The sequence below is a fragment of the Amycolatopsis sp. NPDC004747 genome (assembly GCF_053601335.1).
This window is the reverse complement of record NZ_JBSGBQ010000018.1, coordinates 55,083-219,257: the sequence shown is the minus strand read 5'-3', so window position 1 is coordinate 219,257 and position 164,175 is coordinate 55,083. Positions and strand designations below refer to the sequence as shown.

General features: G+C 71.8%; 154 protein-coding genes and 1 tRNA gene (1 of these 155 cut by a window edge). 69 read left to right on the top strand and 86 right to left on the bottom strand.

The features are described from left to right. Positions 1-395: 395 nt before the first annotated feature. The 3 genes from ACWEGE_RS28440 to dnaE form a co-directional block, all read right to left on the bottom strand. The gene (locus tag ACWEGE_RS28440; RefSeq protein WP_449663501.1) at positions 396-1,577 is read right to left on the bottom strand and encodes a low temperature requirement protein A; all 1,182 of its coding nucleotides are present in this window, start codon (positions 1,575-1,577) and stop codon (positions 396-398) included. Between the two features lie 426 nt (positions 1,578-2,003). Then, on the bottom strand, positions 2,004-3,473 hold the full coding sequence (locus tag ACWEGE_RS28435; RefSeq protein WP_449663500.1) for an MFS transporter: 1,470 nt from the start codon (positions 3,471-3,473) through the stop codon (positions 2,004-2,006). A gap of 67 nt (positions 3,474-3,540) precedes the next feature. Further along, positions 3,541-7,128: a DNA polymerase III subunit alpha gene (dnaE, locus tag ACWEGE_RS28430; protein WP_449663499.1), complete on the bottom strand. Its 3,588-nt coding sequence runs from the start codon at positions 7,126-7,128 to the stop codon at positions 3,541-3,543. 366 nt (positions 7,129-7,494) lie between these two features. Here dnaE and ACWEGE_RS28425 point away from each other — a divergent pair, with 366 nt between their 5' ends. Genes ACWEGE_RS28425 through ACWEGE_RS28405 form a run of 5 tightly spaced genes read left to right on the top strand, consistent with a single transcriptional unit; the run spans position 7,495 to position 13,538 of the window. Beyond that, positions 7,495-8,142 carry a FadR/GntR family transcriptional regulator gene (locus ACWEGE_RS28425; protein WP_449663509.1) on the top strand — a complete coding sequence of 216 codons (648 nt, stop codon included), beginning with the start codon at positions 7,495-7,497 and terminating at the stop codon, positions 8,140-8,142. Beyond that, on the top strand, positions 8,139-9,569 hold the full coding sequence (locus ACWEGE_RS28420; RefSeq protein ID WP_449663498.1) for an amino acid permease: 1,431 nt from the start codon (positions 8,139-8,141) through the stop codon (positions 9,567-9,569). The genes ACWEGE_RS28425 and ACWEGE_RS28420 overlap by 4 nt, the downstream gene beginning before the upstream one ends. Beyond that, the gene (locus tag ACWEGE_RS28415; RefSeq protein WP_449663497.1) at positions 9,566-10,483 is read left to right on the top strand and encodes an asparaginase; all 918 of its coding nucleotides are present in this window, start codon (positions 9,566-9,568) and stop codon (positions 10,481-10,483) included. The genes ACWEGE_RS28420 and ACWEGE_RS28415 overlap by 4 nt, the downstream gene beginning before the upstream one ends. Continuing rightward, positions 10,480-11,871, top strand: coding sequence for an aspartate ammonia-lyase (gene aspA / locus ACWEGE_RS28410; protein ID WP_449663496.1), 1,392 nt, complete (start codon positions 10,480-10,482; stop codon positions 11,869-11,871). The genes ACWEGE_RS28415 and aspA overlap by 4 nt, the downstream gene beginning before the upstream one ends. 50 nt (positions 11,872-11,921) lie before the next feature. Next, complete coding sequence (locus ACWEGE_RS28405) at positions 11,922-13,538, top strand: CocE/NonD family hydrolase (RefSeq protein ID WP_449663495.1); 1,617 nt, start codon at positions 11,922-11,924, stop codon at positions 13,536-13,538. Between the two features lie 211 nt (positions 13,539-13,749). Here the strand turns inward: ACWEGE_RS28405 and ACWEGE_RS28400 are convergent, their stop codons facing one another. The 4 genes from ACWEGE_RS28400 to ACWEGE_RS28385 form a co-directional block, all read right to left on the bottom strand. Continuing rightward, positions 13,750-14,559, bottom strand: a complete 810-nt coding sequence (locus ACWEGE_RS28400; protein ID WP_449663494.1) for a hypothetical protein — start codon at positions 14,557-14,559, stop codon at positions 13,750-13,752. Further along, positions 14,556-15,182: an RNA polymerase sigma factor gene (locus ACWEGE_RS28395; protein WP_449663493.1), complete on the bottom strand. Its 627-nt coding sequence runs from the start codon at positions 15,180-15,182 to the stop codon at positions 14,556-14,558. Before ACWEGE_RS28395 ends, ACWEGE_RS28400 begins: the two co-directional genes overlap by 4 nt. A gap of 146 nt (positions 15,183-15,328) precedes the next feature. Further along, positions 15,329-16,081 (bottom strand): metallophosphoesterase, encoded by a 753-nt coding sequence (locus tag ACWEGE_RS28390; RefSeq protein ID WP_449663492.1) that lies wholly within the window; start codon positions 16,079-16,081, stop codon positions 15,329-15,331. After that, the gene (locus tag ACWEGE_RS28385) at positions 16,078-16,704 is read right to left on the bottom strand and encodes a GntR family transcriptional regulator (RefSeq protein ID WP_449663491.1); all 627 of its coding nucleotides are present in this window, start codon (positions 16,702-16,704) and stop codon (positions 16,078-16,080) included. The genes ACWEGE_RS28390 and ACWEGE_RS28385 overlap by 4 nt, the downstream gene beginning before the upstream one ends. A 46-nt stretch (positions 16,705-16,750) precedes the next feature. Between ACWEGE_RS28385 and ACWEGE_RS28380 the strand changes: the two genes are divergently transcribed. Continuing rightward, positions 16,751-17,920 (top strand): aminotransferase class V-fold PLP-dependent enzyme, encoded by a 1,170-nt coding sequence (locus ACWEGE_RS28380; protein WP_449663490.1) that lies wholly within the window; start codon positions 16,751-16,753, stop codon positions 17,918-17,920. Between the two features lie 6 nt (positions 17,921-17,926). Here the strand turns inward: ACWEGE_RS28380 and ACWEGE_RS28375 are convergent, their stop codons facing one another. From ACWEGE_RS28375 to ACWEGE_RS28365, 3 genes are all read right to left on the bottom strand, one after another. Beyond that, the gene (locus ACWEGE_RS28375; RefSeq protein WP_449663489.1) at positions 17,927-19,396 is read right to left on the bottom strand and encodes an alpha/beta fold hydrolase; all 1,470 of its coding nucleotides are present in this window, start codon (positions 19,394-19,396) and stop codon (positions 17,927-17,929) included. A 74-nt stretch (positions 19,397-19,470) separates the two neighbouring features. Continuing rightward, on the bottom strand, positions 19,471-20,421 hold the full coding sequence (locus ACWEGE_RS28370) for an SDR family NAD(P)-dependent oxidoreductase (protein ID WP_449663488.1): 951 nt from the start codon (positions 20,419-20,421) through the stop codon (positions 19,471-19,473). 40 nt (positions 20,422-20,461) lie between these two features. Further along, the gene (locus ACWEGE_RS28365) at positions 20,462-21,598 is read right to left on the bottom strand and encodes an acyl-CoA dehydrogenase family protein (RefSeq protein WP_449663487.1); all 1,137 of its coding nucleotides are present in this window, start codon (positions 21,596-21,598) and stop codon (positions 20,462-20,464) included. A gap of 61 nt (positions 21,599-21,659) precedes the next feature. On the opposite strand from ACWEGE_RS28365, the gene ACWEGE_RS28360 reads away from it, so the two are divergent. Continuing rightward, positions 21,660-22,076, top strand: a complete 417-nt coding sequence (locus tag ACWEGE_RS28360; protein ID WP_449663486.1) for a cupin domain-containing protein — start codon at positions 21,660-21,662, stop codon at positions 22,074-22,076. Between the two features lie 26 nt (positions 22,077-22,102). Continuing rightward, positions 22,103-22,471 carry a hypothetical protein gene (locus tag ACWEGE_RS28355; RefSeq protein ID WP_449663485.1) on the top strand — a complete coding sequence of 123 codons (369 nt, stop codon included), beginning with the start codon at positions 22,103-22,105 and terminating at the stop codon, positions 22,469-22,471. 8 nt (positions 22,472-22,479) lie between these two features. On the opposite strand, the gene ACWEGE_RS28350 is transcribed toward ACWEGE_RS28355, so the two are convergent. Then, entirely contained in the window at positions 22,480-22,944 is a 465-nt protein-coding gene (locus ACWEGE_RS28350) for a MarR family winged helix-turn-helix transcriptional regulator (protein WP_449663484.1), read from the bottom strand. Between the two features lie 125 nt (positions 22,945-23,069). On the opposite strand from ACWEGE_RS28350, the gene ACWEGE_RS28345 reads away from it, so the two are divergent. Continuing rightward, positions 23,070-23,564, top strand: coding sequence for a carboxymuconolactone decarboxylase family protein (locus tag ACWEGE_RS28345; RefSeq protein ID WP_449663508.1), 495 nt, complete (start codon positions 23,070-23,072; stop codon positions 23,562-23,564). 272 nt (positions 23,565-23,836) lie between these two features. Beyond that, positions 23,837-25,282, top strand: coding sequence for an MFS transporter (locus ACWEGE_RS28340; RefSeq protein WP_449663483.1), 1,446 nt, complete (start codon positions 23,837-23,839; stop codon positions 25,280-25,282). 181 nt (positions 25,283-25,463) lie between these two features. Here the strand turns inward: ACWEGE_RS28340 and ACWEGE_RS28335 are convergent. From ACWEGE_RS28335 to ACWEGE_RS28325, 3 genes are all read right to left on the bottom strand, one after another. Beyond that, positions 25,464-25,535: transfer RNA gene (locus ACWEGE_RS28335), tRNA-Val, on the bottom strand. A 41-nt stretch (positions 25,536-25,576) separates the two neighbouring features. After that, positions 25,577-26,038 (bottom strand): peroxiredoxin, encoded by a 462-nt coding sequence (locus ACWEGE_RS28330; RefSeq protein WP_449663482.1) that lies wholly within the window; start codon positions 26,036-26,038, stop codon positions 25,577-25,579. Positions 26,039-26,111: 73 nt separating this feature from the next. Next, entirely contained in the window at positions 26,112-26,543 is a 432-nt protein-coding gene (locus ACWEGE_RS28325; protein WP_003084504.1) for a DUF3052 domain-containing protein, read from the bottom strand. A 416-nt stretch (positions 26,544-26,959) separates the two neighbouring features. Here ACWEGE_RS28325 and aceE point away from each other — a divergent pair, with 416 nt between their 5' ends. Further along, positions 26,960-29,755, top strand: a complete 2,796-nt coding sequence (gene aceE, locus ACWEGE_RS28320) for a pyruvate dehydrogenase (acetyl-transferring), homodimeric type (protein ID WP_449663481.1) — start codon at positions 26,960-26,962, stop codon at positions 29,753-29,755. A gap of 88 nt (positions 29,756-29,843) precedes the next feature. Beyond that, complete coding sequence (locus ACWEGE_RS28315; protein ID WP_449663507.1) at positions 29,844-31,055, top strand: alpha-hydroxy acid oxidase; 1,212 nt, start codon at positions 29,844-29,846, stop codon at positions 31,053-31,055. Here ACWEGE_RS28315 and ACWEGE_RS28310 read toward each other — a convergent pair. Next, positions 31,052-31,795 (bottom strand): SDR family oxidoreductase, encoded by a 744-nt coding sequence (locus tag ACWEGE_RS28310; RefSeq protein WP_449663480.1) that lies wholly within the window; start codon positions 31,793-31,795, stop codon positions 31,052-31,054. The genes ACWEGE_RS28315 and ACWEGE_RS28310 overlap by 4 nt on opposite strands. An 83-nt stretch (positions 31,796-31,878) precedes the next feature. Between ACWEGE_RS28310 and ACWEGE_RS28305 the strand changes: the two genes are divergently transcribed. Both ACWEGE_RS28305 and ACWEGE_RS28300 read left to right on the top strand, forming a co-directional pair. Then, a complete protein-coding gene (locus tag ACWEGE_RS28305; protein ID WP_449663479.1) occupies positions 31,879-32,472 on the top strand; it encodes a TetR/AcrR family transcriptional regulator in 594 nt (197 codons plus the stop codon). A gap of 110 nt (positions 32,473-32,582) precedes the next feature. Further along, on the top strand, positions 32,583-34,193 hold the full coding sequence (locus ACWEGE_RS28300; protein ID WP_449663478.1) for an L-lactate permease: 1,611 nt from the start codon (positions 32,583-32,585) through the stop codon (positions 34,191-34,193). Here ACWEGE_RS28300 and ACWEGE_RS28295 read toward each other — a convergent pair. From ACWEGE_RS28295 to ACWEGE_RS28280, 4 genes are all read right to left on the bottom strand, one after another. Continuing rightward, positions 34,174-34,809: a nicotinamide mononucleotide transporter family protein gene (locus tag ACWEGE_RS28295; RefSeq protein WP_449663477.1), complete on the bottom strand. Its 636-nt coding sequence runs from the start codon at positions 34,807-34,809 to the stop codon at positions 34,174-34,176. The two genes, ACWEGE_RS28300 and ACWEGE_RS28295, sit on opposite strands and share 20 nt — an antisense overlap. 433 nt (positions 34,810-35,242) lie before the next feature. Next, positions 35,243-36,019, bottom strand: coding sequence for a mechanosensitive ion channel family protein (locus ACWEGE_RS28290; RefSeq protein WP_449663476.1), 777 nt, complete (start codon positions 36,017-36,019; stop codon positions 35,243-35,245). Between the two features lie 236 nt (positions 36,020-36,255). Then, the gene (locus ACWEGE_RS28285; protein WP_449663506.1) at positions 36,256-37,449 is read right to left on the bottom strand and encodes an ABC transporter permease; all 1,194 of its coding nucleotides are present in this window, start codon (positions 37,447-37,449) and stop codon (positions 36,256-36,258) included. Positions 37,450-37,472: 23 nt separating this feature from the next. Continuing rightward, positions 37,473-38,381: an ABC transporter ATP-binding protein gene (locus ACWEGE_RS28280; protein ID WP_449663475.1), complete on the bottom strand. Its 909-nt coding sequence runs from the start codon at positions 38,379-38,381 to the stop codon at positions 37,473-37,475. A gap of 118 nt (positions 38,382-38,499) precedes the next feature. Between ACWEGE_RS28280 and ACWEGE_RS28275 the strand changes: the two genes are divergently transcribed. From ACWEGE_RS28275 to ACWEGE_RS28255, 5 genes are all read left to right on the top strand, one after another. After that, positions 38,500-39,714: a PucR family transcriptional regulator gene (locus ACWEGE_RS28275; RefSeq protein WP_449663474.1), complete on the top strand. Its 1,215-nt coding sequence runs from the start codon at positions 38,500-38,502 to the stop codon at positions 39,712-39,714. A gap of 193 nt (positions 39,715-39,907) precedes the next feature. Beyond that, a complete protein-coding gene (locus ACWEGE_RS28270; RefSeq protein WP_449663473.1) occupies positions 39,908-40,831 on the top strand; it encodes an ACP S-malonyltransferase in 924 nt (307 codons plus the stop codon). Beyond that, positions 40,828-41,811, top strand: coding sequence for a beta-ketoacyl-ACP synthase III (locus ACWEGE_RS28265; RefSeq protein ID WP_449663472.1), 984 nt, complete (start codon positions 40,828-40,830; stop codon positions 41,809-41,811). The genes ACWEGE_RS28270 and ACWEGE_RS28265 overlap by 4 nt, the downstream gene beginning before the upstream one ends. 74 nt (positions 41,812-41,885) lie before the next feature. Then, positions 41,886-42,131 (top strand): acyl carrier protein, encoded by a 246-nt coding sequence (locus ACWEGE_RS28260; protein ID WP_004559006.1) that lies wholly within the window; start codon positions 41,886-41,888, stop codon positions 42,129-42,131. Positions 42,132-42,159: 28 nt separating this feature from the next. Beyond that, entirely contained in the window at positions 42,160-43,410 is a 1,251-nt protein-coding gene (locus ACWEGE_RS28255; protein ID WP_449663471.1) for a beta-ketoacyl-[acyl-carrier-protein] synthase family protein, read from the top strand. Between the two features lie 58 nt (positions 43,411-43,468). Here ACWEGE_RS28255 and ACWEGE_RS28250 read toward each other — a convergent pair whose 3' ends face one another. Together ACWEGE_RS28250 and ACWEGE_RS28245 are read right to left on the bottom strand one after the other, a co-directional pair. Beyond that, positions 43,469-44,065 carry a hypothetical protein gene (locus ACWEGE_RS28250; RefSeq protein ID WP_449663470.1) on the bottom strand — a complete coding sequence of 199 codons (597 nt, stop codon included), beginning with the start codon at positions 44,063-44,065 and terminating at the stop codon, positions 43,469-43,471. Between the two features lie 32 nt (positions 44,066-44,097). Beyond that, positions 44,098-44,601 (bottom strand): DUF3145 domain-containing protein, encoded by a 504-nt coding sequence (locus ACWEGE_RS28245; protein WP_026469134.1) that lies wholly within the window; start codon positions 44,599-44,601, stop codon positions 44,098-44,100. 270 nt (positions 44,602-44,871) lie between these two features. Between ACWEGE_RS28245 and ACWEGE_RS28240 the strand changes: the two genes are divergently transcribed. Beyond that, positions 44,872-47,022, top strand: coding sequence for a hypothetical protein (locus ACWEGE_RS28240; RefSeq protein WP_449663469.1), 2,151 nt, complete (start codon positions 44,872-44,874; stop codon positions 47,020-47,022). Between the two features lie 3 nt (positions 47,023-47,025). Here ACWEGE_RS28240 and ACWEGE_RS28235 read toward each other — a convergent pair whose 3' ends face one another. Next, positions 47,026-48,414, bottom strand: a complete 1,389-nt coding sequence (locus ACWEGE_RS28235; RefSeq protein WP_449663468.1) for a dihydrolipoyl dehydrogenase family protein — start codon at positions 48,412-48,414, stop codon at positions 47,026-47,028. A gap of 142 nt (positions 48,415-48,556) precedes the next feature. Between ACWEGE_RS28235 and ACWEGE_RS28230 the strand changes: the two genes are divergently transcribed. Continuing rightward, entirely contained in the window at positions 48,557-49,021 is a 465-nt protein-coding gene (locus ACWEGE_RS28230; RefSeq protein WP_449663467.1) for an Lsr2 dimerization domain-containing protein, read from the top strand. 16 nt (positions 49,022-49,037) lie between these two features. Here ACWEGE_RS28230 and ACWEGE_RS28225 read toward each other — a convergent pair whose 3' ends face one another. The 5 genes from ACWEGE_RS28225 to ACWEGE_RS28205 all read right to left on the bottom strand — a co-directional run bounded on the left by ACWEGE_RS28225 (position 49,038) and on the right by ACWEGE_RS28205 (position 53,354). After that, positions 49,038-49,769 (bottom strand): lipoate--protein ligase family protein, encoded by a 732-nt coding sequence (locus tag ACWEGE_RS28225; RefSeq protein ID WP_449663466.1) that lies wholly within the window; start codon positions 49,767-49,769, stop codon positions 49,038-49,040. Continuing rightward, the gene (locus ACWEGE_RS28220) at positions 49,766-51,154 is read right to left on the bottom strand and encodes an NAD(P)(+) transhydrogenase (Re/Si-specific) subunit beta (RefSeq protein WP_449663465.1); all 1,389 of its coding nucleotides are present in this window, start codon (positions 51,152-51,154) and stop codon (positions 49,766-49,768) included. Before ACWEGE_RS28220 ends, ACWEGE_RS28225 begins: the two co-directional genes overlap by 4 nt. Then, a complete protein-coding gene (locus ACWEGE_RS28215; RefSeq protein ID WP_013223978.1) occupies positions 51,151-51,453 on the bottom strand; it encodes an NAD(P) transhydrogenase subunit alpha in 303 nt (100 codons plus the stop codon). Before ACWEGE_RS28215 ends, ACWEGE_RS28220 begins: the two co-directional genes overlap by 4 nt. 5 nt (positions 51,454-51,458) lie before the next feature. Continuing rightward, the gene (locus ACWEGE_RS28210; protein WP_449663464.1) at positions 51,459-52,571 is read right to left on the bottom strand and encodes a Re/Si-specific NAD(P)(+) transhydrogenase subunit alpha; all 1,113 of its coding nucleotides are present in this window, start codon (positions 52,569-52,571) and stop codon (positions 51,459-51,461) included. Between the two features lie 123 nt (positions 52,572-52,694). Next, positions 52,695-53,354 carry a TetR family transcriptional regulator gene (locus ACWEGE_RS28205; RefSeq protein ID WP_449663463.1) on the bottom strand — a complete coding sequence of 220 codons (660 nt, stop codon included), beginning with the start codon at positions 53,352-53,354 and terminating at the stop codon, positions 52,695-52,697. A 94-nt stretch (positions 53,355-53,448) separates the two neighbouring features. On the opposite strand from ACWEGE_RS28205, the gene ACWEGE_RS28200 reads away from it, so the two are divergent. The 6 genes from ACWEGE_RS28200 (at position 53,449) to ACWEGE_RS28175 (ending at position 58,475) form a co-directional block, all read left to right on the top strand. Next, entirely contained in the window at positions 53,449-54,516 is a 1,068-nt protein-coding gene (locus tag ACWEGE_RS28200; RefSeq protein ID WP_449663462.1) for a ferredoxin reductase, read from the top strand. A gap of 11 nt (positions 54,517-54,527) precedes the next feature. Further along, the gene (locus ACWEGE_RS28195; RefSeq protein ID WP_449663461.1) at positions 54,528-55,634 is read left to right on the top strand and encodes a fatty acid desaturase family protein; all 1,107 of its coding nucleotides are present in this window, start codon (positions 54,528-54,530) and stop codon (positions 55,632-55,634) included. Between the two features lie 7 nt (positions 55,635-55,641). Further along, positions 55,642-55,842, top strand: a complete 201-nt coding sequence (locus ACWEGE_RS28190; RefSeq protein ID WP_449663460.1) for a hypothetical protein — start codon at positions 55,642-55,644, stop codon at positions 55,840-55,842. A gap of 289 nt (positions 55,843-56,131) precedes the next feature. Beyond that, the gene (locus ACWEGE_RS28185) at positions 56,132-57,394 is read left to right on the top strand and encodes a sensor histidine kinase (protein WP_449663459.1); all 1,263 of its coding nucleotides are present in this window, start codon (positions 56,132-56,134) and stop codon (positions 57,392-57,394) included. Positions 57,395-57,403: 9 nt separating this feature from the next. Continuing rightward, positions 57,404-58,048 (top strand): response regulator, encoded by a 645-nt coding sequence (locus tag ACWEGE_RS28180; RefSeq protein WP_449663458.1) that lies wholly within the window; start codon positions 57,404-57,406, stop codon positions 58,046-58,048. A 16-nt stretch (positions 58,049-58,064) separates the two neighbouring features. Continuing rightward, positions 58,065-58,475: a secondary thiamine-phosphate synthase enzyme YjbQ gene (locus ACWEGE_RS28175; RefSeq protein ID WP_449663457.1), complete on the top strand. Its 411-nt coding sequence runs from the start codon at positions 58,065-58,067 to the stop codon at positions 58,473-58,475. Here the strand turns inward: ACWEGE_RS28175 and ACWEGE_RS28170 are convergent. After that, positions 58,413-59,405 (bottom strand): ABC transporter permease, encoded by a 993-nt coding sequence (locus ACWEGE_RS28170; protein WP_449663456.1) that lies wholly within the window; start codon positions 59,403-59,405, stop codon positions 58,413-58,415. The genes ACWEGE_RS28175 and ACWEGE_RS28170 overlap by 63 nt on opposite strands. A gap of 159 nt (positions 59,406-59,564) precedes the next feature. Here ACWEGE_RS28170 and ACWEGE_RS28165 point away from each other — a divergent pair, with 159 nt between their 5' ends. Further along, positions 59,565-60,260, top strand: a complete 696-nt coding sequence (locus ACWEGE_RS28165) for an HAD family hydrolase (RefSeq protein WP_449663455.1) — start codon at positions 59,565-59,567, stop codon at positions 60,258-60,260. Between the two features lie 158 nt (positions 60,261-60,418). Here the strand turns inward: ACWEGE_RS28165 and ACWEGE_RS28160 are convergent, their stop codons facing one another. Next, complete coding sequence (locus ACWEGE_RS28160) at positions 60,419-60,694, bottom strand: hypothetical protein (RefSeq protein ID WP_449663454.1); 276 nt, start codon at positions 60,692-60,694, stop codon at positions 60,419-60,421. On the opposite strand from ACWEGE_RS28160, the gene ACWEGE_RS28155 reads away from it, so the two are divergent. From ACWEGE_RS28155 to ACWEGE_RS28145, 3 genes are all read left to right on the top strand, one after another. After that, positions 60,669-63,518, top strand: a complete 2,850-nt coding sequence (locus tag ACWEGE_RS28155) for an RHS repeat-associated core domain-containing protein (protein WP_449663453.1) — start codon at positions 60,669-60,671, stop codon at positions 63,516-63,518. The genes ACWEGE_RS28160 and ACWEGE_RS28155 overlap by 26 nt on opposite strands. 33 nt (positions 63,519-63,551) lie before the next feature. Next, positions 63,552-63,728, top strand: coding sequence for a hypothetical protein (locus tag ACWEGE_RS28150; protein ID WP_449663452.1), 177 nt, complete (start codon positions 63,552-63,554; stop codon positions 63,726-63,728). Between the two features lie 220 nt (positions 63,729-63,948). Next, entirely contained in the window at positions 63,949-66,075 is a 2,127-nt protein-coding gene (locus tag ACWEGE_RS28145) for a bifunctional lysylphosphatidylglycerol flippase/synthetase MprF (protein ID WP_449663451.1), read from the top strand. On the opposite strand, the gene ACWEGE_RS28140 is transcribed toward ACWEGE_RS28145, so the two are convergent. Next, the gene (locus ACWEGE_RS28140) at positions 66,053-66,730 is read right to left on the bottom strand and encodes a hypothetical protein (protein ID WP_449663450.1); all 678 of its coding nucleotides are present in this window, start codon (positions 66,728-66,730) and stop codon (positions 66,053-66,055) included. The genes ACWEGE_RS28145 and ACWEGE_RS28140 overlap by 23 nt on opposite strands. 131 nt (positions 66,731-66,861) lie before the next feature. On the opposite strand from ACWEGE_RS28140, the gene ACWEGE_RS28135 reads away from it, so the two are divergent. Together ACWEGE_RS28135 and ACWEGE_RS28130 are read left to right on the top strand one after the other, a co-directional pair. After that, entirely contained in the window at positions 66,862-67,506 is a 645-nt protein-coding gene (locus ACWEGE_RS28135) for a TetR/AcrR family transcriptional regulator (protein WP_449663449.1), read from the top strand. Further along, entirely contained in the window at positions 67,503-67,901 is a 399-nt protein-coding gene (locus ACWEGE_RS28130; RefSeq protein ID WP_449663448.1) for a PPOX class F420-dependent oxidoreductase, read from the top strand. Before ACWEGE_RS28135 ends, ACWEGE_RS28130 begins: the two co-directional genes overlap by 4 nt. A 61-nt stretch (positions 67,902-67,962) precedes the next feature. Here ACWEGE_RS28130 and ACWEGE_RS28125 read toward each other — a convergent pair whose 3' ends face one another. Together ACWEGE_RS28125 and ACWEGE_RS28120 are read right to left on the bottom strand one after the other, a co-directional pair. Then, the gene (locus ACWEGE_RS28125) at positions 67,963-68,814 is read right to left on the bottom strand and encodes a hypothetical protein (protein ID WP_449663447.1); all 852 of its coding nucleotides are present in this window, start codon (positions 68,812-68,814) and stop codon (positions 67,963-67,965) included. Position 68,815: 1 nt separating this feature from the next. Next, the gene (locus tag ACWEGE_RS28120; protein ID WP_449663446.1) at positions 68,816-70,564 is read right to left on the bottom strand and encodes a proline--tRNA ligase; all 1,749 of its coding nucleotides are present in this window, start codon (positions 70,562-70,564) and stop codon (positions 68,816-68,818) included. 124 nt (positions 70,565-70,688) lie between these two features. Between ACWEGE_RS28120 and ACWEGE_RS28115 the strand changes: the two genes are divergently transcribed. Beyond that, positions 70,689-71,042 (top strand): VOC family protein, encoded by a 354-nt coding sequence (locus tag ACWEGE_RS28115; protein WP_449663445.1) that lies wholly within the window; start codon positions 70,689-70,691, stop codon positions 71,040-71,042. Between the two features lie 497 nt (positions 71,043-71,539). Here the strand turns inward: ACWEGE_RS28115 and ACWEGE_RS28110 are convergent, their stop codons facing one another. Next, positions 71,540-72,802: a glycosyltransferase 87 family protein gene (locus ACWEGE_RS28110; protein WP_449663444.1), complete on the bottom strand. Its 1,263-nt coding sequence runs from the start codon at positions 72,800-72,802 to the stop codon at positions 71,540-71,542. A gap of 252 nt (positions 72,803-73,054) precedes the next feature. Between ACWEGE_RS28110 and ACWEGE_RS28105 the strand changes: the two genes are divergently transcribed. Beyond that, entirely contained in the window at positions 73,055-73,957 is a 903-nt protein-coding gene (locus ACWEGE_RS28105) for a 2-hydroxyacid dehydrogenase (protein ID WP_449663443.1), read from the top strand. Here ACWEGE_RS28105 and ACWEGE_RS28100 read toward each other — a convergent pair. The 3 genes from ACWEGE_RS28100 to ACWEGE_RS28090 are packed head-to-tail and all read right to left on the bottom strand — an operon-like array spanning position 73,938 to position 75,967. Beyond that, the gene (locus ACWEGE_RS28100; protein ID WP_449663505.1) at positions 73,938-74,105 is read right to left on the bottom strand and encodes a DUF397 domain-containing protein; all 168 of its coding nucleotides are present in this window, start codon (positions 74,103-74,105) and stop codon (positions 73,938-73,940) included. The genes ACWEGE_RS28105 and ACWEGE_RS28100 overlap by 20 nt on opposite strands. A 19-nt stretch (positions 74,106-74,124) precedes the next feature. Next, the gene (locus ACWEGE_RS28095; RefSeq protein ID WP_449663442.1) at positions 74,125-74,958 is read right to left on the bottom strand and encodes a helix-turn-helix domain-containing protein; all 834 of its coding nucleotides are present in this window, start codon (positions 74,956-74,958) and stop codon (positions 74,125-74,127) included. 55 nt (positions 74,959-75,013) lie between these two features. Beyond that, a complete protein-coding gene (locus ACWEGE_RS28090) occupies positions 75,014-75,967 on the bottom strand; it encodes a GNAT family N-acetyltransferase (RefSeq protein ID WP_449663441.1) in 954 nt (317 codons plus the stop codon). A 55-nt stretch (positions 75,968-76,022) separates the two neighbouring features. Between ACWEGE_RS28090 and yaaA the strand changes: the two genes are divergently transcribed. Then, a complete protein-coding gene (gene yaaA / locus ACWEGE_RS28085; protein WP_449663440.1) occupies positions 76,023-76,769 on the top strand; it encodes a peroxide stress protein YaaA in 747 nt (248 codons plus the stop codon). A gap of 7 nt (positions 76,770-76,776) precedes the next feature. On the opposite strand, the gene ACWEGE_RS28080 is transcribed toward yaaA, so the two are convergent. Beyond that, a complete protein-coding gene (locus ACWEGE_RS28080; RefSeq protein ID WP_449663439.1) occupies positions 76,777-77,850 on the bottom strand; it encodes an NAD(P)/FAD-dependent oxidoreductase in 1,074 nt (357 codons plus the stop codon). Positions 77,851-77,933: 83 nt separating this feature from the next. On the opposite strand from ACWEGE_RS28080, the gene ACWEGE_RS28075 reads away from it, so the two are divergent. After that, positions 77,934-78,488, top strand: a complete 555-nt coding sequence (locus ACWEGE_RS28075) for a suppressor of fused domain protein (protein WP_449663438.1) — start codon at positions 77,934-77,936, stop codon at positions 78,486-78,488. Here the strand turns inward: ACWEGE_RS28075 and ACWEGE_RS28070 are convergent. The 3 genes from ACWEGE_RS28070 to ACWEGE_RS28060 form a co-directional block, all read right to left on the bottom strand. Beyond that, positions 78,458-79,009: a TetR/AcrR family transcriptional regulator gene (locus tag ACWEGE_RS28070; RefSeq protein ID WP_449663437.1), complete on the bottom strand. Its 552-nt coding sequence runs from the start codon at positions 79,007-79,009 to the stop codon at positions 78,458-78,460. The genes ACWEGE_RS28075 and ACWEGE_RS28070 overlap by 31 nt on opposite strands. Next, positions 79,009-79,812 (bottom strand): class I SAM-dependent methyltransferase, encoded by an 804-nt coding sequence (locus ACWEGE_RS28065; protein WP_449663436.1) that lies wholly within the window; start codon positions 79,810-79,812, stop codon positions 79,009-79,011. The genes ACWEGE_RS28070 and ACWEGE_RS28065 overlap by 1 nt, the downstream gene beginning before the upstream one ends. Before the next feature lie 127 nt (positions 79,813-79,939). Beyond that, positions 79,940-81,472 (bottom strand): phytoene desaturase family protein, encoded by a 1,533-nt coding sequence (locus ACWEGE_RS28060; protein WP_449663435.1) that lies wholly within the window; start codon positions 81,470-81,472, stop codon positions 79,940-79,942. A 289-nt stretch (positions 81,473-81,761) separates the two neighbouring features. On the opposite strand from ACWEGE_RS28060, the gene ACWEGE_RS28055 reads away from it, so the two are divergent. From ACWEGE_RS28055 to ACWEGE_RS28045, 3 genes are all read left to right on the top strand, one after another. Then, the gene (locus ACWEGE_RS28055; RefSeq protein WP_449663434.1) at positions 81,762-82,721 is read left to right on the top strand and encodes an RIO1 family regulatory kinase/ATPase domain-containing protein; all 960 of its coding nucleotides are present in this window, start codon (positions 81,762-81,764) and stop codon (positions 82,719-82,721) included. A gap of 323 nt (positions 82,722-83,044) precedes the next feature. After that, entirely contained in the window at positions 83,045-84,631 is a 1,587-nt protein-coding gene (locus tag ACWEGE_RS28050) for a DEAD/DEAH box helicase (RefSeq protein ID WP_449663433.1), read from the top strand. A 99-nt stretch (positions 84,632-84,730) separates the two neighbouring features. Beyond that, positions 84,731-85,906, top strand: a complete 1,176-nt coding sequence (locus tag ACWEGE_RS28045) for an 8-amino-7-oxononanoate synthase (RefSeq protein WP_449663432.1) — start codon at positions 84,731-84,733, stop codon at positions 85,904-85,906. Between the two features lie 207 nt (positions 85,907-86,113). Here the strand turns inward: ACWEGE_RS28045 and ACWEGE_RS28040 are convergent, their stop codons facing one another. After that, entirely contained in the window at positions 86,114-86,542 is a 429-nt protein-coding gene (locus ACWEGE_RS28040; protein WP_449663431.1) for a GNAT family N-acetyltransferase, read from the bottom strand. A gap of 17 nt (positions 86,543-86,559) precedes the next feature. Beyond that, positions 86,560-87,375, bottom strand: coding sequence for a S1 family peptidase (locus tag ACWEGE_RS28035; protein ID WP_449663430.1), 816 nt, complete (start codon positions 87,373-87,375; stop codon positions 86,560-86,562). Positions 87,376-87,859: 484 nt separating this feature from the next. On the opposite strand from ACWEGE_RS28035, the gene ACWEGE_RS28030 reads away from it, so the two are divergent. Next, a complete protein-coding gene (locus ACWEGE_RS28030; protein WP_449663429.1) occupies positions 87,860-88,399 on the top strand; it encodes a M15 family metallopeptidase in 540 nt (179 codons plus the stop codon). A gap of 97 nt (positions 88,400-88,496) precedes the next feature. Next, positions 88,497-89,891 carry a mycothione reductase gene (locus ACWEGE_RS28025; RefSeq protein WP_449663428.1) on the top strand — a complete coding sequence of 465 codons (1,395 nt, stop codon included), beginning with the start codon at positions 88,497-88,499 and terminating at the stop codon, positions 89,889-89,891. Positions 89,892-89,928: 37 nt separating this feature from the next. Here ACWEGE_RS28025 and ACWEGE_RS28020 read toward each other — a convergent pair whose 3' ends face one another. The 3 genes from ACWEGE_RS28020 to ACWEGE_RS28010 all read right to left on the bottom strand — a co-directional run bounded on the left by ACWEGE_RS28020 (position 89,929) and on the right by ACWEGE_RS28010 (position 93,704). Next, positions 89,929-91,455, bottom strand: coding sequence for a proprotein convertase P-domain-containing protein (locus tag ACWEGE_RS28020; protein ID WP_449663427.1), 1,527 nt, complete (start codon positions 91,453-91,455; stop codon positions 89,929-89,931). A gap of 79 nt (positions 91,456-91,534) precedes the next feature. Further along, positions 91,535-92,434 carry an XRE family transcriptional regulator gene (locus tag ACWEGE_RS28015; protein WP_449663426.1) on the bottom strand — a complete coding sequence of 300 codons (900 nt, stop codon included), beginning with the start codon at positions 92,432-92,434 and terminating at the stop codon, positions 91,535-91,537. A gap of 52 nt (positions 92,435-92,486) precedes the next feature. Further along, entirely contained in the window at positions 92,487-93,704 is a 1,218-nt protein-coding gene (locus ACWEGE_RS28010) for a CynX/NimT family MFS transporter (protein ID WP_449663425.1), read from the bottom strand. A 48-nt stretch (positions 93,705-93,752) separates the two neighbouring features. Between ACWEGE_RS28010 and ACWEGE_RS28005 the strand changes: the two genes are divergently transcribed. From ACWEGE_RS28005 to ACWEGE_RS27985, 5 genes are all read left to right on the top strand, one after another. After that, positions 93,753-94,436: a FadR/GntR family transcriptional regulator gene (locus ACWEGE_RS28005; RefSeq protein WP_449663424.1), complete on the top strand. Its 684-nt coding sequence runs from the start codon at positions 93,753-93,755 to the stop codon at positions 94,434-94,436. Between the two features lie 80 nt (positions 94,437-94,516). Further along, a complete protein-coding gene (locus ACWEGE_RS28000; RefSeq protein WP_449663423.1) occupies positions 94,517-95,008 on the top strand; it encodes a hypothetical protein in 492 nt (163 codons plus the stop codon). A 55-nt stretch (positions 95,009-95,063) separates the two neighbouring features. After that, the gene (locus ACWEGE_RS27995; RefSeq protein WP_449663422.1) at positions 95,064-95,906 is read left to right on the top strand and encodes a DUF4097 family beta strand repeat-containing protein; all 843 of its coding nucleotides are present in this window, start codon (positions 95,064-95,066) and stop codon (positions 95,904-95,906) included. A gap of 26 nt (positions 95,907-95,932) precedes the next feature. Further along, the gene (locus ACWEGE_RS27990) at positions 95,933-96,889 is read left to right on the top strand and encodes an ATP-binding cassette domain-containing protein (protein ID WP_449663421.1); all 957 of its coding nucleotides are present in this window, start codon (positions 95,933-95,935) and stop codon (positions 96,887-96,889) included. Beyond that, a complete protein-coding gene (locus ACWEGE_RS27985) occupies positions 96,889-97,692 on the top strand; it encodes an ABC transporter permease (RefSeq protein ID WP_449663420.1) in 804 nt (267 codons plus the stop codon). Before ACWEGE_RS27990 ends, ACWEGE_RS27985 begins: the two co-directional genes overlap by 1 nt. Before the next feature lies 1 nt (position 97,693). Here the strand turns inward: ACWEGE_RS27985 and map are convergent, their stop codons facing one another. From map to ACWEGE_RS27960, 5 genes are all read right to left on the bottom strand, one after another. Next, a complete protein-coding gene (gene map / locus ACWEGE_RS27980; protein WP_449663419.1) occupies positions 97,694-98,551 on the bottom strand; it encodes a type I methionyl aminopeptidase in 858 nt (285 codons plus the stop codon). A 23-nt stretch (positions 98,552-98,574) separates the two neighbouring features. Then, on the bottom strand, positions 98,575-100,365 hold the full coding sequence (locus tag ACWEGE_RS27975; RefSeq protein ID WP_449663418.1) for a penicillin-binding transpeptidase domain-containing protein: 1,791 nt from the start codon (positions 100,363-100,365) through the stop codon (positions 98,575-98,577). A gap of 62 nt (positions 100,366-100,427) precedes the next feature. Further along, positions 100,428-101,282: a GNAT family N-acetyltransferase gene (locus tag ACWEGE_RS27970; protein ID WP_449663417.1), complete on the bottom strand. Its 855-nt coding sequence runs from the start codon at positions 101,280-101,282 to the stop codon at positions 100,428-100,430. Between the two features lie 113 nt (positions 101,283-101,395). Beyond that, entirely contained in the window at positions 101,396-101,788 is a 393-nt protein-coding gene (locus ACWEGE_RS27965; protein ID WP_449663416.1) for a VOC family protein, read from the bottom strand. Between the two features lie 4 nt (positions 101,789-101,792). Beyond that, positions 101,793-102,587, bottom strand: coding sequence for a helix-turn-helix domain-containing protein (locus tag ACWEGE_RS27960; protein ID WP_449663415.1), 795 nt, complete (start codon positions 102,585-102,587; stop codon positions 101,793-101,795). A 91-nt stretch (positions 102,588-102,678) separates the two neighbouring features. On the opposite strand from ACWEGE_RS27960, the gene ACWEGE_RS27955 reads away from it, so the two are divergent. Further along, positions 102,679-102,933, top strand: coding sequence for a hypothetical protein (locus tag ACWEGE_RS27955; RefSeq protein ID WP_003057586.1), 255 nt, complete (start codon positions 102,679-102,681; stop codon positions 102,931-102,933). 54 nt (positions 102,934-102,987) lie between these two features. On the opposite strand, the gene ispG is transcribed toward ACWEGE_RS27955, so the two are convergent. The 3 genes from ispG to dxr form a co-directional block, all read right to left on the bottom strand. Beyond that, positions 102,988-104,139, bottom strand: a complete 1,152-nt coding sequence (gene ispG / locus ACWEGE_RS27950; protein WP_364251045.1) for a flavodoxin-dependent (E)-4-hydroxy-3-methylbut-2-enyl-diphosphate synthase — start codon at positions 104,137-104,139, stop codon at positions 102,988-102,990. 112 nt (positions 104,140-104,251) lie between these two features. Next, on the bottom strand, positions 104,252-105,484 hold the full coding sequence (locus tag ACWEGE_RS27945; protein WP_449663414.1) for a M50 family metallopeptidase: 1,233 nt from the start codon (positions 105,482-105,484) through the stop codon (positions 104,252-104,254). A 3-nt stretch (positions 105,485-105,487) separates the two neighbouring features. Further along, entirely contained in the window at positions 105,488-106,690 is a 1,203-nt protein-coding gene (gene dxr / locus ACWEGE_RS27940; protein ID WP_449663413.1) for a 1-deoxy-D-xylulose-5-phosphate reductoisomerase, read from the bottom strand. A gap of 94 nt (positions 106,691-106,784) precedes the next feature. Between dxr and ACWEGE_RS27935 the strand changes: the two genes are divergently transcribed. Beyond that, positions 106,785-107,042: a DUF2631 domain-containing protein gene (locus ACWEGE_RS27935; RefSeq protein WP_013223923.1), complete on the top strand. Its 258-nt coding sequence runs from the start codon at positions 106,785-106,787 to the stop codon at positions 107,040-107,042. A gap of 25 nt (positions 107,043-107,067) precedes the next feature. Beyond that, positions 107,068-107,727: a peptidylprolyl isomerase gene (locus tag ACWEGE_RS27930; RefSeq protein ID WP_449663412.1), complete on the top strand. Its 660-nt coding sequence runs from the start codon at positions 107,068-107,070 to the stop codon at positions 107,725-107,727. Between the two features lies 1 nt (position 107,728). On the opposite strand, the gene ACWEGE_RS27925 is transcribed toward ACWEGE_RS27930, so the two are convergent. The 3 genes from ACWEGE_RS27925 to pdxR form a co-directional block, all read right to left on the bottom strand. After that, positions 107,729-109,930 carry an nSTAND3 domain-containing NTPase gene (locus ACWEGE_RS27925; protein ID WP_449663411.1) on the bottom strand — a complete coding sequence of 734 codons (2,202 nt, stop codon included), beginning with the start codon at positions 109,928-109,930 and terminating at the stop codon, positions 107,729-107,731. A 74-nt stretch (positions 109,931-110,004) separates the two neighbouring features. Beyond that, on the bottom strand, positions 110,005-111,774 hold the full coding sequence (locus ACWEGE_RS27920) for an MFS transporter (RefSeq protein ID WP_449663410.1): 1,770 nt from the start codon (positions 111,772-111,774) through the stop codon (positions 110,005-110,007). A 366-nt stretch (positions 111,775-112,140) separates the two neighbouring features. Beyond that, positions 112,141-113,595, bottom strand: coding sequence for a MocR-like pyridoxine biosynthesis transcription factor PdxR (gene pdxR, locus ACWEGE_RS27915; RefSeq protein ID WP_449663409.1), 1,455 nt, complete (start codon positions 113,593-113,595; stop codon positions 112,141-112,143). A 28-nt stretch (positions 113,596-113,623) separates the two neighbouring features. On the opposite strand from pdxR, the gene ACWEGE_RS27910 reads away from it, so the two are divergent. Further along, positions 113,624-114,406 (top strand): class I SAM-dependent methyltransferase, encoded by a 783-nt coding sequence (locus ACWEGE_RS27910; RefSeq protein WP_449663408.1) that lies wholly within the window; start codon positions 113,624-113,626, stop codon positions 114,404-114,406. 88 nt (positions 114,407-114,494) lie between these two features. Here ACWEGE_RS27910 and ACWEGE_RS27905 read toward each other — a convergent pair whose 3' ends face one another. Both ACWEGE_RS27905 and ACWEGE_RS27900 read right to left on the bottom strand, forming a co-directional pair. Further along, positions 114,495-117,740: a tetratricopeptide repeat protein gene (locus ACWEGE_RS27905; protein ID WP_449663407.1), complete on the bottom strand. Its 3,246-nt coding sequence runs from the start codon at positions 117,738-117,740 to the stop codon at positions 114,495-114,497. Between the two features lie 239 nt (positions 117,741-117,979). Beyond that, positions 117,980-118,708 carry an alpha/beta fold hydrolase gene (locus ACWEGE_RS27900; protein ID WP_449663406.1) on the bottom strand — a complete coding sequence of 243 codons (729 nt, stop codon included), beginning with the start codon at positions 118,706-118,708 and terminating at the stop codon, positions 117,980-117,982. Between the two features lie 46 nt (positions 118,709-118,754). Here ACWEGE_RS27900 and ACWEGE_RS27895 point away from each other — a divergent pair, with 46 nt between their 5' ends. The 3 genes from ACWEGE_RS27895 to ACWEGE_RS27885 all read left to right on the top strand — a co-directional run bounded on the left by ACWEGE_RS27895 (position 118,755) and on the right by ACWEGE_RS27885 (position 121,725). Continuing rightward, on the top strand, positions 118,755-120,002 hold the full coding sequence (locus tag ACWEGE_RS27895) for a cytochrome P450 (protein ID WP_449663405.1): 1,248 nt from the start codon (positions 118,755-118,757) through the stop codon (positions 120,000-120,002). After that, positions 120,002-120,895, top strand: a complete 894-nt coding sequence (locus ACWEGE_RS27890; protein ID WP_449663404.1) for a LysR family transcriptional regulator — start codon at positions 120,002-120,004, stop codon at positions 120,893-120,895. The genes ACWEGE_RS27895 and ACWEGE_RS27890 overlap by 1 nt, the downstream gene beginning before the upstream one ends. A gap of 83 nt (positions 120,896-120,978) precedes the next feature. Continuing rightward, positions 120,979-121,725 (top strand): SDR family NAD(P)-dependent oxidoreductase, encoded by a 747-nt coding sequence (locus tag ACWEGE_RS27885; RefSeq protein WP_449663403.1) that lies wholly within the window; start codon positions 120,979-120,981, stop codon positions 121,723-121,725. Between the two features lie 103 nt (positions 121,726-121,828). Here ACWEGE_RS27885 and ACWEGE_RS27880 read toward each other — a convergent pair whose 3' ends face one another. After that, the gene (locus ACWEGE_RS27880) at positions 121,829-122,608 is read right to left on the bottom strand and encodes a DUF1295 domain-containing protein (protein WP_449663402.1); all 780 of its coding nucleotides are present in this window, start codon (positions 122,606-122,608) and stop codon (positions 121,829-121,831) included. Positions 122,609-122,638: 30 nt separating this feature from the next. On the opposite strand from ACWEGE_RS27880, the gene ACWEGE_RS27875 reads away from it, so the two are divergent. Beyond that, positions 122,639-123,850, top strand: a complete 1,212-nt coding sequence (locus ACWEGE_RS27875; RefSeq protein ID WP_449663401.1) for a threonine synthase — start codon at positions 122,639-122,641, stop codon at positions 123,848-123,850. Here ACWEGE_RS27875 and ACWEGE_RS27870 read toward each other — a convergent pair. Next, a complete protein-coding gene (locus ACWEGE_RS27870; RefSeq protein WP_449663400.1) occupies positions 123,847-124,200 on the bottom strand; it encodes an arsenate reductase family protein in 354 nt (117 codons plus the stop codon). The two genes, ACWEGE_RS27875 and ACWEGE_RS27870, sit on opposite strands and share 4 nt — an antisense overlap. 53 nt (positions 124,201-124,253) lie before the next feature. Here ACWEGE_RS27870 and ACWEGE_RS27865 point away from each other — a divergent pair, with 53 nt between their 5' ends. Both ACWEGE_RS27865 and ACWEGE_RS27860 read left to right on the top strand, forming a co-directional pair. Then, positions 124,254-124,847 (top strand): TetR/AcrR family transcriptional regulator, encoded by a 594-nt coding sequence (locus ACWEGE_RS27865; protein ID WP_449663399.1) that lies wholly within the window; start codon positions 124,254-124,256, stop codon positions 124,845-124,847. Further along, entirely contained in the window at positions 124,844-125,464 is a 621-nt protein-coding gene (locus ACWEGE_RS27860) for an enoyl-CoA hydratase/isomerase family protein (RefSeq protein WP_449663398.1), read from the top strand. Before ACWEGE_RS27865 ends, ACWEGE_RS27860 begins: the two co-directional genes overlap by 4 nt. A 410-nt stretch (positions 125,465-125,874) precedes the next feature. Here the strand turns inward: ACWEGE_RS27860 and ACWEGE_RS27855 are convergent, their stop codons facing one another. The 4 genes from ACWEGE_RS27855 to ACWEGE_RS27840 all read right to left on the bottom strand — a co-directional run bounded on the left by ACWEGE_RS27855 (position 125,875) and on the right by ACWEGE_RS27840 (position 128,795). Continuing rightward, positions 125,875-127,119, bottom strand: a complete 1,245-nt coding sequence (locus tag ACWEGE_RS27855) for an RNA polymerase sigma factor (protein WP_449663397.1) — start codon at positions 127,117-127,119, stop codon at positions 125,875-125,877. A 5-nt stretch (positions 127,120-127,124) separates the two neighbouring features. Then, entirely contained in the window at positions 127,125-127,475 is a 351-nt protein-coding gene (locus ACWEGE_RS27850; protein ID WP_449663396.1) for a YciI family protein, read from the bottom strand. 74 nt (positions 127,476-127,549) lie between these two features. Further along, a complete protein-coding gene (locus ACWEGE_RS27845; RefSeq protein WP_449663395.1) occupies positions 127,550-128,374 on the bottom strand; it encodes an NAD(P)H-binding protein in 825 nt (274 codons plus the stop codon). Positions 128,375-128,423: 49 nt separating this feature from the next. Next, a complete protein-coding gene (locus ACWEGE_RS27840) occupies positions 128,424-128,795 on the bottom strand; it encodes a YciI family protein (protein WP_449663394.1) in 372 nt (123 codons plus the stop codon). Between the two features lie 162 nt (positions 128,796-128,957). Between ACWEGE_RS27840 and ACWEGE_RS27835 the strand changes: the two genes are divergently transcribed. Together ACWEGE_RS27835 and ACWEGE_RS27830 are read left to right on the top strand one after the other, a co-directional pair. Continuing rightward, entirely contained in the window at positions 128,958-130,040 is a 1,083-nt protein-coding gene (locus tag ACWEGE_RS27835; RefSeq protein ID WP_449663393.1) for a WD40/YVTN/BNR-like repeat-containing protein, read from the top strand. A gap of 3 nt (positions 130,041-130,043) precedes the next feature. Continuing rightward, positions 130,044-130,328: a ubiquitin-like small modifier protein 1 gene (locus tag ACWEGE_RS27830; protein ID WP_449663392.1), complete on the top strand. Its 285-nt coding sequence runs from the start codon at positions 130,044-130,046 to the stop codon at positions 130,326-130,328. On the opposite strand, the gene ACWEGE_RS27825 is transcribed toward ACWEGE_RS27830, so the two are convergent. Beyond that, positions 130,303-131,691, bottom strand: coding sequence for an MFS transporter (locus ACWEGE_RS27825; protein ID WP_449663391.1), 1,389 nt, complete (start codon positions 131,689-131,691; stop codon positions 130,303-130,305). The genes ACWEGE_RS27830 and ACWEGE_RS27825 overlap by 26 nt on opposite strands. Before the next feature lie 24 nt (positions 131,692-131,715). On the opposite strand from ACWEGE_RS27825, the gene ACWEGE_RS27820 reads away from it, so the two are divergent. Continuing rightward, complete coding sequence (locus tag ACWEGE_RS27820; RefSeq protein ID WP_449663390.1) at positions 131,716-132,147, top strand: MerR family transcriptional regulator; 432 nt, start codon at positions 131,716-131,718, stop codon at positions 132,145-132,147. 52 nt (positions 132,148-132,199) lie between these two features. After that, entirely contained in the window at positions 132,200-133,828 is a 1,629-nt protein-coding gene (locus ACWEGE_RS27815) for a DUF2079 domain-containing protein (RefSeq protein ID WP_449663389.1), read from the top strand. A 4-nt stretch (positions 133,829-133,832) separates the two neighbouring features. Here the strand turns inward: ACWEGE_RS27815 and ACWEGE_RS27810 are convergent, their stop codons facing one another. Continuing rightward, the gene (locus ACWEGE_RS27810) at positions 133,833-134,906 is read right to left on the bottom strand and encodes a serine hydrolase domain-containing protein (protein ID WP_449663388.1); all 1,074 of its coding nucleotides are present in this window, start codon (positions 134,904-134,906) and stop codon (positions 133,833-133,835) included. Positions 134,907-135,058: 152 nt separating this feature from the next. Between ACWEGE_RS27810 and ACWEGE_RS27805 the strand changes: the two genes are divergently transcribed. The 3 genes from ACWEGE_RS27805 (at position 135,059) to ACWEGE_RS27795 (ending at position 138,969) form a co-directional block, all read left to right on the top strand. Beyond that, a complete protein-coding gene (locus ACWEGE_RS27805; protein WP_449663387.1) occupies positions 135,059-137,284 on the top strand; it encodes a molybdopterin-containing oxidoreductase family protein in 2,226 nt (741 codons plus the stop codon). A 90-nt stretch (positions 137,285-137,374) separates the two neighbouring features. Further along, a complete protein-coding gene (locus tag ACWEGE_RS27800; RefSeq protein ID WP_449663386.1) occupies positions 137,375-137,890 on the top strand; it encodes an ImmA/IrrE family metallo-endopeptidase in 516 nt (171 codons plus the stop codon). Further along, positions 137,887-138,969, top strand: a complete 1,083-nt coding sequence (locus ACWEGE_RS27795; RefSeq protein WP_449663385.1) for an MAB_1171c family putative transporter — start codon at positions 137,887-137,889, stop codon at positions 138,967-138,969. The genes ACWEGE_RS27800 and ACWEGE_RS27795 overlap by 4 nt, the downstream gene beginning before the upstream one ends. A gap of 32 nt (positions 138,970-139,001) precedes the next feature. Here ACWEGE_RS27795 and ACWEGE_RS27790 read toward each other — a convergent pair whose 3' ends face one another. Then, positions 139,002-139,160, bottom strand: a complete 159-nt coding sequence (locus tag ACWEGE_RS27790) for a hypothetical protein (RefSeq protein WP_449663384.1) — start codon at positions 139,158-139,160, stop codon at positions 139,002-139,004. A 284-nt stretch (positions 139,161-139,444) separates the two neighbouring features. Here ACWEGE_RS27790 and ACWEGE_RS27785 point away from each other — a divergent pair, with 284 nt between their 5' ends. Then, positions 139,445-141,649: an ATP-binding protein gene (locus tag ACWEGE_RS27785; protein WP_449663383.1), complete on the top strand. Its 2,205-nt coding sequence runs from the start codon at positions 139,445-139,447 to the stop codon at positions 141,647-141,649. 15 nt (positions 141,650-141,664) lie between these two features. Here the strand turns inward: ACWEGE_RS27785 and ACWEGE_RS27780 are convergent, their stop codons facing one another. Both ACWEGE_RS27780 and rlmN read right to left on the bottom strand, forming a co-directional pair. Further along, a complete protein-coding gene (locus ACWEGE_RS27780) occupies positions 141,665-141,931 on the bottom strand; it encodes a hypothetical protein (RefSeq protein WP_208630194.1) in 267 nt (88 codons plus the stop codon). Positions 141,932-141,962: 31 nt separating this feature from the next. Next, a complete protein-coding gene (rlmN, locus tag ACWEGE_RS27775) occupies positions 141,963-143,069 on the bottom strand; it encodes a 23S rRNA (adenine(2503)-C(2))-methyltransferase RlmN (protein WP_449663382.1) in 1,107 nt (368 codons plus the stop codon). Positions 143,070-143,217: 148 nt separating this feature from the next. Between rlmN and ACWEGE_RS27770 the strand changes: the two genes are divergently transcribed. Continuing rightward, positions 143,218-143,790: a hypothetical protein gene (locus tag ACWEGE_RS27770; protein WP_449663381.1), complete on the top strand. Its 573-nt coding sequence runs from the start codon at positions 143,218-143,220 to the stop codon at positions 143,788-143,790. Here ACWEGE_RS27770 and ACWEGE_RS27765 read toward each other — a convergent pair. From ACWEGE_RS27765 to ACWEGE_RS27740, 6 genes are all read right to left on the bottom strand, one after another. Then, on the bottom strand, positions 143,783-146,077 hold the full coding sequence (locus ACWEGE_RS27765; RefSeq protein WP_449663380.1) for a transketolase-like TK C-terminal-containing protein: 2,295 nt from the start codon (positions 146,075-146,077) through the stop codon (positions 143,783-143,785). The two genes, ACWEGE_RS27770 and ACWEGE_RS27765, sit on opposite strands and share 8 nt — an antisense overlap. A 107-nt stretch (positions 146,078-146,184) precedes the next feature. Continuing rightward, on the bottom strand, positions 146,185-146,670 hold the full coding sequence (locus tag ACWEGE_RS27760; RefSeq protein ID WP_449663379.1) for an Lrp/AsnC family transcriptional regulator: 486 nt from the start codon (positions 146,668-146,670) through the stop codon (positions 146,185-146,187). Positions 146,671-146,683: 13 nt separating this feature from the next. After that, entirely contained in the window at positions 146,684-147,691 is a 1,008-nt protein-coding gene (locus ACWEGE_RS27755; protein WP_449663378.1) for an ABC transporter substrate-binding protein, read from the bottom strand. Then, positions 147,681-148,499, bottom strand: a complete 819-nt coding sequence (locus tag ACWEGE_RS27750) for an ABC transporter ATP-binding protein (protein ID WP_449663377.1) — start codon at positions 148,497-148,499, stop codon at positions 147,681-147,683. The genes ACWEGE_RS27755 and ACWEGE_RS27750 overlap by 11 nt, the downstream gene beginning before the upstream one ends. Positions 148,500-148,507: 8 nt before the next feature. Then, positions 148,508-149,533 (bottom strand): FecCD family ABC transporter permease, encoded by a 1,026-nt coding sequence (locus ACWEGE_RS27745; protein WP_449663376.1) that lies wholly within the window; start codon positions 149,531-149,533, stop codon positions 148,508-148,510. After that, entirely contained in the window at positions 149,530-150,537 is a 1,008-nt protein-coding gene (locus ACWEGE_RS27740; RefSeq protein WP_449663375.1) for a FecCD family ABC transporter permease, read from the bottom strand. The genes ACWEGE_RS27745 and ACWEGE_RS27740 overlap by 4 nt, the downstream gene beginning before the upstream one ends. Before the next feature lie 162 nt (positions 150,538-150,699). Here ACWEGE_RS27740 and ACWEGE_RS27735 point away from each other — a divergent pair, with 162 nt between their 5' ends. Then, on the top strand, positions 150,700-151,317 hold the full coding sequence (locus ACWEGE_RS27735; RefSeq protein WP_449663374.1) for a PadR family transcriptional regulator: 618 nt from the start codon (positions 150,700-150,702) through the stop codon (positions 151,315-151,317). On the opposite strand, the gene ACWEGE_RS27730 is transcribed toward ACWEGE_RS27735, so the two are convergent. Continuing rightward, a complete protein-coding gene (locus ACWEGE_RS27730) occupies positions 151,260-152,066 on the bottom strand; it encodes a class I SAM-dependent methyltransferase (protein WP_449663504.1) in 807 nt (268 codons plus the stop codon). The genes ACWEGE_RS27735 and ACWEGE_RS27730 overlap by 58 nt on opposite strands. A gap of 114 nt (positions 152,067-152,180) precedes the next feature. Here ACWEGE_RS27730 and ACWEGE_RS27725 point away from each other — a divergent pair, with 114 nt between their 5' ends. Continuing rightward, positions 152,181-153,026, top strand: a complete 846-nt coding sequence (locus ACWEGE_RS27725; protein WP_449663373.1) for a VOC family protein — start codon at positions 152,181-152,183, stop codon at positions 153,024-153,026. On the opposite strand, the gene ACWEGE_RS27720 is transcribed toward ACWEGE_RS27725, so the two are convergent. From ACWEGE_RS27720 to rpsB, 5 genes are all read right to left on the bottom strand, one after another. Beyond that, positions 153,023-154,069: a phosphatidate cytidylyltransferase gene (locus ACWEGE_RS27720; protein WP_449663372.1), complete on the bottom strand. Its 1,047-nt coding sequence runs from the start codon at positions 154,067-154,069 to the stop codon at positions 153,023-153,025. The two genes, ACWEGE_RS27725 and ACWEGE_RS27720, sit on opposite strands and share 4 nt — an antisense overlap. Next, positions 154,069-154,626 carry a ribosome recycling factor gene (gene frr / locus ACWEGE_RS27715; protein WP_003065592.1) on the bottom strand — a complete coding sequence of 186 codons (558 nt, stop codon included), beginning with the start codon at positions 154,624-154,626 and terminating at the stop codon, positions 154,069-154,071. The genes ACWEGE_RS27720 and frr overlap by 1 nt, the downstream gene beginning before the upstream one ends. 48 nt (positions 154,627-154,674) lie before the next feature. Next, positions 154,675-155,418, bottom strand: a complete 744-nt coding sequence (gene pyrH, locus ACWEGE_RS27710) for a UMP kinase (RefSeq protein ID WP_013223864.1) — start codon at positions 155,416-155,418, stop codon at positions 154,675-154,677. A 154-nt stretch (positions 155,419-155,572) separates the two neighbouring features. Then, positions 155,573-156,388, bottom strand: coding sequence for a translation elongation factor Ts (gene tsf / locus ACWEGE_RS27705; protein ID WP_449663371.1), 816 nt, complete (start codon positions 156,386-156,388; stop codon positions 155,573-155,575). Positions 156,389-156,478: 90 nt separating this feature from the next. Further along, positions 156,479-157,339 (bottom strand): 30S ribosomal protein S2, encoded by an 861-nt coding sequence (gene rpsB, locus ACWEGE_RS27700; RefSeq protein ID WP_310974434.1) that lies wholly within the window; start codon positions 157,337-157,339, stop codon positions 156,479-156,481. Between the two features lie 870 nt (positions 157,340-158,209). On the opposite strand from rpsB, the gene ACWEGE_RS27695 reads away from it, so the two are divergent. Beyond that, positions 158,210-158,680, top strand: coding sequence for a M23 family metallopeptidase (locus ACWEGE_RS27695; protein ID WP_449663370.1), 471 nt, complete (start codon positions 158,210-158,212; stop codon positions 158,678-158,680). Here the strand turns inward: ACWEGE_RS27695 and ACWEGE_RS27690 are convergent, their stop codons facing one another. From ACWEGE_RS27690 to ACWEGE_RS27670, 5 genes are all read right to left on the bottom strand, one after another. Then, on the bottom strand, positions 158,681-159,529 hold the full coding sequence (locus ACWEGE_RS27690) for a FliA/WhiG family RNA polymerase sigma factor (RefSeq protein ID WP_449663369.1): 849 nt from the start codon (positions 159,527-159,529) through the stop codon (positions 158,681-158,683). A 109-nt stretch (positions 159,530-159,638) separates the two neighbouring features. Beyond that, on the bottom strand, positions 159,639-160,619 hold the full coding sequence (locus ACWEGE_RS27685; RefSeq protein ID WP_449663368.1) for a tyrosine recombinase XerC: 981 nt from the start codon (positions 160,617-160,619) through the stop codon (positions 159,639-159,641). 102 nt (positions 160,620-160,721) lie between these two features. Beyond that, on the bottom strand, positions 160,722-161,864 hold the full coding sequence (dprA, locus tag ACWEGE_RS27680) for a DNA-processing protein DprA (RefSeq protein ID WP_449663367.1): 1,143 nt from the start codon (positions 161,862-161,864) through the stop codon (positions 160,722-160,724). After that, complete coding sequence (locus tag ACWEGE_RS27675; protein ID WP_449663366.1) at positions 161,861-162,883, bottom strand: hypothetical protein; 1,023 nt, start codon at positions 162,881-162,883, stop codon at positions 161,861-161,863. The genes dprA and ACWEGE_RS27675 overlap by 4 nt, the downstream gene beginning before the upstream one ends. Continuing rightward, on the bottom strand, positions 162,880-164,175 hold the 3' portion of the coding sequence (locus tag ACWEGE_RS27670) for a YifB family Mg chelatase-like AAA ATPase (protein ID WP_449663365.1). Its footprint extends 216 nt past the window's final position; 1,296 of the gene's 1,512 nt are visible here — the last part of the coding sequence; its start codon lies beyond the right edge, outside the window; it ends in the stop codon at positions 162,880-162,882. Before ACWEGE_RS27670 ends, ACWEGE_RS27675 begins: the two co-directional genes overlap by 4 nt.

Here is a 164,175-nt window from a genome sequence, read left to right as displayed (position 1 = left end):
AGCGTTCGTCCTGAGCCAGGATCAAACTCTCCAACAATGTCTTCGAATTCAATCGAGGCAAATGTATTGCTCTCAAAGGAAACCCCGACGAGGGGTTTCATATAAGCTCTACTGGCTTAGTTCACTAGCACACTGTTGAGTTCTCAAGCAACACACTTCGGACCGCCGCGCCGCGAAGGCGCCTTGGTCTTCGGCTTTTGTTTCAAGCTTTGTTCCAGGGATACCACCCTGGTTCGGGACCACCCACTCTACCACGATCGTGGGAGCTTGGTTCGTGTTCCCGGCGGCCGCTCGGTTTCCCTGGCGACTTGGAGAACTTTACATGCCCCCGAAACCCCCTTGCACAGGGGGGTCCCTTTTTTCGCGCCAGGCCGCTGACCTGCACCGATAGGCGCTCAAGCCGGCAGCGGCGACTCGTGGGTCGCCACGACCGTCAGCACGACCAGAGCGGCCGCGAGCCCGGCGGCGATGTGGATGGGGGCCGGCGTGAAGGACGCCGCCAGGACGAGCACCGCCGTCACCGGGAACCCGATGGCGATCGGGCGGCACTCGTTGGTCGGCCCGATGTGCAGCAGCCACACGCTCAGCAGGAACACCGCGACCGGGATCGTGGTCGGCAACGCGGCCGCCGCCCCGCCGAGGTGCAGCGTCCCGGTGTCGTAGGCGACCGCCACCTCGAGGCCGGCGCCGACGGCCGCCGCCGAAGCGAAGATGAAGTAGTGGCCGTAGCCCCAGCTCATCGACGTGAACATGGTCGGGCGGCGGACGAGCCGCGCGTGGCCCGGCCGGTCGAAGTACAGCCACCACATCGAGAACACGAGCACCAGCCCGGCCGCGGCCAGCGAGATCAGCGCACCGGTGTGCCCCGGCTCCGCGGTGCCCTCCTTGATCGCGTTCGTCGCGCTGAGGATCACCTCGCCGAGGACGATCAGCGTGAACAGGCCGTACCGCTCGGCTATGTGGTGCGGGTGCCACGTCGTGCCGCCGCTGCTCTCGGCCCACACCGGCACGGCGAGCTCCACCAGCACGAGCACCACGAACCCGACGGCGCCCGCGGTCCCCGGCACCCACAGCCGCGCGATCCACAGCAGCTGGACCACCACGATCCCGGTGGCGTAGCGCAACGCGGCGGGCCGGCACTCCGGCTCCGACCGCGCCGCGCGCAGCCACTGGACCACCATCGCCAGCCGCATCAGGACGTACCCGGCGACGATCACGCGGAAGTCGCCCTCGAACGCGCTCGACACCCCGGCCGCGATGGTCAGCCCGCCGGCGATCTGCACGAGCGTGGCCAGCCGGTACGGGACGTCGTCGGTGTCGAACGCCGAGGCGAACCAGCTGAAGTTCAGCCAGCCCCACCAGATCGCGAAGAAGACCATCGCGAACGACGTGACGCCGTGCGCGGCGTGCCCTTCGGCGAGCGCGTGGTGCAGCGCGGCCGCGGCCTGGCCGACGGCGACCACGAAACACAGGTCGAAGAGCAGCTCCAGCGGCGTCGCGACGCGGTGGTGCTCACCGCGGTCGCGGGAACGCATCGGCCGGTACCAAACCCGGATCCGGGACGGCTGCTCGGTCATCGGACTCCCCGCGTCGGCCTCGGACGGACGCGATCATCCCAGCACGAGCGGGGCGCAACCGGCGGGCACGACACGGGTGAAGAAGACGGGCGGGCCCGGTTCCCCCTCCCCCGGGCCCGCCCGCCGCCGTCACGCGCCGGCGGGCACCGATGGGCAGTCCTTCCGCGAGTGCCGGACGGTCCCCCGCGGACGCCGACACCCACTGGACGGAAGGTGACCGAGTGTGTCCATTCCCTCGAACTCCGGACGCCTCGATCGCTCAAGCCGGTCACCCCATCCCCGGGTGGCCGACTCGTTGCCACTGTCGGTAGCCGAAGCCGCGCAGTGAAGGCTCCATAAGATCTACCCGGTTGCTCTCCGTAGCACCAGTGTCTATCCGCGCTCGTCACTCGGATGGAGCATCGCGAATCTGCGGAAAGTAGTGTCTCAGGTCCGGTGGACGTCGGCCGCGGACGTTTCGGCCTGCCGCGCCTCGCGTTCGTCTTCGGAGGCCCGGCGGCGGCGGGCCCGCAGCTCGGCGACGGCCAGGGCGAGCGCGCCGCACGTCAGGACGGCCGCGCACCCCAGCGCGACGGTGAGCGCCACGGGATAGCCGTGGCCGAGGACCAGGCCGAACACCGACGCGAGCACCGCGGTGCCGATCGCCGTGCCGATCCGCTGCCCGGTCTGCAGTGCGCCGCCGGCGACCCCGGCCATCCGGACCGGCACGCATTCGAGCGTCAACGTCGTGTTCGGCGAGATCACCATGCCGCCGCCGACCCCGGCGAACACCAGCGGCAGCGCGAACGCCCAGCCGGAGGCCGACGGCGGAACCAGTTCCGCGAGCAGCGCGACGGCCAGCAGCCCGACGGCGACCATGGCGAGCCCGGTGACGGTGAGCCGTCGTCCGAAGCGCGGCACCAGCCGGCCGGCGACGGCCGCCGACACCGCGGAGCCGAGCGCGAACGGCGTCACCGACAGGCCCGACTGCAGCGGCGAGTAGCCGAGGCCCTGCTGGAAGTACATCGCGAAGACCAGCCAGATCCCGGCGAACCCGCAGAAGTAGAGCGCCCCGACCGCCGCGCCGGAGGCGTAGCCGGGGGTGCCGGTGAACAGGCGGGTGTCGAGCAGCGGCGACCGCCCGCGCCGGACCACCGAACGCTCCCAGCGCACGAACGCGAACCCGAACACCGCGGCGACGATGAAGAGCCACCACAGCTGCTTGAAGCCGCCGCTGTCGGAATCGATGACGGGCAGCAGCACGCCGAGCACGGCGACCGCCAGCAGCACGATGCCGACGAAGTCGATCTCCTGCCGGATTTTGAGCTGCTTCTTCTCGCTGCGCGGCAGCAGGCGCAGCGCGAGGGAGAACGCGAGGACGCCGATCGGGACGTTGACGTAGAACACCCAGCGCCAGCCGTCCTCGGCGCCGAAGACCGCGATGATGGCGCCGCCGAGGATCGGGCCGACCGCCGTCGAGATGCCGACGACCGCGCCGAACATGCCGAACGCGCGGCCGCGCTCGGCGCCGCGGAAGAGGTCCTGGATCAGGCCGGTGTTCTGCGGGGTCAGCATGCCCGCGGCCAGGCCCTGGGCGAGGCGGGCGAGCACCAGGGTGGTCTCGTTCGGGGCGGCGCCGGCCAGCGCGCTGGTGAGGACGAAGGCGGCGAGGGCGCCGAGGAACATGTTCCGGCGGCCGAACGCGTCGCCGAGGCGGCCGCCGGTGACCAGGACCAGGCCGAACGCCAGGGCGTACCCGGAGACGACCCAGCGGATGCCGCCGCTGCTCGCGTGCAGGCCGGCCTGCATCGAGGGGAGGGCGACGTTGACGATGCTGACGTCGAGCAGGCCCATGAACCCGGCCGTGAGCGAGACGGCAAGCGCCTTCCAGCGGCGGGGGTCGGGTTCGTACGTCATCGTGTCCAGCAAACACGAAAGGCGGGATCGGCGCGCGTTGTGCGCACGGATCCCGCCTCTCGAAATGTCAGGTCGACGCGGTGATGCCCCGGATGCCCTTCAGCTCGCCGATCAGCATCGAGCTGACCTTGACCGGGTAGTCGTACAGCGCGAAGACCGTCTGGTTCTTGCCCACCAGCTTGAGGTGCACCGGGGTCTCCCCCTTGTGCGCCAGCAGCGTGGACCGCAGCTCGCTCACCACCGACTGGTCGATCTTCTCGGCCGCCGCCAGGAGCACCAGCGGTGGCTCGTCGTCGCCGCTGCCGGTGCCGACCTCGGACAGGTCGAGGGTCGCCAGGCCGCCGCCGAAGACCGACATCTTGTCTTCGCGCCAGTTGACCCGGCCCTTGACCAGGACCGCGTTGTCCTCGATCAGCTCACTCGCGAAGAGCGCGTACGACTTCGGGAAGAACAGCACCTCGAGGGAGGCGTCCATGTCCTCCACCGTGCAGATCGCCCAGGGCTCGCCCTTCTTGTTGACCCGCCGCTCGAGGGAGGTGATCAGCCCGGAGATCACGAGCTCACCTTCCTTCGGCGGGTCGTTGAGGATGCTCGCGATCGGCTTCGGGGCGTGCTTGCGCAGGATCCGCTCGGCGCCGTCCAGCGGGTGCGCCGAGACGTACAGGCCGAGCATCTCGCGCTCGTAGGCGAGCAGCTGCTTGCGCGGGTACTCCTCCTCGCCGAACTTCAGGTGCGCGAGCGGGGACGACGACGGTGCCGCCTCCCCCTCGTCGCCGCCGAAGCCGAACAGGTCGAACTGGCCCATCGCCTCCTGGCGCTTGAGCGGGACGACGGCTTCGACCGCGTCCTCGTGGACCTGGATCATCGACAGCCGGGTGTGGCCGAGCGAGTCGAAGCCGCCCGCCTTGATCAGCGACTCGATGACCCGCTTGTTGCAGGCCACGAGCTCGGACTTGTCGAGGAAGTCGGTGAAGGAGGCGTACTTGCCCTTCTCCTCGCGGGTCTTGATGATCGACTCGACGACGTTCGCGCCGACGTTGCGGACCGCACCCAGCCCGAAGCGGATGTCGTCCCCGACCGCCGCGAAGCGCAGGGCCGACTCGTTGACGTCCGGCGGGAGCACCTTGATGCCGAGCCGGCGGCACTCGGACAGGTAGACCGCCGACTTGTCCTTGTTGTCGCCGACCGACGTGAGCAGGGCGGCCATGTACTCGGCCCGGAAGTTCGCCTTGAGGTAGGCGGTCCAGTACGAGATCAGGCCGTACGCGGCCGCGTGGCTCTTGTTGAACGCGTACCCGGCGAACGGGAGGATCGTGTCCCAGAGCGCCTTGATCGCCTCTTTGGAGAACCCGCCCGGAACCAGCTCGCTGTTCCGCATGCCCTCTTCGAAGCCCTCGTACTCCTTGTCGAGGACTTCCTTCTTCTTCTTGCCCATCGCGCGGCGGAGCACGTCCGCGCGCCCCATCGTGTACCCGGCCACCTTCTGGCCGATGTGCATGATCTGCTCTTGGTACACGATCAGGCCGTACGTGTCGGCCAGGATCTCCCGCAGCGGCTCGTCGAGCTCCGGGTGGATCGGCTTGACCTTCTGCCGGTTGTTCTTGCGGTCGGCGTAGTCGTTGTGCGCGTTCATGCCCATCGGGCCGGGGCGGTAGAGCGCGCCGACCGCGACGATGTCGTCGAACACCGTGGGCTCCATGCGGCGCAGCAGGTCGCGCATGGGCCCGCCGTCCAGCTGGAACACGCCGAGCGTGTCGCCGCGGGCGAGCAGCTTGTACGTCTCGGGGTCGTCGACGCCGAGGGTGTCGAGGTCGACGTCGACCCCGCGGTTGGCCTTGATGTTGTCGATCGCGTCACCGATGACGGTGAGGTTGCGCAGGCCGAGGAAGTCCATCTTCAGCAGGCCGATGGCCTCGCACGACGGGTAGTCCCAGCCGGTGATGATCGAGCCGTCGTCGCGCTGCCAGAGCGGGATCGCGTCGGTCAGCGGGTCGCAGGACATGATGACCGCGCAGGCGTGGACGCCGGCGTTGCGGATCAGGCCTTCGAGGCCGCGGGCGGTCTCGAAGATCGTCTTGCACTCGTCGTCGGTCTCGACCAGGGCGCGGACCTCGGCGGCCTCGCCGTAGCGCTCGTGCTTCGAGTCGACGATGCCCGAGAGCGGGATGTCCTTCGCCATGATCGGCGGCGGCAGCGCCTTGGAGATCTTGTCCGCGATCGCGTACCCCGGCTGGCCGAAGTGGACGCGCGCGGAGTCCTTGATCGCCGCCTTGGTCTTGATGGTGCCGAAGGTGATGACCTGGGCGACCTTGTCCGCGCCGTACTTGTCGGTCGCGTACCGGATCATCTCGCCGCGACGGCGGTCGTCGAAGTCGATGTCGATGTCGGGCATCGAGACGCGCTCGGGGTTCAGGAACCGCTCGAACAGCAGCTTCTGCGGGATCGGGTCCAGGTTGGTGATACCGAGGACGTACGCGACCAGCGACCCGGCGGCCGAACCACGGCCGGGGCCGACCCGGATGCCGACCTTGCGGGCGTAGCTGATGAGGTCGGCGACGATGAGGAAGTAGGCCGGGAAACCCTTCCCGATGATGACGTCGAGCTCGATCTCGATGCGCTCGTTGTAGTACTCGTCCGGCACGCCGTCCGGGAAGCGCCACTTGAGGCCGCGCTTGACCTCTTCGCGCAGCCAGCCGCCCTGGTCGTAGCCCTCCGGCACCTCGAAGAACGGCAGCCGGTCCTTGTGCGAGTAGACCTCTTCGTAGGACTCGACGCGCTCGGCGATCAGCAGCGTGTTGTCGGCCGCGCCGGGGACCTCCTTGTCCCAGTACTCGCGCATGTCGGCGGCGGACTTGAGGTAGTAGCCGTTGCCGTCGAACTTGAACCGGTTCGGGTCGCTGAGCGTCTTGCCCGACTGCACGGCCAGCAGCGCGTTGTGCGTGTCGGCCTGCTCCTTGACGACGTAGTGCGAGTCGTTGGTCGCGATCGGCTTGAGGTCGAGCAGCCTGCCGACCTCCAGCAGGCCTTCGCGGACCGACCGCTCGATCGGCAGGCCGTGGTCCATCAGCTCGAGGAAGAAGTTGTCCGCGCCGAAGATGTCCTTGTAGTCGGACGCGGCCTGGATCGCCGCTTCCTTCTGGCCCAGCCGCAGCCGGGTCTGCACCTCGCCGGACGGGCAGCCGGTGGTCGCGATGATCCCCGAGTGGTTCTCGGCGATCAGCTCGCGGTCCATCCGGGGCTTGCGGTAGTAGCCCTGCATGCTGGCCAGCGAGGACAGCTTGAAGAGGTTCCGCAGGCCGGTGGCGTTCGACGCGAGCATGGTCATGTGCGTGTACGCACCGCCACCGGAGACGTCGCCGCCCTCACCGAACTCGTCCGAGCCGCGCTGGTTGGACTGGCCCCAGAACACGGGCTTCTTGTGGAACCGGCTCTCCGGGGCGATGTAGGCCTCGATGCCGATGATCGGCTTGAGGCCGTGCTTCTTCGACTGCTGGTAGAACTCGTCGCCGCCGTACATGTTGCCGTGGTCGGTCATGCCGACGGCGGGCATGCCGAGGCGCGCCGCCTCCGCGAAGAGGGGACCGATCTTCGCCGCACCGTCGAGCATCGAGTACTCGGTGTGGACGTGCAGGTGGACGAAGGAATCGTTCGACACCAGCGAAAACCTCCCCTAGGTGGATCGGACCGGCGCGCCGGGGTCTCCCACCCTAACCCGTGGCACCGACAGTCCCGACACGTGCTCGCCGGGGTCGATTCTGCTCCTCGCCGATGGTGTTCCGCCGCTGGGACACGCCCCCTCTTCGGGCGGAAACGATCACGACACGCGCCGCGGCCGGGCCGTCCCCGCGCGTGACGGAACCGGCGTCCGCGAGCCGCCGGACCCGCCCGCCGCAGGGCGTGAGCTGGGCCACAGCCGGGTCGCCTCGCGTTGACACCGGCGGCGGCGGGATCGAGCATTCCGGCCATGAACCTGTCTGACAGCCAGACAGCCGGACAAGGTGGTCCCCGCCGGGTGAGCGCCATGGAAGCCGTGCTGGCCCACCTGCGCTCCGCGATCGAACGCGGCGAGCACGCCGTCGGCGAAAAGCTCCCCTCCGAAGCCGCCCTGAGCAGGGAGTTCGAGGTCAGCCGGTCGGTCATCCGGGAAGCCCTCCGCGGGCTGCAGGCGCTCGGCATGACCGAGTCCAAGACCGGCAAGGGCACGTTCGTCACCGCGACCGGGCCGGCCGACAACCCGACCTTCGGGCCCTACTCGGCCCGCGACCTCATCGAAGTACGCCGGCACGTCGAGATCCCCGTCGCCGGGTACGCGGCCCTCCGCCGCAGCCAGGACGACCTCGACCTGCTCGCCCACCTGCTCGACCGGATGGACGCCGAGACCGACAACACCGCGTGGGTCGCCCTCGACTCGCTCTTCCACATCACCATCGCCCAGGCCTCGGGCAACCCGGTGTTCGGGAAGGTGATCGAGGAGATCCGGGACGCGCTCGCCCGTCAGTCCGCCTTCCTCAACCAGCTCGGCGACCGGCGCCGGCAGTCGAACATCGAGCACCGGGCGATCGTCAAGGCGATCGAGAGCCGCGTGGAGAGCGCCGCCGTCGCGGCCATGTCCGCGCACCTGGAGCACGTCGAAGCCACCCTCAACAGCATCGTGAACGGGGACCAGTGACCGAACAGACCCTCCCGGCCACGACCGGCACCACCGCCGACGCGGGCGACGCCGGCTACCACAAGGCCCTCAAGTCCCGGCACGTCAACATGATCGCCATCGGCGGCGCGATCGGCACCGGCCTGTTCCTCGGCGCGGGCGGCCGGCTCGCCCAGGCCGGCCCGGCGCTGGCCATCGTCTACGCCGTCTGCGGGCTCTTCGCCTTCTTCGTCGTCCGCGCGCTCGGCGAGCTGATCCTGTACCGGCCCTCCAGCGGCGCCTTCGTCTCCTACGCCCGCGAGTTCATGGGCGAAAAGGGCGCATACGTCGCCGGCTGGATGCACTTCCTCAACTGGTCGACCACCGGCATCGCCGACATCACGGCGATCGCGCTGTACGCGCACTTCTGGTCGTTCTTCTCGCCGATCCCGCAGTGGGTGCTCGCGCTGATCGCCCTCGCCGTCGTCCTGACGCTGAACATGGTGTCGGTGAAGCTGTTCGGCGAGATGGAGTTCTGGTTCGCCATCGTCAAGGTCGCCGCGCTGGTGCTGTTCATGGTGATCGGCATCTTCCTGCTGGTGACGCAGACGCCGGTCGACGGCGTCGCGGGCGGCCCGCAGCTGATCGCCGACCACGGCGGGATCTTCCCGGCCGGGCTGCTGCCGATGGTGCTGATCGTGCAGGGCGTGGTGTTCGCCTACGCCTCGGTCGAGCTGGTCGGCGTCGCCGCGGGCGAGACGCAGAACCCGGAGAAGATCATGCCGAAGGCGATCAACTCCATCATGTGGCGCATCCTCGTCTTCTACGTCGGCTCGGTCGTGCTGCTGGCGATGCTGCTGCCGTGGAGCTCCTATACGAAGGACCAGAGCCCGTTCGTCACCGTGCTCTCACACCTGGGCGTGCCGGCGGCCGACAGCGTGATGAACCTGGTCGTGCTCACCGCGGCGCTGTCCAGCCTGAACTCGGGCCTGTACTCGACCGGCCGGATCCTGCGGTCGATGGCGATGGCGGGCTCGGCGCCGAAGTTCACCGGCGTGATGAACCGCAACCACGTGCCCTACGGCGGGATCCTGCTCACCGCGGCCGTCTGCGTGCTCGGCGTCGGGCTCAACTACCTGGTGCCGAAGGAGGCCTTCGACATCGTGCTGAACTTCGCCGCGATCGGCATCCTCGCCACCTGGGCCATCATCGTGCTCTGCCACCTGCTGTTCGTGCGCAAGGCGAAGCGCGACGGCCTCGAGCGGCCGTCGTTCCGGCTGCCGTTCTCGCCCTTCACCGAGATCGCCACGCTGGTGTTCCTCGCCGCCGTCGTCGTGCTGATGGGCTTCGACGAGACCGGCCGGATCACCCTGCTCGCGCTGCCCGCCATCGCGGTCGCGCTGGTCGTGGGCTGGTTCGGCGTCCGCAAGCGGATCGACATGCGCGCGTTCGACCGGGAGGGCATGTGAGCCACGAACCCCTCGTCGAGCTGATCCGCGACGGCCTGGTCGAGGGCGTCCACCACGGCTCGGCCGTGGTGCTCGCCCCGGACGGCTCGACGCGGTTCGCCGCCGGGGACGTCGACTCCCCGATGTACCCGCGCTCGACGGCGAAGCCGCTGCAGGCCACCGCCATGGCACGGCTCGGCCTGCGCCTGTCCCCCGCCGGGTTCGCCATCGCCGCGGCCAGCCACTCCGGCGAGCCGATGCACCTCGACGCCGCCCTCGAGGTCCTCGACGGCCGCTCCCCGGACCGGCTCGGCAACCCCGCGGACTTCCCGTTCGACCCGGTCGAGCGCGACCGCTGGCTCGCCGAGGGCCGGGCGCCGAACCGGCTCGCGCACAACTGCTCCGGCAAGCACGCGGCCATGCTCGCGACCTGCGCGCTCAACGGCTGGCCCGCCGAGGGCTACCTCGACCCGGCCCACCCGCTGCAGCGCGCGATCGCCGGCACGGTCGAGGACCTGACCGGCCGGGGCATCGCCCGGGTGGCCGTCGACGGCTGCGGCGCGCCGCTGTTCGCGACGACGCTGCGCGGGCTCGCGACGGCCGTGTCGAAGATCGCGCTCGCCGCGCCCGGCACGCCGGAGCACCTGGTCGCCGACGGCATCCGGCGGCACCCGGAGCTGGTCGGCGGCAGCCGGCGGGACGTCACCGCGGTCATGCGCGCGGTGCCGGGGCTGATCGCCAAGGACGGCTTCGAGGCCGTCCAGGTCGCCGCGCTGCCGGACGGCACGGCGATCGCCTTCAAGATCGCCGACGGCGGGGACCGGGCGCGCTACCCGGTGCTGGCCGCGCTGCTCGGGCTGTGCGGGGCCGAGGTCCCGCCCGGCCCGGACAACCTGCGATTCACCGGAAACCTTTCTGTGGGGAGCACCGTATGACCACCCGCCGCGAACACGACCTGCTGGGCGACAAGGACGTCCCCGCCGGCGCGTACTGGGGCGTGCACACCGCCCGCGCCCGCGAGAACTTCCCGATCACCGGCACGACGCTCGCCGCCTACCCGCACCTGATCGAGGCGCTCGCCGCGGTCAAGGAGGCCGCGGCCCGCGCCAACGCCGAGCTGGGCCTGCTCGCCCCCGAAATCGCCGAGGCGATCGCGGGTGCCTGCCGGGAGATCCGCGAAGGCGCGCTGCACGGCGAGTTCGTCGTCGACGTCATCCAGGGCGGCGCCGGGACGTCGACCAACATGAACGCCAACGAGGTGATCGCCAACCGCGCGCTGGAGCTGCTCGGGCACGCCAAGGGCGACTACCACGTGGTGCACCCCAACGAGCACGTCAACCTCGGGCAGTCGACGAACGACGCCTACCCTACCGCGGTCAACGTCGCGACGATCCTCGCCGTGCGCGAGCTGTCGGAAGCGATGATCGTGCTGGAGAAGGCCTTCGCGGCCAAGGCCGTCGAGTTCCACGACGTGCTGAAGATGGGCCGCACGCAGCTGCAGGACGCGGTGCCGATGACGCTCGGCCAGGAGTTCGGCACCTACGCGGTGATGCTCGGCGAGGACCGGCAGCGGCTGAACGAAGCCGTCGCGCTGCTGCACGAGATCAACCTCGGCGCGACCGCGATCGGCACCGGCCTCAACGCGGCGCCGGGGTACGCCGAAGCCGCGTGCCGCCACCTGCGCGAGATCACCGGGCTGCCGGTCGTCACCGCCGCGGACCTGGTGGAGGCGACCCAGGACTGCGGCGCGTTCGTGCACCTTTCGGGCGTGCTCAAGCGGATCGCGGTGAAGCTGTCGAAGAGCTGCAACGACCTGCGGCTGCTGTCGTCCGGCCCGCGAGCCGGGCTGAACGAGATCAACCTGCCGCCGGTGCAGGCCGGGTCGTCGATCATGCCGGGCAAGATCAACCCGGTGATCCCCGAGGTGGTCAACCAGGTCGCCTTCGAGGTGATCGGCAACGACGTCACCGTCACGATGGCGGCCGAGGCCGGCCAGCTGCAGCTCAACGCGTTCGAGCCGATCATCCTGCACTCGCTCTCGGAGAGCATCACGCACCTGGGCGCGGCCTGCCGGACGCTGGCTGCGAAGTGCGTTTCCGGGATCACGGCGAACGTGGACGTCATGCGCGCCTACGTCGAGAACTCCATCGGGCTGGTGACGGCGCTCAACCCGAGCATCGGCTACGCGGCCGCGACGGAGATCGCCAAGGAGGCACTGGCGACCGGGCGGGGTGTCGCGGAGCTCGTCGTCGAGAAGGGCCTGATCCCGGCGGAAGAGCTGGCCAAGCTGCTGTTGCCGGAACGGCTCGCGCGCGCGAACTGAGGTACGGTCGGATCCGGAAGGATCGACTCCACTTCGGAAGGCGGGCGCCCGTGCTGGACCGACTTGTCGACAAGCTGCTCGGACTCCCCCGCGCCGAAGGGCCCAAGCCGGTCGTGACGCGCGACCTCGCCGTGCCGATGCCCGACGGCGTCACGCTGCTCGCCGACCGGTACGCCCCGGCCGGGACGACGTCGGCGCCGGTCGTGCTGATCCGCACCCCGTACGGCCGCAAAGGAATGCTGTCGAAGCTCTTCGGCGAGACGTTCGCGCGGCACGGGCTGCAGACAGTCATCCAGAGCACCCGCGGCTCGTTCGGCTCCGGCGGCGAGTTCCGGCCCTTCCACCTCGAGCGCGAGGACGGGCTCGCCACCGCCGAGTGGCTGCGCGCCCAGCCGTGGTGCGACGGGAACCTCGGCATGGCTGGCGCCAGCTACCTCGGGCACACGCAGTGGGCGATCGGGCCGTACCTCGACCCGCCGCTGGCCGCGATGTGCCTCGGGGTGACGGCGTCGGAGTTCGTCTCGACGTTCTACCCGGGCGGGGTGCTCGCGGCGGACAACATGGTCTCGTGGTCGGCGATGATCGGCCGTCAGGAAGAGCGCTTCGCGGCGCTGCCGAACCCGCTGCAGACGCGCCGGACCCGCCGGGCCATGGCCCACCTGCCGATCAGCGGCGCCGACGTGGCCGCGATCGGCAGGCCGGTGCAGTTCCTGCAGGACATCACCGGGCACTTCGTCCCCGAAGACGACTACTGGGCGATGTCCGACCACAGCGCCGAAGTGGCGCGCCTCGACGTCCCGGTGTCGATGGTCACCGGCTGGTACGACCTGTTCATCGGCTCGCAGCTGCGCGACTTCCGGATCCTCGCCGACGCGGGCAAGGCGCCGCGGATCACGATCGGGCCGTGGGCGCACGGCGAGCCCGCGAGCATGGGCCCGATGATCCGCGACCAGCTCGGCTTCCTGCGCGCGCACCTGCTCGGCGACCGGACGTACCTGCAGCGGTCCCCGGTCCGGCTGTTCCTCCAGGGCGCCGGGACGTGGCTGGACTTCGAGTCGTGGCCGCCGCCGTCGAAGGCGACCGACGCGCACCTGCGCCCGATCGGCGGGCTCGGCGAGGCGTTCGGGGACCCGGCGCTGCCCACGACGTTCACCTACGACCCGGCCGACCCGACGCCGGCGGTCGGCGGCCCGCTGCTCACCGGCGCGTGGAAGCAGCGCGACAACCAGGAGGTCGAGGCCCGGCCGGACGTGCTGGTGTTCACCGGCGAACCGCTGCCGTCGGACGTCGACGTCATCGGCGAGGTGTCGGCGACCGTGCACGTGCGCACCGAGCTGGGCCACGCGGACGTCTACGTCCGGCTCTGCGACGTCGACGCGGGCGGGGTCTCCCGCAACGTGACCGACGGGATCCTGCGGCTGCGCCCTTCGGACGGCGACGGCGACGTGGTCACGGCGGAGGTGACGCTCGACCCGACGGCCTACCGCTTCCGCCGCGGCCACCGGCTGCGCGTCCAGGTGGCGGGCGGCGCGTTCCCGCGGTTCGCCCGCAACCACGGAACGGACGAGCCGGTGACCTCGGCGGTGACCGGGAAGCCGAACCGCTTCGAGGTGTTCCACGACGCGGCCCGGCCGTCCCGGATCACGCTCCCGGTGTTCAGCGGCTGACGCCCGCTGCCAGACGAGTAATGCGTGACCCGGTTGGTGGGCGGGTGATGTGCCTTGAATCACGGAGCCGGGTGGTCATCCCGGAGCCTGCCCGTCCGGCGAGGACATCCTTTCTTCCCAGCCGCGGCAGCAGTGTCCTCCGCTCAGCCGCGGCAGAGCGGGTCCGACCTCCCCCGCCCCTCCGGTGGGACCGGACTTGCGCATCACTCGTCTAGGCGGTGTTCCCTTCGGCGTGGCTCTCGGTTTCGGGGGTGTGGAGCCAGCCGCGGAGCCGTTCGCCGCCGAGCTTGATGTGGACGACCTGGCTGAAGGCGTCCCGGTCGATACCGGGGTAGCCGTGCCGCACGACCGAGCGGTGCATCTCCTGCGAGACGGCCAACACGAGCGGCGCCGTCGTGTCGCGCAACTGCCGCTTCAGCTCGGGAGCGTCGACGAGCCGGCAGGCGAGGTCGAGGTCCTCACCGTAGGGCCCACGGCTGTCGTAGTGCACCTCACCGGCGTGTACGGCCACCCGCAACCGGAACGCGAGCTCCGGCCGGGCCTCGGCGTGCTTCTCGAGCAGGTCGTGCAGCGCCGGGACGACGGTCGTGAGCAGCAGGGTCTTGGGCAGCTGGTCGAACGGCCGGAGCAGGCACAGGGCACCGTCCCCGCGGTCGATGAACGGGTCGCGGTGCCTCCGGAGGACCCCGCCGATCGCGAGCGCCTCGTCGAGGAACTCGAAAAGGACGTCGCGGAGCCGGGCACGCACCGAGTTCGTCCGCATGGTCGAGTTCTCGATGTCGACCGCCATGATGGCCCGGTGCCGGGGAACGCCGGCCGGCGCCGTCATCCGAGCCGGTGGTTCCGGGGCTTCGGCGATGCGACGGCTTCCCTCGACCTCGTCGACGAGCTCGTGGATCTCCCACGGTTTGCGCGTGGCGAGCCGGCGGCGAAGGTCCTCGGCGCTAGGCCGAAGGTCGTCGGGGCGCTGCGGGACCGTGCGCGCTTCGAAGAGCCGACGGAAGTTCTCCTCGCTGGTCATTCGGCTCCCTCCGAAGAATCGCCTTGTCGTTTCCTTCGCGATACCGCTGGTGGCAACCCGGCGATGTACCCGTCGAGCGCGCCGCTCTCGCACAGCTTCTTCTTCGCCGTACGCAGCACCCAGCGCACCTGGTTCCGGCTCACGCCCATGATCCGGGCCGCCGACTCCTGATCGAGCTGGTCGACGTGACACAGCACCAAGGCCGTGCGCTCACCGGCGTCGAGTCCGCCCAGGGCGCGCAACAGGTCGATCCGCATCTCCGCGGTGACGAACGGATCCGACAGGTGGTCGTCGAGCAAGGACAGTTCCGATGGGGCGGTCAGTACCTCTTTTCCGCGACGCTCTTCGTGCCGCCAGTAGTCGGCCACTTTCTTGCCTGCTATCCCGAAGAGGATCATCGGGTGGGCTTCAGGCGGGCAGTCGGCGCGGTCGAGATAGGCGGCGAACGGCTCCAAAACCTGCCAGAACACGGCTTTGGCGTCGCAGGAGCCCGGAATGCGCCGGGATACGTAGGCGAACAGCTTGTTCAGGAGCTCGTCGTGGTGCTTGAGGAAGTGCTCGAGCGGATCGTCCCACGCCCACCTGTCCGCCCTTGGTTGCGACGAGTTGGCAGTGTCAGTCACCGACCACCCACTCGACGCTCGAGGCCTGCTCATCCGCATGGGGCATCTCGTGTCTCCTTCGGGCCGGGCGGACACCTACACCCCTTGTATCGCCCGCGGCGGCCGGTTCGGTGACTCGGAGCCGAACTTTCCCCGGATCGGCGCGGTCAGAACGGGACCACGCGGTGGTGGCTGGTCACCCGGCCGTCGTCGTGCAGGACGTGCAGCAGCAGGGCCGGCGGGCGGTCGTACTCCAGCGGGCCGCCGTCGGGCCAGCCGCTGTCCCCGCCCGGCTCGACCGGGAGCAGCGAACCCGACACCACGCCCGGTGCGATGCGCAGGGGGACGCCGGCGAACGTCGTCGAAGCGCCCGTGTGCACGTGGCCGGCCAGCAGCGCCTTCACCCTCGGGTGCCGCCCGAGCACCGCTGCCAGTCTCTCTTCGCCGGACTGGCGGATCGCGTCCACCAGCGGGACGCCGACCTCGACCGGCGGGTGGTGGAACGCCACCAACGCCGGACCGTCGCCGCCGGACAGCACGCCGTCGAGCCACGTCAGGGTCTCGTCGGCGAGGAAACCCGCGCCGCGGCCCGGGATCGTCGAGTCGCACAACGCGAACAGCACACCGCCGACCTCCCGGGCGTGGTTGATCGGGTCGCCGGACGCCGGCCGGTCGAGCAGTCCGGTGCGAAACGCCGCGCGGACGTCGTGGTTGCCCGGGCACAGCAGCACCGGCGCCGGGTGCTTCAGCAGTTCGGCGGCCCGCGCGTACTCCTCGGCCGTGCCGTGGTCGGCGATGTCGCCGGTGACGACGACCGCGTCGACCGGCAGCCCGGCGAGGTGGCCCATCACCGCCGCGACGCGGTCTTCCGCCCGGGCACCGCCGTCGAAGTGCAGGTCGCTCAGGTGCGCGATGATCATCCTTCGTCCTTCCCCAGGTACGCCAAGGCTTTCACCCAGTTGGCGACGAGCACCGCGGACGCGGTGGCCAGGTCGCCGTCGCGCAGGGCCGCGGCGATGCGGCGGTGCTCGCCGATGCTTTCCCCGGCGTGGTCGTGCCGGGCGAAGTACGCCGATTCGTAGCGCTTGAGCAGCGGCTTCGTCTGCTCGATCAGCCGCAGCAGGTGCGGGTTCGGGCAGCGCGAGAGCAGCAGCGCGTGCCACCGGTCGTCCAGTGCGGACAGGTCGCCGCCGTCGGCGAGCGTCATTTCGGCGGCGACGGCGTCGAGCGCGTCCGGCAGCCCGGCCAGCTCCAGCGGCGACGTCCAGCGCAGTGCCAGCGCTTCGAGCTCGGCCACCAGCGGGTAGAGCCGGCGCGCCTCTTCCGGGTCGAACGGCGGCACCAGGAACCCCCGGCCGGGCGCGGAAACCAGCAGGCCGCGGTCGGCGAGCCCGATCAGCGCCTCCCGCAGCGGCGTCCGGCTGACGCCGAGCTCGCGGGCCAGGTGCACCTCGTTGACGCGGGCGCCGGGCGCGAGCCGCCGGTCGAGCACGCGGGCGGTGATCTGCTCGATGAGGTCGCTGCGCAACGGGGTGCGGGCCATGCCGGGCAGTATTGCATACAATTGCCCTCTACTGTATTCAGTTTGTATGAGCTTCGACGTCGAACGCGCCCGCCTCGAGACCCCCGGGTGCGCCGAGGTGGTCCACTTCAACAACGCGGGCGCGGCGCTGCCCCCGGCGGTCGTGACCGACACCGTCGTCGGGTACCTGCGCCACGAAGCGCTGGTCGGCGGCTACGAAGCCGCCGCCGGGGCCGCGGATCGACTGGACGCGGTCTACACGTCGGTGGCTCGCCTGCTCGGCGCCGCCGTCGACGACATCGCGCTCACCGACAACGCGACCCGCTCCTGGCAGGCGGTGTTCTACGCGCTGCCGTTCGGCCCCGGCGACCGGATCCTGACCTCGCGGGCGGAGTACGCCAGCAACGCGATCGCGTTCCTGCAGGTCGCCCGGCGCACCGGCGCGGTCGTCGAAGTGGTCGGCGACGACGAGGCCGGGCAGCTGGACGTCGAGGAGCTGAAGCGGCGCGTCGACGGCGACGTCAAGCTGATCGCCGTCAGCCACGTCCCCACCCAGGGCGGCCTGGTGAACCCGGCCGAGGAGATCGGCGCGGTCGCCGAAGCGGCCGGCATCCCGTTCCTGCTGGACGCGTGCCAGTCGGCGGGCCAGCTCGACCTCGACGTCACACGCCTGAAGTGCGACGCGCTGTCCGGCACCGGCCGCAAGTACCTGCGCGGGCCGCGCGGCACCGGGTTCCTCTACGTGCACCCGCGGCTGCGCGAGCGGCTGGAGCCGGCCATGCTCGACCTGCACTCGGCGAGCTGGGAGTCGCCGGAGGAGTACGTCGTCGACCCGACGGCCAAGCGGTTCGAGGTGTGGGAACGCGACTTCGCCGCGGTGCTCGGCCTCGGCGCGGCCGTCGACTACGCCCTCGAATGGGGCCTGCCGTCGATCGAGGAGCGCGTCGCCACGCTGGCCGCGACGCTGCGAAGCCGGCTGGCCGACGCCGGCGCGCACGTGCACGACGCCGGGGCGCGCAAGTGCGGCCTGGTCACCTTCAGCGTCGAGGGCAGGGAGGCCGCGGAAATCAAGGTGCGGCTGGCCGAGGCGAACATCAACACGTCGCTGTCGACGCGCACCTCGGCGCAGTACGACTTCACCGCGCGCGCCCTGCCGGCCATGGTCCGGGCGTCGGTGCACTACTACAACACCGAAGAGGAGATCGACCTGCTGGTGCGGGAAGTGGAGAAGCTCTAGGGCGGCTCACGGGCAGCGGGTGCCGGGCGGGGGCAGCCGTCGGGTGGTGAAATAGGTGTCGGCATGGGCGATGACGCACTCGTCGCCGGTGGCGTAGAGCTCGTGACCGCCTCCGTCGTGGCGGATCGCGACGCTGCCGGGTACCGCCCGGACGGCGCGCTCGGTGGCTCCGAAGTCGACCCACGTTCCGGCGCCCAGCAAGGCGGGGAGGCCGCCGGGCAGTGGCCGCGGCGGGTTGGTCACCGGGGCCGGCCAGCCGAGGCATTCCAGCGCCCGCCAGAAACCGGTGCCGGCGCTGCCGGTGTCGGGGGCGATCCGGGCGAGCCGGGCCTGTGTCCCGGCGAGGTCGCGGTAGCCGGCGGGCCTCGGCCAGTCGAGGCAGGGCGTGAAGGGGAGGTCCCGGTCGTCGGGGCCGAAGCCGGAAGCGTCGCCGTCGCCGGCTTGCCGGATGGCGTCCGCCAACCGGCTCCAGCCCGCGGCCGGCACGGGTTGCTGCTCCGCCGCGACGATCATTTCCACCAGGTGCCACTGCAGTTGCGTGCCGTCGTAGGCGGTGCCGAACTGCGGGGCGGGGATCGGCGACCGCTCCGCGCGGGCGACCAGCGCGCGCCAGGTCCGCGCTACGTCCCGGCCGTGCAGCGCGCACGAGGTGTCCGAGGCGCACCAGGCGAAGAACCGCTGGGCCTGCCGCTCGTTGTCCCGGGCCCGCGCCCGGTCCTCCTCGTCCGGATCTCCCGCGTGGTCGAACCCGCCGTCGATCATCATCGTCCGCACCCGGCCGGGGAACAGGGTCGCGTAGGACTCACCGATGACGGACCCGTAGGAGCCCGTGTACAGGTTGACTTGCCGTTCGCCGAGGGCGCGGCGGACGGCGTCGGCGTCGCGGGCGAAGGTGGCGGAATCCAGGCTGTCGAACAGTTCCGGGTCCCGGGTGCGGCAGCCGTCGATCGCCGCGCGGTTGGCGGCCGCCAGTGCGTCGAAGCCCGCTTGGTCGCGCGGCAGCCGCGGGTACCGCTGCCCGTGCGGGACACCGGCCGGTCCGCCGCACACCGTGGGGCTGCTCAGCCCCGGATAGCCCCGCAGGTCCCAGGTGACGACGTCCATCGTGTGCCGCAGGCCCGCGAACGGCTGGAAGCCCGGGGTGAAGAGCCGGTCGCGCATGATCTCGATCTGGGTGCCGATCGGGCCGCCGTAGTTCACCAGCAGCGTGCCCTGCGCCGGGCCGTCGGCCTTCAGCCGTCCCACTTCCAGGGTGAGCCGGCGGCCGTCCGGCGCGGCCCAGTCCACCGGGACGGGGAGCTCGGCGCATTCCACGCCGTCCGGGCCGCCTCCGCCCGGGCAGGCACCCCAGACGAGCGCGGGCGTGCCCGGTGCCGGGTACGCCTGGGCACCGGCGACCGGCGGCGGCGCGAACAGCGCGACCACCCCGAGGACGGCCGTCAGCACCGCGCGGCGGCGGTTTCGTGGTCTGGTCATGGCCGCCAGGCTGCCGTGCCGCGCGGTGCGGGTACATCGGACCAGGGGATGTCATACCGTGGTCGGAGCAGCGGTCAAGCGAAGGCGTTCACGCCGGTCAGCTCGGCGGACACCGTCCAGAGGCGTTCCGCGAGCACCGGGTCGATCGCGTAGTCCTTCACGCCCGTGCGGGTGCCGTCCGCCGGCGCGGGCTCGGCGATGTCGCAGTCCTCGAGGTACACGCCGCCGAGGCCGTCGAGCTGCGCGGACGTCGCCGCCCAGACCTGGGTGGCCGCGCCCTGCTCCGGCGTCTTGAGGACACTCGCCGCGGGGCCTTCGGCCAGCATGCCCGAGTCGGCCAGCTCCTGGTCGGACAGGTGGCGCACGAGCGGCGTCAGGATCCGGCCGGGGTGCAGGGCGAACGCGCGGACACCGGCTTCGCGGGCGAGTTCGTCGAGCCGCACCGCGAAGAGGATGTTCGCGGTCTTGGCCTGGCCGTAGGCGAGCCACTTGTCGTAGCCCTGCCCGAAGTTCAGGTCGTCGAACCGCACGGGGCCGTAGTGGTGGCCGCGCGAGGACACCGAAACCACCCGGGCTCCGGTGCGGAAAGCCGGCCAGAGCCGGTTCACCAGGGCGAAGTGCCCGAGGTGGTTGGTGGCGAACTGCGCCTCCCAGCCCGGTCCGACGCGGGTCTCCGGCAGCGCCATGATCCCGGCGCTGCCGACGAAGATGTCGATTTCCCGGCCCGTGGCGAGGAACCGCTCGGCGAACGCCCGGACGCTGCCGAGGTCCCCGAGGTCGAGTTCGTCGATCTCGACGTTTTCGAAGCCCTGCAAGGCTTCTTCCGCCGTGACGCGGCGGCGGGCCGGAACGACGACGTGCGCGCCCGCGGCGACCAGTGCGCGAGTGGTCTCCAGGCCGATGCCCGAGTAGCCGCCGGTGACGACGGCGAGCTTGCCGGTCAGGTCGGTCCCGGCGACGACCTCGGCCGCCGTGGTGGCCGCGCCGAACCCCGAGCCGATCTTGTGCTGTGCGGTGGTGGTCATGCCTCCGACGCTAAGACCTGGAGCGGACTCCAGCGCAAGTTCAGCCCTTCAGCAGCTGCCGCGCGATCACGAGCTTCTGGATCTCGCTCGTGCCTTCGTAGATCCGGAACAGCCGCGCGTCGCGGTAGATGCGCTCGACCGTGACCCCGCGGACGTACCCCGTCCCGCCGTGCACCTGCACCGCCCGGTCCGCGACCCGGCCGAGCATCTCGGTGCAGAACAGCTTCGCCGACGACGGCCCGAGTTTGCGGTCCTCGCCCGAGTCGTACTTCGCCGCCGCTTCGTGGACCATCGCGCGGCCGGCCGCGAGTTCGGCGTGGGATTCCGCGAGCAGGGCCTGCACCAGCTGGTATTCGCCGATCACCCGGCCGCCCTGGCGCGCCGTCCGCGCGTACTCGACGGCTTCGGCGAGCGCCCGCTCGGCCAGGCCGACGCACAGCGCCGCGATGTGCAGGCGGCCGCGGGCGAGCGAGGCCATCGCGATGCCGAAGCCCTTGCCCTCTTCGCCGACCAGTGCGCCGGCGGACAGCTCGACGTCGTCGAAGACCACCTCCGACGTCCACGCGCCGGCCTGGCCCATCTTGGCGTCGTGCGGGCCGACGGTGACGCCGGGCGCGCCCGCGGGCACGAGGAACGCGGAAATGCCGTGGCTGCCGGTGCTTCCCGGCTCGGTGCGGGCGAAGGTGACGAACACCTCGGCGAGCGGCGCGTTGGTGATGAACCGCTTGGTGCCCGAGAGCCGGTAGCCGTCGCCGTCGCGGACCGCGCGGCTGGTCAGCCCGCCCGGGTCCGAGCCGGCCTCGGCTTCGGTGAGCGCGAACGACGCGATCGACCGCCCGGCGGCCAGCCGCGGCAGCCAGCGGGTGCGCTGCTCCGGCGTCCCGTGGTGCACGATCGCCTGGCCGGCGATGCCGTTGTTGGTGCCGAACAGGGACCGGAAGGCGGGCGTCGTCCAGCCGAGCTCGATCGCCAGCCGGACGTCTTCGGCCATGCCGAGGCCGAGCCCGCCGTACTCCTCCGGCAGCGCCCAGCCGAACAACCCGAGCTCGGCGGCCTGTTCCCGCAGTTCGGCGGGGATTTCGTCGCGTGCGTCGATCTCCGCCTCGCGCGGCACGATCTCCTTGCGCACGAACTCCCGCACCGCGCCGAGGACCTGCCCGAAAACGTCCGCGTCCATGGTCGCAAACTACCCGGAACACTGCCCCCGAGGGCACGCCCGGACGCGGTAGCTTGGGCCGATGCGCAAGCCGATCGCCGTTGTCACGGCCGCCCTCGCCGCGGCCCTGGTGCTTCCCTCGACCGCCTCCGCGACGCCCGGCAGCGGGGTCAGCGGCACGATCCTGGCCCAGAAGACCATCGGGCACACCGACTACACGCTGCGGGAGATCACCGTCCAGCCCGGTGGCTACACGGGCTGGCACTTCCACGACGGCACGCTGTACGCGTACGTCAAGGCCGGAACGCTCACGCACAACCTGGCCGACTGCAGCGTCGACGGCGTCTTCACCACCGGGCGCGCGTTCACCGAGAAGCCCGACCAGGTGCACATCGGCCGCAACCTCGGGTCGACGCCGTTGGTGCTGGAGGTCCTGTACGTGCTCCCGGCGGGCAGCCCGCTGTCGGAGGACGCCCCGGACCCCGGCTGCGGCTTCTAGCTCGCTCCCTGCTCCGCGACAGCCCGTTGCCCCCGCCGAAGCACCTGAACCGCTTCTTCGACACCGGCCGCGAACACCAGCCCCAGGACGGCACCCGGCGCGTGGCCGCCCTGCACCGAGGTGGGCGGTCCTGCGGCTACCTGTTCGTCGGCCCGGACCTGCAGCTGGAGTTCCTGCGCGCCGGCGACGACGGCACCTGGTACTACAGCGACCGCGTCGACCCCGAGGACTACGACACCGCCGCGGAACTGGCCTCCGGCGAGATCGACTGGTACGGCACGACCTACTCGGCCCGGTGGCTGCCCGGCCACGAAGCCCGGGAGATCGAGGCGTACTTCGACCGCGACCGGCCCCGCGGCTCCCGGCCGAAAGTGCGTGCCGACCCCGGTTCCTGAGCCGGGATTCAGCTCGACAACCAGCCGGCGGCGTCCAACCGGTACGCCGCCGGCCCGACCACCGCGCGCAGGTCGTTCTCCAGCGCCGCGATTCGCTCGGCGCCGACCACGCGTGCCCAGTCCGCGCGCAGCTCGTCGAAGATCTCCGCCGACTTCCTGAGCGCGTCGACGCCGTGTGCGGTAAGCCGGACGATCTTGCGGCGGGCGTCGGCCGGGTCGTCGGCGCGCTCGGCGTACCCGAGTGCCTCGAGCCGCTCCACCGTCTTGCCCGCCGCCTGCTTGGAAACGCCCAGGCGGCGGCCGATTTCCGACGCCGTCGCCCCCTGGACGCCGACGGCCTGCATGGCGAAGCCGTACGACGGCCGCACGTCGGGGTGGCCGCGGCGGGCGAGCTCGGCGTGCAGGCGGTCGATGAGCGTGCGGAAGCCGCCGAAGAGCAGGAAGGGCAGCTCGTACCCCGGCGTCTCCGTCATGAGGGGTTGCCAAACTCGACAACCAGGTTTACGGTTTCGACAACCACGTTGACGATTCTAGCTCGGGAGACACCTTGTTCGCCGATCACACCCCGGAGTCTGCACCGCCCGCCGCCCGCCCCGCGATGGTGGCCACCGCGAAGAAGTTCGGCCGCGTCCCGTCCGCCGTCGCCCGGCTGGCGACCTCACCGGAACTGCTCAACGGCTTCCTCAAGCTGAGCGCGATCTTCGAGGCCACGACACTGGCCCCCCTGGAACGCGAAGTGCTGATCATGACCGTGGCGGCGCGCAACGAGTGCCACCTCTGCGTGGCGATGCACACGGCCACGCTGATCCGCCTGTCCGCCTCACCGGAGCTGGTGGCGGCGCTGCGGGCGGAGTCCCCGCTGCCGGAGCCGCGCCTGGAGGCGCTGCGCGTCTTCGTCCACGCGGTGATGGACACACGCGGCGAGGTCCCGGCCGACGTCCTGGAAGCGTTCACCGGCGCCGGATTCACGCAGCGGAACGCGCTGGAGGTGGTGCTGGGGATCGGGACGTACACGCTGTCGACGTTCGCGAACCGGCTCACCCGCGCACCGCTGGACGACACCTTCGCCGAGCACGCCTGGCATGCGGCGTGACACCGGTCAGCGCGGCACGACGGTCGGGCCGTTCGCGTCGCCTTCGACCGGGGAACGGTAGGCCTCGGCGACGACCGCCACCGGCGTCCCGCGGCCACCGTCCTCCCCCATCGCCTCGAGCGTCTCGCTGATCCAGCCCGGGGTGACGTCCAGCAGGATGATCTTGACGTCCTCGACGCTGTCCGGCGTCGCGAACGAATTTCCCCGCCCGTGTCCGGTCCTCTACGACGGCTCCGACCTCCTGGCAAACGGACCACGGAGAAGGAGCGAGCATGGAGAAGCCGGCCGGACGGCGGGAGTGGCTGGGGCTGGCGGTGCTCGTGCTGCCCACCCTCCTCGTCGCCATGGACATGACGTCGCTGTTCCTGGCACTGCCGCAGCTGAGCGCGGATCTCGGCGCGAGCAGCACCGAACAGCTGTGGATCACCGACAGCTACGGCTTCGTCGTCGCCGGGTTCGTCATCACGATGGGCACCCTCGGCGACCGGATCGGGCGGCGGCGGTTGCTGCTGGCCGGTGGCGGGGCCTTCGGGCTGCTGTCGATCGTCGCCGCGTTTTCGACCGGGCCGGTGATGCTCATCGTCGTGCGCGGGGCGCTCGGGGTGGCCGGGGCGACGCTGATGCCCTCGACGCTCGCCCTGATCACGAACATGTTCCGCGACGAAAAGCAGCGCGGGAAGGCCATCTCCATCTGGGCCACCTGCCAGTTCGCGGGCGGCGCGGCCGGCCCGGTGTTCGCCGGCTTCCTGCTCCAGCACTTCTCGTGGGGCTCGGTGTTCCTGGTCGCCGTCCCGGCCGTCGCCGTCCTGCTCGTCGCGGGGCCGTTCCTGCTGCCCGAGTTCCGCGCACCGGCGTCCGGGCGGCTGGACCTGCCCGGGGTGGCGCTCTCGCTGGCCGCGGTGCTGCTGATCGTGTTCGGCCTCAAGCAGCTGGCCACCGGCTCGCTCGGCCTGCCGCTCGCGGCGATCGCGGCCGGGACGCTGCTGGGCGCCGGCTTCGCCCGCCGTCAGCTGACGACCGCGGCGCCGCTGCTGGACCTGCGGCTGTTCCGGAACCGCCCGTTCACCGCGGTGCTCGTCGCGCTGGTGTTCGCCGGGGTCGCGATGGCCGGGGTCGGCCTGCTGGTGACGCAGTACCTGCAGAGCGTGCTCGGCCACTCCCCGCTCGCCTCGGCGCTGCTGTTCGCCCCGATGGGCCTGGGCGTGGCGGTGGGCACGATGACCGCGCCGGCGCTGACCCGGTTCGTGACCCCGGTCACGGCGATCGCGGGCGGCCTGGTGGTGTCCGCCGCGGGCAGCCTCTCGCTGGCCGTCACCGACGGGCTCGGGCCGGTCGTGGCGGGCATCACCGTGCTGACGCTGGGCACGGGCCCCCTGTTCGCGCTGGGCATCGGGCTGGTGGTCGGCTCGGTCCCGCCGGAGCGCGCGGGCTCGGCGGCCTCGATGGCCGACACCGGCAACTACCTCGGCGGCTCACTGGGCCTGGCCCTGATCGGCCTCACCGCGGCGGCGGTGTACCACGGCGTGTTCCCGGCGGGCACCACTCTCGCCGTCGACGTCACCCGCCCGGAGCTGGCCGACCAGGCGAAGGCGGCGTTCACGACGGCGCTGAACGTGACGGGCGTGATCGCGGCGGTGCTGTTCGCCGGGCTGGCACTGCTGGTGACGACGATGCGCCGCACCGCGGCGGCCGTCTCCGAACCGGCCATGGCAGCGTGACTCCGCAGGGCCAGCCTCGCCGATGCGAACCGACATCCGAGCGAGCCCTCCGTCCCCAACGCGACCACGGCGGGGGTCCGGGGGCTTGCCCTCGGGCGGGGTCTGGGGGTTGCACCCCCGGGAGACACGACGGGGCGAGCCGGTTCGCGCGTTCCGCGAACACACCTCACCCCGAGAACCGTGGGCGCAGCAGGGTTCGAACCTGCGACCGCTCGGGTGTAAGCCGAGTGCTCTTCCGCTGAGCTATGCGCCCCGCGGCCGGCGGTCCCGCGGCAGGGACCGCCGGCCGGAAGATCAAACCAGTTCGGCCACGGCCTTCTTCCAGCCCTGCTGGTCGCGGGCCTCGCCCGGCGCGTTGACCTCGGCGAACCGGACCACACCGGTGGTGTCGATCAGGAACGTGCCGCGCACCGCCAGGCCCGCGTCCTCGTTGAACACGCCGTACGCGCGCGCCACCTCGCCGTGCGGCCAGAAGTCGGACAGCAGCGGGAACTGGTAGCCCTCCTTCTCGGCCCACGCCTTGAGCGAAAACGGCGTGTCGACCGAGACGCCGAGGACCTGGACGCCCTTGTTGTCGTAGTCCGCGAACTCGTCGCGGAGCTGGCACAGCTCGCCCGTGCAGATGCCGCTGAACGCGAACGGGTAGAAGACCAGCAGCACCGGCTTGTCACCCCGGAACGACGACAGCTGGACCGGCTGCTTGTTGTAGTCGTTGAGCGTGAAGTCAGGGGCCTCAGAACCGACCTCGACGGTCATACCAGCGTTTCCTCTCCCGAACGGACACGTGCCTGCGACGACAACCCTATCGTGTCCGCCCGGCGGGACCGGCTCAGCGCTGCTTCGACTTCGACTTCGGCGACACCAGGCGGGTGCCGATCCAGTTCGGGCCGACACTGATGTTGGCGGTCTGGGCCAGGCCGACGGCGGGCACCGCTTCGGCGATCTCACTCGGCTCGACGTGCCCGGGCTGTCCCGTCTTGGGGGTCAGCACCCAGATCACACCCGTCTCCTCCAGGGGGCCCCTGGCGTCGATGAGCGCGTCGCCCAGGTCGCCGTCGTCCTCGCGCCACCAGAGCAGCACCACGTCGATGACCTCGTCGGCGTCCTCGTCGAGGATGTCCCCGCCGATCTGCTCCTCGATCGCCGCGCGGACGTCGTCGTCGACGTCCTCGTCCCAGCCGATCTCCTGGACCACCATCTCGGGCTTGATGCCGAGCCTCTCGGCGACGCTGCTCTGATCAGCGTCTCCCGCGGCGACCACTGCTTTCACTCCTCCAACTACGACGGAGCGTGGCTTCGAAGCACCCGCGAAGGGTACGACTTCGCCACACTCGGCTACCCGGTTGCCGATAGCGAACACTGGTGAGGCTCCGCGCGCAACCGTCCACACCGGATCTTTGACAACTCGTGTCGCAGGATACGGCCCGCGACCGGGCGCCCGCGACGGCGTTTCGGGTGCCTGGCGCCCCCGGTCTGCCACCCCTGGAGGGGTCGTCCCCTAGGGTGGGGAGGAAGAAAACGCGCGCGCGATACACCGCGCGCTGGGAGTGGCTCGACCGGGTCGGCCTATGTTACCGCCAAGTAGCGGTGCGGAAGCCGGGACGGAAGACGACGATGGAGAGTCGTACACCCCCGCGTACGAGCACCACCGGCTACAACTTTTCGCAAGGAGACCCCTTGGCCCCGCAGAACGACGGCGCCTCCGGCAAGGAGACCCCGGCACGCGTACGCGTCATCCGTGACGGATTGGCGGCGCACCTGCCCGACATCGACCCGGAGGAGACCGCCGAGTGGCTGGACTCCTTCGACGAGGCCCTCGCGAGGGGCGGGCAGCAGCGAGCCAGGTACCTGATGCTGCGCATCCTCGAGCGGGCCCGGGAGCGGAACGTCGGCGTCCCGGCCCTGACCTCGACGGACTACGTCAACACCATCCCCACCGAGAACGAGCCGTGGTTCCCCGGCGACGAGGACATCGAGCGCCGCTACCGCGCCTGGATCCGCTGGAACGCGGCGATCATGGTGCACCGCGCGCAGCGCCCGGGCGTGGGTGTCGGCGGCCACATCTCGACCTACGCCTCCTCGGCCGCGCTCTACGAGGTGGGCTTCAACCACTTCTTCCGCGGCAAGGACCACTCCGGCGGCGGCGACCAGATCTACATCCAGGGCCACGCCTCCCCCGGCATCTACGCCCGCGCGTTCCTCGAGGGCCGGCTGAGCGAGTCGCAGCTCGACGGCTTCCGCCAGGAGTTCAGCCACGCCGGCGAGGGCGGCGGCCTGCCGTCGTACCCGCACCCGCGGCTGATGCCGGAGTTCTGGGAGAACCCGACGGTGTCGATGGGCCTCGGCCCGATGAACGCCATCTACCAGGCGCGGTTCAACCGCTACCTGCGCGACCGCGGCATCAAGAACACCGACGACCAGCACGTCTGGGCGTTCCTCGGCGACGGCGAGATGGACGAGGCCGAGTCCCGCGGCCTGATCCACGTCGCGGCCGGCGAGGGCCTCGACAACCTGACCTTCGTGATCAACTGCAACCTGCAGCGGCTCGACGGCCCGGTGCGCGGCAACGGCAAGATCATCCAGGAGCTGGAGTCGTACTTCCGCGGCGCCGGCTGGAACGTCATCAAGGTGATCTGGGGCCGCGAGTGGGACTCGCTGCTGCACGCCGACCGCGACGGCGCGCTGGTCAACCTGATGAACGTCACCCCGGACGGTGACTACCAGACGTACAAGGCCAACGACGGCGCCTTCGTCCGCGAGCACTTCTTCGGCCGCGACCCGCGGACGAAGGACCTGGTCAAGGACCTCTCCGACGCCGACATCTGGAACCTCAAGCGCGGCGGCCACGACTACCGCAAGGTGTACGCGGCGTACAAGTCGGCGCTGGAGCACCACGGCCAGCCGACGGTGATCCTGGCCCACACGATCAAGGGCTACGGCCTGGGCCCGGCGTTCGAGGGCCGCAACGCCACGCACCAGATGAAGAAGCTCACCCTCGACGACCTGAAGCTGTTCCGCGACTCGCAGCGGATCCCGATCAGCGACGAGGAGCTCGAGCGCAACCCGAAGCTGCCGCCGTACTACCACCCGGGCGCGAACTCGCCCGAGATCGAGTACATGATCGGCCGCCGCAAGGCGCTCGGCGGGTTCCTTCCGGAACGCCGTCCCAAGGCCGCCAAGGCGCTGGTGCTGCCGGGCGACAAGGTCTACGAGGGCATCCGGAAGGGCTCCGGCAAGCAGGAGGTCGCCACGACGATGGCGTTCGTCCGGCTGGTCCGCGAGCTGGCGAAGGACTCCGAGATCGGCAAGCGCGTCGTCCCGATCATCCCGGACGAGGCCCGCACCTTCGGCCTCGACTCGATGTTCCCGACGGCGAAGATCTACAACCCGCACGGCCAGACGTACACCTCGGTCGACGCGAGCCTGATGCTGGCCTACAAGGAGTCCGAGAAGGGCCAGCTGCTGCACGAGGGCATCAACGAGGCGGGCTCGACCGCGTCGTTCACCGCCGTCGGCACGTCGTACGCGACGCACGGCGAGCCGATGATCCCGATCTACATCTTCTACTCGATGTTCGGGTTCCAGCGCACCGGTGACGGCCTGTACGCGGCCGCCGACCAGATGGCCCGCGGGTTCGTGCTCGGCGCCACCGCCGGCCGGACCACCCTGACGGGTGAGGGTCTGCAGCACGCGGACGGGCACTCGCTGCTGCTGGCGGCGACCAACCCGGCCGCGGTGGCCTACGACCCGGCGTGGTCGTTCGAGATCGCGCACATCGTCAAGGACGGCCTGCGCCGGATGTACGGCGAGGCCGGCCCGGACGGCAACGGCGAGAACGTCTTCTACTACATGACGATCTACAACGAGCCGTACCAGCAGCCCGCCGAGCCGGAGAACCTCGACGTCGACGGCCTGCTCAAGGGCCTGTACAAGTACGCCGACGCCCCCGAGGGCGACGGCCCCGAGGTGCAGATCCTCGTCTCGGGCGTCACGATGCCGGACGCGCTGAAGGCGCAGAAGCTGCTGGCCGAGGAGTGGGGCGTGCGGGCCGCGGTGTGGTCGGCGACGTCGTGGACCGAGCTGCGGCGCGAGGCCGTCGAGATCGACCACGACAACCTGCTCTACCCGGGCAGCGAGCCGCGCGTGCCGTTCGTCACCGAGAAGCTGCAGGGCGCGAACGGGCCGGTCGTGGCGGTGTCGGACTGGATGCGCGCGGTGCCGGACCTGATCCGCCCGTACGTCCCGACCGACATGCTGACGCTGGGCACCGACGGGTTCGGCTTCTCCGACACCCGACCGGCGGCGCGGCGGAAGTTCCTGGTCGACGCCGAGTCGATCACCGTCGGGGCGCTGTCGATCCTGGCCAAGCGCGGCGAGGTCGACCAGGCGAAGGTGCTCGAAGCGGCCACGAAGTACCGGCTCGACGACATCGCGGCCGCCGGGCCGCAGACGTCGGATTCCGGGAACGCGTGAGCCCGCGGTCGGCAAAACACTGCTAGGTTCGGGGCCCGGCAGACATCCGATGTCTGCCGGGCCTCGCTGCACGTAGGGAGTGATGAAGGTGACGAAGCGCCGGTTGCCGAAGCCGAGCGAGCTGCAGCAGATCCTGCGGCCGAAGCCGATCGTGCTCAACCCGACGGACCGGCGGCTGGCGAACGCCCACACCATCGCCGACCTGCGGATGATCGCCCGCAAGCGCACCCCGCGGGCGGCGTTCGACTACACCGACGGCGCGGCCGAGCTCGAAGACAGCCTGCTGCGCGCCCGACAGGCGTACCGCCGCGTCGAATTCCACCCGAACGTGCTGCGCGGGGTGTCCGATGTGGACACCACCCGCGAAATCCTCGGCAAGACTTCGGCGCTGCCGTTCGCCTTCGCCCCCACCGGCTTCACCCGCATGATGCAGCACGAGGGCGAGCGCGCGGTGGGCCGGGTCGCCGAGCGCAACGGCATCCCGGTCGGGCTCTCGACCATGGCGACGACGTCGATCGAAGACCTCGCCGAAGCCGCGCCGGGCGCCCGCAAGTGGTTCCAGCTCTACGTCTGGCGTGACCACGGCGCCGGCGAAGATCTGATGAATCGCGCGTGGGCCGCGGGCTACGACACGCTGATGCTGACCGTGGACACCCCGGTCGGCGGCGCCCGCCTGCGCGATGTCCGCAACGGCCTGACCATCCCGCCGGCGCTCACGCTCAAGACGTTCCTCGACGGCGCGACGCACCCGGCGTGGTGGTTCAACCTGCTGACCACCGAGCCGCTCGAGTTCGCGTCGCTCAACCACTTCGGCGGCACGGTCGCGGAGCTGCTGAACAAGCTCTTCGACCCGACGCTGAACTTCGACGACCTCGACTGGGTCCGGCAGACCTGGCCGGGCAAGCTGGTGGTCAAGGGCGTGCAGAACGTCGACGACGCCCGCGACGTCGTCAAGCACGGCGCGGACGCGGTGCTGATCTCCAACCACGGCGGCCGCCAGCTCGACCGCGCCCCGACGCCGCTGGAGCTGCTCCCGGCGGTGCTGGACGAGGTCCAGGGCGAGGCGGAAGTCTGGATCGACACGGGCATCCTGTCCGGCGGCGACATCGTGGCGGCGATCGCCCGCGGCGCGAACGCGGTGCTGATCGGCCGCGCGTTCCTGTACGGCCTGATGGCCGGCGGCGAACGCGGCGTCCAGCGGTGCGTGGACATCCTGCGGACGGAGATGGTCCGCACGATGCAGCTGCTCGGCGTCCGGACCCTGAAGGACCTGACGCCGAGCCACGCCACCTTGCGTTAGACCTGCGCCTGGCCGCCGTCGACGAAGAACTCGACGCCGTTGACGAAGCTCGCCTCGTCGGTGGCCAGGAACAGCGCCGCCGCGGCGATCTCCGAGGGGTCGCCGAGGCGGCCCAGCGGGACCGCCTCCGCCATCCGCTCCACCATCGCCTGCTGCGCACCCGGTTCGGCCAGGCCGAGCAGGCCCGGGGTGAGCGTCGGCCCCGGGCTCAGGACGTTCACGCGCACGCCGCGGCCCTGCAGGTCGAGCGCCCAGGTGCGGGCGAAGTTGCGGACGGCGGCCTTCGTCGCGGCGTAGACGCTCATCCCCGGCGCCACCCGGGTCGACGTCGTCGAGCCGGTGATGATGACCGACGCCTTCTCGTTGAGCAGCGGCAGCGCCTTCTGCACGGTGAACAGCACGCCCTTGACGTTCGTGCCGAAGGTGACGTCGAACTGCTCCTCGGTGATCTCGCCGAGCGGGGCGGTGACGCCGCCGCCGGAGTTGGCCACCACGACGTCCAGGCCGCGGCCGCGTTCGGCGATCGCGCGGTACACCTCGTCCAGGTCGGCGAGGTTCGCGGAATCGGCGCGGATCGCCTGCACCGAGCCGCCGATCTCGGCGACGGCGTCGTCGAGGACCTCCTTGCGCCGCCCGGTGATGACGACGTGCGCGCCCTCCGCCGCGAACCGCTTCGCGATCCCCAGGCCGATGCCGGTCCCGGCGCCGGTCACGAGCGCGGTCTTGTTCGCCAGCTTCATGCTGTCCTCCCGAATTCTTGACTGTCTCGTCCAGAACGTACGCCGTTCTGGACGAGACAGTCAAGAATGCCTATCCTGGAGCCATGGCGAGACCCCGCGGCTTCGACGAAGGCGCGGTCCTGCGCACGGCGCGGGACCGGTTCTGGTCGACCGGCTACGCGGGCACGAAGATCGACGACATCGCCGCCGCGACCGGCCTCGGCAAAGGCAGCCTCTACGGCGCCTTCGGCGACAAGCACGCCCTCTTCGTGCGCGTCTTCGACGACCACTGCACCACCGCGGTCGAAGGCGCGCGCCGGAAGCTCGAGGGCCCCGACAGCGAGGCCTACCAGCGGCTCCGCGACTACGTCCTGGCCGACGCCGAATCCGTCGCCGCGGACGACATCCACCGGGGCTGCCTCATCGCGAAAGCCGCCGCCGAGTGCGCGGAGCACGACCCCGAGATCGCGAACCGCGCCCGCAAGGCGTTCCGCGAGCTGAACGGCCTGCTGACGACCTGCGTCGCGGGGGCCCAGCGCGCGGGTGACATCGCCGGCGGGCACGACCCGGCCCGGCTGGCCGGCCTGCTCCTGGCGACCATGCGGGGCATCGAAGCCCTCGGCAAGGGCGGCTGCGACCAAGCCGACCTGCGCGGCATCGCCGAAACCGCGCTCGCGGTGCTGCCGGTCAGCTCCTGACCGGTTGGGCCAACCGGTCTCAACTTCTTGACGGACCGCCTGGTTTGTGACGAAGATCTCGGGCACCCGCCGAAAGGCCGTTTTCGCATCGTGGAAAACGGAGGTCGCCCGTGTTCGTGCAGGATCTGACTCCGCTGGGCTCGCTGGGCCTGTCCGCGCTCGTCGCCGTGCTCCCCCTGGCCACCGTCCTCGTCCTGCTCGGCGCCGTCCGGATGCGGGCGCACCACGCCGCGCTGATCGGGTTGCTCGTCGCGCTCGTCGTCGGCGTCGCCGCGTACGGGATGCCGGTCGTGCAGGCCGTCTCCGGGGCGCTGCAGGGCGCCGCGTTCGGGTTGTGGCCGATCATGTGGATCGTCGTCAACGCGCTGTGGATCTACCGCCTCACCGTGCGGACCGGGCACTTCGACGTCCTGCGCCGCTCGTTCGGCCGGATCTCCGACGACCCGCGCATCCAGGCGCTGATCATCGCCTTCTGCTTCGGCGCGCTCATGGAGGCCCTCGCCGGGTTCGGCGCGCCGGTCGCGATCAGCGCCGTGATGCTCGTCGCCGTCGGGTTCCACCCGGTCAAGGCGGCCGTCGTCGCGCTGGTCGCCAACACCGCGCCGGTCGCCTTCGGTGCGATGGGCACCCCGGTCGTCACCCTCGCCCAGGTCACCGGGCTGCCGCTGCAGGAGGTCTCGTCGATCGTCGGGCGGCAGACGCCGCTGCTCGCGCTGGTCGTGCCGCTGCTGCTGGTGATCATCGTCGACGGCAAGCGCGGCCTGCGCGACACCTGGCTGCCCGCGCTCGTCTGCGGGGTCGCCTTCGGGCTCGTGCAGTTCCTCGCCTCGAACTTCGTGTCCCCGCAGCTGGCCGACATCGGCGCGGCGCTCGCCGGCGCGGCCGCGCTGGTCGCCCTCCCCCAGACCCGGCGCCCGGTCCCCGACGCGGTCCGGATCGGCACCGGCGGGACGGCGACCGCCGAAACGCCGCCGGAAGACTCCCGCGACGACGTCGTCAAGGCGTACCTGCCCTACCTGCTCATCATCGTGATCTTCTCGATCGCCGTGCTGCCGCCGGTGAAGCGGCTGCTGGACAAGGCGACCTGGAAGTTCCACTGGCCGGGGCTGAACGTCGCCGCCCCGAACGGGAAACCGGTGTCCGGCAACACGTTCTCGCTGCCGATCCTCAACACCGGCGGCACGCTGGTGCTGCTGGCCGGGGTCGTCACGGCGGCGCTGCTGGCGGTGCGGACGGGCGACACCGCGCGGGAGTGGCTGGCCACGGTCAAGGAGCTGCGGTTCGCGATCCTCACCGTCACCGGCGTCCTCGCGCTGGCCTACGTGATGAACCTGTCCGGCCAGACGACGACGATCGGCACGTTCATCGCCGCCGCGGGCGCCGGGCTCGCGTTCCTCTCGCCGGTACTGGGCTGGTTCGGCGTCGCCGTCTCGGGTTCGGACACCTCGGCCAACGCGCTGTTCGGTGCCCTGCAGGTGACGGCGGCGCACCAGACGGGCCTGCCGGCGGACCTGCTCGCCGCGGCGAACAGCTCCGGCGGCGTCCTCGGCAAGATGGTGTCGCCGCAGAACCTCACGATCGCCTGCGTGGCGGCGAACCTGCCCGGCGAAGAGGGGAAACTGCTGCGGAAGGTGCTGCCGTGGAGCGTCGGGCTGCTGCTGGTGATGTGCCTGATCGTGTGGGGTCAGAGCACGGCGGCGCTCAGCTGGATGCTGCCGTGACCTGCCGCCCGGCCACGCGTTCGGCCGAGCGGTTCCAGCTCCACCAGCCGTGCACGACGAGCCCGGCGAACACGATGTAGATGGCGGCGGAGAAGTACAGCCCGGACGAGATCTGCAGCGGCACGCCGATCGCGTCCACGGCCAGCCAGACCAGCCAGAACTCGACCAGCCCGAGCCCTTGCGCCCCGAACGCGACGAGGGTGCCGACGAAGATGGCGGCGTCCGGCCAGGGCGCCCAGGAGGCGTGCAGCGCGTCGAGCACCAGCGCCATCACGGTGGTGCCGACGGCGAAGGCGCCGATCATGGCGAGCCGTTCGGCGAGCCGGCCCTTGCGGACGACGACGCCGAACACGGGGTCCTGGCGGCGCGTCCAGGCCCACCAGCCGTAGACGGAGATGGCGAGGATGGCGACCTGCCGGGCGGCGAGCCCGCCGAGGTGCGCGGAGACGTAGACGGCGAACAGCAGCACGGTGGCCCCGACCTGCACGGGCCACGTCCACAGGGTGCGACGCTGCGCGAGGAACACGACGGCGAGCGCGAACACCTGCCCGGCGAGCTCCGCGATCGAAATCCACTGGCCGAGCACGGTGATCCCGTGGTGCAGCAGGAAGTCCACGTCACGCCCCTTTCGTCCTACCGCTCCCAACATGCTCCGGACGGGGTGAATTCCCTAGGGACTGTGAGGGGCGAGACATCCCGGACCGTGGGACGGCGCGGGCGGGGCGACAGTGCGCGGTACGGCGGTGCGGGGGCAGCTCACGCCTGGCCGGTCGGCGGAAGCGGTCCGGAATCCGGCGAGAATGCGGCGGCTCGCCGATACGGCAGTGCGCGGTACGGCGGCACGCCGATGCAGCTCGCGGCGGGCGCACGGTGCCGGGCCGCGGATCAGTTCACCGCGCCCTCCGCCAGGACAGCACGGGCCCGACGGCTTCACCACGGCCTCCGCCAGGACAGCACGGGCCCAGCAGCTTCACCACGCCCTCCGGCGGAACAACGGCGCGGGCCCGGCGGCTTCCCCGACCGCCGGGCCCGCGCCGCTCACCTCCCGCTCAGCCCTGCGGGCGCGGGGTGCCCACCGGCGGCGTCGGGGTGCTGTCCACGCCGACCGCCGCGCGCGGGACCGCCGGGCCGGTGCCCATCTCGCCCGTGCGCTGCGCCGGGGTCTCCAGCTGGTGCTCCATGTTCGCCAGCCAGCCGCGCCAGCGGTCCTGGGCCGGCTTGATCAGGCCGCCGCCGAAGCCGACCACGATCACGCCGCCGATCGTCGCCAGCACCGCGATCAGCACCGGGCCGGTGATCGCCGTCGCGATGTTGACCTGGCCGAGCGCCGCGATGATGCCGAACGCCATGATCAGCCAGTAGGCCGCCATCGACAGCGGCCGGGCCGCCCCGCGGCCGGACAGCGCGGACGCGACCACGTCCCGCACCACCTTCGCGATCGCCGCGGCCACCACGACGAGCACCAGCGCCACCACGATCCGCGGCAGGAACGCGATGATGTCGTTGAGCAGCTGGCTCACCGGGTTGGTCGGCCCGAACACGCCGAACGCCAGCTGCAGCGCGATCAGCAGAATGAAGTAGTAGACCAATTTGACCAGGATCCCGGTCGCGTCGATCTTCTGCTGCCCGACCTTTCCGCTCAGCCCGGTGCGCTCCACCAGTTTCCCGAAACCGGCTTTCCCGAGCACGAGCGCCAGCCCTTTCGAGACGGCTTTCGCGATCAGCCAGCCGATCAGCAGGATGATCAGGAATCCCACGAGTTTCGGGACGAACGTGGCCACCATCGCCCACGCCTGCCCGAGCCCGTCCTTCAGTTGCTCGCCCATACGGCTCCCTCCACGGATTTGCACCGGATCGTCGATCAAGTACCCATGGGCGGCAACTCGTGCGCCCCACGATCGAGTGAGACGACTGGCGCGCGAAGATCACCCGTGGCCATACTGGTTCTACCGGTGGGGACCGGGGAGACGAGGCCGTCCGGCGCAGCGTAAACCGCAAGCGCCGGGCGGCCTCGAGCATTACCGGCAAATCCGGCCCCGGCGGTACCGGGGGCCGGAGAACGTCAGGCGGCGCGCAGGGCGTCGCGGAGTTTCACTTTCGCGCCGGTGCGCATGACCGCGTTCCGGTAGATCCGCGCGGCGACCCAGATCAGCCCCGGAATCAGCAGCACCACCAGCCCCACCGACACCACGGCTTCCCAAACGGGCACCCCGCCCATCGCCAGGCGCATCGGCATCAGCGTCGGCGAGAACACCGGAATCACCGAAAGCACTTCGACGAACGTGTTGCCCGGATCCGACGGCAGCACCGAAATGCCGATCACGTACCCGACGATCACGAACATCAGCGCCGGCATCGTCGCCCCGCCGACGTCCTCCTGCCGCGAGACCAGCGCACCGAGCGCGGCGAACACGATCGAGTACATCAAGAACCCGAGCAGGTACCACACGACCAGCCAGACGACCGTGCCCACGGCCGCCGAGACCGAGATCGTCAGCACGCCCGTGGCCAGCCCGGCCACCACCCCGCCGACGCCGATCACGACCATCTGGATCAGCCCGACCGCCCCGATGCCGAGCACCTTGCCCGCCATCAGCTGCCACGGCTTGATCGTCGACAGCAGCAGCTCGACCACCCGCGAGGTCTTCTCCTCGACGACGCCCTGCGCGACGGTCTGGCCGTTCAGCAGCAGCGACATGTAGATCAGGATGCCCGCGATGATGCCGAGCACGAGCTGCTGGCCGTTGTAGTCGTACGGCTGCTCCAGCGGCGGGTCCTCGACGAACTTCGCGGACGCCATCGCGGCCTGGAACCGGGCCGGGTCGCCGCCGAGCGCGGTGACCTGCTGGTCGACCGCCAGCTGCTGGGACAGCAGCTGCAGGACCCGGCCGAGCTTGCCGTCGAGGTCCTTCTTCACCTGGACGTGCACGCTCTTGCCGTCGCCGGTGAGCAGCGCGTCGAGCGACCCGTCGGCCAGCTTCGCCCGCCCGGCGGCCTCGTCGGCGACCTGCGTGGTCTCGATCTTCTCGTCGAGGGCCTTCCCGGCCGTCTGCAGCGGCGCCGAGAAGCCGGCGGTCGCGGGGGTGAACCCGACCTTCGAGTCCGGCCCGCCGCCGCCGGCGATCAGCTTGAGCACCAGGATGCCGGCCACGATCAGCAGGAGCATGACCGCGGTGCTGATGCGGTAGGCCTTCGACTTCACCCGGGTGCCGATCTCGCGGGAGGCGACCAGGCCCACCGCCGCCGCCGGGCTCATCCGGACGTCCGGGACCACGGTACTCACGCGGCCACCTCCTCGGTGGTGACGACGGAACGGAACAGCTCGGTCAGCGACGGCTGCTCGCGGGCGAACTCGCGGACCGCCCCGGTGGCCAGCGCCGCCTTGAGCACGGCCTGGTCGTCGGCGCCCTCGCCCAGCTCGAGCTCGGTCACCGAGCCGGTCCGGCCGAGCACCGTCACCCCGGCCAGGCCGTCGGCCCACCCGTCCTCGGCGTCCGGGACGTCGACCCGCAGCCGGACCGCGCCGCCGGCGCGCAGCTCGCCGACCGTGCCGGCGGCCACCATCTGTCCATTGCGGACGATCCCGACCCGGTCGCAGAGCCGTTCCACCAGATCGAGCTGGTGGCTGGAGAACACGACCGGCACCCCCTCGGCCGCCTTCTCCTTGAGCACCTGGCTCATCACGTCGACCGCCACCGGGTCGAGGCCGGAGAACGGCTCGTCGAGCACCAGGATCCGCGGCTCGTGCACCAGCGCCGCGGCCAGCTGGACGCGCTGCTGGTTGCCGAGGGAGAGCTTCTGGACCTCGTCTTCGCGGCGGCCGGCGACGCCGAGCCGTTCGGTCCACGCGTCGGCCGACGCCCGCGCGTCGGCGGCGGGCATCCCGTGCAGCCGCGCCAGGTACGTCAGCTGCTCGGCCACCTTCATCCTCGGGTACAGGCCGCGTTCTTCGGGCATGTAACCGATGTGGCGGCGCGTTTCGTGCGTCACCGGCACGCCGTCGTAGCGGACTTCGCCGGCGTCGGCGGACAGCACGCCGAGCGCGATCCGCATCGTCGTGGTCTTGCCGGCGCCGTTGCTGCCGACGAACCCGAACAGTTCCCCCGGCCGGACGTCGAACGTCATCTCCCGCAGGGCGACCACGTCGCCGTAGCGTTTGGATATCCCGTCGATCTCTAAACCGGTCATTCCGGTTCCCCCGTTCTCGTGTGGCCCCGATCCTAGGTAGTGCGTACACGCGTCGCCTACCCTCGCGCGTTGCCGCCGGGGGCTACCAAAGTTGCGGGCACGTAGGATCGCCTCCGCCATGGATGGAACCACCGCCCCGCGCCGGGTGCCGAAGCACCACGGACTGTCCGCGAAGACGCTCCGGCGGCTGGAGCACGCGTCCGGCAGCCTGGCGAGCGCGAGCATCGCGGTGATGGAGCGGCGGCTGACCTGGTTCGCCCGCCTGCCCGCCGACCAGCGCGCGAGCGTCCTGCTGATCACCCAGGCCGGGGCCGCCGGCTTCGTCGACTGGCTGCGGGACTCCAAGGGGGCCCTGCAGCTGACGACCGAGGCGTTCCGCGACGCGCCGGCCGAGCTGTCGCGGTGGATCAGCCTGCGCCAGGCGGTCGCCATGGTGCGGCTGGCCATCGAGGTCTTCGAGGAGCAACTGCCGGAGTTCGCGGCGAACGAAACCGAACGCGCCGCGCTGATCGAGGGAATCCTGCGCTACGGCCGGGAAATCGCCTTCGCGGCGGCGAACTCCTACGCGGCCGCGGCCGAAGCGCGCGGCGCCTGGGACGCCCGGCTGGAGGCACTGGTCGTCGACGGCATCGTCCGCGGCGACGCCGAGGAGTCGGTGCTCTCGCGCGCCACGGCGCTGGGCTGGGATCCCTCCGCCGCCGCCACGGTGCTCGTCGGCAACCCGCCGTCGGAGGACCCGCCGACGGTGGTGTTCGAGGTCCGCAGCCGCGCGGCCCGCGTCGGCCGCCCGGTGCTGCTGTCGGTGCAGGGCTCCCGGCTGGTGGTCGTGGTCGGCGGCCCGACCGACGGCGGCGTGAAGGAGCGGGAGATCCTGACCCGGATGTCGGTGGCCTTCGCCGAGGGCCCGGTGGTGGCCGGCCCGACGGTGCCGACGCTGGCGGAAGCCCACCACAGCGCGACGGAGGCGTTGTCGGGGCTGCGCGCAGTGGTCGGCTGGCCGGGCGCGCCCCGGCCGGTGCGGTCGGCGGACCTGCTGCCCGAGCGCGCGCTGTCGGGCGACGCGGAGGCCGAGCGGCTGCTGGTGGACACGATCGCCCGGCCGTTGGAAGAGGCGGGCCCGACGCTGCAGCGCACGGTGGAGGCGTACCTGGAGAGCGGCGGCGTGCTGGAGACGTGCGCGAAGACGCTGTTCGTCCACCCGAACACGGTCCGCTACCGGCTGCGGAAGGCCGCGGACCTCACGGGCTGCCAGGCGACCGACCCGCGGGACGCGCTGGTGCTGCGGATCGCGCTGACCGTGGGACGGCTGGCTCGCGCTCGCGGCCTCTGGTGACAGCCCGGCTCTCAGCGCCGAGACCGTCGTCACGTGATGGACTTAACAGCGAAAGGTGATTGAACCCGACAAGGCTTCCGGGTTACGCGCGAGCTTCTGCGGCGCGTCTTTGGAGGGTTCCGACAAAGACGCCGCACAGACACTGTGAACGTCGGCATCCCGTGAAGGCACCGCCACCGTGTTGTCTTGAAGGGTGACAGCAGCAGTCCTCGCTCCCGGTCAGGGGTCCCAGGCCCCCGGTATGTTCACGCCCTGGCTCGACCTCGACGGCGCGCGCGAGCGCGTCGCCCAGTGGTCCGAGCGCGCCGGGCTCGACCTGCTCCGCCTCGGCACCGAGGCGGACGCCGACGAGATCCAGGACACCGCGATCGCGCAGCCGCTGATCGTGGCGCTGTCGCTGCTCACCTTCGAGCACCTCCAGGCCACCGCCCCGGTGGCGGCGGACGCGCCGGTCGCCGGCCACTCCGTCGGCGAGCTCGCGGCCGCCGCGATCGCCGGGGTGCTGAAGCCCGAAGACGCCGTCGCGCTCGCCGCCGTCCGCGGGGCCGAGATGGCGAAGGCGTGCGCGCTGGAACCGACGTCGATGGCCGCGGTCATGCTCGGGGACCCCGAGCAGGTCGTCGCGTGGCTCGAAGAGCAGGGCCTGACCGCGGCGAACCGCAACGGTGCCGGGCAGATCGTCGCCTCCGGTGCCGCCGACACGATCGCGAAGATCGTCGCCGAGCCCCTCGAAGGCACGAAGATCCGCGCCCTCAAGGTCGCCGGTGCGTTCCACACGCGCTACATGGCGCCCGCCGAAGAGGCGATGCGCGCCCACGCCGCCGAGCTGACCCCGGCCGACCCCACCCGCCCGCTGCTGTCCAACGCGGACGGTGCCGTCGTCACCAGCGGGGCCGAGTACCTGGCGCGGCTGGTCTCCCAGGTCACCCGCCCGGTCCGCTGGGACCTGACGATGGACGGCCTGGTCTCCCTCGGCGTCACCCGCACGATCGAACTCGCGCCCGCGGGCACCTTGACCGGTCTGGTCAAGCGGCAGCTCAAGGGCGTCGTCACCACTATCACCGCGCTGAAGACGCCGGCCGAGCTGGCGGCGCTGCGCCAGGAGGACGCCTCGTGACCGACCGACCGGCCCTGAGCCTCAACCCCGGTTCCCGCGGCAGCCGCGTGCTGGGCATCGGCAGCGCGCAGCCGGAGAAGATCGTCACCAACGACGACCTTTCGCAGATCATGGAGACCAGCGACGAGTGGATCCAGACGCGCGTCGGGATCGTCGAGCGCCGGTTCGCCGAGAAGGACGAGGAGCTCACCGACTTCGCCGTGGCTGCGGGCAAGGCCGCCCTCGAAGACGCCGGTGTCGACCCGTCCGAAGTGGACACGGTCATCCTGCCGAACTGCACCATGCGCACGCTGATCCCGAACGCGGCCGCCCAGGTGGCCGCCCGGATCGGCATCCCGGCCCCCGGCGCGTTCGACCTCAACGCCGCCTGCGCCGGGTTCTGCTACGGCCTGGGTGTCGCCTCGGACCTGATCCGGGCGGGCTCGGCGAAGAAGGTCCTGGTCATCGGCGCGGAGAAGCTCACCGACTCGGTCGACCCGACCGACCGGGCCAACGCGATCATCTTCGCCGACGGCGCGGGCGCCGCGGTGGTCGGCGCGTCCGACGAGCCGCAGATCGGCCCGGTGTCCTGGGGCAGCGCCGGCGACCTGGTCGATCTGATCTACATGCGCGACGAGAAGTACATCTACCAGGAGGGCCAGTCGGTCTTCCGGTGGGCGACCACGAAGATCGCGCCGATCGCGATGCAGGCGCTCGAGGTCGCCGGGCTCAAGCCGTCCGATGTGGACGTGCTGATCCCGCACCAGGCCAACCTGCGCATCGTCGAGGCGATCGCGAAGAAGCTGCGGGCCAACGGCGCCCGCGAAGACATGGTCGTCGCCGACGACATCAAGTACTCCGGCAACACGTCGTCGGCGTCCATCCCCCTCGCGCTGGACCACATGCGCAAGGCCGGGACGGCGAAGCCCGGCGACGTGGTGCTGGCGGTCGGGTTCGGCGCGGGCCTGTCCTACGCCGGGCAGGCGTTCATCTGCCCCTGATCACCGTTACGCTCCCCGCGGGCACTCGCCCGAGGGAAACCGACCCCCAGATGGACCGAGAAGGGAACTACCCCATGGCTGACAACGCTGAGATCCTCGCCGGCCTCGCCGAGATCGTCGAAGAGGTCGCCGGTGTGGCTCAGGACGACGTCACCGCCGAGAAGTCGTTCGTGGACGACCTGGACATCGACTCGCTGTCGATGGTCGAGATCGCCGTGCAGGCCGAGGACAAGTTCGGCGTCAAGATCCCGGACGACGAGCTCGCCAACCTGAAGACCGTGGGCGACGCGGTGAACTACGTGTCGGCCAACTCGAAGTAAGTCCTCTTCCCTCCTTGAGGAGACTCCCATGAGCAACATCGACGTCGTGATCACCGGTCTCGGCGCCACCACACCGCTCGGCGGGGACGTCACGTCCACCTGGGACGGTCTGCTGGCCGGGGCGAGCGGGGTTCGGGCGATCGAGGCCGATTGGGTCGAGGAGCTGCAGCTGCCGGTCAAGATCGGCGGTCAGCTGGCCGTCGATCCCTCGGAGGTCCTCCCGCGGGTGCAGGCCCGCCGGCTGGACCGCTGCGAGCAGGTCGCGCTGATCGCCGCCCGGCAGGCGTGGGCCGACGCCGGCTACACCGAGCCGACCGACGAGCACACCGATGTCGACCCCGACCGCCTCGGCGTGTCGATCGGCACCGGCATCGGCGGCCCGGTCACCCTGCTCACCCAGAACGACCTGTTGCACCAGCAGGGTCTCCGCAAGGTGTCGCCGCTGACCGTGCCGATGCTGATGCCGAACGGCCCGGCCGCGCACGTCGGCATCGACCTCAAGGCGCGGGCCGGGGTGCACTCCCCGGCCTCGGCCTGTGCCTCGGGCGCCGAAGGCATCGCCAGCGGCGTGGAGATGATCCGCTCCGGGCGTGCCGACGTCGTGATCGCGGGCGGCGCCGAGGCGTGCATCCACCCGATCACGCTGGCCGGGTTCGCCCAGGCCCGCACGGTCTCCACGCGCAACGACGACCCGGCGAGCGCGTCGCGGCCGTTCGACGCCAGCCGCGACGGCTTCGTCCTCGGCGAGGGCGCCGGCGTGGTCATCCTGGAGCGCGCGGACCTGGCGAAGGCCCGCGGGGCGCGCGTCTACGCGACGCTCGCCGGGCACGGCATCACCTCGGACGCCTACCACATCACGGGCAACCACCCCGAGGGCATCGGCCAGATCGCCGCCATGCGCGCGGCGATGAAGATGGCCGGGGTGACCCCGGCGGACGTCGGGCACGTGAACGCGCACGCGACGTCCACTGTGGTCGGTGACATCGGCGAGGCGGCGGCGATCCGCAACGCGATCGGGGACCACGTCGTCGTGACGGCGCCGAAGGGCTCGCTCGGCCACCTCGTCGGCGGTGCCGGCGCGGTCGAGGGGATCATCACGATCCTGGCGCTCTACCACGGCCTGGTGCCGGCCACTCGGAACCTGACCGACCTGGACCCGCGGGTGCAGCTGGACGTCGTCGCGGGCGAACCCCGCAAGGTCGAGCTGACCGCGGCGATCAGCAACTCGTTCGGGTTCGGCGGCCACAACACCGCGCTGCTGTTCACCCCGGCGGCCTGAGCCGCCTGGTACTGACCAGAAGGGGCCCGGCTCACGAGCCGGGCCCCTTCTGGCGTGTTCAGCACTTCTCGTGTTCGGGTGGTGGCCCGCCGTCGACGGCGGCGACGCGCAGGGTCTTCTCCTCGATCACCATCGGCATGACGAGCCGCCACTTGATGCAGGGCTCGCGGAAGAACGGCGGCGCGTCCTCGACGTCCTGCGTGCTGGTGAACCCGACCAGGACCCGCAGCGAGTTCCCGGTCGAGCGCTCGATCCGGTAGACGAGGGCGTCGGTGTCCTTTGTGGTGCGAACGCCCTTCAGCCAGTCGGCCCGCGGCTGGCCGGCCGCCCGCTCGTCGGTGACCACGGCGGTCCACTGCTGGTACTGCTTGGTGTTGATGGCCTCGAAGTACTTCTTCAGCAGCTTGCGGACGGCGTCGGCCTGCGGGTGCGCCCGCGCGTCGTCGGTCATCTCGACCTCGTCGTCCACCACGACCGGCGCGCCGCTGCTGGACGACGCCGGCGTCGACACCGCGCTGGAGGCGTCGTCGGCTGGCTGGTCCGGACGGCGGTAGATTTCGCGCGCGAGCAGGCCGCCGCCGACGGTCACGGACAGCACCACGACCACGACGGGCACCAGCCAGCGCTGGCGAGAGCTGGGGGCGGGGGTGGTCACGCCGGAAAGCGTACCGGCCCCCGCCGCGGGGCTCAGCCGACCTGGTGCAGCCAGGTCACCGGCGCGCCGTCGCCGGCGTGGCGGAAGGGCTCGAGCGCCTCGTCCCAGCTCGCGGCCAGGAGTTCGTCCAGCTTGTGCGCGAGGGACTCACCACCGCGGGTCATGCTGACGAGCGCGCGGAGCTGGTCCTCGCCCACCACGATGTCGCCGTTGGCGCTGGTCCGGCCGTGCCACAGGCCGAGGCCGGGCGCGAAGCAGAACCGCTCGCCGTCGACGCCCGCACTGGGCTCTTCGGTGACTTCGAACCGAATCATCGGCCACGCCTTGAGCGCCGCCGCCAGCTTGGCGCCGGTGCCCGCGGGCGCGCGCCAGCCGCACTCGGCGCGAAGCTGACCCGGACTGGCCGGCTGCGCCGTCCACTTCAGGTCAACGCGGGCACCCAGGGTGCCCGAAATGGCCCACTCGACGTGCGGACACACCGCAGACGGCGACGAGTGGACGTACACCACACCTCGGGTGCTGCCACGGGTGCTCACTGCTACCTCCGCTTGCTCGACGAGGGACGTCTTCCCCTACGCCCTACTCCGAGCTGCAGCGCGGGCCTCAGCGCGGCTCCCGAATGCCGCCTCCGATGCGTTGTAGCACATTCTGCACCCCAACCGTGCCGTTTGGCCACATGAACACCACAAGTCACCCGCCGCCCCACTTTCGGAGGGCAAGCGGCCGCGGCGCGCCCGTGTCGCGCGGATCCTTGCGCCGGGCGCGCTAGCGTGTTGACCCGGAACGACGACCAGGGAGGAAAAGCGGTGCGACTGGTGCGCCTGGAGCGGCAGCAGTCCCGGGTGGCGGACGACATCCGGGCGGCACTGGCGTCCCTGGGCCGCGGCAGCACCGTGATCGGCGGGATCGCACTGGTGGGTGTCGGCGGGGTGACCGACCGCCCGATCGAGGCGGTGGTCGTGTTGCCCCACGGCGTGATCATCGTGATCGGCGTGGACCTGCCGGACCCGGCCCTGCGCCTGGAGGCCCCGCTGGGCGGCCCCTGGAAGGCCGACGGCTGGCCCCTGGTCGCGGACGACGATTCGGTGAACCCGGCCACGGAGGCCCTGGACGTTTCCCAGGCTTGCGAACGGCAAATTGCCGAACTGGTCCCGGGCACGGCCCCGGTGGGCACGATCATCGCGGTCGGGCCGTACGTGGAGACGGTGGACCAGCCGGCGGCCGACCTGGCGGGCCCGGTCCGCGTACTGCACCCCACGCCGACGACGATGCTGGCGGCAACGGTGTCGTTGGCAACGGCCCACCGCCCGCGCTCGGTGGACCAGGCGAGGGCGCTGATCCGCGGGCTGGCACCGTCGGCCCCGGAGTTGTCGGACGAGGTCCTGCTGGGCGAGGGCTTCAGCCGGTTGACCGACGACGCACCACCGGAGTCCCTTTGGGACGATGCACCGGCAGGGCCTGGGACGCGGACGGATTCTGCCGCTGGCCCGGGCGGCTCGGGTTCTTCGGGTGGCTCGGGTGCTTCCGGTGGCACGGGTGGCTCCAATGCCTCGGGTTCTTCGGGTGCCTCCGGCGGCTCGGATGGCACAGGTGCCTCCAGTGCCACGGGTGGCTCGGGCACGGCGGGGACAACGGACTGGCGGACCGAGACCCCGGTCGAAGCCAAGCCGGAGCCCACCCCGGCCCCGGAGCCCGCGGCGGCCGAGCCGGAGCTGCCCGAGCCGGGCGAGGTTGGCGAGGCCGAGCCGACCGAGGTTCTTCAGTCGGCCACCAAGCCGGAGCCGCACAACACCGATTCCCCCGCCCGGCCGGTGTTTCCCGGTGCCGAGACCACCTCCACGCCTACCGAGACCGAGGCCACCGAGGTTCTCCCCGCCCCCGCCCAGCAGGAGCCGGCCCTCTCCAGCCGACCGGTGTTTCCCGACACCGAGGAGGCCGCGGAGCCACCCCAAGTCCCCGGTTCCACCCCATCCGGTGACCCGGAACCGCCTGAATCCCCCGCCGACGAGGCCGAGCGCACCGAAAACCTTCGCCTCCCCGCCCCGGACAGCGACCAAACCGCCGATCTCGGCCACACCGCCGAAGCCGAGCAGGCACCTGAGCACCCGGCACCGCAGCCGACCGAAGCCGAGCAAGCCGCCCAGGGTCCCATCGCGCCCGAGCGGACCGCCGAAGCCGGGCCGGAGCTCGCCGGGCCATGGCTCAACGAAGCAAAGCAAGCCGGGCCGAAACCCACCGGGCCGCAGCCGGCCGAAGCCGCGCCGCAACCAACCCAAGCCGCCGCTCAACCCCCTCTTCCCTCGCCGCAGCCGCAGCCGCCGCAGCCCTTCCCCCGCCCGCGGCCTGAGCCCGAACCCGCCGCCACACCTCGTACCGTCCGCTGGCTGCCGCTCGGCGCCGTCGGTGGGCTCGTCCTGCTCGCCGTTGCCGCCATTGCCGTGGCCACCACCGGTGATGGCACCGCCGCCGCGCCGCCCCCTCCCGCGAGCACCTCCTCCGCCGCTCCGCCCACCACTCCCGTGCGGAGCCTCGAGTTCGCCCTCCGCGCCGCCGGCGGAGACCAGCGCTGCGCCTCCCACGCCTTCGGCGACGCCCAGGCCAGCCTGCAGCAGACCAGCTGCTCCGGCGTCAAGCGCGCCAGCTACGCCGCCACCGTCGACGGCCGTGCGGGGGCCGTCACCGTCGGAATCGTCGACTTCCCCGATGCCGGCCAGGCCGCCGCGTTCAAGGCCGTCACCGACACGCCCGGTGGGGGTGGCGTCCTCGACCTCGCCACCGAGACCGGGCAGTGGGGCGCCACCCCCGTCCCGCGCTTCGAGAACGCCGCCTACGCCAGCAAGCTCGACGGCTCGTCCGTGCGGATCGTGCAGGCCGTCTGGGCGCCGGGACCGTCCACTCCGGACGATCCCGGCCTGGTCAGGGCCGCCGCGGCCGCCCTCGACCTGCCCGCGCGGTGAGCCTCAGAGCCCGTACGCCTCCAGCAGCCGCAGCCACACCTCGCTGATCGTCGGGAACGACGGCACCGCGTGCCACAGCCGGTCCAGCGGTACCTCGCCCACGATCGCGATCGTCGCCGAATGCAGCAGCTCCGAGACGTCCTGGCCGACGAACGTCACGCCCAGGAGCACGTTCCGCTCCGTGTCGACGACCATCCGGGCCTTGCCCGTGTAGCCGTCCGCGTGCAGCGACGAGCCCGCCACCGCGATGTCGATGTCGACGACGCGGTCCGCCGAGCCCGGCCGCGCGTCCGCCAGGCCGACCGCCGCCACCTCCGGGTCGGTGAACACCACCTGCGGCACCGCGTGGTGGTCGGCCGTCGCGGTGAACCGGCTCCACGGCGAAGCCGGCACCGGGGTCCCCGCGGCCAGCGCCGCCACCGTGTCGCCCGCCGCGCGGGCGCCGTACTTGCCCTGGTGGGTCAGCGGCGCCCGGCCGGTGACGTCGCCGGCCGCGAACAGCCAGCCACCGTCCACTGCGGACACGCGGCCGGTGTCGTCGGTCTCCAGCGGCTGCCCGGGCTCGATGCCGAAGCGCTCGAGCCCGGCGGTCGCCGGACGGCGGCCGGTCGCCACCAGGAACTCGTCGACGACCAGCGTCGAACCGTCCTTCAGCGTCAGCTCGGTCCCGAACTGCCCCGCGGCCACCTGCGACACACCCGATTCCGTGTGCACGAAGACGCCCGCCTCGCGCAGCCCGTGCAGGACGAGGTCGCCGGCGAACGCGGCGTTGCGCGGCAGCGGCCGCTCGCCGGTGATCACCAGGTGGACCTCCGAGCCGAGCGAAGCGAACGCCTGCGCCATCTCGACGCCGACCACGCCACCGCCGAGGACGCCGAGCCTGGCCGGCACCGAAGACGCCGACGTCGCTTCCCGCGAACCCCACGGCCGGATCGCGTCGAGCCCGGGGATCTTCGGCGTGCTGGGGACGCTGCCGGTGCACACGATCACCGCGTGCCGCGCGGTCAGCACCCGGTCGCCGCCGACGGTCACTTCCCGCTCCCCGGTGATTTCCCCGTGCCCGCGAACCGGTTCGATGCCCACGCCGCGCGCCCAGTCGACCTGCCCCGAGTCGTCGCCCTTGCCGGTGAACCAGTCACGGCGCGCGAACACCGCCGCGGGGTCGATCCGGTCGCCGACCGGCACGCCGGGCACCCGCTTGGCGGCGGCGAGCAGGTTTCCCGGCCGCAGCAACGCCTTGCTCGGGATGCAGGCCCAGTAGGAGCACTCGCCGCCGAAGCGTTCGTGCTCGACGAGGGCGACCTTCAGGCCTCCGCGGGCCGCCCGCTCGGCGGCCACCTCCCCCACCGGACCCGCGCCGATCACCACTACGTCAAAAGTCTCTCCAGCCATGGCTTCAGCGCACACCACCACGCGGGATCACGCAAGCCAACGGCTATCCTCCGTCGGGAAGCTGCAAGTTGTCGGCGGCACCGGATGCCGTCGGGCCCGGTGCGCGCGAACACATCACACGTTCGAGCACGGGAGGTTTGTCGTGGCCAAGAACACGGCTGTGCAGGTGCTGGATGATCTGACCGGCGATCCCGCGGCGGAGACCGTCGGGTTCGGGCTGGACGGCATCGACTACGACATCGACCTCTCCTTCGCCAACGCCGAGGCGCTGCGCGGGTTCCTGCAGCGCTACGCCGACGCCGGCCGCCGCACCGGTGGCCGCAAGAACCGGCCGCGGATCGTCCCCGGCGCGAAGAAGACCCCGGCGAAGGCGGCCGCCAGAACGGCCATGCCCGCGAAAGCCGTGGCCAGCAAGGCTGCGCCCGCCAAAGCGAAGGCCACCACGGCCAAGCCCGAACCGGCGAAGCCGGCTCGCGCGAAAGCCGAGCCCGCGAAGACCGAGCCCGTGAAGACCGCCACCCGCGCCAAGAAGCCCGCCGAGCCGAAGGCCACCCCCCGCGCGGCCGCGCGCAAGGTGCCGACCGTCACGTTCTCCGCGGCCGAGTAAGTCCACAGTAGACGGCTCAGGCCGCGCGCTGCGCGCCGTCGGCGTGCCAGGACGGGTAGCGGTAGCGGGTGTGCAGCAACGCCCGCTGCCGCGCCAGCTCGGCCGCCGACGGCGGGCGGGGCACGAGCGTCCCGAGCAGCTGCGACGCCGCCGCGCGCACCGCGGCCTCGACCGCCGGGAACCCGGGCCGCAGGCCGTGCTCGGCCAGCGACGCCACCGGGCTGCGGTGCGAGTCGAGCGGCCGCGGGTCCGGCGGTGCGCTGGTCAGGTAGCGGCCGACCAGGCCGGCCGACGTCTCGACCAGCAGCGTCGAGTGCGCCAGCAGGCCGGTCTTGGTGCGGAACACGGCGAAGCCGCACAGCTTCGCGTCGCCGACGAACAGCCCGCGGTCGCCGATCCGCGGCACCAGGCCGAGCTGGTCGACCGCGGCGCTCATCACCTGGCCGAGTGCCTCCAGCGGCCGGTCCGCCGGGCCGGGCAGGACCAAAGTCACGTTCAGGTTCCCGGGGTCGTGGAACACCGTGCCGCCGCCGCTGGCCCGGCGCAGCACCGGGACGCCGTCGCGGGCGCACTCCTCGACGCGCACCTCGCGCGCGATCCGCTGCCCGCGGCCCACCACGACGCAAACCGGGTTGCGCCAGAGCCACAGCACCGGTGACTCGGGCGCAACCCGGAGGAGCGCTTCGTCGAAAGCGAGGTTCTCGGCCGGATCCGTGAACGCTGCACGCACATCCGACCCGGTCGTCATAGCGCCTTGAGTTCCTCCACGATCTCGCCCACCGACGACTTGGCGTCCCCGAAGAGCATGCTGGTCTTCGGATCGTAGAACAGGTCGTTGTCGATGCCCGCGAAGCCCGAGCTCATACTGCGTTTCAAGACGATCACGGACCGGCTCTCGTTGACCTTGAGGATCGGCATCCCGTAGATCGGCGAGCTCGGGTCGGTCTGCGCGGCCGGGTTCGTGACGTCGTTCGCGCCGATCACCAGCGCGACGTCGGTCTGGGCGAACTCGGAGTTGATCTCGTCCATCTCCTTGAGCTGCTCGTACGGCACGTCGGCCTCGGCGAGCAGCACGTTCATGTGCCCCGGCATCCGGCCGGCGACCGGGTGGATCGCGTAGGCGACCTGGATGCCCTTCTTCTCCAGCAGCTTCGCCATCTCGCGAACGGTGTGCTGCGCCTGGGCCACGGCCATGCCGTACCCGGGAACCACGACGACCTTGCTCGCGTACGCCATCTGGATCGCCGTGTCGGCCGCGCTGGTGGAGCGCACCGGCCGGGCTTCCTTCGTCCCGCCGCCGGCCGCGACCGCCGGCCCGCCGCCGAAGCCGCCCGCGACGATCGCCGGGATGGACCGGTTCATCGCCTTGGCCATCAGGTTGGTCAGGATCGAACCGGACGCGCCGACGATCATGCCCGCCACGATCAGCGCGGTGTTGTCCAGCGCCAGGCCCATCGCCGCCGCCGAGAGCCCGGTGAACGCGTTGAGCAGCGAGATCACCACCGGCATGTCCGCGCCGCCGATCGGCAGCACGACGGTGAGGCCGAGGATGCCCGCCGCGACGAGCAGCCCGATGATCAGCAGCTCGCTGTCGCCGCCGGTGATGATGAGCACCGCGCAGACGACGGCGATCGCCAGGAGCAGCAAGTTGACCGGCTGCTGCAGCTTGCCGAGGGTGATCGGGCGGCCGCTGATCAGCTCCTGGAGCTTGCCGAACGCGACGTTCGAGCCCCAGAACGAGATCGAGCCGATGATCGCGGCGAACAGGGACGCGATCGAGATGTAGAGCGGCTCGTGCGCGTAGCCGTCGGTGTGGTTGAACTCGACCCAGGCGATGAGCGCGACCGCGCCGCCGCCCACGCCGTTGAACAGCGCCACCATCTGCGGCATCGCGGTCATCTTGACCTTGCGCGCCGACGGGACGCCGACGACCACGCCGATCCCGACGCCGAGCGCGATCAGCACCCAGTTGCCCATCCCGGGGGTGAGCAGGGTGGCGACGACGGCGATGCCCATGCCGGCCGCGGCGATCCAGTTGCCGCGGACCGCGGTGCGCGGGCCGGTGAGGCCCATCAGGCCGTAGATGAAGAGGGCGAACGCGACGATGTAGAGGATCGCGATGAAGTCGGTCACTTCTCGTCCTCCTCACCGGCAGCGGGTTTCTTGGCCTTGAACATCGACAGCATCCGGTCGGTGACCAGGAACCCGCCGACGACGTTGATCGTGCCGAAGGCGATCGCGATCACCAGCAGGATCTTGTTGAACACGCCGTCGACGCCGAGGCCGAGCACGACCAGCCCGCCGAGCAGCACGATGCCGTGGATGGCGTTCGTGCCGGACATCAGCGGCGTGTGCAGGGTGTTGGGCACCTTCGAGATGACGGCGAAGCCGACGAACCCGGCGAGCACCAGCACCGCCAGGTTCTGCACCAGAGGACTCACGAGGCGCTCCCTTCGCGCCCGGCCACGCAGGCACCGGCGACGATCTCGTCTTCGAAGTTCAGCTCCAGCGCGCCTTCCTTCGTCACGAGCAGCTCCAGCAGCTCGACGACGTTGCGCGCGTACAGCTCGCTGGCGTGCGAAGGCATTTCGGCGGGCAGGTTGAGCGGGGAGGAGATGGTGACGTCGTGCTCCACGACGTCCTCGCCCGGCTTGGTCAGCTCGCAGTTGCCGCCGGTCTCGCCGGCGAGGTCGACCACGACCGACCCGGCGGGCATGCCCTTGACGGCGTCCGCGGTGACCAGCGTCGGCGCCTTGCGGCCCGGGACCAGCGCGGTGGTGATCACGACGTCGAACTTCGTGATGGCTTCGGTGAGCCGCCGCTGCTGCTCCTCGCGCTCCTCCGGCGTCAGCTCGCGGGCGTAGCCGCCTTCGCCGACCGCCTCGATGCCGAGGTCCAGGAACTGCGCGCCGAGCGACTTGACCTGCTCGGCGACCTCGGGCCGGACGTCGTAGCCGGTGGTCTGCGCGCCGAGCCGTTTCGCCGTGGCGAGCGCCTGCAGGCCGGCGACGCCGGCGCCGAGCACCAGCACCTTGGCCGGCGGGACGGTGCCGGCCGCGGTGGTGAGCATCGGGAAGAACCGCGGGAGCTTCTGCGCGGCGAGCAGCACCGCGCGGTAGCCGCCGATGCTGGCCTGCGACGACAGCGCGTCCATCGCCTGCGCCCGGGAGATCCGCGGGATCGCCTCCATCGCGAAAGCGCGCAACCCCGCTTCTTCGAGCTTCGTGAGCCCCTCCGGATTGCCGCGCGGATCGAGGAAACCGACGAGCACGGCGCCCCGGCTCAGTTTCGCGACTTCCTCCGGCGACGGCGGGTTGACCTTCACGACGATCGGGGCGCCCCAAGCGTCGCCGAGCTCGGCGCCCGCCTGGGTGTACGCGTCGTCACTGAGATGGGCACCGGACCCGGCACCCGGCTCGACGACGACGCGCAGCCCGCGCTGCACGAGCCGCCCGACGAGCTTGGGCACCACGGCCACCCGCCGCTCCCCGGGGCGTGATTCGGCCACCACACCCACGGTGAGCTGCTGACTCTGTTCGCTGTCCGTCACACGACCTCCTCATCGGCGAGGCACGATCCGAGGGTTGTACCACGTCGGACCGACAGTCCCCAGTGACGTGGGTCGCAAGTCTCGCGGTTGTGCCAGAAGATACGAGCGGCCGGGAGGAAACGTTCAGCTGCTTTTCCAGTGCGGGACGCCGAGCAGGACCAGCCGTAGCCGTTTTTCCGCCGTTCCGGTGATTTTCGCGTCCTGACCTGGGCGTGCCTCCAGCAGTTCGACAATGGTCGTCAGCATCACGGAAACGATCAAGTCGGCCAGCATGTGCAGGTCTTCGGTGCTCCATTCGCGCAGCTTCGGGAACCGGGCGAGGTCGATGGCGAGATCACCGGAGAACAGGCGCAGTTCGACGCCGATCGCCTCGGCGAGCGAGCCGCCGGCGTACCGCTCGCGGGTGAGGAACCGGAAATGGTCCTCGTGCGCCCGGACGAATTGGTGCAGCGTCGCCACCGACGCGCTGATCATCCCCTGGTAGGTCTCCGGATCCGCGCGGGCGGAGCGGATCATCCCGCGCAGCGTGCGCGTCGCCTCTTCGACGAGCGCGACGCCGAGGTCGTCCATCGAGGCGAAGTGCCGGTAGAAGGCCGTCGGGACAATGCCGGCGCCCTTCGCGACCTCGCGCAGGGAGAGCGTGGCGAACGGCCGGTCGGCCAGCAGCTCGAGGGCGGTGTCCAGCAGTGCCTGGCGCGTGCGCAGTTTGCGTTCCTGGCGGCTCACCGGCGTCAGTGGTTCGGACACGGGTTCCAGAGTACGGATGTCCACCGCGTTGCTCACGTCACATCCTCTGCGTCTCGCGTTGACAGGGCGTCCACTCCTGCAGTGCACTATTGAGTGTACAGTCGTTCACTGTAACCGAGGAGGTTCGGAGATGACGGCGCTCATCCCCCGGCGGGTGCGCGGCCTCGCCTCGCTGGCCGAGGCGCTGCTGACGCCGCACGGGATGGACCGGTACCTGGAGCTCGTCGACCCGATGCTGGTCCGCCGCGAGATCCGCGGGCTGGTCACGGCGGTGCGCAAGCAGACGCCGGACACCGTCACCCTCACCGTCCGGCCCAGCCGCGCGTGGCCCGGCTTCACCGCCGGCCAGTACGTCCGCCTGCAGGTGGAGATCGACGGCGTCCGGCGCACCCGCTGCTATTCGCCGTGCGGTTCGCAGTACGACGGCGAGCTGGAGTTCACGGTCAAGGAGCAGGGCCTGGTTTCCGGGCACCTGAACCGCGCGATCGGGGTCGGCTCGGTCGTCAACCTGTCCACTCCGGACGGTGGCTTCACCCTGCCCGCGGAACGCCCGGACCGCGTGCTGCTGATCAGCGGCGGCAGCGGCGTCACGCCGGTGCTCGCCATGGCGCGCACGCTGGTCGCGGAGGACCACCCGGGCGAGATCGTGTTCCTGCACTACTCGAACGGGCCGGCCGACGCGCTGTACCGCACCGAGCTGGCCGAGCTCGCCGCCCGGCACCCCGGGCTGCGGGTCGTGCACGCCTACACCCACTCGAAGGGTGGTGACCTGGACGGGTTCTTCGCGCTTGCGCACCTGGAGCGGGTCGCGCCGTGGTTCCGGGACGCCGAGACGTTCGTCTGCGGCCCGAAGCCGCTGATGGACGCCGTCCGGGAGCAGCTGGGTGAACGCGTGCACACCGAAGAGTTCACGCCGCCGGCGTTGACCTTCGACACGGCGGACGCCGAAGGCCGGGTGCGGTTCCGCCGCAGCGGCCGGGAGTGCGCCAACTCGGGGAAGCCGTTGCTGGAGCAGGCCGAGGAAGCCGGGCTGTCGCCCGAGCACGGCTGCCGGATGGGCATCTGCTTCTCCTGCACCCAGCTGAAGACCGCCGGGCGCGTCCGCAACGCGCGCACCGGCGAGGTTTCCGGCGACGAAGACGAAGAAATCCAGCTCTGCATCTCCGTCCCGGTCGGGGACGTCGAGATCGACGCTTAGAGGAGACTGCCATGACCGGTCTGCAGGACCGCCTGACCCCGGAACAGGTCGAGGAGTTCGGCCGCGAGCTCGACGCGCTGCGGCAGCGGATCGTCGACGACCTGGGCCAGGAGGACGTCGACTACATCCACGACATCATCAAGAAGCAGCGCGGCCTGGAGGTCGCCGGGCGGGCGCTGCTGTTCGCCGGGTTCTTCCCGCCGGCGTGGCTGGCCGGCGTCGGCGCGCTGTCGCTGGCCAAGATCCTGGACAACATGGAGATCGGCCACAACGTCATGCACGGCCAGTACGACTGGACGCGCGACCCGGCGCTGAGCTCCCAGCGGTTCGAGTGGGACACGGTGGCGCCGGCGGAGAACTGGCGGCACTCGCACAACTACATCCACCACACGTACACGAACATCGTCGACAAGGACCGCGACGTCGGCTACGGCATCCTGCGGATGGACACCGCCCAGAAGTGGCACCCGTACTACCTGGGCAACCCGGTGTACGCGACGCTGCTGGCGATCTTCTTCCAATGGGGCGTGATGCTGCACGACCTCGAGGTCGAGAACGTCGTCAAGGGCACGCGGACCTGGGCGGACAACGTGCCCGTTCTGCGGAAGATCGTGCGGAAGGCGTCCCGGCAGGTCGGCAAGGACTACGTCCTGTTCCCGCTCCTGACCGGCCCGCTGGCGCCGCTGACGTTCCTCGGCAACGCGACGGCGAACCTGACCCGCAACCTGTGGGCGTTCGCGATCATCTTCTGCGGCCACTTCCCGGCGGACGTGGAGAGCTTCACCGAAGAGGAGACTTCCGAAGAATCGCGCGGCCAGTGGTACCTCCGCCAGATCCTGGGTTCGGCGAACATCACGGGCGGCCCCCTGTTCCACATCCTGAGCGGCAACCTGTCCCACCAGATCGAGCACCACCTGTTCCCGGACATCCCGGCGCGCCGCTACCCGCAGATCGCCGGCGAGGTGCGCGAGATCTGCGAGAAGTACGGGCTGCCGTACCACACGGGCCCGCTGCGCAGGCAGCTCTGGTCGGTGGCGAAGAAGATCGTGAAGCTGGCCCTGCCCACGCCCCCTTCGCCGACTACCGTGGAACCCGACCGGCAGCTCCGAGCAGCGTGAGGGTGACATGGTGGGCCAGTTCGAACGAGAGAAGGACACCCTGCAGGTGATCACCGAATCAGCGGCGACGCACGTCGGCAACATAGCGAGCATCATCACGGGAGCCATCCGCGACGTCGCCCGGGAGACGGGTGAGTGGCTCACCGACGTGATCGAGATGCGGGAAGCCGCGCAGCGGGCCCGGGAGGACGACCCGGACGCGCCGTGAGCAGCGCCTTGGACGAGTCATCCACGGGTATCACGAGTTGTGGATGACTCGTCCGACGCGGGCCGGCTCGAGTGGCGGAACTGTCGGTGCCCGCCGGTAGCGTGGAAGACGGGGGGCGCCCCCGCGGCCGGATGCTGTGCGGCGCACCGCACGGGACGTTCCCCGACGGCAGCCGACCGGCAGGCCGTCCCCGGCTGTCGAGGCCCGGCCGAACGGGGGCCTTCCCCGGGCCGCAATAGGGGGAAAACCGGATGGGCCCGCCACCCCGCCCCGGGCAACACTGAACCCCGTGACCACCCTCGAGCCACCCCACCCGCTGCGCCGCGTCTTCGGCCCCCTCGCCACGCGGGACTTCCGGGCCGAGTACCTCTGGCTCTGGCTCGCCGCCCCGCTCACCGCCTTCTCGCTGTTCAGCTTCCTCCTCGTTCTCGCGCTCGGCCTCTGGCTCACGCCCGTCCTGCTCGGCTTCCTCGTGCTCGCCGGGGCGCTCTTCTACGCCCGTGGCCTCGGCGCCGCCCACCGGAGGCTCGCGAAGGCGCTGCTCGGCGTCAGTGTTCCCGCCCCGCGGCGGCCCGAACTCAAGCCCGGCCTGTGGAGCTGGGTCAAGGCGCGCGTCGGCGATCCCGCGGGCTGGCGGGTGGCCGGCTACCTGCTGCTGCGCCTGCCGCTGAGCGTCGCCGGGCTCTTCACCGTCTTCGCCGCGACCCTCTACAGCTTCGCCGCCACCACCTACTCCTTCTTCTGGTTCCCCCTCGGCGAACGGCAGCTGCCCTTCTTCGACATCCGCGCCGAGCACTGGCCGGGCGCGCTGGCCTGGTCGGCGTCCGGGCTGGTCGTGCTGGTCGCGTTGCCGTGGGTGACGCACGGCTTCGTCGCCCTCGACCGGCTGCTGGTCGTCGGGCTGCTCGGCGAACGGGAGCTGTCCGAACGCGTCCGCGACCTCGAAGCGAGCCGCGCGACCGCGGTCGAGGACGCCGCCCTGCGGCTGCGGCGGATCGAACGCGACCTCCACGACGGCGCCCAGGCCCAGCTCGTCGCGCTGGCCATGAAGCTCGGCCTGGCCAAGGACGAACTCGCCGACGTCGACCTCCCGCAGGTCAAGGAGCTGGTCACCGCCGCGCACGCCAACGCCAAGCAGGCCCTCACCGAGCTGCGTGACCTCGCCCGCGGCATCCACCCGGCCGCACTGGACGCCGGCCTCGACGTCGCCCTCGCGACCCTCGTCGCGACGTCCGGGATCGAAGCCCGAGTAGCGGTGGACCTGCCGCGCCGCCCGCCTCCGTCACTCGAAACCATCGTCTACTTCAGCGCCGCCGAGCTGCTCACCAACGCCGCCAAGCACGGCGGGACGACACTGGTCGAAGTCACCGAAGACCGGGCCTTCCTGCGGTTGCGCGTGCGTGACAGCGGCCCCGGCGGCGCCCGGGTCGTGCCGGGCGGCGGGCTGGCCGGCGTCGCCGAACGGCTGCGGACGGTCGACGGCGAGCTGACCGTCAGCAGCCCGCCGGGCGGGCCGACCGAAGTCTCCGCGCGGGTGCCGCTGCCCCGCTAGGGTCGCGGCATGCGGATCGTCATCGCGGAGGACTCCACCATCCTGCGCCAGGGTCTCGTCGAGCTGCTGACCTTCCGCGGCCACGAGGTCGTCGCCGCGGTGAAGGACGCCGACGCCCTCCACGAAGCGGTCGACGACCACGCCCCCGACGTGTCCATTGTGGACATCCGGATGCCGCCGACGCACACCGACGAGGGCCTGCGGGCGGCGATCGCGCTGCGCCGCGAGCTCCCGGGCTGCGCGATCCTGCTGTTCTCCCAGTACGTCGAGACGAAATACGCGGCCCAGCTGCTCGCCGACCGCGCGGGCGGCGTCGGCTACCTGCTCAAGGACCGCGTCGCCGAGGTTTCGGACTTCCTCGACGCACTGCGCCGGGTCGCGGACGGCGAGACCGTCCTCGACCCCGAAGTCGTCAGCCAGCTGTTCTCGGCCACGCGCCGGACCGACGCCCTCGGCGGGCTCACCCCGCGGGAACGCGAAGTGCTCGGCCTGATGGCGGAAGGCCGGTCGAACTCCGCGATCGCGTCGGGGCTGTTCCTTTCGCCCGGCTCGGTGGAGAAGTACGTGACGTCGATCTTCGGCAAGCTCGGCCTGTCACCGTCCGAAGGGGACAACCGCCGGGTGCTCGCGGTGCTGCGCTACCTCGAATCCTGAGCCTAGGCTGGGCCGCATGTACTCCACCGAGATCGAGGTCCGCACCGGCTCCGGAGCCGTCGTCCACGACCTCACCCACGAAGCCGAGGCCTTCCTGCGCGACGCCGACGCGACCGACGGGCTGCTGCACGTCTGGGTCCCGCACGCCACCGCCGGGCTGGCCGTCCTGGAAACCGGCGCCGGCAGCGACGAGGACCTGCTGACCGCGCTCGACGAGCTCCTCCCCCGCGACGGCCGCTGGCGGCACCGGCACGGGAGCCCGGGTCACGGCCGTGACCACGTGCTCCCGGCGCTGGTGCCGCCCTACGCGACGGTCCCGGTGCTCGGCGGCGTCCTGGCACTGGGCACCTGGCAGTCGATCTGCCTAGTGGACACCAACCTCGACAACCCCGTCCGCAAGGTGCGCTTCAGCCTCCTGGCGGGCTGAGCGGGCCGGCCACAGCGTCACCACCAGGCCCGCGGCCAGCAGGGCGCCGAGCACCCACAGCGCGGTCGTCACGTCCGGCGCGTCCGGCACGCCCTGCAGCAGGCTCCGCAGGCCTTCGGTCGAGAACCGGAACGGCGTCCACGACCACAGCAGCGCGCGGTAGGCCGGGTTCAGCAGCTCCGGCACCTGGCCGGCCACCGCGGGCGCGACCAGGTACAGCGGTGCGAGGACGGCCATCGCGCGCAGGCCCAGCAGGCGCAGCAGCCCGGCCTGCAGCGCCGCGAACGCCGTGGCGGCGAGGAAGACGAAGCCGAGCACGTCCGCGGTCAACGGCAGCGACGAGTCCCACAGCGCGAAGAACCCGGCCACCACCGCCGTGATCAGCACGCCGGCCCCGGTGACCTGCAGGAACCGCGCGCCGGCCCCGACCGTCCGGCCGGTTCGCCTCGCGAGCTGCACCAAGGCGAGTCCCGCGACGAGCGCCCCGATCCAGGCCAGCGCGCTCGCGGCCAGCGGCGCGACCCGGCCCGCGAGCCCCACCGGGTGCAGCACCTCCTGCTTCGGCGGGCCGGCCAGCGCGGTCGCGGCGCCGGTCAGCGCCTGCTGCGCGACCTGGGTGCCCGCCGGGTTGACCGCGCCGGACGTCACGACGGTCGCGGACGGTCCCGGCCCGAGTTCGAGCACGCCGTAGACCTTCTTGTCTTCCAGCAGCTGCCGCGCCCCGGACGGCGGCGCGACGGTCCAGGCGAGCTGGCCGCCGCCGTGCGCGGCGATGCGCTGCGCGATCTCCGGCGGTGCGGCGACGGCGACCGGGACGCCGTCGGGCGCGACGGTGGCCTGCGCGCCGAAGGTGAGGAATCCGAGCACCACCGCCACCAGCGCGCCGGCCAGGGCGGCGACCAGGGCGAGCGCCCCTGCGGGACGGGTCATCACTGCCTCCACTTATTCGCCACTTGTTGAATTACGTCTCAAAGTACGACCCGGCCGCCCGGAAGTCAACAAGCGTTGAATAATGGGCCCGGTAGCCTCGGACTCATGGGAAAGACTGGGCGCGAAGCGCCTCCGTTGAGGGTGGCGGCGGGGGCATGGATGGAGAAGAAGCGGCTGGTGCTCTGGGACATCGACCACACGCTCGTGGACTTCTCCGAACTGGGCGCCGCTTGGTATGGGACCGCGTTCACCGCCGCGACCGGGGCGACCCTGCGCGTGCACCCGGTGTTCGGCGGCCGCACGGAACGCGCGACGACGACCGACCTGCTCACCGCGAACGGCTTCGAAGCCGCGGAAGAGACGGTCCAGGCGCTGTTCCAGGCCCTGGTGGCGGAGTCGGAGCGCCACCGGCACACGTTCGCGGAGACCGCCCGCGCGCTGCCGGGTGCGGCCGAGGCGCTGAGCGCGTTCGCCGCCGGCGGGGACGTCGTGCAGACGCTCGTCACCGGCAACCTCCCGGAGATCTCGCGGCACAAGCTCGCCCCCTTCGGCCTCGACGAGCACCTCGACCTGGAGATCGGCGGCTACGGCACGCTCTCGGTGCACCGCCCGGACCTGGTCCCGCACGCGGTCGGGCTGGCGGAGGCCAAGCACGGCACCGAATTCGGGCCCGACGCCGTGGTCGTCATCGGCGACACGCCGAACGACGTCCGGGCCGCGGTGGCCAACGGCGCGGTGTCCGTCGCCGTGGCCACCGGGCACTACTCCGCCGAGGAACTGCTGGCCGAGGGTGCGCACACCGTGCTGCCCGACCTGACCGACACCGAGGCGGTCCGGCGCGCGGTCTTCGGCTGATCGATCCGCCGACCGGAGCAATCCGCGCGGTCGGCGTTAGAACGTTCGAGTGGTCCGGACCTTCCCGGCTCGCGGCCCCGTGATCGATGGTCATAAATTCGCAAGGTCTGGCGGCAGTGTGTCGCCAGGGGGTGGGACCATCGGTTCCGAGGGGAGATTCACCTTATTATGCAACGGAAATCGTTGCGGCACTTTGTGCTGCGCACGATCACGTTATTTTCCGCCGGAGCACTGATCGCCGCGGTTCCGGCCACCGCGTCGGCCGCCCCGCGGTCCGGCCAGGGCGGTGTGCCGCTGCCGGTCTCGTGGACGCCGCCGGCGCAGGTGAACCGCACGCCGACCGGGGTCACGGCCGACCAGGTGCCGGTGAGACCGGCGCCGAGATCGGGGGCGTCGGTCCAGTCGCTGGTGTGCGACACGACCCAGTCGGGCACCCAGCCGTGGTTCGCGATGGACCGGTACGCGATCTCGGACCGCACCGAGTTGCTGGTCAACCGCTACAGCGGCAACGCGCTCATCACCGACCGGGCGCTGACAGTCAAGGGCACCGGCCTGAACCTGTCGGTCGACGCCGTCTACAACAGCGCCAACCTCACCCGGGGCGGGGTGTTCGGGACGTTCTGGACGATCTCCGGCGGCCCGGACGTCAAGCTCGTCATCTACCCCGACCCGGACCGGCGGGTCGTGTACTACGACCCGAGCGGGTACTGCGCGGAGTTCACGAAGAACGACGACGGCAGCTACACCCCGCCGGACGGCATGCACACCACGATGACCAAGCTCCCGGACGGCAAGTACGCGCTCTCGCAGGACAGCTCGGGCGAAACGAAGGTGTTCACCGGGGACGGGCGGCTGTTCTCGGAAGCCGACCGCAACGGGCACACGATCACCTACCGCTACAACGCTTCCGACGGCACGCTGGCGTCGATCACCGACACCCAGGGCCGGGTGACGACCGCCGCCTACACGGGCAGCCGCATCTCCACGATCACCGATCCGGCGGGCCTGACGGCCGGTGGCTACGGCTACGACGGCAGCGGTCACCTCACGAAGATCACCAACCGCAACGGCGACAGCATGAGCTTCGGGCTGGACGCCGACGGCCGGATCACGACGCTGACCACCACGCTGGGGCGGGTCTACACGCTGTCCTACGACGCCGGCGGCCGCGTGACCCAGGTGGCCGAGCCGAACTACGACGGCGTCGCCAGTGTCACCGGCTACGCCTACGGCTCCGGCACGACGACGGTCACCGACCCGAACGGGCACAAGAGCACCTACACCTTCGACAGCGGCGGCCGCCAGACCAAGGCCACCGACGCACTCGGGCACTCCCGGACGCAGGGCTGGTCGGCCCACGGTGACGTGAACTCCCTGACCGACGCGACCGGCAACTCGATCACCTACGACTACGACCCGCTCAACAACCTCAAGGGCGCCAAGCTCCCCACCGGCGCGTCGATGACGGCCGGCTACACCGACACCGCCCACCCCCACCTGCCCACCACGATCGCCGATTTCTCCGGCAACAAGGTCAGCAACACCTACGACAACGCGGGCAACGTCACCAAGGTGCACTCCGACGGGCTCAACGCCGACGTCGCCAAGTACACCTACACCACCGGCCTGGTCACCACCGCCACCGACGGCAACGGGCACGTCACCGGCTACGGCTACGACACCGCGGGAAACCTGACCACGCTCACCCCGCCGCTGCCGCTGAAACCGACCACCTACACCTACGACTCGCTCTCACGGGTGGCCGGCGTCACCGACGGCAACGGCGTCAAACTGGTCTACGGCTACGACAAGCTCGACCACGTCGTCTCCGTCGCCAAGGCCGACGGCACCGGGCTCGCCGCCTACACCTACGACCCGACCGGCAACCGCATCACCGCCCGCACCGCCGGGGCCGCCTTCACCAACAGCTACGAACGCCGTCTGCTCACCCGGGTCGTGCGCACCGCAGGCACCGCCGCCCAGACCGCGACCTACCACTACGACCGGGCCGGGAACGTCACCGCGGTCGACGACCCGACCGGCTGGACCTACTACGGCTACGACGCCGCCGACCGGCTGACCTCGGTCAAGGACCAGGCGAACACGACCACCACCTACGGCTACGACAACGCCGACCACCGCACCTCGGCCACCCTGCCCGGCGGCAGCACCCAGACCATCGGCCTCGACAAGTCCGGGCGCCAGACGAGCCTCACGGTCAAGAACCCGGCCGGCACGACGCTGCTGTCGACCGGCTACCGCTACACCCGTCCCGACGGCAGCGACACCGGCCAGGTGCAGTCCCGCACCGATTCCACCGGCACCGCCGACAACAGCTACGACGGCTTCGGCAGGCTCACCAAGGCCGGCACCCGCACCTACGCCTACGACAACGCCGGCAACCTCACCGCCGGCGACGGCCGCACCTACACCGTCAACGACGCCAACCAGATGACCAAGATCGACACCATCACCGTCGGCTACGACGGCGCCGGCAACCTCACCACCACCAACCCCGGTGGCGAGGCCCACTACAGCGACACCAACCAGCGGACGTCGGTCACGTCGAGTTCCGGCACGCTGTTCACCGCCGGTTACGACACCCTGGACCAGACGCAGCCCGCTTCGATCACCGAGCGGGTCGGGTCGAGCGACGTCACGCACGTTTTCACCCGCACCGCACTGGGCATTTCCCGGACCGTGGACAACGGCGCCACCACCACCTACGCCCACGACGTCGACGGCACCCTCACCGGCCTCACCGACGCCGCGGGCAAGCACCACAACGCCATCACCGACTACCAGGGCAGTGTCCTCGCCCTGGTCGACGACACCGGCGCGGTGACCGCCGGCTACACCTACACGCCCTACGGGTTCAACACCGGCATCACCGGCCCGGCGGGCTCGGCCAACCGGCTCCGCTGGCTCGGCACCTTCCAGCTCGCCGGCAGCGAGTACCTCACCGGGTACCGGCACTACAACCCCGCCTACGCCCGCTTCACCCAACCCGATCCCACCGGACAGGAGTACAACACCTACGCATACGGCCAAGGCGACCCGCTCAACCGCACCGACCCCACCGGCACGGTCTCGTCGGGGTGCGTCAAGGCCGGCGCCGCGTCGATAATCGGCTTGCTGGGGACGGCGGCCACCTACGTCACCAGCGCTGCCACCGCCGGTATCACGGCCGGCCTGGCCGTGGGGTCGACCGTCGCCACCGTGACCGCCATCAGCAACACGGTCCTCAACTGCACGTGACGAATCAGCCGGACAAGAGGAGACGCACCCACGATGAGTAAGGCGACAGGCGCGATATTCCTGCTGATCGGCGGGATGCTGCTGATCACCCTGCTCGTGTTGGCCCTGGTCTGGCGGAACGTCCCGACCATTGTCCTGGCGGGGGTGGTGGCAGTGCTCTTCGCCTACGCTGCCCTGTCTCTCAAGCGCAACTGGCGAAAGCTCGGTTAGTGCAGGTCCGCGAACCGGGCCAGCACCAGGATCGGCTCGCGGAACCGAAGGGCCGACGACCGGAGATTCCTCCACGTCGCCGGCCCTTCGGCTGCCTCGCTGACCAGCGCGCATCCTCCTGGGGTGGGGCGATCCCTCAGCCGAAAGGACGACACCCCTAGGGGAAATCTCGTTCCCTTGCCCGATGTCCGCTGTGTCGGGAACTCGACAGACTCTCCCCATGACTGAAGCAGGGGCGGCGGCCAAGCCCGCCGGAGGGGGACGCATCCGGGGCACGGTGGCGATCCTCAGGCAGCGGTTGCCGTTCACCAGCGGTGTCACGCTCGCGATGCTGGTGCTGGCCGTCGCGACCGGGGCGCTGTGGAACGCCGCCGAAGACCGCGCGGCCTACCCGTTCGTCGCCTACGGGCTGCCGTCGCTGGAGGCCGGCCGGTGGTGGACCATGCTCACCGGGCCGTTCTTCGCCGTCATCCCGTGGTACTACCTCCCGATGGTCGGCAGCTTCGCGCTCTTCGCCGGCTTCGCCGAGTGGAAGCTCGGGACGCGGCGCGCGATGGCCGTGACCATCGGCGGCCAGCTGGTCTCGGTGCTCGTCGCGACCCAGTTCCTCGCGCTGTCCCGCAACTCCGGCTGGCTGTGGGCCGAGCGGGTCGCGGGCAGCCTCGACGTCGGGTTCTCCGGCGGCGCGCTCGCCGCGATGGCGATCGCCACCGCGACGCTGCGGCCGCCATGGGCGCTGCGGCTGCGGGCCGGGCTCTGCGTGTACGCCGGGGTCGCGATCGTCTACGTCGGCACGCTCGCCGATCTCGTGCACTTCTTCGCGCTGCTGCTGGCGCTTCCGCTCGGCAAGCGCCTGGTCGGCGCGCGGCGGGCGGGCGCCCAGGCGGCGCCGAACCTGCGCGAGTGGCGGGTGCTGGCCGTGGCCGGCCTGCTGCTGCTCACCATCGCCGAAATCGTCATGTTCCTGGTGCCCGGCGACGGCCCGTTCGGCTCCGACGACGGCGTTTCGCTGTCGGCACCGGAGCTCGCGGTCCTGGTGCTGCTGGTGGTGCCGATGCTCAACGAGCTGCGCAAGGGCGGCCGCGTCGCGTGGCGCTGGGCGGTCGGGCTGTCGGCTTTCGTGACGCTGCAAGGGCTCGCCGTCGCGACGCTCATCGGCCTGGCCGACGTCTTCGGCGGCGACTACGACATGGACGGCCTGCCGCTGTTCTTCGTGGACAATCTCCTGTGGACGGTCGAGCTGGCCGTCCTGATCGCCGCGCGGCACGCTTTCCGCGTGCCATCGCGGCGCCGGCTGCGGCGGCACGCGCAGGGTCCGGGACCGGCGCTGGCCCGCAGCCTGCTGGGGCGCCACGGCGGCAGCACGCTGTCGTGGATGACGACCTGGCCGCGCAACACCTACTTCGTCCGGGCGGACGGCCGCTCGTACCTCGCCTACCGCCGCCACGCGGGGGTCGCGGTCGCCCTCGGCGACCCGATCGCCCCGGACGGCACCGCGGCGGCCACGGTCACCGAGTTCGCCGCGATGTGCGAGAACTCCGCGCTGGTGCCGTGCGTGTTCTCGGCGACCGAAGCCACCGTCGCGGCGACGCGCGAGCTGGGCTGGCAGAGCGTCCAGGTGGCCGAGGACAACGTGCTCGACCTCGACGGCCTCGAGTTCCGCGGCAAGGCGTGGCAGGACGTCCGCTCGGCGCTGAACAAGGCGGCCAAGCAGGAGATCGAGTTCCGGCTGGTCCGCCTGGCCGACCAGCCCGAGCCGATCCTGGCCCAGGTGCGGGCGCTGTCGGAGGAGTGGATGTCCGGCAAGGCGATGCCGGAGATGGGCTTCACCCTCGGCGGTCTCGACGAGGCGATGGACCCGGCGACCCGGGTCGGCCTGGCGGTCGACGCGGAGGGCACGGTCCACGGCGTGACGTCGTGGCTGCCGGTCCACACCGGCGCCGGCAAGATCGGCGGCTGGACGCTGGACATCATGCGCCGCAGCGCCCACGGCTTCCGCCCGGTGATGGAGTTCCTCATCGCCTCGGCCTGCCTGGCGTTCCGCGACGAAGGCGCCCGGTTCGTCTCGCTCTCGGGCGCTCCCCTGGCCCGCAGCGGCGACGGGTCCCCGGCGCGCCCGGTGGACCGGGCACTGGAGTCGCTGGGCCGCGTGATGGAGCCGTACTACGGATTCCGTTCCCTGCACGCGTTCAAGGCGAAGTTCCAGCCCCGGCACGTCCCGCTGTACCTGGCGTTCCGCGACGAAGCCGATCTCCCGCGCATCGGCCTGGCGCTCGGCCGCGCCTACCTGCCGGACGTCCGGCTGCGGCAGCTGGCGAAGCTGGTCAGTAGCTCTCGGGCACGCTGATCCGCTGCGGGAACCGGATCTTCCGCCGGGTGACCACGTTCTGGTCCTTCGGGATCAGCCGCCCGTCGGTCAGGCGGAGCCAGTGGCCGTTCCGCGAGTCGGTGAAGGCGAGCATCACCCCGGGCGTCATGCCCGGCCGCTGCCACTCCTCGCGGATCGGCATCCGCCACTTCCCGGGCGGCAGGATCGCGTAGAGGTATTCGTCGTCCTCGATGTCCGGCCCGCGGTGCAGCGTCGACCCGGTCATCGGCAGGTTGTGCACGAGGTCGAACGAGACGACGACGTGGTTGACCGCTTCGGCGTTCGCGTTGGAGACGACCATGTAGCCGTGGTCACCGGCGTACTCGATCCAGGCGGTGACCTTCGCGGCCTGTTCCTGCCGTTCGCGCAGGTCCCGTTCCCGCCGGTCCGCCTGCGCGATCCGGCCGTCCCGGATGGCGATCCACAGCGCCACCACGACGGCGCCGATCGTGCCGATGCCGCCGACCCACTGGCCGGAAGCGCCCCACCAGTCCGGATCCCGCGGCTCGACCAGCCAGCTCCAGGCCTTGGCCAGCAACGGTCCGAAGAGGAGCAGCACGCCGGAAATGGCCAGCACCCCGAACGCGACACCTCTGATCCGCCGGAGCCGTCTCTCCGCATCCCCACCCGTCATGGGGACACAGCCTGCCGAATTCCGGCGATCGGCGGTAGGTGCCTGCCCGGCACCGGCAGCTCGGTCGCCGACGTCCTCGACAATGGTCGATCCTTGTCAGACAGTTGTCTAGCATGGTTATACTCTCGTCTATGAGTGCAGGTGGCTCGACCCGGCGGCGTGCCCCCGCGCCGGAGGAGCGACTGGTCGATGGGGAGCGCACCCGGGCAGCGTTGCTCGAGGCGGCATTGCAGGAGTTCTCCGAAAAGGGCTTCGCCGGGGCGCGGGTACGGGACATCGCCGAGCGGGCCGGGGTCAGCAAGGACCTCATCGCCTACCACTTCGGCGGCAAGGAGGACCTGTACCGGGCGGTGCAACGCGCTTGGCTGCACCGCCGCGACGGGTTCGCCGAACCCGATCTGCCGCTGAGCGAGAGCCTGGCGCGCTACCTGCACGACGCGTTGAGCGACCCGCGGCCGATGCGGCTGCTGGCCTGGCGAGGGCTCGCCGGCGCCGGACAAGGCACGCCCGACGCGAGCACCGGCACCGACCACCCCGACGCCGACGGCCTGCGCCGCCGTCAGGAAGACGGGGAACTCCACCCCGAACTCGACCCGGCCACCCTGCAGCTCGTCCTGCTCGGCGCGGTCGCCGCCCCCGTCGTCTTCGCCGAGATCACCCACCGGCTGTTCGGTGTCCACCCCGGCGAACCCGAATTCGAGAACCGCTACCGCGACGGCCTGCAGAGGATTCTGCGCGCCCTCGGCGGACCGGAAGAACAGGAAGATCAGCGATGACGCTCACCCCGGAACACGTCGGGTACCTCACCAGCCAGACCTTGGGGCGGCTGGCCACAGTGGACCGGCATGGCGCTCCCCAGAACAACCCGGTCACCTTCCGCTACAACGCCGAACTCGGCACCATCGACATCGGCGGGCACAGCCTGGGTGCGAGTCGCAAGTTCCGCAACCTGGCCGGCAACGACCAGGTGGCCTTCGTCGTCGACGACATCGCCTCCTACCAGCCGTGGCGCGTGCGCTGCCTGGAAATCCGGGGGCGCGCGGAAACGATCACCGGCGCCGAACCGCTCCGGCCGGGATTCTCGCCCGAACTGATCCGCATCCACCCCGACCGCGTCATCGGCTTCGGCTTGGCCGGCGAGGGCGCGGCAGCACCGGAACGGGCCCGGTGAGCCTGGTTCCGCGCTCGCCGAGCTGAGCGCCGGACCGGGGTTTCCCCGACCGGTCCGGTGCTCAGCGGAAGGTGGTGGGCGGCGGAGTGGTCGTGCCGCGGTCCTTCGCCGGGACGAACCGGAAGCTGCGCACGATCCGCTCCAGGTCCTCGCGCACCGAAGGTCCCGCCCGGTCGGTGTCCGCGTACGCCACCACCACCCCCGACGCGCCCGAGCCGTCGCCGAAGCCCATCGCCACCACCAGCGCGTGCTTGGTCGCGCATCCGCCCGTGTGCGTGCCCGCCACTTCGGCGACCACGACCCGGGCCGCGACCGTGGTGCCGTCGGCCTTCGCGACCTGCGCGTTCACGCTCGTGCTCACCTGCGGTGTTCCGCCGTAGGCACCCGATGCCACGTCCGCCGCGGCCTTGCGCGCGGCCGCGTCGATGTCTTCCAGTGGTTCGGTCGCGACCCCCGCGCCGCCGGCTTCGCCGGTACCGCACGAGTCCTTGCCCAGGAACGCGCTCGTGATCAGCCTGATCCCCGCCCAGCCGTGCTGCGTGCCGGGCGCCGGCTCCCAGTTCGGCGGGACGTCGTAGGCGTACGAGCCGTCGCGACCCGCGACGGACTGCCAGCCCTCGACCACCACCGGCACCGCCGCGCGCGGCGACGGCGTCACCACGAGCGGCGCGGGTGGCGGCGAAGACGACGCCGGGTGCTGCTTGCCGACGCCGAGCGCGTTCAGCACGCCCGCGACCAGGGCGATGAACACCAGGCCGAACCACGGCGCCCGCCGCCACTTCAGCGGCTTCAGCTTCGGGCGGATGCGCTTCGGCTGAGCGCGCGGCGCGTCCGCGGGTTCGTAACCGCCAAACCCGCGAAGCGCCGCGTTGTCCTCATAGCCCGGCGTCGCATCCTCGGAACGCCGGCTCATGTCAGCTCCGGACGAGCTTGACCAGGTGCTCGACGACGGCGTCGACCGCGATCTCCTCGCGCTCGCCCGTGCGCCGGTCCTTGACCTCGACGACGCCGTTGGCCAGGCCGCGCCCGACCACCAGGATGGTCGGCACGCCGACCAGCTCGGCGTCGGCGAACTTGACGCCCGGGGTCGCCTTGCGGTCGTCGAGGATGACCTCGACGCCGGCCGCGTCCAGCTCGGCGGCGATCTTCTCGGCGCCGGCCGCGACCGTCTCGTCCTTGCCCGCGATGACGATGTGCACGTCGAACGGCGACACCACCCGCGGCCAGATCAGGCCGAGGTCGTCGTGGTTCTGCTCGGCGAGCACGCCGACCAGCCGCGAGACGCCGACGCCGTAGGACCCCATGGTGATCCGGATCGGCTTCGAGTCCGGGCCGAGCGCGTCGACCTCGAAGGCGTCGGTGTACTTGCGGCCGAGCTGGAAGATGTGCCCGATCTCGATGCCGCGCGCGGCGACCAGGGTGCCGTGCCCGTCCGGCGACGCGTCGCCTTCGCGAACCTCGGCGGCCTCGACGGTGCCGTCCGGGGTGAAGTCGCGGCCGGCCAGCAGGTCGACGACGTGGTGGTCGACCTTGTCGGCCCCGGTGACCCAGGCGGTGCCGGGGACGATCCGCGGGTCGGCGAGGTAGCGCACGCCGTTGTCCTGCAGCGCCTTCGGGCCGATGTAGCCCTTGACCAGGAACGGGTTCTTCGCGAAGTCGGCCTCGTCGAGCAGCGCGACCTCGGCCGGCTCCAGCGACGCTTCGAGGCGCTTCATGTCCACTTCGCGGTCGCCCGGGACGGCGACGCAGACGAGCTCCCACTCGTCCGAACCCGGCCGGCGCGTCTTGAGCATGACGTTCTTCAGCGTGTCCGCGGCGGTGAACGTGCGGCCCAGGTCGGCCTTGTTCAGGAAGTCGACCAGCGTTTCGATGGTCGGCGTGTTCGGCGTGTGGTGCACCTGCGCCTCGGGGCGGCCCTCGAGGGGCTGGGCGGGCGGCGCGGGCGTGACGACGGCTTCGACGTTCGCGGCGTAGCCGGACTCGGTGCTGCGGACGTAGGTGTCTTCGCCCGTCTCGGCGACCGCGAGGAACTCCTCGGACGCCGAGCCGCCCATGGCACCCGACGTCGCCTTCACGACGACGTACTCGAGGCCGAGCCGGTCGAACAGCTTCGTGTAGGCGTCGCGGTGGGCCTGGTAGGAGCGCGCGAGGCCGTCGTCGTCGAGGTCGAAGGAGTAGGAGTCCTTCATGACGAACTCGCGGCCGCGCAGGATGCCGGCGCGGGGGCGCGCTTCGTCGCGGTACTTGGTCTGGATCTGGTACAGCGTGACCGGGTAGTCGCGGTACGAGCTGTACTCGCCCTTGACGGTGAGGGCGAACAGCTCCTCGTGCGTCGGGCCGAGCAGGTAGTCGGCGCCCTTGCGGTCCTTGAGGCGGAAGAGGCCGTCGCCGTACTCGGTCCAGCGGCCGGTGGCCTCGTAGGGCTCCTTCGGCAGCAGCGCGGGGAACTGGATCTCCTGCGCGCCGATGGCGTTCATCTCCTCGCGCACGACGGCCTCGATGCGGCGCAGCACGCGCAGGCCGAGGGGCAGCCAGGAGTACCCGCCCGGGGCGACCCGGCGGACGTAGCCGGCGCGTACCAGGAGCCGGTGGCTCGGTACCTCGGCGTCCGCCGGATCCTCGCGCAACGTGCGAAGGAACAACGACGAAGTCCTGGTGATCACTGCGGGGCTCCCTGCGCCGGGCGGGTGTGAAAGTCCCGCTCAGGGTAGTCAATACCCCGGCCGTGACTCCAACGGGTTACTCGGCGGCCCGGTTTTGTCGGTGGTGCCCGCTAGCGTCGGGGGCATGGCGATCCACATGGGCATGATCACGATCGACTGCGCGGACCCGAAGGTCATGGCGGAGTTCTGGACGGCGGCACTGGGCACGGAGGTGGCGCAGGACCACGGCGAGTTCGTGGTGCTGGCACCGCCACCGGCCGGCGGGCTGAGAGTGGGGCTGCAGCGGGTACCGGAGCCGCGGGCCGGGAAGAACCGGGTGCACGTGGACTTCGGCGGCGAAGATCGCGAGGCCGAGGTGAAGCGGCTGGTGGGGCTGGGTGCGAAGGAGGTGGCGGAGCACGAGGTGCCGGGCCTGGCGTGGACGGTGCTCGCGGACCCGGAGGGCAACGAGTTCTGCGTGTCGGCGGCGGTGCACTGAGGTGGCGGCGGAGGTTCATTGAGGAGGTTCATCGAGGAGGTGCGCTGAGGGAGTGTGCTGAGGGGTCGGCGCTGGGGCCGGCGCTCCGGGCAGGCCAGGGCGGGTGCGGGGCTCGGGCATGGCGGCACCGGCACCCGAGCCGGGCAGGGCGGCCGGGCAAGCGACCCAACCACACCCGGCAACAACCGCACCCGAGCCGGACAGGCCGACCGAGCCGGCGACCCGACCACGCCGGGCGACAACGGGCACCCGAGCCGGACAAGGCGGCCGAGCCAGCGACCCAACCACACCCGGCAACAACCACACCCGAGCCGGACAGGCCGACCGAGCCAGCGACCCAACCACACCCGGCGACAACGGCACCCGAGCCGGACAAGGCCGACCGAGCCAGCGACCCAACCACACCCGGCAACACCGCCACCCACCCGGCAAGCCCGACCGGGCAGGCCGCCGGACCGAGTGACCTGGGGCGGTGGGAACGGCGCCGGGCGCGGCTGTCAGGTTCCGCCGTGCCCGGTTGGGACCGGCTCGGCGGGTCGGTGGTCTCCGGTTTCCGTCCACCCGGAGGCGTCCGGTGCGGCCGGCACCGGTTGCCCGCGCGGCAGCAGCCGGCGCGGCAGCACCGCGAACGCCAAGAGCACCAGGAAACCGGTGACCACGTAACTCTCCCCGAGCACGTGCGTCCACCACGGCGCACCCGGGCTCGCCGGGAACAGCTCCGCCGGGGCGAACACGGCCACCGCGCCGACGACGGCCAGGGCCGGCACCGCCGCCCACGGCACCCGGCCCGCCCACACCGCCGCGGCCACGAGCAGCGGGGCGAACCACACCCAGTGGTGCGTCCACGACATCGGCGAAACCAGCGTGCCGAGCGCGGCCGTCGCCAGCCAGGCGGGTACGTCGCTGCCGGCCCGCCGGAAGCGGAGGACGACCACAGCGGCGAGTGCGACCGCCGCCGCGACCAGTGCCGCCCACAGCAGCAGGGTGTCCGGCGGCGGGACCAGCCGGGCCGCGAAGCCGCGCAAGGACTGGTTGCCGGGCAGGGCGACGTTGCCGATCCGCGCCGGGTCCCACACCGCCCGCGTCCAGTAGAACGCCGACTCGTGTGGTGCCACCGCCCAGGCCAGGCCGGTGCAGGCGGCGAAGCTCGCGACGGCGACCAATGCGGGGCGGACCTGCTTGCCGAACAGGAAGAACAGCACGAACACCAGCGGCGTCAGCTTGATCCCGGCCGCGATGCCGACGAGCACGCCGCGTGGCCAGCGGGGGTTGCGGTGCAGGCAGTCGAGCGCGACGAGCCACAGCAGGAAGACGTTGACCTGGCCCCAGTAGAGCGTGTGGATCAGCGGCTCGAGCTGCAGCGCGCCGACGGTCCCGACGGCGGCGATCAGGGGCCGGTGCGGCAGCGCCGGGCGCGTCCGGGCCAGGACGAGCAGGTGGATGTGGAACAGTGCCGCGGCGGTGCCCGCGGTGAACACGAACGCGCCCAGCCGGTACCAGCCCAGCACCAGCCCGAACGGCAGCAGGGAAAACGGCGGGTACGTGTAGGTCCCCGGATGCGCCTCGGTCGAGAGCACGATGTTGTAGAGGTCTTTTCCGTCCAGCCAGGCGAGCACGCCGGCGTGGTAGATCCGGGTGTCGGAAAGGGCGGCGAGCCCCTGGTCCACCGACAGTCCGATCCGGACGGCCGTCGCGGCCGCGAGGGCCATGAGCAGCCACGGAGCAACCCGGACGAACAGACGAAACTGGGAAACGGTCACAGGCCCTCCCGACCCACCGCCGGCAACTGCGCGTGCGGCTCCGCGGACCCGCACGCACTCGATATCGTTCCGCGGCTTCGCTGCGTATCAGTTTTTTCCGCATTCGGCGAATATGGAAAATTGCCGGATTCCGAGCACGGAATTCGTGTCACACGGCAAAGGGATCGTGGGGATTCGTCGTTCGCGGCCACCTCGAGGTGACCACCGTCGCCCCACGCGGCCGCGGCGGTGCACTAGCGGTAGAAAGGCGGCATGAGTGCTCGCGTACTGCTGCCGTGGACCGACATCGACGTGCCGGAAGGGGTCGGTGTCGCCTACTACGACGGCGTCGGCGCGCCCCCGGCCGAGCTCGGCGAAGTCGAGTTCTACGTGCTGCCCTACGACCGCGGGCCGGAGCCGCCGAAGCTGATCAGGCAGCTGCCGTCGCTGCGGGTCGTGCAGTCGCTGTCGGCCGGCGTCGAAGCGCTCGTGCCGCTGCTACCCGAAGGCGTCCGGCTGGCCAACGGGCGCGGGCTGCACGACCTGAGCGTCGCCGAGCACGCGCTCGCGCTCATCCACGCGGCGCAGCGGGACCTGCCGCGCTGGTTCGCGCAGCAGGCGCGCGGCGCGTGGGTCCGTGAGCACACGCGGTCGCTGGCCGACAGCCGGGTGCTCCTGGTCGGGTACGGCTCGATCGGGCAGGCCGTCGAACGCCAGCTGGTCGCCGCCGAGGCCGTGGTGACGAGGGTGGCGAGCCGCCCGCGCCCGGCCGAAGGCGTCCACGGCGTCGCCGAGCTGCCCGCGCTGCTGCCCGAGGCCGACATCGTCGTGCTGATCCTGCCCGACACCCCGGCAACGCGGGGCCTCATCGGCGACGGCGAGCTGGCGGCGCTGCCCGACGACGCCCTGGTGATCAACGTCGGCCGCGGCACGGCGATCGACACGGACGCCCTCCTGGCGGAGACCCGCACCGGACGCCTGCGCGCGGGACTCGACGTCGTCGACCCGGAGCCACTGCCCGCAGACCATCCACTGTGGACGGTGCCGGGGGTGGTCATCACCCCGCACATCGCGGGCGGGTCGGCGTCGTTTTATCCGCGCGCGAAGAAGCTCGCGGCGGAGCAGGTGCGGAGGTACTTGGAGGGTGAGGAGCTGCTCAACCTCGTAGAGAGCTGACGGCGGCGGCCCACGCGGCACGGGAGACGGTCAGCTCGCCCCGCTCCCGGGCCTTCGTGTCCCGGATGCCGACCGAGCGATCGAGCTTCACCTCGACGCAGTTGGATTGACCGCCGCTGTAGCTCGACTTGCGCCAAACCATGTTCATCACGCCGAGGCCTCCCGGGCTATCGCGCGACCTCCCGAAGCATGGCTCGGGTGTCGTCTTCACTCAGTGCCTTGCCAGCCAACAGCTTAGCCTGTTTCCGGTAGCTTCCGACGACATCATCCTCGTTGAGGAACGCGGTGGCGTGCGAGTTCTCCAGGTGCACGATGGGCGGCAGGGAACCGAATTCGTACAGGATGAAGGATCCGTTCAGCCCAGGGTGATAGCCGATGTTCGCAGGCACGATCCGGAGCGAGATGTTCGGCCGCCTCATCATCGCCAGCAGATGATCCATCTGGTCCGACATCACCTCGGCACTGCCGATTTCTTCGCGGATCGCGATTTCGCCCACCAAAGCAGCGAGCCGGACCGGGTCCGGCCTCTGGAGAATTTCCTGCCGGTTCAACCGCGCAACCAGCCTGGCATCCGCTTGCGGCAGATCGATCTCCGAATTGGTCAGGATCGCCCGCGCATAGTCGGGTGTCTGCAGGAGGCCGGGCACGATCGCGAGCTCCCAGTTCGTGATGCGGGTGGCGGTGCGCTCGTACTCCACGATCCCGCTCAGTGCGGGCGGCAGGTCCGACGGGTTCGAATCCAGCCAGTTGTCTTCGCGGGCGTGCCTGGCCAGGCGCATCATGCGGTCATACGTCACGTCGTCGACCCGGAGCGCGCCGAGCAACCTGGCCACGTCCTCCGGCTGCGGCACCCGTTGTCCCTTTTCCCACGCCGACAACAACTGCGGCAGAATCCGGACCATCCGGGCGAGTTCGCGCAGCCCTTTTCCCCGCGCTACCCGCACTTCGCGCAGCGAAGCGGCCAATGCCCTCGAACCAGGCGAGGTGGAAGTCGGCTTCATGTCGTGATGGTACGAATGCCGTCCATTCCCCGATCGGCGGTGGGGCGTCCCATTTTCAGGACAGCACGTACACGTGCCATTCGTCGTCGACGCGGTATCCGCACCGTTCGTAAACACCCAGCGCGCGGTGCGCATTGTCGACGTCGACGTTGAGGGCGGACCGGTCGAATCCCGCGTTCTTCGCCGCCAGGAGCGTGTGCCCCAGCAACCCGGACGCCACGCCGCGGCCGCGCAGCGCCGCCCTCGTTCCCACCCAGGTGGCGTAGTGCTCGCGGATGCCCGTCGCCTCGGTTTCGGACGCGTAGTGGTGGCTCAGCACGAACGCCTGCACCTTTTCGCCGTCCAGGACGAGGAACGACAGCTCCGGCCGGAAGTCCTTCGAACCGGTGACCAGGTGGCGCCAGGCGTCGGGCTCGTAGACCGTGCTGCCCCAGTGGCCGGCGAAGGTGTCGTTGCGGGCGTCGAGCGCGGCGAGGTCGTGCTCGAAGCCGAAGGGCACCGCCTCGAAGCCGTCCGGCAGCGGGGGCTGTTCCGGCAGGTCGGCGAGGCCGACGCGCATGTTGACCATCGTCCGGCCGTGCGTGTAGCCCGCCCGGGTGAGGACGCCGGCGATCCAGCGCTCGTTCTGGTGGCTGCCGTGGTGCAGTTCGAGCGGTGCGCCCGGGAAGACGCGCTCGTGGACCTCGCGGCTCGTGCGCGCGAACCACTCGACCAGGTGAGTGCCGACGGCGTCGTCGCGGTGCTCCGGGTGCACGACCGACTGGAGCCGGATCATGTGCACGGGGTCGGCGGCGTCGCGGCGGCGGACCAGGCCGTAGCCCACGAGCTCCTCGCCCGCCCAGGCGCCGACGGTCGCGCGGGCCAGGTCGACGTTGGGGCCTTCCAGTTCCTCGCGGAGGTCGTCCGCGCTGAAGTGGTCACCCGTGCGGTCGACTGCTTCGGCCGCCGCGTACAGGCCGGCGAGGGCCGGAGCGTCGCCGAGGGTCAACGGCCGCCAGGTCAGGTCCATCCCGGCAGGCTAGGCCGGGCGGCGGCGCCTCCGCACCCCGATTTAGGCTCGGCGGGTGCTGGTGCTCCTCCCCCCATCCGAGACCAAGGCCGACGGCGGCCGCGGCGGCCCGCTCGACCTGGGCGCGCTGTCGTTCCCCGAGCTCAACCCGACGCGCGCCAAGCTCGCCGACGCACTGGCCGAGCTGGCCGCCGACGTCCCGGCCAGCATCGCGGCACTGGGCATCACCGAGCGGCAGGCGGGCGAGGTCGAGCGCAACGCGCGGCTGTGGACGTCCCCGACGATGCCGGCGCTGCGCCGCTACACCGGCGTCCTGTACGACGCGCTGGACGTGAAGAGCTTCACGAAGGCGGGCCTGGAGAAGGCCCACCGGCGGCTGGCGGTGACATCGTCGCTGTTCGGCGTGGTGTCGGCGACCGACCCGATCCCGGCGTACCGCCTCTCGGGCGGCAACTCGCTGCCGGCGCTGGGCACCGTCCGCGGGCTGTGGAAGCCGGTCCTCGAGCCGGTGCTGCAGGCGGTGGAGGGCCTGGTGGTGGACCTGCGCTCGGGAACGTACTCGGCGTTCGCAAAACTGCGCCCGGACGCGGTGACGGTCCGCGTGGTGACGGAGAACGCCCGCGGCGAGCGCGTGACGGTGAGCCACTTCAACAAGGCGTACAAGGGCCGCTTGGCCCACGTCCTGGCGGCCACCCGCGCCGAGCCGTCCACTGTGGACCAGCTGGCGAAGGTGATCACCAAGGCGGGCCTGGTGGTCGAGCGCACGGGCGAACACGCCCTGGAGCTGGTCACCGAGGGCTGACGGGGCCTCAAAACCGGTCCGGCGCGAACGGGCTCAGGTCGAAGCCCGGGTCCTCCCCCAACGCCACCGCCGCCACCAGCTTTCCCGCGAACGGCGCGTTCGTCAGCCCGCCCGCGCCGAAGCCCGTCGCCACCGCCAGGCCCGGCCTGATCAGGCCCAGCACCGGGCGCCCGTCCGGCGTGCCCGGCCGGAAGCCGACCCGGGTCTCCGCGAGCGTCGCGTCCGCCAGGCCCGGGGCCACCGCCAGCGCGTTCTCCAGCACCTCGCGCTGCCCGGCCGCCGTGACGCGGTAGTCGAAGCCCGACTCCGCCTCGCGGGTCGCCCCGGCCACCACCCGGCCGCCGCCGAAGGCCAGGAGGTAGTGGCTGGAGGCGCGGGGCAGGACCACCGGCCAGGCCGCCGTTTCCGTGTCCGGCAGGTCGAAGTGGCTGATCTGGCCGCGGTGCGGCGTCACCGGCAGGTCGATCCCCAGCGGCGCCAGCAGTTCGCGGCTCCACGCGCCGGCCGCCACCACCACGCTGTCCGCTTCGAGCGGGCCGTCCGGGCCCGCCACCGTGCCGTCCGCGCGGAAGGCGAGCTCGCCCGCGGTGAACTTCGCGCCCCGGCGTTCGGCCGCCGCCAGCAGGGCGCGGCGCAGCACGTGCCCGTCGACGCGGCCGGCGCCCGACAGGTGGACCGCGCCCAACCCGGGCGCCAGTGCCGGGAACAGCTCGCGGGCCTGCGCCGGGTCGAGGCGCCGGACCTCGCCGATCTCGGGCGCGTCGGCCGCCCGCGACGTCAGCAGCTCGTGCGCTTCCGCCAGCTCCGCGTCGTCGGCCGAGACCACCATTCCGCCGACCACCTCGAACGACGATCCTTCGAGCTCCGCGGTGAATTCCCGGTAGTACCGGCTGGCCGCCGCCGCGAGCGGGTACACCGCGTCCTCCCGGCGGGAGGCCCAGGGGCTGACGATGCCGGCGCCGGCCTCGGTCGCCGTCCCCGGGCGGGCCGCGTCCGCCACGATCACTTCCGCGCCGCGGCCCGCGAGGTGCCAGGCCGTCGCCGCGCCGCCGATTCCGCTGCCGATCACGAGCACTCGCATGCTCCCCACCCTGCCCGATCTTGCCGCGCCCGGGCCAGCGGGATAACCCACGCCGGCGCCCGCCCGGCCGTATGCTGCGCGCCATGCCGAGCCGTGCCGAGCGGTATCTCGCCCATCTCGACACCCTGACCGGGTCCGCCGCGCCCCGGCTGCAGCCCATCCCGTCGACGCAGCCCGGGCTCGACGACGTCATCGCGTTCGTCTACGCCGACGAGCCCGAGCCGCGCTACCTCACCGGCGCGACCTACGGCCTCTCCCTGGCCGACCACCCGGACTGGCACGGCGTGCGGCCGGAGCTGTGGATCAGCGTCCGCTCCGACGACCCGGTCTGGGCGCTGGCCATCGGTTACCTGGCCGAGCAGCTGCGCGGCACGTGCCCGTTCGTCTACGGCGACACGATCGACTTCGGCCAGCCGATCGCGCCGGAGTCGTCGATGACGGCGTTCGCCGTTTCGGCGCCGGCCGGTCTCGACGCGCACCAGTACACCCTGATCGACATCGGTGGCGCCCCGATCAGCATCGCGGGCTGCTACCCGGTGCACGACACCGAGCGGAAGTTCATCCGCGAGCACGGCATCGACGCGTTCTGGCAGCTGGACTGGGACCTCTACGACGTCCGCCGCGCGCCGGTGGTCTGATCCACGAGCTCGCGGACCACGGCGACGAAGGCCTCGACGTCCAAGCCGTCGTCCCAGGACGCCTGCAGCAGCAGCCCCTGGTAGACGGCGACGAGCACGCGGATCAGGGGTTCCGGGGCGACCGCCCCGAACGCCTCGAGCTGGTCGTCCACGCCTTGGCGCGCGAGGGCGCGGATCCGGGGTTCGCGGACGGTTTCGGCCCAGGCCTGCATCCCGAGGTTCCGCTGCTGCGCGGCCGCCGGATCCGCGATGGCGCGCAGCAGGCCGAGATAGGCGGCGAGCGGGTCGTCCGCGGCACCGAGCCCGGCCGAACGGTCCGTGTGCCATTCGGCGACGATCGCCAGGATCATGTCCTCCTTGCCGGTGAAGTACCGGTAGATCAGCCCGGCGGACAGGCCGGACTCCTTGACGATGTCCTGCATCGACGTGCGGTGGAAACCGTTGCGGGCGAAGCAGCCGGCCGCGGCGTCGAGGATCTGGCGGCGGCGGTTCGTCAGGTGCTCCGCGCTGACCTTGGGCATTACCGGACCACCGCCCAGGCGATCCGGTAGAAGCCCGCGGCGGGCTCGTCGCGGTGGTAGCGCTCGGCGGCTTCCTTCGCGGACAGGTCACCCTCCAGCTCCAGGCCCCGTTCGGCGAGGTAGCCGGGCACGTCGGCGGGGTGCAGGCCGAACGTCCACGGCTCGCCGACCTTCCCGACCTCCCGGTGCCAGGTGGTGTCGGCGCCGAGCGCCGAGCGGTCGACGTAGGTGAAGATGACCGTGCTGCCGCGCGCGACGATCCCGGTCAGCTCGCGGAAGGTCGCGTCGACGGCCGGCTCGGTGAGGTAGTTGGTGACGCCTTCCCAGACGACCGCGGTGCGCTTCGCGGGGAAGCCGCCGAGGGCCGCGGCGAGGCTTTCGGCGCCGAGGTCGACGGGCACGTAGCGGACGTGCGGGCGGTCGGCGATGCGCCGCCGCTTGGCCTGCTGGGTGGCCGGAAGGTCGACCTCGTAGGTGGGCGGCATCTCGGGGAGGCGGTGGGCCCGGCTGTCGTAGCCGGCGCCGAGCAGCAGCACCTGCTCCGGCCGGGCCTCGGCGAGCAGGTCGTCGATCAGCCGGGTGCGGGCGACCGCGGACGTGCGGGGGCCCTCCGGGTAGCGGTGGTCGATGACCCGGGCGATGCCCTGCCCGACGAGCGGGACCGCGGCGGCCCGCACGAGCCAGCGGTAGCGGGCGGACAGGAACCGGATGGCGTGGTCGTCGGCGAAGAGCCGGTCGCGGCGCCGGGTTTCCAGGGCGCGGAAGAAGGCGACGTGCTCGGCGGTCCGGCTGGCGGTGTGCATGCGGCCAGCATAGTGAATGAACGTTCGTTTTTCACCTGGCCACCGCGTTCGGCGCGGCCGGCCGCTCAGTTCCGGTACGCGGCCGCCGCGAGCTGCGCGAACGACCGGACCAGCGGCCCGGCGTGGATCACCCCGCGCCGAGCACCGCCATCGCCGCGTTGTGGCCGGGGATGCCGCTGACACCACCTCCTCTCGCGGCACCCGCGCCGCACAACAGGATGCGTTCGTGGGCGGTCTCGACGCCCCAGCGACCGGCCTGGGCCGGGTCTTCCGCGTACGGCCACGACAGGTCCCGGTGGAAGATGTGCCCCGCCGGCAGGCCCAGCTCGGCTTCCAGGTCCAGCGGGGTTTTGGCCTCCACGCAGGGCCTGCCGTCCGGCGCGGTCAGCAGGCAGTCCTCGATCGGCTCGGCCAGCACGCTGTCGAGCGAAGCCAGCGTTGCGCGCAACGCCGCTTCGCGGGCCTCTTCGTTGCGCCCCTCGAAGAGGCGGGCCGGCATGTGCAGGCCGAACAGGGTGAGCGTGTGCGTGCCGGCCGCGCGTTCGGCCGGGCCGAGGATCGACGGATCCGTCAACGAGTGGCAATAGATTTCGCAGGGCGGCAGCGTGGGGATCCTGCCCGCCGCCGCCTCGCGGTACGCCGCCTCCAACTGCGTGAAGGTTTCGTTGACGTGGAAGGTGCCTCCGAACGCGTCGGCCGGATCGACCTCCGGGTCGCGCAGCCTCGGCAGCCGCTTCAGCACCATGTTGACCTTCAGCTGGGCGCCTTCCGGCCGTTCCGCCGGTTCCTCCCCCAGCAGCCGCGCGAGCGTCGCCGGTGCGACGTTCGCCAGGACGTGCCCGGCCCGGACGACGAGCTCGGTTTCGGCGCGCCGGAACCGCACCTCGCCGTCCGGGTCGACCGAGAGCACTTCCGCGCCGGTCACCAGGTGCGCGCCCGCCGCGGCGGCGACCGCCGCGAGCGAACGGGTGACCGCACCCATGCCGCCGACCGGGACGTCCCAGTCGCCGGTGCCGTTGCCGATCACGTGGTAGAGCAGGCACCGGTTCTGCCGGAGGTCCTCGCCGTCCGCCGGGGCGAACGTGCCGATCAGCGCGTCGGTGAGCACCACGCCGCGCACCGTGTCGTGGCCGAACCACGACGTGAGCGCTTCGCCGATCGGCCGTTCGAACAGCAGGGACCACGCCTCGGCGTCGCCGATGCGGGCGCGGAAGTCCACTTCGGACAACAATGGCTCGGTGAGCGTCCCGAACGCGCGCCCGGCGACACGCTCGGTCAGCTCGTAGAACCGTTGCCAGGCCGAGAAGTCCGAAGTGGACCCGGTGACCGCGCGGAACGACGACGCCGTCCGGACGGCGTCGTCGTTGTCGACGAGGAGACCCGAGCCGCCCGACGGGGTGTAGGACGACATCCGGCGCCGCCGCAGCTCCACGTCGAGGCCGAGGTCGGCCACGATCTTCTTCGGCAGCAGGCTGATCAGGTACGAGTAGCGCGAAAGCCGGACGTCCACGCCCTCGAACGCGCGGAACGAGACGGCGGCGCCACCGGTCTCCTCCCGCCGTTCGAGCACGAGCACCGACCGGCCCGCCCGCGCCAGGTACGCGGCCGCCACCAGGCCGTTGTGCCCGCCGCCGACGATCACCACGTCGTAACTGTCCATCTGCCGCCTCTCTCGGTTCGGCCTGCCCGTCAATCGTGACCACGGCGGCGGGCCGAATTCAAGGAAACGTCACAAATACTCCGTTCGCGGCGACCCCGCGGAAAATCCGGTTGCGCGGCGCCCGACCGGTCCGGCACCCTGAACGCGAGCCGGCCGGGAGCCGGTGTGCGTGAGAACGGGAGGTGCCTGTCGTGATGACTGTCCGGGCCCTTTCGCGCCCTCACCCACCCGCCCCCCGAGGCTGATTCCGCGCCCGGTGGGGCATCCCTGATCGAGGAGAAACCCACCAGTGCGCCGGCACGACTTCGAAGACTTCGACCTGTTCGACGACCAGCCCACCCGCCTCCGCAAGAGCCCGCGGCGCGGACGCTTCGACGAACCCGAACCCACCCGCAGCGGACGGCTGACCGAAGCCGAACGCGTCCGCCTCGCGAAGCTGCGCGACGACGCCTACACCGAAAACCAGCTTCCCGATGGTGCCGACCGCTGGTCCACCTGGGACGACGCCGAACACGGCCCGCTCCCCCGGCCGGACTGGGTCGTCACCGAACTCGCCGCGGTCGACACCGACCTCGGCGTCCTCAAGACCGGCAAGGAGGCCGACGTCCACCTCCTGCGGCGCGGGCTGCCCGGCACGCCGGGCACGCTGCTCGCCGCGAAGCGCTACCGCAGCGACGAACACAAGCTGTTCCACCGCGACGCGGGCTACCTCGAGGGGCGGCGGATGCGCCGGTCCCGCGAGATGCGGGCGATGGCGCAGCGCAGCGCGTTCGGCCGCAACCTCATCGCCGAACAGTGGGCGGTGGCCGAGTTCGCCGCGCTGAGTCGCCTGTGGACGCTCGGCGCGCCGGTGCCCTACCCGGTGCAGCGCGAGGGCACGGAACTGCTGCTCGAGTTCCTCGGCGAGGAGGACGGCACGGCCGCGCCCCGGCTGGCCCAGGTCCGCCCGGACCCCGGCGAGCTGACGGACCTGTGGTTCCAGGCCACCGCCGCGCTCGAGCTGCTCGCCTCCGAGGGGCTCGCGCACGGCGACCTCTCGGCGTACAACCTGCTCGTGCACCGGGGCAGGCTGATGGTGATCGACCTGCCTCAGGTCGTCGACGTCGTGGCCAACCCCGGCGGCGTCGAGTTCCTGGCGCGGGACGTGCGAAACCTGGCCGGCTGGTTCCACGGCCGCGGGCTCGGCGAGCACGTCACGAACACCGGAGAACTGCTGGCCGAGCTCGTTTCGGCGGCCGGGCTCGAGTGATTCCGGGGCGGCGTCGCGGCTGTGGTGCGGAACACGCCTGCGACGCCGCCCACAACCGGTGACCTCGATGCGTAGTACCGGCTCCGCCTCGGGTACAGTGAACACAGACCGCAACCGGCGGCGTGGATGAGTTGGTGTCCGTCGCCTCCAGAGCCACCGAATGGCTCGCGGTGATCCGTAACCCAAGCGGCGCGCAGTGTCGGCAAGCGATGACACGGTGTGCCGGGTCCGTCCCTGTGAACGCCCATCGCACACCATCTTGCCCTGCCTGCGCGCGGGCAGCCCGGGCCTCCCTTGCGACGAACCACGTCCGAGAGGCATTTGTGACAGTCACGTTCAACTCCGGCCACTCCTCGACGTCCGCCCGCGCGGGCCGTCCCGACCACAAGCCGCGCCAGCGGCCTGCGGGCGGCGACATGCTGCGCGACGACGCCGTCGAGACCGTGGCCACCAAGACGTTCGCCCAGCTGGGCCTGCCGGAGCCGCTGCTCCGCGCGCTCGCCGAGGCGGGCATCAACCAGCCCTTCCCGATCCAGTCCGCGACCATCCCGGACGCGCTGGCCGGCCGCGACGTGCTGGGCCGCGCCCAGACCGGCTCCGGCAAGACCCTCGCCTTCGGCCTGGCCATGCTGGCCCGGCTCGACGGCGGCAAGGCCCGCCCGAAGCGCCCCCGCGCGCTGATCCTGGTCCCGACCCGCGAGCTGGCCATGCAGGTCGCCGACTCGCTGACCCCGCTGGCCAAGGCGCTCGGCCTGTGGTGCCGCACGGCCGTCGGCGGCATGGCCTTCGCCCGCCAGGCGGACGCGCTGTCCCGCGGCGTCGACCTGCTGATCGCCACGCCGGGCCGGCTGTCGGACCACGTCCGCCAGGGCACCGCGCACCTGGGCGACTGCAACTTCATCGCCCTCGACGAGGCCGACCAGATGGCGGACATGGGCTTCATGCCGCAGGTCCGCGAGATCCTCGATCTCACCCCGCCGGGCGGGCAGCGGCTGCTGTTCTCGGCGACGCTCGACGGTGACGTCAACCGCCTGGTCAAGCAGTACCTGACCGACCCGGTGACGCACTCGGTCGCGCCGTCGACCGCGAGCGTGACGACCATGGACCACCACGTGCTCCAGGTCTCGCACCAGGACAAGCAGGACGTCATCACGCAGATCGGCGCCCGCGACGGCCGCACGATCATGTTCGTGCGCACCAAGCACCACGTCGACCGGCTCACCGAGCGGCTGCGCGAGCAGGGCGTGCACGCGGCGGCGCTGCACGGCGGCAAGACCCAGGGCCAGCGCAACCGCGTCCTCGCCGACTTCAAGGACGGCCTCACCCCGGTGCTGGTCGCCACGGACGTCGCCGCGCGCGGCATCCACGTCGACGACATCTCGCTGGTGCTGCACGTCGACCCGGCGGCCGACCACAAGGACTACCTGCACCGCGCCGGCCGCACGGCCCGCGCCGGGGCGTCCGGTGTGGTCGTCACCCTGGCGACGCACGACCAGCGCCGGATGGTCCGCCGGCTGACCGACCGCGCCGGCGTGCGCGCGGAGTCGACGACGGTCCGCCCGGGCGACGCCGAGCTGTCCCGCATCACCGGTGCCCAGGAGCCCAGCGGCGAGCCGGTCGTCGAGCGGCGGCGCGAGAACCCGCGCCGTGGCGGCGGCGGTGGCTTCCGCGGTGACCGTGGCTTCGGCGGCGGCAGCCGGGGTGGCGAGCGCGGCGGCTTCCGCGGCGAGCGCAGCTACGGCGACCGTGACCGCGGTGGCGAGCGTGGCGGCGAGCGTGGTGGTTACCGCGGCGGCGACCGCGAAGGCCGTCCCGGCGGCTTCGGCGGCCGCGGCCGCCAGCCCCGCTCGGGCAACGGCGGTGGCTACGGCCGCCCGAGCCGTGGCCCGCGTCGCGGCTACGACAGCTGAGTTCCTCCTTCGGAAGCCCCGGACCACGCGGTCCGGGGCTTCCGGCGTTTCCAGGCCCGCTTGGCGGCACCGCGTAGCCCGGATGGGAGACTGCGGGATGTGACTACGCCGCCGACGCTCCCGCCCGAAGAGGTTTTCGACTGGCTCGACGCCGAGGCGGAGAAGCGGGCGAACGCCGGGCTCGTGCGGCAGCTGCGGCCGCGTCCCGCGCAGGCCGACGAGCTGGATCTGGCCGGCAACGACTACCTCGGGCTGGCCCGCGACAAGCGCGTCGCCGGAGCCGCCGCGGCCGCCGCGCTGCGCTGGGGCGCCGGGTCCACCGGGTCGCGGCTGGTCACCGGGTCGACCGAGCTGCACACCGAGCTGGAGCTGGAGCTCGCCCGGTTCTGCGGCGCGCAGGCGGCGCTGGTGTTCTCCTCCGGCTTCGCCGCGAACCTCGGCGCGGTGACGGCGCTGTCCGGGGCCGAGTCCGCGATCGTCACCGACAAGTACATCCACGCGTCGCTGATCGAAGGCTGCCGGCTGTCGCGGGCCGACGTCGCCGCCGTGGCGCACTCGACGCCGTCGGCGATCAAGCACGCGCTGGCGACCCGGCGCAAGCCGCGGGCGCTGGTGGTGACCGACTCGGTGTTTTCGGTCGACGGCGACCTCGCGCCGCTGGAGGAGCTGGCGGGGATCTGCCGTTCGCACAGCGCGGCACTGCTGGTGGACGACGCGCACGGCTTCGGCGTCCTCGGCGAAGGCGGCCGCGGGGCGGTGCACGCGGCCGGGCTTTCGGGCGCGCCCGACGTCGTCACGACGCTGACGCTGTCGAAGTCCCTCGGCGCCCAGGGCGGTGCGGTGGTGGGGCCGCGCCGGGTGATCAAGCACCTCGTGGACACCGCACGCAGCTTCATCTTCGACACCGCGCTGGCGCCCGCGAGCGCCGCGGCCGCGTTGGCGGCGTTGCACGCGTTGAAGGAGGAGCCGGGGCTCGCCGGGAAGGTGGTCGAGAACGCGGGCAACCTGGCGATGTCGTTGAAGGCGAACGGGTTGAAGGCGAGCCTGCCGGACGCGGCCGTGATCTCGGTGCAGGCGCCGTCCGCGGAGACGGCGGTGGCGTGGGCCGCGGCGTGCGCGGAGCAGGGCATCCGGGTGGGGTGCTTCCGGCCGCCGTCGGTGCCGGACGGGATCTCGCGGCTGCGCCTGACCGCACGGGCCGACCTCACGGAGTCCGATGTGGACCGCGCGGTGAAGGTGATCACCGCGACGGCCCCGCGCGGCGCGCTCGCCTGAGCCGTACCGGAACGGACGACACGCGTACCCAGGCGGACGACACACGTACCCAAGCGGACGACTCGCGTACCCAAGCGGACGACACGCGTACCCGGAGGGTCGGGGCGCGTGATCCGAGGCGGAACTCGCGTGATTGAAGGCGGAACTCGCGTGATTGGGCGCGTATCTCGCGTGATTGGAGGGGCATCACGCGTGATTGCGGGGGCATCAGGGGCGGCGGCGCATTTTGATGTGGGGGATTCCGTCGTCGTCGAGGTACTCCGCGCCTTCGGCGATGAAGCCGTAGCGGGCGTAGAAGCCCTGGACGTAGGTCTGGGCGTCGAGGACGTACTCGCCCGGGATCGTCAGGGCCGCCTCCATCAGGCGGGCCGCCAGGCCGGCGCCGCGGGCGTGCGCCGCCGTCACCACCCGGCCGATGCGGCGGATGCCACCCGGGTCGAGCAGGACGCGCAGGTACGCCAGGACCTGGCCGTCCTCGAACCACAGGTGACGGGTGTCGGGGAGCAGGTCGCGGCCGTCGAGCTCGGGGTACGCCGCCTTCTGCTCCACGACGAACACGTCGATGCGCAGGCGGAGGATGTCGTGCAGCTGGACCGCGGTCAGTTCCGGGCCGGTCGCGTCGTGCAGGGTCGGCATACCCCTGCTTAGCACGCTCAGCCGAGGAGGCGGGGCTTGGCCTGGGTCTTGACGTCTTCGGCGTACGTCGAGACGCGCGTGTAGACGCCCGGCCTGTTCGCCTTCGCGCAGCCGTCGCCGAAGGAGACGATGCCGATCAGCGTGTCCCCGACCACGAGCGGGCCGCCCGAGTCGCCCTGGCAGGCGTCGACGCCACCCTCGGCGTAACCCGCGCACACCATCGTCCGCTGGTCGTAGACGGAGTAGTCGGCGTGGCATTCGCTGTCCGAGACCACCGGGACCTCGGCGCTGCGCAGGTAGTCGGAGCGGGCGCCGCCGTCGGCGACGCGGCCCCAGCCGAGGACCGTCGCCTGGGTGCCCGCCGCGTACAGCCCCGCGTCGCCGCTTTCGGGCAGCTTCGCGGGCCGGTAGTCGAACTGGCCGCGGACGGTGAGCACGGCGATGTCGCCGCCCTTCGTCGGGTCGGTGTAGCCCTGGCTGACCCACACCTTCGAGACGCCGAGGACCTGGCCGTCGGCCGTGCGCTTGTCCTCGCGGCCGGCCACCACGCGGATGTCCTGCTTCGCCACCGCCTTGGCGCAGTGCGCCGCCGTGGCGACCGAAGTGGAGCTCACGATCACCGCGCCGCAGAACTGGTTGCCGCCCGCGTCGGTCAGGTACACCGCGTACGGGTGGTCCGGCAGCGAAGCCTTTTCGCCGCCCACGATCCGCGGCTGGTTGGCCGAAGCCTGGTCCGCCGCCGCCGTGCCCACCACGACCGGCACGGCGACCGCGGCGACCGCGAGGAGCGCGCCGCTCGCGAACAGCAGGGACCGGCGGGACTTCACGGACATGGGACTTCCCCTTTTCGACGCAGCACGGAGCAAAGCACTCGGCACCCGGACAACTCCGGTGCGTGAACGACGTGCGCTCAATACCCTAAGCCGAGGGGGCCCAAAACGGTGTCACTGGAACGGGTGGTCTCCGCTCCCGGAGGGCTTCTGCCAAGCTGGCCGGATGTGGCGGACGGCGGCGGCGTGGGCGGCACTGGCCCTCGTCCTGAGCGCGTGCGCACCGGACGCGGCACCGCCACCCCCGCCTGCACCAGCACCAGCGCCGGCTTCGAGGACCAGCACCGCGGCCCCACCCTCGACAACGCCGTCGGCGTCGAGCGCTCCCGCCGTCCCCTGGCAGGTGGGCGCCCGGCCGCTCCCCCGCCGCCCCGACGGGTTCGGCGAGGTCGAGCCGACGCCACCCGAACTGGTGAACCGGGCACTTCCGACAAAAGACCTGTTACCGCCGCCCGTCGGAGACGCGTACGCGTCGACGATCAGCGCCGTGCCCCCGGCCGTCCTCGCGCGCAGCACCTGGCAGCCCGCCTGCCCGGTCAAGGCCGGCGACCTCCGCTACCTGACGATGTCCTTCTGGGGTTTCGACGGCCGCGCCCACACCGGCGAGATGCTGGTCAACGCCAGTGGCGCGGCCGGGATCACGAAGGTCTTCGGGCAGCTGTTCGCCGCCCGCTTCCCGCTCGAAGAGATGCGCGTGACCGCGCCGGCCGAGCTCACCGCGCCGCCGACCGGCGACGGCAACTCGACCAGCGCGTTCGTCTGCCGCCCGGCCCGCGGGCAGACGACCTGGTCGGCGCACGCCTCCGGGCTCGCCGTGGACGTCAACCCGTTCTGCAACCCCTACACCCAGGGCGACCTCGTGCTGCCCGAGCTGGCCTCGGCGTACGTCGACCGCTCGCGCAAGCGGCCCGGCATGGTCCTGCCCGGCGACGCGACCGTGCGCGCGTTCGCGGCGATCGGGTGGAGCTGGGGCGGGAACTGGACCAGCCCGACCGACCGGATGCACTTCACCGCGACCGGCCACTGACCACGTAATACGACGTTAAGCACAACCGGGAACACCCGCTCCGGCAGCGCGGTTGGCTAGGGTGGAACGACCGGAACCGGACCCCGCGGAGGATGCAGTGCCCCACTACGACCTGGTGATCGTCGGGACGGGATCGGGGAACTCCATCCTCGGCCCCGGGTTCGCCGGCCAGAAGACGGCGATCGTCGAGAAGGGCACCTTCGGCGGCACGTGCCTGAACGTGGGCTGCATCCCGACGAAGATGTTCGTGTACGCCGCCGACGTCGCGTACACGCCTTCGCACAGCGCCAAGTACGGCGTCGACGAAGAGCTGAAGGGCGTGCGCTGGCGCGACATCCGCGACCGGATCTTCGGCCGGATCGACCCGATCGCCGAAGGCGGCGCGGAATACCGCCGCCACCACGAGGACAACAAGGACGTCGATGTCTACGAGGGCACCGCCCGCTTCACCGGCCACAAGGAGCTGACCGTCGGCTTCGCCGACGGGCGCCCCGACGAGGTGCTGACCGCCGACAAGTTCGTGCTCGCCGCGGGCGGCCGCCCGGTCATCCCGGACATCCCGGGCCTGGACGACGTCGGCTACCACACCTCCGACACCGTGATGCGGCTCGACGAGCTGCCCGGACGCATCGTCATCCTCGGCGGCGGGTACATCGCGGCCGAGTTCGCGCACGTCTTCGCCTCCTTCGGCGTGCAGGTCACGCTGGTCAACCGCTCCGGGCGGCTGCTGCGCTCGGAGGACGAGGACGTCAGCGCCCGCTTCACCGAGCTGGCCGCCGAGCGGTTCGACGTCCGCCTCGAGCGCAAGACCGTGCGGGCCCGCAAGACGGACACCGGCATCGCGCTGGACCTCGAAGGACCGCAGGGCGCCGAAACCGTCGAGGGCGACGTGCTGCTGATCGCCACCGGCCGGAAGCCGAACTCCGACCTGCTCGACGTCGCCGCCACCGGAGTGACCACAATGGACAGCGGACACGTCGTGGTCGACGACTACCAGCAGACCGCGGTCGACGGCATCTACGCCCTCGGCGACCTGTCGTCGCCGCACGAGCTCAAGCACGTCGCGAACCACGAAGCCCGCGTGGTGCAGCACAACCTGCTGCACCCGGACGAGCGGATCACCGCCGACCACCGGTTCGTGCCGCACGCGGTGTTCACGCACCCGCAGGTGGCCTCGGTCGGGCTCACCGAGCAGAAGGCGCGCGAGCTCGGCGTGTCCTATGTGGTCTCGAAGCAGGACTACGCCGGGATCGCCTACGGCTGGGCGATGGAGGACACCACGGGCTTCGCGAAGCTCCTGGCCGACCCGGCGACCGGGCAGCTGCTCGGCGCGCACATCATCGGCCCGCATGCGTCGTCGGTGATCCAGCCGCTCATCCAGGCGATGAGCTTCGGCCTCGACGCGCGGAGCATGGCCCGCGGGCAGTACTGGATCCACCCGGCGATGCCGGAGCTGGTCGAGAACGCGCTGCTCAGCCTGCCCCTGGACTGAGGCACCGCGGGCCGGGACGCACCCGGCCCGCGGCCGCTCACAGGGTGATCGACCAGCTGTCCAGGGTGCCGGTGTCGCCGGGACCGTAGTCGGTGACGCGCAGCTGCCAGCGGCCGCCGGCCGGCGAGGACGCCGGAACCGTGAACGTCCGGGTGCCGTTCCACGCCGTGCACGTGCTGCCGCCGCTGTACTTGAGCGGGTACGCCTTGCTGCCGGGGTCGAGCAGGGTGACTCCGAGGTCCTCGGCGCACGTGTGCCGCAGCGTCACCGCGACGGAAAGCGGCGTCGCCGCCTGGCCGGTCAGCGTGGACGTGACCGGGCTGAACACCTGCTGGTAGTCGCGGATCGGGTAGTCCGTGTCGTTGGTCAGCGTCCGGCCGCCCGGCGCCGGGCCACTGCCGGTCACCAGGGTGAGCTGCCACTTGTCCAGCGCCTCGGCGACCGGCTGGAAGAGCGACAGGTCACCGTCGGAGGGGTTCTGGACGCACTGCGACGGGCCGCCGTCGTGCAGGCCGGTGGCCTTGTCGCCGAGCAGCCAGCCGCCGCCGGAGTCGCCGCCGAGGGAGCACGCCGTCGTCCAGGTCAGGTCGTCGATCACCAGGCCGCCGCCGTAGTCGGCGGACTTGTGCGTGTACTTGACCTCGCCGCACTGCCAGTGCGAGGTGTTGCCGGAGTGGCAGACCCGGTCACCGACCATCGCCTCGGCCGCGCCGGACAGCGTGATCGCCGGCCGGCCCCAGGTGTTCACCGACGCCGACAGGGACCACCCGGCCTCCGTCACCGCGACGACACCCATGTCGCCTTCGCGGGCGTTGACGCTGTGCGTGCCGCCGACGTTCGACGTGCCGATCCGGTTCTGCTGTCCCGAAGCGCCGTACGCGGCCTGGTCGCGGTCGTTCGTGCAGTGGCCGGCGGTCAGGAAGTGCTTCGCGCCGGCGGAGTCGGTCACCGGGAAGCCGACCGAGCAGTTGCTCTCGCTGCCCGGCCACCACGGGTTGCCGGTCTGGATGGTGCCCGACTGCTGCCGCGGCGACGTCGTCGTCTCGGTGATCCGGACGCCGAGTTCCCGTGCGCGCGAAAGGAAGCTTTCGGTCGCGGCCGTCTTCTTCGTCCGGTCGACGTCCACGCCAACCTCGTTGGCCCGGACGTCGACACCCCAGCCGTAGACGCCGGGAACACCGGCCCCGACCAGGGCGCGGACGGCCGAAGCGGTGCGGTCGAGCTCGGCCCGGCTCCGGGTCACGACCTGGGCCGCCGCCCCCGCGGCACGAGCCTCCTCGGCCGCTTCGGGAGTCGTGACCGCGAGGGTCAGCCGACCGGTCGCGGCGTCGAACCACTCTCCCGCAGCCTGCGCCCGGACCGGCGCGGGCAGGGTCGCGGCCAGCCGGTGCGCCCGGTCCTGGGCGGTGAGCTGGTCCCGGGCCTGGCCGGTGGACAGCCCGAACGCCGCGGCGACGCCCGCCACCTCGGCGTCCGGGTGGTCCGGTGCCGCTTCGGCGGGCGCGACGCCCAGTCCCAGCGCGGCCAGCGCGGCCGCGCTCACGGCGGAAACGAATCTGCGCATTCGTGTTCTCCTCGGATCGGCGAGTGGAGTGCGCAGACGGTAAGCCGCCGGAATGCCCGCGGTGCAGATCCGCAAGTCCTTAACAGTTAACTGGCCAGTCCCACGCGAAACCGTAGCGACCGGGGCCGAAGTTCAGCGCGACCCCGTGCACGGCACCGGATTCCGGGACGACGTCGGCGGTTTCGCCGGGCTCGGCGAACCGGTGGCACACCGCCGGAACCGCCTCCGGGGAGAACCGGATTTCGAGCACGTATTCGCGGACCGGGAGCCGGAACTTCCGTTCGTAGTTCGTCGCGACCGGGTGCGGCGCGCGATTCACCAGCGTGTGTTCGGTGATGACCGTTTCGCCGCGCAGCAACGGCCTGCCGAAGAGCAGCTCGACGACGAGGAGGCCGTCTTCGGGCTTGAGCACGCTGCGGCCGGCGTGGCAGCCCCGCAGGGACCGCAGCTCCGGCAGCGGCCGGTCGTGCTCGTCGAGGTGCAGGATCACCACCCAGCGGTCCGGGCCGTCGGCCTCGGCCCGCAGCACCTGCCGCGACCGGATCTCCAGCTCCTCACGGCCCGGCCCGACCACGACGACGTCGTGCTGGCTGAGCCGGGTCAGCCGCTCGTCCCACCGCGTGTCCACATCGGACACCGCGGCGTCGATGCGCGGCCCGTCCGGCCAGAACCGGCCGATCTCGGCGGGCGCGCAGCGGCGCGACCGAGGCGGGCCGAGCAGCGCGCCCAGCGAACCGGCCGGCACCTCGAGGACGGCTTCGAGCTGCCGCAGCCCGCGAAGCGAGTCGCGCCGTTCGGGGCGGCTGCGGCCGGACTGCCAGTAGCTCAACGTCGCCGTCGTGACCGAGACGCCGCGGGTGCGCAGGTGCTCGCGGAGCCGGTCGAGGCTCAGCCCGCGGGCGCGGATGGCCGCGCGCAGGGCCGCGTCGAACGGGCCCTCGCGCAGCAACGTCCCGAGGTCCGGCACCGGCACGGCCATCCGGTGAGCTTAAGCCGCCGCAACCCGTACGAAAGGCGTTAACTGTTGAGAATCAGACGAAGCGGTGCCGCCCGGCGAGGGCGCCGAATGCCATCTGGACGCCGAGCAGGCCGAGCAGCATGGCCAGCGGCACCGTCCAGCCGCCCGCGAGGTCGTGCAGCAGGCTGAACAGGAAGGGCCCGAGCGCGGCGAACAGGTAGCCGAACCCCTGGGCCATCCCGGACAGCCGGGCGGTGTCGGCGCCGGTCCGGGCGCGCAGCGCGATCACGGTCAGCGCCAGCGAGAAGTTGCTCATCCCGAGGCCGACGAGGATGCTCCAGAGCAGCGGCGACCACGACGGCGCGAGCATCAGCCCGGCGGTCCCGGCGACGCCGAACACGCCGAGGCCCAGGATCCACGGGCTCTGCCCGCGCTGCCGGGCCGCCATCGGCGAGACGACGAGGCTGATCGGCACGGCGATCAGCGAGACCAGGCCGAACAGCAGCCCGGCCTCGTCGCGCGGCACGCCCGCGTCCATCAGCACCTGCGGGAACCAGCCCATCGCGGCGTAGGCGTAGAAGGCCTGCAGGCCGAAGAAGCCGGTGACGATCCAGGCCAGCCGGTTGCGCAGCAGCGACCGGCCGCCTTCGGCGCCTTCGGCGGGCCGCGGTGTCCGGCCGGTGCCGCGGGCTGCGAAAATCCACGCCAGCAGCGCGACGACGGCGAGGACGGCCCAGCCGCCCAGCGCCGGGCGCCAGCCACCCAGGGCGTCGCCCAGCCGCGGGGTCACCGCCGACCCGAGGGCGCCGCCGCCCTGCAGCGCGGCGGTGTAGACGCCGGTCAGCATGCCGATGCGCGCCGGGAAGGAGTCCTTGATGACGACCGGGATGAGCACGTTGATCAGGGCGATCCCGGCGGTGGCGACGAGCGTCCCGCCGAGCACCACGGCCGGTCCGTCGAGCACGCGCAGCACGAGCCCGGCGGCCAAGGCGGCCAGCGCGACCGCGATGGCGGCACCGATCCCGGCCCGGCGCGCGAGCAGCGGCGCGGCCAGCCCGGCGCCCGCGAAGCAGAGCGTCGGCAACGTCGTGAGCACCCCGGCCCAGACCACGGACGCACCCAGGTCCGCCCGCATTTCGGCGAGCATCGGGCCGACACCGGTGATGGCCGGACGCAGGTTGAGGGCGGTGAGCACCACCGCGACCGCGAGCAGCGCCCCGGCGGCGACCACGCCCGGCGTCCGGATTTCGACGGCGCCGTCCAGTTCGGGTTCACGGTGTTCGACGGGCATGTCCGTTACTATCGCATACGTAGGATGATTGGATGAAGGGATAATCCTGTGCCGCTGGCCACCACGCGCCGGACAGGCCTCGTCGACCAGGTCATCGAGCAGCTGCGGACCGCGGTCACGCAGGGCGAATGGCCGATCGGCGAACGCATCCCGACCGAAGCCGAGCTCGTCGAGCAGCTCGGCGTCGGGCGCAACACCGTCCGCGAAGCCGTCCGCGCGCTCGCGCACACCGGGCTCCTGGAGGTCCGGCAGGGCGACGGCACCTACGTGCGCGCCACGAGCGAGGTGTCCGGCGCGATCCGCCGGCTCTGCGGCTCGGAACTGCGCGAAGTCCTGCAGGTCCGGCGCACCCTGGAGGTGGAAGGTGCCCGGCTCGCGGCGGTCGAGCGGACCGGCGAAGAGGTCCAGGAGCTGTGGGAGCTGCTCGCCCGCCGGGACGTCGACCTGCGCGAAGGCCGCTGGCAGGACTTCGCCCGCACGGACGCGGAGTTCCACTGCGCGGTGGTCGCGGCCGGGCACAACCGGCTGCTGACCGAGCTCTACCGCGGGCTGACCGAGGTCATCGCGGCCAGCATCGCGACGACGTCCAGCATCGCGCCGGGCGCCGACCACGCACCGGAAATCGGCCACGAAGGGCTCGCCCAGGCCATCGCCGACCGGGACCCGGAGCGCGCGGCCGCCGAGGCCTGCGGGTTCCTCGACGAGCTCCTGGACCGCGCCGCACACTCCTGACCTGCAAGTTTCCCGGCGTCGACCCCTAAGGGTGCCATTTCAGGGTTGTCGTGGCACCACCGTGGTGCCACAGTAGTGCCATGGACCTGACGCCCTTCGTGGACAGCCTCCGCCGCGAGTTCGCGGTAGCCGCCGAGGCGGCCGGAGACGACGCTGTCGCCCTGGCCGAGCGGCTGGCCTCCCCGCTGGAGTCCGCCATCCGGCTCACCCTGCTCGACGCCCTGTCGGCCGCGGCCGACGAGATCACCCGCGACCTCGCTCCCGGTTCCGTGGAAGTCCGCCTGCGCCGGCGCGAAGCCGAGTTCGCCGTCGCGCCCCCCGCGGCACCCGAACCCGCGCCCGCCGAGGCGCCAGCTCCCCCGCCCGAGGCCGACGACGGCGCCGTCGCCCGGATCAACCTGCGGCTGCCCGACCAGCTGAAGCAGCGGGTCGAGGAAGCGGCGAGCCGCGAGAAGCTCTCCATCAACGCCTGGCTCGTCCGGGCCGCGAACACCGCGCTCGGCGCCGACGCGAGCCGTCCCACGCACCGCCGTTCCGTCTACGGCGAGAAGTACACCGGCTGGGTCCGCTGACCCGCCCGCTCTGACCGGCAAAAACACTCTCGAAGCACCCCAGGAGGGCGCAGCCATGCCATTTTTCGCCACCCCCGAGCCGATCACGGCCACGCTCGACGTCAGCATGGCCGACGTCCGGATCGTCGCCGGCGACCGCATCGAAACCACCGTCGAGGTCCGGCCGGCCGACCCGGGCGACAACGAGGACGTGAAGGCCGCCGCCAAGACCCGCGTCGAGTTCGCCGACGGCGAGCTGCTGGTCAAGGGCCCGAAGTACACCACCAAGCTGTGGGGCAAGGGCGGCGCGCTGCACGTCACGGTCGAGCTGCCGGCCGGCTCCCGCGTCAAGGCGTCGTCCGCGATGGGCGACATCCACGTCACCGGCCGTCTCGGCGACAGCCGGCTCAAGACGTCCGTGGGCAACATCCACCTCGACGAGACCTCGCGGCTGGAAGCGAACACCGCGACCGGTGACGTCTTCGTCGACCGGGCCACCGGGCACGCCGAGGTCGGCACCGGCTCCGGCGAGCTGCGGATCCGCGAGATCGACGGCACCGCGGTGCTGAAGAACTCCAACGGCGAGACCCGCGTCGGCGAGGTGACCGGCGACCTGCGCGTCAGCACGGCCAACGGCGACATCCTGGTCGATCTCGCCCACGCCGGCGTCAACGCGAAGACCGCCGCCGGCGACATCCGGCTCGGCGAGGTCATCCGCGACCGGGTCGTCCTCGAGACCGCCGTCGGCGAGATCGAGGTCGGCATCCGCGAGGGCAGCGCCGCGTGGCTCGAGCTCAACTCCCTGACCGGGTCCGTGCGCAACATGCTCACGCCGTCCGACGGGCCGGGCGGCACCACCGAGACCGTCGAGGTCAAGGCCCACACCTACACCGGCGACATCGTCGTCCGCCGGGCCTGAAACTCCACGAGAACAAGGGGAATTCCATGTCAGATGCCATCGTGGCCGAGGGATTGGTCAAGAAGTACGGGAAGGTCACCGCGCTCGACGGCATGTCGCTGCGGGTGCCGGAAGGCACGGTGCTGGGGGTGCTCGGGCCGAACGGCGCCGGGAAGACCACCACCGTCCAGATCCTCACGACGCTGCAGAAGCCGGACGCGGGCCGGGCCGTGGTCGCCGGGTTCGACGTCGTGAAGGACGCGCACGAGCTGCGCTCGCACATCGGCGCCTCGGGGCAGTACGCCGCCGTCGACCAGGAACTGACCGGGGCCGAGAACCTCGAGATGGTCGGCAGGCTGTACCACCTGGGGACCAAGCGGGCCAAGGCCCGCGGCCGGGAGCTGCTCGCCCGGTTCAGCCTCGAAGACGCGGCCGATCGCCCGGTCAAGGGCTACTCCGGCGGCATGCGGCGCCGGCTCGACCTGGCCGGCGCGCTGGTCGCCAACCCGCCGGTGCTGTTCCTCGACGAACCGACGACCGGGCTCGACCCGCGGGCCCGCACCGAGCTGTGGGACGTCATCACCGAACTGGTCGCCGGCGGCACCACGCTGCTGCTGACCACGCAGTACCTGGAAGAGGCCGACCGGCTGGCCGACAGCATCGCCGTCGTCGACCACGGCCGCGTGATCGCCCGCGGCACCGCCGACGAGCTCAAGGACCTCGTCGGCGGCGAGCGGATCGAGCTCACCGTCGGCACGCACGACGACGTCCTCGTGGCCCGGCGGGCGCTGGCCCGGCTGGCCAGCGGGGAGCCGCAGGCCGAGGCGTTCCGCCTCACCGTGCCCGTGACCCACGGCGCGAAAGCGCTTACCGAAGCACTGGCGCTGCTCGCCGCGGACGGCGTCGACGTCCGTGACGTCGGCGTCCGCCGCCCCACCCTCGACGACGTGTTCCTGTCCCTCACCGGCCACGAGACGGCCGAACCCGCGAAGGAGGCCGTGTGATGAACGCGGTGCAGATGGCCGTCACCGACGGCGTGACCGTGGCCAAGCGCAACTCGATCAAGATCGTCCGGTCGCTGGACCTGCTCGGGTCCATCGTCTTCACGCCGGTGATGTTCGTGCTGCTCTTCGGCTACGTGTTCGGCAGCGTGATCGACATCCCGGGAATGTCCTACCGCGAGTTCATGCTGCCGGGGATCTTCGTCCTCGCGGTGGCGATGGGCAGCATCGTCACCGGCTACGGCCTGACCGACGACCTGCAGAAGGGCATCATCGACCGGTTCCGCTCGCTGCCGATGTCCCCGGCCGCGGTGCTCATCGGACGGACCACGGCGGATCTGATCCTGAACGTGACGAGCCTGCTCATCATGGGCCTGGTCGGCCTGCTGGTCGGCTGGCGCATCCACACCGGCGTCTTCGAGGCACTCGGCGGCGTGCTCCTGCTGCTCGCCTTCGCCTACGCGCTGTCGTGGGTGATGGGGACGCTGGGCCTGGCCGTGCGCAAGCCCGAGGTGTTCAACAACGTCTCGAGCGTGGCGATCTTCCCGCTGACGTTCCTGGCCAACACGTTCGTCGACAGCGGCCGCCTGCCCACCCCGCTGCGGGTGATCGCGGACTGGAACCCGGTCTCGGCGATCACCCAGGCGGCACGGGAGCTGTTCGGCAACACCAGCGCGGCCATGCCGGTGCACGACGCCTGGCCGATGCAGCACGCGATCCTGGCGTCGGTGCTGTGGATCGCGCTGCTGCTGGCGATCTTCGTGCCGCTGTCGGTGCGCTGCTACAAGAAGGCGACCAGCCACTGAGCTACGGCAGCGTGAGGATCTCGCTGCCGTCGGCCGTCACCACGAGGGTGTGCTCGAACTGGGCCGTCCACTTCTTGTCCTTCGTGGTGACGGTCCAGTCGTCGGCCCAGATGTCGTAGTCGATGGTGCCCAGGGTGATCATCGGCTCGATCGTGAAGGTCATGCCCTCCTCGATGATCGTGTCGACGGAGGGCTCTTCGTAGTGCAGGACCGTCGGCGGCGTGTGGAACGCCGGGCCGACGCCGTGGCCGGTGAAGTCGCGGACCACGCCGTAGCCGAAGCGCTTGGCGTAGGACTCGATCACCCGGCCGATGACGTTCAGCTGGCGGCCCGGCCGGACCGCCTTGATCGCCCGCAGCGTCGCCTCACGGGTGCGCTCCACCAGCAGGCGGGCCTCCTCGGAGACGTCGCCGGCCAGGAAGGTCGCGTTCGTGTCGCCGTGGACGCCGCCGATGTAGGCGGTGACGTCGATGTTGCAGATGTCGCCGTCCTCGATCACCGTCGAGTCCGGGATGCCGTGGCAGATCACCTCGTTGAGCGAGGTGCAGCACGACTTCGGGAACCGGCGGTAGCCCAGCGTCGAGGGGTAGGCGTGGTGGTCGAGCAGGAACTCGTGCACGACCTTGTCGATGTCGTCCGTGGTGGCGCCCGGCTTGACGGCCTTGCCGCCCTCCTCCAGCGCCTGGGCCGCGATGCGGCTCGCCACCCGCATCGCCTCGATCACCTCGGGCGTGCGCACGCCGTTGCCGGTGTCCCGCTTCGGCGCCGGCTTGTCCACGTACTCGGGACGGGCGATGGAACTGGGGACGTCACGGCGCGGCGTCTGGACGCCGGGAACGAGCGGGGCACGAACGGACATGCCCCCACCTTACGACGGTCCGCTCAGCCGATCCCCGCCAGGAACCGGTGCGCGGCCTGCACCGCCGGTTTGGACGACCCGGCATCGGTGAGGAGCACGGCGAACGCCAGGTCACCGCGGTAGCCGACGAACCACCCGTGTGAGTGGGAGCCATCACCGAACTGAGCGGTGCCGGTCTTGCCCGCGACGTCGGGGATGTCCCGCAGCCCGGTCGCGGTACCGCTGGTGACGACCTCCCGCATCATCCCGCGCAGCGCGTCGAGGACCTCCTGCGACGGCGGGTCGCCGACGTTCTTCGTGGCCGCCGGCAGGCCCTTGACGATCGACGGCGACGGCACCTTCCCGGCCTGCACGGTGGCCGCGACCAGCGCCATGCCGAACGGGCTGACCACCACCCGGCCCTGACCGAAGCCGTTTTCCGCCCGCTGGACGGCCGAGTCGCTGGCCGGGACGTCCCCGGTGACCGTGGTCAGGCCCGGGACGACGAAATCGGCGCCGAGACCGAACGAGCGGGCGGTGTCGGTCAGCGACGGCCCCGGCAGGCCGGAGGCGAGCCGGGCGAAGGTCGTGTTGCAGGACCGTGCGAACGCCGTCTTCAGCGGCACCCGCCCCAGGTCGAAGCGGCCTTCGTTGGGGACGACGCGGTTTTCGACCGTCGTCACCCCCGGGCAGTCCACCGGGCTGCCCGCCTCGACCTCCCCCGCCGACAGCGCGGCCGCCGCCGTGACGATCTTGAACGTCGAGCCCGGCGGGTAGCGGCCGGACAGGGCCAGCGAACCCTCCTCGTCGGCGGCGTCGTTCTGGGCCACCGCGAGGATGTCCCCGCTCGAGGGCTGGATCGCGACCAGCGCGGCGGAGTACGGCTCGGTTTCGAGGGCCTTCTCGGCGGCGGCCTGGATCTTCGCGCTGAGCGTGCTGGTGACCGCGGGCGCCGGCCGCGGCGGCTCGGCCTTGAGCTCGGCGGCCTCCCCGCCGGTGACGTCGCGGGTGACGATCCGCCAGCCCGCCGCCCCGGCCAGCTGCTGTTCGACCAGCGCGCGGATGCCGGGCAGGACCTGCTGCCCCGACCCGCGCGTCACCGGCAGCAGCCGCTCCTGGCTGGCGAAGCGGACGCCGGGCAGGTCGTAGATCGCCGGCTTGACCCGCTGGTAGTCCCCGGCGCGCAGGCTGATCACCGGGTAGGCGTCGCCGGGCTTGGTCTTGGCCATCCCGTCCAGCACGGACCGGCCGGTGACCGAGGGCTCGTACCGGTGCAGCGCCCTGGCCAGCGTCCCGGCGACGGCGTTCGCGTCCCCGGCCTTCTGCGGGTCGACGACCACGCCGATCACGGTCTGCGGGCGCATCAGCGCGACGCCGTCGCGGTCGAGGACCGGCGCCGTCTCGGGCAGCTGCGGCAGCAGGCCAAGGGTCTGGCCGACGGCCAGCTGGGGGTGCACGACCGTCGGCTGCCAGTGCACCTGCCAGCCGTTCTCGGCCGCGCGCAGCTGGGCGTCGGCGCGGTAGGACCAGGTGCGGCCGTGCGGCAGGTGCCAGGTGAGCCGGTAGCCGGCGGTCACGACGTCGCCGTCCGGCTGCTTCACCTCTTCGTCGTCGACGTCGAGGGCTTCGGGGTCGAGCACCCCGCGGACCTGGCTCAGCACGGTCTTCGCGGCTTCGGGCGAGTCGGTGTTCGCCGCCGCGGCGGCGACGTCCCCGGACGCGACGGCGTCCAGGAAGGTGGAGAGGGCGTCTTCGGGACTGTCGCCCGAGCACCCGGCCGTGGTCGCGGCGACGAGCAGCAGCACCGCGAGGGCACCGTGGCGACGTGCACTCATGGCCGGATGATGTCTGGTCACCAGCGGTGCGGCCGCGTCGAAACACCGCCACGGAAGAGTGGTTAGAACAGCACCGTCGCGTACTGGCCGACCTGCTGGAACCCGATCTTGCGGTAGGCCGCGAGGGCGGGGGTGTTGAACGCGTTGACGTAGAGGCTGGCGGTGCGGCCCAGGCCGCGGACGAGCCGGTTCACGACCGCGGCGGTGCCGGCGGTGCCGAGCCCGTCGCCGCGGCGGTCGGGGTGCACCCAGACGCCCTGGATCTGCCCGACGGTGGCCGACATGGCGCCGATCTCGGCCTTGAAGACGACCTCGCCGTCCTCGAAGCGGGCGAACGCGCGGCCGGCGCCGATCAGCTCGGTGACCCGGGCGCGGTAGCTGGCCCCGCCGTCGCCGCTGCGCGGGTCGACGCCGACCTCCTCGATGAACATCGAGACGGCCGCGGGCAGGTACCGCTCGAGCTCGTCCGGCCGGACGGGCCGGACGAGCGGATCGGCGGCGACGAGCGGGGTGCTGTCCAGAGCCATCAGCGGCTGGTCGTCGCGGACCTCGCGGGCCGGGCCCCACTCGCCTTCGAGCTCGTCCCACAAGCCGAGGACCTGCTCGGCCGGGCCGACGAGCGAAGAGCAGGTGCGCTGCCGCCGCAGCGCGCGGTCGGCGAAGGAGCGCAACGCGGGCGCGTTGCCCCTGAGCGGGATGAGGTTCGGCCCGGAGAAGCACAGCCCTTGGAGCCGTCCGGCCCGGACCGGACGGCTGTCGGCGGCCCAGAGCTCACCACCGAGCCGCCACGGGTCGAGACCGGCGGCCTCGACCCGCGCGCTGACCATGCAGCTGCCCACGGGATCCGCGGCCAGAGCGGCACGGACCGCCGGATAGTCCCGATCATCGAGCAGCCGTGCACCTGCAAGCCGCAACACGGGCTCCAGGGTGCCAGATTCGACTGCTAAACGGAACGCAAGCCTCTCGACACGCTGAGATGAACAGCCGTCGCCGAGCGTTCCGGCCGGATGACCGGTGACCTGAGGTGACGTCAGGGCGCGCCGCGGTAGGTGCCGATCGTCCAGGAGTTGCCCTCCGGGTCGCGCAGGCTGAACGTGTGCGACCCGTAGTCGGTGTCGGCCGGCTCCGCCGTCACCTCCGCGCCGGCGGCCTTCACCCGCGCGTACACCTCGTCCACCTTGTCCGACACCACGTACACCGCGGAGGCGCCCGGTTTCATCGCGTCGTGGACGCCGTCCGGTGGCCGGACGCTGCCCAGCATCACCGCGCCGCCCTCGGGCCAGCGCAGTTCGGCGTGCGCGATCAGTTCGCCTTCAGGCACCACCAGCGCTTCGGTGAAGCCCAGGACGTCGACGAGGAAGCGGACCGCGGCCGGGGCGTCGTCGTACCGGAGGGCGGGCCAGACGTTCGGTTCGGGAGTCATGCCGTCAGCTTCGCGCCACCTCCGCCTCCTGGTCTTGGAGGAACGGGAGCTCCTCGGCGATCCACGTGCCCGGCGTGCAGCCCGCCAGCGCACGCCACTCGTTCGTCAGGTGCGCCTGGTCGTAGAACCCGCACTCCGCCGCCAGCGCCGCGAGGTCCGCGTGCCCGCGCCGCAGCAGGCGCCCGGCCCGCTCGAACCGCAGCACCCGCGCCGCCTGCTTCGGCGCCAGGCCCAGCTCCGCGCGGAAGCGCTCGCCCAGGTGCCGGCGGCTCCAGCCGACCTCGTCCGCCAGGTCCGCGACGCGCACCCGGCCGTCCGCACCCCGCATCCGGCGCCACGCCTCCCCCAGCTCGGGCGGCGGCGCCACCGGTTCGACGGCGCGGGCGGCCAGGACCTCGTCGAGCAGCGCGAACCGCTCGCGCCAAGGCAGCTCCCGCAACCGCTCCGGCAGCGAGCCGAGGCCGAAGTCGGCGAGGTCGGCGACCTCGCCGCTCAGCTCCGCCGCCGTGACGCCGAACAGCGTCCGCACGCCCAGCGGGTCGAGCTCCAGCTGCACGCCTTCCTGCACGCGGTCCTGCCGGATCAGCACCGCGCTCGTGTGCAGCCCGCCGACCAGCGCCTGCAGGCTCCGCCCGGCCATGCGCACCGGCCCGGCGAGGCTGATGACGAGCGTCACGTGCCGGGACGGCAGGCCGCGGTGGACGGCCAGCGTGACCTCGTCCTGCGCGTACCCGACATAGCGCGTGACCAGGGGCCGCACCACCGGGTGCGGCTCGTGAATAGCCCAGGTCACGGTCACGAATGCCAGCGTAAACGGCACCACCGACAGTTTTCGGTGGCTCGGGTCTGATAACACGGACGTGCGTCCCCACCGCGGAAGGAACCACCCGATGACGATCCAGGAGCAGGCGCAGCAGCTGGAGCTGCTCGCCGACCAGGTGCCGACCGGCATCGCGCTCGCCACCAAGAGCGACCTCGAAGACCTCCAGGCCCAGGTGCTCGGCCTGCTCGGCGAGACGTCCACGGCCACCGCGATCCAGGGCGCCATCCAGCTCGCCTCGCAGCAGATCGACGAGGTCGCGGCCGCGCTCGAGAACGTCCGCCTGCAGATCCGGGACGCCGCCCAGCACCACCTCCAGGGCTGATGACGCGCCGAAGCCCTCCTCACCGGCGGGTGGGGAGGGCTTCGGCGAACGGATTCAGCCGGCCGTGACGACCGGCGCACCCTCGCCAAGGGACTCGCCCGCCTCCTCGGCGATGCGCATGGCCTCTTCGATGAGCGTCTCGACGATGGCGTGCTCCGGCACGGTCTTGATGACCTCGCCCTTGACGAAGATCTGGCCCTTGCCGTTGCCCGACGCGACGCCGAGGTCGGCCTCGCGAGCCTCGCCCGGCCCGTTCACGACGCAGCCCATGACGGCCACGCGCAGCGGGATCTCCATGCCCTCGAGCCCGGCCGTGACCTGCTCGGCGAGCGTGTAGACGTCGACCTGCGCGCGCCCGCACGAGGGGCACGACACGATCTCCAGCTTGCGCGGCCGCAGGTTGAGCGACTGCAGGATCTGGATGCCGACCTTGACCTCTTCGACCGGCGGCGCGGACAGCGAGACGCGGATCGTGTCGCCGATGCCCTGGCGCAGCAGCGCACCGAACGCGACGGCCGACTTGATCGTGCCCTGGAACGCCGGGCCGGCCTCGGTGACGCCGAGGTGCAGCGGGTAGTCGCACTGCTCGGCCAGCAGCTCGTAGGCGCGCACCATGACCACCGGGTCGTTGTGCTTCACCGAGATCTTGATGTCGTGGAAGTCGTGCTCGGCGAACAGCGACGCCTCCCACAGCGCCGACTCGGCCAGCGCCTCGGGTGTCGCCTTGCCGTACTTGTCCATGATCCGCTTGTCGAGCGAGCCGGCGTTGACGCCGATCCGGATCGGCGTGCCGTGGTCCTTCGCGGCCTGCGCGATCTCCTTGACCTGGTCGTCGAACTTCCGGATGTTGCCCGGGTTCACGCGCACCGCGGCGCAGCCGGCCTCGATCGCGGCGAAGACGTACTTCGGCTGGAAGTGGATGTCGGCGATCACCGGGATCTGCGACTTCTTCGCGATCGCGGGCAGCGCCTCGGCGTCGTCGGCCGACGGGCAGGCCACGCGCACGATGTCGCAGCCCGCGGCGGTCAGCTCGGCGATCTGCTGCAGGGTCGCGTTGACGTCGGAGGTGAGCGTCGTCGTCATCGACTGGACGGAGATCGGGTGGTCGCTGCCGACGCCGACCGAACCCACCTGGAGCTGGCGGGTCTTGCGGCGCTCGGACAGGACGGGCGGGGGCAGGGCGGGCATACCGAGTGCGACGGTCACGGCTTCCAGGGTACCTACCCCTACTGGGGTCCCTTCACCATGTCAACCGTCACGGTGAGCAACTCGACGGCCGGAGTGAGCGGCCCTGGGCGGGCCGCCACTCCGCCGTGGGCTACTGGGTGAGCCGAATGGGGTTGACGATATCGGCCGTGACCGTGAGTAGCGTCACGGCGCCACCGATGAGCACCAGCACCATCGTGATCCCGGACAGCCTGGTGTAGTCGACCGGTCCCCCGGCCGCCTTGCCGCGCAGACCGCGGATCCAGTCGCGGACGCGCTCGTACCAGACCACCGCGATGTGGCCGCCGTCCAGCGGCAGCAGCGGCAGCAGGTTGAACACGCCGATGAAGAAGTTCAGGCTGGCCAGCAGGAAGAAGAACAGCACCCAGATGCCCTGCTCGACGGCCTCGCCGCCGATCCGGCTCGCGCCGACGACGCTGACCGGGGTGTTCGGGTCGCGCTCGCCGCCGAAGATCGCGGTGACCACGGCGGGGATGCGCTCGGGGAACTGCACGAGCCGCTGGGCGGTCTCGGCGAACATCGTGCCGGTGAAGCTGAACGTGGCGCCGATCGCGGCCACCGGGCCGTACTGCACGGTCAGCGGCTCCTGCGCCGGCGAGGCGCCGATCATGCCGACGTCCTTGACGGCGGAGCCGTTCCAGCGCTGCACCTTCGGCACGTCGACGACGAGCCAGAGCTGCTGGTCGCCGCGCTGCACCTCGAACACCGTGCGGCCGCTGGTGGCCTGCACCGCGGTGAGCATCTCCGACCAGGTCGCGACCGGCTTCCCGCCGACCGCGAGCACCTTGTCGCCGCGCTGCAGCCCGGCCGACTTCGCCGGGGTCGGCGCGCCCGGCGGGCAGGTGGGGTTCTTCGCCTGGGCCTCGGCCTCGGCCTTGGACGTGGTCGACACGGCGCAGGAGGTCGAGTCCAGGACGGGCTGGGTCGGGGCCTGGGCCGCGACGTTCGGCAGGCCCATGGTCACGGCCATCAGGTAGAGGACCACGAACCCCAGGATGAAGTGGGTGATCGACCCGGCCGACATCACGACGGTGCGCTTCCAGGTCTTGAACCGCCACATCGCGCGCGGCGCCTCGTCCGGGGTCACCTCGTCGAGCGCCGTCATGCCGGCGATGTCGCAGAACCCGCCGAGCGGGATCCACTTCAGGCCGTACTCGGTCTCCCCGCGGCGCCAGGAGAACACCGTCGGCCCGAAGCCCACGAAGTACCGGCGGACCTTCATGCCGAAGGCCTTGGCCGTGACCATGTGGCCGGCCTCGTGCAGCGCGACTGAGACGCAGATCCCCAGCGCGAAGAGCACCACACCGATGATGTAGGCGAGCACCCGCTACTTCCCCTCGATGATCGAACCGGCCCGCGCGCGAGCCCAGCGCTCGGCGGCGAGAACGTCCTCGACGTCGCGCGGTTCGCGACGCCATTCGTCGGCGGCTCCCACCACCTCGGAAACAGTGTCCACTATCGACGTGAAGCTGGTGTTCTGCGCGAGGAAGGCCGCTACGAGCTCCTCGTTCGCGGCGTTGTACACCGCGGGCAGGCAGCCGCCCGCGGCGCCGCAGTGGCGGGCCAGCTCGACCGAGGGGAACGCCTCGTTGTCCAACGGCTCGAAAGTCCAGGTCGCGGCCGTGTCCCAGGTGCACGCGGCGGCGGCGCCGGGGACGCGTTCGGGCCAGTGCAGCGCGAGCGCGATCGGCAGCCGCATGTCGGGCGGGCTGGCCTGGGCGATCGTCGAGCCGTCGGTGAAAGTCACCATCGAGTGAACGATCGACTGCGGGTGCACGGTGACGTCGATCTTCTCCGTCGGGATGTCGAAGAGCAGGGCGGCCTCGATCAGCTCCAGGCCCTTGTTGACCAGGGTGGCGGAGTTGATCGTGATGAGCGGGCCCATCGACCAGGTCGGGTGCGCCATCGCCTGCTCGACGGTGACGCCGGCCAGCTCGGCGCGCTTGCGGCCGCGGAACGGGCCGCCGGAGGCGGTGAGGACGAGCCGGGCGACTTCGCTTTCCGTCCCGGCCCGCAGCGCCTGCGCGATGGCGGAGTGCTCGGAGTCGACGGGCACGAGCTGCCCGGGCTTGGCGGCGGCCAGCACCAGCGGCCCGCCGGCGATGAGCGACTCCTTGTTCGCGAGCGCGAGGGTGGCGCCGGTGGCGAGTGCCTTGAGCGTCGGCTCGAGGCCGCGGGAGCCGGGGAGTGCGTTGAGGACGGTGTCGACGGGCACGGCGTCGATCAGCTCGGTGACGGCGTCGGAGCCGGCGAAGAGCCGCGGGAGCTTGAACTCGCCCTGGGCGTACCCCCGCTTCTGCGCCTCGGCGTACAGCGCGAGCTGGACGTCCTCGGCGGCCGTGGCCTTGGTCACGGCGACGGCTTCGACGCCGTGGGCGATCGCCTGCGCCGCGAGCGCGGCCGGATCGGCCCCACCGGCGGCGATCCCGGCCACCCGGAACAGGTGCGGGTTGCGCGCGGCGACGTCGAGGGCCTGCACGCCGATGGACCCGGTCGAGCCGAGCACGAGAACGCTTCGCGAGGTAGTCATCGCCGGTCATTGTCGCGCGGGGCGTCTCCGCGGCGCACCCGGAGGTGTGGGATCATCGGCGGGTCCGAGGTTCACGGGGTTTGAGGAGTTCATCGTGGCAGGCAAGGCGGTCGAGAAGAGGCGGCCCGAGGTCGACCCGCGCGACGAGCCGTCCGCGGCCTGGGGCTGGCACGGCTCGTTCCCGAAGGCCACCCGCATCGCCGGCTGGGTCAGCGCGATCATCCTGCTGGTGATGATCAAGGGCAACCACGAGAACAACACCGAGAACGTGTGGCTGGTGGGCCTGGCGCTGTTCCTCGTGCTCCTGCTGGTGCTGGACATCCGCAAGCAGCGCACGGCCTGGCGCAAGTAGTCGGTTTTTCGCTAACGTCCCCGGCATGAAGCTGCGCTGGGGACTGGCTCTGTTCGCTGTTCTGGGTGCCCTGGTGGTGCCCGCCGCACCGGCGTCGGCTTCGGTGCCGCTGGTCCGGTGCGAGTTCACGCCGACGCCTTCGAACCCGGCGGCCCGTCCGGTGGTGCGTCCGGCGCCCTTCGCGCTGACGCGGGGCACCGTGGACGTGACGTTCCGGTTCAACTACGGGCCGGTCACGGTCCGCCTGGACCGCGCCGGGGCGGCGCCCTGCGCGGTGCACAACATGGTTTCGCTGGTGCTGCAGCGGTTCTACGACCGGTCCCAGTGCTGGCGCCTGTCCAACTCGGCCCGCCTCGGCGTCCTCCAGTGCGGGGACATCTACGAGGTGGAGAAGGGCGGGCCGGGGTACCGGTTCCCGGACGAGGTCTCGGGAGCCGAGACGTACCCGCGCGGAACGATCGCGATGGGGAACCAGGGCCCGGGGACGAACGGCTCGGAGTTCTTCATCGTGCACTCGTTCGCGAACATCCCGGCGAACTACTCGGTGATGGGCCGGGTGATCCGGGGGATGTCGGCGATCGACCGGATGGTCGCGGACGGGATCATCCCGACCGATCCGAACGGACCACTGGACGGGGCCCCGGCGAAGCCGGTGAAGATCCAGAAGGCTTCGGTCGGCTGGTAGGTCAGTCATCCGGCGTGGACGCCAGCAGTATCCGCAGCCGCTCGATCACCGCCGAACGACTTTCCTCCACGCCACCCGCATCGCCGGTCCGGCTGGTTCGGCGAGCCTCGATCTTGCGGGCGAATGCCTCGTCGTCCCGACGGCGCTCGGCAGCCACAGCCCTTTCGGCAGCGTCCAACGGTCGCGGATCGTCGCCCGGTGCGTGCTCCTTGATGACCTTGACGGCCCAGGACAAGTCGTACCTGCTCCAGCCGGCAAAGCCTTCGCGCGCAAAACCACGGACGAGATCGCGCGCACAGCCGACAACAAAGGCTTGAAGCCGCGCGACGAGCGGACGCGGCAGCAGGTCGTACGCCAGGGCTGTGGCCAGCAGGTCGGCAAGCTCCGCGAAGGTTCCCGCCTTTCCCGGGCGCAGATCGTCCAGCTCCTCCAGGTCGCCGACCGCGTGCTCGACGAGCGGCACCGACCGCAGGCTCTCAGCGTGCGCCAGTACGTCCGTCACGTGCGCGAGCCAGCTGGTACGACCGAAGTTGTACGTCGGAGCAGGGAACCGGCTCAGGTGGTGACACGGCGCGACCAGGCATTCGAGCACCACATCCGCCATCACCTGCGCACGCTCACACAGCTTCCGGATGATCCGGCCGTCCAGCACATTCGACCCGATCACGTACAACCGGGCGAGGTGCTCCGGATCCGCCAAGCTGTCGATCAGCGCATCGAGATCACACCGGCCCCGGTGCAACCGGCCCTCGAGGTATTCAAGAACCGACGCGTTGTGCACGCCCACCCAGGGGTCTCCGGCGCCGTGGCCCCAGCTCGTCAGCAAGGCTCCGTCGAGCACCTTCAGGGCCCGGTGGAGAACCGGCAGGGCGTGCGGGGCCCCGATGGCCCGCGTGTACCGCTGCCAGACCTCGGCCAGCTCGGACACCGAAACGCCCGATTCGACGTCCAGCACCGTGAGCAGTTCGAGGACATGGAGACAGGCGTTGTCCAGCTCGTCCTCGACCACCCTCTCCCAGATCCGCTCCGGCTCGTCGAAGTTCGCCAGCATCTGTTCCGCGACCTGCGTGGCCGGAGTTCCGGAGAATCCGCTGAGACCCAGCGTCCGCTCGGCCAGCCGTGGGTTGAAGTTCTCGCTGTACACCAGCCGTGTCCAGGTATGCCGGTCTCCGAAGCGACGCTTCTCGGCGGCGGGTATCCCGGAATGGTGGACAAGGCTGTAGAGGAGCTTCGCGGCCAGATCGGCGTCGAACCCTGCCGGGTTCACGAAGTACAGGACCGGTGAAAGCTCGGCGTCCCCCAGGGAGCCGTACATTCTCTCGGCTTGCTTGAACAGGTAGTCACGGGTCGTCAGCACGAGCCGCTTCCCGGGTGTCCGCCGGACGCGTTCGATGATCTGCAGGAGGCGGCTGTCTTCGTTCTTCCCGAGCTTGTCGCCGAACGTACTCCGGCCCAGGAAATCGTCGTAGTAGAAGAACTGGGGGACGTCGTCCCGCCATGCCGCGTTGATCTCGTCGGCGTCTGGCGAAACGGCAACCAGTTCGTACCCTTGGGACCGGTACGTCGTGGCCAGCATCTTGGCGATCGTGGTCTTGCCGACGCCCGGCCCGCCGGTCACGATGCAGACGGCTTGTTCGGACAGCAGCCGCTTCGCCTCGTAAAACGCCGGAGTCGGCACGAAGGTCAGGGCACAGCCCTCGAGGTCGGCGAGCAGATCCGCGGACCGGATCAGGCTTTCCTTGCGCAGAAGCGACTGAAGCACTCCGGTGCTGCTCAGCCACAATCGGAAGTGTCGTTCGACGATCTCCGGTCGTTTACGCAGCTCCTCCACAAGCTGCTCAGCGCCGTAGAGGTCGCCTGGGCCGTTGACCTGAGGTGCGAGACCGGCGGCGAGCTTGTCCTTGGCCGCCGCTGTCAGCTCCACGCTGGTCGCGAGCAGATACCGGGCGGGATTGAGTGCCGAGATCTTCGGGCGTTCGTCCCGGAGCATCGCCCGTACCAGGCGGGCGGCAGTCCCGCGCGGCCAATGCTTGCACTGGACGATTGTCGTGCTTCCGTCGTCCGCGACATGGCGAAGATCGATCCCGCGGTCTCGTCCCTGAGGGAAGATTTCGAAGGGCAGGCCCAAGATCTGTTCGAAAAGATCGCGGCAGACCGTTTCGAAATCGTAGGGGCTCAGCCGTCCGAGGTCGAAAGCGTCCACCGGGGAAGTGTGCCAGCCGACGCGACGGGCCGGGTGTCACCCGCAGGTGACACCCGGCCCACCACCAGCCTGGATCAGCGTTCGGTCGAAGGCGACACCAGCTCGCTGGGCCCGCCGCTCGACTCCCCGGCCACCGCGGCCAGCTCCTCCCCCACCGACTCGCCGTCCGCCGGGCGGGTGTCCTTCGTCAGCAGCGACGCCACCGCGCCGATCAGGCACACCACGATCGCGAAGCCGAACGCCACCGCCAGCCCCGACTGGAACGGGCCCGAGATCAGGTTCGGGAAGAAGCTGCGGCCGGTCAGGAACGACGCCTGGTCCGGCGGCAGCGACGACAGCTGACCACCGAGGAGCTGCTGGATCGGGTTGTAGCCCAGGAACGCCGCGAACAGCACCGCCACCGCCGGGAGGTTCGCGATCTGCGCGGCCGAGGCCGCGGGGACGCCGTGTTCGGTCAGGCCCGCGCTCATCGTCGCCGGCAGGCTCGAAGACAGGCCCGCGATGATCAAGCTGAAGAAGAAGCCGATCGACAGGACCATTGCCGCGTTCTGGAAGGTCGTCATCATGCCCGCGCCCGAACCGCGGGCGTCGGCCGGCAGGCTGTTCATCACTTCGGCGCGGTTCGGCGACGAGAACATGCCCATCCCGATGCCGTTGACGAGCAGGATCGCCGCGAACGCCCAGTAGTCGAAGTTCACCGGCAGGATGATCAGCAGCAGGAACGTGATCGCCGTGATGAGCAGGCCACCCGAAGCGAGCAGGCGGCTGCCGATCCGGTCGGCGAGGATGCCCGACGTCGGCGCGGCCAGCAGGAAGCCGACCGTCATCGGGAGCATGTAGATGCCCGCCCACAGCGGTGTCTGCTCGAACGTGTAGCCGTGCTGCGGGAGCCAGATGCCCTGCAGCCAGATGATCAGGATGAACTGCAGCCCGCCGCGGCCGAGGGACGCGGTCAGGTTCGCGACGTTCCCCCAGGTGAACGACCGGATCCGGAACAGCGACAGCCGGAACAGCGGGTTGTCGACCTTCGACTCGATGACGACGAACGCGACCAGCACCGCGAGGCCGCCGATCAGGCAGCTGAGCACGAACGGGCTGCCCCAGCCGGTGGGCGACGAGCCGTACGGCTGGATGCCGTAGGTGATCCCGATCAGCACGGCGATCAGGCCGACGGCGAAGGTGATGTTGCCCCACCAGTCCATCCGCGCGTGCTTGCGGACGCCGGTGTCGTGCAGCTTGAGGTACGCCCAGATCGTGCCGATCACGCCGAACGGCACCGAGACGAGGAAGATCAGGTTCCAGTCGACCGGCGCGAGCACGCCGCCGACGACCAGGCCGAGGAACGACCCCGCGATGGCCGCGACGCCGTTCATGCCGAGCGCGAGCCCGCGCTGGTTGGCCGGGAAGGCGTCGGTGAGGATCGCCGAGGAGTTCGCCATCAGGAAGGCGCCGCCGACGCCCTGCACGATCCGCCAGCCGATCAGCCACAACGCGGCCGCGTCGCCGTCGAACCAGGTGATGGCCAGCATGATGGAGGAAACGGTGAAGACGGCGAAGCCGAGGTTGTACATCCTCGCGCGGCCGTACATGTCGCCGAGCCTGCCGAAGCTCACCACCAGCACCGCGGTGACCACGAGGAAGCCCATGATCATCCACAGCAGGTAGCTCGTGTTGGCCGGTTCCAGGGGGTTGATGCCGATGCCCTTGAAGATGTCGGGCAGCGCGATCAGCACGATCGAGGAGTTGATCGTGGCGATCAGCATGCCCAGCGTCGTGTTGGACAGCGCGATCCACTTGTACCGCGGCCCCAGTTCCGCGATCGAATACGTCCGGCGTTCCGCCACTGTGCAACCCTTCTGCTCGCAAGTCCCTTAGCTAGGCTAAGCAAGTTGCTTGCGTATGGCAACCAACAGCGGGAAATGCATGGGAGAGCATGATCACAGTCGCTTGACTGTCCTTTGAGGACTCTTTACGCGGACGGGGTGCGGCTCCGGCAGGCGGGGTGGCCGGTGACCGACATGCTCGCCGAATCACCTACCGCGCGGACCTGTGCACGACTCGAGCGTTCCAGGCCGGGCTGTGGACAACTCCGGTGCGCGGCCCGGGAACTGTCGGTGCTTGCCGGTAACGTTGAAATCGGGGGTCCCCCTCACGGCGAGGGGCTGCACAGCGAGCGGCCCACCGGGTTCACCGCGAGCGGCCCACCAGGTTCACGACAAGCGGCTCACCAACCGCCCGAGCACGGCCACCCCCTCGGCGATCTCCGTCCCCGTCCGCGCCGCATACCCCAGCACCAGCCCCGGCCGCCCCGGTCGCTGCCGGTGCCACGACAACGGCTGCACCTTCACCCCCTCCCCCAGCGCGGCCGAAGCCACCGCGACGTCGTCCACGTCGGAATCGAAAGTCACCGTCAGGTGCAGCCCGGCCGCCGCACCGTGGACCACCGCCGAGGGCAGCGAAGCCGACAACGCCCGGATCATCGCGTCCCGCCGGCGCCGATGCCGCGCGCGCACCACCCGCAGCTGCCGCTCCAGCTCGCCCGTCTCCATCAGCCGCGCCAGTACCAGCTGGGCCAGCACCGCGTTCCCCAGGTCCGCGAACCGCTTCGCGGCCACGAGATCGGCGAAGAACCGCGGCGGCGCCAGCAGCCAGCCCACCCGCAACGCCGGCGCCAGCAGCTTCGACACGCTGCCCATGTAGCACACCTCCGGCAGCATCGACCGGATCGCGGGCACCGGCGCCCGGTCGTAGCGGTGCTCGGCGTCGTAGTCGTCCTCGAGGACGATGCCGCCGTCAGCCGCCCAGCGCAGCAGGTCCCGGCGCCGCGAGCCGCCCAGGACCACGCCCGTCGGGAACTGGTGGGCCGGGGTCAGCAGCACCGCCGGGGCCTCCAGGCCGGACACCTGCACGCCGTCGTCGTCGACCGGGACCGGCGGCGTCGACAGGCCGCAGTGGTGCAGGTGCTGGCGGGCCCCCAGCGACCCCGGGTCCTCCACCGCCACCGCCGAAACGCCGTGCTGCCGCAGCACCTGCCCCAGCAGCGTCAGCGCCTGCGCCACCCCGGACACCACGATGATCTCGCCCGGGTCGACCCGGATGCCGCGGTTGCGCGCCAGCCAGCGCGACACCGCCAGCCGCATCGACGGCGCGCCGCGCGGGTCGCCGTAGCCGAAGTGGGCCGGCTCCAGCTCGTCCAGCACCGCCCGCTCCGCGCGCAGCCACGCCGCCCGCGGGAACGCCGTCAGGTCCGGGACGCCGGGCGTCAGGTCGATCCGGGCCGGCACCGCGCGGACCGCGTCGAAGACTTCCGCACCGGGCAAGGGCGTGATCACCTTCGAAGGAGAAAGGACCGGCGAAGGGGACGGCGGCAGCACCGGCGCGGCGACGATGACCGTGCCCGCCCGGCCGCGGCCCACGGCGTGGCCGTCGTCGATCAGCCGCTGGTACGCCTCGGTCACCACGCCACGGGACACGCGCAGCTCGGCCGCCAGCACCCGGGACGCGGGCAGCCGTCCGCCGACCGGGAGCCTGCCGTCGGCGACCGCGGCGCGCAGCTGCCCGGCGAGCCAGTCCGCGAGCCCGCCCGGCGGCGCCGACCGGACGTCCAGCTGGAGGAAATCCGAGCCTATGGACCCCTCGGAGGGCGTGGTTTTGGCTCTGTCCATCGGACCATTGTCGCAGCACGCTGGACTCATGGACACCGCTTACGTGCACGGATACACCCAGCCCGAAGCCCGCCGCCTCGGCGACCAGGCCGACACCCTCGCCGAGCTCCTGCACGCCGGGACGGCCTACCCCGCCGGCAGCCGCGTGCTGGAGGCCGGCTGCGGCGTCGGCGCCCAGACCGTCCACCTCGCCGCCCGCAGCCCGGACGCCCACCTGACCGCGGTCGACATCGAAGAAGCGTCGCTCGCCCGGGCGCGGAAGAAGGTGCCCGGCGTCGACTTCCGGCAGGCCGACCTGTTCGACCTCGACGGCGAGTACGACCACGTCTTCGTCTGCTTCGTCCTCGAACACCTGCCGGAGCCGGAGAAAGCCCTCGCGCACCTGAAAACCCTGCTGCGGCCGGGCGGCACGATCACGGTGATCGAAGGCGACCACGGGTCGGCCTTCTTCCACCCGCGCAGCGCGCACGCGCAGGCCGCGATCGGCTGCCTGGTCCGGCTGCAGGCCGACGCCGGCGGCGACGGGCTCATCGGGCGGCGCCTCCACCCGCTGCTGACCGGCGCCGGCTTCGACGGCGTCACCGTGGAACCGCGGACCGTCTACGCCGACGCGTCCCGGCCCGAGCTGGTCGCCGGGTTCACCCGCGACACCTTCACCGCGATGGTCGAAGGCGTCGGCGAAACCGCCGTCGCCCGCGGGCTGAGCACGCGGGACCGCTGGGACCGCGGGGTCGCGGACCTGCACCGGACCACCCGGCAGGACGGCACCTTCTGCTACACGTTCTTCAAGGCCACCGGGAGCAGGCCGTGAGGCCCCGGCCGCGGCTCGCGGGCAGCACCGACGTCGTCGACCGGGACCTCCACCGGCTCGAACACGACCTGGCCACCCGCGAACCCGATCAGCGCGAAACGCGCTCCAGGGCCATCAGGTGGTTCCGCACCCGGATCGCACCGGGCACCCACTCCCCGGCGTAACAGGCGAGCGCGCGCTCCCACTGCGAGCGCGCCGTCTCCGGGTCACCGAGTCCACAGTGGACTTCACCGAGCCCGCAGTGGGCCCGGCCCTGTTCGGGACGGCAGCCCGTTTCCTTCGCCGCGGCCAGGGCTTCCCGGTGGTAGCGCAGCGCATCCGCGGCGGCGCCGCGGGCCGAGGCCAGGCTGCCGAGGCTGTTGAGGATGCGGGACTCCACGCCGCGGTCGCCGCATTCGCGGGCCAGGCTCAGCGCTTCTTCGAGGTGCCGGGCCGCTTCCGCGTGCCGCCCCTGCGCCAGCCGCACGTCGCCCAGGTGCTTGAGCGAGATGCTGCGGTTGGGCGGGCTGCCCGTCTCCTGGGCGATTTCCAGCGCCCGCTCCAGGTGTTCCGCGGCTTCGGTGTACCGGCCTCGCGCGTGCTCGATGTCGCCGAGGATGCCCAGCGCGTACCCCTCGCTCACCCGGACACCCATCGCGCGCAGGTGCGCCAGGCCCTCCGCCACGGTCTCGGCGGCTTCGTCGTGCCTGCCCAGCGCCGACAGCGTGTCGCCCAGGTTGACCAGCGCGTAGCCCTCGCTCGTGCGGTCGGCGGTCTCGCGGGCCAGTGCGAGCGCCTCTTCGAAGTGGCCGATCGCTTCGGCGTAGCGGCCGATGCCGCGGCAGGAACAGCCCAGCACCACCAGGACCAGGCCTTCGCTGGTCCGGTCGCCGGTCTTCCTGGCCAGCGCGAGCGCTTCCGTCGAGTACCGGATCCCGTCGGCGAACCGGCCGAGCGCGCGGCACACGAGCCCCAGCGTGTTGACCGAGTGGATCTCGGTGCGCCAGTCGCCGGTCTCCCTGGCGAGCACGAGCGCCTCCTCCAGGTACCGCAGCGCCTCCGGCGACCGGCCGACCCGCCAGTGGCCCAGCGCGATCAGGATGAGCGGCTCGGCCTCGGCCGCCCGGTCACCGGTGTGCTGGGCCAGCGCGGAGGCGTGCGTGTGCAGCACCAGTGCTTCCTCGTGGTACCCGCCGACGTCGAGGTAGTGCCACAGGATGCCGGACAGCAGCCGCAGGTGACCGGCCCAGCCGTGCCGCGTCGCGTGGGCGGCGATCGCCAGGAGGTTGCGGCGCTCGGCCTCCAGCCACGCCGGCGCGTCGAGCACCTTGACGTCCGGGTCCGGCACGCGCGGCCGCAGGTGCCGTTCGTGGGGCAGGACGACGTCCATCGCCTGCCCGGCCGAGGCGACGTAGAAGTCGAACAGCCGCTGCTGGGCCTCGTGGCTCTCGGCGGGGTCCTCGGCCGCGAGCTCGGCGGCGTAGACGCGCAGCAGGTCGTGCAGCTGGACGCGGTCGTCGCCGGTCTGCTGCGCGAGGTGGGCGCGCACCAGGGCACCGGCCAGCCGCTCCGCCTCCGGCAGCGGGACGCCGGCGAGCGCGGCCAGCGCGGGCGGGGTCAGGTCGCGGCCCGGGTGCAGGCCGCAGAGCCGGAACGCACGGGCGGCGTCGGGCGCGACGTTGCGGTAGGACCAGGAGAACACCGCGCGGACGGCGGTCAGCGGGTCGCCGCCGCCGTCGAGCAGGTCGAGCCGCCGCCGCTCGTCGGCGAGTTCCTCGGCGAGCGCGGCCAGCCGCTCCCCCGGCCGGCTCAGCGCCAGCTCCGCGACCAGCCGCAGGGCCAGCGGCAGCCGGGCCGCGTACCCGATCAGCGCCGCGGCGGCCTCGGGTTCGTCGTCGACGCGCGGGCCGAGCAGCGCCCGCAGCAGGTCGCGGGCTTCGGCCTCGGTGAGCAGGTCGACGAGCACCCGCCGGGCGCCGTGCCGCGCCACCAGCCCGGGCAGCGCGTCCCGGCTGGTCACCAGGACCAGGCAGGTCGGCGAGCCCGGCAGCAGCGGGCGGACCTGCCCGACCGCGTTCGCGTTGTCCAGTACCAGCAGCATCCGCCGCCCGGTGAGCACGGTGCGGAACTTCGCCGCGCGCTCGTCCGGCTCGGCGGGGATGTCCGCGCCGTCGACGCCGAGGGCGCGCAGGAACCCGGACAGCGCGTCGCCCGGGTCCACCGGCCGGACCGTGCCGTAGCCGTGCAGGTCGAGGTAGAGCCGGCCGTCCGGGAACTCCTCGAGCGCGCGCTGCGCCCAGTGGACGGCGAGCGCGGTCTTGCCGACGCCGCCGGTGCCGGACAGCACGGCGATGCGCGCGCCGGTGTCCCCTTCGTCGCGGCGCAGCAGGGCGTCCAGCTCGGCCAGCTGGGCGGCGCGGCCGCGGAAGCCGGGAACGTCGGCGGGCAGCTGCGAGGGCACCCGGGCCGCCGGCTCCGGCGCGGCGAAGTCCTGCCGCAGCACCTGCCGCTGGGCCGCCCGCAGCTCGGGGCCGGGTTCGAGGCCGAGCTCACCGGCGAGCCGGCGGCGGACCTCGTCGAAGACGTCCAGCGCGGCGGCCTGGCGCCCGGACGCCGCGAGCGCCAGCATCAGCTTGGCGTGCGCGGACTCGTTCAGCGGTTCCTCGGCGGTCAGCACCCGCAGCTGCACCGCCGCGTCTTCGGGGTCGGCGACCCCGGCGTAGGCCAGCACGGCCTTGGCGCGCCGCATCGCCAGCGCGAGCCGGACCGGGTGCTGGCGCAGCCGTTCGACGTCGGCCAGCGCCGGGCCGCGCCAGAGTTCGAGGGCTTCCCGGTAGGCGTCTCGCGCGAGGAGGGCTTCGAAGCGCAGCAGGTCGAGCTCGTCCTCGCCGACGGCGAGGCGGTAGCCACCCTTGTCCGTGGCGATCAGGTCGGCGGGCCGCAGGGCCCGCCGCAGCCGCGCGACGTAGGTGTGGAGCAGCTCCAGGCACGACGGCGGCGCCTCGTCCCAGATGACGTCGACGAGGTCCTCACGCCGGACCGTCCGGTTCGGCTGCAGGGCCAGCAACGCCAGCAGCAGGCGCTGCTTCTCCGCGCCGATCTCCACCGGCTCGGCACCCCGCGTCACCGTCAGCGGGCCCAGGACGCCGAGCCGCACCGGCTCCGGCGGGGCTTCGGCAAGCGCTTCCCGCAGCTTGCGGGCCGTCTCGGGGCGGGGCCGCCGGACGCTGCCGAGCTCGGCGTTGCGCACCGCGCGCAGGCTCAGCCCGGCACGCTCGGCGAGCTGGACCTGGGTGAGGCCGGCGAGCACACGCCGGTCGCGCAGCCATCCGGCGAACGACAGGCCTTCGTCCACAGGCCTCCTCTCCGGCGTACCCGGGCGAACGTACCTCTCCAGCATCACGATCGTGCCGCCCGAGCTGTACCACCGATCGGCGAAGATAACCGTTTTCGCAGGTACGGACGGTGACGGCGGCGGGAAGGAGGAGTACAGCCGTTCGTCCACCACGGTTTCCTAGGCTTCTCGGGTCCGGTGGTGGCGAGGGGTCCGCGGAGCAGCCGTCGAGTGGGGTACGACGGCTGCACCCGCTCCCTTCAGACGCCGAAGCGCTCGAGCAGGGCCCGCACGGCGGCCGGGTCCTCGACGTGGGCGTTGTGCCCGAGCCCGGCGAGCGTGACGGCACCGGGATCGAGCGCCCGAAGCTGCTCCGGACGGCTCATCGGGTCGTGTTCGCCCGCGGCGAGCACCACCGGGCAGCGCGCCCCGGCCAGCAGGGCCGGCATGTCCGGTGCGCCGACACCGAACGCGGCCGGGTCCATCGCGAGGCGCCAACCTCCCTCGGTCTCGCGAAGCCCGGCCGGGTCGGTGGGCGCGATCCCGAGCAGCCCGGACACCTTCAGGTAGGCCTGCTCGGCGTCGGCCAGTGTGTCGAACACCCGGGGTGGCTTGGCCGCGAACGACGCGGCGCGGTTCAGGTCGTCCTGGCTCCATTCGACCTTCACACCGAGAGCCAGCACGCCGGCGACCTCGACGTCGTAGCGGTCCGACGCCAGTTCCAGCGCGAGCACCCCGCCGAGCGAATGCCCGGCGACGATCAGCGGCCCGCTGTCCGGCAGGGCCCGCGCGACCGCCTCGGCGAGCGTGGCGAAGCTGTAGTGCGGCAGCGGCGCCGACAGGCCGTGGCCGGGCAGGTCGGGCACCAGGACGCGGCGGTCGAGCTGGACGGCGAAGTGGTCCCAGACGGCGCCGGTCGCGCCGAGGCCGTGCAGGAGGAGGACGGCCGGTTCGCCCTTGCCGCCGGTGCGCATGTTGAGCGTGTCCATCAGCGCAGCCTCCCAAATTGTCGGTGGGCGCGGCTAGGGTCGGCCCGTGGCGATCACCGATCCGGAGACCTACGTGCGAGGGGTCCCGTACGACGAGCTGGCGCGGCTGCGGCGCGCCGGCCCGGTGGTGCGCGTCGACGATTTCTGGGCGGTCCTGGGCCATGCCGAGGTCCGGAGGGTGCTGCGCGACCCCGCGGTGTTCTCCTCGCAGCTGGGCGGGACGCAGATCCGGGACGCGGCGGATCTCGCCTACGTGCGCCGGATGATGCTGAACATGGACCCGCCGGAGCACGGCAGGCTGCGCGGGCTGCTCACGAAGGCGTTCACCCCGCGAGCGATCGCGAAGCTGACTTCGCAGATCGAGAGCTGGGCGCGGGAGCTCGTCGACGCGGTCGCCGACCGCGGCGAGTGCGACTTCGCGCAGGTGGCCGCCGACCTGCCGCTGCGCACCCTGGCCGGGGTGTTCGGCGTGCCGGAACAGGACCGGCGGCTGATGTACGACTGGAGCAACCGGGTGATCGGCTACCAGGACGCCGAGTACGCGGTGAGCGCGACGGTTTCCGCGGCCGAGGTGAGCGACCTCGCCCGGGCCGCGCTGGCCGTCCGCCCGGCGCCGGGGCCGGACGGGTCGATGCCGGACCCGCGGACGCGCGCGGGCATGCCGGATCTCTACGCGTACGCGAACGCCCTGGGCGAGTACAAGCGCGAGCACCCGGGCGAAGACGTGATGAGCAACCTGATGCGGCACGTCGGCGAAGACGGCGTCTCGCTCGCCGAGTTCGAGAACCTGTTCTGGCTGTTTTCCGTGGCGGGCAACGAAACCCTCCGCAACGGCCTGCCCGGCGGGCTGCTCGCGCTGCTCTCCCACCCCGCGGAATACCGGCGGCTGCTGGAAGACCGGTCGCTGCTGCCCACCGCGGTCGAGGAGATGCTGCGGTTCTGGACGCCGGTGATGCACTTCCGGCGCACCGCCGTTTCCGACGTCCGATTGTCCGATGTGGACATCCGGGCCGGGGAGAAGGTGGTGGTCTGGTTCTCTTCGGCCAACCGGGATCCCTCGGTGTTCCCCGACCCGGACACCTTCGACATCGGCCGGACGCCGAACGACCACCTGACCTTCGGCCACGGCCCGCACTTCTGCCTCGGCGCGCACCTCGCCCGGGTGCAGATGCGGGCGATGTTCGAGGCGGTGCTCGACCGGCTCGGCTTCGTGGAGCTCGCGGGCGAGCCGGTGCGGCTGCGGTCCAACTTCCAGAACGGCCTCAAGTCGCTGCCGATCCGGTGGGGCCGCTGATGGAGATCCGGGAACTGAAGGCGTTCGTCGCGGTCGTCGAGGCGGGCGCGATGTCGAAAGCGGCGCGGCAGCTGCACCTCAGCCAGCCGGCGCTGTCCCAGACGATCACGGCCCTGGAGCGGCGGCTCGGCGTCCGGCTGCTGGTGCGCACCAGCACCGGCGTCCAGGTCACCGACGCCGGGACGACGCTGCTCGCCGAGGCCCGCGCGGTGCTGGCGCGGCACGACCAAGCCGTCGCCGCGATGGCCCGGCACACCGCGGACGGCGGCGGCGTGCTGCGCGTCGGCATCCCCCTGGAGCTGCCGCCGGACCTGCTGCCCTCGGCGCTCGCGCGGCTGCCGGACACGCGGGTGCAGGCGCGCCACCTGTCGTCGGTGGCGCAGGTGGCCGCGCTGCGGGCGGGCGAGCTGGACGTCGGGCTGGTGCGCGAACGCCCGGCGGGGCCGGACCTGGACGCGGCGCTCGTCGTGACCGAGGACGTCGGTGTCCTGCTGGCCGCGGACGTGGCGGAGAAACTGGGCTCGCCGGTCCGGCTGGAGAAGCTGGCCGGGCTGGAGTGGTTCGCCTTCCCGCGGGCGGGCAGCCCGGCCTGGTACGACGAGCTGGCCGCGATCCTGCGCAGCCACGGCCTCGACGTCGGCCCGGACGTGCCGGAAGAGCAGCGGCTGATCGTCGAGCTCAAGATCCCGGCGGTCAGCGCGGGCGCGGCGTACGCGTTCGCGCCGCCGGAGTGGCCGTACCCGCTGCCGGACACCGTCCGCTGGGTGCCGCTGGCCGGAAACCCGATCGTCCGGCGGACCTGGGCCGTGTGGCCGGCGACGTCACGACGGCGGGACGTCGCCGAGTTCGTCGCGGCGCTGGAAGACCATCAGCGAACCGGATCGGAGGCATAAGGAGGGCCGAACCCACATCCGGAAGTCCTTCCGGGCGGTCTCGCTTGAACCCTTCGACCGAGAAACACGAAGGAGTTTGAGCGATGACTGCAGAACTGTCCGGGTCGACGGCGCTGGTGACCGGCGGGACGAGCGGGATCGGCCGGGCGACGGCGATCGCGCTGGCCGGGCTCGGCGCGCACGTGGTGCTGTCCGGCCGGGACGCCGGGCGCGGTGCCGACGTCGTCTCGACGATCCGCGCGGCGGGCGGCAAGGCCGACTTCGTCGCGGCGAACCTGACGGACGCCGCGTCGGCGCGGGCCCTCGCGGACCGGGCGCGGGAGCTGGGCGGGCCGATCGACGTGCTGGTCAACAACGCCGGGATCTTCCCGACCGGCCCGACCGCGTCGTTCGCCGAGGCGGATTTCGACACGGTCTTCGCGACGAACGTGAAGGTGCCGTTCTTCCTGGTCGCCGCGTTGGGCCCGGAAATGGCGGCCCGCGGCCACGGCGCGATCGTGAACGTGTCCACGATGGTCGCGCTGCGCGGCATGGCGGGCATGGCGGTGTACGGGGCCTCGAAGGCGGCGGTCGAGCTGATGACGAAGGCCTGGGCGGCGGAGTTCGGCCCGTCCGGCGTCCGCGTCAACGCGGTCAGCCCCGGCCCGACCCGCACGGAAGGCACCGCGGTCTTCGGCGACGGCCTGGACGAGCTGGCCGCGGCGGGCCCGGCCGGCCGCGTGGCGTCACCGGAGGAGATCGCGGCGGCGATCGCGTTCCTCGCCGCGGGCGACGCCAGCTTCGTCCAAGGCGCGGTGCTGCCGGTGGACGGAGGCCGCTTGGCGGTGTGAGGCCGCGCGGGACGGCGTCATCGCAGGAAGGTGACGCCGTCCCGGGGTCGTTCGTCCACCGTAATGGCGACACCGGTGGCGATCTGCAGCGCGGCGACGACCGTCATCCGCGGGCCGGCCACGGAACCACCGCCGACGTTCGCCGCTGGTAGTCCGCGTACTCCGGGTACCGGGACTTCGTGATGCTCTCGGTGAACCGCGTCGAGCCGACGAACAGCAGCGTCAGCAGCACCGCGCCGACGACCGTCCACTGCAGACCGCCGGCCACCACGCCGAACGCGGCGATCGCCCACCACTGCGCCTGCTCGAAGAAGAAGTTCGGGTGCCGCGAGTAGCGGAACAGCCCGGTCTGCAGGAACCGCGTCGGCGCCCGGCCCGCGTGCTTCTCGCGGTGGAACACCCACTGCTGCTGGTCGGCGACCGTCTCCCCGACCAGGAAGCCGGCGAACACCAACGCGACAACGACGTCCGCGGCCCCGAAGCCGCCGGGGTGCTCCAGTGCGGTCAGCGCCGGGAGCGTGATCAGCAGCAGGATCACGTTCTGGTACAGCGAGATGAAGAAGAAGTTGAACAGCTGGAACTGCCACGGCGCCATCCGCTCGCGCAGCACCGCCCACCGGTAGTCCTCGCCGCCGGGTGCGTAGCCGCCCTTGCGGGCGAAGTTGAACGTCAGCCGGGCACCCCACAGCGCGACCAGCGCGAACATCACGTCGAGCCGCGCGTCGGCGAACCCGGCGGCGCCCGCGAAGATCCCGGCGTAGGCCACCGGCACGATCGACCAGATCCGGTCGACCCAGGAGTACTCCCTGGTCAGCACCGACGCCAGCCAGGTGCCGAGCGTCACCCCGGCGAAGACGTACGGGCACACCCGCAGCGCGTCCATGTGCTCACTTTAGGACCTAGGATCGGCGTTGTGCCGTACTCGTTCCTCAGCCATCTCGAGTGCTCGCGAACCGGCGACCGCGTGGACGCCGACGTGGTCCAGGGCCTGTCCCCGGCCGGCGCGCCGCTGCTGGCGCGCTACGACCTCGACGGCGTCCGCGAGGCCGTGACGCCGAAGGAGATCGCCGGGCGGGAGCCGACGCTGTGGCGGTACCACGAGGTGCTGCCCGTGCGCTCGGCCGAGCATGTCGTCAGCCTCGGCGAGGGCATGACGCCGTTGCTGCGGCTGCCGCGCTACGGCCGGGAGCTGGGGCTCTCGCGCCTGTGGATGAAGGACGAAGGCCTGGTCCCGACCGGCACCTTCAAGGCGCGCGGCGCCGCGGTCGGCGTCTCGCGGGCGGCCGAGCTGGGCGTGCGCGGGATCGCGATGCCGACGAACGGCAACGCCGGCGCGGCCTGGGCGTTGTATGCGGCGCGCGCGGGGCTGTCGAGCCTGGTCGCGATGCCCGACGACGCCCCGGCGATCACCATGCGCGAGTGCGTTGCCGCCGGGGCCGAGCTGTACCGGGTGGACGGTCTCATCGGGGACGCGGGCAAGCTCGTCGCCGAGGCGGTTTCGCGGCGTTCGGGAGTTCAGGACGTCTCGACGCTGAAGGAGCCGTATCGCATCGAGGGCAAGAAGACGATGGGGTACGAGATCGCCGAGCAGTTCGGCTGGCGGCTGCCCGACGTCATCCTCTACCCCACCGGCGGCGGTGTCGGCATCATCGGGATCCACAAGGCGCTGCTGGAGATGCGGGAGCTGGGCTGGGTTTCCGGCCCGCTGCCCCGGCTCGTCGCCGTCCAGGCGACCGGGTGCGCGCCGATCGTCACGGCGTTTTCGCGCGGTGAACGGGAAAGCACCCCGTTCCCGGACGCGCGGACGGTCGCCTTCGGCATCACCGTGCCCAAGGCGCTGGGCGACTTCCTCGTGCTCGACGCGGTGTACGCGACCGGCGGCACCGCGGTCGCCGTCACCGACGACGAACTGCTTGCGGCACAACGCGAATTGGCCTCTTACGAGGGCACCTTCGTCTGTCCGGAAGGCGGAGCCTGCTTCGCCGCGCTGAGGCACCTTCGCGAGTCCGGGTGGCTCGAAGGCGGCGAAGACGTCGTCGTGCTCAACACCGGCGCCGGGATCAAGTACCCGGAAACGGTGGCACTGGACGTCCCGCTCCTGTCGACGACCGACGCGATTCCCTAAAGGACCGACCGCACGGTCTCGGGGTCGCGGGCGACGACCGCCGTGCCGTCGTCGGCCGTGATGATCGGCCGCTGGATCAGCTTCGGGTACTCCGCGAGCGCGTCGATCCAGCGGGACCGCTCCTCCGGGGTGCGGCCCCAGGTCTTGATGCCGAGTTCCTTCGCGACGGGCTCGGCGGTGCGCGTGATGTCCCACGGCTCGAGGCCGAGGCGCTTCAGGACGGCTTCGAGCTCGGCCGCCGTCGGCGGGTCCTCGAGGTAGCGGCGCACGGTGTACTCCGCGCCGGCTTCGTCCAGCATCGACACCGCGGACCGGCACTTCGAGCACGCCGGGTTGATCCAGATCTCCACGGCGGCAGCTTACCGCCCTGGTTTTGGAGCACCTGCTCTGTTATGGTCACGGCATGCCCCGCCCCCGCGTCCACGACCTCGACGCGCTCCTCGACGTCGCCGAGCGGCTCGTCGCCTCCTCGGCCGACGTGACGGTGCGCAGCCTGGCCGCGGCCGCGGGCGTCCCGAACGGGACGATCTACCACGCTTTCGGGTCACTCAGCGCGCTGCTGGCCCGGGTTTGGCTCCGCGCGGCAACAGCGTTCCTCGACCTCCAGACCTCGCTCGTGGACGAGGCTGCCTCGCCGGTCGAAGCCGTCGTCGCGGCCGCCGACACGCCCGCGGTGTTCGCCACCCTGCGTCCCGACGGCGCGCGGATGCTGCTGAAGGTGCGCGGCGACCGGCTCTTCGGGCCCGAACTGCCCGACGAGCTGGCGGACGCCCTGCACGCGGTGGACAAGCGCCTGGTCGCCTTGCTGGTCCGGCTCGCCCGGCAGCTGTGGGACCGCGGCGACGGCCTGGCGGTCGAGGTGATCACGACGTGCGTGGTCGACCTGCCGACGGCGTTCTTCCGGCGGGACATCACCGATCCCCTGGTGCGGGACAGGCTGGCCGCCGCGGTGCGGGCGGTGCTGACCGTGCCCCCTCGAGAAAAGGACCGACCGTGACCGTTTCCGTGCTCGACCTGGGTTCGGACGAGAACCGCTTCTCCCCGGACTGGCTGCAGCGCGTCCATTCCTTTTTGGACGGTGTGGAGGGCGCGCTGGTCACCACCGGGAGCGGCAAGTTCTATTCGAACGGCCTCGACCTCGAATGGCTGACGGCCCACGGCGACCAGGCGTCCGCGTACGTGGCGGAGGTGCAGGAGCTGTTCGCGAGGGTGCTGACGCTGCCGGTCCCGACGATCGCGGCGGTCAACGGCCACGCGTTCGGCGCGGGCGCGATGCTGGCGATGGCCCACGACTTCCGCGTGATGCGCGCGGACCGGGGCTATTTCTGCTTCCCGGAGGCGGACATCAACATCCCGTTCACCCCGGGGATGGCGGCGCTGATCCAGGGGAAGCTGACCCCGTCGGCGGCGATCGCGTCGATGACGACGGGGCGGCGGTTCGGCGGCCCGGAGGCCGCGGAGATCGGGCTGGTGGACGAGGTCGCGGCCGAGGGCGAGGTGGTGAAGGTGGCTTCGGAGCGGGTCCGCGAGCTGGCGGGGAAGGACCGGGGAACACTGGGCGCGATCAAGGCGACGATGTTCGCGCCGGCCGTGGCGGCGTTGCGGGCGGGGTAGGCCTCCGGCCCCCGGCATCCAGCTTACCGGCGACCACCGACGGTTTCCGGCGGCCGGCTGCGCTGATACCCACCTTCGTTTCCGACCGGGCAAATGTGGGTCGTTCCCGCCGGCTCGAGCGCTTTCCGCCGGAACTGTCGGTGGCCGGCGGTAAAATGGTCACCGGGGGCCGGAGGCCAACGCCGCCTCACCCACGTCGGCCGGAGACCAACACCACCCCGCCCCTTCCCGACCGGAGCCCAACACCACCTCACCGCTCCCCGGCCGGAGCCCAACACCACCTCACCCCTTCCCGGCCGGAGGCCAACACCGCCCCGCCCCTCCCCGGCCAGAAGCCAACACCACCTCACCCCTCCCCGGCCAGAGCCCAACACCACCCCGCCCCTCCCCGGCCGGAGACCAACCCCACCTCACCCCTCTCCGGCCAGCCGCCCCCGCAGGTGCGCCCGCTCCGGCTCGGTGCCCGCCAGCTCCAGCGCCTCCCGGTACGCCGCCGCCGCTTCCTCGCGACGGCCCAGCCGGCTCAGCAAGTCGCCGCGCGCCGCCGGGAACGGGCTGTAGCCGCGCAGCCGAGGCTCGGCCGCCAGCCCGTCCAGCAGCTCCAGCCCCGCCGCCGGGCCGTCGCGCATGGCCACCGCCACCGCGCGGTTCAGCTCCACCACCGGCGAGGGCGCCAGCCCCCGCAACACGTCGTACAACCCCACGATCTGCGGCCAGTCCGTTCCCGCCACGTCCTCGGCCTCGTCGTGCAGGGCCGCGATCGCCGCCTGGACGCCGTACAGCCCCGGTGGCCCTCCCGTCAGCGCGAAGACCACCAGCGCCGCCCCTTCGGCGATCATCGCCCGGTCCCAGCGAGCGCGGTCCTGGTCGTCGAGCAGCACCAGGTCGCCCTCCGGGCCCGTCCGGGCGTCCCGGCGGGCGTGGATCAGCAGCATCAGCGCCAGCAGACCCGCCACCTCGCGCTCGGCCGGCAGCAGCCGGCGCAGGATGCGGGCCAGGCGGATCGCCTCCTCCGCCAGGTCGAGCCGCTGCAGGTCCGGGCCCGAACTCGCCGCGTAGCCCTCGGTGAAGATCGAGTACACGACCTGCAGCACGCCCGGCAACCGGCCGGGCAGTTCGGAAGCGTCCGGCACGCGGAACGGGATCCGCAGCGTGCGGATCCGGTTCTTCGCGCGCACGATCCGCTTGCCCATGGTCGCGCTCTCCACCAGGAACGCCCGTGCCACCTCCGGCGTCGTGAGCCCGGCGAGGCAGCGCAACGTCAGCGCCGTGCGGTCCTCGGCGGGCAGCGCCGGGTGGGCGCAGGTGAAGAACAGCTGGAGCCGCTCGTCGGGCAGGCCGCCGTCGTCGGCGAGCGGGGCGGGCGCCGCGCGTTCGGCCTCGACCTGCAGCACCGCCAGCCGGGCCGCGTAGGCCTGGTCGCGGCGCAGCCGGTCGACGGCCTTGCGCCGGGCCGTCGTCATCAGCCAGGCGCCCGGCTTCGGCGGCACGCCCTCGGCCGGCCAGTGCACCAGCGCCGCCTCGATCGCCTCCGACGTCACCTCCTCGGCCAGGTCGAGGTCGCCGAACCGGCGGACGAGCGCGGCCAGCAGCAGCCCGCGCTCCTCCCGGAACACCGCCTCGAGCGTCACCCCGGCGGCCGCCCGCTCCGCCACCGCCGTCAGCCCTGGTAGCCGGCGAGCGGCCGCACCACGATCGAGCCGCCGTCGCGGGAGCCCGGGCAGCGCGCCGCCCAGTCGAGCGCGACGTCGAGATCCGGCACGTCGACGACGAAGTAGCCGCCGAGCACCTCCCGGGACTCGGCGAACGGGCCGTCGGTGACGATCCGCTCGCCGCGCTCGTCGACCCGGACCGCGGCGGCCGTGGTGAAGTCGGCGACCGAGTCGCCACCGACGTAGACCCCGGCTTCCTTGAGGGACTTGTCGAACAGCATCCAGTCCTCGGGCGTGCTGCAGCCGGTGGGCGCGCCGTCGGCGTCGAGAGCGGCGTTGATCAGCATCAGGTACTTCACGGTTCCTCCAGTGGCTCGGTTGCCGTACGCCACCACTACGAACGGCGGCCGGCCCGTTGGACAGGCCGGCCGGCTCAGCGGAAGGCGTCCGCGTGGGCCACGGCCCACTCGCCGAACGTCCGGGCCGGCCTCCGGGTCAGCTCCGGCACCGTCGGGTGCACCGTCGCCTCGTCCAAGGTGCCGTCGACGTAGAAGTTCCAGAACGCGTCGACGTACTCGCGCGGCATCGCCGCCTCGAGCTCCGCCCGCGTCTCGTCGTTCGACAGCCCGACGGGCTCCAGGTCCCGCCCCAGCACCGAACCCAGCACCGAAACCTGCTCGGCCGGCCGCATCGCCACCGGCCCGGTGAGCTCGTGGACCTGCTCTTCGTGCCCGCCGGCCAGTGCCAGTGCCGCCACCGCCGCGATGTCGGCCGGGTCGATGCACGCCACCGGGACGTCCGGGAACTGCACGCGGACCGTGTCGCCGGCGTGCAGCTGCGGCAGCCAGCGCAGGGCGTTCGACATGAACGCGCGCGGCCGCAGGAACGTCCAGTCCAGGCCCGATTCCCGCACCGCGCGCTCGGACAGCGTCATGTAGCGGGAGACCGCGTTGTCCAGGTCTTCCAGCGCCGCCGATCCGCCGGACAGCAGCACGATCCGCCGCACGCCCGCCACCCGGGCCCGGGCCAGCATGCCGGGCATGTCCTCGTAGCCGGACAGCAGGAAGACGCCTTCGACGCCCTTCAGCGCGTCCGTCAGCTCGCTCGGCGCGTTGAGGTCACCCACCGCGGCCTCGACCCCGTCCGGCAGGGTGACGTCCGGCCGGCGCACCAGCGCCCGCACCGGTGCGCCCGCCGCGGCGAGTGCCGAAACCACTTCACGGCCGACGTTGCCGGTGGCGCCGGTGACCAGGAACATCCGCCCCCCAGAGTCGTTCGTCCCGCCACCCTAGCGCCACCGGCGCTCGTCAGTCCTGCGTCGGCAGGTCCTCGAACTCCACGACCTGGCGGACCTCCACCTCGATGTCCTGGTCGAACAGCTCGACGTACCGCTTGGCGAACTCGACGGCCTCCGCCCGGTCCGCCGCGTTGATCAGCGCGAACCCGCCGATGACCTCCTTGGCTTCGGCGAAGGGCCCGTCGGTCACCCGGATCGCGGCGCCGCGCGGCTTGCGGACCAGCGAGCCCTTCTCCGTCGGGTGGACGCCCTCCGCCGTGATGAGGATGCCCTTCTCGGCGGCCTCCTGGATGAACCCGCCCATCTGCTCGATGAACTCCTGGCTGGGGTTCCACGACTTCGGGTCGTGCTCGTCGACCCGGTGCATCATGAGAAACCGCATGGTGTGCTCCCTGTGTTCGTCGGCCGGGGTCCGGTGCGTTCCCGGACGCGCTGACCGGCCTTCACCCCCGCGTCGAACGCACCGGTCCGGCGTTCGACATTTCCCCGGGGCGATTTTTCCGGCAGAGTACCTGTGACCTGCATCACCACGGAGAGGTGACCGATGTCCGTCCTGCTCGCGATCGGAACGCGCAAAGGCCTGTGGCTGGCGACCAGCACGGACGACCGGGCCACCTGGGAGGTCACCGGCCCGCACCACCCGATGACCGAGGTGTACGCGGTCGGCATCGACACGCGCCGCGAACCGCCGAGGCTGCTGGCCGGGGTCACCAGCGAGCACTACGGGCCGAGCGTGGCCACCAGCGACGACCTGGGCGCGACCTGGGCCGAACCCGACCACGCGCCGATCGCGTTCCCGGCGGACACCGGCGAGTCGCTGGCCAGGGCGTGGCAGCTCGTGCCGGGCCCGGCGAGCGAACCGGACGTCGTCTACGCCGGCACCGAACCCTCCGCCCTGTTCCGCTCCACCGACGGCGGCCGCACCTACGAGCTGGTCCGCGGCCTGTGGGACCACCCGCACCGCGAGCACTGGACGCCCGGGGGCGGCGGCAAGGCCGTCCACACCGTCCTGCCGCACCCCACCGACCCCGCCCGCGTCACCGTGGCGATGTCCACCGGCGGCGTCTACCGCACCGAGGACGGCGGCGCGTCCTGGGCGGCGAGCAACACCGGCATCAAGGCGGTCCACGTGCCCGACCCGTACCCCGAGTACGGCCAGTGCGTGCACAAGGTCGCCCGGCACCCGGCCGAGCCGGACCGCCTGTTCGCGCAGGTCCACCACGGCGTCTACCGCAGCGACGACGCCGGCGCGTCCTGGCGGTCCATCGCCGAGGGCCTGCCCAGCGACTTCGGCTTCCCGATGGTCGTCCACCCGGGCCGGCCCGAGGTGATCTACACGTTCCCGCTGGTCGCCGACGCGATGCGGTTCCCGCCGGACGGCCGGTGCCGGGTGTACCGCAGCGAGGACGCCGGCAAGTCGTGGGAGGCACTCGGACCGGGGTTGCCGGACGGCTACTGGGCCGGCGTCCTGCGGGACGCGATGTGCACCGACGACGCCGACCCGGCCGGGGTGTACTTCGGTTCGCGGACCGGTGACGTCTACGCCAGCCGCGACGACGGCGACAGCTGGCAGCTGGTCGCGGCCCACCTGCCCGACGTGCTGAGCGTCCGCGCCGCGAGGGTGTGAACCGTGCGGATCACCGTGCTGCTGCCCGGGACGCTGCGGGAGAAGGCCGGCGGCGAGTCCCGGCTGGCCGTCGAGGTCGCCGAGCCGGCCACGCTGGGCGGCCTGCTCGACGCGCTCGCCGAGCGGTACCCGGCACTGGAGCGGCGGCTGCGCGACGAACAGGCCGGGCTGCGCCGGTACGTCAACTTCTACGTCGACGGCGAGGAGTGCCGCCACCGCGGCGGCACCGCGACCGCGCTGCGCCCGGACGCCGAGGTCCAGATCATCCCGTCGGTCGCGGGAGGCTGAGCTCGTCGAACAGCGCCGCCGCCCGGTCGGCCGTCACGGCCGCCCGGCGTCCGGTGCCGAGCAGCGCGAGGACGACCAGGGCGGCCCCGAGCCCGGCGACCAGCCACCACACGCCGTGTCCCGCGCCCGACAGCGCGACGCCCAGTGTCGTGCCGGTCTGCCGTCCGGCCGACGCCAGCGACGCCGCCACCCCGGCCATCGACCCCGGCATCCCGGAGACGGCGGTGTTGGTGATCGGCGGGTTCACCGTGCCGAGGAACACGCCGAACAGCAGGAAGGTCGCGAGCACGAGGGGCAGCGGCGTCGCCGGGGCGAGCCACGCCGAGACGGCGCCGCCCGCGGCGAGCGCGACACCGGAGACGACCAGCGGCCGGCGCGGCCCGCGCGTGCCGACGAACCGCCCGGTCCGCGGCGACAGGACCAGGACGAGCACGCCGACCGGCAGCACGCACAGCCCCGCCGTCAGCGGGGTCAGGCCGCGGACGTCCTGGAGGTACTGCGTCGTCACGAAGAGGAAGACACCGAACCCGCAGAGCGCGACCAGCGCCATGACGATCGCCCCGCTGAACGACAGGCTGCGGAACAGGCGCAGTTCGAGCAGCGGATCGGTGCGGCGCGGCTCGTAGGCGAGCAGGCCCAGCACACCCAGCCCGGCCAGGGCGAGCAGGCCGAGGATCCACGGCGAGGTCCAGCCCAGCCGGTGCGACTCGATGAGGGCGGCGACGACGCTGCCGAGCACCAGCAGCACGAGGAGCTGCCCCACCGGGTCGAAGCGGCGGGCCCGCGGCGCGCGCGACTCGGGCACGAACACCGTCGTCGCGACCAGCGCGGCGGCGATGATCGGCACGTTCACCCAGAACACGGCCCGCCAGCCGAAGCCGTCGACGAGCGCGCCGCCGAGGATCGGCCCGAGCGCCAGCGCCAGGCCGGACATCGAGCCGAACACGCCGATGGCGCGGGCGCGCTCGGCGGGCGCCGGGAAGGTGGTGGCGACGATGGCCATCGCGACCGGGTTGAGCATGGTGCCGCCGGCGGCCTGGAGCGCCCGGGCGGCGATCAGCCAGCCGATGCCGGGGGCGAGGCTGCACAGCAGCGACCCGATGCCGAAGACGGCGAGCCCGCACCGGAAGACGCGTTTGCGGCCGAACCGGTCGGCGGCGGACCCGGCGAGCACGAGGAAGGCGGCCAGCACCAGCGTGTAGGCGTCGACGGTCCACTGCAGGCCGGAGACGGAAGCGCCCAGGTCACGGCGGATCGAGGGCAGCGCGACGGTGACGATGGAGATGTCCATCACCACGACGACGATGCTGGCGCAGCAGATCGCGAGCACGAGGCCGGGACGGCTTGTGGTCGGAACGTTCATGTCTTCGACGCTAGGATTTAGAGCGTGCTCGAAGTCAACCCGATCCCCGCGGAGGGGCTGACCATCGCGGACGCGGCCCGCCGCACCGGGGTCAGCGCGCACACGCTGCGCTACTACGAACGAGCGGGCCTGGTGGTGACCGACGTCGACCGCACCAGCGGCGGCCGGCGCCGCTACCGGAAGCTGGACCTCGACTGGATCAAGATCTGCACCAAGCTGCGCGCCACGGGCATGCCGATCAAGATGATCCGCCGCTACGCGGACCTCGTCGCGGCCGGCCACGGCAACGAGGCGGAACGCCTGGCGCTGCTGGAGGAACACCGCGCGGACGTGCTGACGAGGCTGGCGGAGCTGCAGGAGAACCTGAAGCTGATCGACCGCAAGATCGGCGTGTACCGAGGCCGCCTGGAGGCGGGCGACGCGGACGGGCTCTGGGCGCCGGGCCGGCCACGCTGAGCTGCGCCGCCGCTACCATTCGGCGGCGCCCACCGTTCCCGGCAGGAGACCCATGACGCAGCCAGCGCTCGCCGACGCCCTCGGACCGGACGTCACTACGCCGATCCCGGAAGCCACCGCGCGGGCGACCGGGCGGCTGCCGGCCCTCGCGTGGTGGCTCTTCGCCGCGCTGCCCGCCGGGCTCGCGCTGCTGGCCGCCGTGCGTGCGCCGCGGATGCCCGTGCTGCTCGACTACTGGCACGTCTTCGCCAAGATCACCGACGACTCCGGGAACCTGCTGCTCGGCCAGGTCTTCACCTACCACCTCGACCAGCCGTTCGTCGTGCCGTCGCTGCTCTTCTACGCCGACGCGGCGTGGTTCGGCGGCGACAACCGGGTCCTGACCGTCCTGACGGTCGCCCTGCTCGCGGTCGCCGTGCTCGCGCTGCGCACGATGCTGCCCGAACACCCCGCCCGCGGCGCGCTGACGGCCGCCGTCTCGTGGCTGCTGTTCTCCTCCCACGCCACCGAACTCTGGGTGCAGGGCACCAACGGCATCAGCTGGGTTCCCGCGGTGACGGCGTGCGCGATCGCCGTCGCGTGCGCTCACCGCGGCCGCCTGGCCGGTGCGTGCGCGGCCGCCGTCGCCGGGTGCCTGTGCTTCGGTGCCGCGCTGCCGATCTGGTTCGTGATCGCCTTCGTCGCCTGGCTGCGCGGGGAATCCCGGCTCCGGGTCGCCGTCCCGGCGGTGGCCGGCCTGGTCGTCCTCGGCGCGTGGTGGCTCACCAAGCCCGCCGGGACGCAGTCGGGCGCGACGGCCGCCTTCGACCCCGACGGACGCCTCTCCGTCGCCGCCGCGGCTGTCGGCGGGCTGTGGTCGGTCGACGTCGCCGGCGTCGCGGTCATCGCCGGCGGGCTCACGATCGCCCTGCTCGGCCTGCTGCTGCACCGGACGGTCACCGCCCGGCCGCCGTCGGAGGCAGGCTGGGCCGGCCTCGCGCTCTACGCCTTCGCGCTGGCGGCGATGCTGGCGCTGGGCCGCACGACGGCGAACGTGCCCGGCGGCAACGTCGGGCTCATCAGCCGGTACGTCCTGGTCGCCGCGCTGGCGACGATCGCGCTGACCGTGCCGGCCGTCCTGCACCGTCCACAGTGGCCACACCGCTACGTCGTCGCGGGCCTGGTCACCCTGGCGCTGCTGACGCACGCGATCGGCGGCGGCAAGGCCGACCTCGTGCGCCGCAGTTACGCGCCACTCACCCTCTCCGCCGTCGCGCTGCGCGTCGACGCCCCGGCGGCGCTGGAGGCGCTGCACATCCAGCGCGCCGCCGGCCCCGCGGCCCGCGCGCTGGGGGCCTACCCGTTCAGCAGCGCGTTCACCCTGGGCTGCCACGGTCCCGAACTCGGCGGTCACGTCGACCTGGGCACCGCCCGGCCGGTGCGCGGAGCGCTCGATGCCCCGGCCACCGACCCCGGCGCGATCATCACCGGCTGGGTGGCCCTCGACGGCCCGCAGCCGGACTGCGTCCTCGTCACCGACCAGGCCGGGACGGTGACCGGCGGCGGCAGCGCGGGCCTGCCGCTCACCGCCGGCCAGGCCGCGGCACCGGGCGCGACGGCCTGGCAGGCGACGGCGGGCGCCACGAACGGCCCCCTCGCCGTGCTCGCCGTCCGGGACGGCCTGCTCTACCGGATCGGCTGACGCCTCAGCCCAGGCCGCCGTAGGCCGCGGCCACCATGGTCATGCCGCGGCCGTCGCCCGTGATGGCGTCGAGCATCTGGTTCATCACGTAGGCGACGGTGAGGCCGGCGTCGAAGTCGTTGAACACCAGGGAACCGCCCATGCCGCCCCAGAAGCAGTTGCGGCGGCTGATGCCGTAGCCCATGCCGTACCGCATCTGGACGCCCAGCCCGTGGTCGAGACCGTGGTACTGCTCCTCCAGGGCCCGCTCGCACCCGGCCCGCGACAGCAGCCCGGCACCGCCGGAGGTGAGGACCGACTGGACAGTCGCGACCGACCGGGCGTTGCCGTAGCCGGCCCCCGAGGGGATCTCCGCGCGCCGCCACGCCGCGGTGTTCGTGTCCTCGGGCACCAACGGGGGATTGGGGGCGGCGTCGAAGAGTTCGGTGGGCGGCGGCACGGTCAGCCCGCCGGGCGGGGCGAGCGACGGCGCGACCCGGTCGTGGAGGTCGTCGGGCAGTCCGATGTGGAAGTCGGCGCCCAGCGGGCCGGCGACTTCCGCGGCGAAGAACGCCCCGATCGTCCTCCCGGTGATCCGGCGGACGACCTCGCCGAGCAGGAACCCTTGCGTCACCGCGTGATAGCAGCCGATTTCCCCGGGCGTCCAGCGCGGTTCCTGCGCGGCGAGCAGCGCGGTGACCTTGGGCGAATCGACCAGATCGGCCAGCGTGATCGGCGTGTCCCAGACGGGAAGTCCCGCGGTGTGCGAAAGCACGTGCCGCACCCGCACGTCCGCGGCACCGAACTCCGGCCAGTACCGGACGAGCGGCGCGTCGAGGTCGAGCTCGCCCCGATCCGCGAGGATCAAGGCGCACAAGGCGATCATCGTCTTGGTCGTCGACCAGACATTGGTGATCGTGTTCTCTTCCCAGGCCACGGTCCGACCGGCGTCGGCGTACCCGCCCCACAGGTCGGCCACGAGCTCGCCGCGGTGCACGACCGCGACCGAAGCACCGACGTCGTCCTTGGCCAAGGACTCCGCGAGGGCGTCGCGCACCTCGCCGAACCGCTCATCGCATGTTCCGTGCACCTGCACCATGGGAGCCGACTCAACTCCGTCTCCCCTCGCCACGCCATCGAATTAAATCGCGTGAATTCCCCACGAAATGCCCTTTATCAACTTGTAGCGCGCCGCCCAGGTACGCCGGTGCCACGATGAATGCTCCGGACGGAGGTATCGGAGGTGTCCCGATGGCGACCGAAGTGGCGACGTTCTGCCCGCTGTGCGTGTCCCGCTGCGGGGCCACCGCCACCGTCGAGGACGGGCGCCTGCTCGCCCTGCGCCCGCTGCCCGGCCACCCGACCGGGCAGGCCCTGTGCGTCAAGGGCAAGGCCGCGCCGGAGATCGTCACGCACCCCGAGCGGCTGCTGCACCCCCTGCGGCGGACCGCGCCGAAGGGCGCGGCCGACCCGGGCTGGGAACGGCTGAGCTGGGACGAGGCGCTGGCCACGGTCGCGTCGCGGCTGCGGGCGATCGCCGCGGAATCGGGACCGGAAGCCGTCGTCTTCGGCAGCGCTTCGCCGTCGACGTCGGCCATGTCCGACTCCGTCGACTGGCTGACCCGGCTCCGGCGCGCCTTCGGCAGCCCGAACCTCGTCAGCTACATGGAGCTGTGCGGCTGGGGACGGCACCTGGCCACCACCTACACCTGGGGCGAGCCGGTGCCCGGCGGCTACCTGCCCGACCTCGAGCACGCCGGCTGCATCCTCTACTGGGGGTACAACCCGTCGGTGTCCCGGCTCGCGCACGCCACCGCGACCACGGCGGCGCTGCGGCGGGGCGCGAAGCTCGTCGTGGTCGACCCGCGCCGGGCCGGTCTGGCGAGCAAGGCCGGCCACTGGCTGCGCGTCCGGCCCGGCACGGACGCCGCACTGGCACTGGCAATCACCGGTCAGATGATCGAAAACGGCTGGTACGACCGCGATTTCGTGGACCGGTGGACCAATGCGTCGTGGTCGGTCCGCACCGACACCGGCGCGCTGCTGGCGCCCGGGACGCCCCCGCCGGACGGCGTGGCGACCCGCCGGGTCTGGGACCTCATCGCCGAGCAGTGCGCCCGGTTCACCCCCGACGTCGCCGAGCGGATCACCGGCGTGCCCGCCGACCGGATCACCGCCGTGGCCCGGCTGCTGTGGGAAGCGCGCCCGGTCGCGTTCTACACCTGGAGCGGCCTCGAACAGCACAGCAACGCGACGCAGACCGTGCGCGCCATCGGCCAGCTGTACGCGCTCACCGGCTGCCTCGACGTGCCGGGCGGGAACGTCCTGTTCACGCCCGTGCCGTCGAACCCGGTCGACGGCGCGGCGCTGCTGTCCCCCGCCCAGCGGGCCAAGGCCATCGGTGTCCGCGACCGGCCGCTCGGCCCGGCGCGGTTCGAGTTCGTCACCGGCGAGGACTTCTACCGGGCGGCCCTCGACGGCGTCCCGTACCGGGCCCGGGCGCTGGTCAACTTCGGCGCCAACCTGGTGCTGGCCCACGGCGACAGCGCCCGCGGCCGGGACGCGCTCGGCGCGCTGGACTTCTTCGTGCACACGGACCTGTTCATGACCCCGACCGCGGAACAGGCCGACCTCGTGCTGCCGGCGACGAGCGCCTGGGAAGCCGAGGCGTTGCGGATCGGCTTCGAGATCGGCCAGGACGCGCAGGCCACCGTCCAGCTGCGGCGGCCGCTGGTCGCCCCGCGCGGGGAAGCCCGGCCGGACCTGCGGATCATCTTCGACCTCGCGCTCGCGCTGGGGCTGGGCGAGCACTTCTTCGACGGCGACGTCGAGGCGGCCTGGCGCCACCAGCTCGCCCCCAGTGGCCTCGGCCTCGAGCAGCTGCGGGCCACACCCGAGGGCGTCCGCCTGCCGCTGCGGACGGTCCACCGGAAGTACGAACAGCGCGGCTTCCGGACGCCGTCCGGCGTCGTCGAGCTGTACTCCGAGACGCTGCTGCGGGAGGGGTACCCGCCGCTGCCCGCCTACGACGAGCCGTCGCTCAGCCCGCTTTCCCGGCCGGACCTGGCCGCCCGGTACCCGCTGATCCTCACCTGCGCCAAGTCGCTGTTCTTCTGCGAAACCCAGCACCGCGCCATCACCAGCCTGCGCAAGTCCGCCCCCGACCCGCAGGTCGAGCTGCACCCCGACACGGCGGCGGCGCGCGGCATCACGGCCGGCGACTGGGTGCGGCTGGAGACGCCCCGCGGCAGCGTCCGCGCCCGGGCGAAGTTCAACGTCAACCTGCACCGGGACGTCGTGTGCGGCCAGCACGGCTGGTGGCAGCCCGCGGCCGGGCTGGGCGAGCCGGGCTACCCGGTCGTCGGCGACGGCAGCGCCAACCTCAACCTCGTGCTGGGCCAGGGACCGAGCGACCCGGTGAGCGGCAGTTCCCCGCTGCGGGCCTCACTCTGCGAGATCGCGCTGGAGAACGGCTAGCGGGTCCCCAGGGCGGGCGATGATCGACTGGGACGGCGTCGTCTACGGTAGGGCGGTCCGGGTGCTCCGACGGCGATGGCAAGGCGGCTGGTGAAGGAACGCGAGTTGCGGCGCCGCTGCAGGCGGCTGCTGAACGAACTGGGCATCCGGCCGCCCCTCGACGTCGTCGAGCTCTGCCGCACCGTCGGGCAGCAGCGCGGCCGCCCGATCCGGCTGCTCCCGCACCGGATCCCGGTGCCGGGACCGTTCGGCGCATGGATCGCCACCGCCCAGGCCGACTACATCGTCTACCAGCAGGACACGAGCAAGCCCCACCAGCGCCACATCATCCTGCACGAGCTGGGCCACCTGCTGGCCGGCCACGGCGCCACCGCGGAGAACCCCGAGCTGGTCGGCCGGCTGGGGCCGGGCCTGGAGCCGGAGGCGGTCCGGCGGGCCCTGCTGCGCACCTCCTACGACACCGACCACGAGCGGGAGGCCGAAACGGTGGCGACGATCATCCTGGAGTGGGCGTCGGTGCTCGACCGGGTCGCCCCGCCGTCGTCGGACCGCGGTGCCGCGCGGCGGATCGACGCCGCGCTGGACGAACGGCTGGGCTGGCTGTGAACAGCAAGATCACGCTGATCGTGGTCCAGGGCGTCATCCTGTTCCCCGCGCTGCTGTGGAAGATCTACCAGCTGACCCGCGCCCCGGGCGACGTCGCCCGCTGGATGGTCACCGCCTGCCTGGCCTGTTTCGCGGCCGCCTACCCGCTGGGCCTGCTGGCGGGCGACGTCAACCAGCCGGATCCCGGGCGGATCGTGCCGCTGCTGTTCCAGCACGTCTTCCTCTGCGGGCTGGTCTATTCCCTGGCGTGCTTCTTCCTGTTCTCGGCCATGCCGGGCTTTCGCGCCCGGCGGCGGGCCCGGCTGGAAGCGATCCCGCTCGGCGCGGCGATCCTGGTGATGGCGACGGTCACGGTGCTCATGCCGGACGTCCCGCCCGCGCAGTACCCCCGTGCCGGAGTCTCGGTGTTCTACCTCGCGGCGGACCTGTACCTCACCTACGGCATCGCGAGCGCCTGCTTTTTCGCGCGCCGCTACGCGCGCGGAGCGGCGCCCCGGCTGGCCCGCGGGCTTTCGGTGGCCTCGGTGGGCTTCGCGTTCGGCGCGGTGGGCGGCGCGACGCTGATCGCGGTGGTGCTGGTCCACTGGGCGGGCGCGGCGATCCCCTGGCTGCTGGTGCAGGCCACGGTGTTCATGGTGTTCCCGAGCGCGATCCTGCTGGTGATCGGCCTGTCGTACCCGGGCGTCGCCACCCGCCTGGCGGCGGCACGGGTGTGGTGGCAGCACCTGCGGACGTACCACCGCCTCCGTCCGTTGTGGACAAAGCTGCACGAGGCGTTCCCGGAGGACGCGCTGAGCCGCACCCCACCGGGCCGCTGGGACGCGCTGAGCGTGCTGGGCGTCCACCGCCGTTACTACCGCCGGGTGATCGAATGCCGCGACGGGCTGGTCCGCATCAGCCCGTACGTCGCCCGCGCGGAAGGCCCGTTGCCGGACCGGCTGACGGAGGCACTGCGCGCCCACGCCCGCCGCGAACCGGCCCCGGAGGAGCCGATGCCGATAGCGATCCCGGAGGGCGCAGGCCTGGACGACGACGCCCGCGAGCTGGTCGCCCTGTCGAAGTCCCTCGCGGGCGCCTGAACTCGGATAGGCAAAGGCTCCGGGCCTGACGTCTACGCGGGCGGAGAGCCGCCATTGCACCGGCCGGAGCTGTGGTGGAAAACCCGCCCGAAGTACGCGACGCAGTCCTCGGCGTACTGGCGCGTTTCGCACATGTGGGTGTGCCACACCCGGTCGACGAGGTAAGACGGCACCTCGAACCGGTCAGGCATCCCTTCGGCCTTGTGCCGCCTGAGAAACTCGCGGTACTGCCGAATCCCGGACCGGAGGTCGTCCGGCGAGAGGGGTGTACCTCCGTAGATTCGGTGGTTTACCTTGAGGGCTTCCTCGACGCTGTGCAGATCGAAATCCGGCAGTGGAGTGGCGAGACCCTCGTTCGGAGCAGCATACGCTGTTTGCATTGGTGTTCCTTAATCCATTCGGAGCAGCTTTGAATATTTGCCACGCCAATTGGCTACGGTGAACTCTTCTCCGGCGATCGCGGGATGGTGGCGAGATGCACAACCAGGGTAATACGCTGGACGGTGAACCTCAACGGGTGCAAAACACGATCACGGCGCACTCGGTCGGCACGGCGGCGCAGGTCGGTATCGTCGCCGGTGATCTGCACATCCACCCCGGCCCACCGGCTCCACCGATCCCGCGCCAGCTGCCCGCGAAACCGCGCCAGTTCGTCGGAAGGGCAGGCGAACTGGAACGCCTGGACGCCACCATGGGCGACGAACCGGATTCCGGTGCGACAGTGGTCATTTCGGCGATCGGCGGAACCGGCGGGATCGGCAAAACCTGGCTCGCCCTGCATTGGGCTCACCGGCATTTGGATTCGTTTCCGGATGGACAGTTGTACGTGAACCTGCGGGGATTCGACCCCAGCGGCGAGGCGATGTCGACAATGGGAGCGCTGCGCGGATTTCTCGACGCGCTCGGCGTCGACTCGGCCGCGATCCCCCGCGACCTCGATTCCCGGAGCGCCCTCTACCGCAGCTTGCTGGTCGGCAAGAGAATGCTGATCTTGCTGGACAACGCCGTCGACACCACTCAGGTCCGGCCGTTGCTGCCGGGCGGCGCCCCGTGCACGGTGCTGGTCACCAGCCGCAACCACCTACCCGGGCTCGTCACCGCACACGACGCGCGCCACCTCCACCTCGATGTGCTGACGACCGACGAGGCACACGCTCTGCTCGTCACCCGGCTCGGCCGCGACCGGGTCGCCGCGGACCCCGCAGCCGCCGGCGAGATGACCGCCTTCTGCGGCGGGCTCCCGCTGGCCTTGAGCATCGTCGCCGGCCGCGCCCAGGTCCTCGCGCACGTTCCTCTGTCGTCGCTGGCCGCCGAACTCCGCGAGCTGCGCCTCGACGCATTGGACGAGAACGATCCGGCGGCCAGCCTCCCCATGGCTTTGTCCTGGTCATACCGCGCGCTGACCAGCGACCTGGCCGAGGTGTTCGGGCTGCTGGGCATCGCCCCCGGCCCGGATATCGGCCTCCCGGCCGTCGCCGGCCTGACGGGGCTCGCCCCCGGCAAAGCAAAGGCGTTGCTACGAAAGCTGGAGCAGGCCTCACTGCTCGGCCAAGACGCCGGCGGCCGGTATCGAATGCACGACCTCGTCCGGCTTTATGCAGCCGAACGGGCGGCCGATGCCGTGCGTGGGCGGGACGCGGCACTGCGGCGCGTGACCGACTTCTACCTCCACACCGCCTATTCCGGCGACCGGGTCTTGGATCCACACCGGCCACCGATAACCCTCGCTCCCGCTGTGCCCGGCTGCCGGCCCCGACAACTGTCCGACGTCGCCGCAGCCCTGCAGTGGTTCAAGAGGGAACACCCCTGCCTGGTGGCCACCCAACAGCTGGCGATCCACCACGGCTGGCATGCAGCGGTGTGGCAGCTGGCCTGGGCAGCGGACACCTTCCAGCACCGGCAAGCCCACGTCGACGACCGGGTCGCCATGTGGCAGGCGAGCCTGGAAGCGGCCGGACACCTCGGTGTGCCTGCCGTCGAAGCTCTGGTCCACCGTGCCGTCGGCGACTCACGCGCTGTCCGGAACACGGACGACGAGGCGTTGGCTCACCTGCACCACGCTCTCGCCCTCGCCGGTGAAATCCACGACATCCCCGGCCAGGCCCACTGCCAGCTGGCTCTCGCCTGGGCCTGGGAGATGCGCCGTGATTTCCCGCGCGCACTGCAACACGCCGTCGACGCCGCGCGATTGTTCCGGGCTTTCGACGCACCGGTGTGGGAAGCTCGCGCACTCGCCGAGATGGGCCTGTGCCGCAGCGAAATCGGCGAACGAGAGCAGGCGCGAGCGGATTGCGAAACCGCGCTGGCCCTGCACCGGAACCACGAAGACCTCGCAGGCGAGGCCTACACGGTCGAGATCCTCGGTCACATCGCCCACCTGGACGGAGCCGACTCGCAGGCGGTGCAGCACTTCCTGCGCGCCGGTGCCCTGCATCGCGAACTCGGCAACACCTTCGTGCGGGTCAACGTACTCCACGGCCTCGGCCGCTCATACGCCGCTCTGGGGGACATCGGCAAGGCCAAGACAGCGTGGCAGGAAGCGCTCGAAATCAGTCAAGCCCAACAGCGCATCCAATGGATCGACACCATCCGGCGCCACCTCGACGGACTGACCGGACCCAGCTCTCGGGTGATCCCGGCTCACCCGAAGGCGCCTGATACCGGCCCCGGCGAACAGTGACGCCGGGACCGTTGATCAGCGGTCCAGCCAGGGAGCGAGCAGCTTCTCCAGATCAGCGTCCGAAAGCGCCCGCGGCCCACCGTGGAACTCGTGCCACCGCGAAGCATCCCGCGCCGCGTTGTACTCGACCTCGTACGCCCGCATCAGCACGTACATGAACGTCACCGAACTGAACCGCTCACCCAACAGGGTCCGCGCCTGGCGGGCCACGTCAGTGGCGCCGCACACGTCCGACAGCTTCAACGATTCCGCAGCCGGGTCCAGCAGGCTGGGCGCATACATCACGACGATTTCTCCATAACCGAAACGAAACTCAGCCTTCGGCAGCCAGCTGCCCACAGGCGGCGGCGATCTCCTGGCCGCGCGTGTCACGCACCGTGCACGCTACTCCCCCGGCGTTCACCAGCCGCACGAACTCCCGCTCCACCGGCTTCGGCGACGCATCCCACTTCGAACCCGGCGTCGGGTTCAGCGGGATCACGTTCACGTGCACCAGCTGCCCCAGGTGCTGCCGCAACCGGCGAGCCAGCAGCTCCGCCCGCCACGGCTGGTCGTTGATGTCCCGGATCAGGGCGTACTCGATCGACACCCGCCGCCCCGACGTGTCCGCGTAGTACCGCGCCGCCGACAGCACCTCGTCCACCGACCACCGGTTGTTCACCGGCACCAGCGTGTCCCGCAGCTCGTCGTCCGGCGTGTGCAACGACACCGCCAGCCGCACCTGCATCTTCTCGTCCGCCAGCTTCCGGATCGCCGGCGCCAACCCCACCGTCGACACCGTCACCGACCGCTGCCCGATCCCCAACCCACCAGGAGCCGGGTCGGTGATCCGGCGGACCGCCGCAACCACGCGCTTGTAGTTGGCCAGCGGCTCGCCCATACCCATGAAGACGATGTTGGACAGCCGTCCCGGGCCGCCCGGCATCGTGCCGTCGCGCATGACCGCCGCCGCCGAACGGACCTGGTCCACGATCTCCGCCGTCGACAGGTTGCGGTCAAGGCCGCCCTGGCCCGTCGCGCAGAACGGGCACGCCATGCCGCAGCCGGCCTGGCTCGAGATGCACAGCGTCGCGCGGTCCGGGTAGCGCATCAGGACGCTCTCCAGGAGCGTGCCGTCGTGCGCGCGCCACAGCGTCTTGCGGGTCGCGCCGTCGTCGGCCGCCAGCGCGCGGACCTCGGTCAGCAGCGTCGGCATCAGGTCCGAGACGAGCCGCTCCCGCGACGCCGCCGGGATGTCCGTCATCTCCGCCGGGTCCACCGTCAGGCGGGAGAAGTAGTGGTTCGACAGCTGCTTCGCGCGGAACGGCTTCTCCCCCAGCTCGGCGACCGCCGCCGCGCGCTCGGACACCGAGAGGTCGGCGAGGTGGCGCGGCGGCAAGCCGCGCTTGGGCGCGTCGAAGACGAGGGGAAGGGCAGTCATAACCGCTCCAGTGTCCCACGCGCCCACCCGGGCCGCCCGTGGCGCCCCCACGAGGTGTACCCCAGGTCACCGGGCCCCGGTCGGCGGCGCCGTGTCACCCACCGGGATGATCCACCGTGCAAGCGCGTCCGACGAAAGAGGTGAGCGCGTGTCCTTCCGGCACCTTGTCCTGGTGGTCGCGGTCGCCCTGGGCGTCACCGCCTGCGGCACCCCGGCCGAAACCCCGCCGCCCGCCCCGAGCGGGCCGAACGCCACCGCCGGGCCGCTGCACCTGAGCCTGCCGGCGGGCGCGACCTACACCGAGCACAGCCCGGACGGCCTGCTGGACGGCTGCATCGCCGAAGGCGCCGCGGTCTGCGAGGCGCGGGTCCTGGACCTGCGCAAGGCGGACCCCGGCGCGCCGGTCAACCCGCCGAGCACGAAACGCCCCTTCGGCTGGTACCCCGGCACGGACCTGCCGACCTGCATCACGCCCGCGTCGCCGCCCGGGAAGGCCTCGAAGGCCAAGGACAGCAAGCTCCTCGACTCCGGGTTCGCGCCGATCGGCCCCAAGAAGGCCGAGTACGGCCGCTGGCAGGTCACCTGCGAGAACTCGGCGCAGAACAACCAGGTCCGGATGTGGTGGCTGCCGACGAGCAAGGTCCTCGTCGTCCAGTACGGGTCCTTCCCCGGCTGGGACGCCAAGATGGACACCCTGCTCGCCGGCGCCACCTTCAGCTGACGACGTCGAGCGCGGCCCGGATGATCGCGTCCGTGTCGATGCCGTGGTGGCGGTAGACGTCCGCCAGCGACCCGGACTGCCCGAAGCCCGTGACGCCCAGGGCGACCGACGGCACCCGGTTGATCCCGGCGAGGAACGCCAGCGTGTGCGGGTGCCCGTCGAGCACCGTCACCAACGGGCGGGCCCGCGAGGCCGGGAACACCTGGTCCAGGATCCACGACTCGGCGCCGCCCCGGCCGGACCGCGCCTGGAGCGCCTCGAACAGCAGGCCCGGGCTGGTCACGCACACGACGTCGGCCTCCACGCCGACCTGGGCCAGCCGCTCGGCCGCGGCCAGCGTGTCCGGCACCAGCGCCCCCATCGCCGCCAGCGTGACGGCCGGCGCGGCCGCACGCCGCAGCAGGTACGCGCCCGCCACGACCTGGCGGCGACGGCGTTCGCGGGCGGCCGGGTCCGTGGGCACCGCGGCGAGGGTCTGGTCGACCGGACGCGTCGAGAGCCGGAAGTACGACGACGTCCCGCCCGGCTTGCCGAGCCGGCCGAGCGCGGCCAGCAGCGTCCACTCGGTGTCGAGCGCGAACGCCGGTTCGTAGCTGACGCAGCCGGGCTGCTCGATGCCGATCGACGGTGTGGTGATCGACTGGTGCGCGCCGCCCTCCGGGGCGAGCGTGACACCCGACGGGGTCCCGATCAGGATCGACTGCCCGCCCGCGTAGATGCCGAACGACCACGGCTCCAGCGCGCGCTCGACGAACGGGTCGTACATGACGCCGATGGGCAGCAGCGGCTCGCCCCAGCGGCTCCAGGTCGCGCCGAGCTCGCCCAGCAGGCCGACCAGGTTCGTCTCGGCGATGCCGAGCTCGACGTGCTGGCCGGTCGGCTTCTCCCGCCAGTGCATGATCGTCTCGGGGTCGTCCTCGAACCAGTCGCGGCGCTCGGTGGCCGACCAGACGCCGACCTTGTTGACCCAGCCGCCGAGGTTGGTCGTCGAGCTGACGTCCGGGCTGACCGTCACCACGCGCTTCGCCGCTTCGGGCGCTTCGCGCGTCAGGTCGAGGAGCACGCGGCCCAGCGCGGCCTGTGTCGTGGCGGTCCCGGACGGGGTACGCCCGATGTCGACCGGCAGATCCAGCGAAGGCGCCGAAGGAACGTCCGGACGGCGAAGACGCGAAGCAACTTCGGCGCACAACGCAGCTTCGGGCGTCCCGGGAGCGAAGCCTTCCCACGGCGAGGAGAGGTCCGTGCCCAGGGCCGAAGCCAGCTCTTCCATCTGCTCGACGGTCAGCAGCGACGAGTGGTTCTGCGGGTGCCCCTGCGTGGGGAGGCCGCGGCCCTTGACGGTGTAGCAGAAGATCACCGTCGGCCGGTCGTCCGCGATGGACGCGAAGACCTCGTCGAGCGAGCCGAGGTCGTGGCCGCCGAGGTTCCGGATCGCCGCGAGCAGCGTCTCGTCGTCCAGCGAGGCCACCAACGCAGCGAGGGCGGCGTTGCCCGCGGGCAGGCGGTCACGCACCTGGGCGGCGTCGCAGCGCAGGAGCCGCTGGTACTCGGGGTTCGGCATGGCGTCGATCCGGGCCCGCAGCTCGGCGCCACCGGGGCGGGTGAACAGCTCCTCCAGCAGGCGCCCGTACTTCAGCGTCAGGACCTGCCAGCCGGCCGCGTCGAACATGCCCTGCAGCCGCCCGGCCGCGATGTTCGGGACGACCCGGTCGAGCGACTGGCGGTTGAGGTCGACGATCCAGACGATCTCGCCCAGCTCGGCGACGGCCGGGTCGAGGATGGCCTCCCAGACGGCGCCTTCGTCCAGCTCGGCGTCACCGACCAGCGAGTACTGGCGGCCGGTGCCCGCATCCGAACCCCGGGTGGTCAGGTAACGACGAGCCAAGGCGCCCCAGATCGGGGCGGTCGCGCCGATGCCGACCGAGCCGGTCGAATAGTCGACGGGGTCGGGGTCCTTAGCACGGCTCGGGTAGCTCTGCAGGCCGCCGAACTCGCGCAACGTCGGCAGGTAGGCCTCGTCCAGCTCGCCGAGCAGGTAGTTGATCGCGTGGAGCACCGGGGACGCGTGCGGCTTCACCGAGACGCGGTCCTCGGGACGCAGGTGCCGGAACCACAGCGACGTCATGATCGACACCAGCGAGGCGCAGGACGCCTGGTGACCGCCGACCTTCAGCCCGGACGGGTTCGGCCGGACCCGGTTGGCCTGGTGCACGATCGCGGTGGCGAGCCACAGCACCCGCTGCTCGATCGCGGTGAGCGCCGGGGCGGTCACGGGGGCCTGGGTCATCGTCGACACCTTTCGTGCAGGAAGTGCCCACCAGGACAGCACTGGTGGACGCATCGCACAACCGATGCCGTCGAAGGTGCGCAGAATGCACACCGGACGCCGGAGGCTCAGGCCTCCGGCTGCGCAGAATGCACGCGCTCCAGCAGGGGCGCGAGGCGGTACGGGACGAGCTCGCGCATGACCAGCGAGATGTTCGTCCGCTCCACCCCGGGCGAGGCCAGGATGTGGCCGGCGATCCGGTAGAGGTCGTCGGCGTCGACGGCGACCACCTGCACCATCAGGTCGCTCGCCCCGGTCAGCCCGCACACCTCGGTGACCTCGGGGATCGCCGACAGGGACTCGCCGATCTCGGCGAGGCGCCGCTGGTCGACCTGCGCGTTGACGAACGCCCGCAGCGGGTAGCCCAGCCGCGCCGGGTCGATGCGGCGCTCGAAGGACCTGAGGACGCCGCGCTGCTCCAGCCGCACGAGCCGGGCCTGCACCGTGTTGCGGGACAGGCCCAGCCGCTCGGCCAGCGCGACCGCCGTGGCCCTCGGGTCCTCCCCCAGCGCTGCCAGCAGGCGCGCGTCGATCTCGTCGATGGTGTCCGGCACGCGCCCGATCTTCTCAGCCCAAGTACTTCTTGAGGTCGTCGAGGACCTTCATCGCCCCGATCGGGCCGAGGCCGAGGAACCAGACTTCGTCGGCCACCGGAATCGCGTGCTGCGCCTTGACCGCGCCGAGGCCCGCCCACAGCCCGCTGCTCGTCACGGCCTTCTCATCCGCGCTCGGCCCCGCGCCGTAGCTGGAGTAGAAGATCCAGTCGGCGTCGGCCTCGTCGATGCGTTCCTTGGAGATCTGCGCGGCCAGCTCGTCGATGTTCTGGTTCGCGGGCCGCTGGAGGCCGACGTCCTTGAGGATCACGCCGATGAAGGACAGGTTGCCGTAGAGCCGGATGTTGCCCGAGAGGAACCGCAGCAGCGAAATCTTCGGTGCGCCCTTGACCGCGGCCTTCACCTCGTCGGCGCGCTTCTGGTAGTCGTTCAGCAGCCCGACGGCCTTCGTCTCGTCGCCGAGCGAAGCCCCGACCAGCAGCAGGTTCTCCTTCCACGGGAACCCGGGCCGGATGCTGAACACCGTCGGCGCGATCTTCGACAGCTGCGGGTAGAGGTCGTTGGCGCGCAGCTTGCTGCCGACGATCAGGTCCGGCGTCAGCGCCGCGATCTGCTCGAGGTTGAGGTTGTTGATGTCCCCGACCGCCGGGATGCCCTTGACGCGGTCGGCGAGGTACGACGGCACGCCGCTCTGCCCGGACGTCGTCGCCATGCCGACCGGGGTGACGCCGAGCGCGAGGACGTCGTCGAGCTCGCCGCTGTCGAGGACGACGACCCGCGTGGGCTTCTTGTCGAGCTTCGTCTTGCCGAGCGCGTGGGTCACCGTGCGCGGGAAGACGCCGGGGCCGACGTCGGCGCCGAGCTTGGCCGTTTCGGCGTCCGCGGTGGAGAACAGCCGTCCGCCGGTGGCGACCTCCTGGTCGCCGACGCCGGAGCTGCTGGGCTTCGCCGGCTGGCCGCAGGCGGCGAGGAGCGTGACCGACGCCAGGACGGCGCCGAGTCGAGTCCACTTAGGACGCATCGGGGGTTCCTCCTTCTCGGGGGGTGGCCCGCCGCCTGCCGATCGGGACCACCAAGGGCGTGGCGGAGACCGGGTCTTCGATGACCCGGCAGGGCATGCCGAAGACGTCGGCGACGAGCTCGGCGGTGAGGATGTCGGCGGGCGCGCCCTCGGCGGCGATCCGGCCGTCCTTCATGGCGATCAGGTGGTCGCCGTAGCGGGCGGCCAGGTTGAGGTCGTGCAGGACGATGACGATCGTCCGGCCGTCCTCGGCGTTCAGGTCCGACAGCAGGTCGAGCACCTCGACCTGGTGGGCGATGTCGAGGAAGGTCGTGGGCTCGTCGAGCAGCAGCAGCGGCGTCCGCTGGGCGAGGGCCATGGCGATCCAGACGCGCTGGCGCTGCCCGCCGGACAGCTCGTCGACCGGGCGGGCGGCCAGCTCGACGGTGTCGGTCGCGGCCAGGGCTTTCGCGACGGCGTCGTCGTCTTCGGCGCTCCAGCGGCGGAAGACGCCCTGGTGCGGGTAGCGGCCGCGGCCGACGAGGTCGGCGACGGTGATGCCTTCCGGCGCGGTCGGCGACTGCGGGAGCAGGCCCAGCACTCCTGCGACGTCCTTGCTGCGCCACGTCGTGATGCCCTTGCCGTCGAGGTAGACCGCGCCTGCGGTCGGGGTCAGCAGCCGGGCGAGGCCGCGCAGGAGCGTCGACTTCCCGCAGGCGTTGGTCCCGACGATCATGGTGACCTTGCCGGGCGGGATCTCGACGGACAGGTCCTTGACCACGCGCAGCGGCCCGTAGCCGAGTTCGAGGTTCTCGGTGTGCAGTGTCACGGCGTTCCTCACACTCGCCCGGCACGGTTGGCCGTGGCCAGCAGCCACAGCAGGTAGGGGGCGCCGACGGCACCCGTGACGACCCCGACCGGCAGCTGTTGCCCGAGCAGGTGCTGGGCCGCGAAGTCGCCCAGCAGCACGACGAGCGCGCCGGTCAGCGCGGCGGGCAGCAGCCCGGCGCCGGCACCGCCGACGAGCCGCGTCGCGATCGGATTGGCCACGAAGGCGACGAACGCGACCGGCCCCGCGGCCGCCGTCGCGACGGCCGCGAGCGCGACGGCGGCCAGCAGGAGGGCGACGCGGCTGCGTTCGACGTGGATCCCCAGCCCGGCCGCGGTGTCGTCGCCGAGCTGCAGGCCGGTCAACGCGCGGCTCCCGACCAGCGCCACCGGCAGCAGGACGGCGAGCGCGGTCGCGAGCGGCCCGACGTGGTCCCAGCCGCGGCCGTTGAGGTTGCCGGTGAGCCACACCAGGGCCTGCTGGGCGAGGGTGACGTCGGCCCAGGTCATCAGGTACGACACGACGCTGGTCAGCACCGCGCCGACCCCGACGCCGACCAGGACCAGCCGGTAGCCGTGGACGCCGCCGCGGCGGGCGAGCAGGTAGATGGTGGCGCCGGTGAGCAGCGCGCCGGCCAGCGCCGCGGCCGAAACCACCGGGCCCGCGGCGCCGAACAGCACGATCGCGGCGACCGCGGCCGCGCTGGCGCCCTGCGTCACGCCGATGACGTCGGGACTGGCCAGCGGATTGCGCAGCAGCCGCTGGAAGAGCGCCCCGGACGTCCCGAAAGCGACGCCGACGAGGCCGCCCGTGATGGCCCGCGGCAGCCTCAGCTCCGTGACGACGTAGGCCGCGCGGCCCACGCCCCCGCCGAAGAGCAGTCCGGGCAGGTCGCCGACGGGCACCGGGAAGTCGCCCACCGCCAGGGAAAGCGCGAAGACGACCACGATCGCCGCGAGCAGGAGCGAGGACACCGCGCGAGCCCGGACGGCCCCACGCCGACGAGCGGCGGCGACCGCCTCGACGGCACTCACACCGCCACGACCTTCCGGCGTCGCACCAGGAACACGAACACGGGCGCGCCGACGAGCGCGGTGACGATCCCGACCTGGACCTCCGCCGGACGGGCGACCACGCGGCCGACGACGTCGGACACCAGCAGGAGCAGCGGCGCGAGCAGCGCCGAATACGGGAGCAGCCAGCGGTGGTCGGGTCCGGTGACCAGCCGCGCGGCGTGCGGGACGGTCAGCCCGACGAAGGCGATCGGCCCGGCGATCGCGGTCGCCGAACCGCAGAGGACGACGACGGCGAGCGCGCACACCAGCCGCGCGACGAGCACGTTCTGGCCGAGCGAGCGGGCGACGTCCTCGCCGAGCGCGAGCGCGTTGAGCTGGCGGGCCGCGACCAGCGCGAGGAGCACCCCCGCCACCACGAACGGCACGGCCTGGGTGATGGTCGCGGCGTCGCGGCCGGTCAGCGAGCCGACCTGCCAGAACCGGTACTGGTCGAACGTCGTCTGGTCGGTGAGCAGCAACGCGCTGGTCACCGAGGCCAGCGCCGCCGTCACCGCGGCGCCGGCGAGGGCGAGCTTCACCGGTGTCGCCCCGGCCCGGCCGAGGGAGCTGACGCCGTAGACGACACCGCCGGCGGCCGCGGCGCCGAGGAAGCCGAACCAGACGTACCCGCCGACGCTGGTGATGCCGAAGGTGCCGATGCCCAGGACGACGAAGAGGGCCGCGCCCGCGTTGACGCCGAGCAGTCCCGGGTCGGCCAGCGGGTTGCGGGTCGCGCCCTGGATGACGGCGCCGGAGAGGCCCAGCGCGACGCCGGCGAGCACCCCGGCGAGGGTCCGCGGGAGGCGGAGTTCGCGGACGACGAGGTGGTCGGGGTTGCCCGCGTCGAAGTGGAAGAGCGCGTCCAGCACGGTGCCCGGGCCCAGGCCGCGGGTGCCGACACCGATGCTGAGCAGCACGGCGGCGGCCACGGCCGCGGCGAGGACCAGCAGCCCGGCCGTCAGCGGGAGCGAGCGGGTCCGCACAGGTCGTTACCTTTGCTAACAGGTGGTTAGGCATGCCTAATCTAGGTCTCCGGATCTTGAAGTCTCAAGTTCCGTGAGCGAGCTCACCGGAGGCGGGTTGCCAGCCGAGCGGTTCCGATATATCGTGAACGTGTCGCAACAGTTCGAGAAAGGATTACAGACATGCGTAGGCAACGACACCCCTTCGCCCACGAACACGGGCGAGCACCCTTCGGGCCCTTCGGTGGTTTCGGCGAGTTCCCCCCGGGCTTCGGCCCCGGCGGACGCGGTCGCGGCCACGGCCCGCACCGGCGGGGTCACGGCGGACGGCGCAGCCGCCGCGGTGACGTCCGCGCCGCGATCCTGGCGCTGCTCGCCGAGCAGCCCCGGCACGGCTACGAGATCATCCGCGAGATCGCCGAGCGCTCCGGCGGCTTCTGGCGGCCGAGCCCCGGCTCGGTCTACCCGACGCTGCAGCTGCTGGCCGACGAAGGCCTGGTGATCGGCAAGGACGAGCACGGCAAGAAGCTGTTCGAGCTGACCGACGCCGGCCGCGCCGCCGCGGAAGAGCAGGACAGCACCCCGCCGTGGGAGCAGATCGCGCAGGACGTCGACCCGGTCGAGGTCGGGCTCGCGAAGGCGGGCAAGAACCTGGCCGCCGCCGTCGTGCAGATCATGCGCGCGGGCAGCGAGAGCCAGCAGGCCCGCGCGGCCGAGATCCTCAACGAGGCCCGGCGCTCGCTCTACGGCATCCTCGGCGAGGACGAGGACGAGTCCGCTTCGCCGGAGACGGCGGAGTGACCAGGCAGGACGAGGCCGGTGGGCTTCACGCGCATGTGGACGCGGTAGCCCACCGGCAACGTCAGGTCCTCGGCGCGATTCCCGTTACGCTGCAAGGACTCCGCGATCGCCTGTTCGGCGACGGGCTTGCTGAACTCGATCTTCAGCACCGCTTCGAGGTCCGCGGCGGTCGCGAAACGCCATTCGGTCGCGACGCGGCGGCAGCCGAAGCCGGCCCGGGCGAAGAACCGTTCGACGGCGCCCGGGTCGTAGTGCGGTAGGTCGGCGCGCATCCAGCGGCCGTAGGGCTCGCTGGTCACGTCGAGGTCGACGATGAGGAGCGCGCCGCCCGGCCGCAGCACCCGCTCGGCCTCCGCCAGCCCGGGCTCGCACCCGGGCCCGAAGAAGTACGCCGTGCGCGCGTGCACGACGTCGACACTCGCGCTGCGAACCGGCAGCCGCTGGGCCCGGCCCATCCGGACGTCCACGTTCGACAGTCCCTCGACGCGCTTCAGCGCGCTTCGCACCAACGGCTCGTGCGGCTCGACGCCGAGCACCGAGCGCGCGTCACGGGCGAAGCGCGGCAAGTGAAACCCGTCACCGCAGCCGACGTCCAGCACGTCCCGGCCGGTCCAGTCGTGCTCCTCCCGAAGCACCCGCCAGATCTCGCCGCCGCTGTCCTGCGCGCGGTTCTCCAGCTCGTAATCGGCCTGGTAGTACCAGATGTTGGGGCTGGGCACGACCTCCGCGCGCCGCGACGACCACCGCACCCCCGCTGCTCCTTCCGGGTCCTCGTCGCCGGGCCGTGCCCGCACGGTGGCGAATTCTTGGCGGAAAACTCACGGATCGCGCCTAGAATCCGGTGGGTATCGGGAGGAGCACCCATGGCAATCGGCCCGTCCAGTACCCCGTCCCCGGTCCCGGCCGGAATTCCGTGCTGGATCGAGCTGGCCTGCCGGGAGCAGGCCGTCGCGGAAAGATTCTACGGTGCCCTCTTCGGCTGGGAGTACACCACTCAACGGGACCCGGCGACCTCCGACGGCCGCTACGCCATCGCGGCGCTCAACACCGTCCCGGTCGGGGGTCTCTACCGCGCGGCCCAGGGCGCTCCGCTGGGGTGGGTGCCGCACATCTCGGTACCGCACACCGCGAGCGCGGCCGAGTGGGTGGAGCACCTCGGCGGGCGGATCACCCTCGGGCCGGTGGCGATCCCGGACCGCGGCACGATCATGCACGCCATCGACGCCTGCGGCGCGCCGGTGGTGTTCTGGGAGGTGCCGCCGAACTGGGAGTTCGTCACCGGCATCCCGAACACCTTCAGCGGCGCGGACCTCAACACCCACGACGGCGTCGCGGCCGATCACTTCTACACCAAGCTGTTCACCTACGGCAGCCACCAGATCGGCGACGGCGAGATGCTGGACTACGTCGAATGGCTCATCGAGCACGAGCCGGTGCTGTACCGGTACGTGATGGGCTCGGAGTACAGCCTCGACACCCCGCCGCACTGGCTCGTGTACTTCGACATCGACCCGGCCCGCGGCGTCGACGCGGTCGCGGGCGAGGCACTCATGCACGGCGGCACGGTGGTGATCCAGCCCTACGACACGCCGTTCGGCCGGATGTCGATCCTGGCGGACCCGGAGGGCGCGGTCTTCGCGGTGATCGACCACTCGCGCGTCACCGAAGGCTGGGGCCGCGCGGAGGTCGACGACCCCTACGACGACTAGACCGGCACGAACGCCGAGAGCAGCAGCCAGGACACGACGGCCGAGGGCAGCAGCGAGTCGAGGCGGTCCATGATCCCGCCGTGCCCGGGCAGCAGCGTGCCCATGTCCTTGACGCCGAGGTCGCGCTTGATCAGCGACTCGACGAGGTCGCCGAGGGTCGCGGTGAGCACGATGGCGACGCCGAAGAGCACACCCTGCCAGACGTGGCCGTCGAGCAGCAGGCTCAGCGTGAGGGCGCCGGCCACGACGCCGCCGACCAGCGAGCCGCCGAAGCCTTCCCAGGTCTTCTTCGGGCTGATGGTGGGCGCCATCGGGTGCTTGCCGCCGAGCACGCCGGCGATGTAGCCACCGGTGTCCGACGCGACGACGCCGATCAGGAACGTCAGCACCCGCCCGACGCCGTCCTCCGGCGGCACGAGCATCGCCGCGAAGGCGGCGAACAGCGGCAGGTAGGCGGCGGCGAAGGTGGACGCGCTGATGTCACGCAGGTAGCCCTTCGCCCCGCCGGGCAGCCGCCACAGCAGGCAGGCGAGCACGGTGAGGACGAACGCGGTGAGCGCGCCCTCCCGCCCGAACGGCCAGGCGAGCCAGATCATCGCCTGCCCGCCCACGAGCACCGGGATCATCGCGACCCGGATGTCGGCGACCCGGCGCAGCACCCCGGCGAATTCGAAGGTGCCGACCGCGATCGCGATCGCGATGATCCCGATGAAGAGGTAGCGGACGGTGAACAGGGAAACGATGATCGCGGCGCCGAGCAGCAGCCCGACGCCGATGGCCGCGGGCAGGTTGCGCCCGGCCTTGGAGGCCTTCTTGACGGCCTCCGGCGGCGCCGGCGTGTCCGACGCGCCCGATTCGGCACCGGCGGTCCCGGCGGCCACGCCGTTGGCCACCGGCGGTTCGGCGGCGGTCCCGGCGGCCGACAGCCGGCCGGCTTCGCTCGTTTCCGAGGTCGCCGCAGCCCCGGCCGTCCCGGGGGCACCGGCCGGTTCGTCTCCGGTCGCGTCCACCCGGTCCTCGCGTTCCTCGCTCACCTGTGCCATCAGACCTCGAGCAGCTCGGCTTCCTTGTGCTTGACCAGCTCGTCGACCTTGTGCACGTAGGTGTCGGTCAGGTTCTGCAGTTCCTTCTCCGCGCGCGCGACGTCGTCCTCACCGGCTTCGCCGTCCTTGGCGATGCGGTCGAGCTCGTCCTTGGCCTTGCGGCGGACGCTGCGGATCGATACGCGGGCGTCCTCGCCCTTGCCCTTGGCGACCTTCACCATCTCCTTGCGCCGCTCCTCGGTGAGCTGCGGGATGACGATGCGGATGACCTGGCCGTCGTTGCTCGGGTTGACCCCGAGGTCCGACTCCCGGATCGCCTTCTCGATCGCGCCGAGCTGCGACTGGTCGTACGGCTTGATGAGCGCCATGCGGGCTTCCGGCACGTTCACGCTGGCCAGCTGGTTGAGCGGGGTCGGCGAGCCGTAGTACTCGACGACGATCCGCGAGAACATCGCCGACGAAGCCCGGCCGGTGCGAACCGACTGCAGCTCGTCCTTGGCGACGGACACCGCTTTTTCCATCTTCTCCTCGGCATCGAGGAGGGTCTCGTCGATCACGGTCACTCCCGTAGTTGTGATGGGTGGCGCTTGCTGATCCCAGCAGGTCTAGGCCGGCACCCCGGCAGTGGGGGTGCTGACCAACGTGCCGATTCTTTCACCACTCACCGCGCGGGCGATGTTCCCCTCGGTGAGCAGGTTGAACACGATGATCGGCATGTTGTTGTCCATGCAGAGGCTGAACGCCGTCGCGTCGGCGACCTTGAGGTCCCGCTCCAGCACCTCGCGGTGGGTGATCTCGCGGAACATCTCGGCGGTGGGGTCGGCCTTCGGGTCCGCGGTGTAGACGCCGTCGACGGCCTTCGCCATCAGCACGGCTTCGCAGCCCAGCTCGAGCGCCCGCTGCGCGGCCGCGGTGTCGGTGGAGAAGTACGGCATGCCGACCCCGGCGCCGAAGATCACGACGCGGCCCTTCTCCAGGTGCCGCTCGGCGCGGCGCGGGATGTAGGGCTCGGCGACCTGGCCCATCGTGATGGCGGTCTGCACGCGCGTGGGCAGGCCCTCCTTCTCCAGGAAGTCCTGCAGCGCCAGGCAGTTCATCACGGTGCCCAGCATCGCCATGTAGTCGGCGCGGTCGCGGTCCATGCCGCGCTGCGACAGCTCCGCGCCCCGGAAGTAGTTGCCGCCGCCGATCACGACCGCGACCTGGACACCGGTGCGGGCGACGTCGGCGATCTGCTGCGCGACCGAGTGGACGACGTCCGGATCGACGCCGATCGAACCACCGCCGAACATCTCGCCGCCCAGTTTCAGCAGCACCCGCCGGTAGCCACCTTCGACCCGGTCACCCATCTATGTCGCCTCCTGTGTTGTTGGCCGCCTCCGCGGGAGGGAGTACGTCGGCGGGTGCCCTCGACCGTGTTTTCTCGCTGGACCCGACAGTGCCCCGTCCCCGATGGACGGAGACGGGGCACTGTGGGTGTAGAACCTACGCCCTGGCCTGAACTCAGGCCTGGCCGACCTCGAAGCGCGCGAACTTGGTCAGCGTCACGCCGGCCTCGTCGAGCAGGGCCTTGACGGTCTTCTTGTTGTCCTTGACCGACGGCTGCTCGAGCAGGACGTTGTCCTTGTAGTAGGCGTTGACCTTGCCCTCGATGATCTTCGGCATGGCCTGCTCCGGCTTGCCCTCTTCGCGGGCGGTCTGCTCGGCGATGCGGCGCTCGTTCTCGACGATCTCGGCCGGCACCTCGTCGCGGGTCAGGTACTTGGCGCGCAGCGCGGCGACCTGCATGGCGGCACCGCGGGCGGCCTCGGCGTCGTCACCGGTGAACTCGACGAGCACGCCGACGGCCGGCGGCAGGTCGGAGCCGCGGCGGTGCAGGTAGGTCGCGGTCTGGCCCTCGAAGGCCACGACGCGGCGCAGCTCGAGCTTCTCGCCGATGCGGGCGGAGAGCTCCTGGACGACCTCGTTGACGGTCTTGCCGTCGAGCTCGGCACCCTTGAGCGCCTCGACGTCGGAGGTCTTCAGGGACTTCGCGACCTCGACGATCTTCGCGGCGAGCGCCTGGAAGTCGGCGTTCTTCGCGACGAAGTCGGTCTCGGAGTCGAGCTCGATGAGGACGCCGCCGTCCCCGGTGACCAGGCCCTCGGCGGTGGCGCGCTCCGCGCGCTTGCCGACGTCCTTGGCGCCCTTGATGCGGAGGAACTCGACGGCCTTGTCGAAGTCGCCGCCGTTCTCCTCGAGGGCCTTCTTGCAGTCCATCATGCCGGCGCCGGTCATCTCACGCAGGCGCTTCACGTCGGCGGCGGTGTAGTTCGCCATTCTGGTAAATCCGTCCTTTGCAGGAAATCTGTGGGTTGCCACACCCGTGCGGCCGGGCCACGGGGGCACGGCCGCACGGGCGGTGGAGCATCAGGAGGAGGCGGTCGCCTGCTCGGTGGCGGCCTCGGTCGCGGCAGCGGCTTCGGTCGCGTCGGCGGCGGCGGTCTCGGAGCCGGCGAGCAGCTCCTTCTCCCACTCGGCCAGCGGCTCGTCGGAGGCGACGCCCGGCTCCGGCTTCGCGTCGGCGGACGCACCGTTGCGGCTGGAGCGCGCCATCAGACCGGCGGCCGCGGCCTCGGCGACGACCTTGGTGAGAAGGGCGGCCGACCGGATGGCGTCGTCGTTGCCCGGGATCGGGTAGTCGACCTCGTCCGGGTCGCAGTTGGTGTCCAGGATCGCGACGACCGGGATGTTCAGCTTCCGAGCCTCGCCGACGGCGATGTGCTCCTTCTTCGTGTCGACGATCCACACCGCGCTCGGCACCTTGGCCATGTCGCGGATACCGCCGAGGGTCTTCTCCAGCTTTTCCTTCTCGCGGGTCAGCGTCAGGATCTCGCGCTTGGTGAGGCCGGTGAAGCCACCGGTCTGCTCCTGGGCCTCGAGCTCCTTGAGGCGGAGGAGACGCTTGTGCACGGTCTGGAAGTTGGTCAGCATGCCGCCGAGCCAGCGCTGGTTGACGTAGGGCATGCCCACGCGCGCGGCCTCGTTGGCGATGGCTTCCTGAGCCTGCTTCTTGGTGCCGACGAACATGATGGTGCCGCCGTGCGCGACGGTTTCCTTGATGAACTCGTACGCACGGTCGATGTAGGTCAGCGTCTGCTGCAGGTCGATGATGTAGATGCCGTTGCGCTCGGTGAAGATGTAGCGCTTCATCTTCGGGTTCCACCGGCGGGTCTGGTGCCCGAAGTGCACGCCGCTGTCGAGCAGCTGCTTCATGGTGACGACGGCCATTGCCGGAATCACACCTCTTCTGTGTAGTGCGCGTTTCGCTTCCGCTGACGCGCTGCTCGGTTTGTCGCTCGCGGCCGGGTGGCCGTTCGCCCTGGTGCCCGTGCCGGTGTCCGGACCCAGGGAGTAGAGGACCCCCAGGGACCGCCGGACCCCGTGCGCCCGCCCGGCTGTTTCCAGACCGGGGAACGCGCACGTGCACGCGAAGTCAGCCCGCTGAAACGGACTGCGCAGAAGATTCTACCCCCTCCCACCACCCCCGCCCCCACCGGCGGCCGCTCCCCGGCACGGTTGTCCACATCGCGTCCGGTTGTCCACAGATTTGCGGCCACCTCCCCACGAGCACCCGCGGTACCGCACGCTGGAGTCATGGAGTCGATCATGCGGTTCCGGCGCTGGACGCCGGGGTGGCTCGTGGGCGCGATTGCGCTGGTCACGATGGTTTTTGGAGAGGTGGGTGCGGGCGGAGAGGCGGGTGTACGAGCGCCGGGATCGGCGGCCGGTCGAGGTGAGGTATCGGCGTCGGCGGAGCTGGGGACAGGTGCGGCCGGGGTGGGAGGGATTCAGCCTCCGCGCGCTGTGGCGGAGCCGTGGACGAGCGGCTTGGCGCCAGCCGAGCCCGCGGGTTCCCCAGCGGCAGCGCAGGCCCCCGCCGAGGTCGCGGGTTCCCCTGCGGCAGCGGCGGCGCCGGCCGAGGTCGCAGGTTCCCCAGCGGCAGCGCAGGCACCCGCCGAGGTCGCAGGTTCCCCAGCGGCAGCGCAGGCACCCGCCGAGGTCGCAGGTTCCCCAGCGGCAGCGGCGGCGCCGGCCGTGCCGTGGGCGATCGCGCTCATGGTCGCCCCGCCACCGCCATTGGCCTGGCCACCCCCACCGATGTCGCCATCAGCTGCGGCGGCCGGTCGTGCCCTCGCCGCGCGGCAATCTCGGCTCTCCTGGCCTTTGTCACCCGATCCGGTGGTCACCAAGTATTTCGACGCTCCCGAAACCCCCTTCGGCCCCGGCCATCGCGGCGTCGACCTGGCCGCCGTGCCCGGGCAGGAGGTGCTGGCCGCCGATGCGGGCGTCGTCGTCTTCGTCGGTTCCGTGGGCGGGCGGCCCGTGCTCTCCGTCGACCACGACGGTGGGCTGCGGACCACCTACGAGCCCGTCCTGCCGAAAGTGGCCGTGGGCGAACAGGTCTACCGGGGCCAGGTGCTCGGCACCGTCGTCGCCGGGCACCCTGGCTGCTCGGTGGCGGCATGCCTGCACTGGGGCGTGCGGCGGGGCGAGGAGTACGTCGATCCCCTCGCGTTGACCGGCGAGGTCGGCGAGTACCGGCTCAAGCCGTGGGGAGGTGATCGGTGATCAGGTGCCGGTCTGCTCGACCAGCTTGGCGCGCAGCCGCATGACCGCCCGCGTGTGCAGCTGGCTGACCCGCGACTCCGTGACCCCGAGGACCTTGCCGATCTCGGCGAGGGTCAGGCTCTCGAAGTAGTAGAGGCTGACCACGATCTTGTCCCGCTCGGTGAGCTGCGCGATCGCCTGGGCGAGCTGGCGGCGGTTGTCCTGGTCGACCAGCACCGCGACCGGGTCGACGGCGTCGTCGTCGGGCAGCGTGTCGACCAGCGAGCCGCTGTCCTTGCCCGCGGCCACCAGGTCTTCCAGCGCGACGACGCTGGTGAGCTGCAGCTGGCCGTAGAAGTCGCGCAGGTCGTCGAGGCCGATGCCGAGCTCGGTGGCGAGCTCCGCGTCGGTCGGGGTGCGGTGCAGGCGCGCGCCGAGGCGCTCCATCGCGCGCTCGGCCTCCTTGGCCTTGCTGCGGACCGCCCGGGGCACCCAGTCCTGCGACCGGAGGTCGTCGAGGATCGCGCCGCGGATGCGCTGCATCGCGTAGGTCTCGAAGCGCAGGCCGCGCTCCGGGTCGAACTTCTCGATCGCGTCGACGAGCCCGAAGATGCCCGACTGCACGAGGTCACCGACGTCGATGTGGGTGGGCAGCCCGGTACCGACCCGGCCGGCGACGTACTTGACCAGCGGGGCGTAGTGCAGCACGAGCCGATCGCGTGACGCCTGGTCCGGGCTGTCGGCGAACTGCTGCCACAGAGCCGCGATGCCGGCGTCGACGTCGTAGCCGGCCCGGGTCTCCGCGGGCGCGGCAGCCTCACCGTGAGTGGTCACTCCGGCGGCTTCGGTCACGTGCGGGCCTGCGGTCATTGCACAGTCGTTCTCGGCATGCGGCTCAGTGTCGTCTCCGTGCTCGTGCGGATGCGCGTGCGCCGCCGGACCTGCTGGTGACGACCCCGGCGAGCCTCCCCCGGCCGCCTCAGGCCCTGGGGTGCGCTCGGTCATGGATCGCTTTCAACCGGTCGACGGTCACATGAGTGTAGAGCTGCGTCGTGGCAAGCGTAGCGTGACCAAGCAGTTCCTGAACGCTCCTGAGATCGGCACCCCCTTCGAGCAGATGCGTCGCGGCGGAATGCCGGAGCCCGTGAGGCCCCATGTCGACCGCTCCGGGCACCGCCGAGACGGCGTCGTGCACCACGCGCCGCACCGCGCGCGGGTCGACGCGTTTGCCCCGGACACCGAGGAAAAGCGCGGGCTCGGCGCTCTCACCACCGCTTTCGGCGATGATCTTCGGCCGTCCCTCGTCGATCCAGTCCGCGAGCGCCTCCGCCGCCGGAACGCCGAACGGGACGACGCGTTCCTTGCCGCCCTTCCCCAGCACCGTCACGACACGACGGGAGAAGTCGGCCCCGCCGACGTCCAGCCCGCACAACTCGGACACGCGGATGCCGGTGGCGTAGAGCAGCTCGACGATCGCGCGATCACGCAGGGCGACCGGATCGCGTTGCGCCGCGCCGGCGGCCGACGCCTGCATGACCTCCCCCGCCTGCCCGGCGCGCAGCACCCCGGGCAGGGTGCGGTGCGCCCGCGGCGCCGCGAGCCGCCCACCCGGGTCGGTGGCGAGGACGCCGGTCCGGTGCGCCCAGGCGGTGAACGTCCGCGCCGACGCGGCCCGCCGCGCGAGCGTCGTCCGGCTCGCCCCACCGGACTGCTGGGCGGCGAGCCACGCCCGCAGCTGAGCGAGGTCCAGTTCCGCGACCCCACCGCCCCCGTCCACGACGAACCCGAGCAGCGCCACCGCATCCCCGACGTACGCCCGGACAGTGTGCGCGGACAGGCCGCGTTCGAGCCCGAGGTGCCGTTCGTAGGCGGTGACGACGGCCCGCACGGGCTCGGGCAACGCGGCCCGCAGCGCGCGCAGGTCGGGACGGCGAGCCCGTCCGGAGCGTGGTGGCGGCATGATGTCACGCTGCGCGAACAACCGCCTTCGGTCAAGGATCGCCACGCGCCCCCACCGGACCGGCCGAACGCCGTCGACGATTTCGCCCGGATTTCGTCGTGCTCACGCGCTTTCCTTCCGTCGTCGCCAGCCGGATTCCCCGCGGACGGCGAATCCGTCGATTTCCAGTTCGGGCAGCAGTGCCCGCACCCGCCGCACCGGGAGCCCGGACTCGGCCGCGACCTCGGCCTCGGACCGGTCGGCGCGCACGGCCAGCGCCTCGAAGGCGCGCAACGCCTCGGGCCCCAGCCGGTCGGTGCGCCGTTTAGGCCGGCCCGAGACGGTGTTCTCGGCGATGCCGAATCGTCCGACGGTTTCGAGGACTTCGTCGACGGTCGAGACCAGCGTCGCCTTGGCGTCGCGGATCAGTTCGTGACAGCCGACGGACATCCCCGACGACACCGGGCCGGGCAGGGCCATCACCACCTTGCCGAAGGCACCGGCAGTGCCGGCGGTGTTGCGGGCGCCGCTGCGCCGCCCCGCCTCGACGACCAAGGTGCCCTCGGTGAGGGCGGCGATGAGCCGGTTGCGGACGAGGAAGCGGTGCCGCGCCGGCTGGGTGCCGGGCGGGTACTCGCTGACGACCGCGCCACCGGACTGGACGATCCGGGTCAGCAGCGCGGTGTGTCCCGCCGGATAGCCGTAATCGACAGCACATCCCAGCACGGCGACGGTGACCCCCTCGGCGGCGAGGGCGCCGCGATGCGCAGCCCCGTCGATGCCGTACGCGGCACCGGAGAACACGGGCACGCCGCGGCCGGCCAGCCCGAAGGCGAACTCGGCGGCGTGGTGTTCGCCGTAGTCGGTCGCGGCTCGAGCGCCGACGACGGCCACGGCCCGATCGGCGGCGGTACCGAGCGCAACTTCCCCGGCAACCCACAAAGCCAAGGGCGGCACGGCTTCGGCCACCCCACGCCGGGCGGCGAGGTCCAAGGCGAGCAGCGGCCAGGCGGGCCACTCGTCGTCCTCGGGCACGACCAGGCGAGCACCGGCCGCGGCGGCGCGGGTGAAGTCCTGGTTGACGAGGTCGTAGCCCCGTCGCGCCTCGGTCACCTTGAGCACTTCGGCCGGGCAATCGCCACGCCGAACCCGCGCGGCCGCCGCTATCGGCCCGTGCTCGGCAGCGAACGCGACGAGGGCCGGCGCCGGGGGCTCGGCCACCCGCAGGAGGTACGCGCGGGCTCGCCGCAGTTCGTCGGCGCTCATGCCGCCACCTGCTCGGGAGCGGCCGCCCTGGGCACCCGCCCACGCCCACCGGACGACGCAACGCCGGCCGACGCCGGCAGTGGCCCGGCCGCCCACTCCTGGAAAGCCTGATCGAGTTCGGAGCCGACGGCGGCGATCGGCGCCGACGCGGACACTGGCCCGCGCTCGAAGGCGAGCGGCGGCAACACACCCACCGAGCCAGGCTCGACACCGACGACAACCACCACAGACAACGGGAACCCGCCGAACAGGCCATGTTCGACAACGACAGCAACCACCGCAGGCAACGTGGCGACCGAGCGGCGCTCAACGACGACGGCAGCCACCGCAGGCAGTGACGCGCCCACCGAGCCGCACCAAACAACGACGGCGACCACTGCGGGAGCCAGTGGCTCAGCCACCGGCAGCGGAGTCGCACGAGCCTGCCGCGGTTCGTTCACGGTCAGGCCGCCGCCCGCTTCTGGACCGTCGCAATCGGCACCTGCCCGCCGGCGGCGACCCAATGCCGGGCCGACGCGAATGGCTCGGCCGGCCTGCTCGTGGACAACCGCCAGCCCGTGCGCAGCGACGAAGTGGGCCGCAGCGCGTGCTTGTGGGCCCGACCGCCTACGCAGGTGCGCTTGAATCCGCCACGGCTCGCCCGCGCCGCCACCCGCCCGGAGAACCGACTGCACGCGCGCGGCAGCCAAGGCATCCACAGCGGGGGTCGGCAACTCGGCCACTTGCGCCACGACGGTCACCATCGATTTCGGGGAGTGTCGGGAGAAAGGGGCAACCAGGGCGGGCACCACGAAGGCGGACGGCTGCTGCGCGACCGCCGTCTGCGCTCGGGTAGGCGAGAGCCCACGCCCGGCAGCCGGCGCCACGAATGCTGCTGCCGGAGGCGCGGACGACACCGCCGTCCGCTCGTGGATCGGCGGGAACCCATGCCCGGCGACCGACGCCATGAAGGCCGGCGCCGGGGGCTTGGGCGAGTGCTGCAGCGGGGCGTGAGGATGCCGGCGCTTGGTGGGGCTCATGCTGCCACCCGCTCTCGGAAGGCCAGGGCCGAGCCGACCTGGTCGGGGCCTGGGCGGGGCTCGCCGTCCAGGTCGGCGAGTGTCCAGGCGATTCGCAAGCAGCGGTCGGCGCCTCGGCCGCTCAATGCGCCGCGGCTCATTGCCCGGTCCAGGAGGGCCGTTGCGTCGAGTGGGAGGGCGAACTCGCGGCGGAGGGCCGGGCCGGGGACCTCCGAGTTCGACAGCCAGCCGTGTTCGCTCCAGCGTCGGGCTGCTCGCTCGCGGGCTGCGAACACCCGCTGGCGCACCGCTTCCGAGGGCTCCGCCGCGCCCGCGTCGTGCGCGCTGATTGCGCTCAAGGGGCGCAACCGGACCCTCAGGTCGACGCGGTCGAGCAGGGGTCCGGAAAGCTTGGCGAGGTAGCGGCGGCGGGCGCTCGGCGAACACACGCAGTCCGCGTCCTTCGGCGGTGCGCACGCACACGGGTTGGTCGCGAGGACCAGCTGGAACCGCGCCGGGTACGTGATCGAGCCCTTGACCCGGGAAATGCGGACCTCGCCCTCCTCGAGGACGGTCCGGAGCGATTCGAGGCACTGGCCGCCGAACTCGCAGACCTCGTCGAGGAACAGGACGCCGCGGTGGGCCCGGCTGATCGCGCCCGGCGCGGCGATGCCGCTGCCTCCCCCGATCAGGGCCGGCACGGAAATCGAATAGTGCGGAGCCACGAACGGCGGGACGGTGACCAGCGGCGACGACTTCGACAGCGAGCCGTCGACCGAGTGGACCGCGGTGACCTCCAACGACTCCTCCGGCGTCAGCTGCGGGAGGAGGCCGGGCAGCCGCTTCGCCAGCATCGTCTTGCCCACTCCGGGCGGACCGGTGAGGAGGAGGTGGTGGCCGCCCGCGGCGGCGACCTCCAGCGCCCAGCGCGCCTCCGGCTGGCCGACGACGTCCGCGAGGTCCGGCACGTCCGGCGGGGTCACCGGGCCGGGCGGCTCCGGGTGGGCCAGCTCGGCTTCGCGGTTCAGCCACGCCACGAAGTCACGCAGGTGCGGCGCGCCCGCGACTTCGATGCCGTCCACGAGTGCGGCCTCGACGAGGGAGTCCGTCGGCACGACAGCTCGCCCATAGCCGGCCGCCCGGGCCGCCAGCAGACCCGGGAGGATGCCGCGGACCGCGCGGATCCGGCCGTCCAGGGCGAGTTCGCCGAGCAGCACCGTGCCGAGCAGCCGGGTGGCCGGGACCGCCCCCGATGCCGCGAGCACCGCCGCCGCGATGCCCAGGTCGAAGGCGGAACCCATCTTGGGCAGGTT

Bases quoted from the DNA above. Each gene is read 5' to 3' on its own strand.
- ACWEGE_RS27845 (WP_449663395.1), bottom strand. From the start codon at position 128,374: ATGTTCCTGGTCACCGGCGCCACCGGCAACGTCGGCCGTGAAGTGGTT.
- ACWEGE_RS28070 (WP_449663437.1), bottom strand. From the start codon at position 79,009: ATGCCCAAGGTCAGCGCGGAGCACCTGACGAACCGCCGCCGCCAGATC.
- ACWEGE_RS28150 (WP_449663452.1), top strand. From the start codon at position 63,552: ATGAGTAAGGCGACAGGCGCGATATTCCTGCTGATCGGCGGGATGCTG.
- ACWEGE_RS27825 (WP_449663391.1), bottom strand. From the start codon at position 131,691: ATGAACGTTCCGACCACAAGCCGTCCCGGCCTCGTGCTCGCGATCTGC.
- ACWEGE_RS27885 (WP_449663403.1), top strand. From the start codon at position 120,979: ATGACTGCAGAACTGTCCGGGTCGACGGCGCTGGTGACCGGCGGGACG.
- ACWEGE_RS28360 (WP_449663486.1), top strand. From the start codon at position 21,660: ATGCGCAAGCCGATCGCCGTTGTCACGGCCGCCCTCGCCGCGGCCCTG.
- ACWEGE_RS27995 (WP_449663422.1), top strand. From the start codon at position 95,064: ATGCCATTTTTCGCCACCCCCGAGCCGATCACGGCCACGCTCGACGTC.
- ACWEGE_RS28350 (WP_449663484.1), bottom strand. From the start codon at position 22,944: ATGACGGAGACGCCGGGGTACGAGCTGCCCTTCCTGCTCTTCGGCGGC.
- pdxR (WP_449663409.1), bottom strand. From the start codon at position 113,595: ATGGACAGAGCCAAAACCACGCCCTCCGAGGGGTCCATAGGCTCGGAT.
- ACWEGE_RS27835 (WP_449663393.1), top strand. From the start codon at position 128,958: ATGTCCGTCCTGCTCGCGATCGGAACGCGCAAAGGCCTGTGGCTGGCG.
- ACWEGE_RS28090 (WP_449663441.1), bottom strand. From the start codon at position 75,967: ATGGACCTGACCTGGCGGCCGTTGACCCTCGGCGACGCTCCGGCCCTC.
- ACWEGE_RS28385 (WP_449663491.1), bottom strand. From the start codon at position 16,704: ATGGCCCGCACCCCGTTGCGCAGCGACCTCATCGAGCAGATCACCGCC.
- ACWEGE_RS28195 (WP_449663461.1), top strand. From the start codon at position 54,528: ATGACCGGTCTGCAGGACCGCCTGACCCCGGAACAGGTCGAGGAGTTC.
- ACWEGE_RS27765 (WP_449663380.1), bottom strand. From the start codon at position 146,077: ATGACCCAGGCCCCCGTGACCGCCCCGGCGCTCACCGCGATCGAGCAG.
- ACWEGE_RS27965 (WP_449663416.1), bottom strand. From the start codon at position 101,788: ATGACTCCCGAACCGAACGTCTGGCCCGCCCTCCGGTACGACGACGCC.
- ACWEGE_RS28225 (WP_449663466.1), bottom strand. From the start codon at position 49,769: ATGACGACCGGGTCGGATGTGCGTGCAGCGTTCACGGATCCGGCCGAG.
- ACWEGE_RS27735 (WP_449663374.1), top strand. From the start codon at position 150,700: ATGCGTAGGCAACGACACCCCTTCGCCCACGAACACGGGCGAGCACCC.
- dprA (WP_449663367.1), bottom strand. From the start codon at position 161,864: ATGAGCGCCGACGAACTGCGGCGAGCCCGCGCGTACCTCCTGCGGGTG.
- ACWEGE_RS27780 (WP_208630194.1), bottom strand. From the start codon at position 141,931: ATGTATGCGCCCAGCCTGCTGGACCCGGCTGCGGAATCGTTGAAGCTG.
- ACWEGE_RS28330 (WP_449663482.1), bottom strand. From the start codon at position 26,038: ATGACCGTCGAGGTCGGTTCTGAGGCCCCTGACTTCACGCTCAACGAC.
- ACWEGE_RS28165 (WP_449663455.1), top strand. From the start codon at position 59,565: ATGGAGAAGAAGCGGCTGGTGCTCTGGGACATCGACCACACGCTCGTG.
- ACWEGE_RS28130 (WP_449663448.1), top strand. From the start codon at position 67,503: ATGACGCTCACCCCGGAACACGTCGGGTACCTCACCAGCCAGACCTTG.
- ACWEGE_RS28365 (WP_449663487.1), bottom strand. From the start codon at position 21,598: ATGGACGCGGACGTTTTCGGGCAGGTCCTCGGCGCGGTGCGGGAGTTC.
- ACWEGE_RS27785 (WP_449663383.1), top strand. From the start codon at position 139,445: ATGCACAACCAGGGTAATACGCTGGACGGTGAACCTCAACGGGTGCAA.
- ACWEGE_RS28105 (WP_449663443.1), top strand. From the start codon at position 73,055: ATGAGTGCTCGCGTACTGCTGCCGTGGACCGACATCGACGTGCCGGAA.
- ACWEGE_RS28190 (WP_449663460.1), top strand. From the start codon at position 55,642: ATGGTGGGCCAGTTCGAACGAGAGAAGGACACCCTGCAGGTGATCACC.
- ACWEGE_RS28010 (WP_449663425.1), bottom strand. From the start codon at position 93,704: ATGCCCGTCGAACACCGTGAACCCGAACTGGACGGCGCCGTCGAAATC.
- ACWEGE_RS28435 (WP_449663500.1), bottom strand. From the start codon at position 3,473: ATGACGTACGAACCCGACCCCCGCCGCTGGAAGGCGCTTGCCGTCTCG.
- tsf (WP_449663371.1), bottom strand. From the start codon at position 156,388: ATGGCGAACTACACCGCCGCCGACGTGAAGCGCCTGCGTGAGATGACC.
- ACWEGE_RS27880 (WP_449663402.1), bottom strand. From the start codon at position 122,608: ATGGACGCGCTGCGGGTGTGCCCGTACGTCTTCGCCGGGGTGACGCTC.
- ACWEGE_RS28000 (WP_449663423.1), top strand. From the start codon at position 94,517: ATGGACCTGACGCCCTTCGTGGACAGCCTCCGCCGCGAGTTCGCGGTA.
- ACWEGE_RS27690 (WP_449663369.1), bottom strand. From the start codon at position 159,529: ATGACCGCAGGCCCGCACGTGACCGAAGCCGCCGGAGTGACCACTCAC.
- pyrH (WP_013223864.1), bottom strand. From the start codon at position 155,418: ATGGGTGACCGGGTCGAAGGTGGCTACCGGCGGGTGCTGCTGAAACTG.
- ACWEGE_RS28375 (WP_449663489.1), bottom strand. From the start codon at position 19,396: ATGACCAGACCACGAAACCGCCGCCGCGCGGTGCTGACGGCCGTCCTC.
- ACWEGE_RS28065 (WP_449663436.1), bottom strand. From the start codon at position 79,812: ATGCACACCGCCAGCCGGACCGCCGAGCACGTCGCCTTCTTCCGCGCC.
- ACWEGE_RS27955 (WP_003057586.1), top strand. From the start codon at position 102,679: ATGACGATCCAGGAGCAGGCGCAGCAGCTGGAGCTGCTCGCCGACCAG.
- ACWEGE_RS27695 (WP_449663370.1), top strand. From the start codon at position 158,210: ATGTCGCCATCAGCTGCGGCGGCCGGTCGTGCCCTCGCCGCGCGGCAA.
- ACWEGE_RS27930 (WP_449663412.1), top strand. From the start codon at position 107,068: ATGAAGCTGCGCTGGGGACTGGCTCTGTTCGCTGTTCTGGGTGCCCTG.
- ACWEGE_RS28040 (WP_449663431.1), bottom strand. From the start codon at position 86,542: ATGCCGACCCTGCACGACGCGACCGGCCCGGAACTGACCGCGGTCCAG.
- ACWEGE_RS28370 (WP_449663488.1), bottom strand. From the start codon at position 20,421: ATGACCACCACCGCACAGCACAAGATCGGCTCGGGGTTCGGCGCGGCC.
- ACWEGE_RS28175 (WP_449663457.1), top strand. From the start codon at position 58,065: ATGTACTCCACCGAGATCGAGGTCCGCACCGGCTCCGGAGCCGTCGTC.
- ACWEGE_RS28280 (WP_449663475.1), bottom strand. From the start codon at position 38,381: ATGACCGGTTTAGAGATCGACGGGATATCCAAACGCTACGGCGACGTG.
- ACWEGE_RS28310 (WP_449663480.1), bottom strand. From the start codon at position 31,795: ATGAAGCTGGCGAACAAGACCGCGCTCGTGACCGGCGCCGGGACCGGC.
- ACWEGE_RS28285 (WP_449663506.1), bottom strand. From the start codon at position 37,449: ATGAGCCCGGCGGCGGCGGTGGGCCTGGTCGCCTCCCGCGAGATCGGC.
- ACWEGE_RS27865 (WP_449663399.1), top strand. From the start codon at position 124,254: ATGCCCCGCCCCCGCGTCCACGACCTCGACGCGCTCCTCGACGTCGCC.
- ACWEGE_RS28200 (WP_449663462.1), top strand. From the start codon at position 53,449: ATGACGGCGCTCATCCCCCGGCGGGTGCGCGGCCTCGCCTCGCTGGCC.
- ACWEGE_RS28345 (WP_449663508.1), top strand. From the start codon at position 23,070: ATGGTGGCCACCGCGAAGAAGTTCGGCCGCGTCCCGTCCGCCGTCGCC.
- ACWEGE_RS27725 (WP_449663373.1), top strand. From the start codon at position 152,181: ATGGCAATCGGCCCGTCCAGTACCCCGTCCCCGGTCCCGGCCGGAATT.
- rlmN (WP_449663382.1), bottom strand. From the start codon at position 143,069: ATGACTGCCCTTCCCCTCGTCTTCGACGCGCCCAAGCGCGGCTTGCCG.
- ACWEGE_RS27790 (WP_449663384.1), bottom strand. From the start codon at position 139,160: ATGCCTGACCGGTTCGAGGTGCCGTCTTACCTCGTCGACCGGGTGTGG.
- ACWEGE_RS28440 (WP_449663501.1), bottom strand. From the start codon at position 1,577: ATGACCGAGCAGCCGTCCCGGATCCGGGTTTGGTACCGGCCGATGCGT.
- ACWEGE_RS28060 (WP_449663435.1), bottom strand. From the start codon at position 81,472: ATGGACAGTTACGACGTGGTGATCGTCGGCGGCGGGCACAACGGCCTG.
- ACWEGE_RS27810 (WP_449663388.1), bottom strand. From the start codon at position 134,906: ATGGTGCAGGTGCACGGAACATGCGATGAGCGGTTCGGCGAGGTGCGC.
- ACWEGE_RS28390 (WP_449663492.1), bottom strand. From the start codon at position 16,081: ATGATCATCGCGCACCTGAGCGACCTGCACTTCGACGGCGGTGCCCGG.
- ACWEGE_RS27890 (WP_449663404.1), top strand. From the start codon at position 120,002: ATGGAGATCCGGGAACTGAAGGCGTTCGTCGCGGTCGTCGAGGCGGGC.
- ACWEGE_RS28020 (WP_449663427.1), bottom strand. From the start codon at position 91,455: ATGCGCAGATTCGTTTCCGCCGTGAGCGCGGCCGCGCTGGCCGCGCTG.
- ACWEGE_RS27975 (WP_449663418.1), bottom strand. From the start codon at position 100,365: ATGAGTGCACGTCGCCACGGTGCCCTCGCGGTGCTGCTGCTCGTCGCC.
- ACWEGE_RS27985 (WP_449663420.1), top strand. From the start codon at position 96,889: ATGAACGCGGTGCAGATGGCCGTCACCGACGGCGTGACCGTGGCCAAG.
- ACWEGE_RS27990 (WP_449663421.1), top strand. From the start codon at position 95,933: ATGTCAGATGCCATCGTGGCCGAGGGATTGGTCAAGAAGTACGGGAAG.
- ACWEGE_RS27840 (WP_449663394.1), bottom strand. From the start codon at position 128,795: ATGCGGTTTCTCATGATGCACCGGGTCGACGAGCACGACCCGAAGTCG.
- ACWEGE_RS28075 (WP_449663438.1), top strand. From the start codon at position 77,934: ATGCCGAGCCGTGCCGAGCGGTATCTCGCCCATCTCGACACCCTGACC.
- ACWEGE_RS28260 (WP_004559006.1), top strand. From the start codon at position 41,886: ATGGCTGACAACGCTGAGATCCTCGCCGGCCTCGCCGAGATCGTCGAA.
- ACWEGE_RS28145 (WP_449663451.1), top strand. From the start codon at position 63,949: ATGACTGAAGCAGGGGCGGCGGCCAAGCCCGCCGGAGGGGGACGCATC.
- dxr (WP_449663413.1), bottom strand. From the start codon at position 106,690: ATGACTACCTCGCGAAGCGTTCTCGTGCTCGGCTCGACCGGGTCCATC.
- rpsB (WP_310974434.1), bottom strand. From the start codon at position 157,339: ATGGCCGTCGTCACCATGAAGCAGCTGCTCGACAGCGGCGTGCACTTC.
- ACWEGE_RS28305 (WP_449663479.1), top strand. From the start codon at position 31,879: ATGGCGAGACCCCGCGGCTTCGACGAAGGCGCGGTCCTGCGCACGGCG.
- ACWEGE_RS28180 (WP_449663458.1), top strand. From the start codon at position 57,404: ATGCGGATCGTCATCGCGGAGGACTCCACCATCCTGCGCCAGGGTCTC.
- ACWEGE_RS27900 (WP_449663406.1), bottom strand. From the start codon at position 118,708: ATGGACACGCTCAACATGCGCACCGGCGGCAAGGGCGAACCGGCCGTC.
- ACWEGE_RS27675 (WP_449663366.1), bottom strand. From the start codon at position 162,883: ATGAGCCCCACCAAGCGCCGGCATCCTCACGCCCCGCTGCAGCACTCG.
- ACWEGE_RS28380 (WP_449663490.1), top strand. From the start codon at position 16,751: ATGAGCTTCGACGTCGAACGCGCCCGCCTCGAGACCCCCGGGTGCGCC.
- ACWEGE_RS27815 (WP_449663389.1), top strand. From the start codon at position 132,200: ATGACGCAGCCAGCGCTCGCCGACGCCCTCGGACCGGACGTCACTACG.
- ACWEGE_RS28400 (WP_449663494.1), bottom strand. From the start codon at position 14,559: ATGACCAGCGAGGAGAACTTCCGTCGGCTCTTCGAAGCGCGCACGGTC.
- ACWEGE_RS28080 (WP_449663439.1), bottom strand. From the start codon at position 77,850: ATGCGAGTGCTCGTGATCGGCAGCGGAATCGGCGGCGCGGCGACGGCC.
- ACWEGE_RS28425 (WP_449663509.1), top strand. From the start codon at position 7,495: ATGGAAGCCGTGCTGGCCCACCTGCGCTCCGCGATCGAACGCGGCGAG.
- ACWEGE_RS27755 (WP_449663378.1), bottom strand. From the start codon at position 147,691: ATGCGTCCTAAGTGGACTCGACTCGGCGCCGTCCTGGCGTCGGTCACG.
- ACWEGE_RS27910 (WP_449663408.1), top strand. From the start codon at position 113,624: ATGGACACCGCTTACGTGCACGGATACACCCAGCCCGAAGCCCGCCGC.
- ACWEGE_RS28135 (WP_449663449.1), top strand. From the start codon at position 66,862: ATGAGTGCAGGTGGCTCGACCCGGCGGCGTGCCCCCGCGCCGGAGGAG.
- ACWEGE_RS27720 (WP_449663372.1), bottom strand. From the start codon at position 154,069: ATGGCACAGGTGAGCGAGGAACGCGAGGACCGGGTGGACGCGACCGGA.
- ACWEGE_RS28340 (WP_449663483.1), top strand. From the start codon at position 23,837: ATGGAGAAGCCGGCCGGACGGCGGGAGTGGCTGGGGCTGGCGGTGCTC.
- ACWEGE_RS28235 (WP_449663468.1), bottom strand. From the start codon at position 48,414: ATGGCTGGAGAGACTTTTGACGTAGTGGTGATCGGCGCGGGTCCGGTG.
- ACWEGE_RS28115 (WP_449663445.1), top strand. From the start codon at position 70,689: ATGGCGATCCACATGGGCATGATCACGATCGACTGCGCGGACCCGAAG.
- ACWEGE_RS28015 (WP_449663426.1), bottom strand. From the start codon at position 92,434: ATGGCCGTGCCGGTGCCGGACCTCGGGACGTTGCTGCGCGAGGGCCCG.
- ACWEGE_RS28290 (WP_449663476.1), bottom strand. From the start codon at position 36,019: ATGGGCGAGCAACTGAAGGACGGGCTCGGGCAGGCGTGGGCGATGGTG.
- ACWEGE_RS28035 (WP_449663430.1), bottom strand. From the start codon at position 87,375: ATGTCCGTGAAGTCCCGCCGGTCCCTGCTGTTCGCGAGCGGCGCGCTC.
- ACWEGE_RS28095 (WP_449663442.1), bottom strand. From the start codon at position 74,958: ATGAAGCCGACTTCCACCTCGCCTGGTTCGAGGGCATTGGCCGCTTCG.
- ACWEGE_RS27685 (WP_449663368.1), bottom strand. From the start codon at position 160,619: ATGCCGCCACCACGCTCCGGACGGGCTCGCCGTCCCGACCTGCGCGCG.
- ACWEGE_RS27805 (WP_449663387.1), top strand. From the start codon at position 135,059: ATGGCGACCGAAGTGGCGACGTTCTGCCCGCTGTGCGTGTCCCGCTGC.
- ACWEGE_RS28275 (WP_449663474.1), top strand. From the start codon at position 38,500: ATGGATGGAACCACCGCCCCGCGCCGGGTGCCGAAGCACCACGGACTG.
- ACWEGE_RS28140 (WP_449663450.1), bottom strand. From the start codon at position 66,730: ATGACGGGTGGGGATGCGGAGAGACGGCTCCGGCGGATCAGAGGTGTC.
- ACWEGE_RS28100 (WP_449663505.1), bottom strand. From the start codon at position 74,105: ATGAACATGGTTTGGCGCAAGTCGAGCTACAGCGGCGGTCAATCCAAC.
- ACWEGE_RS28255 (WP_449663471.1), top strand. From the start codon at position 42,160: ATGAGCAACATCGACGTCGTGATCACCGGTCTCGGCGCCACCACACCG.
- ACWEGE_RS28125 (WP_449663447.1), bottom strand. From the start codon at position 68,814: ATGAGCCGGCGTTCCGAGGATGCGACGCCGGGCTATGAGGACAACGCG.
- ACWEGE_RS28170 (WP_449663456.1), bottom strand. From the start codon at position 59,405: ATGACCCGTCCCGCAGGGGCGCTCGCCCTGGTCGCCGCCCTGGCCGGC.
- map (WP_449663419.1), bottom strand. From the start codon at position 98,551: ATGTCCGTTCGTGCCCCGCTCGTTCCCGGCGTCCAGACGCCGCGCCGT.
- aspA (WP_449663496.1), top strand. From the start codon at position 10,480: ATGACCACCCGCCGCGAACACGACCTGCTGGGCGACAAGGACGTCCCC.